The sequence below is a fragment of the Phyllobacterium sp. LjRoot231 genome (assembly GCF_964253365.1).
In the GTDB taxonomy this organism is placed as follows: domain Bacteria; phylum Pseudomonadota; class Alphaproteobacteria; order Rhizobiales; family Rhizobiaceae; genus Phyllobacterium.
This window is the reverse complement of the sequence record NZ_CAXUQT020000001.1, coordinates 3,734,691-3,957,211: the sequence shown is the minus strand read 5'-3', so window position 1 is coordinate 3,957,211 and position 222,521 is coordinate 3,734,691. Positions and strand designations below refer to the sequence as shown.

226 protein-coding genes, 1 tRNA gene and 3 pseudogenes (2 of these 230 cut by a window edge) are annotated in these 222,521 nt (G+C 56.9%); 108 read left to right on the top strand and 122 right to left on the bottom strand.

What is annotated here, in order from left to right; genetic code table 11:
- Positions 1-112, top strand: partial view of a hypothetical protein gene (locus ACSQ3H_RS19775; RefSeq protein ID WP_436118616.1) — the 3' portion only. Its footprint begins 80 nt before the window's first position; the window shows 112 of its 192 coding nt (coding positions 81-192); its start codon lies beyond the left edge, outside the window; its stop codon occupies positions 110-112.
- A gap of 156 nt (positions 113-268) precedes the next feature.
- Complete coding sequence (locus ACSQ3H_RS19770) at positions 269-1,585, top strand: MFS transporter (RefSeq protein WP_436118615.1); 1,317 nt, start codon at positions 269-271, stop codon at positions 1,583-1,585.
- A gap of 52 nt (positions 1,586-1,637) precedes the next feature.
- Here the strand turns inward: ACSQ3H_RS19770 and ACSQ3H_RS19765 are convergent, their stop codons facing one another.
- The 6 genes from ACSQ3H_RS19765 to ACSQ3H_RS19740 form a co-directional block, all read right to left on the bottom strand.
- Positions 1,638-2,435 (bottom strand): hypothetical protein, encoded by a 798-nt coding sequence (locus ACSQ3H_RS19765; protein WP_436118614.1) that lies wholly within the window; start codon positions 2,433-2,435, stop codon positions 1,638-1,640.
- Positions 2,436-2,527: 92 nt separating this feature from the next.
- The gene (locus tag ACSQ3H_RS19760; protein WP_436118613.1) at positions 2,528-3,073 is read right to left on the bottom strand and encodes a DUF1254 domain-containing protein; all 546 of its coding nucleotides are present in this window, start codon (positions 3,071-3,073) and stop codon (positions 2,528-2,530) included.
- Positions 3,066-3,650 (bottom strand): DUF1214 domain-containing protein, encoded by a 585-nt coding sequence (locus tag ACSQ3H_RS19755; RefSeq protein WP_436118612.1) that lies wholly within the window; start codon positions 3,648-3,650, stop codon positions 3,066-3,068. Before ACSQ3H_RS19755 ends, ACSQ3H_RS19760 begins: the two co-directional genes overlap by 8 nt.
- Before the next feature lie 89 nt (positions 3,651-3,739).
- Entirely contained in the window at positions 3,740-4,165 is a 426-nt protein-coding gene (locus ACSQ3H_RS19750; protein WP_436118611.1) for a hypothetical protein, read from the bottom strand.
- Between the two features lie 161 nt (positions 4,166-4,326).
- Positions 4,327-4,662, bottom strand: a complete 336-nt coding sequence (locus ACSQ3H_RS19745) for a DUF6364 family protein (protein WP_436118610.1) — start codon at positions 4,660-4,662, stop codon at positions 4,327-4,329.
- A 64-nt stretch (positions 4,663-4,726) separates the two neighbouring features.
- A complete protein-coding gene (locus tag ACSQ3H_RS19740) occupies positions 4,727-6,880 on the bottom strand; it encodes a transglycosylase domain-containing protein (RefSeq protein WP_436118609.1) in 2,154 nt (717 codons plus the stop codon).
- A gap of 271 nt (positions 6,881-7,151) precedes the next feature.
- Between ACSQ3H_RS19740 and ACSQ3H_RS19735 the strand changes: the two genes are divergently transcribed.
- The 14 genes from ACSQ3H_RS19735 to ACSQ3H_RS19670 all read left to right on the top strand — a co-directional run bounded on the left by ACSQ3H_RS19735 (position 7,152) and on the right by ACSQ3H_RS19670 (position 18,924).
- The gene (locus ACSQ3H_RS19735; RefSeq protein WP_436118608.1) at positions 7,152-7,787 is read left to right on the top strand and encodes a LysE family translocator; all 636 of its coding nucleotides are present in this window, start codon (positions 7,152-7,154) and stop codon (positions 7,785-7,787) included.
- 64 nt (positions 7,788-7,851) lie between these two features.
- On the top strand, positions 7,852-8,112 hold the full coding sequence (locus tag ACSQ3H_RS19730) for an AbrB/MazE/SpoVT family DNA-binding domain-containing protein (protein WP_436118607.1): 261 nt from the start codon (positions 7,852-7,854) through the stop codon (positions 8,110-8,112).
- Entirely contained in the window at positions 8,112-8,444 is a 333-nt protein-coding gene (locus ACSQ3H_RS19725; RefSeq protein WP_436118606.1) for a type II toxin-antitoxin system PemK/MazF family toxin, read from the top strand. The genes ACSQ3H_RS19730 and ACSQ3H_RS19725 overlap by 1 nt, the downstream gene beginning before the upstream one ends.
- Positions 8,445-8,591: 147 nt before the next feature.
- The gene (locus tag ACSQ3H_RS19720; RefSeq protein WP_436118605.1) at positions 8,592-9,128 is read left to right on the top strand and encodes a hypothetical protein; all 537 of its coding nucleotides are present in this window, start codon (positions 8,592-8,594) and stop codon (positions 9,126-9,128) included.
- Positions 9,010-11,397: a phage tail protein gene (locus ACSQ3H_RS19715; RefSeq protein WP_436119503.1), complete on the top strand. Its 2,388-nt coding sequence runs from the start codon at positions 9,010-9,012 to the stop codon at positions 11,395-11,397. Before ACSQ3H_RS19720 ends, ACSQ3H_RS19715 begins: the two co-directional genes overlap by 119 nt.
- Before the next feature lie 34 nt (positions 11,398-11,431).
- A complete protein-coding gene (locus ACSQ3H_RS19710) occupies positions 11,432-11,653 on the top strand; it encodes a hypothetical protein (protein WP_436118604.1) in 222 nt (73 codons plus the stop codon).
- Positions 11,654-11,743: 90 nt separating this feature from the next.
- Positions 11,744-11,998 carry a hypothetical protein gene (locus ACSQ3H_RS19705; RefSeq protein WP_436118603.1) on the top strand — a complete coding sequence of 85 codons (255 nt, stop codon included), beginning with the start codon at positions 11,744-11,746 and terminating at the stop codon, positions 11,996-11,998.
- A gap of 30 nt (positions 11,999-12,028) precedes the next feature.
- Positions 12,029-12,700: a response regulator transcription factor gene (locus ACSQ3H_RS19700; protein WP_436118602.1), complete on the top strand. Its 672-nt coding sequence runs from the start codon at positions 12,029-12,031 to the stop codon at positions 12,698-12,700.
- A gap of 143 nt (positions 12,701-12,843) precedes the next feature.
- Positions 12,844-14,145: an ATP-binding protein gene (locus ACSQ3H_RS19695; protein ID WP_436119502.1), complete on the top strand. Its 1,302-nt coding sequence runs from the start codon at positions 12,844-12,846 to the stop codon at positions 14,143-14,145.
- Positions 14,146-14,218: 73 nt separating this feature from the next.
- Entirely contained in the window at positions 14,219-14,656 is a 438-nt protein-coding gene (locus tag ACSQ3H_RS19690) for a hypothetical protein (RefSeq protein WP_436119501.1), read from the top strand.
- A gap of 203 nt (positions 14,657-14,859) precedes the next feature.
- On the top strand, positions 14,860-16,029 hold the full coding sequence (gene ccmI / locus ACSQ3H_RS19685) for a c-type cytochrome biogenesis protein CcmI (RefSeq protein ID WP_436118601.1): 1,170 nt from the start codon (positions 14,860-14,862) through the stop codon (positions 16,027-16,029).
- Positions 16,029-16,472 carry a cytochrome c maturation protein CcmE gene (gene ccmE, locus ACSQ3H_RS19680; RefSeq protein ID WP_436118600.1) on the top strand — a complete coding sequence of 148 codons (444 nt, stop codon included), beginning with the start codon at positions 16,029-16,031 and terminating at the stop codon, positions 16,470-16,472. Before ccmI ends, ccmE begins: the two co-directional genes overlap by 1 nt.
- Complete coding sequence (locus tag ACSQ3H_RS19675) at positions 16,469-18,451, top strand: heme lyase CcmF/NrfE family subunit (protein ID WP_436118599.1); 1,983 nt, start codon at positions 16,469-16,471, stop codon at positions 18,449-18,451. The genes ccmE and ACSQ3H_RS19675 overlap by 4 nt, the downstream gene beginning before the upstream one ends.
- Positions 18,448-18,924: a cytochrome c-type biogenesis protein gene (locus ACSQ3H_RS19670; RefSeq protein WP_436118598.1), complete on the top strand. Its 477-nt coding sequence runs from the start codon at positions 18,448-18,450 to the stop codon at positions 18,922-18,924. Before ACSQ3H_RS19675 ends, ACSQ3H_RS19670 begins: the two co-directional genes overlap by 4 nt.
- Positions 18,925-18,927: 3 nt before the next feature.
- Here ACSQ3H_RS19670 and ACSQ3H_RS19665 read toward each other — a convergent pair whose 3' ends face one another.
- Entirely contained in the window at positions 18,928-19,497 is a 570-nt protein-coding gene (locus tag ACSQ3H_RS19665) for a cytochrome b (protein ID WP_436118597.1), read from the bottom strand.
- 104 nt (positions 19,498-19,601) lie between these two features.
- Complete coding sequence (locus ACSQ3H_RS19660) at positions 19,602-20,492, bottom strand: MBL fold metallo-hydrolase (RefSeq protein ID WP_436118596.1); 891 nt, start codon at positions 20,490-20,492, stop codon at positions 19,602-19,604.
- A gap of 653 nt (positions 20,493-21,145) precedes the next feature.
- On the opposite strand from ACSQ3H_RS19660, the gene ACSQ3H_RS19655 reads away from it, so the two are divergent.
- From ACSQ3H_RS19655 to ACSQ3H_RS19630, 6 genes are all read left to right on the top strand, one after another.
- Complete coding sequence (locus ACSQ3H_RS19655) at positions 21,146-22,678, top strand: Do family serine endopeptidase (protein ID WP_436118595.1); 1,533 nt, start codon at positions 21,146-21,148, stop codon at positions 22,676-22,678.
- 159 nt (positions 22,679-22,837) lie between these two features.
- The gene (locus ACSQ3H_RS19650) at positions 22,838-23,527 is read left to right on the top strand and encodes a response regulator transcription factor (protein WP_436118594.1); all 690 of its coding nucleotides are present in this window, start codon (positions 22,838-22,840) and stop codon (positions 23,525-23,527) included.
- Positions 23,524-24,924 (top strand): sensor histidine kinase, encoded by a 1,401-nt coding sequence (locus ACSQ3H_RS19645; protein ID WP_436118593.1) that lies wholly within the window; start codon positions 23,524-23,526, stop codon positions 24,922-24,924. Before ACSQ3H_RS19650 ends, ACSQ3H_RS19645 begins: the two co-directional genes overlap by 4 nt.
- Complete coding sequence (locus ACSQ3H_RS19640; protein WP_436118592.1) at positions 24,921-27,890, top strand: bifunctional [glutamine synthetase] adenylyltransferase/[glutamine synthetase]-adenylyl-L-tyrosine phosphorylase; 2,970 nt, start codon at positions 24,921-24,923, stop codon at positions 27,888-27,890. The genes ACSQ3H_RS19645 and ACSQ3H_RS19640 overlap by 4 nt, the downstream gene beginning before the upstream one ends.
- A gap of 41 nt (positions 27,891-27,931) precedes the next feature.
- The gene (locus tag ACSQ3H_RS19635; protein WP_436118591.1) at positions 27,932-28,282 is read left to right on the top strand and encodes a type II toxin-antitoxin system RelE/ParE family toxin; all 351 of its coding nucleotides are present in this window, start codon (positions 27,932-27,934) and stop codon (positions 28,280-28,282) included.
- Positions 28,283-28,285: 3 nt separating this feature from the next.
- A complete protein-coding gene (locus tag ACSQ3H_RS19630; protein WP_436118590.1) occupies positions 28,286-28,690 on the top strand; it encodes a helix-turn-helix domain-containing protein in 405 nt (134 codons plus the stop codon).
- Between the two features lie 20 nt (positions 28,691-28,710).
- On the opposite strand, the gene ACSQ3H_RS19625 is transcribed toward ACSQ3H_RS19630, so the two are convergent.
- The 3 genes from ACSQ3H_RS19625 to pepN form a co-directional block, all read right to left on the bottom strand.
- Positions 28,711-29,460: a hypothetical protein gene (locus ACSQ3H_RS19625; RefSeq protein ID WP_436118589.1), complete on the bottom strand. Its 750-nt coding sequence runs from the start codon at positions 29,458-29,460 to the stop codon at positions 28,711-28,713.
- A 95-nt stretch (positions 29,461-29,555) separates the two neighbouring features.
- Positions 29,556-31,874 carry a PAS domain-containing sensor histidine kinase gene (locus ACSQ3H_RS19620; RefSeq protein ID WP_436118588.1) on the bottom strand — a complete coding sequence of 773 codons (2,319 nt, stop codon included), beginning with the start codon at positions 31,872-31,874 and terminating at the stop codon, positions 29,556-29,558.
- A 250-nt stretch (positions 31,875-32,124) separates the two neighbouring features.
- A complete protein-coding gene (pepN, locus tag ACSQ3H_RS19615) occupies positions 32,125-34,770 on the bottom strand; it encodes an aminopeptidase N (RefSeq protein WP_436118587.1) in 2,646 nt (881 codons plus the stop codon).
- A gap of 691 nt (positions 34,771-35,461) precedes the next feature.
- Between pepN and ACSQ3H_RS19610 the strand changes: the two genes are divergently transcribed.
- Positions 35,462-36,376: a DMT family transporter gene (locus ACSQ3H_RS19610; protein WP_436119500.1), complete on the top strand. Its 915-nt coding sequence runs from the start codon at positions 35,462-35,464 to the stop codon at positions 36,374-36,376.
- On the opposite strand, the gene ACSQ3H_RS19605 is transcribed toward ACSQ3H_RS19610, so the two are convergent.
- The 3 genes from ACSQ3H_RS19605 to ACSQ3H_RS19595 form a co-directional block, all read right to left on the bottom strand.
- Positions 36,373-37,620: an MFS transporter gene (locus ACSQ3H_RS19605; RefSeq protein WP_436118586.1), complete on the bottom strand. Its 1,248-nt coding sequence runs from the start codon at positions 37,618-37,620 to the stop codon at positions 36,373-36,375. The two genes, ACSQ3H_RS19610 and ACSQ3H_RS19605, sit on opposite strands and share 4 nt — an antisense overlap.
- Positions 37,621-37,751: 131 nt before the next feature.
- Positions 37,752-38,579 carry a uracil-DNA glycosylase gene (locus tag ACSQ3H_RS19600; protein ID WP_436118585.1) on the bottom strand — a complete coding sequence of 276 codons (828 nt, stop codon included), beginning with the start codon at positions 38,577-38,579 and terminating at the stop codon, positions 37,752-37,754.
- Between the two features lie 62 nt (positions 38,580-38,641).
- Complete coding sequence (locus ACSQ3H_RS19595; RefSeq protein ID WP_436118584.1) at positions 38,642-39,253, bottom strand: hypothetical protein; 612 nt, start codon at positions 39,251-39,253, stop codon at positions 38,642-38,644.
- A 259-nt stretch (positions 39,254-39,512) separates the two neighbouring features.
- Here ACSQ3H_RS19595 and ACSQ3H_RS19590 point away from each other — a divergent pair, with 259 nt between their 5' ends.
- Together ACSQ3H_RS19590 and ACSQ3H_RS19585 are read left to right on the top strand one after the other, a co-directional pair.
- Positions 39,513-41,180, top strand: a complete 1,668-nt coding sequence (locus ACSQ3H_RS19590) for an electron transfer flavoprotein-ubiquinone oxidoreductase (RefSeq protein ID WP_436118583.1) — start codon at positions 39,513-39,515, stop codon at positions 41,178-41,180.
- A gap of 55 nt (positions 41,181-41,235) precedes the next feature.
- On the top strand, positions 41,236-41,541 hold the full coding sequence (locus ACSQ3H_RS19585) for an NIPSNAP family protein (protein ID WP_436118582.1): 306 nt from the start codon (positions 41,236-41,238) through the stop codon (positions 41,539-41,541).
- 13 nt (positions 41,542-41,554) lie between these two features.
- Here ACSQ3H_RS19585 and ACSQ3H_RS19580 read toward each other — a convergent pair whose 3' ends face one another.
- Positions 41,555-42,550 (bottom strand): endonuclease/exonuclease/phosphatase family protein, encoded by a 996-nt coding sequence (locus ACSQ3H_RS19580; protein ID WP_436118581.1) that lies wholly within the window; start codon positions 42,548-42,550, stop codon positions 41,555-41,557.
- Positions 42,551-43,001: 451 nt separating this feature from the next.
- Positions 43,002-43,448: a MarR family winged helix-turn-helix transcriptional regulator gene (locus ACSQ3H_RS19575; RefSeq protein ID WP_436118580.1), complete on the bottom strand. Its 447-nt coding sequence runs from the start codon at positions 43,446-43,448 to the stop codon at positions 43,002-43,004.
- Positions 43,449-43,538: 90 nt separating this feature from the next.
- Between ACSQ3H_RS19575 and ACSQ3H_RS19570 the strand changes: the two genes are divergently transcribed.
- A complete protein-coding gene (locus ACSQ3H_RS19570; protein WP_436118579.1) occupies positions 43,539-44,306 on the top strand; it encodes a VOC family protein in 768 nt (255 codons plus the stop codon).
- Positions 44,307-44,310: 4 nt separating this feature from the next.
- Here the strand turns inward: ACSQ3H_RS19570 and ACSQ3H_RS19565 are convergent, their stop codons facing one another.
- Positions 44,311-45,777 (bottom strand): AMP nucleosidase, encoded by a 1,467-nt coding sequence (locus ACSQ3H_RS19565; RefSeq protein ID WP_436118578.1) that lies wholly within the window; start codon positions 45,775-45,777, stop codon positions 44,311-44,313.
- 85 nt (positions 45,778-45,862) lie between these two features.
- Complete coding sequence (locus ACSQ3H_RS19560; protein ID WP_436118577.1) at positions 45,863-46,117, bottom strand: hypothetical protein; 255 nt, start codon at positions 46,115-46,117, stop codon at positions 45,863-45,865.
- Positions 46,118-46,223: 106 nt separating this feature from the next.
- Here ACSQ3H_RS19560 and ACSQ3H_RS19555 point away from each other — a divergent pair, with 106 nt between their 5' ends.
- The gene (locus ACSQ3H_RS19555; protein ID WP_436118576.1) at positions 46,224-46,925 is read left to right on the top strand and encodes a glutathione S-transferase N-terminal domain-containing protein; all 702 of its coding nucleotides are present in this window, start codon (positions 46,224-46,226) and stop codon (positions 46,923-46,925) included.
- Positions 46,926-47,359: 434 nt separating this feature from the next.
- Here the strand turns inward: ACSQ3H_RS19555 and ACSQ3H_RS19550 are convergent, their stop codons facing one another.
- Genes ACSQ3H_RS19550 through ACSQ3H_RS19540 form a run of 3 tightly spaced genes read right to left on the bottom strand, consistent with a single transcriptional unit; the run spans position 47,360 to position 48,456 of the window.
- On the bottom strand, positions 47,360-47,761 hold the full coding sequence (locus ACSQ3H_RS19550; protein ID WP_436118575.1) for a GFA family protein: 402 nt from the start codon (positions 47,759-47,761) through the stop codon (positions 47,360-47,362).
- 54 nt (positions 47,762-47,815) lie between these two features.
- Positions 47,816-48,301: an SRPBCC family protein gene (locus tag ACSQ3H_RS19545; RefSeq protein WP_436118574.1), complete on the bottom strand. Its 486-nt coding sequence runs from the start codon at positions 48,299-48,301 to the stop codon at positions 47,816-47,818.
- Complete coding sequence (locus tag ACSQ3H_RS19540) at positions 48,298-48,456, bottom strand: hypothetical protein (RefSeq protein WP_436118573.1); 159 nt, start codon at positions 48,454-48,456, stop codon at positions 48,298-48,300. The genes ACSQ3H_RS19545 and ACSQ3H_RS19540 overlap by 4 nt, the downstream gene beginning before the upstream one ends.
- A 44-nt stretch (positions 48,457-48,500) precedes the next feature.
- On the opposite strand from ACSQ3H_RS19540, the gene bla reads away from it, so the two are divergent.
- A complete protein-coding gene (gene bla, locus ACSQ3H_RS19535; protein ID WP_436118572.1) occupies positions 48,501-49,391 on the top strand; it encodes a class A beta-lactamase in 891 nt (296 codons plus the stop codon).
- Between the two features lie 402 nt (positions 49,392-49,793).
- On the opposite strand, the gene ACSQ3H_RS19530 is transcribed toward bla, so the two are convergent.
- Complete coding sequence (locus ACSQ3H_RS19530) at positions 49,794-50,141, bottom strand: DUF2147 domain-containing protein (protein WP_436118571.1); 348 nt, start codon at positions 50,139-50,141, stop codon at positions 49,794-49,796.
- 819 nt (positions 50,142-50,960) lie between these two features.
- Here ACSQ3H_RS19530 and ACSQ3H_RS19525 point away from each other — a divergent pair.
- Both ACSQ3H_RS19525 and ACSQ3H_RS19520 read left to right on the top strand, forming a co-directional pair.
- Complete coding sequence (locus tag ACSQ3H_RS19525; protein ID WP_436118570.1) at positions 50,961-51,227, top strand: sel1 repeat family protein; 267 nt, start codon at positions 50,961-50,963, stop codon at positions 51,225-51,227.
- Between the two features lie 434 nt (positions 51,228-51,661).
- The gene (locus ACSQ3H_RS19520; RefSeq protein WP_436118569.1) at positions 51,662-51,898 is read left to right on the top strand and encodes a hypothetical protein; all 237 of its coding nucleotides are present in this window, start codon (positions 51,662-51,664) and stop codon (positions 51,896-51,898) included.
- A 48-nt stretch (positions 51,899-51,946) separates the two neighbouring features.
- Here the strand turns inward: ACSQ3H_RS19520 and ACSQ3H_RS19515 are convergent, their stop codons facing one another.
- The 8 genes from ACSQ3H_RS19515 to ACSQ3H_RS19480 all read right to left on the bottom strand — a co-directional run bounded on the left by ACSQ3H_RS19515 (position 51,947) and on the right by ACSQ3H_RS19480 (position 59,360).
- Positions 51,947-52,474 carry a Dps family protein gene (locus ACSQ3H_RS19515; RefSeq protein ID WP_436118568.1) on the bottom strand — a complete coding sequence of 176 codons (528 nt, stop codon included), beginning with the start codon at positions 52,472-52,474 and terminating at the stop codon, positions 51,947-51,949.
- A 95-nt stretch (positions 52,475-52,569) separates the two neighbouring features.
- On the bottom strand, positions 52,570-54,579 hold the full coding sequence (locus ACSQ3H_RS19510; protein WP_436118567.1) for an acetyl-CoA carboxylase biotin carboxylase subunit: 2,010 nt from the start codon (positions 54,577-54,579) through the stop codon (positions 52,570-52,572).
- On the bottom strand, positions 54,576-55,100 hold the full coding sequence (locus tag ACSQ3H_RS19505; RefSeq protein ID WP_436118566.1) for an O-acetyl-ADP-ribose deacetylase: 525 nt from the start codon (positions 55,098-55,100) through the stop codon (positions 54,576-54,578). Before ACSQ3H_RS19505 ends, ACSQ3H_RS19510 begins: the two co-directional genes overlap by 4 nt.
- 2 nt (positions 55,101-55,102) lie before the next feature.
- Positions 55,103-56,710: a carboxyl transferase domain-containing protein gene (locus ACSQ3H_RS19500; RefSeq protein WP_436118565.1), complete on the bottom strand. Its 1,608-nt coding sequence runs from the start codon at positions 56,708-56,710 to the stop codon at positions 55,103-55,105.
- 8 nt (positions 56,711-56,718) lie between these two features.
- The gene (locus tag ACSQ3H_RS19495; protein WP_436118564.1) at positions 56,719-57,102 is read right to left on the bottom strand and encodes a PIN domain-containing protein; all 384 of its coding nucleotides are present in this window, start codon (positions 57,100-57,102) and stop codon (positions 56,719-56,721) included.
- The gene (locus ACSQ3H_RS19490; RefSeq protein WP_436118563.1) at positions 57,099-57,482 is read right to left on the bottom strand and encodes an AbrB/MazE/SpoVT family DNA-binding domain-containing protein; all 384 of its coding nucleotides are present in this window, start codon (positions 57,480-57,482) and stop codon (positions 57,099-57,101) included. The genes ACSQ3H_RS19495 and ACSQ3H_RS19490 overlap by 4 nt, the downstream gene beginning before the upstream one ends.
- Before the next feature lie 92 nt (positions 57,483-57,574).
- A complete protein-coding gene (locus tag ACSQ3H_RS19485; protein ID WP_436118562.1) occupies positions 57,575-58,738 on the bottom strand; it encodes an isovaleryl-CoA dehydrogenase in 1,164 nt (387 codons plus the stop codon).
- Entirely contained in the window at positions 58,704-59,360 is a 657-nt protein-coding gene (locus ACSQ3H_RS19480) for a TetR/AcrR family transcriptional regulator (RefSeq protein ID WP_436118561.1), read from the bottom strand. Before ACSQ3H_RS19480 ends, ACSQ3H_RS19485 begins: the two co-directional genes overlap by 35 nt.
- Before the next feature lie 139 nt (positions 59,361-59,499).
- Between ACSQ3H_RS19480 and ACSQ3H_RS19475 the strand changes: the two genes are divergently transcribed.
- Positions 59,500-60,003, top strand: a complete 504-nt coding sequence (locus tag ACSQ3H_RS19475) for a hypothetical protein (RefSeq protein ID WP_436118560.1) — start codon at positions 59,500-59,502, stop codon at positions 60,001-60,003.
- Between the two features lie 44 nt (positions 60,004-60,047).
- Positions 60,048-60,455 carry a hypothetical protein gene (locus ACSQ3H_RS19470; RefSeq protein ID WP_436118559.1) on the top strand — a complete coding sequence of 136 codons (408 nt, stop codon included), beginning with the start codon at positions 60,048-60,050 and terminating at the stop codon, positions 60,453-60,455.
- Between the two features lie 18 nt (positions 60,456-60,473).
- Here ACSQ3H_RS19470 and ACSQ3H_RS19465 read toward each other — a convergent pair whose 3' ends face one another.
- Positions 60,474-60,833: a DUF423 domain-containing protein gene (locus tag ACSQ3H_RS19465; protein WP_436118558.1), complete on the bottom strand. Its 360-nt coding sequence runs from the start codon at positions 60,831-60,833 to the stop codon at positions 60,474-60,476.
- Between the two features lie 36 nt (positions 60,834-60,869).
- Positions 60,870-61,970 (bottom strand): pyridoxal phosphate-dependent aminotransferase, encoded by a 1,101-nt coding sequence (locus ACSQ3H_RS19460; RefSeq protein ID WP_436118557.1) that lies wholly within the window; start codon positions 61,968-61,970, stop codon positions 60,870-60,872.
- Between the two features lie 146 nt (positions 61,971-62,116).
- Between ACSQ3H_RS19460 and ACSQ3H_RS19455 the strand changes: the two genes are divergently transcribed.
- A complete protein-coding gene (locus ACSQ3H_RS19455; RefSeq protein ID WP_436118556.1) occupies positions 62,117-62,320 on the top strand; it encodes a DUF1236 domain-containing protein in 204 nt (67 codons plus the stop codon).
- A gap of 51 nt (positions 62,321-62,371) precedes the next feature.
- Here the strand turns inward: ACSQ3H_RS19455 and ACSQ3H_RS19450 are convergent, their stop codons facing one another.
- From ACSQ3H_RS19450 to ACSQ3H_RS19435, 4 genes are all read right to left on the bottom strand, one after another.
- Positions 62,372-62,641, bottom strand: a complete 270-nt coding sequence (locus tag ACSQ3H_RS19450; RefSeq protein ID WP_436118555.1) for a hypothetical protein — start codon at positions 62,639-62,641, stop codon at positions 62,372-62,374.
- A 223-nt stretch (positions 62,642-62,864) separates the two neighbouring features.
- A complete protein-coding gene (locus tag ACSQ3H_RS19445) occupies positions 62,865-63,125 on the bottom strand; it encodes a hypothetical protein (RefSeq protein ID WP_436118554.1) in 261 nt (86 codons plus the stop codon).
- A gap of 590 nt (positions 63,126-63,715) precedes the next feature.
- Positions 63,716-66,937 (bottom strand): efflux RND transporter permease subunit, encoded by a 3,222-nt coding sequence (locus tag ACSQ3H_RS19440; RefSeq protein WP_436118553.1) that lies wholly within the window; start codon positions 66,935-66,937, stop codon positions 63,716-63,718.
- Positions 66,938-66,973: 36 nt separating this feature from the next.
- A complete protein-coding gene (locus tag ACSQ3H_RS19435) occupies positions 66,974-68,197 on the bottom strand; it encodes an efflux RND transporter periplasmic adaptor subunit (RefSeq protein ID WP_436118552.1) in 1,224 nt (407 codons plus the stop codon).
- A 182-nt stretch (positions 68,198-68,379) separates the two neighbouring features.
- On the opposite strand from ACSQ3H_RS19435, the gene ACSQ3H_RS19430 reads away from it, so the two are divergent.
- Together ACSQ3H_RS19430 and ACSQ3H_RS19425 are read left to right on the top strand one after the other, a co-directional pair.
- A complete protein-coding gene (locus ACSQ3H_RS19430; protein ID WP_436118551.1) occupies positions 68,380-68,967 on the top strand; it encodes a TetR/AcrR family transcriptional regulator in 588 nt (195 codons plus the stop codon).
- A 142-nt stretch (positions 68,968-69,109) separates the two neighbouring features.
- A complete protein-coding gene (locus tag ACSQ3H_RS19425; protein ID WP_436118550.1) occupies positions 69,110-70,837 on the top strand; it encodes a SulP family inorganic anion transporter in 1,728 nt (575 codons plus the stop codon).
- 25 nt (positions 70,838-70,862) lie between these two features.
- Here the strand turns inward: ACSQ3H_RS19425 and ACSQ3H_RS19420 are convergent, their stop codons facing one another.
- From ACSQ3H_RS19420 to ACSQ3H_RS19405, 4 genes are all read right to left on the bottom strand, one after another.
- Entirely contained in the window at positions 70,863-71,984 is a 1,122-nt protein-coding gene (locus ACSQ3H_RS19420; protein WP_436118549.1) for an ABC transporter permease, read from the bottom strand.
- A gap of 7 nt (positions 71,985-71,991) precedes the next feature.
- Positions 71,992-73,125: an ABC transporter permease gene (locus ACSQ3H_RS19415; protein WP_436118548.1), complete on the bottom strand. Its 1,134-nt coding sequence runs from the start codon at positions 73,123-73,125 to the stop codon at positions 71,992-71,994.
- Positions 73,126-73,324: 199 nt separating this feature from the next.
- On the bottom strand, positions 73,325-75,085 hold the full coding sequence (locus tag ACSQ3H_RS19410) for an ATP-binding cassette domain-containing protein (RefSeq protein WP_436118547.1): 1,761 nt from the start codon (positions 75,083-75,085) through the stop codon (positions 73,325-73,327).
- Positions 75,082-76,116: an efflux RND transporter periplasmic adaptor subunit gene (locus ACSQ3H_RS19405; protein ID WP_436118546.1), complete on the bottom strand. Its 1,035-nt coding sequence runs from the start codon at positions 76,114-76,116 to the stop codon at positions 75,082-75,084. Before ACSQ3H_RS19405 ends, ACSQ3H_RS19410 begins: the two co-directional genes overlap by 4 nt.
- Before the next feature lie 91 nt (positions 76,117-76,207).
- Here ACSQ3H_RS19405 and ACSQ3H_RS19400 point away from each other — a divergent pair, with 91 nt between their 5' ends.
- Positions 76,208-76,894, top strand: coding sequence for a CerR family C-terminal domain-containing protein (locus tag ACSQ3H_RS19400; RefSeq protein ID WP_436118545.1), 687 nt, complete (start codon positions 76,208-76,210; stop codon positions 76,892-76,894).
- Here the strand turns inward: ACSQ3H_RS19400 and ACSQ3H_RS19395 are convergent.
- Positions 76,888-77,049 (bottom strand): hypothetical protein, encoded by a 162-nt coding sequence (locus tag ACSQ3H_RS19395; RefSeq protein WP_436118544.1) that lies wholly within the window; start codon positions 77,047-77,049, stop codon positions 76,888-76,890. The two genes, ACSQ3H_RS19400 and ACSQ3H_RS19395, sit on opposite strands and share 7 nt — an antisense overlap.
- A gap of 211 nt (positions 77,050-77,260) precedes the next feature.
- Here ACSQ3H_RS19395 and ACSQ3H_RS19390 point away from each other — a divergent pair, with 211 nt between their 5' ends.
- Complete coding sequence (locus tag ACSQ3H_RS19390) at positions 77,261-77,608, top strand: hypothetical protein (RefSeq protein WP_436118543.1); 348 nt, start codon at positions 77,261-77,263, stop codon at positions 77,606-77,608.
- A gap of 55 nt (positions 77,609-77,663) precedes the next feature.
- Here the strand turns inward: ACSQ3H_RS19390 and ACSQ3H_RS19385 are convergent, their stop codons facing one another.
- From ACSQ3H_RS19385 to ACSQ3H_RS19375, 3 genes are all read right to left on the bottom strand, one after another.
- Positions 77,664-78,035, bottom strand: coding sequence for a hypothetical protein (locus ACSQ3H_RS19385; RefSeq protein ID WP_436118542.1), 372 nt, complete (start codon positions 78,033-78,035; stop codon positions 77,664-77,666).
- A gap of 82 nt (positions 78,036-78,117) precedes the next feature.
- On the bottom strand, positions 78,118-78,507 hold the full coding sequence (locus ACSQ3H_RS19380) for a DUF930 domain-containing protein (protein WP_436118541.1): 390 nt from the start codon (positions 78,505-78,507) through the stop codon (positions 78,118-78,120).
- 131 nt (positions 78,508-78,638) lie between these two features.
- Positions 78,639-78,866 (bottom strand): hypothetical protein, encoded by a 228-nt coding sequence (locus tag ACSQ3H_RS19375; protein WP_436118540.1) that lies wholly within the window; start codon positions 78,864-78,866, stop codon positions 78,639-78,641.
- A 118-nt stretch (positions 78,867-78,984) separates the two neighbouring features.
- Here ACSQ3H_RS19375 and ACSQ3H_RS19370 point away from each other — a divergent pair, with 118 nt between their 5' ends.
- Both ACSQ3H_RS19370 and ACSQ3H_RS19365 read left to right on the top strand, forming a co-directional pair.
- On the top strand, positions 78,985-79,272 hold the full coding sequence (locus ACSQ3H_RS19370; protein WP_436118539.1) for a DUF982 domain-containing protein: 288 nt from the start codon (positions 78,985-78,987) through the stop codon (positions 79,270-79,272).
- 88 nt (positions 79,273-79,360) lie between these two features.
- Positions 79,361-79,452, top strand: a tRNA-Ser gene (locus ACSQ3H_RS19365).
- Positions 79,453-79,729: 277 nt separating this feature from the next.
- Here the strand turns inward: ACSQ3H_RS19365 and ACSQ3H_RS19360 are convergent.
- Positions 79,730-80,170: a terminase small subunit gene (locus ACSQ3H_RS19360; RefSeq protein WP_436118538.1), complete on the bottom strand. Its 441-nt coding sequence runs from the start codon at positions 80,168-80,170 to the stop codon at positions 79,730-79,732.
- Positions 80,171-80,390: 220 nt separating this feature from the next.
- Between ACSQ3H_RS19360 and ACSQ3H_RS19355 the strand changes: the two genes are divergently transcribed.
- The 5 genes from ACSQ3H_RS19355 (at position 80,391) to ACSQ3H_RS19335 (ending at position 86,030) form a co-directional block, all read left to right on the top strand.
- Positions 80,391-81,089 carry a hypothetical protein gene (locus ACSQ3H_RS19355; RefSeq protein WP_436118537.1) on the top strand — a complete coding sequence of 233 codons (699 nt, stop codon included), beginning with the start codon at positions 80,391-80,393 and terminating at the stop codon, positions 81,087-81,089.
- 6 nt (positions 81,090-81,095) lie between these two features.
- A complete protein-coding gene (locus tag ACSQ3H_RS19350) occupies positions 81,096-81,953 on the top strand; it encodes an HAD family hydrolase (protein WP_436118536.1) in 858 nt (285 codons plus the stop codon).
- A 309-nt stretch (positions 81,954-82,262) separates the two neighbouring features.
- The gene (locus ACSQ3H_RS19345) at positions 82,263-83,741 is read left to right on the top strand and encodes a DUF1254 domain-containing protein (protein WP_436118535.1); all 1,479 of its coding nucleotides are present in this window, start codon (positions 82,263-82,265) and stop codon (positions 83,739-83,741) included.
- A gap of 39 nt (positions 83,742-83,780) precedes the next feature.
- Positions 83,781-84,152, top strand: coding sequence for a hypothetical protein (locus ACSQ3H_RS19340; protein ID WP_436118534.1), 372 nt, complete (start codon positions 83,781-83,783; stop codon positions 84,150-84,152).
- 219 nt (positions 84,153-84,371) lie between these two features.
- On the top strand, positions 84,372-86,030 hold the full coding sequence (locus ACSQ3H_RS19335) for a DUF1254 domain-containing protein (RefSeq protein WP_436118533.1): 1,659 nt from the start codon (positions 84,372-84,374) through the stop codon (positions 86,028-86,030).
- Positions 86,031-86,383: 353 nt separating this feature from the next.
- Here the strand turns inward: ACSQ3H_RS19335 and ACSQ3H_RS19330 are convergent, their stop codons facing one another.
- Positions 86,384-87,031: a DJ-1/PfpI family protein gene (locus tag ACSQ3H_RS19330; RefSeq protein ID WP_436118532.1), complete on the bottom strand. Its 648-nt coding sequence runs from the start codon at positions 87,029-87,031 to the stop codon at positions 86,384-86,386.
- A gap of 504 nt (positions 87,032-87,535) precedes the next feature.
- Here ACSQ3H_RS19330 and ACSQ3H_RS19325 point away from each other — a divergent pair.
- Complete coding sequence (locus tag ACSQ3H_RS19325) at positions 87,536-88,210, top strand: peroxiredoxin-like family protein (protein WP_436118531.1); 675 nt, start codon at positions 87,536-87,538, stop codon at positions 88,208-88,210.
- 145 nt (positions 88,211-88,355) lie between these two features.
- On the opposite strand, the gene ACSQ3H_RS19320 is transcribed toward ACSQ3H_RS19325, so the two are convergent.
- The 7 genes from ACSQ3H_RS19320 to ACSQ3H_RS19290 all read right to left on the bottom strand — a co-directional run bounded on the left by ACSQ3H_RS19320 (position 88,356) and on the right by ACSQ3H_RS19290 (position 94,811).
- Positions 88,356-89,075: a recombinase family protein gene (locus tag ACSQ3H_RS19320; RefSeq protein ID WP_436118530.1), complete on the bottom strand. Its 720-nt coding sequence runs from the start codon at positions 89,073-89,075 to the stop codon at positions 88,356-88,358.
- 77 nt (positions 89,076-89,152) lie between these two features.
- Positions 89,153-90,376 (bottom strand): VapE domain-containing protein, encoded by a 1,224-nt coding sequence (locus ACSQ3H_RS19315; protein ID WP_436118529.1) that lies wholly within the window; start codon positions 90,374-90,376, stop codon positions 89,153-89,155.
- Complete coding sequence (locus ACSQ3H_RS19310) at positions 90,373-90,579, bottom strand: hypothetical protein (RefSeq protein ID WP_436118528.1); 207 nt, start codon at positions 90,577-90,579, stop codon at positions 90,373-90,375. Before ACSQ3H_RS19310 ends, ACSQ3H_RS19315 begins: the two co-directional genes overlap by 4 nt.
- A 138-nt stretch (positions 90,580-90,717) precedes the next feature.
- Positions 90,718-91,011, bottom strand: coding sequence for a helix-turn-helix domain-containing protein (locus ACSQ3H_RS19305; RefSeq protein WP_436118527.1), 294 nt, complete (start codon positions 91,009-91,011; stop codon positions 90,718-90,720).
- A 109-nt stretch (positions 91,012-91,120) separates the two neighbouring features.
- Positions 91,121-91,774: a hypothetical protein gene (locus tag ACSQ3H_RS19300; protein WP_436118526.1), complete on the bottom strand. Its 654-nt coding sequence runs from the start codon at positions 91,772-91,774 to the stop codon at positions 91,121-91,123.
- Between the two features lie 837 nt (positions 91,775-92,611).
- The gene (locus tag ACSQ3H_RS19295) at positions 92,612-93,820 is read right to left on the bottom strand and encodes a tyrosine-type recombinase/integrase (RefSeq protein ID WP_436118525.1); all 1,209 of its coding nucleotides are present in this window, start codon (positions 93,818-93,820) and stop codon (positions 92,612-92,614) included.
- Between the two features lie 220 nt (positions 93,821-94,040).
- Positions 94,041-94,811, bottom strand: a complete 771-nt coding sequence (locus tag ACSQ3H_RS19290) for a pyrroline-5-carboxylate reductase (RefSeq protein WP_436119499.1) — start codon at positions 94,809-94,811, stop codon at positions 94,041-94,043.
- Positions 94,812-95,009: 198 nt separating this feature from the next.
- On the opposite strand from ACSQ3H_RS19290, the gene ACSQ3H_RS19285 reads away from it, so the two are divergent.
- Positions 95,010-95,381: a hypothetical protein gene (locus ACSQ3H_RS19285; RefSeq protein WP_436118524.1), complete on the top strand. Its 372-nt coding sequence runs from the start codon at positions 95,010-95,012 to the stop codon at positions 95,379-95,381.
- Positions 95,382-95,403: 22 nt separating this feature from the next.
- On the opposite strand, the gene ACSQ3H_RS19280 is transcribed toward ACSQ3H_RS19285, so the two are convergent.
- Complete coding sequence (locus ACSQ3H_RS19280) at positions 95,404-97,794, bottom strand: glycosyl hydrolase family 28-related protein (protein WP_436118523.1); 2,391 nt, start codon at positions 97,792-97,794, stop codon at positions 95,404-95,406.
- A gap of 41 nt (positions 97,795-97,835) precedes the next feature.
- Positions 97,836-99,911: a transcriptional regulator gene (locus ACSQ3H_RS19275; RefSeq protein ID WP_436118522.1), complete on the bottom strand. Its 2,076-nt coding sequence runs from the start codon at positions 99,909-99,911 to the stop codon at positions 97,836-97,838.
- Between the two features lie 70 nt (positions 99,912-99,981).
- Here ACSQ3H_RS19275 and cysK point away from each other — a divergent pair, with 70 nt between their 5' ends.
- Both cysK and ACSQ3H_RS19265 read left to right on the top strand, forming a co-directional pair.
- A complete protein-coding gene (gene cysK / locus ACSQ3H_RS19270; RefSeq protein ID WP_436118521.1) occupies positions 99,982-101,070 on the top strand; it encodes a cysteine synthase A in 1,089 nt (362 codons plus the stop codon).
- Between the two features lie 13 nt (positions 101,071-101,083).
- Positions 101,084-102,574, top strand: coding sequence for a pyridoxal phosphate-dependent decarboxylase family protein (locus ACSQ3H_RS19265; protein ID WP_436118520.1), 1,491 nt, complete (start codon positions 101,084-101,086; stop codon positions 102,572-102,574).
- Between the two features lie 177 nt (positions 102,575-102,751).
- On the opposite strand, the gene ACSQ3H_RS19260 is transcribed toward ACSQ3H_RS19265, so the two are convergent.
- The 4 genes from ACSQ3H_RS19260 to ACSQ3H_RS19245 form a co-directional block, all read right to left on the bottom strand.
- Positions 102,752-103,144 (bottom strand): hypothetical protein, encoded by a 393-nt coding sequence (locus ACSQ3H_RS19260; protein WP_436118519.1) that lies wholly within the window; start codon positions 103,142-103,144, stop codon positions 102,752-102,754.
- Between the two features lie 109 nt (positions 103,145-103,253).
- Positions 103,254-103,391, bottom strand: a complete 138-nt coding sequence (locus tag ACSQ3H_RS19255; RefSeq protein WP_436118518.1) for a hypothetical protein — start codon at positions 103,389-103,391, stop codon at positions 103,254-103,256.
- A gap of 11 nt (positions 103,392-103,402) precedes the next feature.
- Complete coding sequence (locus ACSQ3H_RS19250) at positions 103,403-105,559, bottom strand: molybdopterin cofactor-binding domain-containing protein (RefSeq protein WP_436118517.1); 2,157 nt, start codon at positions 105,557-105,559, stop codon at positions 103,403-103,405.
- 3 nt (positions 105,560-105,562) lie between these two features.
- The gene (locus tag ACSQ3H_RS19245) at positions 105,563-106,021 is read right to left on the bottom strand and encodes a (2Fe-2S)-binding protein (RefSeq protein WP_436118516.1); all 459 of its coding nucleotides are present in this window, start codon (positions 106,019-106,021) and stop codon (positions 105,563-105,565) included.
- A 241-nt stretch (positions 106,022-106,262) separates the two neighbouring features.
- Here ACSQ3H_RS19245 and ACSQ3H_RS19240 point away from each other — a divergent pair, with 241 nt between their 5' ends.
- From ACSQ3H_RS19240 to ACSQ3H_RS19225, 4 genes and pseudogenes are all read left to right on the top strand, one after another.
- Positions 106,263-107,183, top strand: coding sequence for an alpha/beta fold hydrolase (locus ACSQ3H_RS19240; RefSeq protein WP_436118515.1), 921 nt, complete (start codon positions 106,263-106,265; stop codon positions 107,181-107,183).
- Positions 107,184-107,348: 165 nt separating this feature from the next.
- Positions 107,349-108,161 (top strand): class I SAM-dependent methyltransferase, encoded by an 813-nt coding sequence (locus ACSQ3H_RS19235; RefSeq protein WP_436118514.1) that lies wholly within the window; start codon positions 107,349-107,351, stop codon positions 108,159-108,161.
- Positions 108,162-108,468: 307 nt separating this feature from the next.
- A complete protein-coding gene (locus tag ACSQ3H_RS19230; protein WP_436118513.1) occupies positions 108,469-109,116 on the top strand; it encodes a glutathione S-transferase family protein in 648 nt (215 codons plus the stop codon).
- Positions 109,117-109,164: 48 nt separating this feature from the next.
- Positions 109,165-109,251: pseudogene (locus ACSQ3H_RS19225) on the top strand (IS5/IS1182 family transposase); the annotation flags it as partial.
- 37 nt (positions 109,252-109,288) lie between these two features.
- On the opposite strand, the gene ACSQ3H_RS19220 reads toward ACSQ3H_RS19225, so the two are convergent.
- The gene (locus tag ACSQ3H_RS19220; protein ID WP_436118512.1) at positions 109,289-109,441 is read right to left on the bottom strand and encodes a hypothetical protein; all 153 of its coding nucleotides are present in this window, start codon (positions 109,439-109,441) and stop codon (positions 109,289-109,291) included.
- An 863-nt stretch (positions 109,442-110,304) separates the two neighbouring features.
- Here ACSQ3H_RS19220 and ACSQ3H_RS19215 point away from each other — a divergent pair.
- Positions 110,305-110,808 carry a DUF2380 domain-containing protein gene (locus ACSQ3H_RS19215; protein ID WP_436118511.1) on the top strand — a complete coding sequence of 168 codons (504 nt, stop codon included), beginning with the start codon at positions 110,305-110,307 and terminating at the stop codon, positions 110,806-110,808.
- A 17-nt stretch (positions 110,809-110,825) separates the two neighbouring features.
- Here the strand turns inward: ACSQ3H_RS19215 and ACSQ3H_RS19210 are convergent, their stop codons facing one another.
- Positions 110,826-111,155: a hypothetical protein gene (locus ACSQ3H_RS19210; protein ID WP_436118510.1), complete on the bottom strand. Its 330-nt coding sequence runs from the start codon at positions 111,153-111,155 to the stop codon at positions 110,826-110,828.
- Positions 111,156-111,468: 313 nt separating this feature from the next.
- On the opposite strand from ACSQ3H_RS19210, the gene ACSQ3H_RS19205 reads away from it, so the two are divergent.
- Positions 111,469-112,644, top strand: a complete 1,176-nt coding sequence (locus ACSQ3H_RS19205; RefSeq protein ID WP_436118509.1) for a GAF domain-containing sensor histidine kinase — start codon at positions 111,469-111,471, stop codon at positions 112,642-112,644.
- 50 nt (positions 112,645-112,694) lie between these two features.
- On the opposite strand, the gene ACSQ3H_RS19200 is transcribed toward ACSQ3H_RS19205, so the two are convergent.
- The 3 genes from ACSQ3H_RS19200 to ACSQ3H_RS19190 form a co-directional block, all read right to left on the bottom strand.
- Complete coding sequence (locus ACSQ3H_RS19200; protein WP_436118508.1) at positions 112,695-113,627, bottom strand: tyrosine-type recombinase/integrase; 933 nt, start codon at positions 113,625-113,627, stop codon at positions 112,695-112,697.
- A 350-nt stretch (positions 113,628-113,977) separates the two neighbouring features.
- Positions 113,978-115,126 carry a porin gene (locus tag ACSQ3H_RS19195; RefSeq protein ID WP_436118507.1) on the bottom strand — a complete coding sequence of 383 codons (1,149 nt, stop codon included), beginning with the start codon at positions 115,124-115,126 and terminating at the stop codon, positions 113,978-113,980.
- A gap of 87 nt (positions 115,127-115,213) precedes the next feature.
- Entirely contained in the window at positions 115,214-115,543 is a 330-nt protein-coding gene (locus ACSQ3H_RS19190; RefSeq protein ID WP_436118506.1) for a DMT family transporter, read from the bottom strand.
- 401 nt (positions 115,544-115,944) lie between these two features.
- Between ACSQ3H_RS19190 and ACSQ3H_RS19185 the strand changes: the two genes are divergently transcribed.
- From ACSQ3H_RS19185 to ACSQ3H_RS19170, 4 genes are all read left to right on the top strand, one after another.
- On the top strand, positions 115,945-117,060 hold the full coding sequence (locus ACSQ3H_RS19185) for a porin (protein ID WP_436118505.1): 1,116 nt from the start codon (positions 115,945-115,947) through the stop codon (positions 117,058-117,060).
- A 190-nt stretch (positions 117,061-117,250) separates the two neighbouring features.
- Positions 117,251-117,910 carry a BON domain-containing protein gene (locus ACSQ3H_RS19180; RefSeq protein WP_436118504.1) on the top strand — a complete coding sequence of 220 codons (660 nt, stop codon included), beginning with the start codon at positions 117,251-117,253 and terminating at the stop codon, positions 117,908-117,910.
- A gap of 138 nt (positions 117,911-118,048) precedes the next feature.
- Positions 118,049-118,720: a hypothetical protein gene (locus tag ACSQ3H_RS19175; protein ID WP_436118503.1), complete on the top strand. Its 672-nt coding sequence runs from the start codon at positions 118,049-118,051 to the stop codon at positions 118,718-118,720.
- Between the two features lie 318 nt (positions 118,721-119,038).
- The gene (locus ACSQ3H_RS19170; RefSeq protein ID WP_436118502.1) at positions 119,039-119,434 is read left to right on the top strand and encodes a type II toxin-antitoxin system HicB family antitoxin; all 396 of its coding nucleotides are present in this window, start codon (positions 119,039-119,041) and stop codon (positions 119,432-119,434) included.
- Positions 119,435-119,543: 109 nt separating this feature from the next.
- Here ACSQ3H_RS19170 and ACSQ3H_RS19165 read toward each other — a convergent pair whose 3' ends face one another.
- From ACSQ3H_RS19165 to ACSQ3H_RS19155, 3 genes are all read right to left on the bottom strand, one after another.
- Positions 119,544-120,986, bottom strand: coding sequence for a calcium-binding protein (locus ACSQ3H_RS19165; RefSeq protein WP_436118501.1), 1,443 nt, complete (start codon positions 120,984-120,986; stop codon positions 119,544-119,546).
- 457 nt (positions 120,987-121,443) lie between these two features.
- Positions 121,444-122,325 (bottom strand): alpha/beta fold hydrolase, encoded by an 882-nt coding sequence (locus tag ACSQ3H_RS19160; RefSeq protein WP_436118500.1) that lies wholly within the window; start codon positions 122,323-122,325, stop codon positions 121,444-121,446.
- 237 nt (positions 122,326-122,562) lie between these two features.
- Positions 122,563-124,587 carry a lytic transglycosylase domain-containing protein gene (locus ACSQ3H_RS19155; protein WP_436119498.1) on the bottom strand — a complete coding sequence of 675 codons (2,025 nt, stop codon included), beginning with the start codon at positions 124,585-124,587 and terminating at the stop codon, positions 122,563-122,565.
- A 604-nt stretch (positions 124,588-125,191) separates the two neighbouring features.
- Between ACSQ3H_RS19155 and ACSQ3H_RS19150 the strand changes: the two are divergent.
- From ACSQ3H_RS19150 to smpB, 3 genes and pseudogenes are all read left to right on the top strand, one after another.
- Positions 125,192-125,398: pseudogene (locus ACSQ3H_RS19150) on the top strand (cupin domain-containing protein); the annotation flags it as partial.
- A gap of 960 nt (positions 125,399-126,358) precedes the next feature.
- On the top strand, positions 126,359-127,240 hold the full coding sequence (gene dapA / locus ACSQ3H_RS19145) for a 4-hydroxy-tetrahydrodipicolinate synthase (protein WP_436118499.1): 882 nt from the start codon (positions 126,359-126,361) through the stop codon (positions 127,238-127,240).
- 24 nt (positions 127,241-127,264) lie between these two features.
- Positions 127,265-127,753: an SsrA-binding protein SmpB gene (gene smpB, locus ACSQ3H_RS19140; RefSeq protein ID WP_436118498.1), complete on the top strand. Its 489-nt coding sequence runs from the start codon at positions 127,265-127,267 to the stop codon at positions 127,751-127,753.
- A 3-nt stretch (positions 127,754-127,756) separates the two neighbouring features.
- Here smpB and ACSQ3H_RS19135 read toward each other — a convergent pair whose 3' ends face one another.
- Complete coding sequence (locus ACSQ3H_RS19135; RefSeq protein WP_436118497.1) at positions 127,757-128,425, bottom strand: uracil-DNA glycosylase; 669 nt, start codon at positions 128,423-128,425, stop codon at positions 127,757-127,759.
- On the bottom strand, positions 128,422-128,997 hold the full coding sequence (locus tag ACSQ3H_RS19130) for an NYN domain-containing protein (protein WP_436118496.1): 576 nt from the start codon (positions 128,995-128,997) through the stop codon (positions 128,422-128,424). The genes ACSQ3H_RS19135 and ACSQ3H_RS19130 overlap by 4 nt, the downstream gene beginning before the upstream one ends.
- Positions 128,998-129,296: 299 nt before the next feature.
- On the opposite strand from ACSQ3H_RS19130, the gene rpoZ reads away from it, so the two are divergent.
- From rpoZ to recO, 9 genes are all read left to right on the top strand, one after another.
- Positions 129,297-129,695, top strand: a complete 399-nt coding sequence (gene rpoZ, locus ACSQ3H_RS19125; protein WP_436118495.1) for a DNA-directed RNA polymerase subunit omega — start codon at positions 129,297-129,299, stop codon at positions 129,693-129,695.
- A 160-nt stretch (positions 129,696-129,855) separates the two neighbouring features.
- Positions 129,856-132,075, top strand: coding sequence for a RelA/SpoT family protein (locus tag ACSQ3H_RS19120; RefSeq protein WP_436118494.1), 2,220 nt, complete (start codon positions 129,856-129,858; stop codon positions 132,073-132,075).
- A gap of 10 nt (positions 132,076-132,085) precedes the next feature.
- A complete protein-coding gene (gene pyrE / locus ACSQ3H_RS19115; RefSeq protein WP_436118493.1) occupies positions 132,086-132,664 on the top strand; it encodes an orotate phosphoribosyltransferase in 579 nt (192 codons plus the stop codon).
- 77 nt (positions 132,665-132,741) lie between these two features.
- Positions 132,742-133,305: a DUF2062 domain-containing protein gene (locus ACSQ3H_RS19110; RefSeq protein ID WP_436118492.1), complete on the top strand. Its 564-nt coding sequence runs from the start codon at positions 132,742-132,744 to the stop codon at positions 133,303-133,305.
- Complete coding sequence (acpS, locus tag ACSQ3H_RS19105) at positions 133,302-133,706, top strand: holo-ACP synthase (RefSeq protein ID WP_436118491.1); 405 nt, start codon at positions 133,302-133,304, stop codon at positions 133,704-133,706. The genes ACSQ3H_RS19110 and acpS overlap by 4 nt, the downstream gene beginning before the upstream one ends.
- A 79-nt stretch (positions 133,707-133,785) precedes the next feature.
- The gene (gene lepB / locus ACSQ3H_RS19100) at positions 133,786-134,568 is read left to right on the top strand and encodes a signal peptidase I (protein ID WP_436118490.1); all 783 of its coding nucleotides are present in this window, start codon (positions 133,786-133,788) and stop codon (positions 134,566-134,568) included.
- 7 nt (positions 134,569-134,575) lie between these two features.
- A complete protein-coding gene (rnc, locus tag ACSQ3H_RS19095; protein WP_436118489.1) occupies positions 134,576-135,286 on the top strand; it encodes a ribonuclease III in 711 nt (236 codons plus the stop codon).
- Positions 135,286-136,227, top strand: coding sequence for a GTPase Era (gene era / locus ACSQ3H_RS19090; protein ID WP_436118488.1), 942 nt, complete (start codon positions 135,286-135,288; stop codon positions 136,225-136,227). Before rnc ends, era begins: the two co-directional genes overlap by 1 nt.
- A gap of 154 nt (positions 136,228-136,381) precedes the next feature.
- A complete protein-coding gene (recO, locus tag ACSQ3H_RS19085) occupies positions 136,382-137,158 on the top strand; it encodes a DNA repair protein RecO (RefSeq protein WP_436118487.1) in 777 nt (258 codons plus the stop codon).
- A gap of 40 nt (positions 137,159-137,198) precedes the next feature.
- Here the strand turns inward: recO and ACSQ3H_RS19080 are convergent, their stop codons facing one another.
- A complete protein-coding gene (locus tag ACSQ3H_RS19080; protein ID WP_436118486.1) occupies positions 137,199-138,437 on the bottom strand; it encodes an MFS transporter in 1,239 nt (412 codons plus the stop codon).
- Positions 138,438-138,591: 154 nt separating this feature from the next.
- Between ACSQ3H_RS19080 and ACSQ3H_RS19075 the strand changes: the two genes are divergently transcribed.
- The 6 genes from ACSQ3H_RS19075 (at position 138,592) to panB (ending at position 144,245) form a co-directional block, all read left to right on the top strand.
- Entirely contained in the window at positions 138,592-138,810 is a 219-nt protein-coding gene (locus tag ACSQ3H_RS19075; RefSeq protein ID WP_436118485.1) for a hypothetical protein, read from the top strand.
- A 231-nt stretch (positions 138,811-139,041) separates the two neighbouring features.
- Positions 139,042-140,115, top strand: coding sequence for a quinolinate synthase NadA (gene nadA / locus ACSQ3H_RS19070; protein ID WP_436118484.1), 1,074 nt, complete (start codon positions 139,042-139,044; stop codon positions 140,113-140,115).
- 17 nt (positions 140,116-140,132) lie between these two features.
- Positions 140,133-141,689, top strand: coding sequence for an L-aspartate oxidase (locus ACSQ3H_RS19065; protein ID WP_436118483.1), 1,557 nt, complete (start codon positions 140,133-140,135; stop codon positions 141,687-141,689).
- 11 nt (positions 141,690-141,700) lie between these two features.
- A complete protein-coding gene (gene nadC, locus ACSQ3H_RS19060) occupies positions 141,701-142,564 on the top strand; it encodes a carboxylating nicotinate-nucleotide diphosphorylase (protein WP_436119497.1) in 864 nt (287 codons plus the stop codon).
- Complete coding sequence (gene panC / locus ACSQ3H_RS19055; protein ID WP_436118482.1) at positions 142,561-143,406, top strand: pantoate--beta-alanine ligase; 846 nt, start codon at positions 142,561-142,563, stop codon at positions 143,404-143,406. The genes nadC and panC overlap by 4 nt, the downstream gene beginning before the upstream one ends.
- Before the next feature lie 23 nt (positions 143,407-143,429).
- Positions 143,430-144,245, top strand: a complete 816-nt coding sequence (gene panB, locus ACSQ3H_RS19050) for a 3-methyl-2-oxobutanoate hydroxymethyltransferase (RefSeq protein ID WP_436118481.1) — start codon at positions 143,430-143,432, stop codon at positions 144,243-144,245.
- 4 nt (positions 144,246-144,249) lie between these two features.
- Here the strand turns inward: panB and ACSQ3H_RS19045 are convergent, their stop codons facing one another.
- From ACSQ3H_RS19045 to ygfZ, 5 genes are all read right to left on the bottom strand, one after another.
- The gene (locus ACSQ3H_RS19045) at positions 144,250-144,618 is read right to left on the bottom strand and encodes a cupin domain-containing protein (RefSeq protein WP_436118480.1); all 369 of its coding nucleotides are present in this window, start codon (positions 144,616-144,618) and stop codon (positions 144,250-144,252) included.
- Between the two features lie 151 nt (positions 144,619-144,769).
- Entirely contained in the window at positions 144,770-145,726 is a 957-nt protein-coding gene (locus tag ACSQ3H_RS19040; protein ID WP_436118479.1) for an NUDIX hydrolase, read from the bottom strand.
- A 2-nt stretch (positions 145,727-145,728) separates the two neighbouring features.
- Positions 145,729-146,244, bottom strand: coding sequence for a tyrosine phosphatase family protein (locus ACSQ3H_RS19035; RefSeq protein ID WP_436118478.1), 516 nt, complete (start codon positions 146,242-146,244; stop codon positions 145,729-145,731).
- A gap of 4 nt (positions 146,245-146,248) precedes the next feature.
- Positions 146,249-146,893, bottom strand: a complete 645-nt coding sequence (locus tag ACSQ3H_RS19030) for a YfbR-like 5'-deoxynucleotidase (RefSeq protein ID WP_436118477.1) — start codon at positions 146,891-146,893, stop codon at positions 146,249-146,251.
- A 13-nt stretch (positions 146,894-146,906) separates the two neighbouring features.
- Positions 146,907-147,758 carry a CAF17-like 4Fe-4S cluster assembly/insertion protein YgfZ gene (gene ygfZ, locus ACSQ3H_RS19025; protein ID WP_436118476.1) on the bottom strand — a complete coding sequence of 284 codons (852 nt, stop codon included), beginning with the start codon at positions 147,756-147,758 and terminating at the stop codon, positions 146,907-146,909.
- 76 nt (positions 147,759-147,834) lie between these two features.
- Between ygfZ and ACSQ3H_RS19020 the strand changes: the two genes are divergently transcribed.
- Positions 147,835-149,169, top strand: coding sequence for a dihydroorotase (locus tag ACSQ3H_RS19020; protein ID WP_436118475.1), 1,335 nt, complete (start codon positions 147,835-147,837; stop codon positions 149,167-149,169).
- Positions 149,170-149,195: 26 nt separating this feature from the next.
- On the opposite strand, the gene ACSQ3H_RS19015 is transcribed toward ACSQ3H_RS19020, so the two are convergent.
- From ACSQ3H_RS19015 to ACSQ3H_RS18985, 7 genes and pseudogenes are all read right to left on the bottom strand, one after another.
- The gene (locus ACSQ3H_RS19015) at positions 149,196-149,945 is read right to left on the bottom strand and encodes a PhzF family phenazine biosynthesis protein (RefSeq protein WP_436118474.1); all 750 of its coding nucleotides are present in this window, start codon (positions 149,943-149,945) and stop codon (positions 149,196-149,198) included.
- Between the two features lie 54 nt (positions 149,946-149,999).
- Positions 150,000-150,794: pseudogene (locus ACSQ3H_RS19010) on the bottom strand (sigma-70 family RNA polymerase sigma factor).
- Positions 150,795-150,852: 58 nt separating this feature from the next.
- Entirely contained in the window at positions 150,853-151,308 is a 456-nt protein-coding gene (locus tag ACSQ3H_RS19005; RefSeq protein ID WP_436118473.1) for a carboxymuconolactone decarboxylase family protein, read from the bottom strand.
- A 102-nt stretch (positions 151,309-151,410) separates the two neighbouring features.
- A complete protein-coding gene (locus ACSQ3H_RS19000; RefSeq protein WP_436118472.1) occupies positions 151,411-152,214 on the bottom strand; it encodes a hypothetical protein in 804 nt (267 codons plus the stop codon).
- A 13-nt stretch (positions 152,215-152,227) separates the two neighbouring features.
- Complete coding sequence (locus ACSQ3H_RS18995; protein ID WP_112527803.1) at positions 152,228-152,485, bottom strand: hypothetical protein; 258 nt, start codon at positions 152,483-152,485, stop codon at positions 152,228-152,230.
- A 102-nt stretch (positions 152,486-152,587) separates the two neighbouring features.
- Positions 152,588-152,956: a TIGR02301 family protein gene (locus tag ACSQ3H_RS18990; RefSeq protein WP_436118471.1), complete on the bottom strand. Its 369-nt coding sequence runs from the start codon at positions 152,954-152,956 to the stop codon at positions 152,588-152,590.
- Positions 152,957-153,037: 81 nt separating this feature from the next.
- A complete protein-coding gene (locus ACSQ3H_RS18985) occupies positions 153,038-153,469 on the bottom strand; it encodes an NUDIX hydrolase (protein ID WP_436118470.1) in 432 nt (143 codons plus the stop codon).
- Between the two features lie 103 nt (positions 153,470-153,572).
- On the opposite strand from ACSQ3H_RS18985, the gene ACSQ3H_RS18980 reads away from it, so the two are divergent.
- Together ACSQ3H_RS18980 and ACSQ3H_RS18975 are read left to right on the top strand one after the other, a co-directional pair.
- Complete coding sequence (locus ACSQ3H_RS18980; protein WP_436118469.1) at positions 153,573-154,337, top strand: SOS response-associated peptidase; 765 nt, start codon at positions 153,573-153,575, stop codon at positions 154,335-154,337.
- A 41-nt stretch (positions 154,338-154,378) separates the two neighbouring features.
- Positions 154,379-154,993, top strand: a complete 615-nt coding sequence (locus ACSQ3H_RS18975) for a LysE/ArgO family amino acid transporter (protein ID WP_436118468.1) — start codon at positions 154,379-154,381, stop codon at positions 154,991-154,993.
- On the opposite strand, the gene ACSQ3H_RS18970 is transcribed toward ACSQ3H_RS18975, so the two are convergent.
- Positions 154,970-155,137, bottom strand: coding sequence for a hypothetical protein (locus tag ACSQ3H_RS18970; RefSeq protein ID WP_436118467.1), 168 nt, complete (start codon positions 155,135-155,137; stop codon positions 154,970-154,972). The two genes, ACSQ3H_RS18975 and ACSQ3H_RS18970, sit on opposite strands and share 24 nt — an antisense overlap.
- A 387-nt stretch (positions 155,138-155,524) precedes the next feature.
- On the opposite strand from ACSQ3H_RS18970, the gene cysS reads away from it, so the two are divergent.
- The 4 genes from cysS (at position 155,525) to rarD (ending at position 160,174) form a co-directional block, all read left to right on the top strand.
- Positions 155,525-156,973 carry a cysteine--tRNA ligase gene (gene cysS, locus ACSQ3H_RS18965; protein WP_436118466.1) on the top strand — a complete coding sequence of 483 codons (1,449 nt, stop codon included), beginning with the start codon at positions 155,525-155,527 and terminating at the stop codon, positions 156,971-156,973.
- Positions 156,970-157,476 (top strand): GFA family protein, encoded by a 507-nt coding sequence (locus tag ACSQ3H_RS18960; RefSeq protein WP_436118465.1) that lies wholly within the window; start codon positions 156,970-156,972, stop codon positions 157,474-157,476. Before cysS ends, ACSQ3H_RS18960 begins: the two co-directional genes overlap by 4 nt.
- Positions 157,473-159,086: a citramalate synthase gene (gene cimA, locus ACSQ3H_RS18955; protein WP_436118464.1), complete on the top strand. Its 1,614-nt coding sequence runs from the start codon at positions 157,473-157,475 to the stop codon at positions 159,084-159,086. The genes ACSQ3H_RS18960 and cimA overlap by 4 nt, the downstream gene beginning before the upstream one ends.
- A gap of 125 nt (positions 159,087-159,211) precedes the next feature.
- Positions 159,212-160,174, top strand: coding sequence for an EamA family transporter RarD (gene rarD, locus ACSQ3H_RS18950; RefSeq protein ID WP_436118463.1), 963 nt, complete (start codon positions 159,212-159,214; stop codon positions 160,172-160,174).
- Here the strand turns inward: rarD and ACSQ3H_RS18945 are convergent.
- Together ACSQ3H_RS18945 and ACSQ3H_RS18940 are read right to left on the bottom strand one after the other, a co-directional pair.
- Entirely contained in the window at positions 160,171-161,181 is a 1,011-nt protein-coding gene (locus ACSQ3H_RS18945; protein ID WP_436118462.1) for a CorA family divalent cation transporter, read from the bottom strand. The two genes, rarD and ACSQ3H_RS18945, sit on opposite strands and share 4 nt — an antisense overlap.
- A 16-nt stretch (positions 161,182-161,197) precedes the next feature.
- Positions 161,198-161,803, bottom strand: a complete 606-nt coding sequence (locus ACSQ3H_RS18940; protein ID WP_436118461.1) for a TIGR00730 family Rossman fold protein — start codon at positions 161,801-161,803, stop codon at positions 161,198-161,200.
- A gap of 174 nt (positions 161,804-161,977) precedes the next feature.
- Between ACSQ3H_RS18940 and ACSQ3H_RS18935 the strand changes: the two genes are divergently transcribed.
- The 5 genes from ACSQ3H_RS18935 (at position 161,978) to pssA (ending at position 167,241) form a co-directional block, all read left to right on the top strand.
- Positions 161,978-163,228: a LysM peptidoglycan-binding domain-containing protein gene (locus tag ACSQ3H_RS18935; protein ID WP_436118460.1), complete on the top strand. Its 1,251-nt coding sequence runs from the start codon at positions 161,978-161,980 to the stop codon at positions 163,226-163,228.
- A gap of 92 nt (positions 163,229-163,320) precedes the next feature.
- On the top strand, positions 163,321-163,695 hold the full coding sequence (locus ACSQ3H_RS18930; protein ID WP_436118459.1) for an ArsR/SmtB family transcription factor: 375 nt from the start codon (positions 163,321-163,323) through the stop codon (positions 163,693-163,695).
- 71 nt (positions 163,696-163,766) lie between these two features.
- Positions 163,767-165,584, top strand: coding sequence for an ABCB family ABC transporter ATP-binding protein/permease (locus ACSQ3H_RS18925; RefSeq protein ID WP_436119496.1), 1,818 nt, complete (start codon positions 163,767-163,769; stop codon positions 165,582-165,584).
- Positions 165,585-165,689: 105 nt separating this feature from the next.
- Entirely contained in the window at positions 165,690-166,388 is a 699-nt protein-coding gene (locus ACSQ3H_RS18920) for a phosphatidylserine decarboxylase (RefSeq protein WP_436118458.1), read from the top strand.
- A gap of 85 nt (positions 166,389-166,473) precedes the next feature.
- Positions 166,474-167,241, top strand: coding sequence for a CDP-diacylglycerol--serine O-phosphatidyltransferase (gene pssA, locus ACSQ3H_RS18915; RefSeq protein ID WP_436119495.1), 768 nt, complete (start codon positions 166,474-166,476; stop codon positions 167,239-167,241).
- 18 nt (positions 167,242-167,259) lie between these two features.
- On the opposite strand, the gene ACSQ3H_RS18910 is transcribed toward pssA, so the two are convergent.
- On the bottom strand, positions 167,260-168,309 hold the full coding sequence (locus tag ACSQ3H_RS18910; RefSeq protein ID WP_436118457.1) for an alpha/beta hydrolase family protein: 1,050 nt from the start codon (positions 168,307-168,309) through the stop codon (positions 167,260-167,262).
- A 51-nt stretch (positions 168,310-168,360) separates the two neighbouring features.
- Positions 168,361-169,071: a hypothetical protein gene (locus tag ACSQ3H_RS18905; RefSeq protein ID WP_436118456.1), complete on the bottom strand. Its 711-nt coding sequence runs from the start codon at positions 169,069-169,071 to the stop codon at positions 168,361-168,363.
- Between the two features lie 143 nt (positions 169,072-169,214).
- On the opposite strand from ACSQ3H_RS18905, the gene ACSQ3H_RS18900 reads away from it, so the two are divergent.
- Positions 169,215-170,273 carry a helix-turn-helix domain-containing protein gene (locus ACSQ3H_RS18900; RefSeq protein ID WP_436118455.1) on the top strand — a complete coding sequence of 353 codons (1,059 nt, stop codon included), beginning with the start codon at positions 169,215-169,217 and terminating at the stop codon, positions 170,271-170,273.
- Here the strand turns inward: ACSQ3H_RS18900 and ACSQ3H_RS18895 are convergent.
- The 12 genes from ACSQ3H_RS18895 to ACSQ3H_RS18840 all read right to left on the bottom strand — a co-directional run bounded on the left by ACSQ3H_RS18895 (position 170,270) and on the right by ACSQ3H_RS18840 (position 181,978).
- A complete protein-coding gene (locus ACSQ3H_RS18895; protein WP_436118454.1) occupies positions 170,270-171,022 on the bottom strand; it encodes an SDR family NAD(P)-dependent oxidoreductase in 753 nt (250 codons plus the stop codon). The two genes, ACSQ3H_RS18900 and ACSQ3H_RS18895, sit on opposite strands and share 4 nt — an antisense overlap.
- A 6-nt stretch (positions 171,023-171,028) precedes the next feature.
- The gene (gene purF / locus ACSQ3H_RS18890; RefSeq protein ID WP_436118453.1) at positions 171,029-172,522 is read right to left on the bottom strand and encodes an amidophosphoribosyltransferase; all 1,494 of its coding nucleotides are present in this window, start codon (positions 172,520-172,522) and stop codon (positions 171,029-171,031) included.
- A gap of 131 nt (positions 172,523-172,653) precedes the next feature.
- On the bottom strand, positions 172,654-173,256 hold the full coding sequence (locus ACSQ3H_RS18885) for a CvpA family protein (protein ID WP_436118452.1): 603 nt from the start codon (positions 173,254-173,256) through the stop codon (positions 172,654-172,656).
- Positions 173,257-173,274: 18 nt separating this feature from the next.
- Positions 173,275-174,675, bottom strand: a complete 1,401-nt coding sequence (gene radA, locus ACSQ3H_RS18880) for a DNA repair protein RadA (RefSeq protein WP_436118451.1) — start codon at positions 174,673-174,675, stop codon at positions 173,275-173,277.
- Positions 174,675-175,841, bottom strand: a complete 1,167-nt coding sequence (alr, locus tag ACSQ3H_RS18875) for an alanine racemase (protein WP_436118450.1) — start codon at positions 175,839-175,841, stop codon at positions 174,675-174,677. Before alr ends, radA begins: the two co-directional genes overlap by 1 nt.
- Before the next feature lie 4 nt (positions 175,842-175,845).
- Positions 175,846-177,339, bottom strand: a complete 1,494-nt coding sequence (locus ACSQ3H_RS18870; RefSeq protein ID WP_436118449.1) for a replicative DNA helicase — start codon at positions 177,337-177,339, stop codon at positions 175,846-175,848.
- A gap of 277 nt (positions 177,340-177,616) precedes the next feature.
- A complete protein-coding gene (locus ACSQ3H_RS18865) occupies positions 177,617-178,897 on the bottom strand; it encodes a class I SAM-dependent methyltransferase (RefSeq protein WP_436118448.1) in 1,281 nt (426 codons plus the stop codon).
- 193 nt (positions 178,898-179,090) lie between these two features.
- Positions 179,091-179,660 (bottom strand): 50S ribosomal protein L9, encoded by a 570-nt coding sequence (gene rplI, locus ACSQ3H_RS18860; protein WP_436118447.1) that lies wholly within the window; start codon positions 179,658-179,660, stop codon positions 179,091-179,093.
- A 26-nt stretch (positions 179,661-179,686) separates the two neighbouring features.
- Positions 179,687-180,658: a DUF2232 domain-containing protein gene (locus ACSQ3H_RS18855; protein WP_436118446.1), complete on the bottom strand. Its 972-nt coding sequence runs from the start codon at positions 180,656-180,658 to the stop codon at positions 179,687-179,689.
- A 145-nt stretch (positions 180,659-180,803) separates the two neighbouring features.
- Positions 180,804-181,052: a 30S ribosomal protein S18 gene (rpsR, locus tag ACSQ3H_RS18850; RefSeq protein ID WP_008128538.1), complete on the bottom strand. Its 249-nt coding sequence runs from the start codon at positions 181,050-181,052 to the stop codon at positions 180,804-180,806.
- Positions 181,052-181,480, bottom strand: coding sequence for a 30S ribosomal protein S6 (gene rpsF / locus ACSQ3H_RS18845; protein WP_436118445.1), 429 nt, complete (start codon positions 181,478-181,480; stop codon positions 181,052-181,054). The genes rpsR and rpsF overlap by 1 nt, the downstream gene beginning before the upstream one ends.
- A gap of 276 nt (positions 181,481-181,756) precedes the next feature.
- On the bottom strand, positions 181,757-181,978 hold the full coding sequence (locus ACSQ3H_RS18840) for a type II toxin-antitoxin system HicB family antitoxin (protein ID WP_436118444.1): 222 nt from the start codon (positions 181,976-181,978) through the stop codon (positions 181,757-181,759).
- Positions 181,979-182,394: 416 nt separating this feature from the next.
- Here ACSQ3H_RS18840 and fabD point away from each other — a divergent pair, with 416 nt between their 5' ends.
- The 7 genes from fabD to gmk all read left to right on the top strand — a co-directional run bounded on the left by fabD (position 182,395) and on the right by gmk (position 188,871).
- Positions 182,395-183,339 (top strand): ACP S-malonyltransferase, encoded by a 945-nt coding sequence (gene fabD, locus ACSQ3H_RS18835; RefSeq protein ID WP_436118443.1) that lies wholly within the window; start codon positions 182,395-182,397, stop codon positions 183,337-183,339.
- 13 nt (positions 183,340-183,352) lie between these two features.
- Entirely contained in the window at positions 183,353-184,090 is a 738-nt protein-coding gene (gene fabG, locus ACSQ3H_RS18830; protein ID WP_436118442.1) for a 3-oxoacyl-[acyl-carrier-protein] reductase, read from the top strand.
- 278 nt (positions 184,091-184,368) lie between these two features.
- Positions 184,369-184,605, top strand: coding sequence for an acyl carrier protein (locus ACSQ3H_RS18825; RefSeq protein WP_091880344.1), 237 nt, complete (start codon positions 184,369-184,371; stop codon positions 184,603-184,605).
- Positions 184,606-184,715: 110 nt separating this feature from the next.
- Positions 184,716-185,978, top strand: coding sequence for a beta-ketoacyl-ACP synthase II (fabF, locus tag ACSQ3H_RS18820; protein WP_436118441.1), 1,263 nt, complete (start codon positions 184,716-184,718; stop codon positions 185,976-185,978).
- A 91-nt stretch (positions 185,979-186,069) separates the two neighbouring features.
- Entirely contained in the window at positions 186,070-187,281 is a 1,212-nt protein-coding gene (gene mltG, locus ACSQ3H_RS18815; protein ID WP_436118440.1) for an endolytic transglycosylase MltG, read from the top strand.
- Between the two features lie 55 nt (positions 187,282-187,336).
- Positions 187,337-188,224: a YicC/YloC family endoribonuclease gene (locus tag ACSQ3H_RS18810; RefSeq protein ID WP_436118439.1), complete on the top strand. Its 888-nt coding sequence runs from the start codon at positions 187,337-187,339 to the stop codon at positions 188,222-188,224.
- Between the two features lie 32 nt (positions 188,225-188,256).
- On the top strand, positions 188,257-188,871 hold the full coding sequence (gmk, locus tag ACSQ3H_RS18805; RefSeq protein ID WP_436119494.1) for a guanylate kinase: 615 nt from the start codon (positions 188,257-188,259) through the stop codon (positions 188,869-188,871).
- Here gmk and rsmA read toward each other — a convergent pair.
- The 6 genes from rsmA to ACSQ3H_RS18775 all read right to left on the bottom strand — a co-directional run bounded on the left by rsmA (position 188,868) and on the right by ACSQ3H_RS18775 (position 196,456).
- Positions 188,868-189,689, bottom strand: a complete 822-nt coding sequence (gene rsmA / locus ACSQ3H_RS18800) for a 16S rRNA (adenine(1518)-N(6)/adenine(1519)-N(6))-dimethyltransferase RsmA (protein WP_436118438.1) — start codon at positions 189,687-189,689, stop codon at positions 188,868-188,870. The two genes, gmk and rsmA, sit on opposite strands and share 4 nt — an antisense overlap.
- On the bottom strand, positions 189,686-190,708 hold the full coding sequence (gene pdxA, locus ACSQ3H_RS18795; RefSeq protein ID WP_436118437.1) for a 4-hydroxythreonine-4-phosphate dehydrogenase PdxA: 1,023 nt from the start codon (positions 190,706-190,708) through the stop codon (positions 189,686-189,688). Before pdxA ends, rsmA begins: the two co-directional genes overlap by 4 nt.
- A 15-nt stretch (positions 190,709-190,723) precedes the next feature.
- Entirely contained in the window at positions 190,724-191,677 is a 954-nt protein-coding gene (locus ACSQ3H_RS18790) for a SurA N-terminal domain-containing protein (protein ID WP_436118436.1), read from the bottom strand.
- A gap of 141 nt (positions 191,678-191,818) precedes the next feature.
- Complete coding sequence (locus ACSQ3H_RS18785; RefSeq protein WP_436118435.1) at positions 191,819-194,164, bottom strand: LPS-assembly protein LptD; 2,346 nt, start codon at positions 194,162-194,164, stop codon at positions 191,819-191,821.
- Between the two features lies 1 nt (position 194,165).
- Positions 194,166-195,254 (bottom strand): LPS export ABC transporter permease LptG, encoded by a 1,089-nt coding sequence (lptG, locus tag ACSQ3H_RS18780; protein ID WP_436118434.1) that lies wholly within the window; start codon positions 195,252-195,254, stop codon positions 194,166-194,168.
- Entirely contained in the window at positions 195,254-196,456 is a 1,203-nt protein-coding gene (locus ACSQ3H_RS18775) for an LptF/LptG family permease (RefSeq protein WP_436118433.1), read from the bottom strand. Before ACSQ3H_RS18775 ends, lptG begins: the two co-directional genes overlap by 1 nt.
- 285 nt (positions 196,457-196,741) lie before the next feature.
- Here ACSQ3H_RS18775 and ACSQ3H_RS18770 point away from each other — a divergent pair, with 285 nt between their 5' ends.
- The 4 genes from ACSQ3H_RS18770 to ACSQ3H_RS18755 are packed head-to-tail and all read left to right on the top strand — an operon-like array spanning position 196,742 to position 199,887.
- Positions 196,742-198,238, top strand: coding sequence for a leucyl aminopeptidase (locus tag ACSQ3H_RS18770; RefSeq protein ID WP_436118432.1), 1,497 nt, complete (start codon positions 196,742-196,744; stop codon positions 198,236-198,238).
- A gap of 53 nt (positions 198,239-198,291) precedes the next feature.
- Positions 198,292-198,741: a DNA polymerase III subunit chi gene (locus tag ACSQ3H_RS18765; RefSeq protein WP_436118431.1), complete on the top strand. Its 450-nt coding sequence runs from the start codon at positions 198,292-198,294 to the stop codon at positions 198,739-198,741.
- Between the two features lie 10 nt (positions 198,742-198,751).
- The gene (locus ACSQ3H_RS18760; protein ID WP_436118430.1) at positions 198,752-199,339 is read left to right on the top strand and encodes a hypothetical protein; all 588 of its coding nucleotides are present in this window, start codon (positions 198,752-198,754) and stop codon (positions 199,337-199,339) included.
- On the top strand, positions 199,336-199,887 hold the full coding sequence (locus tag ACSQ3H_RS18755; RefSeq protein WP_436118429.1) for a GNAT family N-acetyltransferase: 552 nt from the start codon (positions 199,336-199,338) through the stop codon (positions 199,885-199,887). The genes ACSQ3H_RS18760 and ACSQ3H_RS18755 overlap by 4 nt, the downstream gene beginning before the upstream one ends.
- Here ACSQ3H_RS18755 and ACSQ3H_RS18750 read toward each other — a convergent pair.
- Positions 199,866-200,522 carry a helix-turn-helix transcriptional regulator gene (locus ACSQ3H_RS18750; RefSeq protein ID WP_436118428.1) on the bottom strand — a complete coding sequence of 219 codons (657 nt, stop codon included), beginning with the start codon at positions 200,520-200,522 and terminating at the stop codon, positions 199,866-199,868. The genes ACSQ3H_RS18755 and ACSQ3H_RS18750 overlap by 22 nt on opposite strands.
- 93 nt (positions 200,523-200,615) lie before the next feature.
- Here ACSQ3H_RS18750 and ACSQ3H_RS18745 point away from each other — a divergent pair, with 93 nt between their 5' ends.
- Positions 200,616-202,046 (top strand): MFS transporter, encoded by a 1,431-nt coding sequence (locus ACSQ3H_RS18745; RefSeq protein WP_436118427.1) that lies wholly within the window; start codon positions 200,616-200,618, stop codon positions 202,044-202,046.
- 19 nt (positions 202,047-202,065) lie between these two features.
- Here ACSQ3H_RS18745 and ACSQ3H_RS18740 read toward each other — a convergent pair whose 3' ends face one another.
- Both ACSQ3H_RS18740 and ACSQ3H_RS18735 read right to left on the bottom strand, forming a co-directional pair.
- Entirely contained in the window at positions 202,066-203,964 is a 1,899-nt protein-coding gene (locus tag ACSQ3H_RS18740) for an ABC-F family ATP-binding cassette domain-containing protein (RefSeq protein WP_436118426.1), read from the bottom strand.
- Between the two features lie 75 nt (positions 203,965-204,039).
- Complete coding sequence (locus ACSQ3H_RS18735; protein ID WP_436118425.1) at positions 204,040-204,552, bottom strand: DinB family protein; 513 nt, start codon at positions 204,550-204,552, stop codon at positions 204,040-204,042.
- Between the two features lie 90 nt (positions 204,553-204,642).
- Between ACSQ3H_RS18735 and ACSQ3H_RS18730 the strand changes: the two genes are divergently transcribed.
- Together ACSQ3H_RS18730 and ndk are read left to right on the top strand one after the other, a co-directional pair.
- Positions 204,643-205,335 (top strand): glutathione S-transferase family protein, encoded by a 693-nt coding sequence (locus ACSQ3H_RS18730; RefSeq protein WP_436118424.1) that lies wholly within the window; start codon positions 204,643-204,645, stop codon positions 205,333-205,335.
- A 209-nt stretch (positions 205,336-205,544) separates the two neighbouring features.
- Positions 205,545-205,967 (top strand): nucleoside-diphosphate kinase, encoded by a 423-nt coding sequence (gene ndk, locus ACSQ3H_RS18725; RefSeq protein WP_436118423.1) that lies wholly within the window; start codon positions 205,545-205,547, stop codon positions 205,965-205,967.
- A 56-nt stretch (positions 205,968-206,023) separates the two neighbouring features.
- Here the strand turns inward: ndk and ACSQ3H_RS18720 are convergent, their stop codons facing one another.
- The 7 genes from ACSQ3H_RS18720 to ACSQ3H_RS18690 form a co-directional block, all read right to left on the bottom strand.
- Entirely contained in the window at positions 206,024-206,479 is a 456-nt protein-coding gene (locus tag ACSQ3H_RS18720) for a type II toxin-antitoxin system VapC family toxin (RefSeq protein WP_436118422.1), read from the bottom strand.
- The gene (locus ACSQ3H_RS18715) at positions 206,476-206,718 is read right to left on the bottom strand and encodes a type II toxin-antitoxin system Phd/YefM family antitoxin (protein WP_436118421.1); all 243 of its coding nucleotides are present in this window, start codon (positions 206,716-206,718) and stop codon (positions 206,476-206,478) included. Before ACSQ3H_RS18715 ends, ACSQ3H_RS18720 begins: the two co-directional genes overlap by 4 nt.
- 235 nt (positions 206,719-206,953) lie before the next feature.
- Positions 206,954-207,427 carry a molybdenum cofactor biosynthesis protein MoaE gene (locus tag ACSQ3H_RS18710; RefSeq protein ID WP_436118420.1) on the bottom strand — a complete coding sequence of 158 codons (474 nt, stop codon included), beginning with the start codon at positions 207,425-207,427 and terminating at the stop codon, positions 206,954-206,956.
- 3 nt (positions 207,428-207,430) lie between these two features.
- Entirely contained in the window at positions 207,431-207,685 is a 255-nt protein-coding gene (gene moaD / locus ACSQ3H_RS18705; protein ID WP_436118419.1) for a molybdopterin converting factor subunit 1, read from the bottom strand.
- Positions 207,686-207,688: 3 nt separating this feature from the next.
- On the bottom strand, positions 207,689-208,273 hold the full coding sequence (gene pgsA / locus ACSQ3H_RS18700) for a CDP-diacylglycerol--glycerol-3-phosphate 3-phosphatidyltransferase (RefSeq protein WP_436118418.1): 585 nt from the start codon (positions 208,271-208,273) through the stop codon (positions 207,689-207,691).
- Positions 208,274-208,479: 206 nt separating this feature from the next.
- Positions 208,480-210,579, bottom strand: a complete 2,100-nt coding sequence (gene uvrC, locus ACSQ3H_RS18695; protein ID WP_436118417.1) for an excinuclease ABC subunit UvrC — start codon at positions 210,577-210,579, stop codon at positions 208,480-208,482.
- Positions 210,576-211,343 (bottom strand): SDR family oxidoreductase, encoded by a 768-nt coding sequence (locus ACSQ3H_RS18690; RefSeq protein WP_436118416.1) that lies wholly within the window; start codon positions 211,341-211,343, stop codon positions 210,576-210,578. Before ACSQ3H_RS18690 ends, uvrC begins: the two co-directional genes overlap by 4 nt.
- A 501-nt stretch (positions 211,344-211,844) precedes the next feature.
- Here ACSQ3H_RS18690 and ACSQ3H_RS18685 point away from each other — a divergent pair.
- Positions 211,845-212,489 carry an outer membrane protein gene (locus tag ACSQ3H_RS18685; RefSeq protein WP_436118415.1) on the top strand — a complete coding sequence of 215 codons (645 nt, stop codon included), beginning with the start codon at positions 211,845-211,847 and terminating at the stop codon, positions 212,487-212,489.
- Positions 212,490-212,544: 55 nt separating this feature from the next.
- Here ACSQ3H_RS18685 and ACSQ3H_RS18680 read toward each other — a convergent pair whose 3' ends face one another.
- The 4 genes from ACSQ3H_RS18680 to ACSQ3H_RS18665 all read right to left on the bottom strand — a co-directional run bounded on the left by ACSQ3H_RS18680 (position 212,545) and on the right by ACSQ3H_RS18665 (position 215,341).
- On the bottom strand, positions 212,545-213,141 hold the full coding sequence (locus ACSQ3H_RS18680; RefSeq protein ID WP_436118414.1) for a glutathione S-transferase: 597 nt from the start codon (positions 213,139-213,141) through the stop codon (positions 212,545-212,547).
- Positions 213,142-213,222: 81 nt separating this feature from the next.
- Positions 213,223-213,963 carry a ribonuclease T2 family protein gene (locus tag ACSQ3H_RS18675; RefSeq protein ID WP_436118413.1) on the bottom strand — a complete coding sequence of 247 codons (741 nt, stop codon included), beginning with the start codon at positions 213,961-213,963 and terminating at the stop codon, positions 213,223-213,225.
- A 13-nt stretch (positions 213,964-213,976) separates the two neighbouring features.
- Positions 213,977-214,423, bottom strand: coding sequence for a hypothetical protein (locus ACSQ3H_RS18670; protein ID WP_436118412.1), 447 nt, complete (start codon positions 214,421-214,423; stop codon positions 213,977-213,979).
- Positions 214,424-214,480: 57 nt separating this feature from the next.
- Positions 214,481-215,341 carry a 23S rRNA (adenine(2030)-N(6))-methyltransferase RlmJ gene (locus ACSQ3H_RS18665; protein WP_436118411.1) on the bottom strand — a complete coding sequence of 287 codons (861 nt, stop codon included), beginning with the start codon at positions 215,339-215,341 and terminating at the stop codon, positions 214,481-214,483.
- Between the two features lie 162 nt (positions 215,342-215,503).
- Between ACSQ3H_RS18665 and ACSQ3H_RS18660 the strand changes: the two genes are divergently transcribed.
- A complete protein-coding gene (locus ACSQ3H_RS18660; RefSeq protein WP_436118410.1) occupies positions 215,504-216,346 on the top strand; it encodes an EamA family transporter in 843 nt (280 codons plus the stop codon).
- An 89-nt stretch (positions 216,347-216,435) separates the two neighbouring features.
- Positions 216,436-217,233 carry a hypothetical protein gene (locus ACSQ3H_RS18655; RefSeq protein WP_436118409.1) on the top strand — a complete coding sequence of 266 codons (798 nt, stop codon included), beginning with the start codon at positions 216,436-216,438 and terminating at the stop codon, positions 217,231-217,233.
- A 129-nt stretch (positions 217,234-217,362) separates the two neighbouring features.
- On the opposite strand, the gene ACSQ3H_RS18650 is transcribed toward ACSQ3H_RS18655, so the two are convergent.
- The gene (locus ACSQ3H_RS18650) at positions 217,363-218,010 is read right to left on the bottom strand and encodes a glutathione S-transferase family protein (protein ID WP_436118408.1); all 648 of its coding nucleotides are present in this window, start codon (positions 218,008-218,010) and stop codon (positions 217,363-217,365) included.
- Positions 218,011-218,136: 126 nt separating this feature from the next.
- Between ACSQ3H_RS18650 and ACSQ3H_RS18645 the strand changes: the two genes are divergently transcribed.
- Positions 218,137-220,251, top strand: a complete 2,115-nt coding sequence (locus ACSQ3H_RS18645) for a molybdopterin oxidoreductase family protein (protein WP_436118407.1) — start codon at positions 218,137-218,139, stop codon at positions 220,249-220,251.
- Here ACSQ3H_RS18645 and purN read toward each other — a convergent pair.
- Both purN and purM read right to left on the bottom strand, forming a co-directional pair.
- Positions 220,248-220,865, bottom strand: coding sequence for a phosphoribosylglycinamide formyltransferase (gene purN / locus ACSQ3H_RS18640; RefSeq protein ID WP_436118406.1), 618 nt, complete (start codon positions 220,863-220,865; stop codon positions 220,248-220,250). The genes ACSQ3H_RS18645 and purN overlap by 4 nt on opposite strands.
- A complete protein-coding gene (purM, locus tag ACSQ3H_RS18635) occupies positions 220,862-221,947 on the bottom strand; it encodes a phosphoribosylformylglycinamidine cyclo-ligase (protein WP_436118405.1) in 1,086 nt (361 codons plus the stop codon). Before purM ends, purN begins: the two co-directional genes overlap by 4 nt.
- A gap of 232 nt (positions 221,948-222,179) precedes the next feature.
- On the opposite strand from purM, the gene ACSQ3H_RS18630 reads away from it, so the two are divergent.
- Positions 222,180-222,521: the start of an AI-2E family transporter gene (locus ACSQ3H_RS18630; protein WP_436118404.1), read on the top strand. 861 nt of this gene lie beyond the right edge of the window; only the first 342 of its 1,203 coding nucleotides appear in the window; the start codon lies at positions 222,180-222,182; its stop codon lies off the right edge, out of view.

The window sequence follows — 222,521 nt, the reverse complement described above, 5'->3', positions numbered from 1 at the left end:
AATCATGATCTTTCCCGGCGTGCGCTACGAGCGCTACACACCGGAAGCGCCCAAGCGCGCCAAATCAAAACCACCACGCAGATTTTTCGATACGATGCCGCAGCCGGGTTGAAGCGCTGCCCGTTATTCTTGCAGTTTCATATCCTGATTATAAAATCCGCTTTTCTCCAAGTCCGTGCTTGACACAAGCCCGATGGGCCTATCCTATTGCGTATTATTACGCGCGATAATTTTATTCTTTCAAAATTTAATTCAGAGAGATTTTCCAATGTCATCAATTGCCGACACGGTCGAGAGTATCGACACCATTTCCCCCTCAGCTCATCCGAAGCGTCTGGCCCTTGCCAGTATGATCGGCACGACGCTGGAGTATTACGATTTCACCATCTACAACACCATGGCGGCACTGGTTTTCAGCCAGTTGTTCTTTCCGAGCGTCGATCCGATGGTCGGTACGATGCTGGCCTTTTCCACCTATGCGATCGGCTATCTGTCGCGCCCCTTGGGCGGCCTGTTCTTCGGCCGTCTCGGCGACAAGATCGGCCGCCGTGCAGTCCTCGTGATTACGCTGATCATCATGGGATTGACGACCTCCATCATCGGCTTGCTGCCAACCTATGGCTCAGTCGGAATACTCGCGCCGGTGCTGCTGATAACGTTGCGCTTCGTCCAGGGTGTTGCTCTCGGCGGCGAATGGGCGGGCGCAGTTTTGCTAGCGGTCGAACATGGACGGCAGGACAAACGCGGGCTCAATGCCTCGTGGACGCAGATGGGGCCGGCATTGGGCACCCTTCTCGGGACCGGTCTTATCTATGGCTTTACCTCGCTGATGGACAACGAAACGTTTCTTGCATGGGGCTGGCGTATTCCATTCCTTCTCAGCCTCGTGCTGGTCACTTTTGGCCTATGGGTGCGCAGCGGCGTCGAGGAATCGCCGATGTTCAAGCATCTGGAAGAGGCGCACGCCAAGGCCAAGGCACCGATCAAGGAGGTTGTTACCGAGCATTGGCGCCGGCTCTTGCTGGCGGGCGGTTCGCGCATCGGCGGTGATGTGCTCTACGGGTTGATCGTTGTCTTCACCCTGACCTACGTGACCACCGTCCTGCAACTGCCAAAGTCCACGGCCTTGATGGCTCTTTTGATAGGTACGGGGTTCAATGCGCTGGCCGTTCCGCTCTTCGCGATCTTGTCCGATCGTTGGGGACGGCGACCGGTGCTCGCGCTTGGTGTCGTGAGCGCAATCATCTGGGCTTTCTTCATGTTCGTGTTGCTCGACACGACGCAGACCTTGGCGATCGTGCTGGCTTCGGTCGGAGGACTGATTGTGCACGCCTGTCTCTACGGACCACAGGCGTCGTTCATTATCGAGCAATTCCCGACCCGCGTCCGCTTCACCGGAGCGTCCCTTGCCTATACTTTTGCCGGGATCGTCGGCGGCGGCTTCGCTCCCTTGATCATGGCAGCGTTGTTCAAGAGCTATTCCAGTTCGTACGCCATCTCGATCTACGTGGCGGGCGCGGCTTGCGTAACGGGATTGGTGCTGCTGCTCGCGCGCGAAACGGCGCATAAGCCGCTGGAAGAGTAGCAAGTCCAATGGCTGTGGCGGAACAACTTATCTACCGCCGCAGCCACGCAGCTTAGTCCGCTTGCAAGATTGAACCATTCGCATCAATGCGAAGCTGGTGATATTTTACAGTCCACCTTGCAATCCACTGCACGATTACAGCTGCGATGGAAGCTTCCAGAAACACTGTATTCAAGCTTTGATAAGGAAGCGCAAATACGAGCCATAAACAAAAGACAGCAAATGAAAACCGACCGACGATCATCCCCCTGAACAGCGCAATAACGAAGTCTGGCCCGTGTGCCCTGTGGGACGCGACTGCCATGACTACTGCCAGTAAAGGAAACACCGCAAGCAACCCGCTCCACTGAGGGCCAACAATCGACGAGGCTGACGTCGCCAAAACGGTTAGTGCGGCGCCGGCGATCATTCGTAGTGTCAAATCGATTTTGGTCAATGGGCTTCCGATCGCAATCTTCGTACCACGTGGAAGCAGAGCCTGATTGGAGACGACGGCTACGATGGCCGCACCGACCGCCCATACAACTGAAACCGGCATGAAGGAGAGAACATAGGCAGCAGTGAGCCACAGAACCAACCCAACAGCCGTTGACGCCTCCCAAGAGGTTCTGCGGCACGCCCATGCGTAGCCGAAATTAAAAGACTCTGATGCCAGAATGGCGAAAAGAGAAAGCGTCGCGGCTTTTACACCAAATTCGTTCCCATATTCCAGTATAAGGAGATAGAGGATCGGGCCAGCGACAACAGGTAGCCCGGCCAGCCATCCAGCAATTGCTGGTCCCCACCATTTGCCCGAAAGGGAAATGGCCAGCAAGAACGCCGGCACAAGAGTCAACTTTAGTGCCAGCATGGCAGTCCTTGTCTATTGCACGGTGCTCGTATTCGAAGTCCGTCTGGAACGCAATCCGACTAAAGTCTTAACGGTGCCGCGCATGGCGCTCGTTACAACAACGGTGTGCAACTCGCGCTTTTCAGGAAAGCATCGACCTGTTCTTTCCAGGACTCGTCCGGCACGAAACTGCGCACGACGACAAAGCCCTCATCCATATCGGCTTCAATCAGCACGGAATTCTCTGCCGCGGCAGGCTTGGTCTTGTTGAGCTCGATCATCTGCAGCGGGGTCGCGATGACCAGATCGAGTTGGTCGGCAATCGCTGTGCGATCGTTGATCGAATAGATGTTTTCGCCCTGGCGGTTGTAAACGGAGATTGACCAGTAGGGTGTCGTGCCGACGCCGGTGACGTGGGCGGGAAGGTCCTCGATATCGAAACGGCAGGCCGCAGCCTGAAACAGCGGATCGAAGGCGAGCGGCACGGTGCCGGGCACGCCTTGCCGTGTCACGCTATGGAACTGCCAGTCATCGCCATAGGCGGAAATACGCGACCAAGCGTTGCGATCCGAATAGAAGGGTACGAGCAGGACAACGGCGATGTGAACAAGGCCGGCGCCGATGAGACCAAAGAGCAGGGCGCGAAAAAGCTTACCCATCGCAGCTGATCCTCGTGACCGCCGGGAATGTCATGTCGACGAGGCCCGAATTGCTGCCGACAGGCGTGTCATAGAGCGTCATCACCAGCACCATCCGTCCTGCGCCTGTCGTGGCCAGCCAGTTTCCCGGTTGAGCCTTGGGCGAAACGAGGATGACGAATTGGCCGTTCTCCTGGCGGAGTATTTGCCGCGAATGCAATGCGGGTAGCCTGTCCTTGCCCGGGTCAAGCGCGATCAGGGAGCGATCGGCAGCATAGAGCGTCCAGAAACGCGAGTTGGGGCTGTTGCCTTCGATCCTGTAGGAGCAGCGCCGGTCGAGCGTCTGTTTCTGATCATCACTATAGGCGTAGAAGGCGAGGCCTTCGGCGGACCCGAGCGGAAAGGCGCCTTCGCGGGCGGCCCGCGCTTTGGCATAAGGGTCTGACAGAGGCGTGCCGGCTTCCGGGTGCCCGGTCCATTGGCCAACAGTGAGGGCACCAAAGCCATCGAAACGGTTCACCGCATACCATGCGCTCAGCGTGCCTCCGCCGACGGCAATCACAAGTGCAATGAGGGCAAGGAAAACATTTCGAAGCATGTATGATGACTACACGGGAGCGATGGCGGGAAGCAAGGTCTGGCAGCGCGGCGGCGAATGCATCGTACGCTCGAGTCTTGCCATCTCTTTCATGGTGTCCATTTACTGCCCATTGCTGCCGGATCGTCCGTTCCTTCAGGCAGATCGTTGAATACCCTCGGCCGTTTGGTGGGATCCGCGGGATGAGTCATGGAATGAACGATCTCTTCTGATGATTGGATCACACCGACCTTTTCCAGACCCCGCAACATTCCGATCGTCGAAAGCAGATGCAGGTTGGGAGGCTTGCGGAAAAATCTGACCATCGGAATATCCGCATCTTCAAAAAGAATAATGACGGGGTCAGTGTCGCCGGCGTATTTTTCAAGGCCGTCACTCATAAAATCGGTGATTGCGACTTCCCCTGCATTCTTCCGCAACTTTCTCCCTTCGCGCCGTTTGATCCTCTCTTCGCGTCCGGTTTCTGTGATTTCGAGAATAAATGGCGGCCTGTTCTGGTCGATGAAATTCTTCACATCGCGATCCTTGGCAAAATGTTCGGGATCGCTCGTCATCTCGTCGTACACCGCATCAAGGACCACAATTGGCATCTCTAGTTTGAGAAGCAAGGGCAGCTGGTCGGCGACCCAGAGGCTGTTGAATGGACCGGCGTCAGGTATTATTACCGTGCAGCGCTTCATCCAGCGTCTTTCCAGAGACGCGCGAACGTGGCTGCCTGATTTTCGAGTTCATGATTCGGAAGAGCTGGAAGCGACAGACCTCTTTCGCCCAGGCCAATAAGTAGCTCGCTGTAATCCCGTAGCCCTGCAGCCTGCACGGCTTGATCCTTTGTCATTCTGCCCTCGACAAAAGCTACATAGGGATCATTCCCTTCAGGGATGCTCTCCGCCGCGGTAATCGCTTCAAGATGGTCGCGAATAATGGCAGTCACAGATGTCCGATGCATCGATGCATAAGTCTTTGCTTTACGGATCAGGCTCTCTGGCAGGTTAAACGTCGTATTCTTCAGCATTCAACTATCTCCAAAGCTTCTTCACATATATATGTGATTGAGGCTCTGATCAAGCTTGCTGGAATCAAAGCGCGGAGACTTTCGCGGGCAGGATTGGCAATTTGAGCTGCGGCGCGGCCTTCAACGCCTGGCCGATTTCTCGGATGGCCGCTGCGGTGGCACCAGATAGAACCCGTGGCCGCTCTTCCGCCTTTAACGCGTCATCGTCAACGGCGTCCGCCTCAGCCTTCGCCGCCGCAACCTTATCCTGCTTCGGCATGGCCGGATCGATGCCGGGAATGGCTTTGAGATCGATATTCTGATGCGCGTAATTCATCAGCCGCTGCCACGTCATTGCCGGAAGGATGCCGCCGGTCAATTCCTTGGTCGGTGTGAAATTGTCGTTGCCGAACCAGACGGCCGCCGTGTAATTGCCGGTGAAGCCGACGAACCATGCATCGCGATAGCTTTGAGTGGTGCCTGTCTTGCCCGCCGCGCGCGTCATCGGCAGGGCAGCGCGGCGGCCTGTGCCCCATTCCGGTACCTGCGACAGCATGATGTTCATGTTATTTGCAGCCGTGACGGAAAGAACCCGATGCGGCTTGACACCATCTTTCTTCCAGTCCCACAGGACGTCGCCATTCTGGCTCAAAATCTGCGTGAAGGGATGGCGCATGCCGGCGATACCGCCAGTCGCGAAGACGTTATAGCCGGTTGCCTGGTCCATGACGGTCATGCCCGATGTTCCCAGCACCATGGTCTTGTGCGAGCTGATTGGTGATTCAACGCCCATAGCCTTGGTCAACGCAACAATCGGTGCTGTGGTCAGAAAGTCTTTGGCGAGACGCACCGGTACTGTATTGATGGATTTGACCAGCGCCGTGGTGAGGTCGATCTTCCCCAGATATTGGCGCGAGTAATTCTGCGGTGACCAGTTGCCCCAGGAAACCGCTCCACCGGAGACCAGCGTCTTCGGGGTCATGCCCTTTTCCATGGCGGCAGCATAGACATAGGGCTTGAATGACGAGCCAGCCTGCCGCAGGGCGGCCGTGGCGCGGTTGAACTGGCTTTCGCCATAGTCGCGCCCACCAACGATGGCCCTGACGGCGCCGTTGTTTTCCAAGACGACGATGGCAGCCTGGGTGACGTGATATTCTTTGCCGAACTGGCGAAGGTGATATTCTGCCGACTCTTCCGCTGCCTTCTGGATACCCGTATCGAGCGTCGTGCGAACGACGAGCGTATGGGTCGGCATTTTCTGTGCGACCTTTTTTACCTCGTCAAAGGCCCAATCGAGGAAGTAATCCGGGCTTTCCGAGCGGCCGCGATCGACCACAGTTGCCGGATTGCGGCGCGCGCCGACCACTTGGCCTTCGGTCATCAACCCGCCTTGGACGAGATTGCTGAGCACCACGTTGGCGCGGGCACGTGCGGCGGGCAGGTTGACATGCGGTGCGTATTTCGCCGGCGCTTTGAACAGGCCCGCCAGCATCGCCGCCTCCGCCAGATTGACGTCTTTGATGCTCTTGCCAAAATAGAATTGCGCGGCGGCGGCTATACCGAATGTGCCGCCACCCATATAGGCGCGGTCGAGATATGTCTGCAGGATTTCCTTCTTGCTCAAATTGGATTCGAGCCAGAGCGCGAGGAAGGCCTCCTTGATCTTGCGGTCAAGGCTTCGCTCATTGGTGAGGAACAAGTTTTTCGCCAGCTGCTGGGTGATGGTCGAGCCGCCCTGGACAACGGAATTGGCGCGCAGGTTTTCCGTCATGGCGCGCGAAAGCCCGAGGAAATCAATGCCGAAATGGTCGAAGAAGCGCCGGTCTTCCGTTGCGAGAACCGCCTTGATGACATGGTCCGGCAACTCGTCAATGGGCACGGCGCTGCGATGCAGGATACCGCGCTGGCCGATCTCGTTGCCGTAGCGATCAAGGAAGGTCACGGCGAAATCGTCGCGTGTGCGCCAGTTCTTTTCCGTCTCGTGAAAGGCTGGAATGGCGAGCGTCAGCATAAGCACGGAACCGACCGTGCCCCAGGTGAACGCTTCGCCAAGGACTTCGAAAACCGCGCGCCGCCAGCCGGTCACATGGAAGCGGCGGAAGAAGATGGTGGTGTCTTCCCAGAATTCCGCGAGGCGAAACCGCAACTCGTAAAGGGTCGAATCGATCCAGGCGTCAAGACCGAGCAGCGGCGAGACCTTGAATCGCTGGCGTTCCTTGTCCGGCCGTGGCTCGTTCATCAAACTTCTTGCCTGCCCTGTCGTCAGCCATATCTTCCAGAGAAGAATATGGTGTAGCCGATTACGTTTAACAGCTTCTGAAGGTGGCTGTTGAAGCGTTTATTTTGGCCATTCATCCCACGGAAAGAGTAGCGCCTTTTCGCTTGCTACGACAGGGGCAACGCGACGTGAATTCCATATTCATTGAGGGCTGTGGCCCAAAAGTTTCTACTTGCAATTGATCTGATCCGATGGATTGGTGTCATTTTTGGGAAGTTTGGGGAGCAAAAGCATGTCCATTGAGCATTGGCTGGCATTCGTTGCAGCGTCGGCAATTCTTCTCGCCATTCCGGGTCCGACGATCCTTCTTGTCATATCCTATGCGCTTGGCCATGGCCGGCGCTTTGCTGCCGCGACAGTCGCGGGTGTCGCGCTCGGTGATTTCACCGCGATGACCGCCTCCATGCTCGGACTCGGCGCCTTGCTCGCGGCATCGGCAGCGATCTTCACCGTGTTGAAATGGGTCGGCGCCGCCTACCTCATCTATCTCGGCATCAAGCTCTGGCGCGCACCGATCACCAATCCGGAAACCGGGGAAATGCCGGAGAAGAACGAAAAGGCAGTGCGCATCTTCCTCCATGCCTACGTGGTGACTGCGCTCAACCCCAAGAGCATTATCTTCTTCGTGGCCTTCCTGCCGCAGTTCCTCGATACGACGCGCCCGATCTTCACGCAGATGGTGATCTTCGAAACGACCTTTCTGGTCCTCGCCACACTGAACGCCGGAACCTACGCCTTGATGGCTTCAATGGCACGCCAGACCATCCGCAAGCCCAAGGTCCAGCGTATCGTCAATCGGACAGGCGGATCGCTGATGATCGGGGCAGGGTTGTTGGCGCTCGGATGGAAGAAGGCTGCGGCTGCGTAGCTTATTGATGTTTGTCAAAACTGCTATATATTATATTTAAATATAACTTGGAGTTGCAATCGGAATGGGCCAGACAATTACATTAAGGAAGGTGGGCGGATCGACGATGCTCGCTCTACCAAAAACCGTTTTGGATATCCTCGACGTTTCGCCCAACGCCCAGGTGGATTTATCGATTGAAGGTGATACCGTCGTGATTGCCAAGCATAAGCCGCGTCGTTTGACTTTGGAAGAGCGCCTGGCAATGTGTGATTTCTCAGTGCCGATGACAGATGAGGAGCGCGAATGGCTCGATGCTCCCGCTGTGGGCAAAGAAATCATTTGATGGACAAGGGCGACATCTATCTCGTTGATCTCGATCCAACCATAGGACATGAACAGCGTGGAAAGCGCCGGGTGATGGTTGTATCCTCCGGCGTTGCGAACCGGCTTACAGGTCTTGCGATCATTGTTCCAGTAACGGGAGGGGGCGAATTCGCCCGCAACAGGGGCTTTGCGGTCAGCCTCACGGGTGCTGGCATGACGACAGATGGCGTTGTCTTGTGCAATCAGATGAGAACGATCGATCTTCGCGCTCGCGGAGGCAAGAAGCTTGAAAAAGCACCATCACATATTGTCGATGAAGTTGTTGCTGCTGTTGTATCGCTGTTCGAGTAAAGGATAATTTTCATAATAAGGAAAATAGTCCTTGACTGCGTTACGGTTGTCCTGTAGGTTTTAGTCATCGTCGGAAATGTGACTCCAATATCTCGCGGGCTGGCTCGGCGAGTGAAGCCGTTTTGGCTTCTATCTCAAGGACAATCCATGATAGTCAATTTTGCCGCCGCCATGCGCCGGCGAAGCGCATTTGCGTTGTGCCGCGAATATGGCGTATCCGCCGCCGAAATCGTGCCGCTGCTCGGACTGACCGAAGACCAGTTCCTGCGAGCACTCAGACGCGACGGTCTGTCGTATAGCGATATGCAACAGGGAAACCGGCAGTTGCGTCTTGCCCGGCGGATCATGGATCTGTTGAAAAAGGAACTGGATACGCTTTCCTCGCTGGATAAAGAAGCGTCGGGTAAGGCGAGGCTCGATGCCTTGGCACTCCTTGCCCGCACCATAGAACGCGTCAGCGATTTGCAGGAGCGCTTTCGTGAAGGGCAGGCGCAAACCATAGGCAGCCTGACTGCCGATGAGCTCCGCGCCGTCCTGAAACTGGTTGATGAAAGGATCGATGAACTTGCTGATAGCCGTGCAAGAGAACTGGTCCGGGAAGAATTTCAACGAAAGGGAATTGAAAGCGCTCGAACGGGAATGGATTTGCCGGGGAAGAACGACGCAGCAACCGCCGCGCAGTGAGTGGCAGACTTGGCTGATCCTCGGCGGGCGCGGTTCCGGCAAGACGCGCATGGGCGCGGAATGGGTCAACGGCATGGCCCCTCATCTCCCTCCATTTGCATCGAAAGGATCGTGCAATATCGCGCTGGTTGGTGAGACATTGGCAGATGTGCGCGAAGTGATGATCGACGGGCCATCGGGCATCATGTCGGTGTCTCGCGCTGAAAGGCCTCGTTACGAAATGACACGCCGCCGCCTTGTCTGGACGAGTGGTGCCACGGCGTCGATGTTTTCATCGGAAGACCCGGACAGCCTGCGCGGCCCGCAATTCGACGCCGCCTGGTGCGATGAGCTAGGATGCCCGGCTGCAGACAAGGGTCCCAATCAGCCGAACGTTTTTCCCGACATGAAATCGTCGGAGGGCGCATTTCCATATTACTCCGATCATGGACGCAGCGACCTTGCGCAAAACCGTTTCCTGCGCGCGCATTTCAACTATTGGAATAGTGGTAACTCCGGCGCGATGCTTGATCCGGATCGCCTCTACGTCTGGGCATGGGATACCCGTCCCTATCCGGAGTTTCCGCTGAACAGATCACTTTGGTCGGATGGTGAAAATTGGACGACGGGACACTGGCTAAACGGTCGGATCTCCGGAGTCGCGCTCGATGAATTGCTGACCGCAATCCTTGGCGATTTCGGCACGACCAATATTGATACCAGCCGCGTTGACGGTTTTGTCAGCGGCTATGTCATCGAAGAGCCAACCAGCGCCCGCTCGGCTGTCGAACCTCTGCTTGCACTGTACGGTGTGGATAGTCTCGAGAGCGGCAACAGCCTGGTTTTCCGGAGCACAGCACACATGGATGCCCAGGCGCCGCTCATCGAGGAGTTCGTGGAGCAGGATGAGGGCGGGCCGGTAACCTGGCGCATGCAGGAGCTGACGGATCAACCTGCGCGTATCGAAATGGCTTACCGTGATCCGATGCTGGACTACCAGGCGGCGATGAGTTTTGCCGAGCGCCTTGACGGCAAAGGCACCGAAAACATCGGACTCCCGGGCATGATCGACACGGCGCAGGCGAAATCGCTGGTTGAGGAAGCGTTGCAAACACGCCGGGCCGCGCGGCGCACCGCGTCGTTTGAAGTGCCCTGGAAGCAGGCTGCTCTGAAGCCGGGTGACAGGGTGAGGATTGCGGGAACAACCTCGGCGCCGGATTTCGTCGTGACCTCCATCGAAGACGGGGCGACACGCCGGGTCGAGGCCAGGGCCTTGCCGCAACATGTCCGCTATCCCGTTCGTGGCATGCTGCCGGTGCCTGCCGATGGCGGGAAATCCGCCGTTCGTGGGAGACCCTATTTCGAGCTTCTGGACCTTCCAACGTGGCCGGGCGTGGAAAAGCCGGTCGACCAGTTTCGTGTCGCAGCATTTGCCGACCCGTGGGGCGGGGTCAGTGTCTACGCGTCACCGGAGGCGGTGGATTTCAAGCCGAGAACGGCGCTCGCCAATCGTGCGGTGATGGGAGAACTGGTTGCGCCGCTGGTGGCTGGAGCGAGCGGCCGGGTGCTGAATGGGCAGACGCTCGATGTGCAGCTTTACTATGGCGAACTGAGTTCGGCCTCGTTATCGCAGATACTCAGTGGCGCAAACTCTGCGCTGGTTGGCACGGCCGACGGTAACTGGGAGGCACTGCAGTTTCTCAACGCCGAGGAAATACAAAGCGATGTGTGGCGATTGAACGGGCTGTTGCGCGGGCAGTGCGGTACCGAGCGCGAGGCTATGCAGCCAAGGGCCGCGGGAACACCGTTCATTTTGATGAACGATGCCGTTAGCCCGGCTGGATTGAAATCGGAGGAAACCGGTCTCGAACTTTCCTGGCGCGTTGGCGCTTCCGGAGAAGATTTCACCGATCAGTTCTTCAGCACCGTTGCACGGGCGGGCGGGTTGCGCGCCCTGCAGCCGCTCGAACCCGTGCAAATGCGGTCGCGGACCGGGTCGAACGGTGACGTTCACATCAATTGGATAAGGCGCGGGCGAATCGATGCCGACAGCTGGCTCGCACCCGATATTCCGCTTGGCGAAGAGCGTGAGGCTTACCGCGTTGAAATACGAAAGGATGAAAAACTGATTCGATCCGTCGATGTCGATAGTCCGGACTGGACCTATGGTGTTTCGCAGCGGCTGGGTGATCTCGGCAGCCTTGAGTCCGAAATCGACTTCAGCGTTGCGATGATCTCGGCTGTCGTGGGGCCGGGGAGGCCTATGCGCTGCAAACTAGCGGTCAAATGATTTTGAAAATAACTCCGTTTTGAAAAAGGAATTTATGATGACGAATGAAAAACCGTGGTTTCTGTCGAAGACTGTCTGGGCATCGATCGTGACTATCCTGCTCTCCTGTTCGAGCTTCTTCCACATATCGACCGATGGCATCGATCAAGGCTCGCTGACCGATACGATTATTGAGTTTGTGACCGCGCTCAGCGGTATTGTCGCACTTTTCGGTCGTGTCAGCGCTACAACGCTCATTACACGTAAAGAAATATGATGTTAAAAGGCGTGAACTTATGGCAATCCTGTCAGCCATATTACCAAACGTTCATGCATCGTTCAGACAGCAACCGATAATAATGACGCCATGATGAAACACCTCTCTATCTCCCTGCCCCTAGCGGGCCTGATCTCAGTCGCTGGCGTCTTCAGCGCCGGCACTGCCTTCGCCGCAGATTGTTCGTCTGTCGGGCAACGGGTGGCGGATTCGCAAGGTGGTACACTTGCGCGCGCTACTTCGGTTGTGCAGAACGGTAAAGAAGTCTGTGTCGTGGTCGTGCTTATTCCCGGCAAGGATGGCGAACGTCCGCGCCGCGTGGAAGTCGCCGTACCAGCAAACTGATCCATATACCGCCGGCAAGGGAAATTCTGGATGCGAATACTCGTCGTCGAAGATGACCGTGACCTCAACCGCCAGCTCGTCGATGCGTTGACCGATGCTGGCTATGTGGTCGACAAGGCTTCCGACGGCGAGGAGGGCCACTTTCTTGGCGATACCGAACCCTATGACGCGGTGGTCCTTGATATTGGCCTGCCGCAGATGGACGGGCTGACCGTACTTGAAAAATGGCGCCGGGACGGGCGGATCATGCCCGTGCTCTTGCTTACTGCGCGTGATCGCTGGAGCGACAAGGTTGCGGGCATCGATGCGGGAGCCGACGACTATGTTGCCAAGCCCTTCCATATCGAGGAAGTACTGGCACGATTGCGCGCCCTCATTCGCCGCGCTGCGGGTCATGCTTCGTCGGAAATCACCTGCGGCCCGCTGCGCCTCGATATCAAGACATCGAAGGCCACTGTCAACGGTACGGCGCTGAAGCTCACTTCGCATGAGTTCCGGCTGTTGTCCTATCTCATGCACCACATGGATGAGGTCGTATCGCGAACGGAACTGGTCGAGCACCTTTACGATCAGGATTTCGATCGGGATTCCAATACGATCGAAGTGTTCGTTGGCCGTTTGCGTAAGAAGATGGGTATGGATCTCATCGAAACGATCCGCGGGATGGGATATCGGATCAAGTTGCAGGACGGCAAAGTCTGATTGAGCCTGTCGAACTACGCACCGCATTTATGCATGGTTGAAGGAAGAAGGGACAACGCGTGAAAATCCCGCTGACCGGCTATCTTCCCAGCCTACGTTCCCTGTCGCTCCGCGTCATCATGCTTTCGACGCTGTGGACCATCATTTCCTTCGTAGCCATAGCCACCATCATTTCGACGATCTACGGCGAAGCGCGCCTGCAAAGCTTTAAGCAGCTGCTTTCGGCCCATCTTTTCAGCGTGATCGCTTCGGTCAGCGTCAATGACGGCACCCTTGCCGGACGTCCTGATCCGGGCGAAGTGCGCTATTCGAGCCCGCTTTCCGGTTGGTACTGGTCAGTTGAACCGGTCGCCGACAATCTGAAAGGGTCGCTCAAATCCGTCTCGCTTGGCGATTGGGAGATCGACTCCCCCTCGACCCTCAATGTTCCCTTCGATACGTCCTTTCAACGTTCCTACATCGAGCCAGGTCCGAACGGCCAGCAGCTCTCGGTTGTCGAAACCGAAGTTGTTCTCGATGCGGAAAATCGCGTTGCCAGGTTCAGGGTCATGGGGAATTTGAGCGAGGTCGAAGGCGAGATCGCTCATTTCCGCAATACGCTCTATTTCTATCTCGGCATATTCGGTCTTGGCGGAACGTTGATCAACGCCGCGGTCATTCTTTTCGGCCTCCGTCCGCTCGACCGCGTTCGCCGTTCGCTTGCCGATATTCGCGAGGGCAAGGTTTCACGCCTGGATGAACGTCTGCCCGACGAGATTGCACCGCTTGCCCGCGAAATGAACGCGCTGATCGAAAACAATCGCCGTATCATGGAGCGCTCGCGCACCCAGGTCGGCAATCTTGCGCACTCGCTTAAAACGCCGCTCTCCGTCCTGGTCAATGAAAGCCGGACTATCGGCGGGACGGACGGGCGCATCATTGCCGAGCAAACCAAGGCGATGCAGGTTCAGGTGCAGCATTATCTGCAGCGGGCACGGGTTGCCGCACAGCGCGATAGCGTTGTGTTTCGCGCCCTGGTTACCCCGATCCTCACCCGGCTGGTGCGTGTCACCACGAAACTCAATCCCGAAATGGACGTTCAATTCAACAATTACATGGACGACGCCATTTTTGCAGGTGAGCAGGAGGACCTTGAGGAGGTCGTCGGCAACCTTCTGGAAAATGCCGGAAAGTGGGGCCGCAGTGTTATCAGGCTTACGCTCGCGAAGGTGGATAGCGGGCTGGAGATCAGCGTCGAGGATGATGGTGCTGGCCTCGCTCCAGGGCAGATCAAGGATGCGCTGACGCGCGGCAAGCGGCTCGACGAGAGCAAGCCGGGTACGGGTCTCGGGCTTTCGATCGTCCACGATACGGTGCGCGAATATGGCGGTACGCTGCGGTTGGAGCGAAGCGCCGACCTCGGCGGTCTGGCCGCGCGGCTGACACTTCCGGTTGCGGGCAACTGAATCTAGCTTGCAAGCGAACGATTAATCAGGCCATAAAAGGCTATTGTAAAGGGCACCTTAAAACGGACCGATGATGAAATTCCATGTAGCTATTTCCCTGCTTGCTATCGTTGTTTTGGCTGGCTGTTCCACGACATCCGGTTCGAAAAGCAATGGTGGCAGTACGCTGAGCGGGCTCACGGGCGGGTCGAAACAGCCCGCCACAACGGGTGTTCTTGCAGCACTGGGCAATGGCTTGATCGGAAACAACCCCTCGCTGGATGCATCGGATCGCAAGCGCGCGCTGCAAGCCGAATATCAGGCGCTCGAATATTCTCCCGCCGGCAAAGTCGTAGAATGGAAGAACAGCAGCGGCAGCCATTCAGGCGAAGTCGTTGCGGCGCAGCCTTATCAGGTCGGTTCGCAAAACTGCCGCCAGTACACGCATACGGTGCGCATCGACGGTACACCGCAATCAGCACGTGGTACTGCTTGCCGGAACGAGGATGGCAGCTGGACACCGCTCACCTAGCATCCACCCTGATGGGCACCTGATGCGATTTTCTCCGCTTCCGGTGCTCACGGACCAAACGTCCGCTGCGCTCCGGTTCTCGAAAACCACACCATCTGCCTCATCAGGCTGAATGCTCAAAACGTTCACAGTGTTTGCGGCGAATTGCCCTATCAATTTAAATCCATTTGGATTTTAGGCGGGGGTGAGAGTATGTCTCAGCCATGATTTTCTGGATTTCTGCTGCTGTTCTGACCGTAGGCGCGACGCTGCTTGTGCTTTTGCCGTTGACGCGACGTGTCCAAGCCCCCGTGTCGGACAATCAATATGATGTCGAGGTTTATCGCGATCAGTTGCGCGAGCTCGATGCGGATGAAAAGCGCGGTCTGATCGACCCTGTCAGCAGTGAGCAGGCACGCGCCGAAATCGGTCGCCGTCTTCTCAAATCAGCCAGGGCCGTGGAGGACGACAAGGCGATTGTCCGGCCAAAGAAAAGCGCGACGCGCGAATGGCTCACACTCGCGACTGTCCTCGCCATCCCACTGATTTCGTGGGGTATTTACACCAAGATCGGTTCCCCGGATTTGCCAGCTCAGCCACTGGCGGAACGGCTTGCCAAGCCGGCGGACCAGAGTACGCCAGCGGAATTGATTGCACGCGCCGAAGCGCATCTCGCGCTCAATCCCGATGACGGGCAGGGCTGGGAAGTGCTTGCACCGATCTATCTGAGGCTTGGCCGCCCGGCCGATGCCGTCACCGCCTATCAACACGCGATCCGGCTCAATGGCGACAGTGCAGTGCGCCAACTCGGGCTAGGCCAGGCGATGTCCGCCGCTGCCGATGGCAAGATTACTCCCGAAGCGGAAGCGGTGTTCAAGCATGCTCTTGAACTCGACCCGAAGGATATGCGGCCGCAATTCTATATTATCGATGGCTGGATGCAGCAGGGCCGCCTGCCAGAGGCGCGGGACCTGATCCGCAAGCTCTTGGCGGAAGCGCCTGCGGATGTTCCGTGGCGCGATCAGGCGCAGGCAGCCTTGACGAGGCTCGATCATGAGATCGCCGGTGATGCGCCGGACGTCAGCGATGTCGAGAAAACCGGGCCGGACGCCTCGCAGGTCGAAGCCGCGGCGGGCATGAATAATCAGGACCGCGCCGCGATGATCGAAGGCATGGTTGCGAACCTTGCCGAAAAATTGAAACAATCGCCTGATGATATCGAAGGCTGGGAAAGGCTCGTCCGATCCTATGTGGTTCTCAACCGGCCCAATGATGCGTTGGAAGCGCTGGGCCGGGCGAGAAAGGTGCTGAGTGCAGACAAGCTTGCGCGGCTCGATGCGGTGGCAAACGAGCTTGGCCTTGCCGACGAACCGGACCAACCGGAGAATAATTGATGACGCGCAAACAGAAGCGGCTTTCGGTGATCGGGGGAGGGCTGTTCGTCCTGGCGGTTGCAGCGGCGCTGGTGCTATTCGCGCTGCAGCAGAAGATCGCATTCTTTCGCATGCCGTCTGACATTCAGGCATCCGATGTTGAATCGGAGTCGCGCTTCCGCCTCGGCGGTCTGGTCGAAAAGGGCAGCGTTGTGCGTGGCGACGGCTCGAAGATCAGTTTTTCCGTCACGGACCATGTCAAAAGCGTTCCCGTGACCTATGATGGCATCCTGCCGGATCTTTTCCGCGAAGATCAGGGCGTCGTTATCGAAGGCAGGTTCATGCCCGGCGGCGCATTCGTTGCCGACAGTGTGCTCGCCAAGCATGATGAGAACTATATGCCGAAGGAAGTTGCCGATAGTCTGAAAGCCAAGGGTGTCTGGCAGGGAGAGAGCAAGCAATGACCGTCGAACTCGGACATTTCGCGCTGGTGCTGGCGTTGGCGCTCTCCATCGTCCAAGCGGTGTTGCCTGTGCTCGGCGCGCGCCGTAACGATGACCGCATGATGGCTGTTGCGGTGCCTGCCTCATTCACTGTGTTTGCCCTGATTGCCCTGTCTTTTGCGGCGCTTACATCCGCGCATGTCCTTTCCGACTTTTCCGTGCAGAACGTCTTTGAAAACTCGCACTCGCAAAAGCCGCTGCTCTACAAGTTCACGGGTGTCTGGGGCAATCATGAAGGCTCAATGCTGCTCTGGGTGCTGATCTTGAGCTTTTTCACGGCGCTGGTTGCCTTCTTCGGCAATAATCTGCCGCCTGCATTGAAAGCCAATGTCCTTGGCGTTCAGGCCTGGATCGGCAGTGCCTTCCTCCTGTTCATCGTCGCGACATCCAATCCGTTTGCCCGCCTCAATCCAGCGCCTATCGAAGGGCAGGATCTCAACCCGATCCTGCAGGATATCGGCCTCGCCATTCATCCGCCCATGCTCTATCTCGGCTATGTCGGCTTCTCGGTCTGCTTCTCCTTTGCGGTTGCCGCGCTGATCGACGGCCGCATCGATGCCGCATGGGCCCGCTGGGTGCGGCCTTGGACCTTGACGGCATGGATATTCCTGACCGGCGGCATCGCCATGGGTTCCTACTGGGCATACTACGAGCTTGGCTGGGGGGGCTGGTGGTTCTGGGATCCGGTCGAAAACGCGTCCTTTATGCCATGGCTCGCCGGTACTGCGCTGCTGCATTCGGCGCTGGTCATGGAAAAGCGCTCGGCGTTGAAAATCTGGACCGTGCTGCTTGCCATCCTGACCTTCTCGCTGTCGCTGCTCGGCACATTCCTTGTACGCTCGGGCGTGCTGACCTCGGTGCATACATTCGCCACCGATCCGGGGCGCGGCCTGTTCATCCTCGCCATTCTCGTCCTGTTCATTGGTGGATCGCTGGCGCTGTTCGCCTGGCGGGCACAGACGCTGGCGCCTGGCGGGCTTTTCCAGCCGATCTCGCGCGAAGGGGCGCTCGTCTTCAACAATCTGTTCCTGACCACTGCCGCCGCCACGGTGCTGATTGGCACGCTCTACCCTCTGCTGCTGGAATCGCTGACCGGCGAGAAGATTTCCGTCGGCGCACCGTTCTTCAATCTGACCTTCGGTCCGCTGATGATCCCGCTGCTTGCGGCCGTCCCGTTCGGGCCGCTGCTGGCATGGAAGCGCGGCGATATTCTCGCCGTGGCGCAACGATTGATGACGGCCTTTTTCATTGCGCTGCTTGTTGTGGCATTCGTGCTTTACAAGACTTCGGCGTCCGGCGTGCTCGCGGCCTTCGGTATCGGACTTGCCGTCTGGCTCATGCTGGGTGCGGTGACCGATATTTCGCTCAAGGCCGGCGTTGGCAAAACTTCTCTAGGCTCGATGGCACAGCGTATCATGGGCCTGCCGCGCTCCGTATTTGGAACCGCATTTGCGCATTTCGGCCTCGGCGTCACCCTTCTCGGCATCGTCGCCACGACGACTTTTGCCACCGAAAGCGTGCTGGTGATGAAGCCGGGCGACGGCATCAGGGCGGGCGGGTATACGCTGCGTTTCGACCGCGTCGACACGGTCAAGGGCTCGAACTACATGGAGGATCAGGGCAGGTTCACCATTATGAACGATGCCGGCCAACCCGTAACCGATCTCACCTCTGCAAAGCGCTTTTTCCCGGTTCGCAAGATGCAGACGACCGAGGCCGGCATCAAGACGTTCCTGTTCAGCCAGCTTTATGTTTCGCTCGGCGATGCGGCCAAGGATGGCGGTATCGTGGTGAGGATCTGGTGGAAACCGCTGGTGACGCTGATCTGGCTAGGCGGCGTGGTGATGATGATTGGCGGCGGCATGTCGCTGCTCGACCGGCGCCTGCGCATTGGCGCACCGAGCAGGGCCAAGCCGCGACCAGCGCGAGCCGTCGCATGAGACGCCTTATCTCAGCTCTGGCTCTTGGATTGGCGCTTTGCTTCGCCGCGAGCGGTGCGCAAGCTCTTTCGCCCGATGAAATGCTGTCCAATCCGGTGCTGGAAAAGCGCGCACGGACCATTTCCGCCGAATTGCGCTGCATGGTGTGCCAGAACGAATCCATCGACGACTCCAACGCCGATCTCGCCCGGGATTTGCGCGTGCTGGTGCGTGAAAGGCTGGTTGCCGGCGATACGGACGAACAGGTGCTGGAGTTTCTCGTTGCGCGCTACGGCGAATTCGTCCTGCTCAGACCGCGGCTGCAGATGAGTACGCTGTTGCTCTGGGGCTTTCCTATTGCAGTTTTGCTCGCTGGTGGCGTCGCGATCGTCCTTTCGATCCGGCGCCGCCGTGCTAGTCCTGTTGAAGCCGCGCCTCTTTCCGAGAGCGAGAAGAAGCAACTCAAAAAACTCGTCGGCGCATCCGGCGATTGAGGTTCAGCCTTTCGCGGGCAACATGCGCGTTAGCACGCGGTCCTTCAGCACATAATGATGCAGCAGCGCGGCAAGGGCGTGAAATCCGGCGATAATGATGATCGCCCACGCGACGTTGTTGTGCAACCAGCCAAACGTCGACCGAAGCCCCGGCGCCAGTGCAACGTGGGGTATGGTGAACAGGCCGAAGAAGGCAAAAGGCTCGTTCTGCACCCAGCGGAACAGGAAACCGAGTGCAACTTGCAGGCACAGCAAAACGTAAAGCGCGATATGGACTGTCTTCGCGGCGATTGCTTGAAGACCCGTCGTTGCAGGCGGCAGCCGCCGTCCCTGCGCCAACCGCCAGATGACGCGCATGACTATAATGGCGGCGAGCAAAATCCCGAGCGATATGTGCAGCGTTTGCAATTCTCCGCGCAGTGGCGTTCCCCGAGGCAAAAAACCCCACGTCTCCGCGCCGGCAAAAAGCGAAATCACCAGAATTGCTGTCAGCCAATGCAGAATGATGGTCGCATTGTCATAAACCTGCCGCGTTGATTGAGCGGCTGCGGTGCGGACACCTGGATTTGGCATGATATTCACTCCTGAAATCGCAGTCTGAACAGAACACGTAAAAACCGTCGATTATTCGAGCGAAAATGTAAAATGTATTATTTGTAATGGTGTGCGGCGTGAAGTCAGGCTTCCTCGAAGCCTTTCAAGATCACACTGACATTGCGCGTGTGGACAGGTTCGTAGGGCCCATAGTAGCTGATCACGCCCGAGGCAAAATCTTCTGCTACGAAGGTTCTGAGGTCCTGCCTCGCCAGCTCGGGCTCTCCCTGCAGGCGCAGCAGCTTTTCCACATAGCTGCGTGTAGCCGTGATCAATTCCGGTCCGTAGCCGCCCGCGACGATCATTTCCTCCGCGCCATGATTGGGCAGGATTTTCGCGATATCCCACGCTGCCATGCGCTCCAGATCGCGCAGATGATGCTCGAGCCGCTTCGGCTCGGCGACATAGGTGATCGGTTCTTCGAGCGCATCGCCCGCCAGCATCAACTTGCGCTGCGGCAGCATCAGCATCGTCCCGTCATGGCTGTGAATGTCGACATGGCGCAGTTCCACATCGATATCGCCGACCTTCAACTTCAGCTCTGTCTCAAAGGTGCTGTTCGGCATGATGAGCGGCTTGATCGGCGGGTTGTCGTTCTCCAGCCGTTCACGATTGTCGCGCATTGCCTGCGCGGTCAACGTATTGGCGATGATCTCGCAATCCGCAAAGACTTCGTTCCCGGCCACGTGATCCACGTGCCAATGGCTGAGCACGACGCGTATGTGGCGCACGCCGGCGTCTTCCAGCGTCTTGCGGATGATCTGCGCGTGGGGAAGCGAGATGCTCGTGTCGTAAACGAGCGCTTCATCGCCAGAAACAATGGCATAGGAACACACGCCGAGCGAATAGGCTCCGTCGTCGAGCCAGTTCGGCTCATCGGCATAGGCCCGCACACCCTCGATCCTGCCATCATAGAACGCATAGACTTCGTCATAGGGGCGATGAATGCGCATGGTCGATCCGAGTGTTTGCATGTTCGAACTCCGTTTTGGAGGCGCCGATCTTGAATCGACGCATCCTGGCGACGTTAAGGGAATTTCGGTCTGATGGCAGCAAATAGCAGCCGATATTAGACTAAAGTATAATGATTTTATGGAAAAAGTTAAAAATTACATGTGTAAAGTTTAAATCTCCCATTGAGTCATATATTAGCTTGCTGTATTGGACAGCACATATTTACAAAAAGAGTTTCGCTTTCCATTGGCTTGGTTGCCAAGCAGGACGCCGGCATCTCTGATACTATCCTAGTGAAACGCCTGGTGGCAGTTATGCCATTTTAGGTTGTGTTTTTATTTGTTGCAATTTTTACGGGCATTGCCCTCAATTTTTATGAGAAGAGATATTTTTATGACGAAAAGTGCCGTCGCAAGACGTAATCCGAATATATCAAATCGAAGTAAGCCCACTCGTTTCGTGCAGAACTGGATTGCCGCTACTGATGCGAGCCGCTCGCTTCGCCGCCGCTTGAGCGCCATCCTGCGCATGTCGTGCCGCTCGCTCGGCATGAAGCGCGGTCGCGGGTTACAAATTTGTCATGTTACGGAAATAGCGACGTAACGTTCTTATTTGTATCACTGTTGGTATAAACGATCAGATATTGGTCAGACGCCCAAGGAGATACATCTAAATGTCGAACAATCGTAAGTCCTCTGTTTACCGCGCGGGCATCGCCGCCGCCCTGTTGTCCTCGGCTCTCGTCGGGGGCCTCTTGGCGACCGGACCGCTTAGCGCCATTGTCCCGGCGCAAGCTGAGGCTGTGCGTGTAGATGCTCCCCAGCAGCCCGGCTTTGCCGATGTCGTCGAAAAGGTCAGCCCCGCTGTCGTCAGTGTTCGTGTCAAGAGCGCGGTCCGCGAGACTGCCGATGACAATTCCGGTTTCCCGGGCCTTGATCAGTTGCCCGATGACAATCCCATGAAGCGGTTTTTCTATGAGTTCGGCCAGGGCCAGCAGGGCCAGCGTGGCATGGAACCGCACAAATCGCCGCGCGATCATAATCGCCCGGACCGCGTTCGCCCGACTGCACAGGGCTCTGGTTTCTTCATCTCGGAAGACGGTTATCTCGTTACCAACGACCACGTCGTTGAGGATGGCACCGCTTATACGGTCGTGCTGAATGACGGCACCGAACTCGACGCCAAGCTGATTGGTAAGGACAAACGCACCGATCTTGCCGTTCTGAAGGTCGATGACAAGCGCAAGTTCACCTATGTGTCCTTTGGCGATGACAACAAGATTCGCGTCGGACAATGGGTCGTTGCCGTGGGTAATCCGTTCGGCCTTGGTGGTACTGTAACGGCTGGTATCGTATCGGCCCGTGGCCGCGATATCGGCGCAGGTCCTTATGACGACTTCCTGCAGATCGACGCAGCCGTCAACCGCGGCAATTCCGGCGGTCCGGCCTTCAATCTGAACGGTGAAGTTGTCGGCATCAATACGGCGATCTTCTCGCCTTCGGGTGGCAGTGTTGGTATTGCGTTTGCCATCCCGGCGACAACCGCCAAGAATGTCGTCGATCAGCTGATCAAAACCGGCACGGTTTCGCGTGGTTGGATCGGTGTTCAGATACAGCCGGTCAGCAAGGAAATCGCTGAATCTCTCGGCCTCGCCGAAGAAAAAGGTGCGCTTGTTGCCGAGCCGCAGGCCGATGGGCCTGCCGCCAAGGCTGGTATCGTGGCCGGTGACGTGATCACGGCCGTCAATGGCGACACCGTCGCCGATCCGCGCGATCTTGCCAAGAAGATTGCGGCAATCAGCGCCGGCAAGGATGCGGAGCTTTCCGTCTGGCGCAAGGGCGAGGCCAAATCGATCAATGTTGCGATCAAGCCGTACCCGCAAGACGACCAGCAGGCGTCTGCTACTCCGAAGCAGGACGATCAGGCAAAGCCTTCGGCTCTTGACGATTACGGCCTGACGGTCATGCCGTCCGATGATGGCAAGGGCGTTGTGGTGACGGATGTCGATCGTCAGGGCGACGCCGCCGACAAGGGCATCACGACAGGCGACATCATCGTCTCGGTCAACAACAAGCCGGTGAAGACCGGTGCGGAGATTGACACTGCGATTGCCGATGCGTCGAAGTCCGGTCGCAAGGCCGTTCTTCTCCAGGTGCAGACCAACGATCAGTCGCGGTTTGTGGCTCTGCCGATCAACCAGGGTTGATCCGCATGAAAATGAAGGTTGCGGCGGCGCTGCATCCCCACCCCCGTTAGCGCCAAAGCACAAAAGGGCGGCAGATCCTTCGATAATCTGCCGCCCGCTTTCTTTCTGTATTGTGCAGGACACTTCACTCATTCACCGAAACCGGCTTAATGTGACGCCATGAAGATTCTCGTTATCGAAGATGACCGCGAAGCGGCCCGCTACCTGGAGAAGGCCTTTGCCGAGGCAGGCCACTCGGCGGATATAGCTGGCGATGGCGAAACCGGCTATACACTGGCGGAGCAGGGGACTTATGATGCCCTTGTCGTTGACCGTATGCTGCCGCGCCGCGATGGTCTTTCGGTGGTCGCGGCTCTCCGAGCCCAAGGCAACGATACACCCGCGCTGATCCTCTCCGCACTTGGTCAGGTCGATGATCGTGTCACCGGCCTCAGGGCTGGAGGCGACGATTACCTGACCAAACCCTATGCTTTCTCAGAACTGTTGGCCCGGATCGAAGTGCTGCAGAGACGATCGAGCCCGAAGGAGGCCGAGACTGTCTATCGCGTCGGCGACCTCGAGCTCGACCGTCTGTCGCACACCGCCAAGCGGGCCGGTCAGGTTATCATTCTCCAGCCACGCGAATTCCGTCTGCTCGAATATCTGATGCGCCATTCCGGACAGGTCGTGACCCGCACAATGCTGCTGGAGCATGTCTGGGATTATCATTTCGATCCACAGACCAACGTCATCGATGTGCATGTCTCGCGCTTGCGGGGCAAGATCGAAAAGGGCTTCGAAACGCCCCTTCTGCACACGGTGCGTGGAGCCGGCTACATGCTGAAAGCGACCGCCGGAACTGATGCATGAGCCGTTTCCGTTCCATGATGAAAATGACAGCCGTCAGGCTGTCAGCGCTCTATCTCATTTTGTTCACGATCTGCGCGCTGGTGCTGGTGTTCTATATCACCAGTTCTTCCGTCCGGCTCCTGACGACGCAGACCGAGACGGCCATCAATGAAGAAGTCGAGAGCATCGGTCAGGTCTACCAGCGGGGCGGCATTGTCGGCCTCGTGCGTACGATCGATCGGCGCGGACGTCAGCCAGGTGCTTATCTCTATCTCGTAACCGATCCCGCAGGCCGCATCGTTGCCGGCAATGTCCAAAGCATTGAAGTAGGTGTTCTGCAGACTGAAGGCTGGATAGAGCGTCCCATCACTTACGAACGTTACAATGAAGGCAATGATCCGGAGGTGCACACGGCCATTGCCCGGGTCATCGTCATGCCGAATGGCATAAGGGTGATGGTCGGGCGCGATCTTGGCGAACCGGAACAGGTCCGGCTTGTCGTGCGCCGTGCGCTCATGGCCGCTCTCGGCATCATGGGCGTTGGTGCATTCCTGATCTGGTTCTTCGTTGGGCGACGTGCGCTGCAACGTATTGACGAGGTCTCGGTAGCCTCGCAACGCATCATGGGCGGCGACCTGGCGGGGCGGCTTCCGGTAAGCGGATCCGGCGATGAATTCGACCGCCTTTCGGAAAACCTCAACGGTATGCTGGCGCGCATTCAGGAATTGAACGAAGGCGTCAGGCACGTTTCCGACAACATCGCCCATGATCTGAAGACGCCGCTGACACGCATGCACAATCGCGCTGAGTCCGCACTGTCAAACGCCAAGACAACGAAGGCCTATCGCGCCGCCATGGAAGGCATGATCAGCGACTCCGATCAGCTGATCAGAACATTCAACGCCATTCTGATGATCTCGCGCCTCGAATCCGGCTATTCGACGGAGACGATGGAGCGGATTGCGTTATCGACAATTGTCGAAGACGTTTTCGAGCTGTACGAGCCTTCGGCCGAGGAGGCGGGCGTCAAGCTTACGTTGGGACCAATCGACGAAACGCCGGTCAAGGCGAACCGCGAATTGATCGGCCAGACCATTTCCAATCTCGTCGACAACGCCATCAAATATGCGAGCGTTAGTGAAAATCCGGTTGAAGTAATGCTTTCCGTTGAAAAGCACGAAGACAAGGTCAAGCTCATCGTCGCCGATAATGGTCCTGGCATCCCGGCAGATCAGGTGGGCCGGGCAACGGAACGCTTCGTGCGTTTGGAGGAAAGCCGTTCGCAACCGGGGTCGGGGCTGGGATTGAGCCTTGCCAAGGCAGTTATGAAATTGCACGGTGGCACGCTGGAACTGACGGACAATGCGCCGGGGTTGCGAGCAGTGCTTGCATTTCCGGTGGGAGAGGAAAATGCATGAATGCCAAGGCCGGGGCGGCTAGTCTTGACGAAAAACCTTTCTTTTCCAGCGATTTGCGTGAACTGACGCCACTCGACGAGAAGAATGCCGCGGCCTTTCTGCGTGATCTTCTCGAAAATGCTGCGAAAAAACAATCCTCCGGCATCGCCGCTCTGAAAGACAACAAGCCCGCCGCTCGCTTTCTGTCCGCTGTTCTCGATCTCTCGCCCTATCTGCGCAATGTCCTGCTGCGCCGCCCGATGATCATCGAGCCATTGTTCGAAATAGGCTTGCCAAAGCGCCTCGAAGTGTTGATGCAGGAGATTGCTGCATGCTCGGAAAGCGATACGGTCACCGAAGCTGGCATTATGACCGCGCTCCGCCAATTGAAGCTGGAAGGCCATGTGCTGATCGCCCTCGGCGATCTCTCCGGATCGTTCACGACCAAGGATGCCACGCTCTGGCTGTCGCGGCTCGCTGAGGAAAGCGTTGGTGCTGCCGTGCGGTTCCTGCTGCGCGATGCGCATGAGGCGGGCAAGCTCAAGCTGCCCGACCCAAAACACCCTGCGAAGGGGAGCGGGTGGATTATTCTGGCCATGGGAAAATTCGGCGCTTTCGAGCTGAATTATTCCTCTGATATCGATCTGATCATCTTCATCGACGAGCAGAGCCCGGCGATCACCGATCCTTATGAGTGTGTGGAAACCTTTTCGCGCCTGACGCGCCGCCTAGTGCGTATTCTGCAGGATCGCACCGCCGATGGCTATGTTTTCCGTACGGATTTGCGCCTGCGGCCCGACCCCGGCTCGACGCCACTGGCCATACCCGTTGTTGCCGCGCTCAACTATTACGAAGGGCGCGGGCAAAATTGGGAGCGCGCCGCCATGATCAAGGCGCGGCCTGTTGCGGGCGATATCGATGCGGGAAAACGTGTTCTGGCTGAGCTCGCGCCTTACGTCTGGCGCAAATATCTCGACTATGCGGCGATCGCCGACGTTCACTCCATCAAGCGGCAGATCCATGCACACAAGGGGCATGGAGAAATTGCCGTGCGCGGCCACAATGTGAAGCTCGGTCGCGGCGGTATTCGCGAGATCGAGTTTTTCGTGCAGACACAGCAATTGATCGCCGGTGGCCGTTTTCCGCAACTGCGCGGTTCGCGCACCGTCGATATGCTGGCTGCACTGCAGGGACTTGGCTGGATCAGCATCGAGGCACGTGACACGTTGGTGCAGAAATATGGCTTTCTGCGCGACGTCGAGCACCGTATACAGATGATTGCGGACGAGCAGACACACACGCTACCGGAGGATGACGAGAACTTCCTGCGCGTAGCTCATATGATGGGTTACAAGGATGGCGAGACCTTCGCGGAAGATTTCCGGCAGGCGTTGCAGACAGTCGAGACCCACTATGCGGCACTGTTCGAACAGGCGCAGGACCTGACCGGCGAGACCGGCAATCTGGTTTTCACCGGCGATGTCGATGATCCGGATACGTTGAAAACGCTGGAAAAATTCGGCTTCAAACGGCCAAGTGATATTTGCCGCGTGATCCGCACCTGGCATTTCGGCCGTTATCGCGCGACGCAATCGGCGGAGTCACGCGAACGCCTGACTGAACTGACGCCCGTCCTGCTCAAGGCATTCGGCGCAACCAGCCGGGCCGATGAGGCGCTGATGCGCTTCGACGAGATGATCAAGGGCCTGCCGGCGGGCATCCAACTGTTCAGTCTGCTGCAGTCCAACCCGCGTCTTCTCGACCTTCTGGTGCTGATCATGGGTGCCGCGCCGCGGCTTGCCGATATCATCACCCGCAAGCCACATATCTTCGATGGCATGCTCGATCCCGCGATCTTTGCCGATGTGCCGACGCGCGCCTATCTGGCCGAACGGCTGGAAGGCTTTCTCGGGCCCTCGAAAGTTTATGAGGATATTCTCGACCGGCTGCGCATCTTTGCGGCAGAGCATCGCTTTCTAATTGGAATCCGGCTGTTGACCGGGGCGATCGACGGCGCGCGTGCGGGAAAGGCTTTTTCCGATCTTGCCGATCTTGTTATCGACCGGGCGCTGCAGGCCGTCATCAACGAGTTCGCCGGTAAACACGGCAAAATCAGTGGCGGGCGCATTGCCATCCTCGGCATGGGCAAACTCGGCAGCCGTGAACTGACAGCCGGCTCCGACATCGACCTCATCCTGCTCTACGACCATGACGAGCACGCGGAAGAGTCGAATGGGGACAAGCCACTCCCGCCATCGCAATACTACATGCGGCTGACCCAGCGGCTGATCGCAGCGCTTTCCGCGCCGACCGCCGAGGGCGTTCTCTATGAAGTCGATTTCCGCCTGCGTCCCTCGGGCAACAAAGGTCCCGTCGCTACCCATATCGACGCATTCCGCAAATATCAGCGTACTGACGCCTGGACCTGGGAACATATGGCGCTGACCCGCGCCCGGCCGGTGGCCGGGGATATCGCATTCTTTGGCGAAATCGAGCAGGAAGTGACCGAGATTTTGGCATTGCCGCGCGACACTGCAAAGATCGCCAAGGATGTCGCCGAAATGCGGACGCTGATCGAGACGGAGAAGCCGCCGCGAGATAGATGGGATTTGAAGCTCGTGCCGGGCGGCATCATCGACCTGGAATTCATCGCGCAGTTTGCCGTGCTCACCGGTAATGTCGAGGGGCCGGTTATCGCGCAATCGACGGCCGAGGTAATAGCCAAACTCAAGCCGGACTGCGTCGAGCCGGCGACCGCCGACGGCTTGGTCCAAGCCGCTAACCTTTACACGGGCATCACGCAGATCATTCGTCTCTGTTTGAACGGCGACGTGAAGCGTGAGGATTTCCCGCCTGGCCTTGGCGAACTGCTCTGCCGCGCTTGCGATCTGCCCGACCTCGATCGCGTCGAGACCTATCTCAACGAAACGGCGCGGTCAGTTCGAAAGACCTTCGATAGCCTGCTCAAGAGCGCCCGCAAACAATAATAATATCAGCTTGAACTGATATCGGTTGCAGCCTATATTGAATGATGAGTTGGAGGGTTCAAGAGCATCCTGATTTTTCGAAGGAACAAGCGAAACTTGATCCGGATGTCGCGGACAAACTTGACGAAATGATCCTCATCCTTGCGCGAGAAGGTCCCAATCTTGGCCGTCCACTCGTCGATACGCTTTACGGCTCGAAACATGCCAACATGAAAGAAATCCGTTTTGCTCTCAAAGGAGTATGGCGATTTGCCTTCGCCTTCGATCCGGATCGCCAAGCGATCATACTAGTTGGTGGCAACAAGGAAGGCGTGAACCAGAGGAGATTTTATAAATCTCTCGTCAAGAATGCGGATAAGCGCTTCGATGAGTGGCTGCAAGCAAAGGAATAGGACATGGCACAGTACAAGAAATCGGACTTTCCCAATGCAGTGGATCGGATCCACGCTCTTCCGAAGGAGCGCCGGGAGAAGATCTATGCCGGTGCCGCTGCGATCATAGAGGCCATGCATCTTAAGGAAGTCCGCAAGGCACTGGATGTGACACAGACAGCTCTTTCCAACGAAACGGGACTGAAACAGGGCGAAATTTCCAGAATCGAGAATCATCCGGAAACCGTCCAACTCAGAACGCTTGAGAAATATGTGCGTGGACTTGGCGGCACGTTCAAACTCGTCGCTGACTTTCCCGATGGCACTCATGCGGAAATACCGCTTCGTTCGGGTAGACCAGTGAAATCGCGCGTGACAGTCGAGACGACCGTCAACGGCCAAAAGTCGCGGGTAAAGCGCTCAGCTTGAAGTTGCTGTTAAAAGCCCGATCATTTGAGTTCGGTGATCTGCAGGACAGCCATTCTCGCGGGAGCCTCACCGGCGTTACCCACCATCTCGGTTACGCCAGCGGCAAGAAGGAAACCTTCGCCAGGCGCCAGTGTCCGCGTATCACCACTGGACTTCAGCGTCAGCGGAGCCTCTACCGCCGTAATGTAGGACGGGCCATGTTCGTTCAAAACTGTATCGCTGGCTCCCGAAGGCAAAGTCTTGATATCCTGCTTCACTTTGAATGGACGGTCGGTGAACTTCTGATTTCGAAAGATCACCTTGAAGGGATTTGATGAGTTGACGTTGACGATCATACTCGTCGGAGCGCCCAACGCTGTGCAGATGTCCCGGAAAGGGGCGCCGGCCCGCATGACATGGGTCGAGAGATAGTGCATCTCGCCGCCATCCTCGTTTCCCCCCGTGTGCACCGTAAGGTCACGCACCAAAAGCGTCTTCTGCGCCGGAACTTTCGTCGTGGTGCCGCCTTTGTCAGCCGTCCACCAGAAGCCGGTGCCCTTGATAGTCGTCACGCATTCAATGCCATCGTGCAAATGGGTTGGAAACAGACCGTTACCCTTCACTGCGGTGATCTCGTACCACACATCCCAATCGCCAGTGATAGGCACATCAACGTCGCAAACACCCTCAGTAATATCGCTTGGCGCAACTTGCTGCGCCTTTAAAGTTGTAGGTGGAGGAATGGCGACGGCGCAAGTCAACAGCAGCAGGCATGAGAATTTCTTCAACATGACAGTTCTCCCCGAATATATAAAACTTTATTGTACAGTAAATTTCAGGGATTTCACAGGTAGTTAATTAATTTTTATTCAGAATAGTTTCAGTACTACATTAATCTCGTCGGTATCCGCACAGAGACAATAGTTCCGATACCTTCGGTTGAGCGTATCTTCAACGCACCACCGTGTAGTTGAGTTAAGGAACGAGAAATGGCGAGGCCTAGTCCAGAGCCGGCATGGGATTTTGTGAACTGATTTTCGACTTGTTCGAAAGGTTGCCCGATTTTCTTCAGCGCTTCTTTAGGTATACCGCAACCCGTATCTTCGATAGTCAGCACCAGCGCACCCGATACCTTGCGGGCCCGCACCGAGATGCGCCCGCCCGTATCGGTGAATTTCACCGCATTCGACAGGAGATTGATCAGTATCTGCTTGATGGCGCGGCGATCAGCGTTGAGCGTAACGCTTTCTGCGATCCGGGTTTCGACCCTCACATCCTTTTCCTGTGCTTGCAGAGAAACTACACGCACGGTCTCGCGGATCAGCGGGCAAAGATCGATCTCCTCACGATCCAGCGAGAAATGTCCGGCTTCGATCTTCGACATGTCGAGTATGTCGTTGATGACGTTGAGGAGGTAGTTGCCGCTGGTATGGATGTCGTGGACATATTCCACGTAGCGGTCGGAGCCGAGCGCGCCGAACGTACCCGAATGCATGATTTCCGAGAAGCCGATGATGGCGTTGAGCGGCGTGCGCAGTTCGTGTGACATGTTGGCGAGGAATTCGGACTTCGCCCGGTTGGCAGCCTCGGCGCGTTCTTTCTCCACTGCGTACTTGCTGTTGAGTTCGGTCAGTTCCAGCGTGCGTTCGATCTCGGATTTGCGGGCGAGACTGAGGTCGTGAATTGTCGCCATCAAGCGGCGCTCGCTGTCCACCAGCCGTTCTTCATGCACTTTCAACTGGGTAATGTCGGTGCCGACAGACACCAGCCCGCCATCCTGAGTGCGCCGTTCATTGACCTGCAACCAACGGCCATCGGCCAGTTGCCGTTCGAAGGTCAGCGCGCCATTGCGACCGTTTTCATTGGCCATGCGCTTTTCGAAGGCCACCGCGCGGATACGTGGTTCCAGTTCCTCGCGGCCGATGCCCGGCAGCAGGCACTCATTGGCGAGCCCCGAATATTCGTTGAACTTGCTGTTCGACATGACCAGACGGTTGTCCGCGTCCCAGAGAACGAAGGTTTCGGAAATACTTTCGATCGCCTCGCGGATACGCTGATCCGCCTGTGCTGTCGCCTGGACAAAACGGTGCTGTTCGCTGACGTCGACGGCGACGCCAACGAGATGAAGATCGCCGACGTTCGCATCGGCGACCTGCGCGCGCACCCGCATCCACACCCAATAGCCTTCCGCATGGCGCATGCGGAAGACGCGGTCCATCTGGCTGATCTCCCCGGCTGCAACCTGCGCCGCGACGCTATAGAGCGTGTCGTCGTCCGGATGGACGATTGACGATATATCGCCAAGAGAGAGAATGGCGTCATAGGCCTCGTAGCCGAGCATTTCATACATCGACCGCGACCAGTACACCCGGCCGCGTGCCATGTCCCAATCCCACAGCCCGCAGCGGCCGCGCGCCAGCGCCGTGTCCACCCGCGCTTGCGTGTGCTGATACAGCTCGTCCGCATCCTGTGCGCGAGCCGCCTGGCTGAAATAGGCATAGAGCACGATCAGCATGATTGTCGCCGTTCCGGCGAACATCGTGACATTGATAGAGACGACCCGGCGCCAATCGGCAAAGATGGCCTCGACCGGATGCATGACGAAGACTGAATAGGCGCCATTGCCCGAACGGCTGAAGGCGGCGAGGGCAGGTGTGCCTTCAACCCTTACCGGCATTGCGCCGGCCCGGTCGCCGAAGAGAAAAAGCGGTTGCCCTTCAGTAACGAAGCTTTCAAGGTTCCTGTTGCGCCAGTGGTCGCTGCCGTCGGAAGAGACCACGATGTTGGCCTCATCATTCGCGACGGCAAACCACAGTCCCGACGGAATCAGATCGTTCGCGCGGATTTCACTGATAATATTCTGCAGGTCGCCCACGCTCAGTTTTTGACCGCCATTCATGCGATTGTCGATGACGCTCGCCACATGACTGGCCGCCATGGACAAGGTTGCGCGGGCTGTACGCTCCGTGTCGTCACGCCAGCCGAGAAGCGACATGGAACGCGCAAGAGCAAGTGCGAGCAGGAAGATGATGATGAGCGGTGGAATAGCCCGGCGCAGATAGGGCTCGGCGGCAAGCAGCTTGCCATAGGCAGGATCGGCGAGAAGTTTTATGTGACCCGAAAGCCGGCTGCGCCCCCGCGCATTGTTCCGGCTTTTGGCATAATTCTTCCCCGTCGGCGCGCGATACGCGTCCGCATTTGCCATCGATGGCCCCCTCATTCTTCATTGTAATCAGTGATTTGCTTCGGCACGCCGCACATCCGAAGCACCTGTAGTGAATCAAAACTGATTCTGCGTGTCTAGTCCCTTTGTTAAATATTTATCAATACTTATGGCGAGCCAAAACTATAATCAAAGGACGAGTCATAACTCCTTGAAATGACTCAAAATACCCTCGGGCGACGCCCGAGGACGATGAATAAACAGGGCAGTGGATAACCTCCGGACGGGCTTCTTAGGCCAATGTTCGCTCGACGATATCCCGCACGTCGGCTGAAAGTCCGGTCTCCATAGCGATGGTCGCCAGCGATTCACGCGCATGTTCGCGCCGCACGGGTTCGAAGGATCGCCACGAGCGCATCGCCGTCAGAAGCCGCGCAGCTAGCTGCGGGTTCTTTTTGTCGATGGTCAGGATCGTCTCGGCAAAGAATTTGTAACCCCTGCCATCCGCACGATTGAAACCGGTCTGGTTGCCGCTGGAAAATGCGCCGATCAAAGCGCGGGTGCGGTTGGGATTGTCGAGCGAAAACAGCTTGTGTGTCATCAACTCGCGGACCTTGTCCAGCGCCCCATTTCCCGGCTGCATCGCCTGCACCACGAACCACTTGTCCATGACCAGCGGATCATTGCCGAAACGCGCCTCGAATGCCTGCAGCGCGTGGTTTGTCGCCTCACTGTCGCCAAAGCGTTGGACGAGCACACCAAGCGCTGCCGCCCGATCGGTCATATTGTCGGCATTCTTGAACTGTGCGGCGGCCCGCTTCGAACTGCTTTCAGCGACGCTGAGATAATCGAGCAGCACATTGCGCAGCGCTCTGCGTCCGGCTCCAGCCGCATCCGGCTTGAACGAGCCTTTCTGTTCCAGCTCGTTATAAGCTTGCGCGAATTTCTCCGCATGCGCTTCGGCCACGGCGCTGATCAGCGCATCACGGCTGCCAAGAATGGCATCCGGGTCGATATTCGCGCCGAGCTCGCGCGCGATGTCGCTTTCGGAAGGGATGCTGAGGCACAGCGCCCGAAACGCCTCATCCAGCGTTGCATTGAACGCGATTTCGCCGAGGAGCTTGATCGACGAGTTCTCGATCGTCGCGGGCTTGCCGCCGCGGACACGTTTCGAATTGCTGGTCAGCTTGGCGTTCAGCAGTTGGGTGAGGGCCTGCCAGCGCGTCACCTCATCGCCGTCATTGCGGGCGAGGAAGGCGAGATCCGAGCGTGTCAATTCGCTGGTCAGCGTCACCGGTGCGGAAAAGCCGCGCAGCAGTGAAGGGACCGGTCGTTCCGAAATACCGGAAAAGCTGAAGCGCTCCTTGCGCTTGCGCAAATGGATCACGTCGCCTTTGACCAGACCGCCCTTGGCCGAACGGGGCTTCAGCTCACGGCCTTTGGCTCCGAGCAGCGCAAACTGCACCGGAATGTGCATCGGCTTTTTCGAAGTCTGGCCAGGTGTCGGCTTCAGCGACTGTTCGATCTCGATTTCGAAGGTCTTCGTCGCCTGATCGTAATCATAGGTAATGGCGAGGTTGGGTGTACCTGCCTGATCATACCAGAGTGCAAACTGGCTGAGGTCCTCGCCCGACGCATCCTCGAAGACCTTGATGAAATCCTCGATGGTCGCGGCATCGCCATCATGGCGCTCGAAATAGAGGTCCATGCCCTTGCGGAAGAGATCCGGCCCGAGAATGGTACGGATCATACGCACGACCTCGGAACCTTTTTCGTAGACGGTCGACGTGTAGAAATTGTTGATCTCGCGGAACTGGCGCGGACGCACCGGGTGGGCGAGGGGCCCGGCATCTTCCGGGAACTGATGCGCCTTGAGACCCTTCACTTCCGCGATGCGCTTGACGGCGCGCGAACGCATGTCGGCGGAAAACTCATGATCGCGGTAAACGGTCAGCCCCTCCTTCAGGCAAAGCTGGAACCAGTCGCGGCAAGTGATTCTGTTTCCTGTCCAATTGTGGAAATATTCGTGGGCGATCACCGCTTCGATTCCGGCATAATCCGTATCGGTCGCGGTGTCGGGATCGGCCAGCACATACTTGTCGTTAAAGACGTTGAGTCCCTTGTTTTCCATAGCGCCCATGTTGAAATCGGACACGGCAACGACGTTGAAAACATCGAGATCATATTCGCGGCCGAAGACATCCTCGTCCCATTTCATCGAACGCTTCAGCGCATCCATGGCGTAAAGCGCGCGTGGCTCCTTGCCGTGCTCGACATAGATGCCGAGATCGATATGACGTCCCGAAGCGGTTGTGAATGTATCGGTGATCACGCCGAGATCGCCGGCGACGAGCGCGAAGAGATAGGCTGGCTTCGGATGCGGATCGTGCCAGACGGCAAAATGCCGGCCGTTGGTAAGTGTGCCCTTATCTTTAGGGTTGCCATTCGACAGCAGCAACGGCGCTTCGCTGCGTTCGGCTTCGATGCGCACCGTATAGACCGAGAGCATGTCCGGACGGTCGAGGAAATAGGTGATGCGGCGGAACCCTTCCGCCTCGCACTGGGTGCAATAAACGTCGCTCGACCGGTACAGACCGGTCAATTGCCGGTTGGTGGTCGGATTGACCTCGGTGGTTATTTCGAGCGTGAAGGTGCCATTTTCCGGCAAGCCGCGAATTTCGAGACGATCTGGCGTCGCCACATAGGCATTGTCGCCGAGAACGGTACCATCGATACGGATATCAACGAGCTTGAGCTCATCGCCATCCAGAATGAGAGGCGCATCGGCGGCAACGCCGTTCCTGCGCTTGATCTGCAATGTGGATCTGACGACTGTGCGCTCGGGGCGGAGGCAAAAATCGAGGTGAGTTTCGGGAATGAGAAAATCGGTGGGCTTGTAATCTTCCAGATGAAAAACCTGGCCGGTATCGGTACGCATCGTCTAATTGTCCTTATTGATGGCGGGGACCCTATCCATCTTTTTTGTAAGGCACAACAAATCGTATATTTATCAAGGCAATTGGCTATGGACAGCGATGCTTCAATTGGCTCAAATTTTCAGCAGCTTGGATAATGCGCAAAAGCTGCTATCATCGCTCCGGAGTGGAGGACGAGCTTTCGCCCGTCTCCCTCTCTCATTTTTTGAATTGAACCCGGAGAGTCAGTGTCCAACTGATCCGGGTTCTTTTCATAATGAGGGCAATGCTAAACGGCAAATACCGCATAGTTCACCTCCAGATTTGATGGCAGGGCTGTCGCCGCAGTCGGAGGAGCCTGTCTTCCCCGATACACCGCTGGCCCGGCGCGCGCTGCTTTAGCCATCAAACGGCAAGTGCCTGAACGTTTTGATTTATCTCGTGATTTTGCACACCTCGCAATAAACGCTAGGTTGAGCTAAGGAGTATGTAGCGTGACCCAGGTTTGCGTTCACCCGTTTGTTTGCCGGAAAAATGCAAATTGATTGATCACGGTCTGGTGTGGCCGCTTAAACCATCCTAAAGATATATCAGTTTACAATTCCGTACCGCCGCCAACCACTCTTTCTTCCAGGATATACAACCGTGTCCACTATTGTTCACCCGCGAGACGGTGAACCACTTGTCGCAGATCGTGTGCGCAGCACCAATGTCATGCTGGGAATTGGCCTCAAGGTCGCTTCAGTCTGCGTATTCGTCTGCATGTCGAGCCTGCTGAAAGCATCGGACGGTATTCCTGCAGGTCAGCTGGTGTTTTTCCGCTCCTTCTTCGCGATCTTTCCGGTCATTGCCTTCATTGCATGGCAAGGGCAGATGGCCGTGGCATTCAAGACGGGTGAACCCTTCAGCCATTTCTGGCGCGGCTTCGTCGGCGTGAGCGCCATGAGTCTGAGCTTCTACGGTCTGACCAAACTTCCTCTGCCAGAATCAATCGCCATCAGCTACGCGACGCCGCTGTTGACCGTCGTATGCAGCGCTATTTTCCTGCGCGAGACGGTGCGCCTGTATCGCTGGTCGGCAGTGTGCTTCGGTCTCGTCGGGGTGGTTATCATCCTCTGGCCACGCATGTCATTTTTTACTGGCGAAAGTGAGTTCGGGGCAGATCAGGCGGTTGGGGCTCTCGCCACCCTGGGCGGCGCCGGACTTGCCGCCATCGCCATGCTGTTGGTACGCAAGCTGGTGCAAACCGAGCGCACGCCGACCATCGTCGTCTATTTCTCCATAGCCTCCAGCCTCATTGCACTGGTCAGCCTTCCGTTTGGATGGGTCTGGCCGACTGGCCTGCAGGCGACCTATCTGATCCTGGCTGGAATAGCTGGCGGCGTTGCGCAGATTCTTCTGACCGAAAGCTACCGCCACGCCGACATGTCGGCGATTGCGCCATTCGAATACACATCCATGCTGCTGGGGCTCGCCCTCGGCTATCTCCTGTTCGGTGATATTCCGACAGCGGAGATGATCACTGGCGCAGCAATCGTCATCAGCGCTGGCATTTTCATCATATACCGTGAACATCGGCTTGGCCTCGCCCGGGCACGTGCCCGAAAGGTCTCGACGCCGCAGGGCTAGTCCTCCTGCGCCGCTTCACTCAGGGGATGCAGCTGGAAAGTCTCCGGCGTCTGCGGCCGGTCATGCGGGCGAATGGCGAAATCGGGACGCTCTGAAGGGGCTTGCGACGCACGGCGAAGGCTGCGCCAGAACGCATAGGAGCCGTAGGCCGCATAGCTGACTGCCATCGTGACAAAGAAACCCGAAGGGCCATTCAGATCCATCAGCCGCCCTGCGATCTGCGGGCCGACCATGCTGCCGATACCATAGACAATCAGCTGACCGCTGGAAATCTTGACGAATTCGCTGGGCTCGGCAAAGTCGTTGGCGTGCGCCACATTGAGCGAATAGATCGGAAACAGCACTGTTCCGAAGGCGAACATCAACGTGTAGATCACCCAGGGCGTGGTGGGTTGGACCATGATCATCGTCAGCGAGATTGCGACACCGCCAATCCCGGCAACCACCATCACATAGCGCCTGTCGACAAAGTCTGAGATGCGGCCGATCGGATACTGGAAGATTGCTCCGCCAATCATCGAACTCGCGATCATAGTCGCAATGCCGAAAGTCGACAGGCCGATCTCGCGACCATAGATCGCCGACAGGAAGTTCCACGCGCCGGCGATGATCCCCGCGAGGAGCGAGCCGATCAACGCAGCAGGCGATTTGCGGTAAAGCCCGGGAAGATCGAGCGACACCTGCGTCAGCGGGCGAGGCGATTGCGCATTTGAAAGACCTGTCGGCACCAGTGCTCCGGCATAGATCAACGCCCCGATCATGAACAAGGCCTGTGTCGCAGGATCGCCAAACGGCAGGATATACTGGCCGACAAGCAGCCCGAGCATGGAAACGATCATATAGATCGAAAACACCATGCCGCGCGTCGAATTGGTGACGCGCTCGTTCAGCCAGCTCTCGATCACCATGTAGCTGCCTGCCAATGAAAAACCGGCCAGAGCCCGGAAGAGGGTCCATGCCCAGGGATCGATGATCAGCCCATGCATCAGCATCGACATGCTGAGGAGCGTAAGGAGAACAGCGAAGACGCGCACATGCCCGACACGTCGCACGAGACGCGGAACGATAATGCAGCCGCCGGTGAATGCCAGCGCGTAACCGGTGCCGAGCCAGCCGACGGTCGTTGGCGACCAGCCTTCCATACCAGCGCGCAAGGGCAGCAGGATTCCCGCCAGGCCCCCTGCAGTCAGCATCAGAAACGTGCTGGTCAATAATGCCGCGATCGGCAAGAGCTGGCGAAACATATGTGTATCCTGCGTTTCAGTTTTCGAAACTACAGGTTCTAATGTTCGTACGAGCCAAAGATTACGACACGGGCATTCCAGTTTTGCGGCAGACCGAAAGCCCTTTCCAGCCATATTCGCCGGAACGAGCTCTAATCGGTCAGCGCACGCAACCGCATTTTGACGCTGACGAAATCGCGCCAGGCAAAGCGCTTTTGCGCCGGGTTGCGCAGGAGATAGGCGGGATGCAGTGTTGGCATGACAGGTATCTGGATTCCCGATGCGGTCATGTGGGTTTTCCAATTTCCGCGCAGGCGCAGAATACCTTCCGTCGCATTGGTCAACGCTTTGGCGGCCGGACCGCCGAGGGCAACCAGCAGCTTTGGATTCGCGAGTTCAATCTGACGCTCGAAGAATGGGCGGCAAATCTCGGTTTCAAGCGGCGTCGGCGTGCGGTTGCCGGGCGGACGCCATGGAATGGTATTGGCGATGTAGACACCGGTTCTGTCGAGGCCGATGGCGGCGAACATGCGATCGAGCAATTGTCCCGAACGGCCAATGAAGGGCACACCTTCGAGATCCTCCTCACGCCCTGGCGCCTCGCCAACAAACATGATCGAAGCGGTCGGATTTCCGTCAGCGAAAACCAGGTTCTTGGCGGTAAATTTCAGATTGCAGCCATCGAATGCTGCGAGCTGTTCGCGCAATTCCTCCAACGTGGCGGCACTTGAAGCCAGCTGCCGCGCCATCGCAACCTTTGCGTCGTCTGGAACAGAAGCCTTGCTGAGTATAGGTGGCGCCGGTTGGCTTGCCGCCGCTCTTTCAGGTCGCTGCTGCTGGGAAGGCCGCGATGCATGCGCGGCCGGAGCAACAACCCGCTTTGCCTCGATTTGCGAAAAGCGGTCGACCGGCGCATCCTCGAGCGGCGTATCGACGCCTGCCTCGTCATAGAAGTGCAACAGTTCGCGCAAATTGGTCAATGGACGATCCTTTTCCCCTCTGAAGTCGCAAATTGCGGGCGGTAATGCAAGCTCATCTCGCTCTACGACGAGGGAATGCGTGGCTCCTGCACCAGATAAAACACGCGTTTCGGTGTGAAGTCGGCGATCGGAAAATCAAAGCTTGCATTCCCACCGGGATCGATCTTGCCACCGCGGAAGACCATACGATCATATGGCTCGAAATCGTCGCTATAAGTGCCGTAACCGGTCGATTTGATCATGCCCCTCTTGTCACCGGGCTGGTAGAAGGAAAGACCATCGCCATAATCGCTCGGCACGTTCAGCTGTTCCTGCAGTTCGAACTCGAACTCCACCCAGGGATGACCGCTGCCATTGATCGCCTGTACCCGCAAATAGAACAGAATCCCGGCATCCTCGCTCGGGTTTAGCAGCGCAATTTTCTCCGTGCGAATGACAAGAGTTGTTGGCGTTGCAGAGGGAAATTCCTCCGTAAGGATGATTGGATCTTCAAATGTTCCCTTGCCGCTGATGGAGCGAATGATGAAACCGCCAAGCTCATCGGAAAAGGAATAAGAGCCGGCAGTCCAGAGCCGCGGATCTTCTTGTGCCGATGCGTTTGCAACATAACCGACGAAAAGCATGCAGGCGGCCATCGTGCCACTCAGCATCCAGTTCATACGGAATAGTTTCATCACGTCTCCCATCGGTTGGCATGCGAGACAATAGCCGGATTATGACTGAAACTACGCTTCGTGCAACCATCCCGTAAGAGTGTTGAATATTGACGTTTACGTTAAAGTAACTATAGATTTCGCTGACCGTCGTGAAATGAGGGCAATTGGCCGCATCTGGAATGCGTGACTGCCTATATCATACGGCTATTGTTGCGCTACAAATCGGGAAAATACTGCACGAAAAAGTGCTTATGGGAATGATCATCAGGAGGATTGCATGAGCGAGACAACCGAACTTCCAGAGCGGGAAAGCATGGAGTTTGATGTCGTGATTGTTGGTGGGGGTCCGGCAGGTCTGTCCGCAGCGATCAGGCTCAAGCAAATCAATCCGGAATTATCGGTTGTGGTCCTCGAAAAAGGTGGTGAAGTCGGCGCGCATATTCTGTCCGGCGCCGTGGTCGATCCCATCGGGGTCGACAAACTCCTGCCGGGCTGGCGTGACGAGGAGGGGCATCCCTTCAAGACGCCGGTGACGGCGGATCATTTTCTGGTTCTCGGGCCTTCCGGCTCTGTGCGCCTGCCAAATTTCGCCATGCCGCCCTTGATGAACAATCATGGCAATTTCATTGTCTCGCTCGGCAATGTCTGTCGCTGGCTCGGCACCAAGGCAGAAGAACTCGGTGTCGAAATTTATCCAGGCTTTGCCGGTTCGGAAGTGCTCTACGATGACAACGGCGCTGTCATCGGTGTCGCCACCGGCGATATGGGCATCGAGAAGGATGGCAGCCACGGTCCGGCCTATACGCGGGGCATGGCACTGCTCGGCAAGTACACGCTGATCGCAGAAGGCGCGAGCGGTTCACTCGCCAAGCAATTGATCAACAAATTCAAGCTCGATGAAGGCAAGGAACCGGCGAAATACGGTATCGGATTGAAGGAGCTGTGGCAGATCGATCCGGCCAAGCACAAGCTGGGCCTCGTGCAGCATTCGTTCGGCTGGCCGCTGGATATGAAGACGGGCGGTGGTTCCTTCCTCTACCACCTTGAGGACAATACGGTCGCCGTCGGCTTCGTCATGCACCTCAACTACAAGAACCCCTACCTTTCGCCGTTCGAAGAGTTCCAGCGCTTCAAGACCCATCCGGCCATTCGCGGCATCTTCGAAGGCGGCAAGCGTTTGGGTTATGGTGCGCGTGCGATCACTGAAGGCGGCTGGCAGTCGGTGCCGAAGCTGTCCTTCCCCGGCGGGGCGCTGCTCGGCTGCTCGGCCGGGTTCGTCAATGTGCCGCGCATCAAGGGTTCGCATAATGCCATGCTCTCCGGCATGCTCGCCGCCGAACATGTGGCCGAAGCGCTCGCTGCGGGCCGAGCCAATGACGAACTCATCGCCTACGAGAATGCCTGGCGCTCAAGTGAGATCGGCAAGGATTTGAAGCGTGTGCGTAACGTCAAGCCGATGTGGTCGAAACTCGGCACAATCGGCGGCGTGGTTCTCGGCGGCCTCGATATGTGGCTCAACACGATTTTCGGCGGCTGGTCGCCTTTCGGCACATGGAAGCACGGCAAGACCGATGCTGCCTCGCTCGAACCCGCCAGCAAGTACAGCCCGATCGCCTATCCGAAGCCCGACGGTGTCCTGACATTCGACCGCCTGTCCTCGGTGTTCCTGTCGAACACCAACCATGAGGAGAACGAGCCGGTACACCTGATCGTCAAGGATATGGGTCTGCAGACATCCTCAGAGCTTGAAATCTATGCTGGGCCTTCGACGCGCTATTGCCCGGCGGGCGTCTATGAATGGGTGGAAGAGGCAACAGGGCCGAAGTTCGTGATCAACGCGCAGAATTGCGTCCACTGCAAGACCTGCGATATCAAGGATCCCAACCAGAACATCAACTGGGTACCGCCACAGGGCGGCGAGGGACCGGTCTATCAGAATATGTGATTGAGCAGCCCGGCATATGCCGGGCTTTTTCGTCGATACCTTGGGAGGAGTTTTTATGATCACCTGCTATTTGAAATATGTCATTGACCCCTACAAGATCGCCGAATTCGAGGAATATGGCCGCCGCTGGATCGCTCTTGTCAATCGTTTGGGCGGTACTCATCACGGCTACCTGCTGCCGAGCGAGGGTGTAAGCAACGTCGCCTATGCCACGTTCAGTTTTCCGAGCTTTGCGGCCTACGAGGACTATCGTCAGCGCGCGGCGAAGGACCCGGAATGCCAACAGGTACTTGAGATCGAAAAGCGCAATCGCAGCATTGTGAGCTACGAGCGCAGTTTCCTGCGGCCGGTATTCGAATAGTAATCGGCGTTTTTCAGTTGGAAAGCATTACCGTCTGCTGATCTGGACCGCCATCGTCATCAACGCCGTTGATGGAAAAGCGCAGCAGCAGCGGCAAATGATCCGAGCCGACAGGCGGGAGCGTTTCGACTCGTGTTTGGATAATCCGGTCTGAAACGAGGATGTGATCGATCGGCAGGCCAATCCAGCGCGCCGCACGCGCCAATGCGCCGTTAACGAGCCAGCTCGGGCGCAACCCTTCGGCTGAAGATGTCTTGCTCGCTTCGGTGATGTTTTTGAGCGTCTGACTCCAGGGAGTCGCATTGAAATCGCCGGCAATAATCATTGGACCTTGCAGCCGCTCTAAATAGGGCTCGATCGTCGCAACGTTTTCGGCCTGGCCATATGGCCACGGCCAATCGAGGTGGATTGCGGTTATAATGGCGCTGCGCCCGCCGAAATCTATGCGTGCGAGGCCGATCAGGCTGTCGACACATTGTGGCGTAGTTCCAAGCGCGAATGGACGGCGGGAGAGAATCGCAACGCCGCCAATGTGGCTTTGGTTGGGGCAGTAGAGATTATAGGGATAACGCGCCTCGATCGCTTTGAGTTTTGGACGCCAGGCCGTGGAAACTTCCTGCAAGGTGATGACATCGGGCGCTTCTTGGGCAATCAAACGAAGGACATCAGCCTGGTGGCGATTGTCATAGCGCAGGTTCAACTGCATCAATTTGTATTCCGGTTGAGCCGTTTCAGCCTCGGCGGAAGGTGCCGGGGAGGGAACAAGCACTGTACCAAGCGCGGTCAGTGCCAACACTATCGCCATCAGACCTTCACGCCACAATCCAAGAATAAGGGCTGGAATGGCCGATACGGCCATCAGCACCGCAAGATGCATGCGGAAATGCGCAAAGGAATCGAACAGCGGATGGGCCGCGCCGAAAAATCCCAATACCAGCGGTACTGAAAACACTACCGGTATCAATACGGCGGCAAGTCTCATCCACGATAGCTTGTTCTCTGTCGTCATGCTCCGCATTAAACCGCCAATTGCGACGCAATCAAGATGAGAGTTTCTGTAGCGGTGAGGACAACCCGCAGCGCCGTTCGCCCACCCTTTATGCAACCCTGCATTCGTTGTGGTCTGCGACAATTCCAGCCATGTGTGGAGGAGTTTTGGAGGCACAAGCGGCACGTACCGAGTGACCGGTACATCGGGGAAGATAGGCTGCTCCGATTCCGGCAAAGCCTTGCCTTTAAAACTTGGAGGTGAACTATGCGGTTTTTACCGTTTAGCGTCACACTGACAATGAAAAGAACCCGGATAAGCTGGTTGCTCAGCATCCGGGTTCGATTCAGCTAGTCAGCAAAACGAGGGGCGGGTGAAAGTCCGCTCCTCACTCCAATTTAGAATATAGCAGCTTTCCAACCAATTCCAAGCAACCTTGATTTCGACTTTAGAAGCATAAGCCGAACTGAACTCACAAGAGCTTTTTCAAGCCTCTCAAAAGGCGATCATGCTCGCCATCTGTGAGCAGTTCTTCAAGTTTGCTATGGGAACTCTTCCATATCGGCACGACTTCCGAAAGCAGGTGCATACCATCCGGCGTCAGTGCCATGAGGCGGCTGCGTTTGTCGGCAGGATCGACCACGACCGTCACAAGGCCACGGCGTTCCAGTGGCTTGAGGGCAGCGGTGAGTGTGGTTCGATCCATCGCGAGCAAGGAGGCCACCGAGCTCAGATTTGGCGGTGCTGGCCGGTTCAGCGACATCAGCAGCGAAAACTGCCCGTTGGTGAGATCATATGGCCGCAACGCTTCATCAAAGCGCCGGGCGAGGGCACGCGCCGCCCGTTGTACAGCGAGGCACAGGCACGTATCGCGAACATGGATCGTTGTTTCGTAAGGAACCGAAATCGGCTTTGACATGGCCTATATATGTTGATATCAACGTAATTGTCAATATTCAATCACAAGCCATCTATATAGTCCGGTGCATCATGAGAAGGAGGAGCCATCATGTCCAATTCCGGTAACTTTGTTTGGTACGAGCTGATGACCAGCGACGCAAAAGCCGCGGAAGGCTTCTATAACAACGCAATTGGCTGGGGCGCCCAAGACGCCGGCAACCCGATGATGAAATACACCTTGCTGAAAGTCGGTGAAGCCCCTGTTGCTGGCATGATGACGACACCAGAGGGCTGCAACACTGGCGTCGAATCGATGTGGTCCGGCTATATCGCGGTCGATGATGTCGATCAGTTCGCATCGCGGGTAAAGAGTGGGGGAGGCAAGATAACGGTTGAGCCGCAGGATATCCCGGAAGTCGGGAGGTTTGCGGTCGCCGCCGACCCGCAAGGGGCGCCTTTCACCCTGTTCAAGCCGTCGATGCAAGAGCGCGGCGACTATCCCAAACCACCCACGCAAGGCACGGTTGGCTGGCACGAATTGCAATCGACCGACTGGGAAAAGGCCTTTACCTTCTATTCCGGCCTGTTCGGCTGGACCAAAGGTGAAGCGATGGATATGGGGCCGATGGGCACCTATCAGATTATAGAGCGCGACGGTCAAATGTTTGGCGCGATGATGAACAGGTCAGAACCGTCAGCGCCTGTAATGTGGCGCTATTACTTCTGCGTGGACGATATCACTGCAGCGGAAGGCCGCGTCAAGGACAAGGGTGGACAGGTGCTCTTTGGCCCGATGGAAGTTCCCGGTGGTCAGTGGATTTTACATGGTAACGATCCGCAAGGCGTATGGTTCGCGCTGTTGGGTCCCAAGGGCTGATCGTCTACTGAAATGCCATCTCGAAGAAACTGCGCAACTTTCTGGAGTGCAGTTTCTCCGGAGGCATTTCAGCCAGCTTCTCCAAGGCGCGGATACCAATCTGCAGGTGCTGGGCCACCTGGCGTTTGTAAAACTCCGTCGCCATGCCCGGCAGTTTCAATTCGCCGTGCAGCGGCTTGTCTGAAACGCAAAGCAGCGTTCCGTAAGGCACGCGAAAGCGAAAACCATTCGCCGCGATCGTCGCCGATTCCATGTCGAGCGCGATCGCGCGCGACTGCGACAGCCGTTTGACGGGGCCGCGCTGGTCGCGTAGCTCCCAATTACGGTTGTCGATCGTTGCCACGGTGCCCGTACGCATGATGCGCTTCAGATCATACCCTTCGAGCCCGGTGATTTCCGCAACTGCTTGTTCAAGTGCGACCTGCACTTCGGCAAGTGCCGGGATAGGCACCCAGACCGGCAGATCGTCATCCAGCACGTGATCTTCGCGCACATAGGCATGGGCAAGGACATAATCGCCGAGCGCCTGTGTGTTGCGCAGGCCAGCACAATGGCCGAGCATCAGCCATGCGTGCGGGCGTAGGACCGCGATATGATCGGTGATCGTCTTGGCGTTGGAAGGGCCGACGCCGATATTGACCATCGTGATTCCGGAACCATTGCTGCGTGCAAGGTGGTAGGCGGGCATTTGCGGCAACCGGCCCACGGGCACGCCGGATGTCGGTGCGTCATGGCCGGCTTCGGTGATAAGGTTGCCGGGCTCGATGAAACGCTCGTAGCTGCTACCGCCTTCTGCCATCAGTCCGCGTGCCAATGCGCAAAATTCGTCGATATAGAACTGGTAGTTGGTGAACAGCACATAGTTCTGGAAATGCATCGGCCGCGTCGCCGTATAATGCGACAGCCGGTGCAAGGAATAATCGACACGCTGCGCGGTAAAGGGCGACAGCGGCATGATGCTGTCGAGATCGTCGGTTTCGTATTCGCCGTTGACGATGCGGTCATCGGTGGCGGCGAGATCCGGCACATCGAACAGATCGCGTAAGGGACGGGTAAACGCGTCCGCCACCGAGGACTCGACATGGGTACCTTCGAGGAAGGCAAAGTGGATGGGGATGGGCGTTGTCGATTCCTGCACTGTAACAGGGCCGCCATGGTTGCGGATCAGCAACCTTATCTGTTCCTCGAGATAATTATCGAATAGATCCGGCCGTGTGATAGTCGCCGCATATTGACCGGGCGCTGACACGTGGCCGAAGGCCAAGCGTGAATCAATCTGCGCGTAGCTCGATGTCGAAAGACGCACTTCCGGATAAAATGCGCGGAAATGTATCGTATCCCTGGCTTCGCCCCTTGCGACTTTATCGAAGGCATCGCGCAAAAATTGCGTATTGCGCTCATAAAGCGCGCTCAACGCCTGAACGGCTGCCTTGGCATCTGTGAATTCTCGCGGGTCGACATGGCTGGGCATGCTGATGGCCGCGGGTTTCTTGGTTCCGATTCTTTTGTCCATACCCCAATATAGTAACATCGCATGACACTTGAAAAGCAGTGTCTCAAACTCTCTGCAGGCTGACGAGGAGAACAAGCCCTATACTGCCATTGGAAGGGTTCCGTCCCTCATAGCTTGCGGCAAAGGCCAACACAGGACCGACGAGAATAGCCGAGAAAATCAGCGCACGCAGAAAAAGCAGCGATAGATTTGCTGTTGATTGTATCATGATCTCATCACTCCTTGTCCCGATGCCGCTCTGCGTTGTTGATTTCGAGACAATGGCGTAACCGGGCTGAACGAAAGCTGATGCGTTCATTCATCGTCCGTTCAAACAGAAGGGTGATTTCTTGCATTGCACTTGTGATCGGCAATCAGAACCCTATGTTCTGCCACGACATTCCCCCGCTCTCCCGGAGACTGAGATGACGACACAGACCAAGCCGATCGAACTCTATTATTGGCCCACGCCCAATGGCTGGAAAATCTCCATCATGCTTGAGGAGCTGGGCGTTCCTTATGATTTGAAGCTGATCAATATCGGCAAGGGCGATCAATTCGAACCGTCGTTTCTGAATATCGCTCCCAACAACCGCATGCCTGCTATCGTCGATCCGGAGGGTCCGGACGGAAAGCTGATTTCCGTATTCGAATCCGGCGCGATCCTGCAATATCTCGGCCGCAAGTTCGGCAAGTTTTATCCGCAGGACGAGCGTACGCGCGTTCAAGTCGAGGAATGGCTGTTCTGGCAGGTCGGCGGCCTCGGACCGATGGCAGGTCAGGCCCACCACTTCCGTCAGTATGCGCCGGAAAAGATCGAATATGGCATCAACCGTTATACGAACGAGGTCAATCGTCTCTACGGCGTGATGAACCGCCGCCTCGAAGGCCGGGATTACCTGGCAGGAGACTATACGATCGCCGACATGGCTTCCTACGGCTGGACGATTTCCCATGCCAACCAGGGCCAGGATTTGAACGATTTTCCCAATCTGAAGCGCTGGTTTGAAGCAATTGGAGCCCGTCCGGCCGTGCAGCGCGGCGTAGAAGTGGGTAAGGCTGAACGCCGCAGTATTGCCGACGATGAAGAAGCAAAGAAAATTCTTTTCGGTCAAAAAGCGCGTTAGTCTGGACGGCGATAAGGGCAGAGAAATCCCCGACTTTAAAACCAAAAGGCAGCCATGGAGGGACTACCATGACTGCCTGTCTTTGCCCGTGACCAGCGAAGGATCTGTCCGGGCGCCTTGGTCCTGTATTGCTCAGCCCAAGTGGGGCAACGTATCAAGAACAAAAACAACACGAAGCTATTCTTATTCTTGGCCTCCCAGAATTTCATCCAGACTTTGTATGCAGGGAGGGATGCACACAAACGATGGGTTACCTCACTAGATCAACAACACAGGATAAAAAAGTTTCAATATTCGACATTTCGAAACAACTTCACGCTGAAAGCTGATAAATACGAGAAAGAGTGCATTCCCGCAATTATACCCTAGTCTAAATCGATTAAATCCATGAAAATTGAGGGCCTCGGAACAACCACTGGTATTATGCCAATTCTTCACAAATGGCGGACTTCAGCAGGTGCCTGTTCCCAAAGATCATGTTTTCCATCTTGATATTCAATCGGCGCGTTCACTAGCTCTTCGGGCATCAAATCGTCCAGGCAGGCAAGGTTTATCGCATAGAACGCACCCATATCCGCTGACGCACCGCGGCCGAAGGGTTTAACGCCGCATGTTCGGCAGAAGAAATGTACGATTGTCCGGCTTCCAAACTGGTATTCAGTCAAATAATCTTTGCCGGCGGTCAACCGAAGAGCATTTTCGCCAATAAACGCTTTCCAGAAGCGGGTTTTTGCGCACGACGAGCAGTTACATTTGCTTGTGCCCTGATCGAGATCGATATCCGCCTCGAAGCGGACAGCGCCGCAATGGCAGCTTCCGTGATATGTTTTTTTCATCTGGTCCTCCGATGTTGCGGCGGCATCATGTTGAGCAGAAGCCCTTTCAGAACCTCAAGTTCCCGACTTTGCCATCTGTTGAAGCGGCTCGACATAGGCCTCGAGACGTTCCAGGCACTCAGTCCAGCCACCGCGGTGTGAATCGCGCTCTCCGACAGAGTCGAACGGAGCCTGATGGAAAACGAGCCTTGTCTGGTCACCATAGGCAGTGAACGTAACCACGATCTGGGTTTCGATGCCCCGTTTGCCATCAGCGTCTTCCCAGGCAAAAATGAAGGCGATGCGCTCGGGCTCGATGATTTCCGTATAGTGACCGACCATCCATGCCGTTTCGCCATCAGGTGACCGTATGGCACCACGATAGGCTCCGCCGGGCCTGAAATCCATTTTGAAGCCCGGGCAGGTGAAGTCCTTGGGTCCCCACCAACGCATAATGAGTTCAGGCTTTGTCCAGGCTTTGAACACAAGCGCCTGTGGCGCATTCAAAAGCCGCGTAATGGTCAGTTCGTGGTCTGCATCCTGTTGTGTTCTTGCATTCACGGTTCGGTTCCTCCGGGCTTCTTGTATAACTTTTCAGTTAAATAACCTTTTGGTTTAATAAAGGTTGCGATCACAAACGTCAAGTTTGCTGGCAGCTCTTTTTTGGCCACAAATTTTCCTTGGAAATTGCCATATCGGACATCAGCTTGTGCCAAGCGAGAATCCTCGCTGTTTGATTTGTCGGAGATGGAGATGAGAAATGGGTGGTCGTATCACGCGCCGCGGGGCACTGATTGGTTCAATGCTGGCAATGCCGGCGCTGGCCTTGTCGCAGAGGTCAATACAGGCTGCACCAGCGAGCCGGGTGGACCTCGCCGGCGCGTTCAAGGCATTCGAGCAGGAAACAGGTGCACGCCTTGGAGTTTCGGCTCACGATACCGGCAGCGATAATCGCATCGAGTATCGCCAGCATGAGCGCTTTGCCATGTGCAGCACATTCAAGTTTCTTGCCGCCGCGGCCGTACTCGCGCGTGTTGATCGTAAGCAGGAGCAACTGGACCGGGTTGTCACCTACAAGAAGGACGATCTTGTTCCCAATTCACCGGTGACCGAAAAGCATGTCGGTAAGGGTATGTCCCTCGAAGCGATCTGTGAGGCCGCTATCACGATGAGCGATAACACGGCCGGCAATCTCATTCTCGACAGTCTTGGCGGACCCAGGGGACTGACGAAATATGCGCGCGGCCTTGGCGATGCGACGTTCCGGCTGGACAGGCGCGAAACTGAACTCAACGAGGCGAAGCCTGGCGATGACCGCGATACGATCACGCCGTCAGCTATCCTGAAGGATCTGCAGAAAACAGCCCTCGGCGACGCACTGTCCAAATCGTCACGCGACCAGCTGACGGAATGGTTGCTCGGCAACAAGACCGGAGACAAACGCTTGCGCGCGGGCCTGCCGAAGGACTGGAGCGTTGGTGACAAAACGGGAACCAGCGACAGCGGCATGGCTAACGACATTGCCGTCATCTGGCCACCAAACCGCAAGCCCATCCTGCTCGCCGTCTATCTATATGACCCGAAGGGCACGCCCGACAGCCGCAATGACATTCACAAGAAGGTCGCGAGCCTGGTCGCCGAGAATATCTGAAGGCAAGGATTCAAGAGGACAACCCACCAAGGATCGCGGGGCATTTAATTCAACCCTGCGTTTGTTGCTGACGAAGGCAAAGAACGTCATTCGTTGATTGTCTTGTGGGTGAAGCAGAAAGCACCGAGCCAGCCGGTGCATTGAGGAGGATAGGCCACCTCAACCATTGGCAAAGGCCTTGCCTATGAGATTTGGAGGTGCGCTATGCGGTATATACCGTTTAGGGTCACCCTAGAACTGAAAAGAACCCGGACCGGCTGGACAATGTCTGTCCGGGTTCACTTTTCAGTAACCTAGGAAAAGGGAGGCGGGTGAGAACCTGCCTCCTGCTCCAGGGACAAGATAGCATTTTTCGTCACATTGCCAAGGATCATTTCCCGTAATCGTGATTGCAACGACTAGTTACTGCCGGGTCAGGCTTTCGCTCTTGCAGATCAGACCGCCCATCACGCATCCGGAGAGCGACAGCTTATTTCCGCTGGCAGTCGCTTTGCCATTGTAGGTCTTGCCCTCATCGAGCACGTTGACCGTGCCCTTATAGGACCCATCCTTGCCGGACATCGAACCAATCGATTTGCCTTTGTACTCTCCAGTCAACACAGTGCCGCAATAGGAATCGTCGCCGCACGAAGAAAATTGAATGATCGTTCCGCTCGGCCGCTTCCAGGAGCCGACAATAGGCTCCTCCGCGAGGGCAGGGCCCGCTATGAGGACAAAACCAGTGCAGGCCAACAGTAATTTGCGTTTCATACTTTCCTCCCGAATGTATCGAATGAACATCGCCTCATTTCTCATAATCTTACGCAAACGTAAACGTAATTCAAGCGATCGATGAAGAAAGATGTGTCGCTGGCAATGGCGCGGAATCCTGGCCTTCGCGGCCCTGCTGTGGCAGAGAGCTAGAGCAAGTTTTGTCCACACGGAGTCGTTCTGCCGGAGGGAATTCTGGGACAAGGTCGAGGGGTTTGGCAAGGCCGATGTGGTTCATCGGTCGTAGTCGAAGCCCGAAGGATTTGGCCCGAATTCACCTGGCCCACTGGTCGAACCGCATTTCTCTCGAAATGCGGATAATTCGACCAGCGGGTTTAACAGCTTGTTGGTTTGCCAAAGCAAACCAACGGCTGGGTTTCCGGCTGGCGGCCACCCACTTTGTCAGGCGGCTTCGTCCGATGGATAAACATCGGCCTCGCCACCCTCCTGGTGGATTGTCTCGCCATCCGAGAAACAGAACTGGCTTCGTGTAGACAAAACTTGCTCTAGACAAGTCGCCGCCCGATAAACCAGTTCTTTGGTTAGCAAAGACTTGAAATGTCTGCCCAGCATTTTAGGCGAATTTTTGACAAATGCCCGCAATTGCTGGGGCGTTATATTTAATGAATTCCGAAATTTACGAGTTGTTTTTGTTTTGTTTGGGCTCGGTTAATCATGCCCTTTAACAGCAATTTCAAGCCTATGCTGCATTCTCGAAAGCATCGAAAGAGCACGCCAAACAACAAAACAGGCGGTTCTCAGAAGTCTAACAGGGCTTTCGTCAAGTAACGGTTTGGGTTCAACAAGGGATTTGGTAAAATGGCACGCTTTGATCTTCAGCATATCGATAGTGGACATGCCGGTGGCTCGGCGCATACAGATATTCTCTTCGAAATGGGCATCATGTACGCAACCGGCCGCGACTGCGCCGTCGACCTTGTGGCAGCCCATAAGTGGTTCAACATCGCCGCCATCAAGGGGTGCGATCGGGCAGCCGAACTGCGGGCAGAACTCGCTCAGTCAATGTCGAAGCCCGATATCGCTGCGGCTCTGCGTGCTGCGCGCGAATGGATGACGTCTCACTAGATATCACTTGGCGACAGCGGCGTTCAGTCGCTCGCTGCATTCAAATTCCATATTGTGAATGCAATCACAACGGGATATCCTGCTTAACTACAACCAAGAGTATGGAACCTTTCAGCCCTGGTTGCAGGGCATGAATAGGGTGCTGCTGTAAGAAAGGATAGCTTACGAGCATGGCAGATGATCTTCCAAGTCGAATTTTGATGTCATGAAGGCAATGGACGGCATCGATCGGCACCAGGAAGAAATTAGTTAAACTGTTGTATAATTTGACGGTGGTAAGCTTGGCCTACCGCCGCGATATGAATTTCCTTGATGGAATTTCGATAAATTTATTCTTCAAAAGAGAAAGAAATTTATAGTCAGGATAATATTCTACTTGGGTAAATTTAAGGGTTTGCGAACAGAAAGATATCCGTTAAGTAAACGATCAGTGAGTGCGTGTGATTCTTGATGAAGACGGGAAAACGATGCTGGACGATCTTGAAGGATTGTTATCCAGATTAACGGATGCTCAAAAACAGCTGATATTATTGTCTGCCAAGTCAAAAGCATTCCCGGATAACAATACGTTGAACAAAGTTGCCACTTTAGCTCTCAACATTTCTGCGGTGGAAGCGCTTATCGCCGATGAACAAAGCCGGAAATCAAGACCGGCGAATGCGAACGACTGAGAGCTGAACTCCAGCCGCGGTTCAGCTGGAGCCCATTGCGTGGGTTGGTCAGACGCTTGCCGGTCCGACGCGTGTCGCTTCGAACAGGAACCAGTGCCTGCGTTCCGACTCATCTATGAAGTTCTCGATGATACCTGTCGTGGCGCTGTCACGATGCTCGCTGCATAGCTCGTGAACCTGTCGCAGATAGCCGATATAGCTCTTGGTATCGTCACGAAGCTCGGCCAGCATATCCTGCGGCGTAACGAAGTTTGCATCATTATCGGGGATACGCTGCTGCGCGGAAATCTGCCCGATCGACTTCAGTGTCATACCGCCGATCTTGCGCACTCGCTCTGCCAGAACATCGGTCATCGCAAAAATTTGCTCCGCCTGCTCGTCCAGCAGCAGATGGAAGTCGCGAAAGTGCGGGCCGCTCATATGCCAATGAAAATTTTTGGTCTTCATGTAGAGCGCGAATGTATCGGCGAGAAGAGCATTCACTGCTCCAGCAATATCGCGCACTGCGTTGCCGCCTAGGTCGCTAGGTGTGGCGGTTGGTGCACGCTTGATTGTCTTCAGGGATTTTGTGGCCATGGATCGATCTCCTCGAAAGTGACGGGAACTCGTGGATTGGGCGCCCGGCGTGGACGCAGACTAGTTTCTACCACGTGTCATCCGGCATTTCTGCCTCAATTCTTGGTTGTATCGGCAGGTGCTTCCTCAAACCGCACCAGTGGTGAATTTTCCTTCACCTGCGAACTCTCGGATACGATCTCGGCAACCTTGCCATCGTGCGGCGCGGTGATCGAGTGCTCCATTTTCATCGCCTCGAGCACCAGCAATATCTGGCCCTTTTTAACCAGATCACCGACGGCTACCCGTACGGATTTCACCACGCCCGGCATCGGAGCGGTGAGCCGGTCACCCGCGCTGCCTGCCTGTTCAGCGAGCAAAAAGGGATCGGCCATGCTGAACGTCGTTGCTGTTCCGCTGGCGAGGACGGCTACGCCATGCGGTATAGCCACGGTTTTCGCCAGCAAATTGATGCCCTTACCGGTGATGTGCCAGCTTGGCGGTTCATGCCGCACGCGCAGTTCGACCGTGGTGCCTAGTCCGGAAATCGCATAGCGCTCGTCTCCAAGCACGGAGACACCAAACCGGGCGATTTGTCCGGCCTCCTCAAGCATGACAGGATAAGCCAGCCTGTTATGATGACTGTAGCCGCGCAACGCAGTCCACGGATCGCCGAGGACGGGCCGTTTAAGAAGGCCGCTGGCAGAGAGGATAGCCAGCTCCTTCGCACCTGCTGGCGTCGCGACGGGAACGATCAATCCTGCAAGATCGCGGTCGATCAATCCTGTATCGACGTCACCGGCAGAAAAACCCCGATGACGGATCAACGCTGCCAGAAAAGGTGTGTTGGTGGTTGTTCCGGCAATCTCTGTCTGGTTCAGGGCGCTTTCCATTGCGGCAAGCGCGGACGAGCGGTCAGTGCCATGCACCACAAGCTTGGCGATCATCGGATCGTAGTAGGGCGAAATCGTATCACCGGCCCGAACGCCGGTTTCGACGCGAACCTCGCCGTCCTTCACCACGCTGGGAAACGCCAGATGGTGCAACGTACCGATGGCTGGCAGGAAACTTTTTGCCGGGTCTTCCGCATAGAGCCGTGCCTCGATGGCATGGCCGTTCAGCGGGATTTGCTTTTGGGCGAGTGGCAGCTTTTCGCCAGCAGCCACTCGCAATTGCCATTCCACCAGATCGAGCCCGGTGATCATCTCCGTCACCGGATGCTCCACCTGCAGCCGCGTGTTCATTTCCATGAACCAGAACCGGTCGGGCTTCAGCCCTTCCGTGGCATCGACGATAAATTCGATCGTGCCCGCGCCGGAATAGTTGATCGCCTGCGCCGCCTTGACGGCCGCACTAGTCATCGCGGCGCGCACCTCTGCTGTGATACCAGGGGCAGGGGCTTCCTCGATGACCTTCTGGTGGCGGCGCTGCAGCGAACAATCGCGCTCGTAGAGGTGCACCACATTGCCGTGATTGTCGCCAAACACCTGCACTTCGATGTGGCGCGGCTTGGCGATGTATTTTTCTACGAGCACCCGGTCGTCACCAAAAGCGCTCTTGGCCTCACGTCGTGCACTGCCCAGCGCCTCGGCGAAATCGTTGGGGTCGTCGACTTTGCGCATGCCTTTGCCACCGCCTCCGGCGCGCGCCTTGATCAGCACGGGATAGCCGATCTCGCGCGCCTTCCCGGCAAGCACCACCAGTTCCTGCGCCTCGCCGTGATAGCCGGGGACGACAGGAACGCCGGCCTTCTCCATCAAACGCTTTGCCGCGTCCTTCAGGCCCATCGCGCGGATCGAATCCGCCGAGGGTCCGATGAACACAAGCCCGGCCTTGACCACCGCATCGACAAAACCCGGATTCTCGGAGAGGAACCCATAGCCGGGATGAATGGCCTCGGACCCGCTCTTCAGAGCAGCGTTGATGATATGGTCCGCACGCAGATAGCTGTCGGTGACTGGCGAGGGGCCGATATAGACGGCCTCGTCAGCCATCGCCACGTGAAGCGAATGCGCATCCGCGTCTGAATAGACCGCGACAGTGCCGATACCCATTCTCTGCGCCGTACGTATGACGCGGCAGGCGATTTCACCGCGGTTGGCAATGAGGATTCTGGAGAATGTCATGAAAGCTGTTCCTTCGCCTCTATATGCCACCTGGCGCTCTCATCCGAGAAACAACAGAAAATAACCTGCTTTGGCACTGATGATTGAGCAAGAATGTCTGCAACGCTTTTGACAGCAATTTTTGCAGCGTCGTCTGCCGGAAAACGATAAACGCCGGTTGAAATGGCGGGGAAGGCGATCGTCTCCAATCCATATTCATTGGCGAGCGCGAGAGAGTTGGCATAACAGGATGCCAGGAGCTCCCGTTCATTATTGCCGCCGCCATTCCAGACCGGTCCCACCGTGTGAATGATGTATTTTGCCGGCAGCCGATAACCTTTGGTGATCTTGGCCTCGCCCACCCTGCAGCCATTCAGCATGCGGCATTCGACATCCAGTTCTGGCCCGGCAGCGCGATGAATCGCGCCATCCACTCCTCCACCACCGAGCAGTGACGAATTCGCAGCGTTGACGATGGCATCGACGGTCAATTTCGTGATGTCACCGGTATGGATACGCATTCGTTCACTGACGTTGTTCATCCTCACATCCTGAAAACGCCGGATTTGGTTTCCTCCACCGGTGCATTCAGCGCGGCGGAGAGCGAAAGCGCCAACACTTCGCGGCTTTTGGCGGGATCAATAATGCCGTCATCCCACAGCCGGGCAGAGGAATAGAGCGGGTGGCCTTCGCGCTCATATTTTTCGAGGATCGGTGCGCGGAAAGCGGCTTCTTCTGAAGCTGACCATTCGCCGCCCTTGCGCTCGATACCCTCGCGCTTGACGAGAGCCAGAACTGTCGCTGCCTGTTCGCCGCCCATGACGGAAATGCGGGCATTCGGCCACATCCACAAAAAGCGCGGCGAGAAGGCGCGGCCGCACATGCCGTAATTGCCTGCGCCAAACGAACCGCCGACGATCATCGTGACCTTCGGTACCCGCGCAGTGGCAACCGCCGTGACAAGCTTTGCCCCATCCTTGGCGATGCCGCGCGCCTCATAGGAACGCCCGACCATGAAGCCCGTGATATTCTGCAGGAAGATCAACGGGATGCCGCGCTGCGTGCACAGTTCGATGAAATGCGTGCCCTTCAGCGCACTTTCGGAAAACAGCACGCCATTATTGGCAATGATGCCAACCGGCATACCGTAAAGATGGGCAAAGCCGGTTATCAGCGTCGTGCCATAGTTCTGTTTGAACTCATCGAATTCCGATCCATCGACAATGCGGGCAATCAGTTCGCGCGCATCATAGGGCTGGCGCAGATCGGTCGGGATGATGCCGTAAAGTTCATTTGGATCGTAAAGTGGCGGAATCACTTTGCGAAGGTCGAGACCTATCTCTTTCTTTCGATTCAAGTTTCCAACGATCCGCCGGGCGATAGCGAGCGCGTGGGCATCGTCCATCGCATAGTGATCGGCGACGCCGGATTCACGTGTATGGACCTCGGCACCGCCGAGATCTTCGGCCGAAACATCCTCGCCCGTCGCGGCTTTTACCAAAGGGGGACCGGCGAGAAAAATGGTCGCTTGGCCTTTCACCATGATTGTTTCTTCCGACATGGCGGGCACATAGGCGCCGCCCGCCGTACACGATCCCATGACGACGGCGATCTGCGGAATGCCCGCCGCAGACATGTTCGCCTGGTTGTAGAAGATGCGGCCGAAATGCTCGCGATCCGGAAAGACCTCGTCTTGATTGGGAAGATTTGCCCCTCCGGAATCCACGAGATAGATGCACGGCAGATTGTTCTGCATCGCGATCTCCTGCGCACGCAGATGTTTTTTCACAGTCAGGGGATAATAAGTGCCGCCCTTTACAGTCGCGTCATTGACGACAATCATTACTTCCTTGCCGGATACGCGTCCGATCCCGGCGATCAGGCCGGCGGAAGAGATAGTGTCCTCATACATGCCCCACGCGGCGAATTGCCCGATCTCGAGAAAGGGCGACCCCGCATCCAGCAGTTGCGCCAGCCGGTCACGCGGGAGGAGCTTGCCGCGCGAGGTATGGCGTTCCCGCGCCTCATCGGTCCCACCCTTCGTCACCAATTCCGCCTTGGCCTGGATGTCACCAACAAGCGCCTGCATCCGCTTTGAATTAGCGGCAAAGGCCTCGGATGTGGTGCTGATCTGGGAGGTGAGGACGGTCATGCAGTCTCCTAACGAATGAGTTCAACAGGACAGCCGAGATCAAGCGTGGCCCAAATACGGTCGGCAGTAACAGCGGTACCACGATGATGAAGAGCCGTGGCGATGCAGGCACGGTCACCGAGAGAAAGGACACCGCGGCTGGCGCGCTTTCGTAGCTGTCCAGCGGTAACAGCGAGCGCTTGACTGAAGTCGATCACCGTTATGTCGCTGGCCTGGATGTAATTCAGCGCCACGTTTTCGCTAAAATCGAACTCAATGCACTTCGTCATGATTTCGGCAAGATTGACGCTGCACAACAAAGCGCCTTCCGCTAGAGCTGCGGCCCGTTCCTGGCCTGGCTCTCCCAGCAGGATCGCCATCAAAGCAGACGAATCGAGAATAGGCACACTCACTCGCCGCCGTCCAATAAAGGCAGGCCGTGCTTTCTGCGCCAGGCATTAGCTTCCTCGGTGTCGCGTGCGGCTTCTGCACGACGGTCTGCGATAAGCTCATCAACCATGCTTACGCCTGGATGATTTTTCTTGAATTTTTGTGCTTCGACGTGAACACGCTTGAGCGCCGCCTGTTGCGACAGAACACGAAGCTCGCCATCGACGATCTGAGCAACGACGGTATCTCCAGGCTTCAAAAGCATTGCAGCGCGCATGTCTGCGGGAATGACCATGCGGCCGGCAGCACCAATCTTCAGCCTTACGCGCCCAAGGGATACTAGCCCTTCGGATTGCCCCTCGAAAGGCTGCTGATCTTCTGAAAATCCTGTAGGGGTGGCCATTGCTTTCTCCGTGTCATACTCTTCATGACATTCCATTTGTCGCAATTCATGGCAATTACTCAAAAGTATGGCATAAAGTAGCCTTTATGTCATCACGCGCTTTCGGCAAACATCTCCCGGCCGATCAGCATGCGCCGTATCTCGCTTGTGCCGGCCCCGATTTCATAGAGCTTGGCATCACGCAACAGCCGTCCTGTCGGATAGTCGTTGATATAGCCATTACCGCCCAACGCCTGGATCGCTTCAAGCGCGCACCACGTCGCCTTTTCGGCGGCGTAGAGAACGCAACCCGCTGCATCCTTGCGTGTGGTTTCGCCGCGGTCACAGGCCGCTGCCACCGCGTAGACGTAGGCGCGGCACGCATTCGTCGTCGTGTACATATCCGCTAGCTTGCCCTGCATCAGCTGAAATTCCCCGATCGGCTGACCGAATTGTTTCCGCTCATGTACATACGGCACCACGACATCCAGGCAGGCGTCCATCACTCCCAAAGGTCCACCGGCAAGAACGACGCGCTCATAATCCAGTCCTGACATGAGGATTTTGGCACCTTGACCCTCTTCGCCAAGTACATTTTCAAATGGCACTTCGCAGTCCTCGAACACGAGCTCGCACGTATTCGAACCGCGCATGCCCAGCTTGTCCAGCTTCTGTGCAGTGGTAAAACCCTTGAATTCCTTTTCGATCAGAAATGCAGTGATTCCGCGCGAGCCCGCGGCGGGATCGGACTTGGCGTAGACCACCAATGTGCTGGCGTCGGGACCATTGGTGATCCACATCTTGTTGCCGTTCAGCACATAGCGGTCGTTCTTCTTGTCAGCGCGCAATTTCATCGAAACCACGTCCGAACCTGCGCCCGGTTCCGACATGGCGAGCGCGCCGACATGTTCGCCCGAGCAGAGCTTCGGTAGGTATTGCGCCTTCTGTTCCGGTGTGCCCCATCGATTGATCTGGTTGACGCAAAGATTGGAATGCGCACCGTAGGAGAGACCGACAGATGCTGAAGCCCGGGAGATTTCTTCCACTGCAATCGTGTGGGCGAGGTATCCGAGACCCGACCCGCCGAATTCAGGGTCCGCGGTCATACCAAGCAGACCAAGGGCACCCATCTTCTGCCAAAGATGCATAGGGAACTGGTTGGATTTATCGGTCTCGGCCGCCAGCGGTGCTATCTCCGCCTGTGCAAAGCGGTGCACCGTTTCCCGCAGTGCTTCGATCTCCTCAGAGACTCCGAATCTTAGGCCCGACTGGTACATTCCGTCCTCCCTTTTTAGTTGTCGCGATGTTCTTGGCGCCAACAAGGCGCAGTCCCATCGACACATATTTTTCTACGACCTCATCGACTGTAAGCCGATCATCGGGCTTGAACCAGACGGTTACGCCTGTGATCATCGCGATAATGGCACGGGTCGTCAGTGCAATATCATCGATCGCAAATTCACGCGCATCCATGCCGTCATCGAGTATATCGCGAAGGCCGTTCTCGTATCGCGCGCGCAATTCGACGATAATTGCACGGTTTTCCGGGCTAAGGCTGCGCAACTCCATATTTGCAATGTGAACATCCTCACGGCGCTCCACATGGAAGCGGATGTGGAAACGGATGAAAGCGGAGAGCCTGTCAAGCGCCGTATGAGCTTTGCGGCTCTCGGCTTCCCAAGCGCCGAGCAAGCGATCCATATGATCCCGCATGACTGAAAACAGCAATTCCTGCTTGTTCGGGTAATAGCGATAGAAGGCTGCGGACTGGACGCCTACCTCGTCGGCGAGCTGGCGCATCGACATTGCTTGATAGCCGACACGGGCAATCAACTGCTTCGCCGCAGCATCGATTGCGTTGCGTGTTCTTTCGCCATCTGAACCAGTTGTGCGTGCCATGGTAAATTAATAAAACGAACGTTCGATTAATTCAAGAGGCATGTTGCTAGACGAAGGTATGGATAGAGGAGGGGTAGCGATGCATGTAGGATCAGCGAATTGGAGTCGATTTCATCAATCAATTTTCAGAGTGGGTTTCATGTTTGAACGACGCATTTCTCGTCTATTCGCTACCCTGATTACAGTAATTTTCCTGCCGCTGGCACTAGCCTCGTCTGCAAACGCCCTGAGCATGAAAGAGTGCAGCGTCAAGTACAAGGCGGCGCAGAGTGCCGGCGAAGCCGAGGGAATTTCGTGGAGCGCGTTCCGCAAAACTCAATGCACCACGCCCGCTGATGCGGCGGCTAACGAGCCAACCAGTCCCGCACCGGCAGAAGCCAAAACAAAAACGGTTGAAGAAAAGCCAGAAAAGGCGGCGAAGAAAGCCGAAGCCGGAACTAAATCCCCATCAGGAAAGACGACGTTTCCGTCGTCGATAGCTGCCAAATTTGCCGCAGAAAAGCCTGCCAAGGCCCGCATGCACACATGCCTTGAGCAATATCACGCCAACAAGGATGGTGGCACTCTCGGCGGCACGCGCTGGATCGAAAAAGGCGGCGGCTACTACAAGTTGTGCAATGCCAAACTCAAGGGTGATGGTTAGGAGCGCGCCGGTCCACGGCTCAAAAACTCACACGGCTGGAGAGCTTGAAATCCGGTGATGGCGGTGGCACATTTGACGATATGGAACATCGCGTCGCATTTCTGGAACAATCATTTGAGAAAATGGATGCCAAATTGGGCACCCTGGTCAGTGACGTTTCGTCCCTGAAGGGCGATGTTTCCTCGTTGAAGGGCGACGTTTCGTTCTTGAAACGAGACGTTTCGTCCTTAACAGGAGATGTCTCTTCAATGAAAGGAGACCTCTCATCTCTGAAGGAAGATACCTCATACCTAAAAGGTAAAATGGAGGACATCTCCTATATTCGGGCCAAGATGGAGGATCTGTCTTATCTGAAGGGGAAAGTCGACAACCTTCCGACCACCCTGCATCTGCTGGGGTTTGTTATGGCAGTGTTGGCAATGGCGGGGTTGGCTAAATACTTTACGCCTTGATCGGAAAAAACCCGATCGCTATCGCTTGAAGTCCAATCCCCGAAACGCCGTTGCGGCGATGATAACCCATCCTAGAATGAGCAATGATCCTCCTAGCGGGGCGGCGAAGGCGAACAACCGGTCGCCGGCAAAATCGCGCGACGCGAGATCGCCAATAAAAAACAGCAATCCAACCACCAACACCCATCCGCCGAAATAGGCTGCCCGGTTGATCTTCGCCAATACCGACAGCGTCAGAAATGCCGGAGCATGGATGAACAGGATGGGTGCGATCGTGGCCATATGGCCCTCAGTGCTGTGGGCGGCTGCCGCATAGGCGGCAATGCCAGCCGCTCCAACCAGCCCGCCAATGCCCGCAAAAATCCGGTTGATGTCCAAGCTATTCTCCATTTCTGCTTGTTTGGCGAGCAACGCTTATTTGACTGCTTCCAAGGCCTGCGGAAACTGCTGTTCGAAATAGTCAAGTTCTTCATCGAGACCGACGCTTACGCGGATACAGCGATCCAGCACCGGCGCCATTGGTTTGCGCACGAAGACGTCCCGGTCGACCAGGGCGTTGAGAACGGCGAGGGCAAATGGTCCATCGCGGCCGCAATCAATAGTGACGAAATTGGTAGCGGAGGGAATCGCCTTCAGGCCATTCTTCGCGGCGATCTGCACGATGCGCTCGCGTCCCGCGATGATCCAGGCAACGACCGTCTTGAGATAGTCCTGATCCTCAAGCGCTGCCAGGGCGGCAATCTGTGTCAGCTTGTTCATGCCGAAATGGTTGCGAATTTTGTCGAAGGCGAGGATCTGTTTTTCTGCCCCGATAGCATAGCCGCAGCGCATCCCGGCCAATCCATAGGCCTTGGAAAAGGTTCGCATCCTCAGGACATTCGGCCGTGAAGCATCAATCGGCGGCAGAGCGCCCGCTGGTGCCGTTTCGCCATAAGCCTCGTCGAGGATCAGCATCGTATTTTTCGGCAGCGCATCGACAAAGTGCTCGATCTCCGCCGCCGCCCACCATGTCCCCATCGGATTGTCTGGGTTGGAAAAATAGACGAGCGGCGCCTGTTCGCGTTTCACAGCGTCAAGCAATGCCTGGAGGTCTTCGCGATCGTTTCGGTATGGCACCGTCACCAGCCGTCCGCCAAAGCCCGCCACATGAAAATTGAATGTCGGATAGGCCCCGAGCGATGTGACGACCGGCGTACCCTCGCGCACATATTGGCGCACGGAGAGCCCGAGCAGCGTGTCGATGCCCTCGCCAACGACGACGTTGGCAGGCGCAACGCCGAGATGTGCGGCAAGCGCCTGCTTCAGCTCGAAATTCTCCGGATCGGCATATTTCCAAGCCTCCCCAGCATGGTTTCGTATTGCGGCAATGACTGAGGGCGCTGGGCCGAAGCCGCTTTCATTGGCGCCGAGCCGTGCACGGAACAGTCTATTACGCTTGCGCTCCAAGGCTTCCGGTCCGACGAAGGGCACGGTCGAGGGGAGGGAGTCGATAAGGGGGATAAGCTGCGGTTCCATGTCCACAGCGATATCAGTTTTTGTGCCGGCGAAAAGCAAAATTTCACTCTTTTGCGTCGAACTCACAGTTCGAAGTCTCGACCACATATCGTCTTTCAAAGGAACCAATCCGCGAGGTTGTCTATCTTTCGGACGATTCCGGGGAAGTGCCGGATGACGTTGTCAGGTACATTGAGACCAATCCTACTGATCCGGTGGTGATCGACGGTGATATCACTACGGGCACAGTCATACCGGATGACGTACCGCTGGTCGCCGTGCCTGATCAACCGCACTACTCTTACGTGTATGTGCAGGATCGTCCCGCACTTGTCGAAAGAAACACGCGACGGGTCGTCTGGGTTCGGTAAATTTATATCACTTGAACGGCACCTGCTCGCTCTTCGGGGCGGGCGGGTGTTTTACCATCGGCGGTGCCGATAATACCGGTAGCGATTGTCATAGATAAGCAATGGTGTGTTGAATTGCATCTGCTCGAATTGCGCGCGGCTGGCCGCACGCCGGTCTAGATCGAGATTGAGCAGGCAGTTTGCGAAAGCATCGGTCCCGCGCCGGAAACCGTAGGATGAGCACGTCTGGTTATCGAGTGCCCGCCGCTCTTCCGGCGTCATCGACACGCAACCCGCGATGAGGAGCGTGAGCAACAGAACTGATCCGGTCACCAGTCTCATTTGGCCCTTCCTCGAAGACCTGCATTTTAAAAGATGATTTCAACCTTCAGATCGACCGTGAGTCCGTCCTATTCAGCAGGTTTGAAATGTTCGCGTTTGCGCTCTTTCCGTTCCCGCTCATGGCGTTCCACCGTAGCGATAAGTTTATGGGAAGCAAAATAAGCATAGCCGACAACGAGAGTACCCAAGACTACAGATGTAATCAGATATGCCAATTCGTTCGTCATCTGAATCCTCGTGCCAACGTGGCTCTGCCAGTTATATGTAGCCCATACGCTGCTGCGAGCCAATAGACACTCGATACGACAACAAAAATCCAGCGACGAGAATCGTAGGATAGACTTACCTCCGGATTGCTCATCAATGCCGCTGCAGGCCCGATAAAGCCGACCACGACCGCAGCCGTCGATAGACGATCAAGCGATGCAGAGAAGTACTTTACTATCTCGTTGTCGCGAGCTTGAGAATTGATGTCGTCGTTCATTGTAGCGCTTCCTGTGTAGAAAACAGGGCGGCACTATCCCAATTGCCTGAGACATTTAACAGCCAGACTTTGGTTGGATGAAACTGATCGGGGAGGGTGACGTCGGTGCCCTCATGTCGCGAGAAAAACACCGGCAATCATGAGAACAATTACTGCTCCTGCCAGGATCGGCAGGATTGAAAAACCTGAAGAGGTAGGTTGAGGCCTCAATACCAATTTGGCAAAGCTAGCAGAATGGTGGCTGCTAGCTGGGTGCATACGACAAAAGTGACAAACGGGATAAACCCGTCACTGACCTTCCGGTTATCATTTGCTGCGGCAAAGCTCATAAGGACTGCTCCCGATTGGACGATCCCTACAAGTAGCGAAGGATCATGATCGTCAGTGCCGAATTTCGGCTTGGTCACGCAACTGTAACAGTTTGAAACCTTTTGTCACCCAAAAAGTTCCGGTCCCTGTTCAACTTTGCCGTGATAGCCTTTCCGGCAGTGAAATATTGCTGCTGCAATGCAGAAGAAATTCTTCAGTTCCAGTGGTTTAGTCCCGGCGGTGCAAAACTTGTGCAAGCTCTGCACCGCCGGCGATTTTTGTTACTCGGCAGGCGTCGCCGCCGGAGCAATCGTGCCCGAATTGTGGCCGGCTTCACCTTCGAAATGGCTGCCATGGCTGGAATGCCTGAGCGGACGGTTACCCGTCAGGGCACGGACCAGCACATAGAAGACCGGTGTCATGAACAGACCGAAGAGCGTCACGCCGATCATTCCGGCAAACACCGCGACACCCATGGCGCTGCGCATTTCCGCGCCGGCGCCGGTCGATGTGACGAGAGGCACCACGCCCATGATGAAGGCAAGTGACGTCATCAGGATCGGTCTGAGCCGCAGGCGGCTTGCCTCGATCACAGCCTTGAATGGTGTCGACCCGGCAAACTCCAGTTCCCGCGCAAACTCGACGATCAGGATGGCGTTCTTGGCGGAGAGCCCGACAAGCACGATCAGCCCGATCTGCGTGAAGACGTTGTTGTCTCCTGCTGTCAGCCAGACGCCGGCGAGGGCGGCAAGCAATCCGAGTGGCACGATCATGATGATCGATAGCGGCAGCGACAGGCTCTCATATTGTGCCGAGAGGACGAGAAAGACCAGAAGGATCGACAGCGGGAAGATCAGATAGGCCGAGTTGCCCGCAATGATCTCCTGATAGGTCAGTTCCGTCCATTCGAAACCAATCCCGGGCGGGAGGGTCTCGGCGGCAATCTTCTCCACGGCAGCTCGCGCCTGGCCTGACGAATAGCCGGGAGCCGCATTGCCGTTCACGTCGGCAGCGAGGAAGCCATTGTAGCGCATGGCGCGATCCGGTCCAGCGCTGGATGAGACGTTGACCAGGGCCGACAGCGGGATCATCTCACCCGAACCCGATCGTACCTTCAGGTCGCCGATATCTTCAGATTTGGCCCGGAAGTTCGACTCCGCCTGCATGCGGACGGAATAGGTGCGTCCGAACTTGTTGAAGTCGTTGACGTAGACGGAACCAAGATAGATCTGCAGCGTATTGAATATTTCCGGCAGCGATACGTTGAGTTGGCGCGCCTTGGCACGGTCAACATCGGCATAGAGCTGTGGAACATTGATCTGATAGCTGGTGAACAGACCTGTCAGCTCCGGTGCGGCGGCTGCCTTGGCGAGGAACGCCTTGGTTGCGTCGTCGAGAGCCTGATAACCAAGACCATTGCGATCCTCGATCTGCAGCTTGAACCCGCCGATCGAGCCAAGACCCTGGACGGGAGGTGGCGGGAAGACGGCGCTGAACGATTCCTGGATGCCAGCTATTTGCTGATTGAGTGCCATGGCGATCGCACCGGCGCTCAGGTCGGGTGTCTTGCGCTCTTCGAAAGGCTTCAGCGAAACGAAGACCACGCCGGCATTCGAACTATTGGTGAAACCGGCAATCGACAGGCCCGGGAAGGCGATCGTGCTTTGTACGCCGGGAATCTTCAGCGCCATATCTCCGATGCGGCGGACGACCGCTTCCGTCCGGTCAAGCGTCGCACCATCCGGCAGCTGGGTGAAGCCGACCAGATACTGCTTGTCCTGCGGCGGCACAAAACCGCCGGGCACGCTCTTGAACATGAACGCCGTGCCGGCGATCAGCAGGAGATAGATGCCCATCATCACCGTCTTGCGCGAGATGACGCCGCGTACACCCTTGCTATAGCCGTTGGCGCCACGCGTGAACACGGCATTGAACCCGCGGAAAAGCCAGCCCAGCGTCAGGTCCATGAAGCGCGTCAAACGATCCTTCGGCTGGTCATGTCCCTTGAGCAGCAATGCTGCGAGAGCGGGCGAAAGGGTCAGGGAGTTGAACGCCGAGATAACTGTCGAGATGGCGATCGTCAGCGCGAACTGGCGGTAGAATTGCCCCGTCAGTCCGGTGATGAAGGCGAGCGGCACGAACACCGCGACCAGAACCAGCGCAATCGCGATGATCGGTCCGGACACTTCGCGCATGGCCTGGATCGTCGCTTGTCGCGGCGCCAGCCCGTTCTCGATATTTCGCTCGACGTTCTCCACCACCACGATGGCGTCATCGACGACAATACCGATGGCGAGAACAAGACCGAACAGGCTGAGCGCGTTGATCGAGAAGCCGAAGAGGTGCATCACCGCAAACGTACCGACGATGGATATCGGAACCGCGATGAGCGGGATGATCGATGCACGCCACGTCTGCAGGAACAGGATGACCACGAGCACGACCAGCAATACCGCCTCGAGCAGCGTATGGATGACGGCCTCGATGGAAGCGCGGACGAACTGCGTCGTATCGTAGACGATCTGGTAATCCACGCCTTCCGGCATGGTCAGCTTCATCTCGTTCATGGCGGCACGAACTTCGTCGGCGATCTGGATCGCGTTGGAACCTGGTGCCTGGAAGATCGGGATAGCGACGGCGCTCTTGTTGTCGAGCAGCGAGCGCAGCGAATAATCGGCGGCGCCAAGCTCGATACGGGCAATGTCGCTCAAATGCGTGATCGCGCCGTTGGCAGCGGTCTTGACGATGATCTGGCCGAATTCTTCCTCGGACTGCAACCGCCCTTGCGCATTCACCGTCAATTGCAGATCGACACTGTTCGAGTTCGGCGAAGCGCCGATGGTACCGGCAGCAGCCTGCACATTCTGCGCACGAATCTCGTTCAGAACGTCCGTAGCTGACAGGCCGAGCTCCGCCGTCTTCTGCGGATCGAGCCAGATACGCATCGAATAGTCGCCAGACCCGAACAACTGCACGTCGCCGACACCATTGATGCGGGCGAGGCGATCCTTGATGTTGATCAGGGCGTAATTGCGCAGATAAGTGATGTCGTAGCGATTATTTGGCGAGATGAGGTTGACCACCAGCATCAGGTCCGGCGAGCTTTTTACCGTTGTGATGCCGAGACTGCGCACTTCTTCCGGCAAGCGTGGTTCTGCCTGCGAGACACGGTTCTGCACCAGCTGCTGCGCCTTGTCCGGATCTGTACCAAGAGCAAAGGTAACAGTCAGCGTCATCTGGCCATCGGCTGTCGCCTGGCTGCCCATGTAGAGCATGCCTTCGACGCCGTTGATCTGCTCTTCCATCGGCGTTGCGACTGTTTCGGCAATTACCTTCGGGTTAGCACCTGGATATTGCGCCCGCACCACGATGGATGGGGGCACCACGTCCGGATATTCCGAAACAGGCATCGTCGTCAGCGAAATCAGGCCGCCAAGGAAAATGATGAAAGAAAGAACGCCCGCAAAGATCGGGCGGTCGATAAAGAAGTTGGAGATATTCATATCAATTCCGCCTGCCCGATGCGGGCCCCTGGATATTTATTGTTTGAGCTTGGCCTGGTCCGCCAGCGCCTGCTGGTCGGGAGCCTTGCCGCCCATCGCCACCATCTCCGGTGCAACGAGCGAGCCAGGACGAATGCGCTGCAAGCCATTGACCACGATCTTGTCATCCGCCTGCAATCCAGCCGTGACGATCCGCAAGCCGTCGGCCTTGGCGCCGAGCGAGATCTCGCGATACTCGACCACGTTCTTCGGATTGACGACCATGACGAACTTCTTGTTCTGGTCGGTTCCGACAGCCTTTTCGTCGACCAGCAATTCGTGCCGCTCAGTGGCCTGGCCCATGCGGACCTTGGCGAACTGGCCGGGCATCAGCTTGCCATTGGCATTGTCGAACACCGCGCGAACCTTGACGGTACCGCTCGACGCATCGACGCTGTTGTTGATCAGCTGCAGTTTGCCGGTGATGCCGTCCTGCCCGTGCACATCCATCTGAACCGGGATGCGATTGACAAAGTCGCGGCTGTTCAAGCCTTCGGGGAGATCGGCGAGCGCATTGGCGACGACGTTCTCATCGGCTTCGAAGCTGGCATAGATCGGGCTGATCGAAACCAGCGAGGTCAGCAGCGGCGAGCTTGGACCGGCGGCAATCAGATTACCCGCAGTGATCTCGATACGGCCGACGCGGCCGCTGATCGGTGCGCGAATATCTGTCCAGTCGAGGTCGAGCATGGCGGTCTGCAGCACTGCCTGTGCGGCTGCGAGGTCCGCCTGGGCGCTGATCTGAACATTCAGACGCTGATCGTAATCGCTCTGCGAAGCAAAGCGCGAGGTCACCAGCTGCTTGCCGCGTTCAAGTTCGCTCTTGGCATAGGCGAGCTTCGATTCGGCGGAGGCCACCTGCGCCTTTGCGCGCGCAACTTCCGCCTGATACGGCGCCGGATCGATCTTGACGAGGAGGTCGCCCTGCTTGACGATCGCGCCTTCCTTGAAGGCAACCGACTGAATGGCGCCGGCAACGCGTGAACGAACTTCGACCTGGTCGACCGCTTCAAGCCGTCCAGAGAATTCGCTCCACTGCGTCACGAGCTTTGGCTGTACGACCGCAACCGAAACCGGAGTGGCTGGCGCAGGCGCGGCCTGGCCCTTCTCGCCTTCCGCGTGGCTCTGCTGCATGTCCAGAAAATGGGAGCCGCCGACCGTGGCAAGTGTCAGAACCAGAGCGCTGGCATAAAGACTTTTTCTTAAAGTGCTGATTGACATCGTGGTCATCCTGCTTTGAAAGTTTCCACCATTGGGAGGATGGCGAATCTGAATTCGAACACCGAATTGAGCATTGACGTTCTATACCGATCGGTATAGAACGGATGGTATAAGGCGGCGAGGTAACAGCTGTCAATGGAATTTTATACCGAGCGGTATAATTCTTTTAGGGAGTGTTGTCCATGGGACGGCCCAGGGAATTTGATGCGGATGATGCCTTGCAGACCGCTTTGGAGCTATTCTGGCGCAAGGGCTATGAAGGTACATCCATCACTGACCTGACGGACGGCATGGGCATTACCAAACCCAGTCTCTATGGCACCTTCGGCAACAAGGAAGAGCTCTTCCGCATGGCGCTCCAGCGCTACGAGCAGAACTACATGGCCTTCTTCTGGAAGGCACTGGAGCAGCCGAGTGCGCGCGTTGTTGCGCTGGATGTATTGCATGGCTTTGCCAATGCACAGACTGAAGAGTGCAATCCGGGCGGCTGCCTTGGTATTAATGCGGCCATGGGTTGCAGTGAAGCCGCGGAGGCGATCCAGAAAACCGTTATCGAGCGTCGCCAGATAGGGCAGAAGGCGCTGGCACGACGTTTCGAACGTGCCAAACGAGAGGGCGATCTGCCTGCTGACTGCAATCCGGACGATCTGGCACGCTACCTTTTGACGATCGCCCAGGGCACCGCAGTCCAGGCCTCGAGCGGCGCTGGCCGCGACGAGATCTACCGGCTGATCGATATCGCCATGAAGTCTTTTCCGGGCTCAAACTAAATTACTTTCAGAAACTGTTGATTAATCGCGAAGGCTGTATATTGGCAGCCGGACGATCATGTTTGACCGTCAATGTCGCGACGGCGACCGCCGACGTTGGATGCCGACGATCCCGCCGCTCTTATTTAAGGGGCATTGTTAATTGGACGCCGCCAACCGGTCGCAGCAACATCAGGCAACACCGAGCTTTGCCGAACTTTTCACTCCCAAGCTGATCACGGTCCTGCGCGAAGGCTATGACCGCACGAAATTTCAGGGGGATTTCATTGCCGGGCTGACGGTCGCGATCGTTGCCTTGCCACTGTCGATGGCGATTGCCATTGCGTCCGGCGTTACACCTGACAAAGGACTTTTCACCGCGATCGTCGGCGGGTTCATCGTATCGGCGTTGGGCGGCAGCCGCTTCCAGATTGGCGGTCCAGCGGGGGCTTTCATCGTGCTGGTCGCCTCGACCGTGGATCGCCATGGCGTGGATGGCCTGATCCTTGCGACGATGATGGCCGGTGCTTTCCTGATTGTCACCGGTTATCTGAGGCTTGGAACCTATATCAAATTCATTCCCTATCCGGTCACAGTCGGCTTTACCGCCGGGATTGCCGTCATCATCTTTGCAAGCCAGCTCAAGGAACTGTTCGGCCTCGATCTCGCAGGCAAGGAACCCGGAGATCTGCTGCCCAAGCTCGTCGCGCTCGGCGAGGCGGCAGGCACTGTCAATCTCGCAGCCGCCGCGATCTCGCTTGTGACCATTGGCGCAATTGCTGCGCTCAAGCGCTGGCGTCCGTCATGGCCGGGCATGCTGATCGCGGTGTGCCTTGCCTCGCTTGCAGCGGCCCTGTTCAGCCTTCCGGTGGAAACGCTCGGCACGCGTTTTGGCGGAATACCCCGCACCTTGCCCGTTCCCGCTCTGCCTGCGTTTACGCCGGAACTGGCAATGACGGTGCTCCCCGATGCGGTCAGCTTCGCGCTGCTCGGGGCGATTGAATCGCTGCTATCGGCGGTTGTGGCGGACGGGATGACCGGCAGGCGGCACCGCTCCAATTGTGAATTGGTGGCGCAGGGCTTTGCCAATATCGGATCTGCGCTTTTCGGTGGAATCTGCGTCACTGGAGCCATTGCGCGCACCGCGACCAATATCCGGGCGGGCGCCTATAGTCCGATCTCGGGCATGCTGCATTCGGCATTCCTGCTCGTCTTCATGCTCATTGCCGCACCGCTCGCGAGCTATATCCCGCTTGCTGCGCTCGCGGGCGTCCTTGCCGTAGTTTCCTGGAATATGGTCGAGAAGGAGGCGTTCCGCGCGCTCATTCGCTCGTCGCGCGGCGATGCTGTTGTGCTTCTCGTCACCTTCGCGCTGGTTATCTTCCGCGACCTTACTGAGGGCATCGTCGTCGGCTTTGCGCTCGGGACCATTCTCTTCATCGACCGCATGGCCAAGAGCGTGGCGCTGGAAGCGCACGAGCCCTTTGCCGTGGACGATGTGGCTGACGCCGCCGATGGGGAACGTGCCGACTACAACGCCCGGACCGGAACCGATCCCGATACCGTTGTCTACCGTCTTACCGGGGCCTTCTTCTTCGGTGCTGCGTCGACAGTCGGCACCATCCTTGATCGCATTGCCGACCAGCGGCGCAATTTCATTCTCGACTGTTCCGCGGTGCCTTTGCTTGATTCCACAGCGGCCAATGTCATCGAAGCCTCGGCGCGCAAGGCGGAACGGGCAGGAGTCCGCTTCTTCATAACCGGAGCTTCGCCCGCCGTGCGACGCATGTTGAGGTCACACGGTGTACGTCCGCCCCACGTTGCCTATGCCGCTACCATCGATGATGCGAAGACACTGCTTCGCTCATCGGTTAAATCCCGGCAAAAATAACCGAAGCGCAAAACCACATCAGATGTCAGGTCAGCCTGTTGCGGAACAGCCAGGCGGAGAATGGCAGGGTAACCGCGGCGATCGCCACCAGCGCCAGCATCTCCGGCAGCAACTGCCTTATTCCCGCACCCTCCAGATAGACCTGATGCGTAATGCTGATTGCATAGCGCAGTGGATTGATCAGCGTGAGGTACTGCAGGATGTCGGGCATATTGCCAATCGGCGCTGTCAGGCCCGATAAAAGCATGAAGGGCATCAGTAGCACGAACGAGTAGATCATCGCCTGCTGCATATTGGCGGCCAGCGATGAGATGAACAGGCCGATGCCGACTGCCGCCGCCAGAAACAGCACCAAACCCAGATAGAGAATGAAATAGGATCCAGAGAAGGGGATCTGGAACCATAGCTGGGCGACAAGCAGGATCGTGGTCGATTGGCTGAGGCCCACAAGCATTGATGGAAGCGCCTTGCCAACCATGATCTCGGAGGGTCTGAACGGCGTGACCAGCAACTGGTCGAATGTCCCGGCCTCGCGCTCGCGGGCGACCGACATGGCGGTCAGCATCAGCGTCATCATCATGGTGATCGTGCCGATCAGTGACGGGATCATATACCAGCGCGTCTCAAGGCTCGGATTATACCAGGCGCGCGTCGTGACCTTGATGCCATTATTCGCGTCCTGACCGTTCTCCTCACGCCATTGCGTCGTGAAGTCCGTCGCGATCGTGCTGATATAGCTTTGCGCGGTCCCGGCCGTATTGGAATTGCGGCCATCGGCGATGATCTGCAACTTGGCGGGCATTCCGGCCATCAGCCGTCTTTCGAAATCCTGGTCGATGACCACCACCAGCAGAACGCGGGCGTCATTGATGAAATCATTGATGTCTGCTGTCCGCCGCAACGTCGCAACGCGGCTGAAAATGCCGGAGCCGTCGAGCTTGGATACGAGTTCGACGGATGCCGCGCTGTGGTCGTGATCGAGAACCGCGTAGGGCACATTGTTGAGATCATAACTCGCCGCATAGCCGAAGATCAGGCATTGCAGGATAGGCGGCAGGACCAGCACGATACGGCTCTTCGGGTCCTTGAACATCGCCAGCAATTCCTTGCGGATCAGTGCGATTATGCGGAAGAACGATTCTCTCATGGCCGCTTCACCCGAGTTTCTTGCGCGTGGCGAACACGGACGCAGTCATCAGCAGGGTGGCCATGACTGCAAGCACTGCGGCATTGGGCAGGATGACGGCCCAGATATCGCCGGCAAGGAACAGCGTCTGCAGCACGCTCACGAAATAGCGCGCCGGGAAGATGTATGTGATGCCCTGGATCACCAGCGGCATGCTCCTGATGTCGAACATGAAGCCCGACAACATCATCGCAGGCAGGAAGGTGATGATCAGCGTGATCTGGCTGGCGACGAATTGATTCTTGGTGATCGAGGAGATCAAGAGTCCGATGCCGAGCGCCACCAGCAGATAGAGCATCGATACGATGACCAATATCCACAGCGACCCGCGCAAGGGCACGCCAAACAGTACCTGACTGCCAATGACCGAGAGTGCCAGCCCCAGCATGCCGAGGACGAAATAGGGTATGATCTTGCCGAGCAGGATTTCGCCCGGCCGGGCAGGCGTGACGAACAATGCCTCGAACGTGCCACGCTCCCACTCGCGCGCTATAACCAGTGCCGTCAGCAGCGCACCGATCAGCGTCATGACGAGGACGATCAGACCCGGTACCAGAAAATAGGTGCTGTCATTGGCCTCGTTGAACCAAAGGCGCGTTTGCAGATCGATCGACGCGCCGGAATTCAAGACCATTCCTTGCGCAGCCTCGCGTGCCAGCCACGCGCCGACAGCGCCTTGGGCATAACCGAGCGCGATACGTGCTGTGTTGGCATCGCTGCCATTGACGACGACCTGAATTTCGGCCGTGCCGTTCTGCACATCGCGGGCGAATTGCTGTGGTATACGGACGATCCCGCTGACGGTCTTGTCCGCAAGCAGCCGCTCCGCCTCCGCCATGGTCTTGACTGGATGCGTCTGGAAATAATCCGACAGTTCGAAGCCGGAAACCGCGGCGCTCGCTTCGGCCGAGGATTCCTCCATGACCAGCGCGACAGGCAGGTTTTTAAGGTCGAACGACAGGCCGTAACCGAACAGGATCAACAGGATCATCGGCATGACGATGCCGACGGCAATGCTGCTCGGATCACGCACCACCTGCCAGCTCTCCTTGCGCACCAGCGCGAGGATACGGCGCAGGCTGCCGTGGCGGGAGGCGGTCATGAGGTGGGCCCCACAAGCTGCCTACGGGCCTGCTGGCTCAACGATGCCCTTGTGGGGAGGGACGGAGCGGAGCGACGGGGAGGGGTCTTTCTTAAAAGGTTCCCCTCCCGGCTGCTTTGCAGCCACCCTCCCCACAAGGGGGAGGGCAAAGAGCGGCACCGTCGAGTGCTATTTGGACCGGCTATTTTGGAATATCCCATCACGCGGCCTCCCTTTTATCCCGTCGCGATTCCTCGACGATGGCGATGAAGGCGTCTTCCATGTTCGGTTCCTCGCCGTTTTTCGGCTTGGCATGCGCACGGATTTCGGCGGGTGTTCCCTCGGCAAGATTACGCCCCGCATCGAGAATGATGATCCGGTCGCAATATTCAGCCTCTTCCATGAAATGCGTGGTGACGATCACCGTCACGCCCTGTTCGGAAAGCGCGGTGATACGTCCCCAGAATTCGCGCCGCGCCAGTGGATCCGCACCGCTGGTGGCTTCATCCAGAAACAGGATATCCGGCTCGTGCAGCAGCGCCGCCGCCATGGCGAGGCGTTGCTTGAAACCGCCTGGAAGTTGGCCGCTCGGCAGCGTCGACAGTTCGCCAAGCTCGAATTGCTCCTTCGACCACGCGACGCGGTCACGTTTCTTCTGCCCGCGCAAACCGTAGGCGCTGGCGAAGAAGTCGAGATTTTCATCGACCGACAGATCGCCATAGAGTGAGAATTTCTGCGCCACGTAACCCAGATTCTGCCGCGCTTCCGCCCGCGAGGTGCGCAGGTCCGCACCGGCGACGCGCAGAGTGCCGCTGGTTGCTGGCATCAACCCGCACAGCATGCGGAATGTCGTGCTTTTCCCCGCGCCGTTCGGACCGAGCAACCCATAAATCTCGCCGCGCTTCACCTGAAAGCTGACATGATCGACGGCGGTGAAATCGCCAAATTTGCGCACGAGATCGTGGACTTCCACCGATATCTCGTCGCCACCCACCGTCTTGGGTCGGTCTAGTGTCACCTCGCTGGAATGGCTCTTGGTCGCCACGGCGCTGAACAGCACCATGAAACCATCCTCGAAGCGCGCTTCCACCGGCTGAAGTTTGATGGCTTTGCCGTTAACCTTGATGTCACCCTTGAAGCTCGGCTGCTTCACCAGGCGCACCTTGCCAGCCTCCGGCACGGCATCGACAACGCCTTCCTGCCGGAACAGCCGCGCCTGAAGCGACCGCGCGTTCATACCTTTGCCAGGTGTTGCGATGAACACGCTATCCCTGGCCTTTTCCGTGATTTCGTCGGGCTTGCCCTGCGCCAGAACCTTGCCGAGATGCATGACCACGGCGTGGTCGCAGAGTTCCGCCTCATCGAGATAGGAGGTGCTGACGACGACCGTCAGCCCATCGTCGTGCACGAGCTCGGTGACGATCTCCCACAATTCGCGCCGCGACAGGGGATCGACGCCCACTGTCGGCTCGTCCAGCAGGAGGAGTTCCGGCGAGCGTACGAGTGTGCAGGCAAGCCCGAGTTTCTGCTTCATCCCGCCGGAAAGCTTGCCGGCAAGGCGCTGGGTGAATCGGCCGAGATCGGTCATCTCCATCAGCCGCGGGTAAATCTCCCTGCGCTGTTCCCTGGTGATGCCGTGCAGGTCGGCGTAAAGATCGAGATTCTGCTGGACGCTCAAATCCTCGTAGAGCCCGAATTTCTGCGGCATATAGCCAATGCGGTTCTGTATCGTCTGCGGATCGGTTGCGACATCGATGCCGAGTACCTGAAGTTCGCCGCTGTCGGCGACCATCAGCCCCGCGATCAGACGCAGCAGCGTGGTCTTGCCGGCGCCGTCCGGCCCGACCAACGCAGTCAAGGTGCCCTGCCGCGCCTCGAAGGAAACGCCCTCCAGCGCTTTGACGGTCTCGCCCGTATCGCGGCGGAAGCTCTTGTGGATGGTCCGCGCCGTGACGGGATTGGTTGGCGCGGGCCCGGTCATGGCGTTGCCTTGCTGTCCGCATTTTGGGGCAGGGGCTTTGGCGCTTCGTCCGGCAAGAGCTTTACCGTGGCGGGCATGCCGAGCCGGAACAGATCATCCTTGTCCTCAACGAAAACCCGCACCTCGTAGACGAGGCTCGAGCGCAGATCTTCGGTCTCCACCGTCTTCGGCGTGAATTCCGCCACCGGCGAGATGAAGCCAACCCAGCCATCAAGCGGGCGATCCGGGAAACTATCCGAGGTAACCTTGGCGCGCATGCCGGAACGGACATGGCCGAGATTGACCTCCGAGACATAGGCCCGGACCCACTTGGTGCCGATGGTCGCCAGCGAGAATACGGGCTTCGTCGGGGCTGCCATTTCGCCCGGCTCCATCAGGCGCGAGCGTACGACCGCATCGAACGGCGCCACCAGCTCGGCATCGTCCAACTCCTGCCTTATCAGCGCGAGCTGTGCCTCATTGCCGCGCAGTTGCGCCTCGGCTTGCAACAATTCTTCGGCACGCGGACCGGCAATGGCAAGGTCGAGCGTACTTTGCGCCACTTCAACCTTGGCATCGGCGACCGCTGCGGTAGCCTTTGCGGTGTCGAGCTCCTGCTTGCTGATGGTGGAGCTCACCGTCAGCGCGACCCGCCGCTCATATTGTACGTTGGCATTGGCAGCGTCCGCCTTGGCGGATGCGAGATTGGCGCGCGCCTGCGCAATTTCCTCAGGACGGCTGCCGTTGCGAAGTTTCATCACCATGGCACGTTGCGCGGCAACAGTCGCATCGGCTTCCCGTACCTGCGGCGCCAGACGACTGGTATCGAGCCGCGCCAGCACCTGGCCTTTCTTGACGATATCGCCTTCCTCGACCAGAACGCCGGCAATGCGTTCCGAGCCGTTGAAGGCGAGCGAGGCCTGACGCAGATCGACATTGCCGAAAAGCGTCAACGCGTCATTGCTGGCCGGCCGGTGCGTATACCACCATGCTCCGCCGCCAATCGCGGCGAGGACAAGAAGGAGAACGATTGTTCGAAGAGGCTTGCTCATTTTACAAACATAGCCAAACAAACATCATATGTCAAATTTGAATTTCAATTTTAACTTTGAAAAATTTCAAATCGCGTGTAAGGTGATTCCCATGGCACGGAAAACACCACGAAAACTCCCCGGCCGCCGCGAAGACGGCGCCACGACGAAGGCTCAAATTCTGGAGGCTGCAGGCGAGGTTTTCGCCGAAAAAGGTTTCGATCGCGCCACCGGCAAGGAGATCGCCGAGCGGGCAGGGAGCAACTCGGCTGCGGTCAATTATTATTATGGCGGGATCGAAGGTCTATACGCCGAAGTGCTTATAGAGGCCCATCGCCGGCTTTTGACCTACGACAAGCTCGTTGCACTTGCACAGGGTCCTGGAGAGCCGATCGAAAAACTGAAAATCCTCATCGGACTGATCGCCCGCACGATTACCGGACAGGAGTCGTCTTCGTGGGCGCTGCGGGTTCTTAGCCGTGAGATACTCTCGCCATCGTCGGTTTTTCCAGTGCTTGTAAAGCAGGAAATTTTACCGAAGAAGCTGGTTGTAACGGGCATTATCGGGGAGATTCTCGGCCTGCCGCATGACCACCCCGCAGTCACGCGTTGCGCTCTGAATATCATTGCTCCCTTCGCCATGCTGCTGGTCGGCAACAAGCAGATATTTACCCAGGTCCTGCCGGGGTTGAACTCCGGAGAGCCTGAAGCACAGGAGGCGATTGTCGAACATTTTCAACGCTTTGCCATTGCCGGGTTGACGGCAACGGCAGCCGCGCTCCGTTCAGACCTTCATTGACACGTATCTTTGGAACTATCGGGACGCCTGTCCTTGGGCGTTGTATAGGCAGGCTCATCGGCTTTCTTTTGTGATTTGGCAATCGCTTCCCGCAGCATCTGCCATTCTCTTTCATGGCGCTGGTAAACATCCTGCGGAACAATTTGTATCGTCATGTGGGTTCTCCGAATGGGTTGATGGCCCGGTAACGATCACATAGGGCGCCCGTTCCCTCTCCGCCATTCAAGATTTGCAACCGCCATTTACAGACGTGAAGGGGAGTGCCAGATCCGCACACGTTAGCGTGTTTGGTTGGAACTTTGCCGTTCATGCTAAGTTCATCGATGTAGGTGCACCAATGGTTGCATCACTTCGCAGGAGGCATTTATGCACAAAACACTATCCGCCATTTCGGCAGCCATGCTCGGACTGGCAATGTTGCTGACATCCGCCGTTTCATCCTTCGCCGCGCCCATTTCGCCTGCTACATTGCAGGTAACATCAAATGTCGAGCAGGTCAGGGATAGCCGGGCAGATTGGAAGCGCCATCACTATAGCTCCCGGCGTGATTGGCGCCGTGATCGCTACGACTGGCGCCGCGACCGCCATGATTGGCGCCGCGACCGGTACGCTCGCCGGCATTGGGACAACCGGCGGGATTATCGTGGCTACAGGTACCATCGCGGCAACAGGTATCTGTATGGCAACGGCTATGTAGGCAAGAGCTGGCAATAACAGCACCTGTGCAGAAAAAAAGTGGGGCGGTTCATAAAAGCCGCCCTTTTTCTTTTTATCGGCGCTTCGACAAAGCCTCGTAGCCGACGCGAACCTTCTCTGCCAGTGTAAGCAATCTGTCCTTGCAGGTTTTCGCATCGAGATCCGCCGGTTGTTTCGGCGAGGCGATCACTGCCCGGAGCCAGCCGCGTACGGTGCTGTCGGCCTCATCGGCCGATTTGCCAAGCCCCTTCAGAACGGTTTCACTGCTTTCGATTGCCGAATAATGCGGCTCGCGCCCGAGTGCATCCTGACACTGATAGGAAACAGTCACGAGATTTTTCGCATCCGCGATTACCCCGCTCTTGCTGACGCTGCTGCCGCCCGTTGTCGTGCATGCCGACAAGATCGCAGCCATCAATACAGTACCCAGAACTGAAAATCGCATCCCGCTCCCCCGATCGCTGGAGTGCAGGCTATTCAACCATCATCATGGTGTCGAGAGGGTCAATCTGGAGAAAGCAGGTTTGCTACGGCACGAGCAGGTGCTGGCTCCAGTCCTGTTTAGGCACGAGCTCGCCTATCTTGTATTTGAAGGCCACAATGCTCATGTTGTCGGCGCTGGTTTCGCAATTGTATTTCAGGTGGTACCACTCACCGCGGCTGCGAAAGGCCGCGCCGCGCGTCTTGATCGCGTGGTCCTGCATCGTCGGATCGGCGAACGCATAGGCGAGCACTTTGTCCGGGTTGAACTTCCCTCCGTCCTTGCGGATGCGTTCCATTGCTTCGACATCGCAGCGCTGTTCCAGCCGGGTTTGCGGATCGAGCTTTTTCAAGCCTGCCTCCTCGGTCGAATTCATGGCAAATGCTGGACGAAGTGCGAAAGCTGACAGCACAATCGCAACAAAAATCTTCTTCATGCTCTCATTGGCCCCTGTATCTGCGAATGGTGCCGGACAATATCGGCAAGAGATACCAATAGCCAACCCTTCCGGGGCGAGCGCCCACAAAATTGAACGCTATCTCGCAAAACTGTGATTCAGCGGCCTTTTCAGAAGCGGTAGCGGATGCCGAAGACATTGGCATTGGAGCCTTCGCCCGTATTTCCGAATGTCCCGTTTGCGCCCGAACGGTGGTGCAGCTGCCAGGTCAATTCGAGATTGGGGGCCCCGCGCCAGCGCACAGACAGTTCAGGCCCGAGTAACCCGAGGAATGGCAGAATTTCATGCTTCCGCCGGGGTCCCTCAGGAGAAAACGATCCGGGTAATGATACAAACATTCCACCTGAAGGGAATCCCGGAAATTTCTCTGTCCACCAGCGAACCAAGGTGGAAGGCGTGAGTGACCTAAATCAAATTAATTAGAAACACTTAGCTGGGTTTTGCTTCGCGGAACAAGTGCCCCGTCTTCTGCGTTCATCCACCATGATCAATCTCGATTTTCTTGCCGTCACGATTGAAATCGACGAAACGGGTGAGCTCCGGAACGTAAGTTCCGTTGCAGAGGCCTCCGAAATCCTTCGCGAGAATTGGCCGGTTCACCGCGGCAAGGAACTTTCGAGAGCGCGGCGGGCCTGCCTCGACGCAATGGAAGGAACGGGGAGCGTGGAGGAGGCGAGAACTGCCTTCGTCGCGGCCGCCAAGGAAGCCCGCATATTGGTTTGGAACAGCGCCTGGCAGTTTTGAAGTCCGCTATCTGCCGCGAATGCGATTTTTGGGCGAAACGGAACAAAATCCTTGCAAACAAGGGGTTTCATCTTTAGTCAGCGTCCTCGGAGAGGTGGCCGAGTGGTCGAAGGCGCTCCCCTGCTAAGGGAGTAGACCCGTTAAACGGTCTCGAGGGTTCGAATCCCTTCCTCTCCGCCATCGATCTCTACTAAATGATTGATATAAAGCAATATTCTGTCACGATCGATCTCCCCCCTGCACCTTTTCCTGCACCTTTCCCCCGCGCTATCCGCTGATTTTCACCGTCAATCGCTGCCTTTCCGCGATCCACTTGGTTGCACGCGAGGGAGCGTTGCTCATCCATGTGGTCCAACTTTACCAGCGCTGGCGCTCTCCCGCGGCGGGCCCAATTGTCCACTGGGCGAGAACCTCAAGCAACCCGCGAAGAGGAAGTGTTCCAAACTTGGTATCAATCCTAGTAGTGGCTGTCTCGCGATGACGGGGCGAACTGTGCCCGCCATTCCTCCTCAGTCAACTCGAACAGCTTCGTCGGCAATGGTGCTGGCCGGTGCATAACCACCTGCTGGGAGCGGTCGATGAGGAAGCCGTGCATTTTTGCGATGAGCTCCAGCGCGCTGACGGCGGCCGCATATTTCCCGTCTATCACTGCTTGCCGTTTGATCTCGAACAGGTCGCGGGTCAAACCTTCCACAGTGACCATGGTCTTGGCCTGCACCTCTTCCTGCAATTCTGCCACCCTAGCCGCCACCTGAGTATTTCTGAGCAGCTTCGCGGCATTCACCTCGGCGGAATTGCCCGTCGCGCGATAGGCTCTGCTGTAAGCACGCGAGGCCGGGCCGCCCTGAACCACGGCCTGAGCAAATGCCTCCCATCTGAGGTTATTGAGCGCTGACATGGCCCGAAGATACAATGAGCGGTCAGATGGGGATAGACGTTTGCTCTTTCGTCTGGGAAAAAGCGTGTCCCCCAAGCCGATGGTTATTCTATCGCACCCGGCAGGTGAATTATACATGATTTAACCAGCGGGTGATCTGATCGCTCAAGCTTTCTCTGGGATACGGTTGGGCTAACTGTCCGCGTATTGTGCAGAGCGTTCGGAAAGCATTGGGGGAACTATGGAAAAAGTTAAATCCGCAAGTGAGAACTCGACTGAAGCGTCGGGCGATATCAGTTCAGAGGACAAAGACCGTTATATAGAGATATGGAAGAAAGCTGTAGAAACGCAGATGCATTTCAACGAAATGTCCGGGAAATCACGTCAATTGGGGCTGACTTTTGTCGCGGCAGCTCTGGGCGTTGCAGTGGTCATGGTGGCGAGAGGCGACGACTTTGCGCTAACCTTCTTCAATTGGAAGATACACGTTGGGGTTTTACTTATTTTGGCCGCCACAGCGGCGATATTTGGTGTGCGCGTCCTCGATCTGAACGTATATCATCGCATGCTTCGCGGCGCAGTCACATTCGGAGAGGATTTCGAGAAGAACTATATGAGTAAAATTTTTACCCTGAACAAGGGCATGACACAGGCCATTTCCCACTTCAGTAGGTTTGGCGACGCGTCAGTGAACAAGGACGGTCCTAAATACGTATATTGTGGCTCCAGTCTACTGTCCGCCGAAAAGAAGATAATATGGTTTTACAACGTCACTACGTTGTTCCTGCTGGGTGCCGCTATCGGTCTGTTTTTGATAAATAATTTTGCGCAGCCATCCAGCAAAGTTTCAGCTCGAGTAGTTCAGGATCAATCCACCAACGAGAAGCCGAGCGATGGTGCCATAGTTGCTCCACAAACGGGGCCCGCCGAAGCGAAGTGACGAACAATGCGTAAAAAGCTCCTCATCTGCGATCTTGATAATACGTTATACGATTGGGTTGCCTACTTTGTTGATGCATTTTACGCGTTGGCTGATGAGGTAGTCAGGATCACGAATTGCGACCGCGAACAACTTCTCGACGATTTTCGCGAAGTCCATCGAATGCACCACGATGCAGAGCATCCGTTTGCGGTATTAGAAACAAAAGCGATTGCCACTATTTTCCCGCAGAAATCGAGAGCTGAAATCGCGCAAATTCTTGACCCCGCGCTTCATGCGTTCAATTCGAGGCGTAAGCGAAGTCTCGCGCTCTATGCTGGGGTGCGCGAGACGCTCGACGCTCTTCGAGAGAACAATGTCACTTTGGTAGCTCACACCGAAAGTAAGCTATACGCAGTGGTTGATCGGCTATCACGGCTAGAATTGGTGGAGTACTTCAACCACATTTACTGTCGAGAGCGATCCAATTCCTTACATCCCAGCGGTGACGGTGCATGGGACTATCTCTCGAATTTTCCTATGGATAAGGTCATCGAACTATCCCACCATCAACGAAAGCCCAACCAACGTGTTTTGCTGGAAATCTGCGCTCGAGAAGGCGTTTCCCCAGAGGATACTGCTTACGTTGGCGACAGCATGAGCCGCGATGTCCTTATGGCAAAGAGAGCTCACGTGTATGCAATATGGGCCAAATATGGAACTAACCACAACGAGACCGACTACCAACGGCTTGTGCGCGTGTCCCACTGGACCGACGAGGACATAAGACGCGAGAAAACATTGGCTATCGAGGTTTCGTCAATCTCGCCGGACTATATCGCGGAGAACTCATTTGCGGAGGTTTTATCTGCGCTATCCGCCTAATAGGGCCGAAAATGCGAGGTGTATCCGGAGCGCTTGCGACAGATCGTCCAATTTGATCAACTGGCTTAATGGAATTGTCACCGCCAGTCGCAATACTGCTGCTGGTGATGGCGCGCAACATCTATATATTCCGGCGCATCAAATGGGGTGATCCGAAGCCTTAGCTGAAGATGCCTGCATTCTTATCGCCTTCGCCGCCATGCCACCTCAAATGCGTCTCGGACCATGCAATGTTACCGTAACGTACTGGCGTTTCGTTCGAAGCATGCATTCCATCGGCCAAGGGTTTCCGACACGAGAGGGTACCAAATGAAGAACGTTGGATTTCTTGCACTCGCAATGCTGAGTACGACAATCGTCATGCCGGGCTTGGGCATGGCCGAAACCGTGCAGGTGCCCATTCCCAAGACTGCGGCGGAGGTCCCCGGTCCCGTTCCCGGCAACACAATGACTGACGCATACGTTCAGTTGGTTGGCCGTATGGCGTATGTGTGGGGATACCCATTGGTGAACGCGCACAATCGCCGCGAAGCGTTCAGGGCTGCGCCCGAGCCGGGATTGTTGGGCGGTGCTCTTCCGGTGGCCCCTGTCGGCTTCAATCAGATGCTGACCGATTACATCAAGCCGGATCAGACCTTCATCGTGTGCCCCAATCAGGATGTGGCCTATGGAGCAGGGTTTACGGCGCTCGACAAGGAACCGACGGTCATTCAGGTGCCAGACTTCGGCGACCGCTTTTACGTCTACGCGATGTATGATCAGCGCACCGACGAAATTGGCCGGATCGGCCAGCAATATGGAACCAAGCCCGGTTTTTACATGATCGTCGGCCAGAACTGGAACGGTGAACTGCCCAAGGGCATCACCGACGTGATCCGTTCGTCAACTGATCTCGTATTCATCGTCCCTCGGATCTTCAAGGACGCTACGCCCGAAGATACCAAGGCGGTTCAGCCCGTTATCGACCAGATCGTCATGTACCCGCTCAGCCAGTTTGACGGTAAGATGAAGACGAAGGACTACAGCAAATCGCCGGATTTCCCGGTCCCGGCTGCAGCGTCAGATGCGCCGAAAGGCGAAAGCAAGTGGGTGAAACCTGAAACCTACTACGACGAGTTGCCCGTCGTCATGAAGGAGGTGCCGCCGCTGCCGGGTGAAGAAGCGCTCTACGGCTGGATCACGTCCGTGTGGGACGCCGCCTCCAAGAACCCGGAGACCAAGAAGGCATTGGTTGCATCGTTTGTAACGGCCGAGAAAGACCTCATCGAGCCACTGTTTCAGTTCCAATACAACGGCAGGGCGATTGGCAATGGCTGGACCGTCCCGGAGAATGCAGCGGAATGGGGAACCGACTACCTCAACCGGACCGCCATCAGCAAATCGAGCATGTACCAGAACACGTCTGCGGAAACGCGATACAATTTGCGCGAGTTCGATAACGAAGGGAAACCGTTTGACGGCACCAAGCAATACACCATCACCTTCGCCAAGGGCGAAGTCCCGCCCGTGAAGGGGTTCTGGTCTTTGACCATGTACAACGACGTCAAGTTTTTCCATCCGAACCCGCTGAACCGCTTCTCGCTCGGCACGAAAAACAAGGACCTCAAATACGCAGAGGACGGATCGCTGACGCTTTACCTTGGCGCGAAATCACCGGGTAAGGAGAACGAAGCCAATTGGCTCCCGGCACCCGAAGGCCACTTCTCGCTGATTTTGCGGCTCTATTGGCCCGAGGATGCTGTCCTGAGCGGAAAATGGCTGCCACCAGACATTAAGCAGTCAAACTAGAAAACTGGTGCCAATAAACTTCCATCAAGGGAGGCATCAATGACAGTTACAACCCACGCAGGTTTCAGCGGAGCCTCGCTGGCGGTCTACGTCGCACAACTCGGCAGTCTGGCGATGATCGCGATCGGTCTTTGCTATCTCGTGTTGGCGCGGGAGGGTGCAATGACGTCGGTCACGAACGCTGAGCGCCTAGCTCCAGCTCTGTGCGCCGTCGGCATCCTTGCGGAATTTCTGGCTGGGTTCGTCGGGTATTACGCAGTCGCTGCGGTCTGGCCGAATTTCTTCTACACGCCGATTACCCAAGGCAAGGTGACATGGCTCGCTTTGCAGGCGGTGTGCATCGCAGTCTATCTCCTTGGCGTCATCTACGCCTATGGCGGCATCCGCCGGGCAGCGGGGCAACACCGATGACACATGTGCCTTGCAACTTGATGTCTGGCGGCAGTGCAACGGCTCCTCGGGGCGCTGAGGCGGTCAGTCAATCATCACAAACATCGTTTCTGCGTCTGCTCTGGCAGGAGGGTCGCTGGCCAGCCATCGTCTGGCTCGGCGGGATGATCGCTGCTGCATACTGGATTTATTCGGGAATGCCGATGATCTGCCATTAACATTCACTTAGGAGGGGAAATCATGAGGACCACAAACAGGCAAAAACTCGTCGTCGTTGCGCTGTTTTGCGCCGCAGTCTCAAATGCCCAGGCCCAGGACGCCAACGGTGGCGGCAAGATACCAGCGCAGGTCATGACGCCTGATAGCGTCGAGAGCAGCATTGGCACGTTGAAATACAAGGATGGCGCACCGAGCGATGAGACGGTGGCGAAAGCCTACGACTATCTCGACCTGATGCACGGTGTCGAGGCGTTCGTGAATGCCTATCAGGGCGCTTCGGTGGCGGCCATCTTCAAGGGGTTGGAGGATGCGGGCGTCCCCAACAACACAGCCCTGATCTTCTCCGAACTGATGGATGCGAAATCCCTGTTCCTGACGGCCAATGCGGACACAATCTATTTCTGGGTCAATCTCGACGTCACCAAGGGACCGATCGTGGTCGAGACACCGCCGCTTTCGCTCGGCGTGGTCGATGACATGTGGTTCCAGTGGATCACAGATTTTGGCCTTCCCGGTCCCGACCGCGGCGAGGGAGGCAGGTACCTGTTTGTGCCGCCCGACTACAAGGGCGAGTTGCCTGAAAGCGGCTACTTCGTCCAGAAAATGCGCACCACCCGCGCGACGCTGCTCGGGCGGTCTTTCCTCGAGAAGGATGACCCCAAGCCCGTTGTCGCGCAGATCAAGAAGACCCTCAAGGTTTACCCGTACCTCCCCGGCGGCTATGGCACCAGCATCGGCTCCGCGTTGCAGGGTAAGGGGACGTTGGCGCGCACGCCTGACCACAAGCTGGACTGGGCCTTTCTGCGGCCCGAGGAGCCCGTTACGTTTGCCGAAGGCAGCGGTAAGGTCATGAACACCATACCGCCAAGTGATTTCAGCTACTTCGAGTTGCTCAACGACGTGGTGCAGAAAGAGCCTGTCGGCGCGCTCGACCCGGAGATCATGGGGTCGCTCGCCGCCATTGGTATCGTCAAGGGCAAGCCGTTCAATCCCGATGCGCGGATGAAAAAGATCCTGACCGATGCGGCCGCGATCGGAAATGCTGCGGCGCGCACCCTGAACTTCAAGTGGCGTCCTTCGGACGGTGGTTACTACTACCCAAACTCCACTTGGTTCAACCCGCTCTTCCTCGGTGGCTACAACATGGAGACGCCGCCACCTGAGGTCAGCCCCGACGGAACTATCACGTTGAACCCGCCAACGGGTGCGCGCACCCTCAACGTCCGCACTATCATGTTTTTTGGCTACACATTCATTACTCCCGCGATGATCATGCGGCTGACCGACATCGGCTCACAGTACCTCATTCAAACCGTGGATACCAAAGGTGACTATTTTGACGGCAGCAAGACCTACAAGGTTAGCCTGCCTGCGAACATTCCTGCGGGGAAATTCTGGTCCTTCACCGTTTACGACAACCAGACGCGCTCGATGCTCGATACACCACAACGCTATCCTCGGGCTGGCAGCCAGAGCTACCCGTCACCTGCCGCCGTCGCGGCGGCCAACGGGTCGACAACCGTGTATTTCGGTCCTAGCAAACCGGAAGGAATTGGTGACGGCAACTGGATACAGACCGATCCAGATAAGGGCTGGTTCACGGTCCTCCGGCTCTACAGCCCGCTCGAACCGTTCTTCACGAAGGAATGGCGACCGAGCGAGATAGAACTAGTTCAATAAATCCGGCAGCATTGGCCATAGGGCGGCACGCGATCCGAGGACGAGAGCTATGGGATCGCGCCGCTCCATCCCTTTACTCGGCCGCTCTTCCGAAGCGATGGTAAAATCCTTTCCGTTTTGGTCGCCGACGATCTTAAGAAGCGCTTGGTGGTAGTTAATGCCTCGGTGCACACACCCATGAGTTTCGCGGATGCGTTGTCGGGTAAAGAGGACACCTAAAGACGAATGAAATGGCTCTTCGAGGTGGCCCCTTTTCACCAACCCAAGGCACCCTGCCGATGAAGCCGGGGTAGCTGCCGGGCCTAAGGGAGGGCACTCTCAGCTCTAGCGCATGAGGCCCGCAATCGGGAAATTCACCCGACGCTTTTTCTCATTCCTCGGTTCTCGCCACCTCGTTTCTGTTCTTCCGGCGGCATACCGCGCCAGTGCTCGTACTCCATGTAGTGGGCCGTCTCGTCGGCCTGTGCCGCGCCGAGCAGCTTGCCAACCACGTACAGCGACATGTCGATGCCTGCCGAGACCCCCGCCGAGGTGACGATCCGACCGTTATCGACCCACCGCTCGCCGGGACGCTGCACCGTGTTCGGCGCGACCGCCTTTAGCTCCTCAAACGCCGTGTGATAGGTCGTCGCCGCCAGCCCGTCGAGCAGCCCCGCCTTGCCCAGCACCAGCGCGCCAGTGCAGACCGACAGCGTCAGGTCGGTCATGCCGTCGACCTTCTTGATCCAATCAAGCACTGCCTGATTGTCAATGATCGTCCGCGTGCCGCGTCCGCCGGGGACCAGCACAATGTCGGGCTCCGGGCAGTCGTAAATAGAATAGCGGGGGTTGACGCTCAGGCCATTGCGCGCCGACACCGGCTCAGACTTCTCGGCGACGGTGTAGACGAAAAACGGCGGATCAGGATCATGCTGGCGCGTAGTGGCAAAGACCTCATACGGCCCGGCGAAATCGAGGATTTCGACGTCATCGAAGATCAGAATAGCGACATTACGGCTCATGCGACCCTTTCTCGGCGTTACGGCTAGGCCAGATCGCCGGTCATGGTGAGCAGCAAAAACAGGTGCCCGGCGCGTCTAATGCTGCGTGGCGCGACAGCAGGCTACGGCATCCAGATCAGATCGACGGCAGAGCCGATGAGGCCCCACAACGGCCCCACCACCCCGCCTGCCGATGAAGCCGGGGGGTCAGCCGACCCAGCGGAGAGTAACTCACATCCGGTTGCAAATTGAGCTATGGAGTGACGAGGCCAGCAGTTGGCTGTGGGATCGTCTGCGCGAGGAGGTCCTGCGTTCGTGGGGCGCCATCTAGTGTAAAAGCATGCCCGTCCGTAAGAACACTAGCGTCAGCCCTCTCCGTGCTATAAATGGACTATCGACGTTCGACCTTGACGCTGTCCTAAGGCCGATCGCCATTTTCAGCATGCCTAGGAAGTATGTGCCGCACATGGGATCAAGCCACCCGCCTGCATCCGTTGTGAATTGACCCGCGAGGAGGGGATCAGCATGTCAGAACGTCTCGACTTAAGCCCGCTGCAACTTGGCGAAACGGCGCCCAATTTCGTGCTCGACGCGATTACCCGCGACGGCAAGATCGCCATCGACGATTTCCGAGGCGAGAAACCAGTGCTGGTCGGACTGTATAGAGGCTTGCATTGCCCATTTTGCAGGCGCCATATCGCCACACTTTCGCTACTCACCTCAGCCCTCAATGCGAAGGGCGTCGAAAGCCTGACGGTGGTCAACACACCTGTCGAGCGGGCGCGCCTTTATCTCCGGTACCATCCGATGCTAGGCCTAGTCGCGGCATCCGATCCCGAGCGGACTTCACACCGCGCCTTTGGACTGCCGAACATGCAGTTCACCGAGGACGAGAGTGCATGGCCGCAAAAGGTTTCGATGAGCGATGCGAAGTCAATGCGGGTCGACTTGCCGGGCGAAATGTCGGAGCCGATGGACCCGTTTGCGGCGCTCGAGTATCTGAACAAGAAAGACGGCTACGATATCACTGAAGCGGATCAGCAGATGATGGCGACCGGCATGGGGCAGCTCGTCGGCCAGTTCCTGCTGGATCGCGACGGCGTCGTTCGCTGGACTTCCACTGAGGTACTCGATGGCGGCCTATTCGGCGCCCCGAACACTCAGGAGCTGATGTCGGCAGCGTCGCAAATCGGAAAGTAAGGCGCAGCTTCGGTAGTCGGGCTAGGCGCATGGATTACGCGAAGTTGGCGGGCCGTCGCCTGATAGGGGCCCCACACCCTCCTCCGCCCGCCGCCTTCGGACAAAGCCGGGGCGGGATGACCGGGGCCATTCCCCGGTCCTCGTGTTATGACCGCTCGCTTTTGTTGTCGTCTGTCCTGAGCCGACGGGCCCGCTCCAGCGCCGCCTGAATTATGTTTCCGTCATCGTCTGAGCGGACTGAACCGGCCTCCGTCACGGGAACTGCTGCGGTGCTTGGGACAGCCTTGGACGGCTGAAGCGGCAGCTCCGGCGAAGCAAGCCTTGCCATCCTATCGAGCGTGTTCTTGACCTGCATGGCCGTCCAGGTGCCTCCGCGTGGGGTTTCGATGCCCTGCTTGTCCAGTTCGACGGCAATCGCCCGCAGCGTCATCCCAAAATCCCGCATTGGCTGGATAATTCCAACTACGCGCCGGGCGTCAGCGTCGGCATTTTCTTTCAGCGCGGCAATTCGCTTGTCGAGGCTACCAGCTCGGTAGCCGCCTAGCTTGACACCACGCGCTTTTGCGGCTGCCAGTGCGGCCTTCGTGCGCTTCGAGATGAACTCACGCTCCTGCTCGGCCAGTGCGCCGTAAATGTGTAGCTGGAACTTGTCGGCATGCGGCATCGACGCCACCCTCAGCTTGACCTTCTTGTCATCCATGATCGAGGCAATCAGCGACATCTTCCGGCTCAGTCTGTCGAGTTTTGCTCGTCCGGGGCCCCACATCGGCCCCACCACCCCGCCTGCCGATGAAGCCGGGTGGGGGCAGCCACGACGAAGCCGTGAGGCACCAAAGAGCACAGAGGACACAGAGGAATTTTTCATACAACCCCATAGAGGATGCTCTATAGCCCTCCTATAGGATAGTGTTCTGTTCTGTGCTCTGTGGTTATGCTCTGTGGTCATTCCTCAGGCCTGTGCCAATCGATCCTGCCCTTCCAGTTCATTTTCCCTCGCTTCCAGCTCAATTGTTCCAATATGCTGGCAATGCGGCGCTGATCGGCGGTTCCAATACGTTGCGTCTCGATGTAGAGCGCGTTGCGCGCGACATCGAAAATCGTCGTCGTTAAGTGCTCTGTGAGGTAGTCAGCAACGGGTTCGTGCCAGGCGTCGGCCTCAAAGCGCGCATCTTGCTCGGCCTTGACGTGTTCTTTCTCGAACTTCTGATCTGGCCACCATGCGCTGCCTGCGTGGTAAAGTTGAACGGCTTCGGCAAATAGTTGGTCCCGATCCCGCTGCAGTGATGCAGTATCGATCTTGCCGGTTGTTACCGGCCAGAACCGTCTGCCGCCGCTCGCGTCCTTGAGGTAAAGGCTCTCATTGGTCGTGCCGATGAAGCAGCACTGGCGCGGCTGGATGATTTCCCGGCGTCCATAGCTAGGCCGGTAGCGCTCTTCCTGACGTGTCAGAAAGGCCTTGAGCGTGCTCGTCTCGGCTTTCGACATGGCAGAAAGTTCGCTGATCTCGATCAACCATTTTCCGGCAAGATGCTGCGAAACATCCTTGTTCTGTGAGATGTCCGGCAAATTGTCGCTGTACCAATCACCGGCAAGAATGGCGCAGGCCTGCGATTTCTTCGAGCCCTGAGCGCCTTCCAGCACAACCATGTGATCGACCTTGCAGCCGGGCTGCATGACCCGCGCTACCATCGAGATCAAGAACATTTCACCAATTTGCTCGGTGTAGTCATTGCGTTCTGCAACGCCGAAATAGTCGACGAGCATGGACGACAGCCTGCGCTCGCCGTCCCAAGCGAGATTTTCGAGATAGTCGCGCACCGGATGGTAAGCGTTGTCCCTTGCCACGATGTCGACCGCCTGAAAGGTGGGGTCCCTCCCCAATTTGCCGAGGCCATTGCGCTGCAGAAAAATCTGGATAACGCCGACGTCCGTATCAGTGAGCGGGCGCATCGGAAATGCGTCCTCGCCCGGCAGCGCCTTCAGCATCGGAAGCTGCATCATTTCGTCGTAGGCGAGTATCCCGGCGAGTTCGTCGGCCTCGCGCAGCGCGGTTACGGCATTGGCGAGTACAGGCAGCAGCGCTCCGCCGCTACCGATGACACAACGTTCGTGCCAATCCGGCACAGCCGCGGCCTCGCGCCACTTCAAGACGCTACTGCGGTTCATAGCGGCGGCCAAAAGTTGCGCATTTCGCGTGCCAGCTCGGCAGCATCGAAAAATTGGCTGGCGCTCAGGCCATAACGACGGCGACAGACATCAAGCGCTTCCATGGTTTTCAGGTTACTATGGTGGCGCAGCCAAAGCGCCGCACTGTGGACGCGGAACTCGGCGTGCGGATCGGCCACACGAGCTCTTATTTTGTTTGGCATTCGTGACCTCCCTTCCTGAGAGAGGCCGTGCGGAGGCTTTGCGCGGGAGGTCGAGAATGTGCTATAAGTCAACCACTTCAGAGTGACCTGCAATTTCCCGACCCGTCGTGCGGTGCCATCCGCCCGGCGGGTTTGATTTTACCAGCGGCTGCCGATCGGATGGCTCGGCGCAAACTGCTGCTTGAGCTCGGTTCGCTCTGCGGGATTTGAAACGGGCGGACCGAGATCGGTTGGCAGGTCTGTTAGCCACTGCTCCGCATCGACCTTTCGAATGACCGTCTTCCTGCCGATTTTCCGGAATGGCAGCCGACCAGACTGAAGCTCGCGGTAGAGAGTTGTCAGTCCGATGTTGAGGTAAATGCAGGTCTCCTTGGTCGACAGCGCGGCCCGTTTGTCGATGCCCGGCCACCCTTTCTGCTCATGCTCTTGCATGGCCATCCCTCCTTCTCGATGAACACGAAAACTCAGGTAAGGTGGCACGATTTAACGGTGTTGGCATGGGGACAAGGACATCGAATTATTCCAGCTTGTCCCCTCGAAGCTATTCAAGCCGTTGCATGGCCTTATGAATTTGCTCCCCGGTCACAGCTCCGAGGCCGAGGAACCTTGCGACAATCGCAATAAACAATGGCCCGGGGCCCCACCGTTCCAGCGCACATTGCTCCAGCCTCATCTCGAATGGACGGCGGGGGTAGCAGGTGCGATATAATTCGGGCAGCGTCTTGCTGATCATCTGCGTCCTGATCGTGCCGGATGTTATCGAGCCCCCACTCTCGAACAGACCGCCTTCCGGTAAAAGTACAAGGCCAGCGTCGGCGCGGATGATGGCGTAGGCTTCCTCTGCCTGCGCCATCCATCCGGAAACGGAAATTCCGGATGATAGTCGTCTCGACGCGAGCCGCGATTTGGCGGGCTCAGTCTTGGGGTCGTTGGCAAACCGGGAAAGGATGTCGAGGCTACTAATGAGGCCGGTTAACTGCTTGGCGACAAGTCCGCCATAAACAAGATGCGCGTGTTCGACGGCGATTTCGAGCTGCAGTCGCTGCAGCTTGCTTACCAAGCTTTGAAATTGCTTTCCCTCGAGCGGTGGCAAGGCGTACCAGCGGGTCAGGCACCAAGAAATGAGCCTCACATATTCGACGGTCCCACGGCGATTGGTGGGCCGCGACTGCGTTAGCGGTTTCCGGGATGTCATCGCGCTGCACCTCGCGCCGCACCGTGGGAAGGGGCGCAGGGAAAACCGGCGGTGCAATGCCAGTTTGTCGGATGCCTCCTATCCCTGCGCTACGATATTGGCTCCAAGGCGTCGAGACGTCCAGCCTGTTCGATCAATTTACATGAAGCCTCAAGATCGGCGCATCGACGAGGCGGAGGCCTTGCCCTTTCCACTACTCATGCCGCGACACCCGTTACTTTATGGCGAAAAGTAACGCCGTTATTTGCTGACTTTAATCGATAAAGTAAGCAGGTTGGGTGGTCACGAAATGCGGGTTTCGTGACCACGTTCAATGTCCACCTTTATCGTCGGTAAACGTGGACAGCCAACGCCGGGAAGAGCCTCGCAAGGTGTACAGTTTACGCTAATAAACTCTGCACTTGACCGCAGGCCGGAAAGAACTGCAGCTGGCCCGTGGTCTCCTGCAGCCGCCTGGCAATTTTCTTGCGCTGTTCGAGCACCACCCGGAAATCGGAAAAGTCGAGAGTTGCCAGAAATTTGTTGATGTCGGTAAAGCCGAGCGACTGCTAGCGGCCCTCCTCGAGCATCCATTCCAGTTCGGCACAGGCCCGCTCGAAACTATAGCCTGACAGGTCCCGTGGTCGACCCATCTCAGCCTCCGTTGGGTTGCTCACTTTAAGGGTATAAAGTGAGCGGGTTTGGATGATAACTTTTCGCCCTGAAGTTATCAGGTTAGGTGTCCACTTTATGGCGTAAAGTGGACAGGTTAGGTGATGACGAAATGGGGATTTCGTGACCATCTAAGGATGGCATGAGGTGATAACGAAATACCCATTTTGTTATCAACCAACGCCATCACGACCGGTGCCCCCTCTTTCCGAACCGCAGCACGTTGGCCTTGCCGCCCTCGACGAAGTCGGCCCACGCGACCATGAGCTTGCGGCGCTTCTCGAGGGCATCGGAACGTCGGTAAGCTCGTTCGGTCTCGTCGCCAACTCGATGCGCCAGAGCATGCTCGGCAAGCTCGCGCGGGAAAGCGGTCGCGTCGCCAACCCAATCACGAAAACTCGAACGGAGACCATGGACCGTGGTCGCGTCCTTCGCCTTGAGCCGACGCAACAGCATCTCCATCGACGAGGCCGACAGCGGACGATCCTTGCGTTGGCCGAAAAACACAAAGGCGTTTTTGCGCTCCTCTGCCAACTGCTCGAGGATGGCGGCGGCTCGTGGCGACAGTGGCACTTCATGTTTCGTTCCCGCCTTCATGCGAGAAGCGGGAACAGTCCAAATGGCGCGTTCAAGGTCGATCTCGTCCCAGCGGGCCCCCAGCACCTCGCCCGATCGGCCTGCGGTCAGGATCAGGAGCTCCAGCGCGCGCGCAGCCATGGCGTCCGAGCCGCGCAGCCGGGCAACGAAGGCGGGGACGTCTGCATAGGGCATCGCCTTGTGATGACAGCGCCGCTTCAGCTTCTCCGGTTTTGGCAAGGCTGCATCAAGATGACCGCGCCACTGCGCCGGGTTTTCCCCCGAGCGCCAGCCCTTGGCCTTGCAGAATGCCAAAATTCGCTCAACCCTTCCACGTAAGCGGCTGGCGGTTTCGGACTTCGTCTGCCATATCGGGCGCAGCGTTTTCAACACGTCTTCCGTCCCTATCTCCGACACCATGAGGGGCCGCAGATGGCTGCAATAGGCATCGCCCAGCGTCATATCCCACTGCGCCCGATGCTTCTCGTTGCGCCACGCCGTCTTGTTGTCGGCAAGAAACATTTCGACCGCCTGCGCGAAATTCGGTTCGGCCTCCTTGTGCTTTTCGGTCAGCGGGCTGCGGCCCTCGGACAAGGCATCGCGCGCGGCACCCGCAAGCTTTCTCGCCTTGGCAAGGGATGTGCCGGGATATCCGCCAAGGCCCATAGCGGTCCGTCGCTTGCCGATCTTGAACAGGAACAACCACGCTCGCGAGCCCGAGGGCGTCACCTCGAGCCAGAGACCGCCGCCGTCACCGTGCCGCCCCGGCCCCGCCGCCTTGACCTCGACATCCGACAATTTGTGAATTGGCCTCGCCATCTCCCTGCACCTTTCCCTGCACCTTTATTGTCGGTTGATAGCACATGTCGGTGAAAGCTGACAGATGGAAATGGAGAGTAATGCCAATAAAATCAAGGAGATTGGCATACACTGGCGAACGCCAGCGGAGGCCGAAGAACGATGGGTACAGCGGTCTTCCTCTCCGCCATTTCATCGATATTTGTTATTTAAAAACAAAGCATTATCTGTTCCTGCTAATTTATCGCTGTTCAATGCGTTTGAGCACCGATTCGAGAGCAAGTGTCAGAGCCCTTGTTCCACCATTTTCCTTAAACTCGGCAAAGACCTGTTCATTTAAGCCGCCCTTTGTCGAAAAATCAGAAGCCATTGCCTCAAACGATTGTTCCTTTGATGCGTCCGTTGCGTGGGACAGGCCAGCAAAGAGCCGTTTTAAAAAGATACTCGCCTGATCATAGGGCATCCCTTCGGCCTCTAGCCAACGAGCGCTTGCTTCCAACAAACCGAAATATGTGGCCATCAGCGCACTCGCCGCGCTAAAAAGGTCATACTGCTTGAGGTCTTGTGCCTGCACGGAAGTCCCGAGCGAAGAAAACAAGTCCGCAATCTGATCATTGGGAGGATAGATCGCCGTCGCTCCTCGCAGCTCAGCGACGAATGGAAGGGGAATTGTCCTGGTAATAGTTACGGGAACGCCGATCCAGCCGGCAAGCGCCTCGATCGGGACAGCGGCAATGAAACTTACCACCTGCTGGTCCTGGCGTAATCTGAGTTCTTTCACCACTTCCTCGGCAATTTGCGGCCTTACCGCAAGAAACACGATGTCGGCGCTGTCCACGACATCCTGGTTGTCACTCCCCACGCGCACGATCGGCGACATTTCTGCCAATCGCGCCGCAATGTGCTGACTGCGAGGGGATACGACAATAGCCTCGATATCGGACCTTGATTTTACCAGGCCCGTGATGACCGCCTCGGTGATGACACCCGTTCCTACAAAACCTAGTCTCATTGTTCCCCGCAAAGTTTGACGTGTTCGTCCATCATAACTCAATTACGTCGCCGAGCCACGCAAGTGTATCGCAACTGTGTATCCACTCAAGAAATCAGCTTGCAACCGGTCGAATATCGGCGTTTCCTGTACGCGTAATGCAAGCCTCGATGGTTCAACCCGTCAGGCGCAGCCAAGTCCGAGCTGGGGGGGGACTCAATGAAGATTTCCGGATTTGTTGGAAACGCGCCGATGGTACTTGCGGTGCTGATGATGGTGACTGGCCCGATGATATCGTCTGCAGACGCTGCACGGCGTACGGTCGCTGGCTGCGGCCCGCGCGGTTGTGCCGCCGTCTCGACATATCGCAGGGGTGCCGTTGTTCGCCCGCCGGTGCGGCGCGGTGTCGTTGTCGTCAATCCGCGCCGCTACTGGCGGCCAGGCGGAGCGATTGCGGCAGGCGCAGCGATCGGCTTCGTTGCGGGTGCCACAGCGGTCGCCATTGCAGGATCGCCGCCCCGTTCCGGCTATTGCTGGTATTATACCAACAGCAGCAGGACGACCGGGTTCTGGGACGTTTGCCCGGGGTGACTATCTCTCCTGACCTGTTGCTCTAATTCGCTGGGCCCTTGTTGCCTGACGCAAAGCCGGTCCATGTCGAGCCGATGTTCAGCCATGTGTTCTTCGGCTGCAGCGTCTTGAAACCCACGCTTCCCGGCGCCAGTGCCGCCCCCCGGTCGAAGACGTTCTTGTAGAGGATCGTGTTGTATTTGCGTGAACTGTACAGAGACGGTGCAGTAAAGTTTCCACTATAGGTCCACATCAGGTGAAAGGCATCGATGAAGCCGAACTTGAGATTGGTGAACCGGTTCCCTTCAAAGACGGTGCCATTGTAGTCCGCACCATTATATCCCCAGGATTCATATTCGACGCCGATATGCGCGAGCCTGGTGAAGGTGTTCTTGCGGTAGATATTGCCGAGACCGCCCCAGACACCCGCAACACCTGAATCGGTGAAGGTCGTGCCGACATAAAGCCCGCTATTGCTGTCACTGACCGTGTTGTTGGAATATTGCAGGAAATACGGGCTCAAGCCGTTGGCCGAGCTCAAGGCGACAGTCATCATGCCATGGCGCATCTGCGAGATGCGGTTTTGATCGACAACCGCATCATAGACATTCCCGTAGAGCAGGACGGCGGTGGAGTCGGAATCATGCTTGAAATAGCTTGGGCGGCCCTGGAAAACGTTGTTGTAGATCGCGACCTGCGAAGCCGCAGCAGCAAGGGCGAACCGGGTTGAGCTATCCGGGATGACATTCCATGCTTTATCAAGAGTCGCCGTGTTCTCGCTCACCGAGACGATGTGGCGGCGCTGTCCTGCACCTGTGCCACCGACGATAACCAGATCCTGGCCTCCGGCCTTGTCTGAGGCTGACAATGACGAGAACGTAACCGTGTTGGCGGTGGCTGCCTTGAGACCGTCTTTCAGATCGCTGCCGACCATCTCAAAACAAATCTGTTCACCCTTGTTGCAGTCCACCTTCGAACAGTCGTGGGGTGCAGCCTGATGCGAGACATTGTCTCCCCAATACATGTTCGTCATGCTGCCGTGATGACCTTGCGCAACAAAAAATCGGCCGATGCCGTGTCCGTCGTCGCGATTCTCGTCGGCATTGGCGAGGTCATTCCCAACCATGGAAAACTCACGCCCGCCCCAAAGCGCGACAACCGACTCGCCATATCCGGTTATACGAAACCGGTTGTTGCTCATGAAAATCTGCCGGCTGCTACCGTAGAAGGAGCCGTTCTCGATCAGTTCGGAGCTATCGATAAAAAGCCCCGATGCGTCGTGTGCCTCCATGGCCGGTGTGCCCCAAGCCTTGAGCCGCATGGATTGCAGCCGCAGGTTTGAGACCGATGGTATCCACAGCAGGGGCGACTCTATATTGCCGTTGGCGTTGAGCGTCAGTTTTTCGAATTGCGCATTGCGGTTCGCATCGACAACCATGCTGCCGGGAGTCTTTTTCTCGAGCCTGATCTCGGTGGCATCCATACCGTCGCCCAGCCAGCGCACATTATCCGGCGCTCTGAGCACCGAATTGATGACATAGGTTCCGGCCGGAAAATGGACCGTCGCCGGAGCGGCGCTTGCCGCCGCCGTCAACGCCGCCTCGATAGCGGCTGTATCGTCGGCCGCACCATCACCTTTGGCGCCGAAGCTTTTCACGTCGAGCGTTTGCCGGTCCTGCCCGGCCCATGGGGATTGGTCCGCAATGCCTAACGCCAAGGGGCCACTCCAGCCGAAACGGCCGCCATGGCCGTTGTGGACCCAGACTTCATAGGATCCGGCTGCGAGGTCAGGGACCTTGAAATCCACCTTGAATGGATTGACCGCAACCGGGATCACATAACGGCCGGCACCGTTGGCGGGTTTGATATAGATGAACGATTCCGATGTGCCGTTGGACTTTGCGAGATTGCGCCCATAGACCGAGATCGGCGCGCCGGGCACGGCATTGTCGGGCCCGAGCCACCAGCCTTCCGTGCGGTTGATGGCGAAAGCCTTGCCGCCCACCGCATCGCGTTTCGGCTGGACCAGGTACATCGACCAGGCGGGGAGGGATTCTGGCAGCAGGACTGTCGCCGCGGTATCATCGGCGCGCAATGGCTGGATCGAGATCACCGATCCTTCCTGTCCGGATGGCGCCTGCGAAAAGACATCGAAGCTGGTCGTTCCGTCCAGATTCGCGCCTGTCATCGAAACGACTTCATCGCGGTCCGCTGTTTTTGAAATCTCGGCGATAGCAGGAGCGGAGGCGCTGGTGGTGAAGGCTGGGGGATTGAAGGCGTCTGCGCCCTGGGGTAATTCTGGCTCAGGGCTCGGAACTGGAAAGCCGAAATCACTTGGTTGGGCATTGTCGTCGGCGCTTGCCTGTTGCAGCAGCAGTGCCGTTCCTACCCAAGCTGCCACAATCAGCACGAGACATTTCGTAAATCGGCTCATGCCCTACCTTGAATGACGGCGTTGATGGAAGCTCTTTGAAATCAGACGAGCCCGATACGTTTCGCACCCTGCCTGAAGACAGCCTCGGTGTCAGGCGCAAACTGGAACGTAGCAAGAAAATCGTCAGCGCAATACTGCGGAAGTGTCTTGCGGATGGCAGAAGCAAAAGCCCGGCCCTCGTCGAGCCGTCCTGCGAGTGCAAGGCAATGAGCGGCTATCGCCAGAATGATGGCGTGGGCGTTGGGCCGTGCCGCTGCCTTCAACGCCCATTCTGCAGCTTCCTCGAATTGACCGAGACGAACATGGGCCATCGCGCGCGCACCCAGCATGCCGAACAACAGCGGATCGACCGGGCTCAAATGACGTGAATGATCGGACGATCCGATTGCCGCTGTCGGATCGCCCGACTGCGACTGGACGAACGACAGCGCGTAGTGCCCAAGCGCGAAGTTCGGACTGAGTTCCACCGCTCTTTCCAGTTCACCGAGCGACTCGTCCTGGCGATGCCGCAGCCACAGGGCCCGGCCCATGGCCCAATGTGCAGCGGGGTTATTGTCATCGACAATCAGGCTCTGGCCGGCCGTATCGTATGCCCGGTCGCTCTCCTTTGCATAGTCACCCCATCTTTGAAAAGCGTTCTGCCAATGGGTGAACGACAGACCCGCATGGGCTCTGGCAAAGGTCGGATCAAGCCTCACCGCCATCCCGAAAAAGTGCTGGGCAAGCTCGTTTTCCTGCCGCGTAAATCGGTACATGTGCCAAAGGCCGCGGTGATAGGCCTCCCAGGCATTCAACGAACTCGGCGTCTTGAGGATCGCCCGGTTACGCTCAACCATCTCGATCTCGCTTGAGATCGACGAGACGATCCTGTTGCCGATCTCGTCGAGAACCAGAAACGTATCGTCCAGTTTGTGGTCGAAAACCTCGGCCCAGATGATCCGCGCAGTGCGCACCTCGACCAGTTCTACCCGCACGAGAATGCGGTTTCCCAGATACCGCACGGCGCCGCTGGCGACGTAGTCCACATTCAGTCTCCGGCCGGCATCCTCGGGACCGATGTTCCGCTCTGCGAGGGCAAAAACCGAACCGCGCGCGATCACGAAAAAGCTTTTCAGCCTGGCGAGGCGGGTGATGATGTCATGGGTAAGGCCGTCCGCCAGCCCACCCCTCGCGTTGTCAGCCTCATGGAGAAACGGCATCACCGCCAGCGAGGCGTGCCGGGCTGCAACGGGGCCAGTTTCGGCAGCAACCAGTTCCACGCGCGGCGCAGCGGGAAGGTGGATCAGTCCGGCAAATGGCAGGGCGCTTGGCCTTGTGTTTTTGATCGCCAGCCACGCCTCACGTACGGGGCCGAAGTCGAGCCCCTCCGATTCGAACAGCCGGGCTGCCGCAGCAAGGTGTTTCTCGCATTCACCAAGCTGACCGCGCCTCGCCAGCGTGGTCAGCAAAGCCAGATGCGCCCGCGCGTCAAATGGCACGAGTTCGACCCACTTTTCCAGATAGGGAAAAATCTCGTCCGAATCTGCCGGCAGGCTTCTGACCAGATGTTCAAGCACAGCAGCGTGACAGGACCGGAGACGGCGTCTTTGGGCGATCAGCCAATTGTTGAAATGCGGGCTGCGATCGATCTCGAGCCCATCGAGAAAATCACCCGCGAACAGTCTGGAAAGCTCCTGCAGCCGCGGCAGATCGAGCGTTTCTATTCCTTCTTCCGCGGCGGAGGCGATGTGAATGGCATCGACGAAACAGCCGTCAAGATCGAGCCTGATCGCGTCATCGGACGTTTCAATTCTTTGACGGCCCGGTTCGTTGAGAACACCTCGTAGCTTGCTGAGACACCAGCGAAGTTCGCCCCGCGGATCGTTGGGCACGTCCCACAGCAGATCGCAGAGGCGGCTGCGTCCGACCGCATGCGGCGCAAGCGCCAGATAGGCGAAAAGAGCGCGCACCTTGCGTGACGCGGGAAGTTCCAGCATGATCCCGTTCTGGACGATTGTCAGGGGACCGAGCATCCGCACGGAAATGCCGGCAGCATGGCCAGTCAGCTCTACCAAAGCAGATTCCACGTGCGTTTCCACGCTTGTTCCCACGATCCCCCCACATTTTTCTTCTATCATGGAAATCGAAAAGTTGCATCCCGCGCCGGACTTGCTGGGTTCGGCTGACCAACCATAAGGGAGAAATATCGTGACAACACAAGCGACAATCAGAACGACTGCCGGGCGGGGCCGTCTCTTCGACAGCATTCTCGACACGGTCGGGGATACGCCGGTAATCAGGATCAACAATCTCGCTCCCGATCACGCCAAGATCTATGTGAAGGCCGAATTCTTCAATCCGGCTTCGTCGGTGAAAGACCGGCTGGCGCTCAACATCATCGAAGAGGCCGAGCGCAATGGCACTCTGAAGCCGGGGCAGACCGTCGTCGAGGCGACCAGCGGCAATACCGGGATCGGCCTTGCCATGGTCTGCGCGCAGAAGGGCTATCCGCTGGTCGTGACCATGGCTGACAGCTTCTCCATCGAACGCCGCAAGCTCATGCGTATGCTGGGAGCCAAGGTCGTGTTGACGCCCCGCGCGCAAAAAGGGTTTGGCATGTACCGGAAAGCCGTGGAACTCGCCGAGATGAACGGCTGGTTCCTTGCGCGCCAGTTCGAGACCGAGGCCAATGCCGACATCCATGAGGCAACCACGGCGCGCGAGATCATCAATGATTTTGCCGGCTCGCGGCTCGATTATTTCGTGACCGGCTATGGAACGGGCGGCACGGTCGCTGGCGTTGGCCGTGTGTTGCGGCGGGAGCGGCCGGAGACGCGGATCGTTCTTAGTGAGCCCGCCAATGCGCAACTGCTTGGCAGCGGCCAGGTGCAAGAGCGTGTCGCAGGAGGAGCGCCCGCTGCCAGCCATCCGGCCTTCGAACCACATCCCATCCAGGGCTGGACGCCCGATTTCATTCCGAACGTGCTGCAGGAAGCGATCGACGACAAGCTTTATGACCAGGTCATACCGATGGCCGGAGCGGATAGCATCAAGTGGGCGCGGGCGCTTGCGCAAAAGGAGGGTATTTTCACCGGCATCTCCGGTGGCGCGACCTTTGCTGTGGCGCATCGCATCGCCGAAACAGCGGCCGCTGACTCGGTGATCCTGTGCATGCTCCCCGATACGGGCGAACGCTATATGACAACGCCGCTCTTCGAAGGGATCGAAGCCGAAATGGATGAAGAGGAGACGGCGCTTTCGCGCTCGACGCCCGGCTTCCAGTTCGCTGCGGAATGACCGGAGGTTCGAAATGGACACATCGCCCAAGTCTGTGGGGATGAACGCCGAAGAAACGCTCGATCCGGAAGACTGGGCGGGCGTCCAGGCGCTGTCGCACCAGGTCATCGATGATGCAGTCGGTTACCTGCGCAATGTTCGCGAGCGCCCGGTCTGGCAAGACATGCCGGATCAGGTCAAGGCTTTCTTCGACGCCCCTTTGCCGCAATCGGCTGCGCCGCTAGCCGATGTTTATCGCGAGGTGGCCGACACGGTGATGTCCTATCCAATGGGCAACATCCACCCGCGGTTCTGGTCGTGGTACATGGGGTCGAGCAACTTCACCGGCGCGCTCGGAGATTTCCTGGCGGCAATCCAGGGCTCGAACCTTGGCGGCGGCAATCATGCGGCCGCGCTTATGGATCAACAGGTCGTCAACTGGTGCAAGGAGATGCTGGGCTTTCCAGCCTCGGCCAGCGGCACGCTGGTCAGCGGCGGCTCGATGGCCAATATCATTGGCCTGACCGTGGCGCGGAACGCCAAGGCTGGCATCGACGTACGCGAACACGGCGTTGCTGCGATCGAAAAGCCTCTGCGCTTCTATGGGTCGGATCAACTTCACAGCTGTCACCGCAAGGCCATGGAGGCGCTTGGGCTGGGAAACCGGGCGCTCAGGCGTATCGGGACCGACGCGGAGTTGCGGATCGACCTTTCCGCATTGCGGTCAGCAATCGCTGAGGATCGCGCCGCGGGCTTCCGGCCTGCCTGCGTGATCGGGACTGCCGGAACCGTCAACACCGGCGCGATTGACGACCTGCAAGGTCTCGCGACACTGGCGGCGGAGGAGGGCCTCTGGTTCCATGTGGATGGCTGCATCGGCGCGCTCATCGCCATCGCCCCGGAGAATGCCTGGCGCGTTGCCGGTATCGAGCGTGCGGATTCCGTCGCGCTCGATCCGCATAAATGGCTGCATGCTCCTTTTGAAGTCGGCTGTGCCCTGGTCCGCGACGCCGCGGCGCATCGCGAGACATTCGCGGTAACGCCGGAATTTCTGGAGATGACATCGCGCGGCCTTGCATCGGCCAATTGGCTGCACGAATACGGGCTGCAAACCTCACGCGGATTCCGCGCGCTAAAGGTCTGGATGGCGTTGAAAGAACAGGGCGTCCTGAAATTCGGCCGTCTCATCGACCAGAATATAGGGCAGGGGCACTATCTCAATAGTCTGGTCGAAGCCGAGCCGCTTCTGGAACTGGTTGCGGTAACCAACATCAACATCGTCTGCTTTCGCTATCACCCGGAGGGATTTGATGGCGAACGGCTAAAGGCACTCAACACCGAGATCATGCTGAGATTGCAGGAAGAAGGCACTGCCTCTATCTCGGACACGACCGTCCATGGCGAACATTGCCTGCGCGTTGCAGTCAACAACCATCGAACCCAGCGGGAAGATCTCGACCTTCTGATCCGCGAGACCTTGCGCCTCGGCGGCGAGATCGCCAGCAGAAGCGAGAGCACTTCATAATTTCGTGGAAAACACCCCCACCCGCAGCTTCGCTGCGATCTCCCCCATCCAGGGGGAGGTGGGGCGCTCGTGCCTGGCCGCCTCTTCACCCTCCCCTTGATGGGGAGGGTCGGACCAAAGGTCCGGGGTGGGGTGGCAGAGCTGCTTCCGCCAAAACCCGAATTTCTCTAGAGCAAGTTACGAAGGGCAGGCGGCCCCGGTTGCGACCCAGGCCTTGATCAGTTCGCCGAATGCTTCCTGCGTTCCGGGAACCGGCTCTCTGCCATCGCCCGGGTGCCAGCCCCAGCCAACGAGATCGTCATGCGCCATATGCTCGACGATTTCATCCAGGGATCTGCCGCCGTTGCGCTGCGGGTCCTTGATCTGGTTGCAGATGGCGCCGAGAGACTTGCCCTCCCAGGCCATTTCGATCGGCGCCAGATGCCAGTTAGGATTGCCCGGAATGCTCTTGATCGTCTCGGCTTGCCCGACGATTTTCACATTCTCGGCCCCGTGGCAGGTGTTGCACTGCATTCCGGGCATGCCCATGCCGCCTTCGCCGCGCGAGACCGGCGGCTGGTGCGGATGCATGGAAATATCCTGCAGCGGCCTGTCACTTGCCGGATGGCAATTGACGCAGCGCGGATGCTCGATGACCTTGCCGGCCTCCTCGAAAAGCGCAACGGAACGCTGTTTCTCGTCAGCGATCGATTGGAACGACGATGCGGGCTTCCGCTGGCACGGGCTTGTCCTGTGCGAACGAGATATTCGCGACGGCAAGTGCACCATTGACGGCAAGGCAGACTGCCACCGAGATGTAGGCGATATTTCGTTTCATCCTGCGCGCCCTCAAGCCGATAGTGCGTTGACGATCGGCAACTGCCGGACGGGATTATTGGTCAGTCGCCGCCAGGCGTTGGCAACTGCTGGACCGACCGGGGGCACACCCGGTTCGCCGACACCGGTCGGTTTTTCGGTCGACGGGATGATCGCGACTTCGACTGCCGGCATCTCGTTGATGCGCAATGACCGGTAATCGTGGAAGTTGGATTGGACGATCTTGCCGCCATCTCCAAGTGTGATTGCATCGAACAGGATCGCGCCGAGACCGTAGCCGATACCGCCCTCCATCTGCGCCGTGATGACGTTGGGATTGATCGGGATGCCACAATCGACGGCACACCATACCTTGTGCACGCGGGGCGCGCCGTCTTCACCGAGCGAAATCTCGACGATCTGCGCGACATAAGTGCCGAAGCTCTTGACGACGGCCACGCCGCGCTCGCGTCCGTCGGGCAGTGGCGAACCCCAATTGGCCATCTCGGCGACCTTCTTGAGCGTTCCCACATGCCGCGGCTCTTTGCTTAGCAGCGCCAGTCTGCCCTCGACTGGATCCTTGCCGACCTTCTGCAGCAGTTCATCGACGAAGGTCTCGACCGCGAAGCCCGTATGCGTATGGCCGACCGAGCGCCACCAGAGCGGCGGCACCTCCAGTTTGGTATTGTGCGCAATGACGCGCAGGTTCGGGATCGTGTATGGCAGGTCCGAGGCGCCCTCGACGGATGTATCGTCGAGGTCGGCCTTGCCCATGATCGACTGGCCGACGATCGTCTGGTCCCAGCCAACGATCTGGCCATTGCCATCCATCGCGCCGCGCATCTTATGCACATACATCGGCCGGTAGTATCCGCCCCGGATGTCATCTTCGCGCGTCCACATGTGCTTGACCGGACGCGTACCGTCGGTAGCGCCGAAAACCGCAGCGGCTTCCTGCATATAAGGCGAGCCGAACTGCGCCTTTCGGCCAAAGCTGCCGCCGGTGATCTGCGTGTTTATCCGGACTTTCGCAGGATCGAGGTTCAGTATCTTTGCGGCGGTGTTCTTGTCCATGCCGGGAAATTGCGCGCCGGTATAGACATCAAGCGACCCATCGGCGGCCTTGATGAACACCGCGTCGAGCGGCTCCATGGGCGCATGCGCAAGGAACGGAAAAGCGATCGTGGCTTCGAGCGACTGCACACCCTGTCCGCTGAATGCCTTGTCGACATCGCCGTTGTGCGTTGCCTGGATGCCTTTTTCGGCAAACATCTTGGTGTAGTCCGCCGTCAGCTGGTCACTCGACCGGGTTTCCGCCTTGGAGAGGTCCCATTCGACCTTCAAGGCGGCGCGGCCCTTCAATGCGGCAAAGGTGTTGTCGGCATAGACAGCGACGCCCTGTGGCACCTGCTTGACATCGACGACGCCTGGCACCTTGCGCGCCTCGCTGTCGTCAAAGGATTTGACCGTCGCACCGAAATGCGCGGGGTGCTCGACGACTGCGTAAAGCATGTCGTCGGCGGTCACATCCAGCGTAAAAACCGCCGTCCCGTTGGTCTTGCTCAACGTGTCGAGCTTCGGAAGCTCCTGCCCGATAAGCACGAAATCTTTTGGATCCTTCAGCTTGGGTTCCGCGGGTGGGGTTTGCATCGCGGCCTTGGCAGCCAGCGCGCCGAAGCCGCTTTCCTTGCCGGAAGCGGCGTGCTTGATCCGGCCTTTCGAGACCGTGATCTCGCTTGCCGGAACATTCCATTCGGCGGCAGCAGCCGATACCAGCATGGCCCGGGCTGTTGCGCCTGCCTTGCGAAGCTGCTCGTAGGAATTGGCAATGGACGTCGAGCCGCCTGTGCCCTGCAAGCCAAACATGAGGTTGGCGTAGACCTTGTCATCCGCTGGCGAGTGCACCGCCCGCATCTGGCTCCAGTCCGCATCGAGTTCTTCAGCGACGATGGTCGATAGCCCGGTGAATGGGCCCTGGCCGAATTCGATATGCTTCGACAGCACCGTGACCGTGTCATCGGCGCCGATCTTGACGAAGGCGTTCATCTGCGAAAGCGTCTCCGCGCCTCCCGCCTGGACACCTTCCATTGCCTGTGCGGAAAACACTCTTGGCGCGAGCGTGAAGCCGATGACGAGCCCGGCACCTGCGAGGAAGGACCGGCGTGTGCTTTTAATCGTGTGGATGGTCATGGCTCAGCCCTCCATCGTGTCGGCGGCGTTGTGTATGGCCTGCCGGATACGGTGATAGGTGGCGCATCGACAGATATTGCCTGCCATGGCGCCGTCGATATCATCATCGGTGGGCTTCGGCGTCGTTTGGAGAAGCGCCACCGCGGACATGATCTGTCCGGATTGACAGTACCCGCATTGCGGCACGTCGATCGCAACCCAGGCTTTGTGGATGGCGTCGGCTTCCTTGCCTTCGATGCCTTCGATTGTCACAATCTCCGAGCCGTCGACAGTTGAAATCGGCGTGATGCAGCTGCGGCGCGTCGTGCCGTCCATGTGGACCGTGCAGGCGCCGCACTGGGCAATGCCGCAACCATATTTCGTGCCGGTGAGCTTCTCGAAGTCGCGGATGACCCAGAGCAAGGGGGTGTCCGGATCCCCGTCGAAAGTCCGTTCTTGTCCATTGAGTTTGAAGGTGATCATGTTCGTGTCCCGCATCTGGCTGTGCACGTGGGGCGTGCTGGCTTGAGTTGGTCTGTCCTGACGTGTCCAGGCTGAGCCGAACATGGTAGCCGTCCGGCCCATGGTCAAGACACGTTTCTGCTATCAGGAGGACGTACCTTGCCAGCTCGAAATAATTTTCGGAGGGCTGTCGGGTGCTCTGGCTGTTGTTCGTCTTAACTGCATTGGCTCACATAAGTTCCAAAGTTCCGAGGAGACGAACATGAAAATTCTATCAGGCCTTTTTGCACTCGCAGCAGTTGCATTGACTCTGACGACAACAGCGCACGCCGCTACAACGAACCCAACGAAAAGCGGGTACGTGGAAGCCGGTGGCGTCAACTATTACTATGAAATCCACGGGGAGGGGGCGGGCAAGCCGTTGCTTCTGCTGCATGGGGGGCTTGGCTCCACCAGCATGTTCCAGCCGATCATGCCTCGCCTCGTCAAGGGGCGGCAGGTTATCGCCGTCGACCTGCAGGGCCATGGCCGCACGGAGCTTGGCAACCGTCCGATGAGCCTTGAAGCGATGGGCGATGACATGGCGACAATCCTGAAGTCGCTCGGTTACGACAAGGCCGACGTCCTTGGTTATTCGTTCGGCGGCGGTGTGGCGTTCCGGCTGGCCGTCCAGCACCCGGAGGTCGTCGATCGTCTTGCGCTGGTTTCGGCAGGCTATGCCCAGGACGGGTTCTATCCGGAAATGATCAAGATGCAGGCGATGATGAACCCGGGCATGGCGGAAATGATGAAGGACACACCCATGTACAAAGGCTACATGGCTGTCGCTCCCAAGCCCGAGGACTTCCCCCGGCTCATCGGCGCAATGGGCGATTTCATGCGCAAGCCCTACGATTATTCCGCCGACGTCGCCAAGCTGAAAATGCCGGTGATGCTGGTATTTGCCGACAGCGACATGTACCGGCCCGAACATGAGATAAAGTTCTATCAGATGCTCGGCGGTGGCCTCAGGGACGCTGGCTGGATGCGGGAGACCATGTCGCAGAACCGTCTCGCCATCATCCCGAACCGCACGCACTACGACATTTTCTTCGCGCCGGAGCTGGGCGACACCGTCATGCCGTTTTTGGACGGGCAGGACAAGGTCAAGACCTGGGACGATGTTGTGAACGCCGCTAACTAAGGCAAGGTTCGTGGCACTTGGCCGGGCAGTGATCGTAGTCGCTGTCCGGCCAATTTTTGGCCGGTACCTCTGCCTGGACTGCGCTTCCGCATAACCTTCCAAAGGCGTATGATGGCAAGCGGCGTGGTATTACACATCGCCTGCGTTTTGACGGGGGACAAGCGCATGACAGCGACAGACAAGGTGTTTGCGGGTCCAATCCCGGATATTTATGACCGGTTGATGGTCCCGCTGATCTTTGAACCATATGCGCGCGATCTTGCCGGGCGCGTTGCCGGGCTCAAGCCCCGAAACATTCTGGAGATCGCAGCCGGGACCGGTGTCCTGACGCGCGCCATGGCATCTCGGCTGGATGCGGAAACGCAGATTGTGGCGTCAGACCTCAATCAGCCGATGCTTGAACTTGCGAAGTCGAGACAGGGCGAAGACGGTCGAATCGTCTGGCAGCAGGCGGATGCGCTCGCACTTCCCTTCGAGCCGCAAATGTTCGACGTCGTGGCCTGCCAGTTCGGCGTGATGTTCTTTCCGGACAAGGTCCAGGGTTATAAGGAAGCCCACCGAGTCCTGAAGCCGGGAGGACACTACCTTTTCAATGTCTGGGACAAACTTGCGACGAATGACTTTTCCCAAGCGGTGACAACGGCGCTGGAAGGGTTGTTTCCGGACGATCCGCCTCGTTTTCTGGCAAGAACACCGTACGGCTATTGGGATCTGGAAGTGATCCGTGACGAACTGGCGGCCGCTGGCTTCCGGTCGATTGCGATCGAAACTGTGGACCAGACAAGCCGTGCCAATTCAGCCCGCGATGTCGCGACCGCCTTTTGCCAGGGAACACCGCTCAGAAACGAAATCGAGGCCCGGTCACCGTCTGGTCTGGAGGCCGCAACAGAGCGCGCGGCGGAAGCCTTGGCACAGCAATTCGGGAACGGTGTCATTGAAGGCGGGATCAGGGCACATGTCGTTACCGCTGTCCGGTAACAGGGGGCGGGCGACCGTCGCACTAGGACGTGAACCCATAAATCAGGATTGACCGAAATTGGTGGAAGGCCCTCGGTCTGCTTTCAGGGCGCAAGCTCGCAAAAGCGGACAACGGAACAAGGCAGCCCCTACGCGCGGCCTTGCGGAATTGGCCACCGCGCTATCACGACCTTTGATCGGACGCGGGCATTCGCGATCTGCGCCCAGCAATGAAAATAGTTCAAGACCGATGTCGATTTCCGGGAGGCTCATTCGTCGTTCACGATAGGAAGCCGAAGAAATTCGCCCAAGCAAGGAAACGGATGCGATGACAATCACTATCACAGCATTTGAACGATCGCCCGATGGCGGCAAGGGACTGGCGCGCGATACGCGCGTTCGCTGGGCGCTCGAAGAAGTGGGTCAGCCTTATGAGGTTCGTCTTGTTTCCTTCGCAGAGATGAAGGCGCCTGACCATCTGGCCATCCATCCCTTCGGCCAGATCCCCACCTATGAGGAAGGTTCTCTCTCGCTGTTCGAGACCGGCTCGATCGTCTTTCATCTTGCTGAGCAGCATGCGGGCCTGCTGCCGAAGGATCGCGATGATCGCGCCCGCGCGATCACGTGGATGTTTGCCGCACTTAACACCGTCGAGCCGCCCATCCTCGAATTAACGACGGCAAAAATATTCGAAGGTGACAAGTCTTGGAGCGAGGAGCGCTTGCCGTTGGTAAAGGACCGTGTTCGCGCTCGGCTGGACAAACTCTCGGCTCACTTAGGCGTCGCCGACTGGCTCGATGATGCGTTCAGCGCGGGCGATTTATTGATGGTATCAGTACTGCTGCGACTAAGAATGTCAGGCATTTTGGACGAATATCAAAACTTGGCTGCCTATGTAGCTCGCGGGGAAGCTCGGCCCGCTTATATCCGGGCTTTCGCCGCGCAATTTGCGATCAACGCCCCATCAACCAGCTGAAACATTAGCTCATAAAGCCGAGCCGACAGCACGTTTGAAGTCAGCATGCACGACAAGCTCGCGGCCAACTTCCTCGCTATGGTCCAACTCGCCTCAATCCGGCTGTGGCTGCGCGCTTATGAGTCTACGACCTAGATGGCCGCATTTCGAGGCACAATCGGTGCCCGGTGGCTTACCGTGCAACGACCGGCGAAACCTCGAAATTATGCCGTGTGGTTGCTATGGTCAGGACTGTTCCCCACAACACAAACAAGACGGCCGCCAGCAAAACGGCCATGATCAGGAAGTCCCGCAGTTCCAAAGGTTCAATGTCGCGATTCCGCATATCACTGGTCCCCGATTCGTTTTCGGGTATTGTGCGGAAACAGCCTATTTCCCTCAATAAACCGTCGCCTCGCTAAAATTAGTTAGTTGGGCGCGGTGACAGACCTGGCTTTTCAAATTGCCATTTCGCCGGCCAAACCGCTGGTCATTTATAAGATTTTGATATTTCCGGCCCAAACGTCCAATCGATTTCATATATGTTTCCGGCTAATCTTCGAACGTCTCTGCAAGGAGGCTCGTTGCTGGCTGGATTCAAGATGAACTGGCCAGGAATGACCATCATACAAAGTGGCCTGCGCGGGTTCGACGCGCGGTCCATTCGCATTTGGAGGTTACGGTTATGCGTGATCTTTCTATTTTGCTCGCCGTCGTCATTATCCTGATCCTGGCCTTCCAGAAGCAGCACACACATCGCTAGAGCGAGCTAAAAACTTCACAGTTTCAGCCATGCCTTCAAAGGCATCGAGGCTCGGCTCGGCCTTGTCCCCCTGGGTTTGAGAGTCGGGCCTCGTTACCTACCGGCACGCCTATGCCAGTTGAACCTTACGAGCAGATTTGGCAGATGGCTACGGCGATCGAGACCGCAAAGCCGAAGACGAGCAAATGGCACCACATTGGCGTGGTGTAGTGCATGATGTTGTCGTCTTCTTCATCTTCGTGCATGAATGCCCTCGTGACGTTGAGCCGTGCCCTATCAGTTCAATGTGAACGCTGGATGTCAAGAGAGACCCGAATTTAAGCACCAGGTGCAGCCTCCGGTTGGAAATCATTACAATTTTAACTATTCTTGTTCCTGGCCGCTCCCGGGAACATTTCATCGTGTTGCGGGTTTGGCCATCTGGGCGCCCCGAAAGGATGACGAAAATGAATCTGCATGCCTCATTTGTGGCGGCGGCGCTCGGGGTCGTATTGACCGTTTCGCCGGCGCCTGCCGAACCCGGGATCGCAGTTGCTGTGGCGAATTTTGATTTTCTCGACACGTCCGGCGAAGCCAAGGATCAAAGCGAGACGCACGATCGAAGGCTGAAAGCGCTGTCGGATTTTCTGCGCCAGCAGCTGGCCGCCAGCGGCAAGCTCGAACTCATAAAGCTTCCTTGTGAGGCCGCGCAGTGCACGGCCACAGACCCCGGCTTCGAACAATTGGCACAACAGGCCAAGCAGGCGGGTGCGCGGTTCGTCGTCATCGGTGTCGTCAAGAAGACGAGCACGCTGATTGGCTGGGTCGAATATTCCGTACTCGGTGTCGACGACCAGCGGGCTGTTTGTGGGGAATTGATTACCTATCGCGGTGACACGGACGAGTCCTGGCGCCGCGCCGCAAAGTTTTCGGCAGGTCAGATCGTCAGTCGCTGCGAATTCGGCGGATGAAGACTTTCGGCCCGGCTCTAGTTATAGACAAGTTTCGGACCGGGCGGGATATTGGCGCGCGCCTCTTTCTGCCTGAGTTCGGCTACCTTCAACGCGGCGGCGGCGGCGAGGTCCGAGAATATCCTGTCGAGCGCAGCGGCAGCTTCATGCAGCGCATCGACAAGATCGACCGCGCCGATTTCCTCGGCCAGCCGTCGCATTTCCTCCGCGTGGTTCTCCAGGAAGATGTGCAGCCGCGTTGCCTGATCCAGCGTCAGGGCTTCGTAGGCGAGAAACCTCGGTATCTTTTCACTTAGCTGCCCCGCCAGATCGTTTTTCTCGCGAAGTATATCCAACCATTGTGCCATGCATGGCCTCCGATGTGCCGGTTTGAATCCTTGCAGACGAGCGACGGGACGTCAATTCATCGTCAAGATTAGATATCTGTAATGCAGATGTATTATATGTGACTAAATCAGAAAAGAGCTGCTATCGGCGCTGTTTTTCTTGGACAATGCCGCTGCGTCTCCTGGAAGTACTTTGCTACAGGTCCGACCTGACGCACACGCAAATATCACTGCTGCTTGCGCGCAGGACCGGATATGCCTCGGGTTGATACATATCATGGCGTTATTCTCCGGAGGCTCTATATTGGACGAGACTGCAATATCGGAAGCCTCGATGACCAACGACTTTCAGGCCGACATCGATGCGATCGGCCGGATTGAAGCCGTGCCGACGATCCTCGATGTCGTTTGCCGCACGACAGGCATGGGCTTTGCCGCTGTAGCGCGTGTGACCGAAGATCGCTGGATCGCCTGCCAGGTTCTCGACGGGATCAGTTTCGGCCTCAAGCCCGGCGGCGAGCTGGCGGTCAAGACCACGATCTGCGAGGAAATACGCGACAGCGGCGAAGCGGTGATCATCGATGAAGTCGCGAAGGACGCAGTCTATTCCGCGCATCACACGCCGGCGATCTATGGCTTCCAAAGCTATATTTCCATGCCTATCGTTCTTCCGGATGGTTCGTTTTTTGGCACACTCTGTGCCATCGATCCACGGCCCGCACGCCTCAACAATCCCGAGACGATCGGCATGTTCAAACTGTTTGCCGAATTGATCGCCTTTCATCTGCATGCGAATGAGCGCCTGGCGAAGACGGAAGAGGCGCTCATCGATGAGCGCAAGATTTCCGAATTTCGCGAACAATTCGTCGCCGTGCTCGGCCATGATCTGCGCAATCCGGTGGCGTCGATCGATTCCGGCACGCGCATGCTGCTTCGCTCGCCGTTGGACGAGAAGGCGACGCACATTGTCAAACTGATCCGCGGCAGCGCAGTGCGCATGTCGGGTCTGATCGACAATGTGCTCGATCTGGCGCGCGCCCGGCTCGGCGGAGGCGTGGTGCCGGAAGTCGATGACGCGCAACCCTTGAAGCCGACACTGATCCAGGTCATCGATGAATTGACTTCCGTGCGAACCGGTCACGTCGTCGAGGCGCATCTCGATTTCGCAGATCCGGTGAAATGCGACCGGGTCAGGATTGGCCAGCTCTTGTCGAACCTCCTCGGCAATGCCCTGATGCACGGTTCGGAGAATGGTCCCATTCGCGTCAACGCATCCATCGATGGCGGCGCCTTTGAGTTGTGGGTGTCCAACACCGGCGAACCGATTCCGCCCGAAGCGACAGGGCAATTGTTCCTGCCGTTCTTCCGCCGCGAAGCGCGCCCCGGTCAGCAGGGACTGGGGCTTGGGCTCTACATCGCCTCGGAGATTGCGCGGGCGCATGGTGGCACCCTGCAGGTTTCCTCGACCCCTGAAGAAACGCGGTTCACCTTCCGCATGCCGCTGGTCTGACAGATCGCTTGGGTTCCCGTATCGGCTTGAAACCCTTCCGTAAATTCGGATCAATTTCGCTCGAGCACAGCCACGCAGCTGTCTAGATCGTTGGTCGCGAGGTGGGCATAGCGCATCGTCATCGACAGGGTCTGGTGGCCGAGCCAGATCTGTACGCGCCGGATGTCGATACCGCCGCGTACCAGCCGCGAGGCGCAGGTGTGGCGCAGAATATGCGGAACCACCTGATCGTCCGATCCGAGGCCGACTTCTGCCTTGGCTTCGTTCCAGATCGCACGAAAACGCACCTGTGTGTGCATGGCGAAAGGGCCCTTCAACCGGCCGTGCGGAATCTGGATGACCTCCTTCACGCGAGCGGTCAAAGGAACCGTGCGGCTGCGGCCGGACTTCGTCAGCCAGAAGGTGGACCTCGAGTCCTGCAGGTCGTTCCAGTTGAGGCCGATCGCTTCGCCAAGCCGGCAGCCGGTATCCACCAGAAACACGCTCAATCTGTAGCTGTCTTCGCAGCGCGCACGGATCGCCGAAAAAAGCCGCTGTTCTTCTTCCGCCTCGAGGAAGCGGATACGCCCCTGCCGCTCTTTCTGGCGGCGGAACTCCGGCAAATTATAAATGTCACCCATCTTGCACGCCTTCCGCAGCAGCTTGCTCAAGGCAGCCATCTTTCGATTGATGGTTGCATTGCTATTGCCGCGCTCGCGTAGCGTGCCGATCACAGAATCGAGCATTACCTGCGTGAACACGCTGAAACGCTCGCCGCTCAATATTTCCCCGATTTCTCCAAGAAAGGACCGGACATTGGTCTTGTGCGAACCTTCGTCCCAGAGAATGCTGATATATTGCGCCGTCAAATTGTTGAGGGAATGCTCCTTGACCAGTCGTTTGATCCCATGATCCGCCGAGGCGTAACTGAGATCGTACTGGAACCGGACCGGAAAGATTGATTCTCCCGGAGGAGGGGGCATGCCCGCTGGAGAGATCGTCATAGTGATTGCGCTCTAATCGATAAAACAAACATCGGAATAATATTCAGGACAATATGCGACGAGTTGTACCCGTCTTTCCGAAAAGCGCAATCCAGGAACCTGTGCCTCTTTAGGCTAATAGACTTCCGTTTGATGGAACCATAAACGGCTCCATCAATGTCCAACCCCATAGGTTGCTCTACAGACATCTCACCATCTCCTCGGTCCGCGACCGGTTAGAAACTCCTCTCTCGTAAATGTCTGTGCGCCACTGTGCGAACGCTGAAAATTGATTGTTGAATATGGTTAAGGAGGAAAGCCAACGCCGGAAAACCCCGGCGTTGGTAAATTAATGTCAGCTAATCAAATGATCAGAAGTTGCGCTGGAAGCGAAGGATGCCGCCGAACGCGTCACTGTTGCCGCCCTGTGCCTCAACCACGTCTCCGCGACCGCCACTAAACGAAGTGTAGTTGATTTCTGGTGTGATTTTGAAACCAGGAACCAGTTCGTATCCAACGTTCAAGGCAGTAGAAATCGTGCCGTCAGCTTCATAGCCAACCTGAGCGTTGATGGTTGCCTTATCGGTAACCTTGGCTGCAATGCCGCCCCAGAAAGCATAATCACCATTCCAGGTGCCGTAATTGTTGTGGGTGTGTATGTAGAAAGCGTCGCCAGCTGTAGTAGTACCGGAAGCCTCGTCCCAACCAGACTGATAACCGCCCATTACCCAAGCTGAAACCGTCTCGTTGAATTTCACATCCACGCGAACTTTACCGGCAAATTCTTCTACGACTGAATCGTAACCGGCAACGGCTGCAATAGAGCCCCAACCCTGCTCGAACTTAACACCGGCTACGATATGGGGCGTATAGTCATCAATCTTGTTATCGACAGAGACCGTAGTAACTACACCGGTAGCTGCATCCTGGATAAATAGCACGTCACTGGAACCGCTGCCCTGCTCAAGACCAACGAATGCCGAAAAACCGTTACCGCCAGTAAACGTGTAGCTGATCTGATTGGTTACATAATTGCCTTCGGCGATCACGTCGTCGTTGATGATATCGCCGAGATAATCGGTCCAGGATGTAAACTGCGAGTCAGCCGCACCAACGCGGAAGCCACCAAGCTCAATAGTTGCCTGGTTCAGGTCAACTGTCTCGGCATCAGCACCGTTTTTGAAGTTGTAACGAAGCTCGGCATAGGAGCGCAACGTTCCGAGCTCGGTTTCCGAACGGGCGTCGAAGCGGAGAAGGGCACGTGCACGCCAATCATAAGTGTCGCGTTCTGCACCGGAATAGACATTATCGCCGCCTTGAATGTCGGCACGCACATAGCCGCTGATCTTCAGGCAGGTCTCGGTTCCAGGAATATAAAAGAAACCTGAACCATATGCGTCGCACACTTTCACGTATTCGACAGGTTCGGGTTCGGCGACAACGACTGCGTCTGCAGCGCGGGCGCCGGTTACTGCAACGAGGGCTGCAGCGGAGCCGAGAAGTAGGCTCTTGATGTTCATTTCTGACCTCCAGTCAAGATTCGAGTGGAGGCTTCCGGAAAACCATCGGCTGGACGAGCAGCCGGCCTGTAGATGCTGGGGTTTTGGCTAATGCCCGACCGTGCTGGAGAAGAGATTGACGACGAGAACGCCGGCAATGATCAGGCTCAGACCGAGAATCGCGGCAATATCCAGCGATTGCTTGAACCAGAACCAGCCGACAGCGGCGATCAGCACAATCCCGGCGCCCGACCAGATGGCATAGACAACGCCGACGGGGATCGTCCTGATCGGAATCGACAGCAGGTAGAATGCTGCTCCATAGCCGGCAATGCAAACCAGCGAGGGCCACAGCCTGGTGAATCCATCGGCCTGTTTGAGGGCGGAGGTCGCCACCACTTCGCAGACTATGGCGACAAGGAGGTAGAGATAAGTCATGTCAAATCACCATTCAGGGAGAGCGGGAAATCGTTGATTCGATTCAGCGGTCGGCTTGAAACATGCGTGTAATGGCCGATTCTACGCGGAATTGCAGTTCCAATACCGCCATGGCCGACGGGATTTTATTAAAAACCGGGTTACCAATATTAAGGAGTAGTAAAGATATTGCAGGACCCGAGGCGATTTCGTGGCTTTTGTGCAACAGCGCTCTGGCATAGAGCCCTTACAAGGTGCCGATGGGGACATTCGTGGTTGAAACCCCGGCGCTGGCGAGTATGGTCTGTCGAGAGGAAGGGCGTTCATCGCATTTCTTCTTGGACTTAGGGGATGGGGACAGGTTGTCCTTCAGCCAAATTGGAATGCCCAGACCCATTTTTAACTTTGACTGGAGGTCAGAAATGAACATCAAGAGCCTACTCATCGGCTCCGCTGCAGCCCTGGTTGCAGTATCAGGGGCACGCGCTGCAGATGCAGTCGTCGTCGCTGAACCAGAGCCCGTCGAATACGTTCGCGTTTGCGACGCTTACGGCGCTGGCTTCTTCTACATTCCGGGGACCGAAACCTGCCTGAAGATCGGCGGCTATGTCCGTTATGATGCCAAGGGCGGTGACGACGTTTATGACGGCACCAACGTAGGCGCCAAGGACAACGAAACCTGGTACAAGCGTACTCGTGCAGAAATTCGTTTCGACGCTCGTTCGGAAACCGAACTCGGCACCCTGCGTTCGTACATCCAGGGCCGTTTCCAGTACACCAACGGTGTTGATGACGGCGGTTCGCTGCCACAGGCCTGGATCGAACTCGGTGGTTTCCGCATCGGTACTGCTGACGAACTCTTCGGTTCCTGGACCGGTTATGCTGGCAACGTCATCAACGACGACGTGATCAACTACCAGTCGGGCGAGAGCAACCAGGTCAGCTACACCTTCACTGGCGGCAACGGTTTCTCCGCTATGATCGGTGCTGAACAGGGTTCGGACGATGTTACCGGCCTCGGCGGCAACTACGTCATCGAAGACTACATGCCTCACGTTCTCGCTGGTGCGAAGTTCGAACAGGGCTGGGGCTCGGTTTCCGGCGTTGTCGGCTATGACTCCAACGTTGAAGAAGTTGCTGCAAAGCTGCGTTTGGACGTAAAGTTCAACGAAATGTTCTCCGCATTCATCATGGGCGGTTATCAGTCCGGTTATGACAACAACTTCGATCCGGTCACGGGCGCAGTTGATCAGAACGACCGTAACTGGTTCGGTACCTGGGAAGGCGATTGGGCTGCTTGGGGCGGTCTGTCAGCCAAGGTTACCGACAAGGCAACCATCAACGCGCAGGCTGCTTGGGAAGACGAAGGCACCTACGCTTTTGCTCTTAACGTAGCTTACGAACTGGTTCCTGGCTTCACGATCACGCCGGAAATCAACTACACCAAGTTCGACGGTGCACGTGAAGCTGCCTCCATTGATAACGGCGGCAACGACGATGCATTCGGTGGCATGATCCGCTTCCAGCGCAACTTCTAATCCTTCTTGAGGATTGGTTGATTTGGACCCGGCAGCGCAAGCTGCCGGGTTTTCTTTTGTCCGAAATCCCGTGCGGAAAGCTTTCTGCACAATGTTTATGACATGTGGACACACCACTGTGTTGAAATGGCCATAAATAGTGGGCAGACATGGTTTACGGGTGAGACGAGAAAGTATTGAATATATGCACATGATCAAAAGCTGGTTCTGGCCAGGCGTAATCACCATTGCGCTGCTGACGACTTTGGCCGTGTGGTTTTTGACAGATCCGATCGACCGTGAGCTCACCGAGACGGCCAACAATGCGCTTGAAACCGCCAATCCATGGGCAAGCGCCGAGATCGATGGCCGTGATCTGGTCCTCAAGGGAATTGCACCATCCGAGGAAGCTCTCGCTGCAGCGCTGAAAATTGCCAACGAGACGAGAGGCGTCCGCGCCGTCGATAATCAGGCGACGTTGTTGCCGCTGGCCGACCCATTTTCCTTCGTGGTCACCAAGTCCGATGAAGGTATCCTGCTTTCGGGCAATGTTCCCTATGGCGATGCCCGCGCCAAGATCCTCGCCGCTGCGGAAAATGCCATGCCGGGCATCGAAATTCTCGATGAAATGGCCGTAGCGCGCGGCGCGCCGCAGGGTTTTTTCGACCTTGTCGATTTCGCGCTGGCGCAAGCGGCGCAACTGACCAATGGCGAGGTGGAAATCTCAGGCGAAACTTATAATATCAGGGGTACCGCCGCCAATTCCACCGACTATGATACCCTGAACGCCGCTTTGCGTTCGACCCTTCCTGGCAATGGCAAGCCGGGCGAGGTGAAATTGGAAGTTCCGGCCAACGCCAGCAGCAACTAGGAGGACAAAGGCATGTGGTATTTGATCAGCCAGCTCTGGCTCTTTCTCCTGATTGCTGTTCTTGTCGGTTTCTATGTCGGCTGGTCGACCCAGACTTGAACTTTGGGTGCCGCATGAATCGAGGTGGGATAACGAATCATGGTCATGTTCATTTTGTCGTCGCTGTTTCTCATTGCCGCCGCTTTTGTTCTCGGGGCAATTTTAGGCAATCTTTCCAAAAGGTTCTCGGCAAAAAGAGATTCTGTTTCTGAGAGCTCGACACGCGCGGCCGATGCGCGGCTGGCATCGCTGTCGCTGCTTGGAACAGCTGCGAACGACGATGTGAAGCAATCCGCCAAGGAAGTGGCCGCGATGATTCCGCCGGCGGAACCGGTTCCCGCGCCAGACCCTGCAATATCGGATCGCAGCACAAGATCAGCGCGCAAGACAGCCGCACCGAAGAAGGCGCCGGCGAAGACCGAGGCGAAACTCGTGCGCAGCCCCAGGCAGGATGACAAGAACCGTCCGGCGCTGCTCAAGACTGCACGCCGCGGCAAGCCGGACAAACTCACTGCCATCAACGGTATTGGCGCCGTGATTGAATCAAAACTCTTCGCGCTCGGTATTTTCCACTACGACCAGATCTCCGGCTGGACTACCGACGAAGCCGCTTGGGTCAGCGAGGAAATCGGCTTTCCCGGCCGCGCCCATCGCGAGGACTGGATCAAGCAGGCGGCGGGTTTGGTCAAGCCGGTGGTGAAGGCAAAGCCCGCGAAGGCAGCGCTGAAAAAAGCCGCACCGAAGCCAGCAAGAACGGGCAAAAGCGGCTGAGCGCTTGTCTCTCCCTGTCAAGAGGGGATTCCCTAAACGTGCATGGCAATGCTGCTATGCGTGGTTCGTCGTTCGACAAGCTCACGATGAAGAAGCTCACCATGAGGGAGGGTGTTGATTGCAAAATAATCGGGATATTGGCGCTCTGAGTTCCTTACAAAACTCATCTCCTCAACACCTCAGGATTATCTCTGCAAAACTCAACCTCCCTCATGGTGAGCTTGTCGAACCCACGCACAGCCGCATTGCTACCTAATAAAAACACCACGGTTCGCGCTCTAAACCGCCCTGCGCCACGACTGAAAGGAACCCAATAAAATGACCTACTATGTCGGAATCCTTGATGGCGCTGATGATGTATGGGGTGTTCGCATTCCGGATGTTCCCGGATGTGTCGGGGGAGGATCGACGCCAGACGAAGCTATTGCCGATGTTATCATCGCCTTGCGCGATGTAATGGCACATAAGCGCGGCGGTGGCTTTGAAGTGCCGCTACCCTCGCCACTTTCGGCTATTCTTGCCTCGGGTGAAGTTGAAGCGGGCGAAACAACGGTCATTGTTCCTCTCGCTTTGGATAGTGGGCGAACGGTGCGCGCCAATCTTACGATGGATGCGGGACTGCTGGAGGCTATCGATGAGGCCGCGGCGCTCCGTGGAGTGGCACGTTCGGCTTTCGTGGCGAGCGCTGCACGTGAAAAAATCGAGGCGCAATGATTTGCGCTACCAAACCGCCCTTGGATCCACCCCGCGACAAACGTTGCAATCCAAGCCATGCCGGGAGGGTAACATGGCACCTTTCCACATTACCTCTCCCGGTTTAGCTTCACAGCAGCCCGAAGTCCGACGCTGACCAGGCGACCGAATTCTGCTCATGCACCAGCACGGCAAGATCAGCAGCGCTGTTGCCGTCACTGTCCAGTTCCACCTTGACATAGCCGGGCGTGTCCGATGCGACGACGTGCACCTGACCGGCCACGCCCGTGAAACCATCAGGGGTGAAGGAGATGATCCTGGCGATAGCGGACAGATTGATCTTGTCCTCGCCATGGGTGAAATCCTCGATACGGTCGAGGGTCGAATCCGCACCGGCCGGACTGGCGGAGGCCGCAGTGAAGACAAAGGTGTCACCGCCACTGCCGCCCCACAGAGTTTCCCGGACTGCGCCGCCGGTCAGTGTGATCGTATCATCGTGAGAACTACCAGTAACCAAAATGCGGGCGTCGACTAGGAGTGGTGTGATTGTATCGTCGCGAGAACTACCGAAAACGGTGCCGTCGGGCAAGAGAGTGACGGTGGAACGATACAATCTCGAGATAGTGGAAGCGGCCAAGGTAGTAAAGTGTCCGGTACCGTTATCTCCTGACGACATGAATGGCATATTCGTCTCTTCAGATAGCGTTATCTCGACTCCGCTCGTCAACGAACTAAAGTCGATGTCCATTCCACCATCGCTCGCGAGCTCACCGTGATCGGTGGGGTGTGCGGGATCGGTTGAGTCACCGGCAAATGTGGCATCATAGAAGTCGAATTTGTTGTGACCAGCACCGCCGGAGAAATGATTGACGCCATGTTCAACGACGAATTCGTCGTCGCCGCTGCCGCCGATCTCCGTGTCATTGCCGCCGCCGCCATCGTAGAAATGCGCCTTCGTCGCCAGCGAATCGTCAATAATATCATCAAAATGCGAGCCGATGATTTTCTCTATGTTCGAGAATGTATCGCCTTGCGCATCGCCGCCGGCGCCGGTCCAGTTATCCTGCGCGTCGGCCACCAGACTGATCGCCGCGGTGCTCGATGAATAATCGACAATGTCGTACCCATTGCCGCCATCCATATGATCCGCCCCGGCACCGCCAATGAGAATATCGTCGCCGTCCTTCCCGTACAGGCTGTCATTGCCGGCAAGTCCTGCGATGGTGTTGGCGCCGCCCGTGCCCTTCAGCGTATCATCATAATAGGAGCCAATCAGGTTTTCGAAATCCGCGGTGATGATATCGCCATTGGCGTCACCGCCGCTGGCTTGCGTCACAAAACCGAAGAACCCGGGGGTAAGATCAATCGTGACGCCGGAGGGTGACGAGAGATAACTGAGTGTGTCATTGCCAGCACCCCCGGAGAGGATATCGGCCAATCCCTTACCCTCGACATAGTCGTCGCCGCCTGTGCCAACAAGCACATTAACCAGTGCGTCGCCTTCGAGCACATGCCCTTCCGGCCCATCGATGTGGATTTTCAACAGATTAAGTAGATCGACAATAAACGTCATGATCATGCGCTCCCTTAAAAGGCCGCATGAGCCGGATTCCCTCCCCTGGGCCTGTTACCCAGCAACCAGGAACTGAACAATACTCCAAAATTACTATTAAATAAAGTAGTCTTGAAGACAGAATTAAAATGTGTATCTTATATCCATGTTAAATCATAAAGAATTATCATTATTACGTAATAGTAAAATAGATAACTCATTGAAAACAATTGTTTGCATATCCATCCTCCACAAGATCGCGATAACAAAGCTCAATGGAAGTGAGGTTGGCCGCAGCCTACCCTCCCACCTGTGGGGGCCACAGGCGGGCAAGACCGGTGGCTTGCCCCGGAAGCCGGACCGAAGGTCCGGGGAGGGGTCTTTTGTCTAACCTGAGTGGAGCAAAGAAATGCCCCACCCCGCTGCTTCGCAGCGACCCTCCCCACAGGTGGGAGGGTGGGCTGCGGCATGTCACGCTCTAAACCGCCCGCAAATCCACCCCGGCGACAAACGCTGCGATCAGCTCCGGCAGGCGCCCGGTTTCCAGCAGCGGTGCGTGGCCTTGACCCGCCACGTTGATCAGCTGCAGCGCCGGGTGCCGGCGCGTCATTTCCTCGACTGTTTCCGGTGCCAGTAGCGGTGTATTTTCGCCGCGGATGACCAGCAGCGGCAGTTCGGCCAGCAGATCGAACTGCGCCCAAAGATCTGGCAATTCTTTAGTGAAGTCGATGCCTTGCAGCGTCTTTATCAGGTTCGGGTCGTGGTCCGGGCTGATGACCCCATCGATCTCGCGGTAAATCGCATGGGCGAAGCGCTCCCAGTCCGCATCCCTCAGCGCCGGAAACGCAGCGCCATGCACGGCCCGCTGTACCTCCACAGCATCCGCCCAATTCTTCGGGTGACGTGGACCGTTCAGATACTGGCTGATCTGCAGCAATCCCGCCGGTGCGATCTCCGGACCGATATCATTGAGGATCACACCAGCCAAAAATTGCGGCGCAATGGCAGCGAGGATATGGATGATCAGCCCGCCGCGCGACGTCCCAAGAAACACCCCGCGATCGATCCCGAGCACCCCGAGCCCGGCGATTACGTCGCCCGCCTCGGTGCCGATATTATAATGCGCGAAGTCCGGATCGTAGGCCGACAGCCCGCGCCCGCGATAATCGAAGCTGATCACCCGGCGCGGCGTTTCCGCATGTTGGGCCAGCGCCTCGGCCAGTTCGTGAAAGTCTCTGGCGTTGCGCGTCAGGCCGGGCAGGCAGACCAGCGGCAGGCTATCCACCTCTCGCGCGGGCTCGTACACCCGCGCGTAAAGCTTCAACCCGTCCGGCGCATCAAAGGTGATCTCACGGACCATTCTCGCGTTGTTCCCATTTTGTTTGAACCGTCTGCTTGGAGCACCCCCACCCCGTCGCTTCGCTCCGACCCTCCCCACAAGGGGGAGGGTGAAGGGGAACTGCGCCAATTCAGGGCGATTCCCGGATAAACGACAAGGGTGCCGCTTCTTCACCCTCCCCCTTGTGGGGAGGGTCGGAGCGAAGCGACGGGGTGGGGGGGCCTCCAATCAACACGTGAAGCTGTTTTGGCCAAGCGATCAGCCCCGCCGTCCGGCCATCAGGTCGCTTTCGATCTGCGCCTTGCCGGTAAGCCGCGCCTTATATACCTCGTAGTTTTCCATCACCCGCTGCACGTAATTGCGCGTTTCGGTATAGGGAATGCGCTCGATCCAGTCGACCACCTCATCGACCGGCTTGCCGCGCGGGTCGCCATATTTCACAACCCACTCATTGGCGCGGGTCGGTCCGGCATTGTAGCCGGCAAAGGTAAGCACATACGAACCATCGAACTTCGAGATCTGCTCGCCGAGGAATTTCGCGCCGAGCGTCGCATTATACGCGGCGTCCGTGGTCAGGCGATCCTTCGAATAACTCATGCCGGCGCGGGTGGCGACGCCCTTGGCCGTTCCCGGCAAGAGCTGCAACAGGCCGCGCGCCCCGGCGCTCGATACGGCCGCCGGGTTGAATTCGCTCTCCTGCCTGGCGATGGCGTAGGCGAGGGCCGTGCCGGAGCCGGAAATATTGGCGTTGCCGGGAATAGCGCCAATCGGATGCGACAGCGCACCGACGTCGATGCCGCGCTGTGCCGCAGCCTTGCCGACGCGCAGCGCCACATAATGGTTGTTCTTGCGCTCGGCCATCACCGCCAGCAGCGCCAGTTCGCCGGGACTGTCGAGTTCCTGCGCCAGGCTCGTATAAAGCATCGCCGCGCGTGAATCGTAACCTGTATCCTCGAGCCGCTGGATCGCCTGCACAGCTTCGCGTTGTGCAAAGCGCGTACGGTCCGCGTCGCTCGGGCGCGGGTAGGGCAGCTGCAGGCCGGACTGGCCAAGCTTTGCGGCCGAAAGCTGGCCGTAGAACGTCGTGCCATAGCGCGAAGCCCGCGCGTAATAATCCTTTGCGCTGCCCGCGCTGCCTGCCTCCGCCGCGCGGCCAAGCCAGTAATAGGCACGCGACGCCGACATCGGCTTCGACGAAATCTCGGCGATGCGCGCAAAATGCTTCTGCGCGGTGTTCGGGTCGTTCAGCGCCCGCAGCGCCACCCAGCCCGCGTGAAACTCCGCATCCGCCGCCACGCTCGGCGTTTCGGCGCTGTGCATCGCCGCAACGCGGTAGGCGCGCTTGGCATCACCAATGTCCAGCAATTCGCGCGACAGCACCCGCCGCTCGGTCCACCACGCATCCGGATCGACCAGTGAGGCCGCATCGCGCGGCGCCGTGGCCATCACATCCGCCGCTTCCTTGAACTTCTCCTGCCGCCGCAAATATTGCGCCTTGGCAAAGATATAGGCGGCGTTCTGCGCCCACGAACCATCCACCTGCGCCAGCTTCTTGCCCGCATCCGGCGCCTTCTGCAGCACGGCGGCAAAAGCCTGATACAGCGATGTCGCGCCGGCAAGCTTGGCGACACGCCCGGCCGATTTGACCTTGCCTTCATAGAGCATCGTCAGCATGCGCGTCAGGTGATCCTCGCGGGCAATCACCCCGGAAAACTCCTTGAGGATCATGGCTTCCTGGCCGTCATCCAGCTTTTGTCTCCGCCAGAACGGTCCGAGGATCGTTCGCGCGGCACGCTGGTTCCCGCTGGCCACGTAGGCCCGGGCGAGGATCACCACGCCTTCGGTCGTCTGCGGCGCCGTATTGCCAAACGCATTGATGACCACCGATGGCGCAGGGTTTTCCTTGAAAAGCGCCCGCTCGGAATTGTTGCGGAAGGTCGCCATGCCCGGCCAGCCCGGCAGTTCGGCCGCGGCCTGCGCAATCTCCGAACTCGGTATGCCCGGCGCATTGGAAAGGCCGATCGCCCAGGTCAATATATGCCGGTCGAGCGCCTGCGACGGCAAGCCGTTGCGGATGCCGAGCGCCCGCCGCACATCGCCGGACGACAGCGCGTCGAGCCCGCTCTTCAGGCTCCCGGCGATCGCGGAAGGCTTCGAGGGCTGGGTGATGCCTGCCGTCGTCACCGGATCCGGATGCATCGCCGCCTGGATGGCCGGGCTGACGCGCGTCTGCGTCGAGGCAAAAGGTTTGAGGCCGGGGATAGGGATCGAAGCCTGGGGCATGGGATTTTGGGCGTGCGAAGCCGACGCCGTCGACGCGAGCGCGAGGCCAAGAAGAACATGACGCAAAACAGAAGTTCTCAGCATTCAGACTACCGGTTATTTGAAGCGGATCGTGAGGTGCCCCTGATCCGGATGGAAGAAAACCCGATAATAATGGCGGACGTATGAAAGCAGTCTTAACGAAAGGTTAGCCCAGACTTTCGAATTTGAACAGATGCCCCCGCCACCCTCGTTTTTCGCCGTCGCGGGTTTCCAGCGCGCCTTATAGGGAGTTCCTTTAACGTTTCTTACCCTTGATCTCACAGTACTTGTCATGGGTCAGCATACCAATAGAACTCAAAGCGGCATAAATTAATACTTTGTGATCAACGCAAAATTTGCAATCAAGGCATAGTAATCATTTATTTTTTAGAAGTCTTGTTTGATAACTCATTTCATATTCGAAGTAATACATCAAGAAATTAATTAATTATTATTGCCTATTCCTCTTGCAAGACATAGTATATTGGATGTATTGCGGGGGTTGAAGGCCTCCGCATGGTGGCTGCCCCGTGATGTTTAACGGGAGGGAATGAACCATGGCACTACCAGCATTTTCACAACGGCTGAGGCGCACACCTGGTACGGCGACCGGCTGCAGGAGCATGCCGTGGTGCATGCCGGCGAGTTGTTCTACATCCCGGCCGGCGTTCCGCATTTGCCGGCCAATCTCAGCAGCACGCCGTGCACCGCGATCATCGCCCGCACCGACCCGAACGAGCAGGAGAGTGTCGTACTGCTGCCGGAACTGGATGCACTGGTGCCGGGTTAGCAAGCTGGTGCAGTCGGGCGGATTGGGAAAAGTTGTCAATTTCCGTCATTCTCTCCCCTCGGGTTTAACCCGAGGACCGTGGATGACGGAGAGGTGGGTGCTTTGGGATGACGGAGAAGGAAGCCCCCTATGAATTCGGAGAGGTGGGACGCAAACAGCCGATGCCGTCTCTTACCCTCCCCCAACGTGGGGAGGGTCGCTGCGAAGCGGCGGGGTGGGGGGCAAAACGATGCCGATTCTCCCCCTTGTCCGGGGCCGAAGGCGGACGAGACCCGTGGCTCGTCCCGGTAGGGTGGGGCAGACACGATTTTCTGCAATGCCGAAAAATACATGCAATCGGGCACTCCCCCACCCCGGACCTGCGGTCCGACCCTCCCCACGTTGGGGGAGGGTAAGGAGTGCACTTCTCGCTGATTCCCAACTCGCAAAAAAATGGATAAGTCCGGACTTATCCACCGCCCGCGCCCTCGCTTGACCGCCAAAATTTATACATGGATGACGCGAGATCTATACTTCTGCAAAAATCGCATTGCTTGGGTCAAAATTTGATACAACGCGTCTCTTTCAATTCCATAGGTACGGCAAGTTGTGCCAAAATGCGATTTTACAACTCATATGAATGAAAATTTAATTGAACGATCGTTCTATTAACGTCGGCTGCGAAACCGGTTTTCGCAGGCATTTTGCCCGATTTTTTGAGGTCAGGGACGGATTTCGGCGCATGAAATATTCAAGAACTTGCGATTCTCACACAAACATTCCTGATTCTCATGCAAGAAACCTCGATTCTGGCGCAAGAATTTCAACCTGGGCGGGAAATTTAGTTGTCTCAAGTTGATGATTTCCATCACCAAAAGGAACTTGTAACCCAAAGCCCGCGCGACTATGGTGCGCCACCTCATGACCCATGCGTTCATTGACGACGGCTTGGGGATAATTGCTGTTATTCTGGAGTTTCCCATGCTGAAAGGCTCAATCACCGCTCTCGTCACGCCCTTCGATCAGGATGGCGCGTTCGATGAGAAAGCCTTTCGTGGCTTCGTTTCCTGGCAGATTGCGGAAGGGACCAATGGCTTGGTCCCGGTCGGCACCACCGGCGAATCGCCGACGCTTTCCCATGCCGAACACAAGCGCGTGGTCGAGGTTTGCATCGAGGAAGCTCAAGGAAAAGTGCCGGTGATCGCTGGTGCCGGCTCCAACAATACGCGCGAAGCCATTGAATTGGCTGAGTTTTCTGAAAAGGCTGGTGCGGACGCCATTCTCGTCGTCACGCCCTATTACAACAAGCCGAGCCAGCGCGGGCTCTACGCCCATTACGCCGCGATTGCCGAAGCCGTGTCGCTGCCGATCATCATCTATAATATTCCGGGGCGGTCTATTATCGACATGACGCCGGAGACGATGGGCCAGCTTGCCAATGATTTCAAGAACATAGCGGGCGTCAAGGATGCGACCGGCAAGATCGAGCGCGTCTCCGAACAGCGCATCACCTGCGGCAAGGATTTCATCCAGCTCTCCGGCGAGGATGCGACGGCGCTGGGCTTCAACGCCCATGGCGGCCATGGCTGCATCTCGGTAACCTCGAATGTCGCGCCGCGTCTTTGTGCGGAATTTCAGGCGGCAACGCTCAGCGGAAATTACAACAAGGCATTGGAATTGCAGGATAAATTGATGCCACTGCACAAAGCTCTGTTCCTCGAGCCCAACCCGTCCGGGCCAAAATATGCGCTCGCCAAGCTTGGCAAGATGCAGAACGCGTTGCGTTCGCCGATGGTGCAGGTCGAGGCTCATACCGCCGATCGTATCGATCAGGCGATGCGGCATGCCGGTCTGGTCAATTAAGGTTCGGAATCCCATATAAATTGCATGAACAAGCCAAAAACTGCCGCAAAACCCATCACGGTTCGCAAAATCATTGCGGAAAACCGTAAAGCGCGCTTCAATTTCGAGATTCTCGACACGCTGGAGGCTGGCATCGTTTTGGCTGGTACCGAGGTCAAGTCGCTGCGCCGCAACCAGTCGAATATCGCCGAGAGCTATGCCAGTTTCGAGAACGGCGAGTTCTGGCTGATCAACTCCTATATTCCGGAATATCTGCAGGCCAACCGCTTCAATCACGAGCCGCGCCGCCACCGTAAGCTATTGATAAGCAAGCGGGAAATGTCGCGGCTGGCGCAGTCTGTCGATCGCGAGGGCATGACGGTCGTGCCGCTGAAACTCTACTTCAACGACCAGGGCAGGGCCAAGCTCGAGATCGCCGTCGCGCGCGGCAAGAAGCTGCACGACAAGCGCCAGACGGAAAAAGAGCGCGACTGGAACCGCGAGAAATCACGCCTGATGAAAGAGCGCGGCTAAAAATTACCCTGTGATATCATCAAGATAGCGCCGAACCTCAGCAAATACGCCCTTGAACATCTCCGTTGTCAACCGGCCGGTGTTGGTGTTGTAGCGCGAGCAATGATAGCTCGAAAAGATCCGGACATTGCCGATATCCGATTGCCCGCCATGGCTGAAGGGAAACTTCGCCACCGGCTGCGCGAACGCCCGGATCGTCGATTGATGCGAAATGGTGCCGAGCGTGACAATGGCGCGCAAATTGGTGAATTGCTCGATGGTCGGGGTCAAAAACCGCCGGCAATTGCTGATTTCGCCGCCAACCGGCTTGTTTTCCGGCGGAACGCAGCGAACCGCATTGGTGATGGCCGTATCGATGAGCTCAAGCCCGTCATCCGGCCTCGCGGCAAAAGTGCCACGCGAAAAACCAAATTCATTCAATGTGTTATAGAGAAGATCGCCGGCGTAGTCGCCGGTGAAAGGCCGTCCGGTACGGTTGGCACCGCGCAGGCCCGGCGCGAGGCCGACGATCAGCAATCTGACCGATTGGACGCCATTGACGGGCAGGAAGGTCGGTACAGGCGCATTGTGCCAGCCCGGCTCCTTCACCCGCCATTCGGCGATGAAATCATGCAGGCGGACACATATCGGGCAATCGGGAGAAGGTTCGACGCTCAAACCCGTTGCGATCAATAATCGACCTGTTCTTCTTCGACCCGCGGACGCGGCGCCCGTTCGGACGGCTCGCGCCCGATCTCGGCCCGAAGCGATGTCAGATCGATGAAGTGATCGGCCTGGCGGCGCAATTCGTCGGAAATCATTGGCGGCTGCGTCGACAGCGTCGAAACGACGCTGACCTTGCGGCCCTTGCGCTGCAGCGCCTCAACCAGTGAGCGGAAATCGCCGTCGCCGGAGAAGATCACAAAATGATCAACCGTCTCAGTGAGTTGCATGGCATCGACAGCAAGTTCGATATCCATATTGCCCTTGATCTTGCGGCGGCCAGCAGAATCCGTGAACTCTTTCGCAGGTTTGGTCACGACCTTGTAGCCATTGTAGTCGAGCCAATCGATCAGCGGCCGAATTGAAGAATACTCCTGATCTTCGACCAGAGCAGTATAATAATAGGCGCGCAACAGGTAGCCGCGTTTCTGGAAAGCCGCGAGAAGTTTGCGGTAATCTATATCAAATCCGAGTACCTTCGACGCTGCGTAGAGATTGGCACCATCGATAAACAGGACGATTTTTTCGCGGGGATCAAACATAATAACGTTCCATTTCAAAAATCTGAGCTTCAATTTCAAATCAGCTGGAGAATAACAAAGCCCGATCTGACCTTATACGAAAGTTGGATATTAAGTACGTCGGGTTGCGCCAAAAGCCAAGACCTTCATTGAAGATTTGTATATGTTTTTGGACATAAGTGCTCAACTATTGGTGAGGTCCCACACCATAATCGTTTCAACTACCGCGAATGTGCAAGCGCTTTTACTTGTTTTTTGCGCGCAAGCACGTTATGTCCCCATTAATCCGCTAATTCAGTTAAAAATGAAAGGGGCAGTTTATGGCCCGCGTCACTGTTGAAGATTGCGTTGACAAGGTTGAGAACCGTTTTGAGCTGGTTCTGCTGGCCAGTCACCGCGCGCGCCTGATTTCGCAAGGTGCAGCGATCACCATCGATCGCGATAACGATAAGAATCCGGTGGTTGCTCTGCGCGAAATCGCCGAAGAAACGCTTTCTCCCGGCGATCTGAAGGAAGATCTGATCCATTCGCTGCAAAAGCATGTGGAAGTTGACGAGCCGGAAGCCGTCGCCGTGCCGCAAGTGACTGCCGACAGCGATGCGATCGAGGCCGTCGAGGCCGATGCCGATGACAATGTTTCCTTCGATTCCATGTCGGAAGAGGAATTGCTTGCCGGTATCGAAGGGCTGGTAGCCCCCGAGAAGAGCGACGACTACTAAGAGACCCGTTTAAAACGTCTCTACATCAAATCTCTTTTGATGCGTCGCAGTCTCTGCGGCGCATTATTTTTGCGTCTTGGTAACGCAATTACCATATAGGCGGCATAACAATTCTATCTTCGACTAAATTCTGTGTGTGTAACTCCGGAGGCCCCCGTCCATGATGCGTCAGTATGAGCTTGTCGAGCGTGTCCAGCGTTACAAGCCTGACGTCAATGAGGCGCTGCTTAACAAAGCCTATGTCTATGCCATGCAGAAGCATGGACATCAGAAACGCGCATCGGGCGACCCGTACTTTTCCCATCCGCTGGAAGTCGCCGCAATTTTGACAGACATGCACCTCGACGAGGCAACCATTGCCATCGCCTTGCTGCATGACACCATCGAGGATACCTCAGCCACACGGCAGGAAATCGATACGCTGTTCGGCCCGGATATCGGTAAGCTTGTCGAGGGGCTGACCAAGCTGAAAAAGCTCGATCTTGTGTCGAAAAAGGCTGTTCAGGCTGAAAATCTGCGTAAACTGTTGCTGGCGATCTCGGATGATGTGCGCGTCCTGCTGGTCAAGCTCGCGGACCGTCTGCACAATATGCGCACGCTGCACCATGTGCCCGAAGACAAGCGCCTGCGCATCTCCGAGGAAACGATGGATATCTATGCGCCGCTTGCCGGCCGCATGGGCATGCAGGACATGCGCGAGGAGCTGGAGCAGCTCGCGTTCCGCTACATCAATCCGGAAGCCTTCAACGCGGTTACAAATCGCCTTGCAGAATTGTTGGAGAAGAACAGGGCGACGCTGAAGCAGATCGAAACCGATCTTTCCAGCCTGTTCGAAAAACACGGCGTCAAGGCCAGCGTCAAAAGCCGGCAGAAGAAAGCCTGGTCGGTTTTTCGCAAGATGGAAAGCAAGGGTCTTTCCTTCGAGCAGTTATCGGACATTTTCGGGTTTCGGGTCGTCGTCGATACGGTTGCCGATTGTTACAACGCTCTCGGTATCATTCACACGACATGGTCGATGGTTCCGGGACGTTTCAAGGATTATATCTCGACGCCGAAGCAAAACGATTATCGCTCTATTCACACGACTATCGTCGGTCCGTCGCGCCAGCGTGTCGAACTACAGATCCGCACCCGCGAGATGAACGACATTGCAGAATATGGCGTGGCGGCGCATTCGATCTACAAGGATCGCGGCAGTGCGCAGAATCCCCACGTCATTTCGACCGAAACGAACGCCTATGCTTGGCTGCGTCAGACTATCGAGGCGCTGGCGGAAGGCGACAATCCGGAGGAGTTTCTTGAACACACCAAGCTCGAGCTGTTCCAGGACCAGGTCTTCTGCTTCACGCCGAAGGGCCGCCTGATTGCACTGCCGCGCGGCGCAACGCCGATCGATTTCGCCTATGCTGTGCATACCAATATCGGCGACAGCTGCGTTGGCGCCAAGGTCAATGGCCGCATCATGCCACTCATGACCGTGCTGCATAATGGCGACGAAGTGGAGATCATCCGCTCCAAGGCGCAGACACCCCCGGCTGCGTGGGAATCGATTGTCGTCACCGGCAAAGCGCGTGCTGCCATTCGCCGTGCGACGCGGCTTGCTGTGCGCAAGCAGTATTCCGGCCTCGGCATGCAGATCCTCGAGCGGGCGTTCGAGCGGGCAGGGAAGGTCTATTCGCGCGATGAACTGAAAAAAGGCCTGCCTCGTCTGGCACGCAAGGAGATCGACGATGTCCTGGCGGCAGTTGGCCGCGGTGAATTGCCATCGTCCGATGTGATGAAGGCGGTCTATCCGGAATATCAGGACGCCAAGCCCAAGCCGATCGCTCCCGATCGCGAGGAGGGCTGGGTGAATTTCCGCAACACCTCCGGCATGATTTTCAAAATGCCCGAAGGTGCGGAGGCTGCTGGCCTGGAGCCAGGCGGACCAAACGCCCTGCCGATCCGTGGCGCCAGCCCTGACATGCCGGTGCATTTCTCGCCGGAAGGCGCGGTGCCTGGCGATCGAATCGTCGGCATTCTCCAGCCGGGTGCAGGAATGACAATCTATCCGATCCAGTCGTCGGCGCTGATGGCCTATGACGATCAGCCTGAACGCTGGATCGATGTCCGCTGGGATATCGACGAGAGCCGGCGGGACCGTTTCCCGGCGCGTATCAGCATTTCGGCGATCAATGCGCCGGGATCGCTTGCGGAAATCGCGCAGATCATTGCCGAAAATGAGACCAACATCCACAATCTTTCGATGGTCCGCACAGCACCGGATTTCACGCAGATGATCGTTGACCTCGAAGTGTGGAACCTCAAACATCTCAATCGGATATTGTCAAAACTTAAAGAGAGCAAATGCGTCAGCGATGCGCAGCGCGTTAGTGGATAGAGAGGCAGGAATGAATACAAACGAGGTTTTGGACGTGTTTCGCGAGGCCGGTGCGGTGCTCGAAGGCCACTTCATCCTGACATCAGGGCTGCGCAGTCCAATCTTTTTGCAAAAAGCGCGCGTCTTCATGCATGCGGACAAAACCGAACGTGTCTGCCGCGGTCTCGCGGAGAAAATCAAAGGTGCCGGACTTGGCCAAATTGATTATGTGGTTGGTCCCGCCATCGGTGGTATCATCCCGGCGTACGAGACATCACGGCATCTTGGCATTCCCGCGATCTGGGTCGAGCGTGAAAACGGTGTTTTCAAGCTCCGCCGCTTTGAGATTGCCAAAGGAGCGCGCGTTGTCATCGTTGAAGATATCTTGACGACTGGACTTTCTATCCGTGAAACGGTGACTTGCCTGCAGGAGTTGGGAGCGAACGTGCTGGCAGCAGCATGTATCATCGACCGGTCTGCTGGAAAAAGTGATGTCGGTGTACCATTGATAGCGCTGGCGGAATATGAAGTGCCGGCCTATCCTGCCGACAAACTTCCGCCTGAACTTGCCGCAATTCCGCCTGTTAAGCCCGGTAGTCGCAACATCTGAATGACTTGAATGAACCAAAGTGGATTTGACACATTCAAAGTATACATGTGCTTTGGTGCAAAGGGATTTGAATAGAAATGCTCTTCAAGAGGCGTAAAGAACCTTGCCTGCGGGAACGGCTACGTGTGGCGCTTTGGCCGCGCCGTTCGATCGGCCGGTCTTTGCGCTATTTCGGCAAGCGTGTCCTGCGGCTTCGAGCAACACCGCACGCAATCGCGACCGGATTTGCATGTGGCATCTTCGCGGCATTCATTCCGCTTCTCGGCGTCCATATTGCTGTTGCCCTGACCATCGCTTGGTTAATCGGGGGCAACATCGCGGCGGCTGTTATCGGAACAACGCTGGGTAACCCTTTGATTCTGCCTTTTATCTGGGCGGCGACGCTTGAAGTCGGCCGTTTCGTCATGAGCGGCCGTCTCAGCGGAGACCCCTTGCCGCCGCATCTTGGCTCCATGCTTAGGCATCTGGATTTTGCAGTTCTCTGGCAGCCCCTGATCAAGCCAATGCTGATCGGCGCTGTTCCGCTCGGTCTTGTCGCCGCGCTTCTCATTTATTTTCCGGTTCGCTGGGCCGTAGCAAGCTTTCAGCATCGACGGCACAAATCGACATTTCGGCTCCAGAAGGCCACTGAGCCGACATGATCATCGGAATCGGTAGCGATTTGATCGATATCAGGCGTATCGAAAAGACGCTCGAACGCCACGGCAGTCGCTTCATTGACAGGGTCTATACTCGGATAGAGCAGGCGAAGTCCGATCGCCGCAAGGAACGCGCAGCCTCCTACGCCAAGCGCTTTGCCGCGAAGGAAGCCTGTGCCAAGGCGCTCGGCACCGGCCTGTCGCGCGGTGTTTTCTGGCGCGACATGGGTGTTGTCAACTTGCCGAGCGGCGCACCGACCATGCAACTAACAAATGGAGCAGCAGAACGGCTCGCGGCGATCACTCCATCCGGCTGTTCCACCCGAATTCATTTGACCATCACAGACGATTTCCCCCTTGCACAAGCATTTGTGATTATCGAAGCGTTGAGAATCGAAGAATAGCCGCAATCAAACGGCATTGAGCGGCATTGCCCCCCGCGCATTCAGCGGTTAAGAGGGGGCACATTTGGTTTTTGGAGAGATGAGAAACGTGAGCGACAAAGCTGTTGTGAAGAATTCTGGTGGTCTGGGTGAGACGATCAGCGTTATCGTGCAGGCGCTGCTGCTCGCACTGGTCATCCGGACATTGCTGTTTCAGCCCTTCAACATCCCCTCAGGCTCGATGCGGCCGACGCTGCTTGAAGGCGACTATCTGTTCGTCTCGAAGTTCTCTTATGGCTATTCCAAATATTCAATTCCGTTTGCGCCAGACTTGTTTTCAGGCCGCATCTGGGGTGGTGAGCCGAAACGCGGTGATATCGCCGTATTCCGCAAGCCCAATGACACGTCGCTGGACTTCATCAAGCGCGTGATTGGCCTGCCGGGTGACAAGGTCCAGATGCGCGGCGGTGTGCTCTATATCAATGATGTGGCCGTGCCGCGCGAGAAGGTTGGTCAGATCGACAATCCCGACGTGACGGAGGTCAACCGGCCCGTCGACGTCTATCGCGAGACGCTGCCGAACGGCATCACCTATGATACGCTCGACCTGACGCCGAATGGCCTTGGCGATGATACGCGTGAGTTCGTGGTTCCAGCCGGTCACTACTTCATGATGGGCGACAACCGCGACAATTCGAGCGACAGCCGCTTTGACGTGGGCTACGTGCCGCTCGAAAATTTCATTGGCCGCGCCAATATCATTTTCTTCTCGATCGCCGGCAAGGCAAGCCCGCTCGAGATTTGGCGTTGGCCGTCGGAAGTTCGCTTTGGCCGGCTGCTGAACAGCGTCAACGGCGCTCCAAACTCAGTCCAGAACAATTGATGGTCCTATGAGTCTGTCCGCCGACGCCGTTCGCAGACTGGAGGAAAAAACCAGGCACACTTTTCGCGATCTCGGCCGTCTGGAACGTGCGCTTACGCACGCTAGTGCACGGCCTTCAGCGGGATCGGACTATGAACGCCTCGAATTTCTCGGTGACCGCGTCCTCGGACTGGTCATTGCCGAACTGCTGTTTCGGGCCTATCCAACCGCGACGGAAGGCGAACTATCCTTGCGGCTGAATTCCCTCGTCAACGCCGATACCTGTGCGGCAGTCGCGGACGAGATCGGCCTGCACGAATTCATTCGCACTGGTTCCGATGTGAAGGGGCTGGCGGACAAACGGCTCAAAAGCCTGCGCGCTGACGTTGTAGAATCACTGATCGCCACGATTTATCTGGACGGCGGACTGGAAGCGGCGCAACCTTTCATTGAGCACTATTGGGATGCCCGCTCGCGCGAGATCAATTCGGCGCAGCGTGATCCGAAGACAGAATTGCAGGAATGGGCGCACCAGCAGAACGGCGCCCAACCCCTTTACAGCGTGGTCGACCGCACCGGTCCTGACCATGATCCGCAATTCACGGTGAGGGTCGACGTTAAAGGCTTCGAACCCGCGACCGGCATAGGCCGTTCGAAGCGCATTGCCGAACAGGAAGCCGCGGTTGCATTGCTTTATCGTCAAGGCGTTCGTAAGAAGACGCAGGAAGAAGAACCATAATGACCGAAAAAGAACAGACAACAGAAGCTGATGCAAAGCCCGATGTTCCAACCCGCTCGGGCTTTATCGCTTTGATTGGCGCGCCGAATGCCGGCAAGTCGACGCTGGTCAACCAGCTTGTCGGCAGCAAGGTGTCGATCGTCACCCATAAGGTGCAGACGACGCGTGCGCTGGTGCGCGGCATTGTTATTCACGAGCAGACCCAGATGGTGCTGGTCGATACGCCCGGCATTTTCAAGCCGAAACGCCGTCTCGACCGGGCGATGGTGACGACCGCCTGGGGCGGAGCCAAGGACGCCGATCTCATTCTGGTGCTCATCGATGTCGAGCAGGGGATCGATGAAGAGGCGGAAGCCATTCTCGGCAGTCTCCACGAGAAGAAGCGGAAGGTGATCCTCGTCCTCAACAAGGTGGATCGTATCGAGGCGCCGAAGCTGCTGGAACTGGCGCAAAAGGCCAATGAAAAGGTCAATTTCGACAAGACCTTCATGATCTCCGCGCTGAAGGGCTATGGCTGCAAGGATTTGCTGAAATACCTCGCCGACAATCTGCCGGAAGGACCTTGGTACTATCCGGAGGATCAGATTTCCGACATGCCGATGCGCATGCTTGCAGCAGAAATCACCCGCGAAAAGCTCTATCTGCGCCTGCACAATGAGTTGCCCTATTCCTCGACCATCGAGACGGAAAGCTGGGAGGAAAAGCCGGACGGCTCCGTCCGCATCCAACAGGTGATCTATGTCGAGCGCGACAGTCAGAAGAAGATCGTGCTCGGTCATGAGGGACAGGCGATCAAATCCATTGGCCAGGCTGCGCGCAAGGAGCTGATGGAAATCCTCGAACAGAAGGTGCACCTGTTCCTTTTCGTCAAGGTTCGTGACAACTGGGGCAATGATCCCGAGCGTTACCGCGAAATGGGCCTTGAATTTCCTCAAGGATAGCGCAAGTCTGCGAGACTTTTGAGAATTCGACCTGATTGGTCAGCTGGTGTGGTTTTCGAGAACCGGAGCGCAGCGGACTTTTGGGTCCGTGAGCACCGGAAGCATAGAAAATCGCATCAGATGGCCATCAGGGTGGGTTCACAAAGGTCTCTCAATGGAATGGCGTGACGAGGGCATTATCCTTGGAACAAGGCGGCACGGGGAAACCAGCGCCATCCTTGAATTGATGACCCGCGAACACGGCCGCCATCTCGGGTTGGTACGTGGTGGACGCTCCCGCCGTATGCAGCCATTGCTCCAGGCCGGTAATCGCGTCGACGTCATCTGGCGCGCGCGCATCGACGAGCATCTCGGCATGATGCAGGTCGAGCCTGTTACGTTTGCTGCTGCGCGCCTGATCGAGCAGCCGGTGGCGCTCTACGGCTTGCAGCTCGCGGCCTCGCATTTGCGCTTGCTGCCGGAACGCGATCCCCATCAGAACCTGTTCGAAACCCTGGCGATCATCCTCGAACATTGCGAAGACACGATGATCGCCGGCGAACTGCTGCTGCGCTTCGAAGTGATGATGTTGGAGGAGTTGGGGTTCGGCCTCGATCTGAAACGCTGCGCATCGACGGGCAGCGATCAGGACCTGGCCTATGTGTCGCCGAAATCCGGACGCGCAGTATCGCGCGATGCCGGTGCACCCTGGGCCGATAAGCTTCTGCCCATGCCGCCCTTCATGGTCAGCTCGAGCGTGCGAGCTGCATCCCTTGCCGAGATCATGGCTGCGTTCCGGCTGACCAGCTTCTTCTTCACAAGGCATGTCTGGGAGCCGCGGGCGCAAAAGCCTCCCGAAGCGCGGGACGGCTTTCTGAACGCCGTTGCAAGATCGCTGTCGAACACGCCGGGACAGGCGTCCTCAATGCCGGAAAGGTCCGTGCTTCCATGAGTTCTGAGGATGGGCCAGGCTCGGCGGATATGTGGGAACGTTATTCCGCTGGCTGAAGGGCAGGGCGTATAGCGGCGCTTTCCTGGATTGGCCAGTGAACAATCGCTGCGAAGAGACCCAGCACTACACCTAGCCACCAGACGGGATCGTAGCTGCCAAAATGATCATAGAGGTAGCCACCAAGCCAAACGCCCAGGAACGAGCCGATCTGGTGCGAAAAAAACACGATACCGCCGAGCATGCCGAGATAGCGGGTGCCGAACATGATGGCGACGAGCGAGTTTGTCGGCGGTACGGTCGATAGCCACATCAGTCCCATGAGGATCGCGAAGACAATCACTGAGGTTCCTGTTTGCGGCAGTAGCAGGAACGCCGTGACCAATATCGAACGCCCAAGGTAGAGAAAGGCCAGAAACTTCGGCTTGGAATAGCGCTGGCTAATCACGCCCGATGCGAGCGAACCGATAATATTGAAAAAGCCGATTAGCGCCAGAGCGAGCACCGCATAGGTCGCATCGATGCCAATATCCCCGATATAGGCAGGGAAGTGCGCGGTGATAAACGCCACCTGAAACCCGCAGACGAAGAAGCCGGTAGTGAGCAACAAGTAGCTCTTGTGAGCAAAGGCTTCTCTCAGCGCTTGGCCAATCGACTGTTTGTATTGAGTTCCACCCATTCTGCCGGTGGAGGAATTACCTCGCAGCGGTATGGCGAGAAGCGGGACGATCAGCATGGCGATCCCGAGATAGACCAGCCCGTCCGACCAGCCAAACCGGTCGATCAACCCTTGGCTGATCGGCGCAAAAACGAACATGCCGGCGGAACCAGCGGCTGTACCAATACCGAAGACGAAAGTCCGGTTGGCCGCTGAAACGTTGCGGGCAAAGGCCGACAGGATGACGCCGAAAGAGCCAGCGGCAATGCCAAGACCCACAAGCACGCCGCCACCAAGGTAGAGAATGCCCGGCGAGGCGGCCCAGGCCATCACCACCAAACCGCTCGAGTAGAGGATGGCTGACAGAAGCAGCACGCGCCACGTGCCATACTTGTCAGCGATCGCACCGAAGAATGGCTGCCCTGCACCCCAAAACAGGTTCTGGAGTGCCATGGCCATGCCAAATGTACTTCTATCCCAACCTTTTTCCGCCAACAGCGGTAATTGGAAGAATCCCATAGCCGAGCGAGGCCCGAATGTCAGAAGCGCAATGAGACAACCGGCGATGATAATCAGCCATGGCACGCCGGACTGTTTGACGGCACTTGTTTCGTTCTGCGACATGGCACGTTCCCTTTTTCTGGAAACGCAGGATTATCCCATTTGTCATCCCAATCAATTGAATTGAGTTGATTGGTACTTAAACGAGTTTGATGGGTAAGCAGGCATCGGGATACTGCGCAGCGTGTGCAATAGAGTGAATAAGGGATTGATTTTTATGCGTCTATTACTGCCATTTTTAGCGCTGACCGCCGTAACGCTTGGCGGTTGCGCCAACTCCGGCAGTGTCAGTCCACTGATCTGGTGCGACCGGCCCAGCGATCATGATGCGAAGGTGTTTACCAATTGCACTCGGCCAATTGGCGGCGACAGCCCCCAAAAACGCTATCTGCAAGAGCGCCGTTACAATGATTATCGTCAGTCCTGGGGCCGATAACCCTGTGAGGGGAAAGGAAGGTTCAAGGCATGCCTGGCGTTCCATTTCCACGAGTGAGTTGCAAAAGCTCGATTATCAACCCTTGAAGCCAACGAAATAATCCCCTATGTAAATCGGGACGGCCCTGCCGTTTTTCTTTTGATCATAAATATGCTCAAAGTGAGTATAAATGATCGATAGCAACATCCCGGCCAGCTTGTCGGGTGGAAGAGTGTCCAGGAGGAAATGGATATGACCAGCACTGCCCGCATCACTTCTGACCGCGTCACCGGTCAAACCGCAGCGGATCGCTTTGGTGTTCTAGACATGCCGGATCTCTCCTATACGCACGAAATTGCAGCAGAAACCGAACATCTTTACGAGCGCGTCGCTCACCATATTCCGCGTATCGAATGGCCGGTCTACGCACCCTATGTGGCCGCGATCAACCGTCTGAAGAAACAGCGCAACGCGGTCATCCTCGCCCATAATTATCAGACGCCAGAGATTTTTCATTGCGTTGCCGACATCGTTGGCGACTCGCTTCAGCTTGCCAAGGAAGCCACGAAGGTCGATGCGGAGATCATCGTTCAATGCGGTGTGCACTTCATGGCGGAAACGTCCAAACTGCTCAATCCGCACAAGACTGTGCTGATCCCGGACGTGAGGGCCGGTTGTTCGTTGGCCGAGTCGATCACCGGTGCCGATGTACGCCTGTTGCGCGAAACCTATCCGGGTGTGCCAATCGTCACCTATGTGAACACGTCTGCCGAGGTGAAAGCGGAGAGCGATATTTGCTGCACGTCGGCTAATGCGGTTCAGGTGGTCGAGAGCTTTGGCGTCGATCGCGTTCTGTGCATTCCCGACGAGTTCCTCGCGCAGAATGTAGCAGCGCAGACCAAGGTCAAGATCCTTGCCTGGAAGGGTCATTGCGAAGTGCATGAGCGCTTTACGGCGGACGAACTGCTCGCCTACAGGGCCGCCGATCCCGATATCCAGATCATTGCCCACCCCGAATGCCCGCCGGAAGTCGTTGCGATTGCAGACTTCACCGGTTCCACCAGTGGCATGATAAATTATGTGAAGGACAACCGCCCGGCCAAGGTGCTTCTTGTCACCGAGTGCTCCATGGCTTCGAATATCGAGTCGGAAGTGCCGGGTGTGAAATTCATCAAGCCGTGCAATCTCTGCCCGCATATGAAGCGCATCACGCTGCCGAATATCCTTGAAAGCCTGGTCTATATGCGTGAGGAAATTCACGTCGATCCGCTGGTCGCCGAACGGGCGCGACTCGCAGTTGAACGCATGGTCAATCTGAAGAACTGAGGCCGGAGACGACGCTGATGTCCATTCAATCCGATCCCGTCATCATTATCGGTGGCGGCCTTGCCGGCCTCTTTTGTGCGCTGAAACTCGTCCCCCGTCCTGTCACCGTCCTGGCAGCAGCACCGATCGGCCGCGGCGCATCCTCGGCCTGGGCGCAAGCGGGCATTGCTGCTGCCGTCTCCGAAGGCGACACAAAGGAAAAACACGTCGCCGATACGGTCGCGGCAGGCGACGGTATCGTTGATGAAAACATTGCCCGCCTGATGGCCAGCGAGGCGGCGTCCCGCGTCCATGACCTTCTTGGCTACGGCGTTCCCTTTGACCGCGATCTCGAAGGCAGGTTGCAGGTCTCGCGCGAAGCGGCTCATTCGGAAAGCCGTATCGTCCGCGTTCGCGGCGATATGGCGGGCCGCGCCATCATGCAGGCGCTGGTCAGGACGGTGGAGAACACGCCGTCCATCCGCGTGATGGAAGGTTATGTGGTCGAAGACCTGATGATTGAGAAAGGTGCCGTAAGCGGCGTCATCGCGCGAACGGAAGCTGGGCGCGGCAAGCAGGTAACGCTTGCTTCGCGAACGGTTGTGATTGCGACAGGCGGCATCGGCCATCTCTATGCGGTTACCACAAACCCGTCCGAAGCACGCGGCGAAGGCATCGGCATGGCGGCTCGGGCTGGCGCGATGATGGCGGATATGGAGTTCGTGCAGTTCCACCCGACTGCGCTCGATGTTCACAAGGATCCCGCGCCCCTGGCGACGGAGGCCCTTCGCGGGCATGGCGCGACGCTGATCAATCGCGCCGGTGAACGTTTCATGTTGAAGATCAATCCCGATGCAGAACTTGCACCGCGTGATGTCGTGGCGCGAGGCATCTATACCGAAGTCACGGCCGGACGGGGCGCTTGGCTCGACTGCACCAAAGCTGTTGGCGCAGCGTTTCCCGAGGAATTTCCCACCGTCTACAAATATTGCCGGGATGCAGGCATCGATCCGGTCATCGATCCCATTCCAGTCGTCCCTGCCGCGCATTACTTCATGGGCGGTATTCTGACGGACGCTGACGGACGCACGTCAATCGACGGGCTTTGGGCTTGCGGCGAATGTACTTCCACGGGAGCGCATGGCGCAAACCGGCTGGCGTCGAATTCATTGCTTGAAGCCGTCGTGTTTTCGGCGCGCATTGCCGCCAAAATCGGCAAAGGTGACACGAAACACACAGATTGGTCGAAAGGCTCGGTCGACAGAGATGATCTGGTCGCTGAAGTCGATACGGCCGCGATGACCACGCTGCGCAAGACGATGAGCGCCAGTTTTGGCGTTATTCGTGACCGCAAAGGAATGCTTGAAGGCCTGAAAACCATCCTTCAACTGGAAAGGGCCAATCACGATGCAGCCTTTCGGAATGTACTGGCGACGGCAAAGCTGGTCGCTGTCAGCGCCCTGCGACGCGAGGAAAGCCGCGGTGGCCATTTCCGCACTGACTTTCCGGAGAAGCGGGCTGAATGGCAGCACAGGACATTTCTCACGTTGTCCGACGCCGAAGCTGCGTTAAATGAAATGATGGAGTTGGCCTGATGGCTGGAGACATGCAAAAGGCCTTCCCGCCATCTCTTCCGCAATTACTAATCGAGGACGCCGTGCGTGCTGCCTTGCTCGAAGATCTGGGCCGGGCAGGGGATATCACGACAAACGCGACGCTGCCTGAGGATGCGACCGCCAGTGCTATGCTCTCAAGCCGCGAAGCCGGTACGATCTGCGGCATAGGCTTTGCGCGCACCGCGTTTGCGCTGATGGACCCGAAGCTAGAATTCATTGCGCTGGCCAAAGATGGCGCAAGGGTCAAGCCGGGTGATCATATTGCACGGGTTGAAGGCAATGCCCGCGCCATTCTCTCCGCCGAACGCGTCGCACTCAATTTTCTTATGCATCTGAGCGGCATTGCCAGCACCACGGCAAAGTTCGCCGATCTGATCGTCCATACCAACGCCAAAGTCTGTGACACACGCAAGACCATTCCCGGTATGCGCGCTTTCGCCAAATATGCGGTGAAATGCGGTGGCGGCTCCAATCATCGTTTCGGTCTCGACGATGCGATCCTGATCAAGGACAACCACGTCGCTGTCGCAGGCGGCGTCGCAAAGGCCATTCTCGCCGCACGCGCCTATGCCGGACATCTGGTCAAGATCGAGGTGGAAGTCGACGGCCTCAAGCAATTTGAGGAGGCGCTTTCCGTTCACGCCGATGTGATTCTTCTTGATAATATGAGGCCGGAACTGCTTGAAAAAGCGGTGAGAATCAACGGTGGCCGGGCGAAACTGGAAGCATCCGGCAATATAGCATTTGACACTATCAAGGCGATTGCAGAAACCGGTGTCGATTATATCTCGACATCGAAAATTACCATGGCAGCGCCAACGCTGGACATTGGACTGGACATCGAAATCAAATGAAGGTCATCGCCACGATCGCTGAACTGCGCGCTGCCCTCAAAGCTGAGCGCCTCAAAGGCAAATCCATCGGTCTCGTACCGACGATGGGCTATTTGCACATTGGCCATATGACGCTGGTTCGCCACTCGAAAGGCGCATGCGATATCACGGTAGTCTCGATCTTCGTCAATCCGACGCAGTTCGGACCGAATGAGGATCTTTCGGCCTATCCGCGCGACATGGCAGGCGATCTGGCCAAGCTAGAAGCCGAGGGCGTTGATTACGTCTTCACTCCCCAGGTTGCGGAGATATACCGACCGGGCGCTCATACGATTGTCGATAACCCGGTTCTGTCGCGGATACTGATCGGCAAGATCCGCCCTGGGCATTTTCGCGGCGTAACAACCGTCGTCACCAAATTGTTCAATATCGTCCAACCGGATCATGCGTTTTTCGGCGAAAAGGACTATCAGCAACTGACGATCATCCGCCGGATGGTTTCAGATCTTGATATGCCAATTGAAATAACCGGTGTGGCGACCGTGCGCGAGGATGATGGCGTTGCCTGCTCGTCGCGCAACGCGATGCTGGCGCCTGCCGACCGCAAGGCTGCTGTCATCCTGGCGAAATCGCTGGCGCAGGCGGAGGAAATGGTCGGACAAGGCCAGCGATCGGTTCCGGCTATTCGCGATGCGGTTCGCGCAGTTCTGGAAACCGAGAAACGCGGCGAGATCGAGTCCGTCGATATTCGCGATGCGCGGACACTTGATCCGGTCTCGGGAAAATTCAGGCAGCCAGTCGTCATTTTGTTGACAGTCCGCTTCGGCAAGGTGCGTCTGATCGATCAGCGTGTCATAGGCTGAACGGGGAAGAGGGAGGAGGAGCTATGAGTCAGGAAATTGTCACCCGCCGGGTCACCGCACCGGAAATACGTAACCGCAAGGGCGGCGAGCCGATCGTCGCACTGACCTCCTATCACGCCAACACCGCGCGCATCGTCGACCGGCACGCTGATATTCTCCTCGTTGGCGACAGTCTCGGCATGGTTCTCTACGCGATGGAGTCAACGCTCGACGTGTCGCTCGACTTGATGATTGCTCATGGCCGCGCCGTGGTGCGCGGTTCTGCCCACGCGCTGGTCGTGGTCGATATGCCGTTCGGCTCCTATGAGGAAAGCCCGGCGATCGCCTTCCGCAACGCTGCCCGCGTCATGCAGGAGACCGGTTGCGGCGCGGTCAAGCTGGAAGGTGGCGTGCGCATGGCTGACACGATCCGCTTCCTGATCGAGCGCGGCATTCCGGTGATGGCACATATCGGACTGACGCCGCAATCCGTCAACACGCTCGGTGGCTTCAAGACGCAAGGGCGCGACACGGCGCTGTGGCCGCTGATCAAGGCTGATGCAAAAGCGGTCAGCGACGCTGGCGCCTTTTCCGTGGTGCTTGAAGGCATTGTCGAGCCGCTTGCGGCGGAGATTTCGCACGAGATCGCTATTCCGACGATCGGTATTGGCGGGTCGAGGGAATGCGACGGCCAGATCCTCGTGCTTGAGGATATGCTCGGCTATAATCCCAAGCCGCCCAAATTCGTCAAGGTCTATGGGGCTATCGGCAATGCCATCGATCAAGCTGTCAAAGCTTACGCGGCAGACGTGCGCACTCGGGCATTTCCGGGTGTCGAGAACGTCTATCTGCTGAAGTAAATAACTAGCTGCGTTTTTTCCGCTCTGTATCAGCGCCTTGCCAATATTCCACGGTGGCGGATTTGTCGTAGCCTTCACCCATGAGCCGAACGCCGACACGCCCGGTTTCCGGGTAGAACACGACTTCATTCGGGTTTTTCTCGCCGATCATTATGAATCGGCAGGGCGCATCGCTGTGATTGTAAAACGAATGTCCGACCTTCTGCCCGGCCGGAAAGACGACGTGGTCACCGGCTTTCATCGGGTAGGTCTTGTCGCCCAGCCGCAGTGTCATTTCGCCTTCGAGGATGAAGGCCTGTTCCTCCGAGCATATGATAGTGGTTGAGGCTGGATTCCTTGCCGGGTGCCAGCTCTTCCAGAGCGACTCCAACATGGCTGGCGCCGCCGAAATCGGAAAGATAGCGAAATCTGCTTCCGTAGCGTGTACCTTCCGACCACTCTTCCAAGGGAACACTTTCCGATGCGAAGGGCTCGGAGATTCCTTCTGCATTCAGGGCTTTGGGCTTGTCATTCATATCCTCCTCCTATCCCCTGCCGCCGACACGCAACCCCGCCACGCTACGCTCTTCCAGCACATTGTGACGGAAGCGATAAAGCGCCGCCGGCCGCCCTCGCGCTTGCGTCTGTTCTGCGCCTGTGGGCTCCACGAGCTCGGTCGTTTCGACCAATCTGCGGAAATTCTGCTTGTGCAGGTGGCGTCCGGAAATCGCCTCCACAGTCTCCTGCAGCGCGGTCAGGGTAAAGGTTGGAGGCATTAACTCAAATATCACAGGCCTATATTTCAGCTTGGCCCGCAGCCGCGAGATTGCGGTCGCAAGAATGCGCCGGTGGTCGAAACTCATTGGAAGCCCCAGGATACGCGAAAGGTGCGTGCCTTCGGCGCGCCCATCCCGCGCTGCCTCCTCTATCAATCCCGCTTCATACAGGAGTTCGTAACGTTCGAGCACGCGCTCTTCATCCCACACAATTCCATCGTCTCCGAACGCGAGCCGGAAACGGCTTAGCCGCGCGGGGACAGCACTTTCTCCAGCCCACGCGCGCAAAGCAGGACGGATCGTCTCATCGATCATTGCCGGCTTACCGCCGCGCCAATCTTCCCAAGGCAGGAACGAATACCAGCTGCGCCAGCGAGCGCCGGATTTGCGCAGGGCTTCTCCATCATCGGTTATGCGCGTGAGTGCGAGATAACCGACTGAAACAATGTGCAGGTCGCGATCTTCGGCGGTTTTGTGGCGACCACGATCGCCGAAGGTATAGAGCTGTTCGACATATCCAAGACGTAGAGGCGTCTGCTCCGCCACCCACTCGCGCAGCCCGGTCTCGAACGTTCGATGCAGCAGCGGATTGAACGGGCCGAAGGGCAGTTCGTCGCGCTCGCTGTCATCGCCTGAAGGTGTGGTCAAGATCAGCGGATCGTTGTTCGCCACAGCCACGATGGCGGCGCTTAAGTTTATCTCAACAGCATTGGGCGCGCCGGTCATGCTCACACCGTCAGCGGAAGAATGAACGGCGTGCCTTCAAATGCCTCTTCACCGCGACCGATCGCCTTGATCGCATCTACCATTCTGCCCTTGCGAACGAGTATATCATCGGCGAGCGCTACAAGCCTGCCATTGGGCGTGGCAGAGGGCGCGTTTTGGCGCAATTTCTGCGCCAACCACACTTCATCAAGCTCCGGATTAAGTGCAATCGCGGTGATATAGGCCGCAGCGGTTGAACGTGAGATTCCGGCATAGCAGTGGATGAGCAAGGGTGCCTTGCGGTCCCAACGCTGGCCAAACGCGATCAGCTGGCTGATATGGTCGGCAACGGGATGCGTCATGCCTTCCACAGGCTCGAGAATATCGTTGAATCCAAGAAACAGATGACGCGCCTCTAGAATCTCTACCGGGCGGGGCACGACCGTATCGGCATTGATCAGAGTTATCATGTCGCGCGCGCCGAAGCGTGTTGCCGTCTCGGCAATGCGCGAAAGGGGAGAGACAACGATGTGCGGCATAAATTTATCCCCGGCTCTGCGCACGTTGCTTATTAAGATACGCAAAACGCAGCAGAAAAGTGTTTTGCGCATTCTGGGTCGCAAGTGCCGTCAAGTCGAGACCTTGCGGATCAATTCCGCGGGGACGCCCGAAAAACTGTACCGCTTCTTTCTCCGCAAACCCTGCAAGGCGCGTCGCTTCATAATAGGCGGCAATCGCATCCGCCCGCTTGATCAGGGCACGTAAACTTTGATGAACGATGGGCGCGAGCGAAAAGCGCAGATGAATAGCGTGTTGTAGCCTCAATTCGACGCTTTTGTAATCTCCACCGACAACGGCTTTGAACGGCGAAATCATGTCGCCGATCACATATTCCGGCGCGTCATGCAAAAGAGTTATCAGGCGCTGTTCCGTTGTTGCTTCCGGCACGATCCTCCCGAAGATTTCTTCGACGAGCAGCGAATGCTGCGCCACCGAGAAAGCATGCTCACCTACGGTCTGGCCATTCCAGCGCGCAACACGCGACAGCCCCTGCGCAATGTCCTCGATTTCAATGTCAAGCGGCGAAGGGTCAAGCAAATCCAATCGCCGCCCTGAGAGCATGCGCTGCCAGGCCCGAAATTCTGCTTTCTTCAAATCACTCGGTCGCGGCTTTGCCGGTCGCAGCATCCCTATTCCCCGATCAGGCCTCTTGCGTCGCCTCCGGGAATGTAAACCGGTGTTCGGGAGGAATGGCAAGGTGGATCGGAATATCTCCTGCCAGAATGGGTATGCCGCTATCCATCGCGTCCTTCACACGGTCGATGCGAACGAGAGCAAGGCCTGATGATCCTGCAACACTGCCGAGCGTGCCGATCTCGCGGCCATTGGTTGTTATTGATGTACCGGTCTCCGGCAGATCCGAAGCGCCGGTCACGATCAAAATACGCCTCCGCGCTGTACCGCGATGCTGCATGCGCGACACAACCTCCTGACCAACAAAGCAACCCTTCCGGAACGAAACGCCGCCTGTCTGGTCCAGATTGACGTCGTGTGGGAATGCATCGCCGAGGGCATAATCCATTGGAGCTTCCGCTACACCGTGAGCGATGCGCAGGGCGATCCATGCCGTTTCATCTTGGTCTGCGGACGGAACGCTCCCGTAGTACCGCCGGACATTGATCTCATCGGGGAAGCGCCTGTCACGCACCGTTGAATCAGTCTCTGAAGCGCCGGTCTCGTTTTCCCAGGAAACCTGGGCAAGCGACTCTGAATCCACGGCTATTTGCACTTTGGCGCGCAGTTTATAAAGCGTCAGCCGCTTCAACAAATCGTCAGCAGAGGTCTGCAGCGTATCGAGCCGCAAGCCATCCCTGCTACGCGAAACGAGAAATTCGAACAGGATCTTGCCTTGTGGATTGAGCAAGGCACCTGGTTTCAGATCGCCTGGTTCCAGCGTGTCGAGATCGGTGGTAATGAGATTTTGCAGGAAATCTTCGGCATCCTCGCCCGTAACATTCAGGATTGCTCTTCTGCTTAAACTTAGCCGTGGCATTCGATCACCCTTGCCTTTCCTGTCCCTGTTACGTAATCCGCAAGGGATGCGTTCGCAAGGCTGGAGTGGAAAGCAAATGGCTCAGACGTTCGATACGATTTTCAGGAGCGGTATTGTCGTCAACCAGGATGGCGTCGGCTTGCGCGATATTGGCATTAGCAACGGTCGCATCGCCGCTATTGGCAATCTCAGCCAAGCTTCGGCAGGCGAGATGATTGATGCTACCGGATTGCATATCCTTCCAGGCGTCGTTGATAGCCAGGTGCATTTTCGCGAGCCCGGTCTTGAACACAAGGAAGATCTGGAGAGCGGTTCGCGCTCGGCCGTCCTTGGAGGGGTGACTGCAGTCTTTGAAATGCCCAATACCAAGCCGCTGACTACCTCCGCTGAAACGCTTGAGGACAAGGTTCGGCGCGGCCACCATCGCATGCATTGCGACTTTGCTTTCTGGGTCGGCGGCACACGCGACAATGCGGGTGATGTTGGTGAGCTTGAACGCCTGCCCGGCGCTGCCGGCATCAAAGTTTTCATGGGCTCGTCGACTGGCGATCTCCTTGTCGAGGACGACGATGGTGTACGCTCGATCCTGAAAAATACGCGCCGCCGTGCAGCTTTCCATTCGGAAGATGAGTTTCGCCTGCGCGAACGCGAAAACTTGCGCGTTCCAAGTGATCCTTCGTCCCATCCAATCTGGCGCGACGAGATCGCGGCGCTGCAATGTACCCAGCGTCTCGTCCGTATCGCCCGCGAAACCCACGCGCGCATACATGTTCTCCATATCTCCACCGCTGAAGAGATCGATTTTCTCGCGGATCACAAGGACGTCGCGAGTTGCGAAGCAACGCCGCATCATTTGACCCTCGATGCCAGCCAATATGCGACACTCGGAACTTTGTTGCAGATGAATCCACCGGTACGCGACGCGCGGCATCGCGATGGCATCTGGAAAGGCATCGGGCAGGGGATTGTCGACGTTCTCGGTTCTGACCATGCGCCGCACACACTCGAAGAAAAATCAAAGCCCTATCCGGCCTCGCCATCCGGCATGACCGGCGTGCAGACGCTGGTGCCGATCATGCTCGACCACATAAACGCTGGCCGTATGTCGATAGAGCGCTTTGTCGATTTAAGCTCCCACGGCCCGAACCGCTTGTTCAGCATGGCCCGCAAGGGACGTATTGCGGTCGGCTACGATGCTGATTTGACCATCGTCGACATGAAACGGCGCGAAACCATCACCAACGCGCAGGTCGGTTCAAAGGCTGGCTGGACGCCCTATGACGGCAAGACCGTGACCGGCTGGCCAGTCGGCACGATCATCCGCGGCCACAAGGTCATGTGGGAAGGCGAGATCGTGACGCCAAGCCAAGGCGAGCCGGTGTTGTTCGGCGAGGCGCTTCAGGGCAGATAGATTTGCGCTTTCATGAAGGTGATGGCCTATCCCGTGATCAGCACACGGTCACCGGCGAGTTCGCAAAGCAGATGGCCGCCGCGCTTCGAGCGTTGAAAAGCCGAAAGCCTGGTTTTGCCCAGCTTTTCCGCCCAATAGGGCACGAGCGTTGCATGAATAGAGCCCGTCACCGGATCTTCCGGAATGCCCGCGTGCGGAACGAAATAGCGCGAGACGAAATCGTGTTCGTCGCCCTTTGCCGTGATCACGAGGCCAAATGGGTCGAGCTGCGCGATCTTCGGCAAGTCCGGTATGAATTCGCGGATCGCCTGCTCATTTCTCAGGACAACAAAAATGTTTTCGAAGTTCCGGAATCCCGATACGTGATCGCTTCCAGTGATATCGTTGAGCAGGGGAGGAATTTCATTCATTGGCTCTGGCGGAAAGCTTGGAAAATCAAGCTGATAGGCTGAATTGTTCCTGTTAACGCGCAATGCGCCGACCTTCATTTCAAATGTCAGCTCACCCTTGATACCAAGCTCGTTTGCCAAGACATGCGATGTCGCAAGTGTAGCGTGGCCGCAAAAATTAACCTCGTGCACGGGCGTGAACCAGCGCAAATCCCAGCCATTCGAGTTGCGCTTGACGAACGCGGTCTCGGCCAGGTTGTTTTCGCTGGCGATGGCTTGCATGACCTCGACGGGGAGCCAGTCGTCAAGGACAAGAACCGCTGCCGGGTTTCCGCTGAAGAGTTCGCTGGTAAATGCGTCCACCTGATACATCGTCAATTGTTGCATTGATAAAATCCTTTGAGGACAATGATCGTCAAACTAGGCGATGCCCGCCAAGGGTCAATGCGGAAAGTCCAGATGGCGAAGTTTTTCGGGATTTCGCATGATGTAGATCGCCTTGATCTTGCCGTCCTCGATTTCAAGTGCGGTGGTCTGTGGGATCCCGTCATACTCACGTGTCACGAAGCCGGGCAGACCGTCGATCAAACCTTCATGCAGAACGGGGGGCAATCTGTATGCAGCCCGGCGCGAAACATCTCCGAAGAACAGGCTGACATTTGCCATTGAATGGATCGGATTGATCATAGCAGGACGAATGCCGCCACCATCCGCGTATAGGACAACGTCGTCCGCCAATAACGACTGCAGGGCCTGCATGTCCCCACTGCGGGCATTGAAAAACGCATTGGCGATATTCTTGCCTTGCTCATCCGAAACCGGAAAACGCGGTTTCGCTTTCTGGACGTGGTTGCGCGCTCGGCTCGCGAGCTGTCGGCAGGTCGCCGGATCCCGGCTGATCGTTTCGGATATCTGATTGAAATCTTGACCGAACACGTCATGCAGGAGAAAAGCTGCGCGCTCCAGAGGCGACAATCGCTCCAGCGCCATCATGAGCGTCAAGGTGATATCGCTGTCGGACTCATCTTCGCTCGGGTCGAATATGGGCTCCGGCAGCCAGTTCCCCACATAGGTTTCCCTTCGAACGCGCGCCGACTTCAAATGGTCGAGGCAAAGCCGAGTGATGGTGCGCACGAGGAAGGCTTCCTCGCTGCGGACATCAGACCGGTCAGCCTGATGCTAGCGAATGAAACCTTCCTGAACGATGTCCTCCGCCTCCGCGACTGACCCGAGCATGCGGTACGCAATGCGGATCAGTCGCGGTCTGAGGCGATTGAACGTTTCGGCGATATCGTCAGGCTGCGGCACGGTCTTTTTCTACCGGATGAACTTGACGAAAACCGATAGCGATACGGTTCCATGAATTGATGGTGACGATCATCAAGGTCAACTGGACCATCTCCTCTTCGGTAAAGTGCTGCTTCAATGCTTCATAGTCAGCATCTGGCGCCTGCGTCTCGGATATTAGCGTCAATGCTTCGGTCCATGCCAGTGCGGCACGCTCGCGGTCGCTATAGAGCGGGGATTCACGCCAGGCATCAAGCAGATAAAGGCGTTGTTCGGTCTCACCATTCTTGCGTGCATCCTTGGAGTGCATATCGAGGCAAAAGGCGCAGTGATTAATCTGCGACGAGCGCATTTTGACCAATTCTAGCAGGCTCTTCTCCAGCCCGGCATTTTCGACGCTGTCGCTCATCTTGATCATGGGCTGGAGGGCTGGATTGTTAAAGAGGTTCAATCTTGGTTTCATTGTCTATCTCCATATCCGGCATTCAGTTGCCTGAACACAAGACGAGACAGCTCTGCCAAACGTGACATCGCAGCAAATTTTTTTATGAATCTTTGAAAAAGATCAATCGCCGGTGACGAAAAACCGCCAGCGGCCCTTTGGCGTAATGCCAAGGCGATAAAAGACATAAGTGCCGAATTGCTTCATCTCGTCATAGTCGCCGGCGGTGACGATCTGGAAAAGTTCGACCTTTTGCTTGGCGTCGAGCTTATCCAGCGGGTAAGCGAAGAAATAGGGCCAAACATAGAGCTCGTCTGCCGTGCCAGCATCGAGATGCACATAGCCAGACTCAAGCACATCGACCAGAATGGCGAGGATTTCCTGGCCGTCTGCATCACCGGCGAGGCTTTTCAGATAGGCCAGTGGATCGCCATCGATATCGGTAAGCGAAAGCATCGTGACATCGTCGCCAGAACCGATCAGCGGGCGGAGCGCCTCGATCGATCCGGACTTGGCCGCCGTCAGAATGAGCTCGCGCATTTTCTGCACCGGGAAGGGCAGTTTGGTGACGTCGTATTCGACCTGCGGCGTTGGTGCGCCCTCCTTGGCGTTTGGCATGGCAGGATTGTTGCTCTGCGCAGCGTCATTGCCATCATCCGTTGCTGCCGGTGCCTGTGCAGGCTGCTCCGGCGTGGCCGCGGGCTTATCGGGAGAGGCGGGTTTGGTCGGCGTTTCGCCGGTTGGCTTCTGTTCAGCGCCCGGTTTTGCAGATTCCGCGGCTTTGGGAAGTTCTTCTTTCTTGATCTCGCTCAACGCGAGTTGAACCGGCGCATCGACGCCGGCAGAAAGAGCCGGAGGGCTAAAAACCGCCGCCGCTAGAAAACAGATTCTGGCGATCGCGGAAGCGGAAAAGTGCTTTTCAAGCATGCAGGATCACCAGTTATTGCAGGATGCGATTCGATGAAAACTCGCCCGCAGAAATACGTTCACGCAAGCCATCAAGCAAGGCCAATGCGGACACTTCGCCATTGTCACGGATCAGTTCGGTCAATGCGGTGGCAAATGCGGCTTCAGCCATAATTTCTGGCTCGATACCTTCAAGCGTGCCATCAGCCCAGACTTCATTCTGATATTCGATCGCAACCAGCTTTTTTTCTTCTGCAACCAACCTATCAAGGTCTGTCGATGTCATGTTCATGATATACCATCCTTGGCCGAAGCCAATTCTTAAACTACCGCTAAACAATACCATAGCTTTTGTTTAAAATGCGGTTCATTGGCTTCAACAGTTAAAGCCCGGTTAATTTCCATAGCCTGATACGATCTCTGAAGAAAGTCTTGTTCCTTCGATTTGGTAGCGGTCAATCGCCGCAATGGCTTGGCTTGTACAGGTCGAGTAAGTCTCGTTGAATGTACGGTATCCGCGATTGAAACTGGCGATCAGTTTTGCCTTGCGCGCCGGGTCCGGATTCTCCGCCAGTAGCAGCGAATCCATGCGATCCCGCCACTGATTGCTCCTTTCACCGCAAAGGTTACGCAGCGAATGGATGGATCCGAGAACCTCGGCCAAACGTACAAGCTTTGCCTCGTACAGGGGATCGACCGCATAGGCCGGTGCTGCCGCGCCGAAAGCGGTCAAAAACGCTGTGATCAATGCTGTACGCCGCACGACTATCCCGAACCTGAATTCCCCTGACAAGGTTTGTTGCCCGAAAGCTAGGCATCTTCAAGGCATCCGGGGTTAATACCCTTAGCTTTTAAATTTGCGAGCCAGTTCGTTCGCGACATCCAGAACACTTTCGGTCACGTCGAATGCCGCCATTTCCTCCACCCGGAGCCAATGCACCGCCGCCGCATCATCCGCGGCGATGGCTTCTCCCATGGGATCACGCGCCAGAAACACGGCAAGACGGAAAGGCTTCGGCGTTGGAAATTCCGGTGTCGAATAGTCGAATGTGACAGTCGTGAGGTATGTCACCTCAGTTGCTGTCATGCCGGTTTCTTCGTGCAGTTCGCGAATTGTCGCTTCTTGTGGTGTCTCGCCTTTCTCGCGTCGCCCGCCGGGAAATGCCAGCCAGCCTTTTGACGGCTCGCGTGCTCGCTCCACCAGGAGGAACGCCTGATCGCGGATACAGACGGCCGAAACGCCATCGACAGTTGCGGAAAGGGGAATTTGGTCCATATGTCAGGGGTAAGCGGTGAGGGAAGTTTTGACAAGGCCACCTTGACCCCGCATCGCAAATGCGGATGATCGCCAATCCCAAAACAAATCAGGCATTGACTGCATGTGCGGACGTTTTTCACTCCTCGGAACGCCGGAAGAGATCGCGGCCTATCTCGCTCTCATGGAGCTCGAGGCTTTTCCTGCGCGCTACAATATCGCGCCGACACAGCCGATCCTCATGGTAGTCAGCGGTGAAACACCGCCGCCCGGCAGCAACCGGCCGGATCGCAGGGCATTGCTGGTACGCTGGGGATTCATTCCTGGTTGGGTGAAGGATACCGCCAATTATCCGCTCATGATGAATGCGCGCTCGGAGACGGCAATCGAGAAGGCATCATTCAAAGCGGCGATGCGCCATAGACGAGCCCTCATTCCCGCCTCGGGTTTCTACGAATGGCGGCGGGACGGCAACAGGAAATCGCAAGCCTATTGGATCAGGCCGCGCAACGGCGGCATTGTCGCGTTCGCCGGTCTTCATGAACCTTGGGCCAATGCGGAAGGTTCGGAAATGGATACGGGAGCAATCCTGACGACAAGCGCCAGTGAGGATCTGCGCTTCATCCATGATCGTATGCCTGTCGTCATCGAGCAGAAGGATTTTGCCCGCTGGCTCGATTGCAAGACACAGGAACCGCGCCACGTCGCTGATCTCATGAAGCCGGCACAGGCGGATTTCTTCGAGGCAATCCCGGTATCGGACAAGGTCAACAAGGTGGCCAATACAGGTCCGGAAATCCAGGAACGGTTCATCGAGACCTTAGCCGAAGCGAAAAAGCCGGCACGCGCCAAACCGGCAGACCCTGACGACCAGATGAACCTGTTCTAGGTAGGCAACCCAACCCAACTATTCTCCAGGATATCCACCCGATGTTTTCAGCCGCTCTCTCCGGTTTCCTCCTTGGCGCGTCGCTTATTATCGCCATCGGCGCGCAAAACGCTTTCATACTGCGGCAAGGACTGCTGCGAGAACATGTCTTTATCCTGAGCCTCATTTGCGCTCTGTCGGACGCGCTGTTGATCACAGCGGGTGTCGCCGGGCTTGGCACGCTGATCGCCCAATCGCCAAGGCTGATCTCCTTCGTGACGCTTGGTGGCGCGGCGTTTCTGTTCTGGTATGCTTCGGTGGCGTTCCGGCGCGCCTTCCACCCGGAGGTGCTGCAAGCGGCAACCTCAGGCAACGGTAACTTGAAGGTGGCGATCGGCACCGTTCTGGCGCTGACCTTCCTCAACCCGCATGTCTATCTTGATACGGTGGTCTTGCTTGGGGGCCTCTCGGCCCGCTTCGAAGGTGTCAACCGCGCGGCTTATGGCGCAGGCGCGGCACTTGCTTCCTTCATCTGGTTCTTCGGCCTCGGCTATGGCGCGAGGCTGCTGCAGCCCGTTTTTGCAAGGCCGGCTGCCTGGCGCGTACTTGACGTTTTGATCGGCCTCGTCATGGCCGGCATTGCTTTAAGCCTGTTAGTCCGTTTCCTGCACAATTGAAGCAAACTTCAACTGCGGGCGCTGGCGTACGGTGCTGAGTACGGCTGCGAGGATCGCGGCTGGCCCGATTGCGCGGTATTGTGAGGTGAGATTGTCCGGTCGGACGCTTTCGCGCGGCTTTGCCGTTTGTTGGGCATCGGTCATGGGTCTGGTCCTTGTAAGCGGGGCCTATTCCCCTAAAGTCGAAGACACGAGGATTCCCGTTCAAATTGGCCGGAAAAAAGGCACTTTCCGGGAGGATTTTAGGCTTTCCGGTTAATATGGATTAACCATTGCAAAGTCGGCAAAAATGCAACACCACGCTCTTTCGCGAGACCGCTTGACGATCGACGCGCACTCGACCATAAATGCCCGCATGAAAACGTCGCCCGTAACGATTATTATTACCTGTCGGATTATTATCAGCTAGCTCTCGCTGGCCCGGCCGTTTTCGTCTCAAAAATCCTGATAAAGATGCGAAACGCACCGGTCGCCAGACCAGCGCGATGATATGCATTTTGACGATGAAACCCGAGTTTTGAGATCCAAGACATGCCGCAGGAACTGAAGCTTTACAACACGCTCACGCGCACGAAGGAGACCTTTGTGCCGATCGATCCGAATAACGTGCGTATGTATGTCTGCGGCCCGACCGTCTACGATTACGCTCACATCGGCAATGCGCGACCTGTCATTGTCTTCGACGTGTTGTTCCGGCTGCTGCGTCATATCTATGGCGCGGCTCATGTTACCTATGTACGCAACATCACCGACGTTGACGACAAGATCAATGCGCGGGCGGCCCGCGATTATCCGGACTTGCCTTTGAACGAAGCGATCCGCAGAGTCACGGAAGAAACGAACGAGCAATTCCAAGCGGATGTGGCTGCCCTCGGCAACCTGCAGCCTTCGTCTCAGCCGCGAGCGACCGAATATATTGCTGAAATGGTGGCGATGATCGATCGCCTCGTTGAGCGAGGCGTTGCCTATGTAGCGGATGGCCACGTGCTGTTTTCACCGTCGGCAATGAATGCCGCCAAGGGCCCGCGTTATGGCTTGCTCTCCCGCCGTTCATCTGACGACATGATAGCCGGTGCGCGCGTAGATGTTGCCTCTTACAAACGAGACGAGATGGATTTCGTCTTGTGGAAACCGTCCAAAGAAGGAGAGCCGGGCTGGCCGTCGCCTGCAGGCATTGATCGTCTCGGTCGCCCAGGCTGGCATATCGAGTGCTCGGCCATGTCGATGGCGAAGCTCCTGGAACCGTTCGGTGGCGGGCTGCAATGCGATGACCCGATGAAGAACATTTTCGACATCCACGCCGGTGGCATCGATCTGGTGTTCCCTCATCATGAGAATGAGATCGCCCAATCCTGCTGCGCTTTTGGCATTGACCGCATGGCCAATGTCTGGATGCATAACGGCTTTCTGCAGGTTGAAGGCCAGAAAATGGCGAAGAGTGTCGGCAATTTCGTGACGATCCATGAATTGCTGGAGACCAGCGTCTTCGGCGGCCGTAAGTGGCCGGGCCAAGTGCTGCGCCTTGCCATGCTCATGACCAACTATCGTGAGCCGATCGATTTCAGCGTGCGAAAGCTGGAAGAGGCCGAGAATATCCTTGCTAAAGCTCGCGAATATGTGGGCGATGCTGCAAGCGGGGCGATTCCGGATGAGGCGATTAATATCCTGTCAGACGATCTTGCGACACCAGGCCTCATCAACTGGTTGGCATCGATCAGAAAATCGCGGGTGCTCGATCCAGCGGCCTATCGTGCGTCGTTCGGATTGCTGGGTATCGACTTAAGCGTCGGTGCAGTCTCGTCCGATCTGGAAAGCGAGATCGAGGTCAAAATCAACAATCGCCTGGCCCTGCTTGCGGCCAAGAGTTTCGCCGAAGCGGATGGCATTCGCGATGAATTGCTGGAAAAAGGCATTCAATTGAAGGATGGAAAAGATCCGGCAACGGGCCAACGTGTCACGACGTGGGAGGTGAAGCGATGAGTCTCGATAACAAGCCCGTCTACACTGGCGGTTGCCAGTGCGGAGCGATCCGTTTTCGCGTCGAAGGCACGCTCGGTGACGCATCGATCTGTCATTGCCGCATGTGCCAGAAGGCCTTCGGCAATTTCTTCGCGCCACTGACATCGGTCCGCGGCACGGATTTTGAGTGGACACGGGGTGAGCCCAAGCGGTTTCAATCATCCAATCACGTCAAACGCGGCTTCTGTGCGAACTGCGGTACGCCGCTGACGTATGAGGCACCGGACGGCATGGCGCTCGCTATCGGTGCTTTTGATGAGCCGGAAGAGCTGGCGCCCACCGTCCAGTGGGGTCTGGAAGACAAGCTGCCCTATGTCGATGATCTATCCAGCTTGCCCGGCTATACATCCGAAAGCGATCCGGAATCGGTGGAATTCCTGAAAACAATGATATCCTACCAGCACCCTGACCATGACACGGATCAGTGGCCGCCAATGCGCATGCAGGGGGAGGCGGACAAGTGACCAAGGAACGCATCTATCTCTTCGACACGACATTGCGCGATGGTCAGCAAACGCCTGGCATCGACTTCTCGGTCGAGGACAAGAAAGTCATCGCGGCCATGCTTGACGAGTTCGGCTTCGACTATGTCGAGGGCGGATACCCCGGCGCCAACCCGACCGACACAGCCTTCTTCGCCGAAAAGCGCACGAAGCACGCGAAATTTGCCGCGTTCGGCATGACGAAACGCGCTGGCGTCTCGGCTTCCAACGATCCCGGACTTGGCGCGCTCATTCGCTCGTCAGCCGATACGGTGTGTTTCGTCGGCAAGAGCTGGGACTATCACGTCCGGGTGGCACTCGGCTGCACCAATGAGGAAAATCTCGAATCCATCGATGCCTCCGTTCGCGCTGCCGTTGACGCAGGCAAGGAAGCCATCGTCGATTGCGAACACTTCTTCGATGGCTACAAGGCCAACCCGGATTATGCGCTTGCATGCGCCAAGACTGCCTACAATGCAGGAGCCCGCTGGGTCGTGCTGTGCGATACCAATGGTGGCACGCAGCCAGCTGAAATCGGCGAGATCGTCCGTGTGGTGACGAAATCCATTCCCGGCGACCACCTCGGCATCCACGCTCATAATGATACGGAGCAGGCCGTTGCCAACTCGCTTGCTGCAATCGATGCAGGTGTTCGCCACGTGCAGGGCACTCTCAATGGCATCGGCGAGCGCTGCGGCAATGCCAATCTTGTGACGATTATCCCGACATTGATGCTGAAGCCCGCCTGGTCGAACCGCTTCGAAACCGGGATCAGCCTCGAGAAACTGCAGGGGCTTTCCCGCCTGTCGCGCAGTTTCGACGAATTGCTTAATCGTGCGCCCAATCCACAAGGCGCATTTGTCGGAGCATCTGCCTTTGCGACAAAGGCCGGTATCCATGCCTCGGCGTTGATCAAGGAACCTGCAACCTATGAACATGTGCCGCCGGAAACGGTCGGTAACCGCCGCAAGGTCATGGTCTCCGATCAGGGAGGCAAATCCAATTTCATCAATGAACTGGAACGTCGTGGCATTCCGGTGACCAAGTCGGATCCCAGGCTCGATACGTTGATTGCGCTGGTCAAGGAACATGAATCGGAAGGCTATGCTTACGAGGGTGCCGACGCGAGCTTCGAACTTCTGGCACGCCGTACGCTCGGCACCGTACCGGAGTTCTTCAAGGTCGAATCCTTCCGTTGCATGGTGGAACGGCGCTTCGATGCAAATGGTAATATCAAGACTGTCTCGGAAGCGGTTGTGCGTGTACAGGTCGATGGTGAAACGCGGATGTCGGTTGCCGAGGGGCATGGTCCGGTCAATGCGCTCGATCTGGCGTTGCGCAAGGATATGGGCCGCTACCAGGATGAAATCGGCGATCTGGTGCTTGCGGATTTCAAGGTGCGCATTCTGAATGGCGGCACGGAGGCGATCACGCGCGTGCTCATCGAGTCGACCGATTCCAGCAATGTGCGTTGGTGGACGGTCGGTGTTTCGGACAATATCATCGACGCATCGTTCCAGGCACTGATGGACTCGATCGTCTATAAACTGATGAAAAATCGGGATTTGGCGGGCAAAATTGCTGCTGAGTGAAAGAGTTTCTGCGAAAATTGCTCAAATGGTGTTCGAAGTGGCGCAAAAAGCATCAATTGGCTTGATTGATTGATCAGTCGAATTCAATAGACGGCATGGGGGCGCGCAGACTAGGACTCCGCACCATGACCGAGCAAATCAATAGCAGAGCTGTAAGCGCAAGCTTTGGAACATCCCGTACATCCGCCGGCATGTCGGATGGAAAGAAGGGCTTTATCTTCGCCCTTTGCGCTTACTTGCTGTGGGGCATTCTGCCATTCTATTTGAAGTCCGTTGGCCATATTCCGGCGTTGGAAGTGGTCGCCAATCGTATCGTCTGGTCGGTTCCCATCGCCGGTGTGCTGCTTTGGTGGCTTGGATTGCTGGGCGATTTGAAAGTCGCGTTTACCACGCCGCGCATGCTCGCCATGGCGATATTGACGGCCAGCCTTATCTCGGTCAATTGGGGAACCTATGTCTGGGCAATCGGCAACGGTCACACTGTCGATACAGCGCTTGGCTATTACATCAATCCGCTGGTGAACGTCGTTCTTGGTGGAATCTTCCTGTCTGAACGTCTTTCGAAGGCTCAAATGGTTGCCGTCGCCTTGGCGGCCTGCGCTGTTATTCTGCTGACCGTGTCGTCTGGTGGCCTGCCTTGGATTTCACTGGTGCTTGCCTTCAGTTTTGGCGTCTATGGCTTTTTCCGAAAGACCCTGCCGATTGGCCCGATCCAGGGATTCACGCTGGAAGTATTGATCCTGTCCATTCCGTCACTTGCATTTATCTTCTGGACTATGGCGCAGGGCACAAGCCATTTCATCAATGGCGGTGCGCATGACATGATCCTCCTGGTATTTGCGGGACCAGCGACAGCGGTGCCGCTCATTTTCTACGCCCTCGGTGCCAAACTATTGCGTTATACGACGATCGGATTGATGCAATATATCGCGCCAACGATCGTGTTTTTCATCGCCATCTTTATTTTTGGCGAGCCATTCTCGCACGTACAGTTCATCGCTTTCATTCTGATCTGGTCCGCCCTCGCAATCTATACTTGGTCGATGGTGCATGAAGCGCGGAAAAAACGGTTGGCATCAACTGCCTAATTCCGTGATCCGCCGATCTTCCTCACCACGAGATAAACCATTCCAGAAATACCGAGCGCCAGTGCGGTGATAAGCCAAAAGCCCTGTCCACTCTGTGCCAGCGGCAGGCCGCCTGTGTTCATCCCGAACAGGCCACTGATCACGGTGCTCGGCAAAAGGACCGCAGTCATTACGGACAAAACGTAAAGAAACCGGTTCGACTGATCCGTCAGTTTCGCCAGGAGTTCGTCCTGAAGCAGGCGTGCGCGCTGCTGTAATTGCTCCCCTTCCGCATGCAATGTTTCTGCGCGGCGCGACAATCCTTCGATAAGATCGTCCAATTCCTCCGGAAAGACCCTGCGGTCCGCGTGATCGATATGGCGAAACAGGCCGGTGGCCGCCGTCAAATAGCGGTGAAATACAACGATCTGACGCCGGACCGGCACGAGACGCTCCCGCTCACCCTGCCAGCTCTCGCCGACGATATGATCCTCGATGGAATCGAGGGTTTCGGAGAGTTTGGTGATTTCTGTTTTGAGAAGATCGAGAAAACGCCGGAAAATGGCATTGAACAGAGCGATCGGAGATTTCGGTTTCACCTTGCCACCCAGGATGGCTTGGCGCACATCGTCGACAGACTGGAGCGGGTGACGCCGTCCGCTGATGAAAAGACGGTCGTTGAAAGCGAAGCGAAAGTAACCAAGCTCCCGCGGATCGCCATAATGCTTGTGCTGCAAATCCGGCAATTCGCCGTAAAGCCAGCCCTCTTCATAGGTGATCTGATATTGATCGCCGGGGGAGAGCAATGCTTCCCGCACAACTTCCGGCAGGCTTTCGTCAGTTTCGAGATTGCGCCGTGCCCGCGCATCGGCAAGGCCGTAGCTTTTCCAGACCCACGCGGTTTCTGCCCCGGCAGCCGGAGATGGCAATAGTGTACCGTCCCCACGAAAGCTGTGAGCGATGACAAACTCATCATTTTGGAGGAGGGTTGCGGTGCTTGGGGGATCGGGGGTTATATTGTCCGCCATGAGATCCCCTTCGCCGCTACAGCCGCTCTATGATTGCTTCATTGCCTTCCCGGTCACCTCGTGCAGCAGCGTTGAGGATGGCGGGTACGATGTCTTCCGGCTTCTCTACCACAAGCGGATTGACCAAATGTGACGTGTGCACGAAACCTTCGGCTTTCATGTGCTCGATGAGGGCCAGCATCGGATTCCAGAATCCGTTGATGTTGGCGAAGACCATGGGCTTCCGATGGCGGCCGAGTTGCGCCCAAGTCATGATCTCGACGATCTCTTCAACAGTGCCAATACCGCCAGGCAAAGTAACGAACGCATCCGACCGCTCGAACATCTTATGCTTGCGCTCATGCATGTCTTCGGTAACAATAAGCTCCGAAAGCTGGCCAAGCGCGTGTTCGGTGGCCTCTTTGTTCATAAGGAATTTGGGAATAATTCCTGTGACTTTGCCGCCCGCAGACATGACTCCGTCTGCAACTGCGCCCATAATACCCTTGGTGCCGCCGCCATAGACGAGCTCAAGCCCGTGCTCAGCGATCGTTTGGCCGAGAAGCTTGCCGCTTTGTTTGTAAATCGGGTCGCGACCCGGTGATGAGCCGCAATAGACACAAATGGATCGAATCTTGTTCATCCAATGAGTGGTGCCTTGCACATCACAAAACGTCAAGTCGGTACAAATGCGACAAAAGTTTCATATGCCGGCTTCTTTATCGTACGTCGAAAGAATGGGTCTGAATCTAAAGGGTTTTCTTGTAGCGTGACAGAAAAGGCGCTAGAGCAAAAGGAACAATAGGATCGGGGAACGATGTTCGAGAATAAATTTGCGCTTTTGGGATTTGGTACTGTCGTTGCGGCCGGTCTTGTCGCAGCCTATGTAGGTCTGATGCCGGGTAAGCCGGCTGTGGAGCAACCGGCCTCTGTGATGAGTGGAACTGCACAGCCACAGCCTGCCGCACCCGCGACAAATTCCGAATCTCAAATTCAGCCTTTGACGACCGTACCTGATACCAACGTTGCATCCGGACAGTCTGCTCCAGCCGTGCCTCAAAGTGAGGCGAATGGCGCCCCTACCTTCGATGTTTTGCGCGTCGATCCATCAGGCACAATTGTCATTGCCGGCAACGCTGCAAAAAATGCGACGGTTGACCTCCTGTCGCGCTCGAGTGTCATCGGCACAACCAAATCGACGGAGAATGGTGATTTCGTTATCGCGCTGGACCAACCGCTGAAGCCAGGCGACTACCAGCTCGTCTTGCGTTCGACAACACAAGACGGCAGTTCCATGACCTCACTCGAGACGGCGATAGTTTCTATTCCGGAGTCAGAGACTGGTCAGGTATTGGCTCTTGTCGAACAATCCGGCCAGCCAAGCCGCATGATTACAAAGCCTGAGCCGGTGGAGTCCGCGTCTTCGGCAACCACCCAGCCAACGACAGTTGCCGCGCCCAAGGGTGACAAGCCGGTCGTGCCACCCGCTGAGAAAGCACTCATCGCTGTGGAAGCAGTCGAGATAGAAGGCAACAAGATTTTCATCGCCGGTACTGCCCAGGCAGGATCGACGGTCAAGGTCTATGCAAATTCCGCTCTGCTTGGAACGACGAAGACAGCGCCCAATGGCCGGTTTCTGGTACAGACTGTTCAGCAGTTGGCCGTCGGCGACTATATCATTCGTGCCGACATGCTGGGCAAGGATGGCGTGACGGTCGTGGCCAGAGCCGCTGTTCCGTTCAAGCGTGAGGCTGGCGAGCGCGTCTCGGCCGTCGCAGCGGCAACTCCCGGCGCCGACACACAGGCCGAGACTGGTGCCGTTACTTCGCAAACCGACGGACAGGCGCCGCATGTCGCAGATGCGGGCACACCCCTGCAGAATGTCGATGGATCGGTGATTATCCGCCGCGGTGACAGTCTTTGGCAGATTTCTCGCCGCACCTATGGCGCTGGCATGCGTTACACGACTATCTATTTGGCCAACAAGGAACAGATCCGTAATCCGGATATGATTTTCCCAGGTCAGGTCTTTGCCTTGCCGGAAAAAGATAAACCCGAGGCTCAATAGAAAAGACGGGCTGTAGAATCCCGTTTTTCGGAAAAGTCCGATTGCATTTTCCCCTTGCGCTGGAAAGTTATATCGTTTATCGCCGATGAACGATGAAATGCACAGGTACATTCCAACATCATTCTGATGCAGATACAGCGCGCACTCTTGCCGCGTTGGCACATCCAGCGCGGTTACGCATCATCCGTCAGCTCGCATGCCTGGACGCTTCGTGCTGCAAGGATATCGTCGCCGGGCTTGATCTGGCGCAATCGACCGTGTCGCAACATCTGAAAATTCTAGTCGATGCCGGTCTTGTTCATTACAAGCAATCCGGCCAGAGCTCCCATTACAGCATCAATCCTGCAGCATTTGCCAATGTCGCCGCCCTCGTGAGCGACATGGCCAGCCTTTGCTGTGCGCCAGACACAACAACCATCGGGGAAACGCTGTCGTTGCCCGTGCTCGAAATTGCCTTCAAGGATTAACAGTGGCCAATAAAACTGTCTCAGACGAGTCTGGAAAGACCCTTCAGACCATTCGTAATCTCTGGCCCTATATGTGGCCGATGGAACGCCCCGATTTAAGAATGCGGGTTGTTTGGGCTTCCGTCTACCTGATCATCTCCAAGGTGGTCCTGATCCTCGTTCCCTATTTCTTCAAATGGGCGACAAATGCGCTGAATGGTAAATTCGAGGCCTCTGATCTGATACCGGCACTTCTCGTCGGTCCGCTCATGCTCGTGGCGGCCTATAATGTGGCGCGTATCGTGCAGGCCGGTCTCAACCAGCTGCGCGATGCGCTTTTCGCCAGTGTCGGCCAATATGCCGTGCGAAAACTCGCCTATAAGACCTTCGTTCATATGCATGAATTGTCTTTGCGTTTCCATGTGGAACGCCGTACCGGTGGCCTTTCGCGTATCATCGAGCGCGGAACGAAGGGCATCGAAACCATTGTCCGCTTCACCATTTTGAACACGGCGCCGACGATCATCGAGTTCCTCATGACCGCCGTCATTTTCGCCGTCACCTATGGTATGTCTTATCTGGCGGTCGTTGTTGCGACGGTCTGGCTCTATACGTGGTTCACCGTGCGTGCGAGCGACTGGCGAATTGGCATTCGCCGCGACATGAACGCATCCGATACGGATGCCAATTCCAAGGCGATCGACTCGCTGCTGAACTATGAAACCGTCAAATATTTCGGCAATGAGAATATGGAGGCCGGCCGCTTCGATGCTGCCATGGCGCGTTACGAGATTTCGGCGACGCGCATCTGGACTTCGCTCGGCTGGCTCAATTTCGGACAAGCGGTGATTTTCGGCATCGGCATGGCGGTCATGATGATCATGTCGGGCAGGGAGGTGCTTGCCGGAACGCAGACACTCGGCGATTTTGTTTTCATCAATGCGATGCTGATGCAGCTGTCCGTCCCGCTCAACTTTATCGGCTTCATTTATCGCGAAGTGCGTCAGGGCCTGACGGATATCGAGCAGATGTTCGATCTTCTCGACGTCGAACAGGAAGTGATGGACAGGCCGAACGCCAAGGCGCTGGTGATCGAACGAGGTGCCGTGCGTTTCGACAATGTGCAGTTCGCCTATGATCCCAAGCGCCCCATCCTGAAGGGCGTCAGCTTCGAAGTTCCCGCAGGCAAGACCGTAGCTATCGTTGGGCCATCGGGTGCAGGCAAGTCGACCCTGTCGCGCCTGTTGTTCCGCTTCTATGACATTCAGAGCGGGTCGATCACGATCGATGGCCAGGATATCCGTGACGTGACCCAGGATAGCTTGCGATCTGTCATCGGCATGGTTCCGCAGGATACCGTCCTCTTCAATGATACCATCGCCTACAACATCCGCTATGGCCGCATCAGCGCGACCGAGGTCGAAATGCGCAATGCGGCTGAGTTGGCACAGATTGGGCCTTTTATCGAGACATTGCCTGAAGGCTATGACGCCATGGTGGGAGAGCGCGGACTTAAGCTTTCCGGCGGCGAAAAGCAGCGCGTGGCAATCGCCAGGACTATACTGAAAGCGCCGCCTATTCTGATCCTGGATGAGGCGACATCGGCGCTCGATAGCGCCACCGAACATGAAATTCAGTCCGCGCTTGATCTTGTCAGCCGCAACCGCACGACATTGGTCATAGCCCATCGGCTTTCTACCATCATTGGGGCTGATGACATCATTGTCCTGAAGGATGGAGTGATTGCCGAGCGTGGCACCCATGCGAAGCTTTTGGCCAAGAGGGGGCTCTATGCCTCCATGTGGAACCGTCAGCGCGAGGCTACAGAAGCTGAAGAGCGTTTGCGCCGCGTACAGGCGGAAGACGACCTTGGCGTCATCGTCCGTGGAAAGCCTGCTCTGCCGGCGTGAAGGGTTTGCTCCATATCCAATTCTCCGATAAGTAACGCGCAAATTCCGTTGGCGCGATTGCCAATTCATGGAACATGAGCTGCCGGCACAATCAGGAACAAATAAATGAGTCTTGTCGATTCCATACGCAACACCTTGGTGCCCATCCACAAGGAGGGTTATCCGTTCATCGCCGGGTTTGCCGGAGCGACGGTAATCCTTGGCTATTTCTGGGAACCGTTGTTTTGGATCGGCCTCATTCTTACGGCCTGGTGCAGCTACTTCTACCGCGACCCGCAGCGTGTCACACCAACAGATGACAAGCTGGTCATCAGTCCGGCGGATGGTATCGTTTCGGCCGTGGGACCTGCTATCCCGCCGCGCGAGCTAGGCTTGGGCGACAAGGAGATGACGCGGATATCGGTGTTCATGAATGTCTTTTCCTGCCACATCAACCGCGCCCCGGTACGCGGCCGGATAACAACGATCGTGCACAAGCCGGGCAAGTTCCTTAACGCCGAGCTCGACAAGGCCAGCGCCGAGAACGAACGCAATGGCCTTTTGATCGACAGCCCGAACGGCAAGGTGGCCGTTGTGCAGATCGCCGGGCTGGTGGCGCGCCGTATTGTCTGCTGGGCCGATGAAAACACTGCCATTTCGATTGGAGAGCGGTTCGGTCTCATCCGCTTTGGCTCGCGCGTGGATGTTTACCTGCCGGAGGGCTTTACGCCGCGCGTTGCGATCGGCCAGACTGCGGTTGGCGGCGAATCCGTCATTGCTGAGTTCGGTGGCGCGGCAAGCGCTCCGCTGGTCCGGATCAGTTGAGGCAGGGCGTATGACCGAGACCGAAGTCGATCCATTGTTTGACGAGAAGCCGCAGACAGCCGAGCCGATTGGCCGGCGGATTCCCATGCGCTATCTCGCGCCCAATGTCATCACGGTTCTCGCGATATGCGCCGGGTTGACTGGTATCCGGCTGGCCTTCGAGAACCGCTTTGAGCTGGCTGTTTCCATGGTCCTGTTGGCTGCGTTTCTCGACGGCATCGACGGCCGCATTGCCCGTATGATGAAGGGGTCGACGAAATTCGGCGCCCAGATGGATTCGCTCGCCGACATCGTCAATTTCGGCGTCGCGCCAGCGCTGGTGCTCTACGCCTATATGCTCGATCAGGCGCGCTCCTTTGGCTGGATAGCTGCGCTTCTGTACTGCATTGCTTGTTGCCTGCGCCTTGCGCGTTTCAACGTGATGCTCGACGTGGTCGGCAAACCGCTCTGGCAGAACAACTTCTTCACGGGTGTACCGGCTCCTGCAGGGGCGATGCTCGTCATGCTGCCGGTCTATCTCGGCTTTCTCGGTCTCGCTCCCACCCGTACACTCGCATTTGCCGCATCCGCCTATACCGTCGGTGTCGCTGTCCTGATGATCAGCCGCCTGCCGGTCTACAGCGGTAAGGCTGCAGGCACGAAGCTGCGCTCCGACTGGGTCATGCCAACCTTCCTGTTCATTGTGGTCTACGTGGCATTCCTGATGAGCTACACGTGGCAAACGCTGACACTGACGACTATCGCCTTCTTCATCACGCTGCCATTCAGTGCACGGGCGTGGAAGCGGTACGAGGCGGCGGATCGCGCCGCCTTGGCAAATGCGGAAAGTGCTGGTTCCGAAACCACCGTCTGACGCCGGAACCATAGTGCATCACTGATCGGCCTTAAGCGTACGGTTAAAGGCGTCGGTGATCATACTGACCAGTTGAGCATGAATTTGCGCGCGGGATCGCCCGCCGCCGTCATCGCAAAGCGGATCGTCTATCTTCTCTGCCTTGAGAATGTCGTGAGCGCCGGGTTTGCATTCGGCAAACATGCTATAATGGCTTGCATCTTCGATCACTGCATACCTCGCATTTGAAATGGCTTTTGAGATCCAGGAGGCTTGTAGGGTAGGGGGAATTTCGCCCGGTCGTCCAAGATTAATGATATCAACCGGAATTTTAATGCTGGCAAAGCTTTTGAAGTCAAAGATATCGGATGGGGCAGGATCAATCGCCATCGCAAACCGAATGCGATCATCTTTATTGTCACGGCCGGCGGGTTGCAAATTCATAGCGTGAAGATCAACGCCGCTTTGTCTGACCCACCCACAAAGAGAAGGATTGAGCAAGTTTGTATCGCAATAGCCTGCGAGGAGTTGCGGGTTTACGCGAGCCCCCGCAATTGCCAAAGCTGTGTTACCACCCATCGAAAGACCAAGAGCAGCAATTTCGTCTTGATCAAGGTGATTCTGGAAAAAATCTTCCTTCTGTATTGTATTCAAGGCTTCCGTGAGATCGGCAGGCCGCAACCAGAGCTTCATAGTTTCGGCTGCAGATTTATTTTTACCCGTATTCCCCGGATGCGTAGGAGCGGCAACAACAAACCCCTGTCTGGCTAACGGTGTTGCAATCCAGCTCAAAGCTTGCGCGCTGCCCGCTAGCCCAGCACCATGTGAAAGCAGGATGAGCGGAAACCTTCCCTCAGAGATTGGGGCATCACGCATGGCGGGCGTTCCCGTGAAAAATGCATTCTCACCAAGAATGACCTTTTCACCACCTGCTTGCGCTGGATACCAAACGGTCACATCGAGATTGACGCCTCGCTCTTTCGAGGGGGCAAGGATTTGACGAACGCCAACGCTAACGTCGGCCCGAGCGATTTGTAGCATTGCCACAGTGGAAACGGCGGCAGCACAAAGTATGGTCCAGAATTTCATTGAAATCTCCATCGTTTTCTCGTGTGGAAATGAATGCTTATGGGACATGACCTACCGGATCGTGGCGCGTACATATTCACTCTTGATCTCGATTGACGGCTTTGCTCCGGGCGTGCTTTCGCGCTTGCTGTCGATGAACGAGGCCTTGGCATCGATCACGTAACTGATGGGCGTATCCTTGACGAAGCTGAAGGTCGCATCCAAAGCATGCGAATCCAGCCTGATTGTCTCGCTGTTGTTCGTCCGGTCGAACCGCATGTTGCTGCGGACTGCATCGCCTTTGATATCGAGGCTCGATGCATACCCATCCAGCGAGAAATCAGCTGCATTGCCTTTAATGCGAATGCCACGATAGTCGCCTGAAAAGCGGGCTATGAGCGCGTGTTGCTCTATGTCCACATCGCCATTTTTAGGCAGGTTGATGTGGATGCGTACTTCACAATCGGAAAGACTAAGCAGTGGAGCATCGACGACATGGATCAGCAGAGTTTGATCTTTCAGCTCGGCCGAGGTGCCCGTTTCGCACTCATTGGAAAACCAGATCGAATACCAGTTCGAAAACCAGCCGGATCGATTGCCGACGATACTTGCTGCGTAGGGCTGCGTGTCCGTGGTGGTAAACTCGACCCGGCTTGCCTCGCCGGTTATGGCGACCGTTTTGATGTTTGCCATGTCGAGCGGCTTGCTCGGTTCGGCGCTTGCCGCAACTGGCGTAAGCGTTGTGAAAAGCAGTATCAACGAAGCAAAAAAGCCGGGCATCATGTTCTCCTGAGGTTGGGCGCTATCGTCAGCGCTGACCTCAGGAAGCTGTATGCTTGCGGTATTTTCGACCTTGATTGCATTTCAGGTCGTCCGCGATTGCAATTCAGGACATAGTGGCGTTCACAATTCGCTGGTTAATTGCCATGATCTTTGTTCCGTTGCCCTTTGTCGTTGCCTTGCTGCTTTTCATCCTTCTGATCCAGATGATCAGACGGCGGGAAGTGACTGTTTTGAATCCGTTTTTCTTCAGCTTGATCGCTGTGTATGCCCTGCAATCGATGGTCATTGGTTTGCGGTGGGGCTACGGCTTGCGGGAAGTGCTGCCAGTGCAGGCTGTGCTTGCAGCAGCTATCGCGTCACTGGCCTGGCTCAGCTTCGAGGGCTTGCGTACCGGACGATCTCCTTCAAAGCGGCCTCTACTGTGGCTGCACGCGCTCCCACCATTGCTGGTGGCCGCACTGGTCGCGTTCTGGCCCGCGCCAATCTCTCTCGTGCTTATCCTGATCTTTGCGGGCTACGGTGCCGCGCTCACATGGCTGGCATCGGCAGGTCCGGATGCACTTGCCTCGTCGCGGCTCGACGGGGTGATCAACTCGCACCGCGCCTTGCAGGTCACAGCCTTTGCCATAGTTGGTTCCGCTGTGATCGATATCGTTATCAGCCTGGACTTTGCGCGGTCCGGCGGCATTCATTCCGGCCAGATTGTTGCCATTGCCAACGTGCTCGCCTTGCTGGTTCTGGGCACAGCCGCAACCGTCGCGGGTGCAAGCCAATCGTCGGCTGATGACGAGCCAGAGGAGAGGGAAAGCGCAAATCAGCCAAGCGCTGAAGATACGGAAATAGCAGCCTCTCTCGACGGATTGATGCAATCGCGCGTGCTCTACCGCGATGTAGATCTCAATTTGAACCGGCTTGCCCGCAAAATGGGCCTATCGGTCCGGCAAGTCTCCAATGCGGTCAACCGCGTCAAATCGATGAGCGTCTCGCAATATGTGAATGATTACAGGGTGCGAGAGGCTTGCCGTTCGCTCGCTGACACAGACGAGCCGATCACGCGGATCATGTTCGATGCCGGCTTTCAGACGAAGTCGAATTTCAACCGCGAGTTCCTTCGTGTGACAGGCGTGAGTCCAAAGGCATGGCGTGCCCGGGCTTCTGTCGCAAACGAGAAGGTCGAAAAGATCATCCGCCTCGTGGGTTAGCTCGGATCGTTATAGCTCAGCAATTTTCCGGCACGCACATCGTAGAGCTTGCCGGTCGCATCGAGTGCTGGATCGCAGAGGAGGGCGATCTTTGCTGCAACCTCTGCCGGTGTTGGCAGCGTTTCGGGATCTTCGCCGGGCATGGCCTGCGCGCGCAAAGCGGTACGGGTTGCACCGGGATTGACGGAATTAACGCGCAGCCGTGTCTGGCGTGTTTCTTCCGCCCAGGTGCGCGCCATCATTTCCACAGCGGCCTTGGAGGCTGCATAGGGGCCCCAATAGGCGCGTGCCGTGTGTGCAACGCCCGACGACAGCAGGATTGCGCGGCCCGCGTCAGAAAGCTTCAGAAGCGGGTCTGTTGTGCGGATCAGGCGCCAGACACTGGAAACATTGATCGCCATCAGCTTGTCGAAGACTTTTGCCTCCACGTGTCCGATCGGCGAAATCGTTCCAAGAACGCCTGCATTGGCGACCATGATATCGAGCTTGCCCCAGCGCTCATGAATGGAACCGCCTAGACGATCGATAGCGGGCATGTCGGTGAGGTCCAAGGGAACCAGCGTTGCGGTTCCGCCTGCCGCCTTGATCTCGTCGTCGAGTTCTTCAAGACCGCCCACTGTGCGGGCAACGGCAATGACATGGGCGCCGCGTGCAGCGAGTTCTTTGGAGAGAGAATAGCCAATGCCACGGGATGCGCCGGTAACAAGCGCAAGCTTGCCGTCCAGCCGAAAACTGCCGTCAGAAATCATGGAAAATTAACCGTTGTTAGCAAGAAGCGAGAACTGGCGAACGTTGCTCGTACCATCCTTGTCGAGAAGCCGTGTGGGATAGTCGCCAGTGAAGTAGTGGTCGGTAAAGAGCGGCGAGCGTGGATCGCGGGGAGCGCCGCTGACGGCTTTGTACAGGCCGTCGATCGACAGGAAGGCCAGGGAATCCGCCCCGATATAGTCGCACATCGCGTCAAGGTCCGCATATTGGTTAGCGAGAAGCTTGTCCGCATCCGGCGTGTCGATGCCGTAGAAATCCGGGTGGAAGATCATCGGGCTGGCAACGCGGATATGCACTTCGCGCGCGCCGGCATCGCGGATCATTTGCACGATCTTGACCGACGTCGTGCCACGCACGATGGAATCGTCCACAAGCACGACGCGCTTGCCCTCGATGACGGCACGATTAGCCGAGTGCTTCAGCTTCACGCCAAAAGCTCTGATCGACTGGGTTGGCTCGATGAATGTCCGGCCGACATAATGGTTGCGGATAATGCCAAGCTCGAAGGGAATGCCGCTTGCCTGTGCAAAGCCAATGGCTGCTGGGGTGCCGCCGTCCGGAACCGGAACAACCACATCGGCCTCGAGTGGTGCTTCCTTGGCGAGATTGATGCCCATGTTCTTACGGGCAGTGTAGACATTGCGTCCACCGACGACCGAGTCTGGACGGGCGAAGTAAACGTATTCAAACAGGCAAAGCCGTTCGCGCTTGGGATTCTGCGGCTTGTATGTATCGATACTGATGGAACCATCAGCCTGTATCTCGCAAACTACCACTTCGCCGTTCTCGATATCACGTACGAATTTCGCACCGATAATGTCGAGCGCACAGGTTTCGGAAGCAAAGATCGGCTTGCCATCGAGGTCACCCATCACCAGCGGACGGATGCCGATAGGATCGCGCGCAGCGATAAGCTTGGTGCGGGTGAGGGCGAGCATCGCGTAACCGCCTTCCATCTGGCGGATCGCGTCGATGAAGCGGTCGCTCGAAGAAGCGTGGCGCGAACGGGCGATGAGATGCAGTACGACTTCCGTATCGGAGTTGGACTGACAGATAGCGCCATCGGCAATAAGCTGGCGGCGCAAGGTCAGGCCATTGGTGAAATTGCCGTTGTGAGCAATGGCAATGCCGCCGACTTCAAGTTCGGCCAAAAGCGGCTGAACATTGCGCAGGACCGTATCGCCAGTCGTCGAATAGCGTACATGGCCAATCGCCCTGTCGCCGGGCAGCTGCGCGAGGGTGGCCGGGTTGGTGTAGTGGTCGCCGACGAGACCCATGCGGCGCTCGGAACAGAACTGGCGGCCATCATAGGAGACGATACCGGCTGCTTCCTGTCCGCGATGCTGCAGGGCGTGCAGCCCGAGCGCAGTCAGAGTTGCTGCGTCGGGATGCCCCAAAATGCCAAACACACCGCACTCTTCATGCAGTGTGTCGTCATCGAGGGACATCAATTGAGTATCGTCACGAGAAATGTCGGTCATTGCCGCCAGCCTTTCGCCGCAGAGTCAATCGTGCCTGTTTTGCATTATGCCACACTATATGGAGCATTACCAAGTAAACGCCAAGGCCTGATAGATGCCAATATTGACGCAGTTGTGTTCTTCGAACCGTATTACGGCTGGTTTGTCGACCCCTCCGGCGGAATGTCTTCTTTCGGTTCCGGCGTCGTCGTGCCATCCGGCGCCGCATCCGGGGAAGCAGTCGTACCCGGCTTCAGGCGATTGAGGATGGTTGATTCGGGATCTTCCGGCAGCAAACCAATCAGTTTTGCACCAAGTTGGTCGATCATTGGCTTGGATTTTGCCTGACCGACCCATGCCGGCTGATTTTCAGGAACCAGCCAATTGAAGAACAGCATGGCGACAACGACAAGGAGAATGCCGCGCGCCGCACCGAAGAGAAAGCCGAGCGTGCGATCCAGAGCGCCGATACGGCTGTCGATGATGAAATCAGCGATCTTCATGGTGATGATCGATACAACAATCAGTGTAACGATGAAGACCAGACCGGCCGCTGCAATCTGCGCAATCGTGTCATTGCTGATATAGGGCGCGAGGAACGGAATAACTGGCTTGTAGAACAGATAGGCAGCGGCTGCCGCGGCCGCCCAGGAAACCACCGACAAAACCTCGCGGGAAAAGCCGCGCACCATGGCAAGGACCGCTGAAACGAGGGTGATGCCCAATAGAATTCCGTCAAGCAACGTTATCGGCATTTTATTTTCGTCCCCATATCAGTCGTCGCGTTGTCTTTTACCCGGTCCCGACGCCGCGATCCGGGCCACAAGGTCCGGCAGCGAGGCGGTCTCGGTCAGACGAGCATTGCCGTTCTTTGCCACGTCGTTGCTTCCCTTGGGAAGAACAGCCTGCTTGAACCCAAGCTTATCTGCTTCCTTCAGCCTCTGCACAGCATGCGCCACCGGGCGAACCGCACCAGATAAACTGACTTCGCCGAAATAGACGCAATCTGCGGGAAGGGCAATACCGGCAATTGAGGAAACCAGTGCAGATGCAACTGCAAGGTCAGCTGCAGGCTCGGTTATTCGATATCCGCCGGCCACATTGAGGTAAACATCGTGCTGTCCGAACCTTACGCCGCAATGTGCTTCGAGCACGGCGAGAATCATCGACAGCCGGTTACCATCCCAGCCCACAACTGCGCGCCGGGGTGTCCCGAGCGTGGAGGGTGCAACGAGCGCCTGGATTTCAACGAGAATCGGACGCGTGCCTTCCATACCCGCAAAAACCGCTGCTCCGGGCGATTTATCATTGCGTTCACCCAGGAAAAGCTCGGAAGGATTGGCGACTTCGCGCAAACCCAGGTCCGACATTTCAAACACCCCAATTTCGTCGGTAGGGCCAAACCTATTCTTCACCGTCCGAAGGATGCGGTAATGATGGCCGCCTTCACCTTCGAAATAGAGCACTGCATCGACCATATGTTCGACGACGCGCGGCCCGGCAATCTGGCCATCCTTGGTCACATGGCCGACGAGAACAACCGCTGCGCCGGTCTGTTTGGCGTAACGGATCATGGCCTGGGCGCCAGCCCGCACCTGCGTCACCGTGCCCGGCGCTGAATCGGCTGCATCGGTCCACAACGTCTGGATCGAATCGATAATGATCAGATCCGGCCGCTTCGAATCGGAGATGGTGGCCAGAATGTCTTCGACATTGGTTTCAGCGGCAAGCAGCACATCCGTGTCGGCCGCATGCAACCGTTGGGCTCGAAGCCTGATTTGTGCGACGGCCTCCTCACCGGAAACATAGACTACACGATGGCCTTTGCGTGCGAGAGCAGCTGCCGCCTGGGTAAGCAATGTGGATTTGCCGATGCCGGGATCGCCACCAACAAGAATTGCCGAACCGCGAACGAATCCTCCACCGGTAACGCGATCGAGTTCGCCAATGCCCGACTGGATGCGCGGTGCGTCCTCGATTTCGCCGGAGAGTGTGGTCAGTGCCACCGCGCGACCCTTGCGGCCCGACAATTTGCCCGGTCCGCTGCCGATGCCGCCGGACGTGCCTTCTTCAACGAGTGTGTTCCACTCGCCGCATTCATCGCACTTGCCTGCCCAGCGCGTGTGTACGGCACCGCAGTTTTGGCAGATGAATTGAATTCTAGCCTTGGCCATTAATTGCTTTCGGATTTGAGATACCGGCGGTGATAGCGGTTCCCAAGGTTGGTAAGCAACTCATATCCGATCGTGCCTGCGGCGCGGGCGGCATCATCAAGTGCGATATTCGGTCCAATCAGCTCAATATAGTCACCCGGCTTGACAGCTTTTTCAGCAAGCCCGGTGATATCGAAGGACGTGAGGTCCATGGTAACCCGCCCGATGATCGGCACTTTCTTGCCCGCAATAAAGCCTTCTCCGCCGTTGGGCACAGCGTTACGCAGAGGCACGCCGCTACCCGATGCGGAACGCAGATAGCCATCCGCGTAGCCCACCGAGCAAATGGCGATACGTGTGTCGCGTTTCAGCGTCGCCGTGGCGCCATAGCCTACAGTCTCGCCTTTCAGACCAGTACGGATTTGCACGATGCGCGCTTCCAGCGTCACCACGGGACGCATGGGGTTGGCGGCGCCTGAGAATGGTTCGCCGCCATACATGGCAACGCCGGGGCGGCTGAGTTCATATTCGCCGATTCCTGCGTGAAAAATTCCCGGCGAATTGGCAATACTTGATTCAATTCCTGCAAAAGTCACGCGAAGCATTTGAAATGATTCGAATTGTTTCCGGTTCAACGCATGCGCCTGATCATCAGCCGTTGCGAGATGCGTCATCAGCAGAACCGGCTTTTGGTTCCGCACGTCAGCCGCGAAAGCCAAGGCTTCGGCCAGGGTAAGGCCGAGACGGTTCATACCGGTATCCACATGCAGCGCAAAGGGAAGCTTGTCCTTGCGGTTGGTATTCCGGCTCTTCCACAGACCGAGTTCATGCAGCGAGCCGAGGACGGGGATGAGGTCCGATTGCTCATAGGCGGAAAATGCATCAGCGAAAAAACCGTTGAGCACGAATACCCGCGCATCAGGCGCAACAGCTTTTACCCGTAGACCCTCCTCGGCCAGCGCGACAAAGAATGTGCGGCATCCAGCCTGCCACAACGCCGGTACGACATGCACAATGCCGAGGCCATAGGCGTCCGCCTTGACCACGGCACTGGCCTGTGCGGGTTTCGACTTTTCGGCGAGGAATAGCCAATTGGCGGCAAGCGCATCGAGATCGATTGTTAACCGCGCACCGGCGAGTCGAGGATCTGCACCGGTTGTGATGATCTGAGGCTTTTTTGCAGTCAAAGGCTCACTCGAACCGTTCAGGAAGATGCGAATCTTCGGCGAGATCGGTAAAGCGGGTAAATTCTGCCTGGAATGCCAGCCTTACCGTGCCTGTCGGGCCGTGACGCTGCTTGGCAACGATGACTTCTGCCTTGCCCGTCGCTTCGTTGAGATCAGCCTGCCATTTGAAGTGCTCTTCAGTCCCGACCTTCGGCTCCTTGTTCTTGATGTAATATTCGTCGCGATAAACGAAAAGTACCACGTCGGCGTCCTGCTCGATCGACCCAGATTCGCGCAAATCGGAAAGCTGCGGATGTTTGTCTTCGCGGCTTTCGACCTGACGCGATAGCTGGGAGAGGGCGATGATCGGCGTGTTCAGTTCCTTGCCGAGCGCTTTCAGGCCCGTGGTGATTTCGGTAATTTCCTGCACGCGGTTTTCCGACGCGCGCTTGGAGGAGCCCTGCATCAGCTGAATATAATCAATGACCAGAACGTCGAGCCCGCGCTGGCGCTTCAGACGCCGCGCCCGTGCGGCAAGCTGGGCAATCGAAATACCGCCGGTCTGGTCGATGTAAAGAGGCACTTTCTGCATGTGCTGCGAACAGGCAACGAGCTTTTCGAAATCGGCTTCACTGATTTCACCGCGACGAATTTTCGATGAACTTATTTCCGACTGCTCGGAAATAATACGCGTCGCCAGCTGTTCCGACGACATTTCGAGCGAAAAGAAGCCGACGACGCCGCCATTCTTTGCTTTGAAAGTGCCATCGGCCAACTGCTCCGGTTCATAAGCGGCGGCAATGTTGAAGGCAATGTTGGTGGCAAGGGAGGTCTTGCCCATGCCTGGACGTCCGGCGAGGACGATCAAGTCGGACGGCTGCAGACCGCCCATGCGCGCATCGAGTGCGCGAATGCCGGTCGAAACGCCGGAAAGATGGCCGTCGCGCATGAAGGCAGCATTGGCCATGTCGACGGCGGTCTTGACCGCATCGGTGAAGGTCTGGAAGCCGCCATCGTAGCGGCCGGTTTCAGCGAGTTCGAACAGGCGCCGTTCCGCATCCTCGATCTGACCTTGCGGCGCCACATCGACCGGCGCGTCATAGGCGATGTTGACCATGTCTTCGCCGATGGTGATCAGCGCGCGGCGGGTGGCGAGATCATAGATCGCCCGGCCGTAGTCCTCGGCGTTGATGATGGTCACGGCTTCCGCAGCGAGGCGGGCAAGATATTGCATCACCGTCATTTCGCCGATCTTGGCGTCGGCGGGCAGAAACGTCTTCAGCGTCACCGGATTCGCCATCTTGCCCATGCGAATCATATCGGATGAGACTTCGAAAATCTTGCGATGCAGCGGTTCGTTGAAATGGGTCGGCTTCAGAAAGTCGGAAACACGGTAGAACGCGTCATTATTGACGAGAATAGCCCCCAGTAAGGCCTGTTCAGCCTCGATATTGTTCGGGGCCTCGCGGTAAAGTGTATCCCGCGCCTCGTTGATCTTGCGTACCGTAGCTTCAGCCATTTCGTATTTTCCCGTTCTCCGATCACTATGGCCCAGTGGGGAAAATTATAGCGTTGCAGATTTGCCCTTATCACCGCAATTCACACAGATGCGGATAAGAAAACCTGTCGCTTGACTCTGACGGTCGACTATACCGTGAGTCGCGCTGAAAAAGCGATGTTCTAAGGGGCGTTTTCGCGCTGATCACCTCAACGCAATCCCCGTCATCCTCTGGTCTAGTGTGAGGATGACGGAGAAGGGGTTAAGTGGAGTTTCACTCCCGTCTAGAGAAGGGGCGTTACCGACCTGCCACCGATTCTTTCGTTTCGACCTGGCTGTTTGCCGAACTGCGCTCGCATTCAAGCCGCTTGAGCCGCTTTTCTTCCTTCTCGATATAATTCCGCGTCAGCGGCACGGCTTCTTGCCGGTGTGCCAGCTGGATCTGGAACACCACCAGGTTTTGCCAGCGGAAAGCCGCCTCGGAGGCTGCGAGATAGAACTCCCACATGCGGCAGAAGCGTTCATCATAGATCGCCTTGGCTTTTTCGCGATTCTCCATGAAACGCTGCCGCCAGATACGCAGCGTATCCGCATAGTGCAGTCGGAGAATCTCGATGTCGGTGATCACCAGACCAGCCTTTTCGATGTGCGGAAGGACTTCCGAAAGCGCCGGAATATAGCCGCCCGGGAATATGTATTTCTGAATGAAAGCATTGGTATAGGACGGGCCGTCGGAACGCCCGATTGAGTGCAGGAGGAATACGCCATCCTTTTTCAGCAGCCGGGCCGTGTGCTGGAAATATTCCGGGAAATGCCCGATACCGACGTGTTCGAACATGCCGACTGACACAATCCGGTCGAAGCTTTCTTCGATGGTGCGGTAGTCCTGCAAGTTGAATTGTGCTTGCGCAGTCAGGCCTTCGTCAAATGCCCGCTTGTTGGCAATGCCGTGCTGTTCTTGCGACAGCGTCACGCCGGTGACATTGGCTTCGAGATGCTTGGCGAGGTAAATTCCGAGACCGCCCCAGCCGCAGCCGATATCGAGCGTCTTGTGGCCCTTTTCGATCAGTAGTTTGGCTGCGATGTGACGTTTTTTCGCCAGTTGCGCTTCTTCCAGCGTTGCATCCGGCCGTTCAAAATAGGCACACGAATATTGCATGTCCGTATCGAGAAATAACTTATAGAGGTCTTCCGAGAGATCGTAGTGCCGCTGCACGTTGCTGGAGGCGCGGGTCAGGGTGTTCATCTGGTACAGGCGGCGGGTCGCGCGGCGGATTCCCTCGATCGCCAGCATCCAGGGTTCCTTGGCGACGGTCGCCCCGGTATTCTCGAAGATGATCTTCAGAACGTCATAAATATCACCATCCAGAACATCAATATCGCCGTTCATATAGGCTTCGGGAAAATGCAGCGACGGGTCGAAGGCGATTTTCCGCTCCGCCGCAGCGCTGTTGATGCGGAAGCGCATAGGTTCGCCGGTTCCATCGCCGAACGTTTGCGACTTGCCGGAAGAGTCAATTATGATCAGGGTACCCGTATAGATCATCCGCGAAAGCGCGGCTTTAAGTATGGCATTCATGAACAATCTCCATCATTGACGATAGAGCTCGGCCATTGTGGGGCTCGGGAGGTGAGCCGTGGTCGGGCGTGGTAGGACAAACAAATCTAATCGTTTTTTTGTTCCTGAAAAGCAAAAAAATACCCGGCATTGCTGCCGGGTACTTTCAAAATGTTGATGAGATCATTCGAAAGAATGATCTATCGAAGAAAGATCAGGCGTTTTCTTCGCCGTCTTCGTCTTCATCGAAGAATTCGTCCGCAAGCGGAACTTCTTCAATACCGTAGATCGCTTCAGCGGATGTAAGATTTTCACCCTTTACCTGACGCTCGGCTTCCTCTGCCGTACGAGCAATATTGACGGTAACCGTTGCCTCGACTTCTGGATGAAGTGTCAAAACGATCTTGTGAAGTCCGATGGTCTTGATCGGCGTGTTCAGTTCGACCTGATTGCGATTGATCGAGAAACCTTCGGCAGTAATCAGATCGGCGATATCGCGTGTCGAAACTGAACCGTAAAGCTGACCGGTTTCGCCAGCCGAACGAACGGCGATGAACGACTTGCCGTCGAGCTTTTCGGCGATCGCCTGTGCTTCGGTCTTGCGTTCGAGGTTGCGTGCTTCAAGTTGAGCGCGCTGGCCTTCGAACTTCTTCTTGTTGGTTTCGTTGGCACGAAGAGCCTTGCCCTGTGGCAGCAGGAAATTACGGGCAAAGCCGTCCTTTACCTTGACTGTTTCGCCCATCTGGCCGAGGCGGCTGATACGTTCGAGTAGAATGACTTCCATTTGAATTATCCTTTCAAGTCTAATGTTTAATTGTCGTTGCTGGGTGGTGTTGTATTCGCAGCCCTCGAAACCGGTGCGTTGCGCGACGTGTCGAACAGACCGGCCAGAAGGAAGAGGAAGAGCACAAAGGCGAAAAGCAGAACCGCGAGATAAGCGAACCACAGCGCCACAGGACGCCAAGGCGCACCGCGCGTTCTCGCGTGCAGTATGGCGAAACCCGCCATCGTGAAACCGGCACCAAGCGCACCGGCAATAGCTGTCGCGGCATAGCCGATGCCGCCCGGCAAAAAGCAGGCAGCGCAGGCGATGGCGAAGATGATAAGCGCCGCGCGGGGCATGCGGAGCGCGCGCGGCCAATCATCGTGCGGCCGGCGCAACTTGCCAGATGCAGCAGTCAGCCGCAGCGCCAGATAGAGGTTGGCGACGATCATCATCATCCATACAGCCGGCTGCAGGGCAGGCAGGACGCGCACGACAAACAGTGCCATGCTCTGCGCGACATCCGCGTTTGCAGCGAGTTCAGGATTACTGGCAGCAAGCTGCTGCCCCAGCGATTTCGCCAGTTCGCCGGCAAGTTCATCGCCAAAGCCGACGAGCACGCCGATGACGATGAAGCTCGCAGCGACGATCAGCGCGAGGCGCAGCAGGGTATCAGCAAGCGGATACCAGACGGTAACGTCTTTCGGTCCGCCGATTTCTTCAGCAGGACGTGCAAGGCCGGTAAAATAAGATGCTGCGGCAGCAGGAAGTGCAGTAATCAGGACAACGATCAGCGCGGCCATTGGCGCAGCAAGTACGGAGACGGCGACAGCCATGGAAAGGGCGGCAATCAAGCCGGCAGCCGTACCCCAGCCGAGAGCCGCTACAAAGATCGGTAGCGGCGAAAACAGCAGTAGCGCCATGGCGAGGCTCGATTGCGTGATCACACCAACCGAAAGCAGCGCGGCGCTAAGCCCCGCTAACACTCCAACACCAATATCTTTTGCAGTCAGTTTCATTTCGCTCGCTGTCCTGCTTACCGAAGCAGTTAGAGGCGGTTTTTAAACCAGTGCCTCAACTTGGGTTTTCTAGTTCACCAGACCCGCGCCCATCGCGGATGGAGAAATGAAGGCGGCGGATCGAAATCCACCGCCTTCGATCTTGTTATTTTACAACGTAAGGCAGCAGACCAAGGAAACGGGCACGCTTGATCGCCTGGGCGAGTTCGCGCTGCTTCTTCTGGCTGACAGCCGTGATACGGGAAGGAACGATCTTGCCACGCTCGGAAATGTAGCGCGACAGGAGCTTTACGTCCTTGTAGTCGATCTTCGGCGCATTGGCACCCGAGAACGGGCAGGTCTTGCGGCGGCGATGGAACGGACGGCGGGTCGGGATCTGATTGATATCAACCATTATTCTGCTCCTTCACCGGCTTCGTTGTCACGCGGACGGCGTGGACGGCGCGGACGGTCGTCATCGCGGCCTCCGAACTTGTTGTCGTCGCGGTCGCGGCGATCGTCACGGCGAGCGAGCATGGCCGACTGGCCTTCCTCGTGTTCGTCAACACGGATCGTCATGAAACGCAGGACGTCTTCGTTGATGCGCTGCTGACGCTCAAGCTCTGCAACAGCTGCTGCCGGAGCAGTGATGTTGAGCAGGGAGTAGTACGCCTTGCGGTTCTTGTTGATGCGATAGGTGAGGGCACGAAGTCCCCAGCTTTCAACACGCCCGACTGTGCCGCCATTGGTCTCGATGATACCCTTGTACTGTTCTACAAGCGCATCGACCTGCTGCTGCGAAATGTCCTGTCGAGCAAGGAACACATGTTCATAAAGAGCCATTGTCTTTGCCTTTCTTCGTTAATATTGCCCGGAATCAACGGTAAACCTCTGCGAATCTCTCTGCCGGATGACCGGGGAAGAAAGGACGCTGATGGAGACGATCGAGAGCGGAGACACGGGAGGCTGAAGCTTTTATGCTTCGACGGATCGAAATCCGGCCCTCCGTTCAGCCCCCAGCTGACGCCGAGCAATGAACGGGCGGCTTATACGGGCAAATGTTCAAAGAAGCAACCCGGCTGGAAATTTTATCCGAACAGGAGCATTTGACTGTGTAAATCAGGCAAACGTGAGCTTTTGGGACGGTGCTGGAATATCGCGTCCCAATGCGCTGGCCGCTTCGATCCATGCTTCGATCGCATCATATGCATTGTGTACGGCCTCTTCAGGCGTATCGCCATCGCTCATGCATCCAGGTAGATCTGGCACATAGGCACCGAATCCGCCGCCATCCTCATCGGATAGAGGAGAAACAACCACCGGATACTTACGATAGGCCATCTGACTTCCTCACAGCGTCAACAAATTCAACGAATTTCTTTATATATACGGCCTTGATTGGCCTTTTGAAAGGGACCGTCAAAATCTCATGCTGAGATGGATGTGAGATTTTATAATGGGAGCTGCCGGCACGAGATCGCTCACACTTAATAACAAATTCCCTGCAAACCGCCTGTACGTTTTCAATGCGCCAGTCAGCCTTCGGATTCCAACGCATTTGTTCAAGGCGTCTGCTTACCAAAATTACCATTCCTCCACTTCGTTGTCATTGTGCAGCGAACCTGGAAAAGCGATCAATCTATCAATTGGTCTTAAGACAGGTGCGACGTACTGTGCATCAAAGCTTGACTTCGCGCTTGCTGATAGGCACATCGCGCGGCAGATTGGCACGATCATAGTCTCTGGAGGCGCAGCTTATGTCCATTGCATTCACCTTTCCGGGTCAAGGAAGCCAGGTTGTCGGCATGGGCAAGGTTTTGGCGGAGAGTTTTCCGGAGGCTCGCGCTGTTTTCGACGAGGTGGACGAAGCGCTGGGGGAGAAGCTGTCTTCGATCATCTGGGAGGGCCCGGAAGACACTTTGACGCTGACCGCCAACGCGCAGCCCGCACTTATGGCTGTGTCCATCGCCGTGTTTCGCGTGCTGGAGTCCAAGGGCGTATCCTTCAAGAACAAAGTTGCCTTCGTCGCCGGCCATTCTCTCGGCGAATATTCGGCGCTTTGTGCAGCCGGCACATTCTCTCTATCCGATACGGCGCGTCTCTTGCGTATTCGCGGCAATGCCATGCAGAAGGCCGTTCCAGCGGGCGAGGGCGCCATGGCCGCCATCATCGGCCTTGAACATGAGGACGTTGAAGCCATTTGCGCCGAAGCCTCGAAGCAGGGACCTGTACAGATCGCCAATGACAATGGCGGCGGCCAGTTGGTCATTTCTGGCGCAAAAGTGCCGGTGGAGGCAGCTGCTGCGCTTGCATCAGCCAAAGGCGCCAAGCGTGCGATCATGCTGCCTGTTTCCGCCCCCTTTCATTCTGCTCTGATGGAGCCCGCCGCTGAAGCCATGCGGGTAGCGCTGGCCAATGTCACCAAGAACGATCCGGTCGTACCGCTTATTGCCAATGTCCGCGCTGCGCCCGTCAAGTCTGCGAACGAAATCGCAGCCTTGCTGGTCGAGCAGGTGACAGGGCAAGTGCGCTGGCGCGAGACGGTACAATGGTTTGGCGAAAACGGTGTGACCACACTTTACGAGATCGGTGCCGGCAAAGTGCTGACTGGTCTCGCGCGCCGTATTAACAAGGACATTTCCGGTATAGCCGTTGGCACCCCGGAAGACATCGATGCGGCCGTAGCTGCCTTGAACGCTTAAAAAGGAACGCGCAATGTTTGATCTTACAGGCCGCAAGGCTCTTATCACGGGTGCGACAGGTGGTATTGGCGAGGCAACCGCCCGCGCGCTCCACGCACAGGGCGCAATCGTGGGTCTTCACGGTACCCGTGTCGAAAAGCTAGAAGCTTTGGCGGCCGAGCTTGGTGAGCGGGTCAAGATTTTCCCGGCTAATCTCTCCAATCGCGATGAGGTCAAGGCGCTTGGCGAAAAGGCCGAAGCCGATCTCGAAGGCGTTGAAATTCTCGTCAACAATGCCGGCATAACCAAGGACGGCCTGTTCGTGCGCATGAGCGATGCGGATTGGGATAACGTGCTTGAGGTTAACCTCACAGCTGTTTTCCGGCTGACCCGCGAACTAACCCATCCCATGATGCGCCGCCGCTATGGCCGCATCATCAACATCACCTCTGTGGTGGGCGTGACCGGCAATCCCGGCCAGACCAACTACGCCGCGTCCAAGGCCGGGCTGATTGGCTTCTCCAAATCGCTGGCACAGGAGATCGCCAGCCGCAACGTCACCGTCAATTGTGTGGCGCCCGGTTTCATCGAATCGGCCATGACAGACAAGCTCAACGACAAGCAGAAGGAAGGCATCATGTCGGTCATTCCGATGCGCCGGATGGGCACGGGTGCCGAGATTGCTTCGTCGGTTGTCTATCTCGCCAGCAATGAAGCCGCCTACGTTACCGGCCAGACCATCCACGTCAATGGCGGCATGGTGATGATTTGATCCAGAATGCACCGGTTGCACGATTGCACCCGATGGTATCGGTGGGTATTGGCCTCAATCACATTTATGAGATTGAGGCCGCGAATAAAGCGTGATAAGTCGCGCACCAGTCTGGGCAATCAAACCGATTTGATACCCTTTCAATTCCGCAAGGAAAGAGCCGCGAGGGTGGGTGTTTTAGCTGTTAAACAGGGCGGAACAACCATCTTATTGCTTGATTAGAGTCATCCGTGCCGCTAACCAAGGCATTGGGAAAAACAACAGGTTGAGGTTTCCACATGAGTGATACTGCAGAACGCGTCAAGAAAATCGTTATTGAGCATCTGGGCGTTGATGCCGAGAAAGTCACCGATGGTGCGAGCTTCATCGACGATCTGGGCGCCGACAGCCTTGATACTGTCGAGCTCGTGATGGCTTTTGAAGAAGAGTTTGGCGTCGAAATCCCCGACGATGCTGCCGAGACGATTCTGACAGTCGGCGATGCCGTTAAGTTCATCGACAAAGCATCTGCCTGATTTTTGTTCGGCCCTGCAGCACATGGATCGTGATATAAGGTATTTAGCCTTGCTCGTTCATGTGTTGGGCCGGAACCAATCATGTTGCATTTGATAGTTAAGGATCTGCCATGAGGCGCGTTGTCATAACCGGCCTTGGGCTGGTTTCTCCTCTTGCATCCGGTGTAGAGCTCACCTGGTCGCGGCTTCTGGCCGGCCAGAGCGGTGCCCGGCGTGTAACGGAGTTTGAAGTTGAAGATCTGCCTTGCAAGATTGCATGCCGTATTCCGGTAGGTGATGGCTCCGACGGCACATTCAATCCTGACGATTGGATGGAGCCCAAGGAGCAGCGCAAGGTCGATCCTTTCATTATTTACGCTGTCGCGGCTGCCGACCAGGCGCTTGCGGATGCCAAGTGGGCGCCGGAAAGCGATGAAGATCAGATACGGACCGGTGTTTTGATCGGGTCCGGCATTGGTGGTCTCGAAGGCATTGTCGAGGCGGGCTATACGCTCCGCGACAAGGGTCCTCGGCGCATCTCACCATTCTTCATTCCCGGCCGCCTGATCAATCTGGCTTCCGGCCACGTATCAATCAAGCACAAGCTGCGCGGCCCGAACCATGCGGTCGTTACCGCTTGTTCGACCGGCGCGCACGCTATCGGTGATGCATCGCGTTTGATTGCTTTCGGCGACGCCGACGTAATGGTCGCTGGCGGGACAGAATCGCCAGTCAGCCGCATTTCGCTAGCCGGCTTTGCTGCCTGCAAGGCCTTGTCCACTGCGCGCAATGATGATCCGACAACTGCTTCCAGGCCCTACGATGAAGACCGTGATGGTTTCGTCATGGGTGAGGGTGCTGGCGTTGTCGTTCTTGAAGAGCTGGAACATGCCCTGGCTCGCGGTGCAAGGATTTATGCCGAGATCATCGGCTATGGCCTTTCAGGTGACGCTTACCACATCACCGCACCATCGGAGAGTGGTGAGGGCGCACAGCGCTCCATGGAAATGGCTTTGAAGCGTGCGGGCATAACGCCGGACGATGTGGATTACATCAATTCGCACGGCACATCGACGATGGCCGATACGATTGAACTTGGCGCCGTCGAACGTGTTGTCGGCGATGCGGCGTCGAAAATCTCGATGTCGTCCACTAAGTCTTCCATCGGTCATCTTCTTGGTGCTGCCGGATCGACTGAGGCGATTTTCTGTGTACTGGCGATCCGCGACAACATAGCTCCGGCAACGATTAATCTCGACAAGCCGTCCAAGGAAACCAAGATCGATCTGGTTCCGCACAAGCCGCGTGAACGCAAAATCGATATCGCGCTGTCCAATTCCTTTGGGTTTGGCGGCACTAACGCCTCGCTCGTGATGCGGCGTTACCAACAGTGATTGATTTCGTGGCGGAAGCGCTTTCGCGCTTTCGCCATATTCACACCCGATTCTACCGGCATCAGCCGGTATCATGCCCCGAGGTGCTTGCGTGAGTTCAGATCAGCAGTCTGAAGAGACAAACGGTTCAGCCGCCGCCAACGTGGCGGATCGCAAGCCGATTGTCCCGCAATCGGCCTCTGAAGCTTTGCGTCCCGAACCCGGTACACCGCCACCTGCGCCGAAGCGGCGCTCGCGCCGCGCTCGCAGCCAGATCGTTGTCTTTGCCAATTTCATGCTGTCACTCGTCGTGCTCGTGGTTCTCGCCGCCGCCGCCGCAGTCTATTTCGGCAAGCTCGCCTTCAACGAGCCTGGACCTACCGATGTTACAACCAATTACGTCGTCAAGAGCGGTACCGGCATCGTTGAGATAGCCGATGGCCTGGAGAGGCGTGGCATTATCAGCGATGCGCGTGTCTTCAAGTATGGCGTACAGGCTTACGGCCATCAGGGTGACATGAAGGCTGGCGAGTATGAAATCAAGGCGCACGCGTCCATGCGTGAGATAATGGATCTTTTGCGCAGCGGAAAATCGGTCCTTCGTTCTCTGACAATTCCGGAGGGGCTCACCGTCGAGCAGATTTTCCAGCGCGTGCGTGAAGATGACGTGCTGGTTGGCGATTTGCCTGCAGTCATGCCGAGCGAAGGCTCGCTTTTCGCCAATACGATGCGCTTTTCTCGCGGCACAACGCGCGAGGAACTTATCAAGAAGATGCAGGCTGATCAGAAAAAGCTGGTTGAAGACATATGGGAGCGCCGCGATCCCAAGACTCCGTTGAAAACCATCGAAGATTTCGTGACACTTGCATCCATCGTCGAAAAAGAAACCGGCAAGGCAGACGAGCGCCCGCGTGTCGCCGCCGTCTTCATCAACCGCTTGAACAAGCGCATGCGTCTGCAGTCCGATCCGACAATCATTTACGGCCTGTTTGGTGGCAAGGGCAAACCGTCCGACCGCCCGATTCTCAAGTCCGATCTCGAGAGACCGACGCCTTACAACACCTATACGATCAATGGCCTGCCACCTGGGCCTATTGCAAATCCCGGTCGTGACGCGCTGGAAGCTGTTGCTCATCCGTCGCAGACCAAGGACCTTTATTTTGTCGCCGATGGCACTGGCGGACACGTATTCGCCGAGACGCTCGACGAGCACAATGATAATGTGAAGCGGTGGCGCGAGGTCGAGAAAAACCGCCTCGATGAAGCTGCCAAGGCAGCAACCGGCGACAAGAATGCATCGCCGGACGCAGATAGCGGAAATTGATACTGGAAAGGCCTGACGGAGCTCAGGCCTTCAGCCTTTGTTCCAGGGGGTAGACATGTCGTTGCAAAGTATGACGGGATTTGCCCGTCACCTCCGGAACAGCGCCGGGGTGCAAATCTCGTGGGAAATCAAATCCGTCAACGGCAAGGGTCTCGACGTGCGGTTTCGCTGGCCCACGGGTCTTGAAACGATCGAACAGAGGGCCCGAGCACTCTTCGGCCAGCATTTCAAGCGCGGCAACTTTCAGGCAGCTCTCACCATCGACCGCAGTGCCGGTGTTGCCAAGGCGATCATCAATGAGCCTCTTCTGAAGGAATTGGCTGCCATCGCGGCGCGTCTGCGTGAGGATTATGGACTGGCGGCATCGACGCCGGAAGGCCTGATGGCGCTCCGTGGTGTCCTGGAGGCACCGCAGGAGATCGCGGCACCGGAAGAGCAGCACAAGCTTGAAGAAGCAGTCCTCGCCGTTCTGGACGAGACGCTTATTCAATTGGCGCATAATCGCCAGGGGGAGGGTAAGGCACTTGGCGAGATTCTGACGGTGCAGATCGCTGCGATCGAGATGCTGGTGGAACAGGCAAGGCTTGATCCCAGCCGCTCGTTCGATGCTGTTCGCGCGCGTCTTGCTGCACAGGTCTCGCTGCTGCTCGACGCCGCTCCCGCATTGGATGAATCGCGGCTGCATATGGAAGCGGCGTTCCTTGCAACGAAGGCCGACATCCAGGAGGAGCTTGACCGGCTGGAAATGCATGTCACCGCCGCCCGTGATCTTCTGAAGGAAGGTAATGGCGTCGGCCGCAAGCTCGATTTCCTGACACAGGAATTTAACCGCGAAGCAAATACGCTCTGTTCCAAGGCCAATGCCGCTTCAATTACTTCAATCGGGCTTGACCTGAAGGCTGTTGTGGATCAATTGCGCGAGCAAATACAGAATCTGGAGTAACTATGCCCAACAGCATTAAAAGACGCGGTCTCATGCTCGTCCTGTCATCTCCGTCCGGCGCGGGGAAGTCGACGATCGCGCGGTTGTTGCTTGAGGATAAAGCGCTGAAGCTGTCATTGTCGATCAGCGTCACCACGCGTCCGCGCCGTGCCAGCGAGATCGACGGCGTACACTACCATTTTATTTCAACACGCGAGTTCGAACGGCTGCGTGACAGCGACGCGCTGATAGAGTGGGCGGAAGTTCACGGCAACTTCTATGGCACGCCGCGTGAGGCTGCAGAAAACGCCCTGGCTGACGGTCAGGATATGCTTTTCGACATCGACTGGCAGGGGGCTCTGCAACTGCAAGAAAAGATGAAGGGCGATATCGTCAGCATCTTCATCTTGCCGCCCTCGATGGCAGCGCTGAAGCAGCGGCTGCACCGGCGTGCTGAAGACGCTGAAGAAGTCATCAATATGCGGCTCAACAATGCCCGTAACGAGATCGAGCGCTGGCGATCCTATGACTATGTCATAGTCAATGAAGATCTGAACCGGGCCTATCATCAGGTCCAGTCGATCGTCACCGCCGAACGCCTGCGCCGTGACCGCTGCCCGGGCCTGTTCGATTTCGTCAGCAGTCTTCTTGATGAAAAGCTCGATTAGAGCGCGTTGGCGAGGGACACAAACTCGTCTATCGAAAGCGTTTCCGCCCGGCGTGTCGGGTCGATCCCGACCTTGGCAAGCAGCGCTTCACCGCCAAGTGATTTGATACTCTGTCGTAGCATCTTGCGTCTCTGGCCAAAGGCTGCCTGTGTGACGCGCCCCAGCGTTGCCGCATCGCAGGCGAGGGGCGCCACGCGCGGTACCAGATGGACGACCGAGGAGGTAACCTTTGGCGGCGGCGTGAACGCCTGCGGCGGAACGTCGAAAGTGATCTTCGCTTCCGTTCGCCAGCCGGCCAGTACCCCGAGACGGCCATAAGCATCCGAGCCTGGGCGTGCGACGATACGCTCCGCCACTTCGCGCTGGAACATGAGCGTCAGTGATGCATAGAAAGGCGGCCACGGTTCACTCAACAACCAACCGATCAGCAATTGCGTGCCGACGTTATAGGGAAGATTGGCGACTATCTTCACCTTGCTGCCGCCTCCTAGTGTAGCGAAATCCGCGTCCAGCGCATCGCCCGCAATGACGCGAAGCCGACCTTGGTAATGATCGGATATCTCCTGCAAGGCGGCCAGGCAGCGTTCGTCGCGCTCGATGGCGATAACATTGGCACCTTGGGCTAGGAGGGCACGCGTAAGCCCGCCCGGTCCGGGCCCCACCTCGATGACAGTCTGATCCTTGAGATCGCCTGCCTGCCGCGCAACCTTTCCTGTGAGGTTCAGATCGAGTAAAAAATTCTGACCGAGCGACTTCTTGGCCATCAACTCATGGCGTTGGATAACTTCGCGAAGCGGTGGAAGGCTATCTATGTTCATGCGCCAGGGTTCTGGCTGGCGCGATTTAACGCCAGTTCATCGGCAAGCCGCAGCGCTGCAATGAGGCTGTCGGGCTTGGCCTTGCCGGATCCTGCAATATCGAAGGCTGTGCCATGATCCGGCGACGTACGGACGAAGGGCAGACCCAGCGTAACGTTGACACTGTCATCGAAACCCAGCGTCTTGGCGGGGATCAGTGCCTGGTCGTGATACATGCAGATGGCGGCATCATATGTGGCTCGTGCAGCGGCATGGAACATTGTATCTGCGGGAAGAGGCCCCCGTGCGTCGATACCCTCTGCACGCAGCGTCTCCACCGCCGGACGCACGATGACTTCGTCTTCCATGCCCATACTGCCGCCTTCGCCCGCATGGGGGTTCAATCCGGCAATGGCAAGCCGTGGATTGGCGATGCCGAACTGACTCTTGAGTGCCAGTGCAGTGATACGGCAGACCGTCAAGATCGTCGCCGTGTCGAGAACAGCCGGAACTTTGTTCAAGGCAATGTGGATTGTTACGGGAACCGCCCGTAGCTGCGGTCCGGCCAACATCATCACCGGCGTTACCTCGTATCCCAGATGCTCGCTTGCAAGATGGGCCAAAAACTCCGTATGACCCGGAAATTTGAAGCCCGCCTCATAGAGCGGTTTCTTGGCAATGGGGCAGGTGACGACAGCGCGTGACCGGCCTGAAAGCGTCAGCGCTACGGCCTGTTCAATGGCCTCGATCGTTCCTGCCGCATTTTCGGCCAGGGGGACGCCCGGTCGATCCGATTGTCGATTCTTCAGTGGCAAGATTGGCAGTGCCTGGTCGAATATAGCGGCCGCACTCTCCGGCGTAGCAATCTGCAGAGGGACCGTTAGACCCAATTGGGCCGCGCGTGAGGCTATTAGTTCCAGGTCTGCAATCAGAAAGAAAGCAGGAAGCTGCAGTGCCTCGCGCTGCAGCCACGCAGCGAGCGCAATTTCTGGGCCAATACCCGAAGGATCACCGGAACTGACGGCGAGAGCGGCTTTCATGCCAATGCAATCCCATCATTCAGAGACGATTTTCGCCTTGCTGCGCAGTTCCTCGAGATATTTCTTGTCGACCGCGGCCGCTGACGCATCCTGCTTGCCATCCCCCGCGGCTGCTGTCGCTTCCTGGGAAAAGACGAGACGGGCAACACGGTCGTCGGAGACTTGACGGGTCGAGCAAACGCCGAGAAACTCAACGCCCTTGTCCGTATCCTGGGTCGCAGTCGCGTGACCGACCGCCGTGGCAGTGACCAGCTTTGACCATTCCGGCGGCAGCTCCTGCTCGACGAATTTCCCGAGATCGCGCACCGTGACATCCAACGTGCCTTTAGCGATATCGCGGGTTGTCTCGCAGCCGCTGAACCGGGCGCGAAGGGCGTTGGCTTCGCCGCGCCGCTTGGCCAAAATGCCGCGATTATTGGCAGGCACGACGAATATCACCTGCTGCAACTGATATTCGGTGGAGACGGGCTTCTTGCCGCCGTCCTTGAGCATGCGTTGCACGGCATCCTGCTCGGAAACCTTGGTTCCGCCTTGGGTGCGGTTGCGCGTAGCTAGCGCACGGCCCCAACTCATCTGCATACGGATGTATTCTTTGAAGTGCTCCGGTGTTACCCCGGCCTTGTCCAATACGCCATTGAGCTGATTGAGTGTCATCTTGTTGTTGGTAGCAAAGCGCGCATAGGCGTCGTTCACTTCACTGTCCGAAACAAGCAAATTGAGGCGTTTCAATTCCTGACGCTTGAGCGCCTCGTCCGTCAATTCATCCCGCGCCTGCTGGGTAAGGTTTCCCTTTTTATGTTGCAATTTCAAAAAGGCGGCACGCTTTGAAATATCGTAGTCAGTGATGGCGGCTCCGTTGACGACAATCTTGATTTCGCTCGCCGCAGCAGGCAATGTCACGCCAGCCGTCATAACAGAACTCAATGCGGTGATTATCGCCGCTGCAAGAATATGCTTCCTCACCATCATTTCTCAACTTTATCCGATCATTGACCATTTCTGCGAAATGGACCGTAGTTTTATTCTTGTGATGTTCATTTCCTCTTTATTGTCGCTTTACTAAGGCAAAAGCATGACTGGCCGCAAGTGCGGCCAGCTTAGACAATAAGATTAGATTCCGCCGATATCGACCGGCTTGCCGAATTCCCACAAGGTCCGGAAGGAAATATTGAAGCCGAACGTCGTGGTCTTGTCGCCAGTGGCGCCAGTAGAGGTGACCGGCTCCTCCTGGGTATAATACATGCTGTAAGTGAAGCACTCATCGTCATAGGCGAGCGCAGCAGTACGCTTCACAAGCGTATCGGATACGAGATCATAGGTACCAGAGCCCAGCAGGCGCCAGTTTGGAGTCAATTTGGCCGAGCCACCCACAGTGACTTCATTCCTGTCGTCGGGGAAACCATACGTTTCCTGCGCGGCGATGAACGCATATTTCACATACAAGGAGCCATATTTACCCGCAGTCGCAGTTGCGACTGTTGCACGCTTGACTTCAAAATCATCCTTGTCGAATCTTCCGCCAGTCGTGATATTGAACCCGCCACGATTAGCGCCGATCATTGCAACATAGTCGGAACGAGCTGATTCCAGTCCGGATTCAGCACCTGCGTTGACAAAATCCGCAGTTGCGAAGGAGTTCAAGCCACCAAGCTGGAAGGACTGGCCGGCAATACCGTTCAAGCCCCAGCCATTGTTGAAGGTACCGGAATAGCGGAGACCGAGATTGGCGCGGGTGCCTCCCTCCACACGATCATATCCGGAAAACTTGTCACGCTCGAACAGGTTCGATGCATCGAATACGAAACTCTGCGCGTCCTCGTTCGGCATCTCACCCGCATAGGATTCGTTGTTGCGAACGAAAAGCTGGGCTGTCGGCTCGAGCACGTGAGTCGAGTTGGCAGCTGTAAACAGGATTGGCCATTTCGTTTCAAGACCGGCGGTCGCCATCGGACGGAAGGCATCAGAACGTGTGACACCGTCGGTATTGGAATCGACATACATACCATCGCCGCGCAGAGCGAGAAGGGGGGTTATGACCAGCCCGTTGTCAGAGATAAAGGTGCGTTTCCATTCGGCTTCCCCGGTAATACGGCCATCGTCGCCTTTTATGCCGGCTATGTAGCCTGTCCGATCGACACCGTTGAAATTACCGTCAAATTTGTCACGATGCAGTGCCTGCAAATTCAAATCGAAATTGAGTTCGCCGCCCGCAACAGACTGCGTTGGCGTGTACGCATAGTCCAGGCTCGGCAAGACCCAGGGTTGCTTCTGCTCCGAGGAACTCGGATCGGAATTTTCGAAACCCTCCTGAACATGAAACCGGTAGAGACTGAGATCGAAATAGTTGCGATCGTGCAGACCCCGGAGATAGACGTCGTCGGTTATATTATAATTGTCATAATTTTCGATGCCGTAGCGATAGGCGAAAGCCTTGTCCGACTGAGCCAGGACATTCCAGCCGAAAGTCCAGCGCGGGTTTATGTTGAATGCGCCGGTCGATCCGATCATTCCGCGCGTCGTGGCATTTTCATCGACCTCGTCGCCGGCAATACTGTTGAAAGCGCCGGGATCGCGTTGGTCGATGCCGGCAAGCTTGATCGTATATTGACCATTTTCCAGCCGGTGACGCCATTCGGCTTCGCCCAGGAAGCCTTGCTGCGTATAGTAGGTTCCCTGCAACGTCAGGTCGTAATTGGGGGCCAGCGCCCAGAAATAGGGGACGGTAATGCCGGAACCGAGTTCTGTTTCGTGGCGATAGCTCGGCATAAGGAAGCCGCTCTTGCGCTTGACCGTAGGGTCGGCGATTTCGAACGCCGGCAGGAATGCCAGCGGCATGCCGAACATCTCGAAGCGGCCGCGCTCAAAACGAATGGTCTTCTTCTTGCCATTCCAGATGATCTTCTGGGCACGAACCTGCCACAGCGGCGCCCTGTCGGGTTTTGCCCGGCAGGGCTCGCACGCCGTGTAGATACCGTTGTTGAATGTCGTCAGTTCGCCGCCGATGCGCTCGGCGCTCTCGGCTGCAAAGCGGGTATTGTCCGCAGCTTCAACGCGTAATGCGTTGACGAAGCCTTCCTTGAAATCATCGGTAACGTCGAGATTCTCCGCATAGATACGGTTACCGTCTTTCTCGACGATCTCGACCTTGCCTTCCGCCTTCAGACGGCCGGTGTTCTGGTCATAGGTGACCTTCCGCGCGACTAGGCGGTTTCCGTCATAGTCGATCTGCACGCCGCCGACCGCGGAAATGGTCTTGGCGTTGATATCATAGACAAGCTCATCCGATTCCAGCAGCAATTGTGCATTTGGATCCGTCTTTACATTCCCGACAAGTGCATTACCCGTTTGGGCATAGGCTGGGAGCGAAATCCCGCCCGCAAGGCATAGCAAGGCCGTGCTGCACGCAAGGTGTGCAAGCCACGCCGGCAACACCGAGCGCGTTACATTCAATCCCACTCTAACCATCCTCCTTGTGCAACAGAAAGGAGACCCCAAAAAATGTTGCAATCAACACGGGTGTCCATGCGGCAACGAAAGGCGGAACGAATCCCGCATTACCGAATGCCTTGACCACAACAGTGACGACATAAAGCACGAAGCCTGCGAGGACGCCACCCAGAATCATCGTCCCCGATTGTCCAAACCGAACAAATTTCAACGAAACGGTTGCAGCAATTAAAGTCATCGCCATCAGCAGAGCCGGCAAAGCCAATAAAGACTGGAAATGCATGTCAAAAGCGTTGGCTGGATAGCCAAAAGAACGAGCTGCGGCAATTTTGTTACGCAGCTCAAAAAAAGGAATCGTCTCGGGCCGGGCGAGGCTTTCTTCAACGAATTCAGGGCGCAGGTGGGTTGGAATGCGCACCGTTTCCTCGGAAACCGGCGTCTCTCCCAACACGAATTTCGTCACCTGATTCAGCTGCCAGAAACCGTCGTCCAGATCGGCAGTCTTGGCGTCAAGCCGTTCGATAACGTCCTGATTCTTGTCAAGGCGGATGAAGACGGCATCGACGAGGCGCAATCCCCGGTTGAGGATCGACTTGGAGCCGATGATCGTTTCGCCCTCTTCGGTTTTCTGCCTCAACCAGGGGACGCGATCGGCCGATACGTCGTTGGCTTTTCCGGCGCGCCAATTTGCGGTTATCTGTTCGCTACGCTCAAAGCCATAGGCTGCAAGCGGATTGACGATCAGCACAGCCGCCAGCCCAAAGAGAAACGCGCCCGTACAGGCCGGCAGGAGAAACTGCCACGCAGAAACGCCGACCGAACGGGCGACGACCAGTTCATATTTACGATTGAGCGAAATAAGCGTCGCCATCGCAGCAAACAGCGCGATGAACGGAAACACCTGCTGCATGATGTAGGGAATGCGCATCACCGACAGCCCAAAGGCCTGGATCGCGGAATAGTCGGGCAGCGCAGACAGTTTTCCCGATAATTCGGTGAAATCGAGGATGAGGGCCAGCGCAAAGCTGCCCATCAGAAAATAGCATGTGATTGTCACATAGCGGAGGAAGAAGTAGCGCCCTAGCGTCCAGCCGATCATTACCGGTGTCCTCCGCGCTTGCGACCGAACAATCTTGCTCCGGCGTTGGCGAATGCCGCCTGTCTGGTTTCAAAGACACTTTTGAACCAGTTGCTCCACGTTGTCGGGATACCGATCTGGCGATTGGTTGCGAGCGCATAGATCGCGGAAAGCGCCGCGAGAATCGGAATTGCGAACAGCATTGGCAGCATTGACGCGTTCTTGTCAGTGCTCTGGCCGGTCGAATATCCCAGCCAGAATACAATGAGACTGATCGTTATGGCCGTAAATGAAGCGGATATGCGTGCTTCGCGATGGGAACGCGAGTCAGCAGCTGCAGCGAGGGAGATGAGCGCAAACACGATCGGATACATCCAGTCCGACAGGCGCTTGTAGAGCTCGGACGTATATCGCAGCGGACGTTGTTGATATTGTTTATCGTTCGGATCCGGATTCATGAGGTAATCCAGAGGCCGGTCCTTCGGGAAGATCGTGGCTTCCTTGTCGTCCGACGAAAGAAATGCCGCGAGATCAAGCGCATAGGTGTTGAACTTGATGATGGACACATTGCCGGTCTGCACATCGCGTCGATCGACCTCGCCATCCTTCATGATCAGCAGGCCTTGATCGGCGGTTTGAACGACGAGACCTTCCTTGGCGTAATAAATGAGGTCCGTCGTCTTGTCGCGGGAATCGGAAACGAACAGGCCCTGGATCGTGCCGTTGGAATCGCGGTTCTCGATCTGGAGGTAGAGGTCTGTATCGATTTCCCTAAACGAGCCCTGTTGAACCACGAGATTGATCACATCGCCACGCGCCTCGGCCACCATCTGGCGCATGTTCATCTGCGAATATGGCACGACAAAGTTGGAAATAAGGAAGGATGCAGCTGCGATGATCAGCGCAAAAAGCATGACAGGACGAATTACGGCGGACCGCGGCGCGCCGGCCGCATTGATCACCACCAGTTCTGAATCCTGGTTCATCGTCGAAAGCGTTTGCGTCACGGCAATCACCAGCGCAAACGGCATCACCACGGGGAAGGCGGATGGAAGCAAATTGGAACTGAACTTGAGAATATAGAAGAAGCTCTGGCCGCTGGTCGTCAGAAAATTGATGCGGCCAAGCACCTGGACGATCCATGTGATTCCGACCGCTGAAAGCAGAACGGCAAAAAACATGACGACGATCCGTCGCAAGATGTATATCTCAATCAGGCGCATGTCATGTTTCGCAAAAAGAGTTCCGCCACCTTGTTCGACCAGCCGTTCATTAAAACCCGACTGTCCAATCCATGCCGTGGGAGCCAAGGCATTATTTTGAGCTTTATGGGACGAACCCGTTACATGTTCAATAAACCCGACATATGTTCAATCTAGTCAGGCTTGGCTAAAAATAGGCGAAGAAAGCTAGTTAACAAGGTCTTAGTCAATCCCTTCATGATCCCCCCTTCATTCATCAAGATTGATGATTAGGAAAGTCACATTTTTGTTCAAACCGGAGATATCATGTCCAAACGCCCATCCATCAGTTTCGCAAAATATGCAGCCGTCGAAAGCGGCACTGCAATCTTGCTTGTTGCACCTGAAGGCAAAGCCGCTGCAGAAGCCGAATCTGTTGTCGGACAGGCATTGCTGTCGCGTATCATCGATGTCTCGGATTTCAAGGGAAAACTTGCAACGAGCCTCTCTACGCTCGCCCCGAATGGCACGGAACTGGAGCGGCTGGTGCTTGTGGGCAGCGGCGATCCGGCCAAGCTGAAAGCTGATGACTGGCTGAAAATTGGCGGCGCGGCTTTTTCGAAAATCGCAAAATCCAAGAATGTTTCGGTGGTCCTCGCTCTTCCTGGCGCAGAGATTTCAACCGAAAACGCTGCTGATTTCGCACTTGGCATACTGCTTCGCTCCTACACATTCGACAAGTACAAGACGAAAAAGGGCAAGGACGAGGGCGAGAAGGAAGATAAGTTTGTCGCCAACATCACCATTCAAGTTGCGGATGCTCATGCTGCCAAAAAGGCATTTGGCAACGCCGAAGCGGTAGCGGACGGTGTCATCCTTGCCCGCAATCTGGTCAATGAGCCTGCTAACGTTCTCGGTCCAGTCGAATTTGCCGAACGTGTCGAAGAGTTGAAGAAGCTAGACGTCAAGGTTGAGATTCTCACCGAGAAAGACATGAAGAAACTCGGCATGGGCTCACTCCTCGGTGTCGCGCAAGGGTCCATGCGCCCGGCACGTCTTGCTATCATGGAATGGCATGGCGGCAAGGGTAAGGATAAGCCAATCGCCTTTGTCGGCAAGGGCGTCACCTTCGATTCCGGCGGCATTTCGATCAAGCCGGCTGCAGGCATGGACGAAATGAAGGGCGATATGGGTGGCGCCGCGGCCGTGACGGGTCTCATGCACGCATTGGCTTCACGCAAGGCCAAGGTCAATGTCGTCGGCATCATCGGCATTGTTGAAAACATGATCAATGGCGATGCACAGCGCCCGGGCGATATCGTCACCTCCATGTCGGGCCAGACTATTGAAGTTCTCAACACAGATGCGGAGGGGCGGCTCGTCCTCGCCGATGCGCTTTATTATTGCAATGATCGCTTCCAGCCGAAGTTCATGGTCAATCTCGCGACCTTGACCGGGGCGATCATGGTGGCGCTTGGCGCCTATCACGCGGGCCTGTTCTCGAATGATGACGCGCTTGCCGGACAGCTCTTCGATGCAGGCCAGGCGACCGGCGAAAAGCTCTGGCGCATGCCGCTCGGCACCGAATACGACAAGCTTATCGACACCAAGAACGCCGACATGAAGAATATTGGCGGCCGTCATGGCGGCGCAATTATTGCTGCACAGTTCCTGCAGCGCTTCGTGGGCGATACGCCTTGGGCCCATCTCGACATTGCCGGCACGGCAATAGGCGCGCCGACCAACGAATACAGCCAGTCCTGGGCCTCGGGTTACGGCGTTCGCCTTCTCGACAGGCTGGTTAGAGACAATTTCGAAGGATAGAACAATCAGGACTGGCTTGACGCAAGCCAGTCCTTTCACACAAGACTGCACTTATGACCGAAATCCTCTTCTACCATCTGACTGAATCGACGCTGGAGAACGCATTGCCCGGTCTGGTCGAGCGTTCACTTGGCCGCCAATGGAAAGTCGTCATCCAGACAGGTTCGGAAGAGCGGCGTGACAGTCTCGACAATCATCTATGGACCTGGTCCGATGCGTCGTTCCTTGCACATGCGACCGACCAGGAGCCTCATCCGGAAGAACAGCCGATAATCCTGACGACGGGCTACGCCAACCCCAACGGCGCAACCGTGCGCTTCGTCGTCGATGGGGCCGAACCGCAGAATGTCGAAGCCTATGAACGGTTGGTGCTGATGTTTGATGGCCACGATCAGCAGCAGCTGGAACAGGCGAGGGCGCAATGGAAACTGTTGAAAGAACAGGGTCACAAATTGACCTACTGGCAGCAGAACGCCGAAGGGCGGTGGGAAAAGAAAGCTTGAGAAACTGCTGATGCGTCCGCTGTTGCTACTCCTCTTGATCGCTGGAATTGTGCTCGGGATCGGATATCCCTGGGCGGTCGGCAATTTCTCAGGAGAAGAAATCGGCTCTTGGCGCGTCTATGATCGTCCCGGACCCTACAAACCAGTTACTGTCACTTTGACATCGGACGATGCTCCGGTTCGCGCTTTCGTTGACATGCAGCCGCTGCGCAATTTCGTCCCTTCCGTAGGGCGTTCGGCGCTGACAGCGGTCGTAACACGGCAAGGCAAGGACGTTCTCGTCAAGACCTTGAACTATGAGAACAGCAAAGCCACCAACAAGGGCTCGCCGCAAGGCCCGCAAGTCTATCGCGACAGCATTGGCGATATCGATCCAGTGGATGGCGATTATGCTTTTACCATTGGGCCTGGTGATTTCGATGGCCTTGAAGTGGCGGAGGTTAATCTTGTGTTGCGCAAGGGTGTGACCGCGGTCGACTGGCGCGCCATGCCTGCCGGTATCGCGCTGATTGTGATCAGTCTTTTTGGGCTTGTTCGCCTGAGTCGTAGTCGCCGGGCTGCGCGCGATGTACCAGCTCCGCCCAAATGGGGCAGATGATGGCGGATCAGGCGGGGACCTTTCCGAAGATCCTTACCGAAAGGCTGCGCCTGCGCCGGTTCGAGCCAAAAGATGATGCTGGCCTCCACGCCTGTATTGGCGATGCAAATCTCGTGCGTTATTGGGATTTTTCTGCCTGCAAGAACATTCAGGAGACGCGGAGCTGGGTGCGGGTTCTCGCCAAGACGACGTCACCTGACGAATCCGTCGCTTGGGCAGTTGCCGAAAAGGACACCGACAATTGCATCGGCATGGTCAATTATCATCACCGCGAGCCACTCAACCGCAGGCTGGAAATTGGCTATATACTGAGATCCGAATGGCATGGGCGCGGGTTGATGAGCGAGGCGGTACAAAGCGTGATGTCACACTGCATCGGCAAGCTGAATACGCGCCGCATCGCCGCGATCATCCATCCTGACAATGCGCCGTCCATCAGGCTGGTGACACGACTTGGTTTCGCATGTGAGGGCGGGCCGTTGCGGGATTACTGGCGCGTCGGCAACAACTACATGAGCCCCATGCTCTACAGCTTCATCGCTAACTGACGTTCACGCTTGGTTTCTGTGATGCGGTAGGCGCAGCGCCGCGCCCCCTTCAATATATGTTCGAAGCGCTCGACCTCGACATTCGGCCCAAGCGCCGCCTGAAACACTTCGAGCTCTGACCGGCACAATTTCTGGCAGGCTTTGGCCGCAACGCAGATAGGGCAGTGATTCTCGATCAGGATAAGATCGCCGCCCACGTCCCGGCTGGCTTCGGCCATATAGCCTTCCGCCGAACGAATTTCTGCGAGGTGTTGGACTTTCTGTTCTATCGCAGCAATCGGCTCAAGCACCGTGCGGTACTGGTTCAGCGTCGTTTTCTCCCGGTGCGAGATCAACTGATCTAGCCCCGCTTCCCCAAAGACGGCTGACACCGACGCCAGAAGGTCCGCCGTCAATCCGGCGTGGTTGTCAGGGAACTGGGCGTTTCCGGCGTCGGTCAGATGCCAGAACCGTTTGGGCCTGCCTACACTCTCACGGCTATCTTCGAAAGCGACAAGACCGTCTTCATGCAACCGTCCCAGCATCTGGCGGACTGCTACGGCAGTAACGCCAAGTCTGTCACCAAGAGTCGAAGCTGTCTGCGCTCCAGCTACTTTCAACGAATAAAGCATGCGATTTGTCGTACGATCCTGCATGATTGCATCATAACAATAAAAATTTAAAAAGCTATTGCTTGTTTTATTAAGTGGAATATAAAAAGAAAAAAATTATTAAATTGAGGAAATGCCATGCACGACGCCATAGAACCCGGGAGGACCAGCTGGTCGGAGCTGCTTACGCCCCGCTATTCGGCCGCGACCACAACGCTCTGCTTGGGCGTGGCGCTCTTTGCATTCAATGGTTTTCTCGTTTCCACATCATTGCCAACCGCAGTGCGGGAAATTGGCGGGCTTGAGCTGATTTCCTGGGCATTTACGCTATATCTCGTCCTGTCGATCATTGGCGGTGCCAGTGGCGCATTACTGAAAGCTAGGCTGGGCGCACGAACAGCGCTGGTCGGCTCGGCATTGGTCTTTCTTGCAGGAACACTCATTGCCGCCTTTGCCTCTTCGATGACGGAAGTTCTGATTGGCCGCGCGTTGCAAGGCATGGGTGAGGGCATTATTGCCGCGACCTGCTACGCGCTCATCCCCGAACTCTTCCCCTCGCGTCTTGTCGCCAAGGTTTTCGGTGCGGAAGCCGTTGTCTGGGCCGTTGCTGCCTTTGGCGGACCGCTGGTATCCGGATTGCTCACCGAGCACCTGTCCTGGCGCGCTGCATTCCTCGTCAATGTCCCCATGGCGTTCATTTTCCTTGCGCTGGTCTTCCGCATCGTGCCGAAATTCTCCGGTGAAGTGCAGCGCATGAGCGTACCCTTCCTGCGGCTTTCAGCCATTGGTTGCGGCATCATGCTCGTTGCTCTGGCCAGCATCATGCAGACCGTCGCCATGGAGATTTTGTTCGTTGTCGGCGCGGCTGTCGTTCTGGCTTCGGTCATCGCCGTCGACCGGCGCAGCCGCACGCCGCTCTTTCCCTCCGATGCCTTCGCGTTAAATTCCACCGTCGGCATTGGCCTGTGGATCGTGCTGTTCATGCCGGTGGCGCAGGCCGTCACCTCGGTCTATCTGGTCATGACGCTGCAGAATCTCTGGGGCTACGGTCCTACAAAGGCGGGTGCCTTCAACGCCACCTTCGCCATCGCCTGGAGTATCTGCGCGATCCTCGTCGCCAACCTGCAGAATCCGCGCCACCGCGCCTGGATGATCCGGCTCGGACCGACACTGCTCGTCGCCGGCCTTGCAATCATCGTCTTTGGTTTCTCTGGAGATATGCCGCTGGTGGTGATGCTCGGGCAGATACTCATCGGCACGGGCTTCGGCGTCAGTTGGGGCTTCCTCAGCCAGACCGTAATGGAATCAGCGCGCAGCGGCGAACGGGATCGCGCTTCGGCACTACTCCCGACGCTGCAGTCGGTTGGTTACGCAATTGGTGCCGCCGTGTCTGGGCTTGCTGCCAATGCAGCGGGTTATCCGGAGGCGACTACCCCGGACGCGTTGCGCGACGCCACCATAACCATTTTTATCGTTTCGACGATCATCGGTCTTGGTGCGCTGGCAGCAGGCTATGCCTTGCCGCTGAAAAGGAAGACGCGTCTGGCGATAGAAATGCAAAAAAATTGAGAATAGCTGCGATGGCCGATCAGAGATCGGCCATCGCCTCTTCATATTCGCCCGAAAGCATCAGCCACTCTTCTTCCGCCCGGGCGAGCGACGACTTGGCATAGCCGATTTCCTTGCCGATCTGCGTCGCCTTGGCGGGTTCCCTCGTATAGATGACCGGATCGGCGAGTTGTATTTGCAACGAGTCGATCTTCTTCTGGAAGCGATGCACCTGCGCTTCGGCTTCCTGGATCTTCTTCTGCAGAGGCTTCAAAGCCTCACGCTTCTGCGCGGCAAGCTTGCGCTGCTCTGCTTTCGTCAGCTTCTGGCCTTCGTCCACTGTGATCTTGCTGTTGCCAGAGCGTTCGGCCTTGGCGTCGGCCAGAACCAGCGCGCGGTAGGCATCGAGATCGCCGTCATAGGGCGCAACGCCGCCATCGCGCACCAGCCAGAGCCGGTCCATGGTCGCCTCGATCAAATGCCTGTCATGGGCGATCAGGATCACGGCACCATCGAAATCATTCAGCGCGTGCATCAGCGCTTCGCGACTGTCGATATCGAGATGGTTCGTCGGCTCGTCGAGGATGAGCAGGTTTGGACCCTGGAAGGTCGCGAGACCCATCAGAAGCCGCGCTTTTTCGCCGCCGGAAAGATCTTTTGCCGCTGTGTTCATCTTGACCGTGGCCAACCCCATGCGCGAGACGCGGGCGCGTACCTTCGATTCCGGTGCATCCGGCATCAACTTGCGCACATGCTCGATGGCGTTGTCCTCGGGGATCAAATCGTCCAGCTGATGCTGGGCGAAGAACGAGATTTTCAGGTTCGGCGCCACGGTTATCTTGCCAGTCTGCAAAGGCAGGCGTCCGCCGATCAGCTTGGCCAGCGTCGATTTGCCGTTACCGTTCGAGCCGAGCAGGGCAATGCGGTCATCCGCGTCGATGCGCAGGTTGAGGTGCCTGAGGATGGGCTTGCCTGGCGTGTAGCCGACTTCACCGCTTTCAATAGCGATGATCGGCGATGCCACCACTTTTTCCGGCTCCGGAAAATGAAATGGCATCACGTGATCTTCGATGTGAGCCGAGATCGGCTTCAGCTTTTGCAGGGCCTTCAGGCGTGATTGCGCCTGCTTGGCCTTGGACGCCTTGGCGCGGAACCGCTCGACGAACGCTTCCATGTGCTTGCGATGCGCTTCCTGCTTGGTGCGCTGCTTCTGCTGCAATTCCAGCGCTTCGCTGCGCAGCCGCTCGAACTGATCGTAATTGCCCTGCCACAGCGTCAGCTTGGTCTGGTCGAGATGAATGATCGAGTTAACCGCCGAATTCAGGAGGTCGCGATCATGGCTGATGAGAATGACTGTGTGCGGATAACGGCGCACATAGTCCTCAAGCCACAGCGTGCCTTCGAGATCGAGATAGTTGGTCGGCTCGTCGAGCAGCAAAAGGTCCGGCTCGGCAAAAAGAACGGCTGCGAGCGCCACGCGCATGCGCCAGCCGCCCGAGAATGATGAAGCTGGGCGCTTTTGCGCTTCCGCATCAAAGCCCAGGCCGGAAAGAATCGCACCGGCGCGCGCCTCGGCGGAATGCGCATCGATGTCCGCAAGCCGAATGTGGATATCGGCAATGCGGTGCGGGTCGGTTGCCGTCTCGGCCTCGGCCAGCAATTCAGTGCGCTCGGTATCGGCGGCAAGCACGATCTCGATCAAAGAATCCTCGGTGCCCGGCGCTTCCTGTGCCACCTGACCGATCTTGATGTTCTTCGGCAGGAAGAAATCACCGGTTTCGGCGTGAAGTTCACCAGTAATCACCTTGAACAGCGTTGATTTGCCCGCGCCATTGCGCCCGACCAGTCCAGCCTTGGTGCCGGACGGCAGGTTCAGGCTGGCGTGGTCGATGAGCAGGCGGCCGGCCATACGCACGGATATGTCGTCGAGAATAAGCATGGCCGCGCTTTTGCACGGGAAATGGCTTTTCCGCAAGACGGTCGTACTGCATATCTGCCTTGTGGCTTTGCAAGCCTATGAATAAGGCCTGCCTTCTTCCGTTCGTTGGAACTGGATGAGATCAAAGGACGGCGCAGATTTTCCCAGCGCTGTCAAAATAGAGTGAGCCTGACCGCGATGGTGCGTCTGGTGGTTGAAGAGATGCGCCAATGCCGGCGCCAGCCGCTGGCTGATCGTCCGCATGTCGCTGACCGTCGTATAGGTGAAACGTCCGGCAATCGCCGAACTGTCCAGCCCATTGATCCAGTCGATAATGCGCGCGTCCTCTTTTTGTCGTGCAGCTTTCAACGCGTCCAGTTTTTCAAAAAGGATCGCATCGAGCGCCTTTGGTGCATCGCCTTCGCCGGTAAAGCGGTAGAGCCAGATACGATCGGTCACCAGCAGATGGTTCAACGTCCCGTACAGCGACGAAAAGAACGCGCGCACGTCGCGCCGGTATTCTTCATCCTCAAGCTCGGCCGCCGCCGCATAAAGTCGTTCATTCGCCCAGCGATTATATGCGGCAAGCATCCTGAAATGCTGTTCCATCACATTGACTTTCTGTAAATAAAGGTCAGTGACTTTCTGTAAATAAAGGTCAGTATTATTGACATAATATCCGAAGGAGGAGTTGTTTCCATGGGAATCATTCTGCACGAGCTTGTCGGTACCGATCAAGGCCGTCCCTTTAGTCCTCATTGCTGGAAAACGGTCATGTCCTTGGCGCATAAGGGACTGCCATTTGACCGTAACCGGGTTTCGTTCAAAGAAATACCGGAACTCGAGAACGGTTATTCACCCAAAGTTCCGATAATCCGCGACGAGGACCGTGTTGTTGCAGACTCCTTTACGATCGCACTCTATCTGGAAGACAATTATCCGGACCGTCCTTCGCTGTTCAAGGGAGAGGGGGGCCGCGCAATGGCCCGCTTCGTCGAGGGCTATTCGCAGATGATCATCCACCCCTTCATCAATGTGGTGATCCTGATGCCGGTGCATGATCTGCTTGACGCGTCCAACCAGGCCTATTTCCGCGAAAGCCGCGAAAAGATCTTTGGCCGCAAGCTTGAGGACGTCGCCGCGACGCGCGATGCGAAGCGCGAAGCGTTTACGGCAAGCCTTGAACCCATCCGCAAGATGCTTGTTTCACAGCCTTTCATCGGTGGTGAGAGCCCCTTGTTCGCCGACTATATTGTCTTTGGCGCTTTCCAATGGGTTCGTGTTTTGACGCCTTATAAACTGTTCGATGAAGGCGATCCGGTACAGGACTGGTTCGAGCGTTGCCTTGACCTGCATGGCGGCGTTGCGCGCGAGATCAAGGCGGCGGCGTAACAGACCTTATTGAGAATTCAGCCGGATGAGTCAGCGGGTGCGGCTTTCGACAACCGGAGCGCAGTGGACTTTCTTGTCCATGAGCACCGGAAGCGCAGAAGGTCACTTCGGATGACCATCAGGGTGGATTGGCAAAAGGTCTATTGGCAAATGGGCTCCCTGACGCTATAGAGCCGCCACCATTCCCCCAAATGACAAGGTTTCCCCAAATGGCAATTGAACGCACTTTTTCGATGATCAAGCCCGACGCGACCCGCCGCAATCTCACCGGTGCCATCACCCAGAAGTTTGAAGAGGCCGGCCTTCGCGTTGTTGCTTCCAAGCGCGTCTGGATGAGCCGCCGTGAAGCCGAAGGCTTCTACGCTGTGCACAAGGAACGTCCATTCTTCGGCGAGCTGGTTGAGTCCATGTCCTCGGGCCCGACTATTGTTCAGGTTCTCGAAGGCGAGAACGCCATTTCCCGCAACCGTGAAATCATGGGCGCGACCAACCCGGCCAATGCCGACGAAGGCACGATCCGCAAGATTTTTGCCCTCTCCATCGGCGAGAACTCGGTTCATGGTTCCGATGCCCCCGAGACTGCTGCAGAAGAAGTCGCCTACTGGTTTTCCGGTACTGAAATCGTCGGCTGATACTCCGCTATGTGAATAAGAAAAGCCGGGCGAAAATGCCCGGCTTTTTTATTGGATCAGTGGATAGCCTGCAGAGCTTCCTGCGGGGTCAGATGTACGACACCCAGCGGCGAAAAATGCTTGGTATTGTCGGTAAGGATAGTTAATTGATGCGCGCCGGCCGTAGCTGCGATGAGAACATCGCCGAGGCCTGGATGTTTTCCCTTCGCTGAAACACGATCCTCGATCACGCCACTTGCTCGTGCAACGCTTACATCTACGGAGAGAATCTGGTCCGCAAAAATCTCAATAAGTGTCTCCAGCCATAAATTCAGTTTCTCAGGCCGGGCTGAAGCACCTTTTCGGCGAAGGTTCTGTATTCCCTTTTCAATTTCTGCCACGCTCACAGCAGATAGGAACAATGTTCCTCTTTCGCCCTCGCTTTCGATCCATGCGGCAAATTCAGATGAAACCTGGGGTCTGTCCGGCGCAAATAGTGAAATAATACTGGTATCGAGAAGATAGCCCTTCAAAGTTTGACCCTACGCATTGGCGTTTGATTGCGTTCAAGCTCTACACCACCCGGATAAGTCAGAAGAAATTTGCCAAAATTCGACTTTTCAAGGGGTTGGATATTTCGCGCGGTCTCGACAGAGACAAGCACGGCTGCGGGTTTCCCATGACGGGTAATCGTCACCGTTTCCCCTTTGACAACTTCGTCTACAAGGCTCGAAAATGTCGCTTTAGCGTCTCTCAAATTGACTGTTTTCATGACATTTCTCCATGTAGTTACATGTGACTACAATGGAAACTCACGATGGAAATGTCAATGCTTTCGCTACTAGATGTTTTCGCGTTGTAGTTCAGTAATCCAGTTCCAACTGCACACCGAAACAATGCGAACTGAAAGAAAAAATGTCAATGTTTACGCTAGGTTGTAAGCGATAGCGCAACCAGAAGCAGCACGGCCATGAAGCCGATAACGAGTGAACCAATGGCGAGACGGTTCATTTGGTTTTTTCCCAGCGCTTGAGCGCTTCCTCGTCGTTTGCTTTCGCCTTGACCCATCCGCTTGCCTCGCCACTGACGAGGTGCTGCTTCTTCCAGAAAGGGGCGGCATTCTTCAAATAATCCATCAGGAACGATGCAGCCTCGAAAGCCGCCTGCCGATGGGCGGAGGCAGCAACAACAAGGACGATGTTTTCTCCCGGCTTGATAAAACCGTAGCGATGCACGACGGTCAGGCCCGTCAAACTCCAGCGGTCCAGGGTTTTCTCGGCGATACGGCCAATTTCAACTTCCGCCATGCCTGGATAGTGTTCGATTTCGAGCGCCGCCAGCGTCCCGGCCTCATCCCGGCAAAGGCCGCTGAATGTCACCACGGCGCCGATGCCGCGGCGGTCCCTGGTCATCCGGTCAATCTCGGCGGCCGTATCGAAATCCTCAGCCTGGATGCGGATGAGCGGTTCGATCGTGTTCACGCCTCATCCTCCGGTCATCGGCGGAAACAGCGCAATCTCATGCGCGCCCTTGATCGGCGCATCGTGCTCGACATGTTCCTGATTGATCGCGACGCGGATCACATCCTGGTATTCCAGCGCTGATTCATATTCTTCGCCGCGCGTTTTCAGATGGGCCAGCAGGTCATTGACCGTCACGATTGAGGGTTCGAGGTCGAGATATTCCTCGCCCTTGCCGATCCGCTCACGCACCCATGCGAAATAGACGAGTTTGGTCATTGGTCAATCCACCACGTGTTTCAGTCCGGCCCGGAAATAGTCCCAACCAGTGTACAGCGTAATCAGGGCGGCAATCCACAACAGAATAATACCAAAGATGGTGATAACGGGCACGATTTCGTCGCCGGCAGGTCCCGCCAGCAGAAATGCGATGGCAATCATCTGAATCGTGGTTTTCCATTTGGCAAGCTGGCTTACCGGCACGCTGACCTTGAGTTCTGCCAGGTATTCACGCAGGCCAGACACCAGGATTTCGCGGCAAAGGATGATAATGGCAGCCCACAGCGACCAACCGGCGATCGTTCCATCGGCTGCCAGCAGCAGCAGGCAGGCCGAAACCAGCAGCTTGTCGGCAATCGGATCGAGCATGCGACCGATGGTCGAGGTCTGCTTCCAGATGCGCGCCAGATAGCCATCTAGGAAATCGGTTATGCTGGCAATAGCGAAGATCGCCAGAGCGCCCCAGCGCGCCGCATCGCTGGATTGCAGCCGTCCTTCCAGAAAGAAACACACCACCACGAGCGGAACGGCGATTATTCGGGCATAGGTAAGAATATTCGGCAGAGAGTAGGCGTTGTTTTTGGGCATATTTCCAACCAATCAAAGCGCATGACCCCAAAAATCGTCTTTGATTTTTGGAAAGGATCATGCGCCAAACAAAAGCTACTGGGTCCTTTGTCCGTTCAATTGGACGCACGGCCAGTAGCGCCGATCAAACGGACTTGTCCACGAAAGGTCAAGCTCATCAATGGGGAGTCGGGCGCATTTATGTCCCGATTTCAAGAGTTAAAACGTTATGTACGGAAATGATCGCGAATTGTAATCGCCATCGCTTCAGATATACCGTCGACCTTCATCAAATCTTCGACAGCCGCTCGCGAAACTGCCTTGGCCGTGCCAAACTGATGCAGCAAGGCTCGCTTGCGAGAAGGACCGATTCCCGCAATTTCATCCAGCGGATTCTTGACCATTTCTTTCTTGCGCTTGGCCCGGTGCGTGCCGATGGCAAAGCGGTGTGCCTCGTCGCGCAGGCGCTGCAGGAAATACAGCACCGGATCGCGCGGCGGCAGGGTAAAGGACTGTCTGCCCTCCATGAAGAACCGTTCGCGCCCCGCATCGCGATCGACGCCCTTGGCGACGCCGATGGCGGTGACCTTGTCGGCAATGCCCATCTCCTGCAGGATGCCGCGCACCGCGCTCATCTGACCTTGACCACCGTCGATAAGGATTATGTCGGGCCAAGCCGGGAAGGCATCGGAATCATCGTCGAATTCATCGATCTCGACATCCTCAGCCGGCGCATCCTTCGTTTCCGGTGTACCGTGCTCTTTGACCAGTCGGCTGAAACGCCGTTCGATCACTTCGCGCATCATGCCGAAATCGTCGCCCGGCGTGATCTCCGTCGAGCGGATATTGAACTTGCGATACTGGTTTTTGACGAAACCTTCCGGCCCGGCCACGATCATCGCGCCGATGGCGTTGGTTCCCATGATATGGGAGTTGTCGTAAACCTCGATGCGACGCGGTGTTTTCTCCAGCCCGAAGGTCTCGGCCACGCCCTTGAGCAGGCGCGATTGCGATGACGTCTCCGCCAACTGGCGACCAAGGGCTTCACGCGCATTGCTGAGTGCATGCTCGACCAGATCGCGTTTCTCGCCGCGCTGCGGAACTGTGATCGTGACTTTGCGATCCGATTTCGCCGTCAGTGCAACGCCAAGCAATTCCTGGTCTTCGACCGTTTCGGAAAGCATGATCAACGCCGGGCAAGGCTTGTCATCATAGAACTGCGACAGGAATGCGCCGAGAACTTCGGCACCTGAGAGCGACGAATCCGCCTTGGGATAATAGGCGCGGTTGCCCCAGTTCTGGCCGGTTCGAAAGAAAAACACCTGGATGCAGGTCACGCCACCATCCTGATAGATGGCGAAGACATCGGCTTCCTCCACCGATTGTGGATTGATGCCGGAATGTGCCTGCACGTGCGACAGCGCCGACAGGCGGTCGCGATAAACGGCAGCCCGCTCAAAATCCAGATCCGCTGAAGCCTCGCGCATCGCATCCGACAAATGCGTCTTCACCGCCTGGCTTTTGCCTGAAAGAAACGCCTTGGTTTCACTGACCAGTTCGTCGTAGTCCGCTTCGCTGATCTCGCCGGTGCACGGACCGGAGCAGCGCTTGATCTGGTAGAGCAGGCAAGGGCGCGTGCGGTTTTCGTAGAACGAATCCGTGCAGGTGCGCAGAAGGAATGCGCGCTGAAGCGCATTGATCGTGCGCCCGACTGCACCCGCCGATGCGAACGGACCGAAATAATCGCCCTTGCTCGAGCGCGCACCGCGATGCTTGAAAATACCAGGCGCCAGCCGGCGATCGGTCTGCTTGGGTGCTGTGAGAAGGATGTACGGGAACGATTTGTCGTCCCGCATCAACACATTAAAACGCGGCCGCAAGCGCTTGATCAGATTCGCTTCCAGCAGCAGCGCTTCCGTCTCCGTGCGGGTGACGACGAACTCCATTTTCATGGTCTCGCGAATCATCCGCGCGATGCGATTATTGTGGCCCTGACCGCGCGCGTAATTGGAAACGCGCTTCTTCAAGCTGTGCGCCTTGCCGACGTAGAGCACATCACCGGCTTCGTTGAACATGCGATAGACGCCCGGCTTGTTCGGCAGGCGCTTGACCAGCGCAGCGATCACGTCAGCGCCGCTGGTTCCATCGCTGACAATCGTTGAATCCCACTCGATTGCGCTGATCAGCGCCGCAACGTCACGCACAGGTTCGTTGCTTTCCTCGATGGGCTCATCCAGGTCCTCATCGACGGGCAAATCGATATCGTCTTCTTTCACATCGCCGGAAAGAAGCTGTTTCGGACTGGTTTGATTAGCAGGGTCGCTCATTCATCAATTCCTGATACATCCGGCGTCTCCCACGCCAGATGCTGCCCGCCATCGAGAGCGATCATTTGCCCCGTAATGGAGCGTGTTTCCCACAAATAGCGGATTGTACGGCCGAATTCTGACAGATCAGGCCCATGTTTCAACAGGAGCGTGCTCACCTGGCGTTCGAAGTCTTCTCTGCTCTGCCTGTCACTCGGCATGGCCGGTCCCGGAGCAATGCCGTTGACGCGGATCCGCGGTGCGAGAGCTTGGGCGAGCGTCTGCGTTGCGGTCCACAGCGCTGATTTTGACAACGTATAGGAGATGAATTTCGGCATGAGTTTCCAAACACGCTGATCGATCATATTGACAACCAGACCATCCTTACCTGCCGGCAGCGCCGCTGCCATTGCATCCGCCAGGAGCACGGGTGCCTTGACGTGGACGGCGAAATGCCTGTCCCAGATGGTGTCATCCGCCAGATTGCCGATGCCGTCCTCCTGAAAAATCGACGCGTTGTTGACCAGCAATTGTACCGGCCCAAGTTGATCCTGTGCGTCGCGAACAAGGCGGCGCACTGCATTGCTGTCGGCAAGATCGGCCTGCACGACACAGGCCGTGCCACCCGCCGCATAGATGTCCGTTAAAAGCTCTTCGCCATCATCGCGCGAACGATTGCAATGAATTGCTACCGCAAAGCCATGTGCAGCCAGATCCTGGACAATCGCCTTGCCGATCCGCTTTGCGCCACCGGTTACAAGAACAACGGGCTGATCAGTCTTCAAGTTGTGGCTCCTTCATGCGGCGATTCAGTCACGAATATAGGGATCGCGGCTTGAAAGCGCGAGAGTGAAAGGCCGGTCGAGTGTCAGTAATGAACAGATGCAGTCGATCATCGAAGTCCGGCTGGGCCAGGACGGTTGGAGTCCGTATAGCGCCACAAAATCCTCTTGCAATCCAAGACGAACGCAAATCTTAAGCATCCATTAGGTGTATTATATTGCGCTGCAATATTGAGAGACTGTCGATTAAATTTTTCTCAAATATCGATTGGTGTCTATTTTACCAGCCTATTTTGAGACCATTGAAATCATTGGGAAATTCGCGCTGTTGCATAAAAAACACATCGCATTTCCGCCATTTTCTCGACAGTTTCTTTTCACAGTCCGGAGCAAGTGCCGCCACAATGCGGGACGAATGTCTGCCTCGTCAAGCGGACGCAATTCTTGGTTTTTCCCCCGACCAGTGCCCGCTCCGTGTAAAAGAGTTTAAAAAAGGAGATTGCCATGCGCACTCTTAAAACAACGATCCTCGCTTCGGCGGCTGTGCTCACGCTCTCCGCCCCGGTATTCGCCGCCGACGCCATCCAGGAACAGCCACCAGCACCAGCTCCTATCGAAGCACCAGCTGCGGCTGATTGGTCCGGCGCTTACCTCGGCGCTTATGGCGGTTACGGCTGGAACAAGCACAAGACCAACGATGCAGGCAACATCAACGCCGACGGCTTCCAGGGCGGCGCCTATGGTGGTTACAACTTCCAGAATGGCCAGTTCGTCTATGGTGGTGAAGCCGACCTCGGCTACAACGGCGGTGATGAGACCCGCAACGGCATCAAGGCCAAGCAGGGTGTCGAAGGCTCGGTTCGTGCCCGCGCCGGTATCGCACTTGATCCGGTTCTGTTGTATGGCACAGGCGGTCTTGCAGTGACGAACAGCAAGCTGTCTGCCGATACGGGCAGCGACTCCAACACCCGCATTGGCTGGACGGTTGGTGCAGGTGCCGAAGCCAAGTTCACGCAGAACATCGTAGGCCGCGTCGAATATCGCTACAGCGATTACGGCAAGAAAGACTTCGACCTCGGCGGTCTTGACGACGTTTCCAGCAAGCTGACAACGAACGAGATTCGTGTCGGCGTTGGTTACAAGTTCTAAGACGGGCATGTTTCAAAAGAGCCGGACAGGAAACTGCCCGGCTCTTTTTTTTGTTCTACTTCGGCAGCAGGGCCGCCAGCTCCGGATGCAGCTCCTCGAAACGTTTCTGCCAGCGCTTTAGCTTCGAGCGGCCCTTTTCCCATTTGCCTTCGAAGCGCAGGCTCGCATAGGCGAGGGCGGCGGCAAGCGCGATATGCCCGCCATGGATTTTTTTGCCAAGGCGCGGCGGTGCAGCGTTGAGATGGTCGAGCACGCGGATCGCCTTGCCCCACTGGCGATCCAGCCACGGCTGATGGATCTTTTCCTCCGGATGGAAGCGGCGCTCGTAGACGTGCGCCAGCAGGACATCGCACAACCCGTCGGCAATCGATTCGAGCTGTTCGGCTTCGAGACGTTTTTCTGCATTGCGCGGGAAAATTTTGTTGCCCGACATGCGGTTCAGATATTGCGTAATGACGCGGCTGTCGAAGATAGCCTTGCCGTCGTCGAGGATGAGCGTTGGTATCTTGCCTAACGGATTGGCGCCGATCAATTCAGTCGGTTCGGCATTGCTGTCCACCAGCACGTTCTCGACAGGAACCCCCGCATAAAGCGCCGCCATGCGGACCTTGGTACTGTAGGGTGAGGCGGGGGAATAAAGAATTTTCGTCACGTGGGGCTCCCATTGATTGCGATTCGGTGCCAAACCGTAAACCTGCCATTGGTTTTCGCAAAGCGCGGCATTTTCGCAATATTATTGCACGCCCGGCATTTCCACTGAGCGCCGGCGGCACGACGAACGTTCGACTTCGGGGCAGGAGCGGAAGTTCAGATCCTTCGTCAGGCAAACGCGTACTTCGCGCAGATAATCGCTGTCACAGGTAACGGCGATGCCCTCTTTTGCGAGGCCCGGATTGGCGGAAACGAAAGCCTGTTCTAGCACCTGTGGATTGACGGGAGCGCGCGGCGTCGGCTGGCGATATGCGGACGGAATCGCAACGCGCTTCACCGCTTGGCGCATCACCGAGAAATAGTCCTGCTGCGTCAGGCCAGTGCACGAGCCATGCTTGCGCCACTCATAGGTGACGAGTCCGGGCGATGGCATGATATCGGACAATTGTTTGGCTTGGGCAAAGGGAACGTTCCGCGGCTGTGATGTATCGCAATCCTGCGGATAGCCCCGTTCATATTGCGGCCAGAGCCCATGCACGACGAAGCCATAAGGCCGGCCGGACGAACATTGTTGCTGATTGGCGTTCGGACCTTCCACCGCGCAATAGCTGGGTGACCAGGAAAGAGCGAGGACATAGTAGTCGAAGCCTGTGCCGGACGGTAGTGACGAGGGCCCCCCGGCCTGCCGTTCCACCGGCGCATCCGAAGAACGTTCGATCGGAACGTTCTTTACCGGCGCGTTCTCTTCGCGCAGATAGGAAAGAATTGAAATGCCGATCAGAGCCGCAAACAGCGCATAGCGAGCCAGCCTGCCGATCGGCATGCTCTAGCTTTGATTAGTAGAGGGTGCGGCAGTTGCCGTTATAAACATGCCAGCGATCAAATCCGGCAACGCAGAATTCGACGTTATTGCCGATGCCGACAAAACCTTGGCCTTCTTCGACCAGATACCAAACCGGACGTTGAACTCCGTCCGAGAGATGTGCTGTCGCGCGGCAATAATGGCGCGCCACGGCATTCATTTCCGGATCACGGCTAGGCTCAAAGTGAGTCAAGCGCACATCGCTGAAGTCCTGGATGGCTACCTGAGGCAGATTGGGTACGTGGTGAACCTGATAGGAAAACCTGTTGACGATGCGATTGAGGACGTGTGCCTGCCCGCATGTATCGTCGTAACCGGGGCCGCCTTCGATATAGTCTGCAGCCCTTGCTGGTGCGGCAGCCGATGTCAGCGCCACGCCAACGGCGAAGCCTGCAGCAAGAAACGATGATACGCGTGTCATAGGATCACTCTCCGTGAAATCTCGTTGGTCGCAATCTCAACCAGCCGTTGCCTTCGGTCAAGCGCCAACTTGCTCACCACGTATCCATTCGAGCGTGAAACCTGCATTCTGTCCTTCACTGAGGATTTTCGACAACGCTGGCAGCATGGTGCGCAGTTCATCATCAAGCGTATAAGGCGGGTTGACGATGATCATGCCGGTGCCATCCAGCCGCGGTTCCGGCGAGGGTGCGCGAATCATGAGTTCGGTCCGCAATATCTTGGGAATGCCCGTATCGTGCAGCGCGGTCACGAAACGCCGCACTTCCTGCGGGTCCTTCGCAGGATACCAAAAAGCGAAGGTTCCGCCCGAAAAGCGCTTGTGCGCCCGTACCAGCCCATCGACGACCCTGTCGAATTCGCCCGCCACTTCGAAGGGCGGATCGACCAGAACAAGCCCGCGTTTTTCCTTCGGCGGTAGATGTGCTCCGAGCGCCAGCCAGCCGTCCAGCTTCGTTACACGAACCTGAATATCGCCTTCGAATATTCCCGCCAGCAGCTCAGCATCTTCCGGATGCAATTCCAGCGCGGAAAGCCGGTCTTGGCGGCGCAGTAGATGCCGCACGATCAACGGAGATCCCGGATAGTGACGCATCTCGCCATCGGCATTTTCGGCTCGTACAATATCGAGATAGGGCTGGATCAGTTCCGCAACCTTGGCATCGACCTTGGCGTCGAGCAGCCGTCCGACGCCGTTCTGCCACTCGCCAGTCTTGCCTGCTTCGACACCCTGGAGATCGTACCGGCCGATACCCGCATGGGTATCGATGACGCGGAACGCTTGCTCCTTGCGTTGGAGATAAAGCACAATTCGCGTCAGGATGATGTGTTTGACCACATCGGCGAAATTGCCGGCATGATAGGCGTGACGGTAGTTCATGGTCCGCTTCTCTCATGATGCGGGCCTGGTCGCAAGCGGCCCGGTACTTCGTCACTTTCCCTGATGTTAAAGTTGAGGTTATCGAATTTGCCATCTTTCGCAAATCTGTCATACAGCGCAGCGAGCACACTCGTATCGCTGGCGTGCTGCGGGTGAGCAATAATGTCCGGAACCGTCGTCCTCATTGTGCTGTTTGCAGCACTCATGCATGCAAGCTGGAATGCCGTCGTCAAATCCGAGGGTAACAAGTTCCTCAACACGGTTGTCGTGGTCACGTCAGCGGGCATCATTGCTGCCATATGCCTGCCGTTCCTGTCGCCGCCAGCACGCGAAAGCTGGCCTTTCCTCGCTGCTTCCGGTGTCGCACAGGTTATCTATCTTGCACTGGTCGCCGCCGCCTATCGCAGCGGGGACATGAGCCAAGCCTATCCGATCATGCGCGGCACCGCGCCATTGATCGTCGCCATCGCCAGCGGGCCCCTCATCGGCGAAGTGCTTTCGCTACAGAAATGGGCTGGAATCGCGCTGATCTGCGGCGGCGTCCTCGCGCTTGCACTGGAGTCGCGAAGACTTGCCGGTTCAAATCGCGCTACAACCATCCTTGCCCTGATTAACGCGGTCATCATCGCTTCTTACACCCTCATCGATGGCATCGGCGTTCGTCATTCCGGCGCGCCTGCTTCCTATACGATGTGGGTCTTCGTCCTGAATGCCCTTCCGTTGCTCATCTGGACTATGATCATGCGCCCGGGTGAGCTATGGCCGCATTTCCTCAAGCGGACGCGCCTCGCAACAATCGGCGGCGTTGGCACGCTTGGATCCTACGGACTTGCGCTTTGGGCCATGACCATGGCGCCGGTCGCTGCGGTCGCGGCGCTGCGCGAGACGTCTATCCTGTTTGCCGTGGCTATTTCGGCGTTCATTCTCAAGGAAAGTGTCGGGCTGAAGCGTCTGGCGGCCGTGGCGCTGATCGCGACTGGTGCGGCGGTGATGCGCCTGGCTTAAATTTTTGTCATGTACTGGCAAACATTGGATGTGTGCCCTATCTGCGCTTACGAGTTTTTGCTCGGGCCTATTTCATTCGTGGATAGATCTTGGATATTTGCACCTTCTGGTACGGCCCGTCCCTGCGTTTCGTGGACCAGATCTGTCTGGCATCAATGGTGCTGGCCGGGCATCGCGTAAAGCTGTTTTCATACAGCAAGGTTGATAACGTCCCGGTTGGCATCGAACTTCACGATGCCGAACAAATCCTCCCCCATCACACCTTCGCCCGGATAAACAAGGATTTTCCGGCAAAAAGGCCCGGCGTTACCGTCCTGCAATTCAGCGACCTGTTCCGGATCATGCTGATGAAACACGGTCGGGGAGCGTGGCTTGATACCGATGTGTATCTGCTGAAACCATTCGACCCGTCACCATCTGAGCCATACCTTGCGCGGGAAAACTTCGCCCGGCTCGGCGTTTCAGCGCTTTACCTTCCGCCAGACAATCCGATCATTCGCGATTTCGAAGCCTATATCAACGGAACCGAGATCCTTCCGAACTGGCTAGGTTTCCACCGGCGGGTGATCAAGCCCGCCTTAATTCGTCTTAAAGGAGAAGAAGTCGCGACGGCGATGATCGGGCATACCGTCTTCGGCAATGACGGCATCTCGCGCCTGGCGCGCCGGCATGGCTTCTTCAGGGACGCTGCCCCGAAAGAGAGCTTCTACTATTGGACGGGCCGCGATGCGCTTCGCATATTCGATCCGAAATATGGTCTGGAGCCAACACGCCACAAGGACTTCATCGGGTTCCACATTCACAAGAAGAAGCCGACCAATTTACCCGCCGAGCCCGGCAGTTTCTATCATTGGGCGATCGAAAGGGTGCAGCACCTGCTCGCTTGAACTAGAGCCTTTCATGCCTAAATAGAATCGTTCTGCCGGAGGGAATTCGTGGACAAGGTCGAGGGGTTTGGCGAGGCCGATGCCCTCCATCCGCGAAACAGAACTGTTTCTATTTAGGCATAAAAGGCCCTATTCCGGCCGCATGTGAAAATAAGGCTGCGCCTCTTCCACGGCTCTTGCGAAGGATGGCCGGTTCATCAGCCTGTCCAGATAGCCCGAGACGTTCCGATGTTCGGAACCGAGCGGCACAGTCAGATTGGCATAGAACAATGCGGGCGAGGCGGAGCAATCGGCCAAAGTATATTGATCTCCAGCCGCCCAGACACTGTCCTTCAGCCTGTTTTCCAATACGGCATAAGCGGTCCGCAGCTTTGTCGTGGCCTCTTCCACCCCGAAAGGATCCTTCTTGTCTTCCGGACGGAGCTTGTCGCCGACGATCTTCTGCATATGGGTGTGGACGTGCAGATCGAAAAAACGATCAAACCACCGCGCTTCGTACGCCATCTCGGGGTCGGTTGGCAAGAGCTGTGCCTTTCCGGGATAGTACATTTCCAGATACTCGATAATTGGAGTCGATTCTGGAATAAGCCTGTTGCGCGCCTCATCGCGTAGCAGTGGGAACTTTCTGATCGGCCACATCTCGATGAAGCGTGCATTTTCCGTCGCATCCCCAAAATTGACGATGATTGCTTCGAAGGGCAGGTCCTTTTCATAAAGCGCCGTCAGAACCTTCATGCAGTAGGACGATAGCGGGTGAAAATACAGCTTGAGCGACATCTCATTCCTCCAATTCCAAATACTAAAGTAACTACTTAACTATCAGGCAGGGGCGCGCGCGTCAAGCTTGTCACCAAGACAAAAAGCAGCATTTGTGACTGTCCGAATTTGCGCTATGGATAGACGATGAACAAACCTGTCCTGCTCCGCACGGGCCATTCCGCCTGTCCCCACGATTGCCCTTCCACTTGCGCCCTTGACATCGAGGTGCTCGATACGGGCCATATCGGCCGTGTACGTGGTGCCAAGGAGAATAGCTACACCGCTGGCGTCATCTGCGCCAAGGTAGCCCGCTATGCCGAGCGCATTCATCATCCTGAACGACTGCTGAAGCCCGTCATTCGTGGTGGTGCCAAGGGTGAGGGCGTGTGGAAAGAAGCGAGCTGGGACGCTGCGCTCGATCTGATCGCGGAACGGTTCCTCAAGGCCGAAGCCGAGTATGGCTCCGAGAGCGTCTGGCCGTATTACTATGCTGGAACGATGGGGCTCGTGCAGCGCGATTCGATTCATCGCCTGCGCCACGCGAAGAAATATTCCAACCAATTCGACAGCATTTGCACGAACTTGGCCTGGACCGGCTTCTTCGCCGGAACCGGCAAGCTCGGCGGCGTCGACCCGCGCGAAATGGCAAAGTCGGATTGTGTCGTGATCTGGGGCACGAATGCGGCAGCGACGCAGGTCAATGTCATGACCCACGCCGTCCGCGCCCGCAAGGAGCGCGGAGCCAAGATCGTCGCCATCGACATTTATGAGACCGCCACCGTCCGGCAGGCAGATCTGGGGCTGGTCCTCAAGCCCGGCACCGATGGCGCCTTCGCCTGCGCGGTCATGCATGTGCTCTTCCGCGATGGGCTTGCCGATTGGGACTATCTCAACACCTATACCGACGATCCGAAAGGTCTCGAGCAGCACCTGAAGGACCGCACCCCGGAATGGGCGGCCGCGATTACCGGCCTCACCATCACTGAGATCGAGGAATTTGCCCGGCTCGTCGGCACGACCAAACGGACATTCTTCCGCCTGGGCTATGGTTTTGCCCGCCAGCGCAACGGCGCGGTCAACATGCACGCGGCGCTGTCGATCCCTGCCGTAACTGGTGCCTGGAAATATGAGGGCGGCGGCGGGTTCCACTCCAATTCCGGCATTTTCCGCATGGACAAGCGTGAGATCGAAGGTCGCGCGTTTGCCGACCCGTCTGTCCGCCACATCGACCAATGCAAAATCGGGCCGGCGCTTACCGGAGATCCGGCTGCGCTCTATGGCGGCCCGCCAGTCATGGCCATGTTGGTGCAGAATACCAATCCCGCCAACGTCGCGCCGGAACAGCGTCTGGTGAAACAGGGCATGTTGCGCGATGATCTGTTCATGGCCGTGCATGAGCAGTTCATGACCGATACGGCCAAGCTCGCCGACGTCGTTCTGCCGGCCACCATGTTCATGGAGCATGACGACATCTATCGCGGCGGCGGCCAGCAGCATATCGTGCTCGGTCCGAAGCTGATCGATGGTCCCGGCGAGACCCGTCCGAACCTCTTTGTCGTCAATGAATTGGCGAAACGCCTCGGTGTGGGTGATTTCCCCGGTTTCGACCTCGACGCGAAGACACTGATCGACAACATGATGGCAGCCAGCAATCTGCCCGGCTTCGACGTGCTGAAGGAGACCCGCTGGCTCGATATCCAGCCGGATTTCGAAACAGCGCATTATGAAAAAGGCTTCAGCTGGCCGGATGGCAAGTTCCGCTTCAAGCCGGATTGGACCAACGGGCCGTCGCCGAACCGCCCGCCGCAATCGATGGGCCTGCAAGGTCCGTTCGAAGCATTGCCGCAATGGCCAGACTACTGGCAGGCAATCGAGGTTGCCGATGAGAAGCATCCGTTCCGGCTGGCGACGTCGCCTGCGCATAATTTCCTGAATTCCACCTTCGCCGAAACACCGACCTCGGTTGCCAAGGAGCGGCGGCCGGAATTGCTGATCCATCCGGAAGATGCGGCCGAACTCGGTATCGAAGACGGCGCGCGCGTCGAAATTGGCAATGATCGCGGTGAAGTCGTGGTTCATGCACGCGTTCAGGCCGTGACCAAACGCGGTGTGGTGATCTCCGAAGGCATCTTCGCCAACTCGGCCTTCGAGCGGGGCGAGGGGATCAATGTCCTGACCGGCGCCGATTCCCCGGCACCCAATGGCGGCGCCGCCTTCCATGACAACAAGGTCTGGGTGAGGCTGGCTCCGGCGTTCTAGTCGGTAAAAACCGTCCGCCCGTCCTTCATCACGGCTTTGCCGCTGGCAACGAGCGCGAGCGCCCGGGCATAGGTCTCATGCTCCACTGACAGCACCCTTTCGGCCAGTGTTTCGGGCATATCGCCCGTCTTCACAGGTACAGAAGTTTGGGCGATGATCGGGCCTTCATCCGTGCCTGCAGTGACGAAGTGCACGGTACAGCCATGCACGCGCATCCCGGCTTCCAACACCTGTTCATGCGTATGCAAGCCTTTGAACAGCGGCAACAGCGAAGGGTGGATATTGAGCATCCTTCCTTCCCACTCGCTTACGAACTCCGGTGAGATGATCCGCATGTAGCCTGCGAGGCAGACGATATCGGCCTTCGCCGCGTGCAGCGCTTCGGAAACAGCCTTTTCATGCTCGCGTTTTGAAGCATAGTCGCGATGCGGTATCGCAAGCGCTGGAATGCCTTGCGCCCGTGCTGTTTCCAGCCCGGCGGCATCTGCCTTGTTGGCGATGACAGCAACGATCTCTGCCGGATAGCCGGCCGCTTTTGCAGCTTCGATCAGCGCACTCATGTTGGAGCCGCGCCCGGATATCAGGATAGCGACACGTTTCTTTGGCGTGCTCACAGCGCCAGCGTGCCCTGATAGACGACACCTGTATCAGCTCGTGCAACCATCTTGCCGAGGCGTACAGCCTCTTCGCCCTGTGCTTTCAGAGCCGCGAGCACTGCATCGACATTCTCGGGCGCGACAACGGCGATCATGCCAATACCGCAATTGAAGGTCCGCAGCATTTCATCGCGCTCGACGCCGCCGGTCTTTGCCAGCCACGAAAATACCGGCGGGACTTCGATGGCCGAAAGATCGATGCTTGCCGTCAGCGTCTTCGGCAGCACGCGGGGAATATTATCCGGAAACCCGCCGCCGGTAATATGCGCCAGTGCCTTGATCGCATTGGTTGCGCGGATGGCAGCAAGCAGCGGCTTTACATAGATACGCGTCGGCGTCAGCAAAGCCTGTCCAAGCGTTGTGCCGGTCTTGAACGGTGCGTCGGCATCCCAGCCAAGACCGGAAAGTTCGACGATGCGTCTTACCAGCGAAAAGCCATTGGAGTGAACACCGGAGGAGGCGAGGCCGAGAATGACATCGCCCTCGGCAATGTCACCGGACGGTAGCAACTGATTGCGCTCGGCAGCACCCACGGCAAATCCGGCAAGATCATAATCGCCATCGCGGTACATGCCCGGCATTTCCGCCGTCTCGCCGCCGATCAGCGCGCAGCCGGCCTGCAGGCAGCCTTCGGCAATGCCGCTGACGATAGCCGCGCCCTGGTCGGGATCGAGCTTGCCGGTGGCGAAATAGTCGAGGAAGAACAGCGGCTCGGCGCCCTGCACGACGAGGTCGTTGACGCACATGGCGACGAGATCGATACCGACGGTGTCATGTACGCCCGCGTCGATGGCGATCTTGAGCTTGGTTCCAACGCCGTCATTGGCCGCGACCAGCACGGGATCGGTAAAACCCGCAGCCTTCAGGTCGAACAGCCCGCCAAAACCACCAATCTCGCCATCGGCGCCCGGACGGCGGGTCGAACGCACGATCGGCTTGATCTTTTCGACAAGCAGATTGCCGGCATCGATATCGACGCCTGCCTGCGCGTAGGTAAGGCCATTCTTGCCACCTTTGGCGGGCTCGTTCTTGGTATTCATGTTCTGCTCCGGATTGTTGCCCGCGAAATGGCACGACTCTCGCGCTGCTGCAAGGTCTGGATAGCCCAAGGGGCGATAAAACGCCACTTATCGACATTTTGCCGGTTGATCGCACTTGAGCAAGCCATTCATTCACTCCACTTAGAATCGGGATAAGAACGAGTGGGTTGCCTCTTGACCGCAGCTTCCGCGACTGCCTATCTCGTGGCGTGGACAAAACACATGGCAGGATATGAGCAGCACCGGACGCAAGAGCATTAGCAAGACGACCAAGACGGACCCTGTTCCGGTCGAGATCCCGGATCGGGACATTCATGTCGATGTCCAGGTCAACACGCTTGCGACCAGCGTGCGCCGGCAAGCCGTGTTCTGGACGGGCGCCATGCTGTTCCTCGCGCTGTTTCTCTACATTTTCTCGTCGATCCTCCTGCCTTTTGTCGCAGGCCTCGTCCTCGCATATTTTCTTGATCCCGTGGCGGACCATCTCCAACGCCTCGGTTTGTCCCGGCTGCTGGCGACGATCGTCATCCTCGTCCTGTTTGTCGTCACTTTTGCGCTCCTGCTGATCATTCTT

What these genes read in the sequence shown, in the direction of transcription:
- ACSQ3H_RS19770 (WP_436118615.1), top strand. Translation starts at nt 269, where the DNA reads ATGTCATCAATTGCCGACACGGTCGAGAGTATCGACACCATTTCCCCC.
- ACSQ3H_RS19765 (WP_436118614.1), bottom strand. Translation starts at nt 2,435, where the DNA reads ATGCTGGCACTAAAGTTGACTCTTGTGCCGGCGTTCTTGCTGGCCATT.
- ACSQ3H_RS19760 (WP_436118613.1), bottom strand. Translation starts at nt 3,073, where the DNA reads ATGGGTAAGCTTTTTCGCGCCCTGCTCTTTGGTCTCATCGGCGCCGGC.
- ACSQ3H_RS19755 (WP_436118612.1), bottom strand. Translation starts at nt 3,650, where the DNA reads ATGCTTCGAAATGTTTTCCTTGCCCTCATTGCACTTGTGATTGCCGTC.
- ACSQ3H_RS19745 (WP_436118610.1), bottom strand. Translation starts at nt 4,662, where the DNA reads ATGCTGAAGAATACGACGTTTAACCTGCCAGAGAGCCTGATCCGTAAA.
- ACSQ3H_RS19740 (WP_436118609.1), bottom strand. Translation starts at nt 6,880, where the DNA reads ATGAACGAGCCACGGCCGGACAAGGAACGCCAGCGATTCAAGGTCTCG.
- ACSQ3H_RS19735 (WP_436118608.1), top strand. Translation starts at nt 7,152, where the DNA reads ATGTCCATTGAGCATTGGCTGGCATTCGTTGCAGCGTCGGCAATTCTT.
- ACSQ3H_RS19730 (WP_436118607.1), top strand. Translation starts at nt 7,852, where the DNA reads ATGGGCCAGACAATTACATTAAGGAAGGTGGGCGGATCGACGATGCTC.
- ACSQ3H_RS19725 (WP_436118606.1), top strand. Translation starts at nt 8,112, where the DNA reads ATGGACAAGGGCGACATCTATCTCGTTGATCTCGATCCAACCATAGGA.
- ACSQ3H_RS19720 (WP_436118605.1), top strand. Translation starts at nt 8,592, where the DNA reads ATGATAGTCAATTTTGCCGCCGCCATGCGCCGGCGAAGCGCATTTGCG.
- ACSQ3H_RS19710 (WP_436118604.1), top strand. Translation starts at nt 11,432, where the DNA reads ATGATGACGAATGAAAAACCGTGGTTTCTGTCGAAGACTGTCTGGGCA.
- ACSQ3H_RS19705 (WP_436118603.1), top strand. Translation starts at nt 11,744, where the DNA reads ATGATGAAACACCTCTCTATCTCCCTGCCCCTAGCGGGCCTGATCTCA.
- ACSQ3H_RS19700 (WP_436118602.1), top strand. Translation starts at nt 12,029, where the DNA reads ATGCGAATACTCGTCGTCGAAGATGACCGTGACCTCAACCGCCAGCTC.
- ACSQ3H_RS19690 (WP_436119501.1), top strand. Translation starts at nt 14,219, where the DNA reads ATGAAATTCCATGTAGCTATTTCCCTGCTTGCTATCGTTGTTTTGGCT.
- ccmI (WP_436118601.1), top strand. Translation starts at nt 14,860, where the DNA reads ATGATTTTCTGGATTTCTGCTGCTGTTCTGACCGTAGGCGCGACGCTG.
- ccmE (WP_436118600.1), top strand. Translation starts at nt 16,029, where the DNA reads ATGACGCGCAAACAGAAGCGGCTTTCGGTGATCGGGGGAGGGCTGTTC.
- ACSQ3H_RS19675 (WP_436118599.1), top strand. Translation starts at nt 16,469, where the DNA reads ATGACCGTCGAACTCGGACATTTCGCGCTGGTGCTGGCGTTGGCGCTC.
- ACSQ3H_RS19670 (WP_436118598.1), top strand. Translation starts at nt 18,448, where the DNA reads ATGAGACGCCTTATCTCAGCTCTGGCTCTTGGATTGGCGCTTTGCTTC.
- ACSQ3H_RS19665 (WP_436118597.1), bottom strand. Translation starts at nt 19,497, where the DNA reads ATGCCAAATCCAGGTGTCCGCACCGCAGCCGCTCAATCAACGCGGCAG.
- ACSQ3H_RS19660 (WP_436118596.1), bottom strand. Translation starts at nt 20,492, where the DNA reads ATGCAAACACTCGGATCGACCATGCGCATTCATCGCCCCTATGACGAA.
- ACSQ3H_RS19655 (WP_436118595.1), top strand. Translation starts at nt 21,146, where the DNA reads ATGTCGAACAATCGTAAGTCCTCTGTTTACCGCGCGGGCATCGCCGCC.
- ACSQ3H_RS19650 (WP_436118594.1), top strand. Translation starts at nt 22,838, where the DNA reads ATGAAGATTCTCGTTATCGAAGATGACCGCGAAGCGGCCCGCTACCTG.
- ACSQ3H_RS19645 (WP_436118593.1), top strand. Translation starts at nt 23,524, where the DNA reads ATGAGCCGTTTCCGTTCCATGATGAAAATGACAGCCGTCAGGCTGTCA.
- ACSQ3H_RS19640 (WP_436118592.1), top strand. Translation starts at nt 24,921, where the DNA reads ATGAATGCCAAGGCCGGGGCGGCTAGTCTTGACGAAAAACCTTTCTTT.
- ACSQ3H_RS19635 (WP_436118591.1), top strand. Translation starts at nt 27,932, where the DNA reads ATGATGAGTTGGAGGGTTCAAGAGCATCCTGATTTTTCGAAGGAACAA.
- ACSQ3H_RS19630 (WP_436118590.1), top strand. Translation starts at nt 28,286, where the DNA reads ATGGCACAGTACAAGAAATCGGACTTTCCCAATGCAGTGGATCGGATC.
- ACSQ3H_RS19625 (WP_436118589.1), bottom strand. Translation starts at nt 29,460, where the DNA reads ATGTTGAAGAAATTCTCATGCCTGCTGCTGTTGACTTGCGCCGTCGCC.
- ACSQ3H_RS19620 (WP_436118588.1), bottom strand. Translation starts at nt 31,874, where the DNA reads ATGGCAAATGCGGACGCGTATCGCGCGCCGACGGGGAAGAATTATGCC.
- pepN (WP_436118587.1), bottom strand. Translation starts at nt 34,770, where the DNA reads ATGCGTACCGATACCGGCCAGGTTTTTCATCTGGAAGATTACAAGCCC.
- ACSQ3H_RS19610 (WP_436119500.1), top strand. Translation starts at nt 35,462, where the DNA reads ATGCTGGGAATTGGCCTCAAGGTCGCTTCAGTCTGCGTATTCGTCTGC.
- ACSQ3H_RS19605 (WP_436118586.1), bottom strand. Translation starts at nt 37,620, where the DNA reads ATGTTTCGCCAGCTCTTGCCGATCGCGGCATTATTGACCAGCACGTTT.
- ACSQ3H_RS19595 (WP_436118584.1), bottom strand. Translation starts at nt 39,253, where the DNA reads ATGAAACTATTCCGTATGAACTGGATGCTGAGTGGCACGATGGCCGCC.
- ACSQ3H_RS19590 (WP_436118583.1), top strand. Translation starts at nt 39,513, where the DNA reads ATGAGCGAGACAACCGAACTTCCAGAGCGGGAAAGCATGGAGTTTGAT.
- ACSQ3H_RS19585 (WP_436118582.1), top strand. Translation starts at nt 41,236, where the DNA reads ATGATCACCTGCTATTTGAAATATGTCATTGACCCCTACAAGATCGCC.
- ACSQ3H_RS19580 (WP_436118581.1), bottom strand. Translation starts at nt 42,550, where the DNA reads ATGACGACAGAGAACAAGCTATCGTGGATGAGACTTGCCGCCGTATTG.
- ACSQ3H_RS19575 (WP_436118580.1), bottom strand. Translation starts at nt 43,448, where the DNA reads ATGTCAAAGCCGATTTCGGTTCCTTACGAAACAACGATCCATGTTCGC.
- ACSQ3H_RS19570 (WP_436118579.1), top strand. Translation starts at nt 43,539, where the DNA reads ATGTCCAATTCCGGTAACTTTGTTTGGTACGAGCTGATGACCAGCGAC.
- ACSQ3H_RS19565 (WP_436118578.1), bottom strand. Translation starts at nt 45,777, where the DNA reads ATGCCCAGCCATGTCGACCCGCGAGAATTCACAGATGCCAAGGCAGCC.
- ACSQ3H_RS19560 (WP_436118577.1), bottom strand. Translation starts at nt 46,117, where the DNA reads ATGAACGCATCAGCTTTCGTTCAGCCCGGTTACGCCATTGTCTCGAAA.
- ACSQ3H_RS19555 (WP_436118576.1), top strand. Translation starts at nt 46,224, where the DNA reads ATGACGACACAGACCAAGCCGATCGAACTCTATTATTGGCCCACGCCC.
- ACSQ3H_RS19550 (WP_436118575.1), bottom strand. Translation starts at nt 47,761, where the DNA reads ATGAAAAAAACATATCACGGAAGCTGCCATTGCGGCGCTGTCCGCTTC.
- bla (WP_436118572.1), top strand. Translation starts at nt 48,501, where the DNA reads ATGGGTGGTCGTATCACGCGCCGCGGGGCACTGATTGGTTCAATGCTG.
- ACSQ3H_RS19530 (WP_436118571.1), bottom strand. Translation starts at nt 50,141, where the DNA reads ATGAAACGCAAATTACTGTTGGCCTGCACTGGTTTTGTCCTCATAGCG.
- ACSQ3H_RS19525 (WP_436118570.1), top strand. Translation starts at nt 50,961, where the DNA reads ATGGCACGCTTTGATCTTCAGCATATCGATAGTGGACATGCCGGTGGC.
- ACSQ3H_RS19515 (WP_436118568.1), bottom strand. Translation starts at nt 52,474, where the DNA reads ATGGCCACAAAATCCCTGAAGACAATCAAGCGTGCACCAACCGCCACA.
- ACSQ3H_RS19510 (WP_436118567.1), bottom strand. Translation starts at nt 54,579, where the DNA reads ATGACATTCTCCAGAATCCTCATTGCCAACCGCGGTGAAATCGCCTGC.
- ACSQ3H_RS19505 (WP_436118566.1), bottom strand. Translation starts at nt 55,100, where the DNA reads ATGAACAACGTCAGTGAACGAATGCGTATCCATACCGGTGACATCACG.
- ACSQ3H_RS19500 (WP_436118565.1), bottom strand. Translation starts at nt 56,710, where the DNA reads ATGACCGTCCTCACCTCCCAGATCAGCACCACATCCGAGGCCTTTGCC.
- ACSQ3H_RS19490 (WP_436118563.1), bottom strand. Translation starts at nt 57,482, where the DNA reads ATGGCCACCCCTACAGGATTTTCAGAAGATCAGCAGCCTTTCGAGGGG.
- ACSQ3H_RS19485 (WP_436118562.1), bottom strand. Translation starts at nt 58,738, where the DNA reads ATGTACCAGTCGGGCCTAAGATTCGGAGTCTCTGAGGAGATCGAAGCA.
- ACSQ3H_RS19480 (WP_436118561.1), bottom strand. Translation starts at nt 59,360, where the DNA reads ATGGCACGCACAACTGGTTCAGATGGCGAAAGAACACGCAACGCAATC.
- ACSQ3H_RS19475 (WP_436118560.1), top strand. Translation starts at nt 59,500, where the DNA reads ATGTTTGAACGACGCATTTCTCGTCTATTCGCTACCCTGATTACAGTA.
- ACSQ3H_RS19460 (WP_436118557.1), bottom strand. Translation starts at nt 61,970, where the DNA reads ATGGAACCGCAGCTTATCCCCCTTATCGACTCCCTCCCCTCGACCGTG.
- ACSQ3H_RS19450 (WP_436118555.1), bottom strand. Translation starts at nt 62,641, where the DNA reads ATGAGACTGGTGACCGGATCAGTTCTGTTGCTCACGCTCCTCATCGCG.
- ACSQ3H_RS19445 (WP_436118554.1), bottom strand. Translation starts at nt 63,125, where the DNA reads ATGAACGACGACATCAATTCTCAAGCTCGCGACAACGAGATAGTAAAG.
- ACSQ3H_RS19440 (WP_436118553.1), bottom strand. Translation starts at nt 66,937, where the DNA reads ATGAATATCTCCAACTTCTTTATCGACCGCCCGATCTTTGCGGGCGTT.
- ACSQ3H_RS19435 (WP_436118552.1), bottom strand. Translation starts at nt 68,197, where the DNA reads ATGTCAATCAGCACTTTAAGAAAAAGTCTTTATGCCAGCGCTCTGGTT.
- ACSQ3H_RS19430 (WP_436118551.1), top strand. Translation starts at nt 68,380, where the DNA reads ATGGGACGGCCCAGGGAATTTGATGCGGATGATGCCTTGCAGACCGCT.
- ACSQ3H_RS19420 (WP_436118549.1), bottom strand. Translation starts at nt 71,984, where the DNA reads ATGAGAGAATCGTTCTTCCGCATAATCGCACTGATCCGCAAGGAATTG.
- ACSQ3H_RS19415 (WP_436118548.1), bottom strand. Translation starts at nt 73,125, where the DNA reads ATGACCGCCTCCCGCCACGGCAGCCTGCGCCGTATCCTCGCGCTGGTG.
- ACSQ3H_RS19410 (WP_436118547.1), bottom strand. Translation starts at nt 75,085, where the DNA reads ATGACCGGGCCCGCGCCAACCAATCCCGTCACGGCGCGGACCATCCAC.
- ACSQ3H_RS19405 (WP_436118546.1), bottom strand. Translation starts at nt 76,116, where the DNA reads ATGAGCAAGCCTCTTCGAACAATCGTTCTCCTTCTTGTCCTCGCCGCG.
- ACSQ3H_RS19400 (WP_436118545.1), top strand. Translation starts at nt 76,208, where the DNA reads ATGGCACGGAAAACACCACGAAAACTCCCCGGCCGCCGCGAAGACGGC.
- ACSQ3H_RS19395 (WP_436118544.1), bottom strand. Translation starts at nt 77,049, where the DNA reads ATGACGATACAAATTGTTCCGCAGGATGTTTACCAGCGCCATGAAAGA.
- ACSQ3H_RS19390 (WP_436118543.1), top strand. Translation starts at nt 77,261, where the DNA reads ATGCACAAAACACTATCCGCCATTTCGGCAGCCATGCTCGGACTGGCA.
- ACSQ3H_RS19385 (WP_436118542.1), bottom strand. Translation starts at nt 78,035, where the DNA reads ATGCGATTTTCAGTTCTGGGTACTGTATTGATGGCTGCGATCTTGTCG.
- ACSQ3H_RS19380 (WP_436118541.1), bottom strand. Translation starts at nt 78,507, where the DNA reads ATGAAGAAGATTTTTGTTGCGATTGTGCTGTCAGCTTTCGCACTTCGT.
- ACSQ3H_RS19375 (WP_436118540.1), bottom strand. Translation starts at nt 78,866, where the DNA reads ATGTTTGTATCATTACCCGGATCGTTTTCTCCTGAGGGACCCCGGCGG.
- ACSQ3H_RS19360 (WP_436118538.1), bottom strand. Translation starts at nt 80,170, where the DNA reads ATGTCAGCGCTCAATAACCTCAGATGGGAGGCATTTGCTCAGGCCGTG.
- ACSQ3H_RS19355 (WP_436118537.1), top strand. Translation starts at nt 80,391, where the DNA reads ATGGAAAAAGTTAAATCCGCAAGTGAGAACTCGACTGAAGCGTCGGGC.
- ACSQ3H_RS19350 (WP_436118536.1), top strand. Translation starts at nt 81,096, where the DNA reads ATGCGTAAAAAGCTCCTCATCTGCGATCTTGATAATACGTTATACGAT.
- ACSQ3H_RS19345 (WP_436118535.1), top strand. Translation starts at nt 82,263, where the DNA reads ATGAAGAACGTTGGATTTCTTGCACTCGCAATGCTGAGTACGACAATC.
- ACSQ3H_RS19340 (WP_436118534.1), top strand. Translation starts at nt 83,781, where the DNA reads ATGACAGTTACAACCCACGCAGGTTTCAGCGGAGCCTCGCTGGCGGTC.
- ACSQ3H_RS19335 (WP_436118533.1), top strand. Translation starts at nt 84,372, where the DNA reads ATGAGGACCACAAACAGGCAAAAACTCGTCGTCGTTGCGCTGTTTTGC.
- ACSQ3H_RS19330 (WP_436118532.1), bottom strand. Translation starts at nt 87,031, where the DNA reads ATGAGCCGTAATGTCGCTATTCTGATCTTCGATGACGTCGAAATCCTC.
- ACSQ3H_RS19325 (WP_436118531.1), top strand. Translation starts at nt 87,536, where the DNA reads ATGTCAGAACGTCTCGACTTAAGCCCGCTGCAACTTGGCGAAACGGCG.
- ACSQ3H_RS19320 (WP_436118530.1), bottom strand. Translation starts at nt 89,075, where the DNA reads ATGAAAAATTCCTCTGTGTCCTCTGTGCTCTTTGGTGCCTCACGGCTT.
- ACSQ3H_RS19315 (WP_436118529.1), bottom strand. Translation starts at nt 90,376, where the DNA reads ATGAACCGCAGTAGCGTCTTGAAGTGGCGCGAGGCCGCGGCTGTGCCG.
- ACSQ3H_RS19310 (WP_436118528.1), bottom strand. Translation starts at nt 90,579, where the DNA reads ATGCCAAACAAAATAAGAGCTCGTGTGGCCGATCCGCACGCCGAGTTC.
- ACSQ3H_RS19305 (WP_436118527.1), bottom strand. Translation starts at nt 91,011, where the DNA reads ATGCAAGAGCATGAGCAGAAAGGGTGGCCGGGCATCGACAAACGGGCC.
- ACSQ3H_RS19300 (WP_436118526.1), bottom strand. Translation starts at nt 91,774, where the DNA reads ATGACATCCCGGAAACCGCTAACGCAGTCGCGGCCCACCAATCGCCGT.
- ACSQ3H_RS19295 (WP_436118525.1), bottom strand. Translation starts at nt 93,820, where the DNA reads ATGGCGAGGCCAATTCACAAATTGTCGGATGTCGAGGTCAAGGCGGCG.
- ACSQ3H_RS19290 (WP_436119499.1), bottom strand. Translation starts at nt 94,811, where the DNA reads ATGAGACTAGGTTTTGTAGGAACGGGTGTCATCACCGAGGCGGTCATC.
- ACSQ3H_RS19285 (WP_436118524.1), top strand. Translation starts at nt 95,010, where the DNA reads ATGAAGATTTCCGGATTTGTTGGAAACGCGCCGATGGTACTTGCGGTG.
- ACSQ3H_RS19280 (WP_436118523.1), bottom strand. Translation starts at nt 97,794, where the DNA reads ATGAGCCGATTTACGAAATGTCTCGTGCTGATTGTGGCAGCTTGGGTA.
- ACSQ3H_RS19275 (WP_436118522.1), bottom strand. Translation starts at nt 99,911, where the DNA reads ATGATAGAAGAAAAATGTGGGGGGATCGTGGGAACAAGCGTGGAAACG.
- ACSQ3H_RS19265 (WP_436118520.1), top strand. Translation starts at nt 101,084, where the DNA reads ATGGACACATCGCCCAAGTCTGTGGGGATGAACGCCGAAGAAACGCTC.
- ACSQ3H_RS19260 (WP_436118519.1), bottom strand. Translation starts at nt 103,144, where the DNA reads ATGCATCCGCACCAGCCGCCGGTCTCGCGCGGCGAAGGCGGCATGGGC.
- ACSQ3H_RS19255 (WP_436118518.1), bottom strand. Translation starts at nt 103,391, where the DNA reads ATGAAACGAAATATCGCCTACATCTCGGTGGCAGTCTGCCTTGCCGTC.
- ACSQ3H_RS19250 (WP_436118517.1), bottom strand. Translation starts at nt 105,559, where the DNA reads ATGACCATCCACACGATTAAAAGCACACGCCGGTCCTTCCTCGCAGGT.
- ACSQ3H_RS19245 (WP_436118516.1), bottom strand. Translation starts at nt 106,021, where the DNA reads ATGATCACCTTCAAACTCAATGGACAAGAACGGACTTTCGACGGGGAT.
- ACSQ3H_RS19240 (WP_436118515.1), top strand. Translation starts at nt 106,263, where the DNA reads ATGAAAATTCTATCAGGCCTTTTTGCACTCGCAGCAGTTGCATTGACT.
- ACSQ3H_RS19235 (WP_436118514.1), top strand. Translation starts at nt 107,349, where the DNA reads ATGACAGCGACAGACAAGGTGTTTGCGGGTCCAATCCCGGATATTTAT.
- ACSQ3H_RS19230 (WP_436118513.1), top strand. Translation starts at nt 108,469, where the DNA reads ATGACAATCACTATCACAGCATTTGAACGATCGCCCGATGGCGGCAAG.
- ACSQ3H_RS19220 (WP_436118512.1), bottom strand. Translation starts at nt 109,441, where the DNA reads ATGCGGAATCGCGACATTGAACCTTTGGAACTGCGGGACTTCCTGATC.
- ACSQ3H_RS19215 (WP_436118511.1), top strand. Translation starts at nt 110,305, where the DNA reads ATGAATCTGCATGCCTCATTTGTGGCGGCGGCGCTCGGGGTCGTATTG.
- ACSQ3H_RS19210 (WP_436118510.1), bottom strand. Translation starts at nt 111,155, where the DNA reads ATGGCACAATGGTTGGATATACTTCGCGAGAAAAACGATCTGGCGGGG.
- ACSQ3H_RS19205 (WP_436118509.1), top strand. Translation starts at nt 111,469, where the DNA reads ATGACCAACGACTTTCAGGCCGACATCGATGCGATCGGCCGGATTGAA.
- ACSQ3H_RS19200 (WP_436118508.1), bottom strand. Translation starts at nt 113,627, where the DNA reads ATGACGATCTCTCCAGCGGGCATGCCCCCTCCTCCGGGAGAATCAATC.
- ACSQ3H_RS19195 (WP_436118507.1), bottom strand. Translation starts at nt 115,126, where the DNA reads ATGAACATCAAGAGCCTACTTCTCGGCTCCGCTGCAGCCCTCGTTGCA.
- ACSQ3H_RS19190 (WP_436118506.1), bottom strand. Translation starts at nt 115,543, where the DNA reads ATGACTTATCTCTACCTCCTTGTCGCCATAGTCTGCGAAGTGGTGGCG.
- ACSQ3H_RS19185 (WP_436118505.1), top strand. Translation starts at nt 115,945, where the DNA reads ATGAACATCAAGAGCCTACTCATCGGCTCCGCTGCAGCCCTGGTTGCA.
- ACSQ3H_RS19180 (WP_436118504.1), top strand. Translation starts at nt 117,251, where the DNA reads ATGATCAAAAGCTGGTTCTGGCCAGGCGTAATCACCATTGCGCTGCTG.
- ACSQ3H_RS19175 (WP_436118503.1), top strand. Translation starts at nt 118,049, where the DNA reads ATGGTCATGTTCATTTTGTCGTCGCTGTTTCTCATTGCCGCCGCTTTT.
- ACSQ3H_RS19170 (WP_436118502.1), top strand. Translation starts at nt 119,039, where the DNA reads ATGACCTACTATGTCGGAATCCTTGATGGCGCTGATGATGTATGGGGT.
- ACSQ3H_RS19165 (WP_436118501.1), bottom strand. Translation starts at nt 120,986, where the DNA reads ATGACGTTTATTGTCGATCTACTTAATCTGTTGAAAATCCACATCGAT.
- ACSQ3H_RS19160 (WP_436118500.1), bottom strand. Translation starts at nt 122,325, where the DNA reads ATGGTCCGTGAGATCACCTTTGATGCGCCGGACGGGTTGAAGCTTTAC.
- ACSQ3H_RS19155 (WP_436119498.1), bottom strand. Translation starts at nt 124,587, where the DNA reads ATGCCCCAGGCTTCGATCCCTATCCCCGGCCTCAAACCTTTTGCCTCG.
- dapA (WP_436118499.1), top strand. Translation starts at nt 126,359, where the DNA reads ATGCTGAAAGGCTCAATCACCGCTCTCGTCACGCCCTTCGATCAGGAT.
- smpB (WP_436118498.1), top strand. Translation starts at nt 127,265, where the DNA reads ATGAACAAGCCAAAAACTGCCGCAAAACCCATCACGGTTCGCAAAATC.
- ACSQ3H_RS19130 (WP_436118496.1), bottom strand. Translation starts at nt 128,997, where the DNA reads ATGTTTGATCCCCGCGAAAAAATCGTCCTGTTTATCGATGGTGCCAAT.
- rpoZ (WP_436118495.1), top strand. Translation starts at nt 129,297, where the DNA reads ATGGCCCGCGTCACTGTTGAAGATTGCGTTGACAAGGTTGAGAACCGT.
- ACSQ3H_RS19120 (WP_436118494.1), top strand. Translation starts at nt 129,856, where the DNA reads ATGATGCGTCAGTATGAGCTTGTCGAGCGTGTCCAGCGTTACAAGCCT.
- pyrE (WP_436118493.1), top strand. Translation starts at nt 132,086, where the DNA reads ATGAATACAAACGAGGTTTTGGACGTGTTTCGCGAGGCCGGTGCGGTG.
- ACSQ3H_RS19110 (WP_436118492.1), top strand. Translation starts at nt 132,742, where the DNA reads ATGCTCTTCAAGAGGCGTAAAGAACCTTGCCTGCGGGAACGGCTACGT.
- acpS (WP_436118491.1), top strand. Translation starts at nt 133,302, where the DNA reads ATGATCATCGGAATCGGTAGCGATTTGATCGATATCAGGCGTATCGAA.
- lepB (WP_436118490.1), top strand. Translation starts at nt 133,786, where the DNA reads ATGAGAAACGTGAGCGACAAAGCTGTTGTGAAGAATTCTGGTGGTCTG.
- rnc (WP_436118489.1), top strand. Translation starts at nt 134,576, where the DNA reads ATGAGTCTGTCCGCCGACGCCGTTCGCAGACTGGAGGAAAAAACCAGG.
- era (WP_436118488.1), top strand. Translation starts at nt 135,286, where the DNA reads ATGACCGAAAAAGAACAGACAACAGAAGCTGATGCAAAGCCCGATGTT.
- recO (WP_436118487.1), top strand. Translation starts at nt 136,382, where the DNA reads ATGGAATGGCGTGACGAGGGCATTATCCTTGGAACAAGGCGGCACGGG.
- ACSQ3H_RS19080 (WP_436118486.1), bottom strand. Translation starts at nt 138,437, where the DNA reads ATGTCGCAGAACGAAACAAGTGCCGTCAAACAGTCCGGCGTGCCATGG.
- ACSQ3H_RS19075 (WP_436118485.1), top strand. Translation starts at nt 138,592, where the DNA reads ATGCGTCTATTACTGCCATTTTTAGCGCTGACCGCCGTAACGCTTGGC.
- nadA (WP_436118484.1), top strand. Translation starts at nt 139,042, where the DNA reads ATGACCAGCACTGCCCGCATCACTTCTGACCGCGTCACCGGTCAAACC.
- ACSQ3H_RS19065 (WP_436118483.1), top strand. Translation starts at nt 140,133, where the DNA reads ATGTCCATTCAATCCGATCCCGTCATCATTATCGGTGGCGGCCTTGCC.
- nadC (WP_436119497.1), top strand. Translation starts at nt 141,701, where the DNA reads ATGCAAAAGGCCTTCCCGCCATCTCTTCCGCAATTACTAATCGAGGAC.
- panC (WP_436118482.1), top strand. Translation starts at nt 142,561, where the DNA reads ATGAAGGTCATCGCCACGATCGCTGAACTGCGCGCTGCCCTCAAAGCT.
- panB (WP_436118481.1), top strand. Translation starts at nt 143,430, where the DNA reads ATGAGTCAGGAAATTGTCACCCGCCGGGTCACCGCACCGGAAATACGT.
- ACSQ3H_RS19045 (WP_436118480.1), bottom strand. Translation starts at nt 144,618, where the DNA reads ATGTTGGAGTCGCTCTGGAAGAGCTGGCACCCGGCAAGGAATCCAGCC.
- ACSQ3H_RS19040 (WP_436118479.1), bottom strand. Translation starts at nt 145,726, where the DNA reads ATGACCGGCGCGCCCAATGCTGTTGAGATAAACTTAAGCGCCGCCATC.
- ACSQ3H_RS19035 (WP_436118478.1), bottom strand. Translation starts at nt 146,244, where the DNA reads ATGCCGCACATCGTTGTCTCTCCCCTTTCGCGCATTGCCGAGACGGCA.
- ACSQ3H_RS19030 (WP_436118477.1), bottom strand. Translation starts at nt 146,893, where the DNA reads ATGCTGCGACCGGCAAAGCCGCGACCGAGTGATTTGAAGAAAGCAGAA.
- ygfZ (WP_436118476.1), bottom strand. Translation starts at nt 147,758, where the DNA reads ATGCCACGGCTAAGTTTAAGCAGAAGAGCAATCCTGAATGTTACGGGC.
- ACSQ3H_RS19020 (WP_436118475.1), top strand. Translation starts at nt 147,835, where the DNA reads ATGGCTCAGACGTTCGATACGATTTTCAGGAGCGGTATTGTCGTCAAC.
- ACSQ3H_RS19015 (WP_436118474.1), bottom strand. Translation starts at nt 149,945, where the DNA reads ATGCAACAATTGACGATGTATCAGGTGGACGCATTTACCAGCGAACTC.
- ACSQ3H_RS19005 (WP_436118473.1), bottom strand. Translation starts at nt 151,308, where the DNA reads ATGAAACCAAGATTGAACCTCTTTAACAATCCAGCCCTCCAGCCCATG.
- ACSQ3H_RS19000 (WP_436118472.1), bottom strand. Translation starts at nt 152,214, where the DNA reads ATGCTTGAAAAGCACTTTTCCGCTTCCGCGATCGCCAGAATCTGTTTT.
- ACSQ3H_RS18995 (WP_112527803.1), bottom strand. Translation starts at nt 152,485, where the DNA reads ATGAACATGACATCGACAGACCTTGATAGGTTGGTTGCAGAAGAAAAA.
- ACSQ3H_RS18985 (WP_436118470.1), bottom strand. Translation starts at nt 153,469, where the DNA reads ATGGACCAAATTCCCCTTTCCGCAACTGTCGATGGCGTTTCGGCCGTC.
- ACSQ3H_RS18980 (WP_436118469.1), top strand. Translation starts at nt 153,573, where the DNA reads ATGTGCGGACGTTTTTCACTCCTCGGAACGCCGGAAGAGATCGCGGCC.
- ACSQ3H_RS18975 (WP_436118468.1), top strand. Translation starts at nt 154,379, where the DNA reads ATGTTTTCAGCCGCTCTCTCCGGTTTCCTCCTTGGCGCGTCGCTTATT.
- ACSQ3H_RS18970 (WP_436118467.1), bottom strand. Translation starts at nt 155,137, where the DNA reads ATGACCGATGCCCAACAAACGGCAAAGCCGCGCGAAAGCGTCCGACCG.
- cysS (WP_436118466.1), top strand. Translation starts at nt 155,525, where the DNA reads ATGCCGCAGGAACTGAAGCTTTACAACACGCTCACGCGCACGAAGGAG.
- ACSQ3H_RS18960 (WP_436118465.1), top strand. Translation starts at nt 156,970, where the DNA reads ATGAGTCTCGATAACAAGCCCGTCTACACTGGCGGTTGCCAGTGCGGA.
- rarD (WP_436118463.1), top strand. Translation starts at nt 159,212, where the DNA reads ATGACCGAGCAAATCAATAGCAGAGCTGTAAGCGCAAGCTTTGGAACA.
- ACSQ3H_RS18945 (WP_436118462.1), bottom strand. Translation starts at nt 161,181, where the DNA reads ATGGCGGACAATATAACCCCCGATCCCCCAAGCACCGCAACCCTCCTC.
- ACSQ3H_RS18940 (WP_436118461.1), bottom strand. Translation starts at nt 161,803, where the DNA reads ATGAACAAGATTCGATCCATTTGTGTCTATTGCGGCTCATCACCGGGT.
- ACSQ3H_RS18935 (WP_436118460.1), top strand. Translation starts at nt 161,978, where the DNA reads ATGTTCGAGAATAAATTTGCGCTTTTGGGATTTGGTACTGTCGTTGCG.
- ACSQ3H_RS18930 (WP_436118459.1), top strand. Translation starts at nt 163,321, where the DNA reads ATGAAATGCACAGGTACATTCCAACATCATTCTGATGCAGATACAGCG.
- ACSQ3H_RS18925 (WP_436119496.1), top strand. Translation starts at nt 163,767, where the DNA reads ATGTGGCCGATGGAACGCCCCGATTTAAGAATGCGGGTTGTTTGGGCT.
- ACSQ3H_RS18920 (WP_436118458.1), top strand. Translation starts at nt 165,690, where the DNA reads ATGAGTCTTGTCGATTCCATACGCAACACCTTGGTGCCCATCCACAAG.
- pssA (WP_436119495.1), top strand. Translation starts at nt 166,474, where the DNA reads ATGCGCTATCTCGCGCCCAATGTCATCACGGTTCTCGCGATATGCGCC.
- ACSQ3H_RS18910 (WP_436118457.1), bottom strand. Translation starts at nt 168,309, where the DNA reads ATGAAATTCTGGACCATACTTTGTGCTGCCGCCGTTTCCACTGTGGCA.
- ACSQ3H_RS18905 (WP_436118456.1), bottom strand. Translation starts at nt 169,071, where the DNA reads ATGATGCCCGGCTTTTTTGCTTCGTTGATACTGCTTTTCACAACGCTT.
- ACSQ3H_RS18900 (WP_436118455.1), top strand. Translation starts at nt 169,215, where the DNA reads ATGATCTTTGTTCCGTTGCCCTTTGTCGTTGCCTTGCTGCTTTTCATC.
- ACSQ3H_RS18895 (WP_436118454.1), bottom strand. Translation starts at nt 171,022, where the DNA reads ATGATTTCTGACGGCAGTTTTCGGCTGGACGGCAAGCTTGCGCTTGTT.
- purF (WP_436118453.1), bottom strand. Translation starts at nt 172,522, where the DNA reads ATGACCGACATTTCTCGTGACGATACTCAATTGATGTCCCTCGATGAC.
- ACSQ3H_RS18885 (WP_436118452.1), bottom strand. Translation starts at nt 173,256, where the DNA reads ATGCCGATAACGTTGCTTGACGGAATTCTATTGGGCATCACCCTCGTT.
- radA (WP_436118451.1), bottom strand. Translation starts at nt 174,675, where the DNA reads ATGGCCAAGGCTAGAATTCAATTCATCTGCCAAAACTGCGGTGCCGTA.
- ACSQ3H_RS18870 (WP_436118449.1), bottom strand. Translation starts at nt 177,339, where the DNA reads ATGGCTGAAGCTACGGTACGCAAGATCAACGAGGCGCGGGATACACTT.
- ACSQ3H_RS18865 (WP_436118448.1), bottom strand. Translation starts at nt 178,897, where the DNA reads ATGAATGCCATACTTAAAGCCGCGCTTTCGCGGATGATCTATACGGGT.
- rplI (WP_436118447.1), bottom strand. Translation starts at nt 179,660, where the DNA reads ATGGAAGTCATTCTACTCGAACGTATCAGCCGCCTCGGCCAGATGGGC.
- ACSQ3H_RS18855 (WP_436118446.1), bottom strand. Translation starts at nt 180,658, where the DNA reads ATGAAACTGACTGCAAAAGATATTGGTGTTGGAGTGTTAGCGGGGCTT.
- rpsR (WP_008128538.1), bottom strand. Translation starts at nt 181,052, where the DNA reads ATGGTTGATATCAATCAGATCCCGACCCGCCGTCCGTTCCATCGCCGC.
- rpsF (WP_436118445.1), bottom strand. Translation starts at nt 181,480, where the DNA reads ATGGCTCTTTATGAACATGTGTTCCTTGCTCGACAGGACATTTCGCAG.
- ACSQ3H_RS18840 (WP_436118444.1), bottom strand. Translation starts at nt 181,978, where the DNA reads ATGGCCTATCGTAAGTATCCGGTGGTTGTTTCTCCTCTATCCGATGAG.
- fabD (WP_436118443.1), top strand. Translation starts at nt 182,395, where the DNA reads ATGTCCATTGCATTCACCTTTCCGGGTCAAGGAAGCCAGGTTGTCGGC.
- fabG (WP_436118442.1), top strand. Translation starts at nt 183,353, where the DNA reads ATGTTTGATCTTACAGGCCGCAAGGCTCTTATCACGGGTGCGACAGGT.
- ACSQ3H_RS18825 (WP_091880344.1), top strand. Translation starts at nt 184,369, where the DNA reads ATGAGTGATACTGCAGAACGCGTCAAGAAAATCGTTATTGAGCATCTG.
- fabF (WP_436118441.1), top strand. Translation starts at nt 184,716, where the DNA reads ATGAGGCGCGTTGTCATAACCGGCCTTGGGCTGGTTTCTCCTCTTGCA.
- ACSQ3H_RS18810 (WP_436118439.1), top strand. Translation starts at nt 187,337, where the DNA reads ATGTCGTTGCAAAGTATGACGGGATTTGCCCGTCACCTCCGGAACAGC.
- gmk (WP_436119494.1), top strand. Translation starts at nt 188,257, where the DNA reads ATGCTCGTCCTGTCATCTCCGTCCGGCGCGGGGAAGTCGACGATCGCG.
- rsmA (WP_436118438.1), bottom strand. Translation starts at nt 189,689, where the DNA reads ATGAACATAGATAGCCTTCCACCGCTTCGCGAAGTTATCCAACGCCAT.
- pdxA (WP_436118437.1), bottom strand. Translation starts at nt 190,708, where the DNA reads ATGAAAGCCGCTCTCGCCGTCAGTTCCGGTGATCCTTCGGGTATTGGC.
- ACSQ3H_RS18790 (WP_436118436.1), bottom strand. Translation starts at nt 191,677, where the DNA reads ATGATGGTGAGGAAGCATATTCTTGCAGCGGCGATAATCACCGCATTG.
- lptG (WP_436118434.1), bottom strand. Translation starts at nt 195,254, where the DNA reads ATGATCGGCTGGACGCTAGGGCGCTACTTCTTCCTCCGCTATGTGACA.
- ACSQ3H_RS18775 (WP_436118433.1), bottom strand. Translation starts at nt 196,456, where the DNA reads ATGCGCCTGATTGAGATATACATCTTGCGACGGATCGTCGTCATGTTT.
- ACSQ3H_RS18770 (WP_436118432.1), top strand. Translation starts at nt 196,742, where the DNA reads ATGTCCAAACGCCCATCCATCAGTTTCGCAAAATATGCAGCCGTCGAA.
- ACSQ3H_RS18765 (WP_436118431.1), top strand. Translation starts at nt 198,292, where the DNA reads ATGACCGAAATCCTCTTCTACCATCTGACTGAATCGACGCTGGAGAAC.
- ACSQ3H_RS18760 (WP_436118430.1), top strand. Translation starts at nt 198,752, where the DNA reads ATGCGTCCGCTGTTGCTACTCCTCTTGATCGCTGGAATTGTGCTCGGG.
- ACSQ3H_RS18755 (WP_436118429.1), top strand. Translation starts at nt 199,336, where the DNA reads ATGATGGCGGATCAGGCGGGGACCTTTCCGAAGATCCTTACCGAAAGG.
- ACSQ3H_RS18750 (WP_436118428.1), bottom strand. Translation starts at nt 200,522, where the DNA reads ATGCAGGATCGTACGACAAATCGCATGCTTTATTCGTTGAAAGTAGCT.
- ACSQ3H_RS18745 (WP_436118427.1), top strand. Translation starts at nt 200,616, where the DNA reads ATGCACGACGCCATAGAACCCGGGAGGACCAGCTGGTCGGAGCTGCTT.
- ACSQ3H_RS18740 (WP_436118426.1), bottom strand. Translation starts at nt 203,964, where the DNA reads ATGCTTATTCTCGACGACATATCCGTGCGTATGGCCGGCCGCCTGCTC.
- ACSQ3H_RS18735 (WP_436118425.1), bottom strand. Translation starts at nt 204,552, where the DNA reads ATGGAACAGCATTTCAGGATGCTTGCCGCATATAATCGCTGGGCGAAT.
- ACSQ3H_RS18730 (WP_436118424.1), top strand. Translation starts at nt 204,643, where the DNA reads ATGGGAATCATTCTGCACGAGCTTGTCGGTACCGATCAAGGCCGTCCC.
- ndk (WP_436118423.1), top strand. Translation starts at nt 205,545, where the DNA reads ATGGCAATTGAACGCACTTTTTCGATGATCAAGCCCGACGCGACCCGC.
- ACSQ3H_RS18715 (WP_436118421.1), bottom strand. Translation starts at nt 206,718, where the DNA reads ATGAAAACAGTCAATTTGAGAGACGCTAAAGCGACATTTTCGAGCCTT.
- moaD (WP_436118419.1), bottom strand. Translation starts at nt 207,685, where the DNA reads ATGACCAAACTCGTCTATTTCGCATGGGTGCGTGAGCGGATCGGCAAG.
- pgsA (WP_436118418.1), bottom strand. Translation starts at nt 208,273, where the DNA reads ATGCCCAAAAACAACGCCTACTCTCTGCCGAATATTCTTACCTATGCC.
- uvrC (WP_436118417.1), bottom strand. Translation starts at nt 210,579, where the DNA reads ATGAGCGACCCTGCTAATCAAACCAGTCCGAAACAGCTTCTTTCCGGC.
- ACSQ3H_RS18685 (WP_436118415.1), top strand. Translation starts at nt 211,845, where the DNA reads ATGCGCACTCTTAAAACAACGATCCTCGCTTCGGCGGCTGTGCTCACG.
- ACSQ3H_RS18675 (WP_436118413.1), bottom strand. Translation starts at nt 213,963, where the DNA reads ATGCCGATCGGCAGGCTGGCTCGCTATGCGCTGTTTGCGGCTCTGATC.
- ACSQ3H_RS18670 (WP_436118412.1), bottom strand. Translation starts at nt 214,423, where the DNA reads ATGACACGCGTATCATCGTTTCTTGCTGCAGGCTTCGCCGTTGGCGTG.
- ACSQ3H_RS18665 (WP_436118411.1), bottom strand. Translation starts at nt 215,341, where the DNA reads ATGAACTACCGTCACGCCTATCATGCCGGCAATTTCGCCGATGTGGTC.
- ACSQ3H_RS18660 (WP_436118410.1), top strand. Translation starts at nt 215,504, where the DNA reads ATGTCCGGAACCGTCGTCCTCATTGTGCTGTTTGCAGCACTCATGCAT.
- ACSQ3H_RS18650 (WP_436118408.1), bottom strand. Translation starts at nt 218,010, where the DNA reads ATGTCGCTCAAGCTGTATTTTCACCCGCTATCGTCCTACTGCATGAAG.
- ACSQ3H_RS18645 (WP_436118407.1), top strand. Translation starts at nt 218,137, where the DNA reads ATGAACAAACCTGTCCTGCTCCGCACGGGCCATTCCGCCTGTCCCCAC.
- purM (WP_436118405.1), bottom strand. Translation starts at nt 221,947, where the DNA reads ATGAATACCAAGAACGAGCCCGCCAAAGGTGGCAAGAATGGCCTTACC.